Here is a 204242-nt window from a genome sequence, read left to right as displayed (position 1 = left end):
GCCATGACCACCTCCTCATTAGGGAAGTAGCCAGCCTGCCGGGTCCACCGCCCAGAGATCAATTACCCGACCGACGTTGAGTGACAGGCCACTAGCTGCCGCAGTGCTCGAAGGGGCTGTCGTAGGCCGAGGCGCCGGCCTTGCCGCCCCACTTGACGCACGTGCCGGGGGCCGTGGCCTTGACCGGTCCGGCGTAGTAGGAGAAGTCGCCCGAGTCGGTCTTCCTCGCGCTGCCCTGGACCTCCAGGTAGGCGGAGGTGGCGGTGGCCTGGCCGAGTGAGGTCAGCTTCATCGTGGCCACGCAGTTCTGGCCGTTGGCGGTGTTGTAGAGCAGGTGGACCGTGCCCGCCGTGCCGAGGGCGGCCGAGTCGATCACCTTGAAGCCGCTGCCGCAGACCTCCTCGGGGGTGTGCGGGTTACCGCCGCCGCCGTTGGTCACGTAGTTCATGTACGTGGTCCAGTTCCAGTGCGGGCCGGGATCGGTGTGGTCGGTGCCGGGCACCTGGACGTGGCCGACGATGTGCGTGCGGTTCTTCGGGATGCCGTACCTGTCGGCGATGTTCCGGGTCAGCGCCGCCGAGGCCCGGTACATCTGGTCGGTGAACCACGAGGCGTTGTTCACGTAGCCCTCGTGCTCGATGCCGACCGAGCGCCTGTTGTAGTCGCCGGCGTGGAAGGCGCGGTCCTTCTCCCGCACCATCTGCGTGATCTGCCCGTCGGACGAGCGCACCACGTAGTGCGAGGCCACCCTGGCCGCCGGGTTCTGGAACCACGAGATCGTGCCCGCGTACGTACCCTGCGCGACGTGGATGACGATCCGGTCGATCGCGTCACCCGCCGGGCGGTTGGACACCGCGTACCCGGCGGCGTTCGCCGCGACCCAGCGGGCGCCCGGATAGTCCGTGGCCGCCGCCAGCCTGCGCGGAGCCTCGGCGTACTCGCCCAGGTCGGGATCGACGGCCTGCGGCTTGACCCGTACGCCCCGGGCGTCGACCCCGCCGGCCAGGGTCTCGTAGACGGCGTCGGCGTAGATCTTGGCCGTGTCGTCGGCGGCGGCGTGGCTGTAGGCGGCCACCGTGGGGTACCAGGCGCCGGCGTCCTTGCGCTCGGCGGCGCTCAGCCCGAGGGCGTCGGCCTGGGCGCGCAGCACGGCCGCGCCGCCGAGCACGTTGGCGGCGTCGTCGGACTTCAGCTCGGCCACCGGCTTGGCGGTGAGCTTGGCGGCCTCCTCCAGGGTGTGCGTGGCGGGGTTGCTGACCAGGTGCATGACGCCGTAGCCGCCGCTGGCGCTGGGCTCGCCGGCGTGGCCGTCGAGCCGGGACTCGGCGTAGGCGACCGCCACGAGCAGGTCGCGTGGCACGTCGTAGGTGGCGGCGGCCTTGTCGAAGGCGTCGGACAGGGGAGTCTCCGCCGCCTGGGCGGCCTGCTGACCGGACATGACGAGCAGTCCGGCGACGATCAGGATCTTGGCTTTCACGATCCGCTGTGCTCCTCAGGACGGTTGGCGGGGTTCGCTAGCTGCCGCAGTGCTCGAAGGGGCTGTCGTAGGCGGCGGCGCCGACCTTGCCGCCCCACTTGACGCACGTGCCTGGCGCGGCGGCGGTGACGGGCCCGGCGTAGTAGGAGTAGTCGCCGGCGTCGGTCTGCCTGGTGCCGCCCTGGACCTCCAGGTAGGCGGAGGTGGCGGTGGCCTGGCCGAGCGAGGTCTGCTTCATCGTGACCACGCAGTTCCTGCCGTTGGCGGTGTTGTAGAGCAGGTAGACCGTGCCGGCCGAGCCGAGGGCGGCCGAGTCGATCACGCTGTAGCCGGAGCCGCAGACCTCCGCGGGCGTGTACGGGTTGCTCGCGCCGCCGCAGTTGCGCGAGGTCAGCGTCTGGTTCGGATAGCCGAAGGTGGTGCCGTTGAAGACGGCCTGGCGGATGTTGCCCGGGTAGCCGGAGCCCTGCCGGACCTCGTAGTGCAGGTGGGCGCTGATGTTGTTGCCGGGCCTGCTGGTCCGGCCCACGGTGCCGATCTGCTGGCCCTGCGAGACGCTCTGGCCCACGCTGACGGAGCGGGCGTCCAGGTGGGCGTAGTACGTGGTCCAGCCACTGCCGTGGTCGATCTTGACCAGGTTGCCGAAACCGTTGGTCGAGCCCTGGTGCGCGGAGATGGACACGGTGCCGGCCGCGGCCGCCACGACGGTGTCGCCGAGGTCGGCGTTGGCCGAACCGCCCCGGTTGAAGTCGATCTCGTACGACCGGTGCGCGCTGCTCTGGTCGGAGTTGCCCGTCCAGCTCTGGCCGCAGGGGAAGGGCAGTTGGAAGTTCGTGGCGAGAATCCGCGCCTGCTCCGATCCGGCCTCACGGTCTGCGGAGGCCGCCGACACCGTTCCGAGGCTGACGAACAGGGCGATGCCCGCGACCATTGCGCCGCTGAACCTCATGGGGGTGATCCTTTCGGGAGGGATCTCTGGCACCAGAGTCGGGATAAGCCGCACAGAAAACGTCCAGAACCGGTACAAAAAGCTGTCAGGCCTCCAAAAGGAGCTGGTGCGTCATGACGGTCACCTTTCGTGTGCTCGGAGCGCTGGAAGTCCGGTCGGCGGGGCGAGCCGTCCGTGTCTCCGGCAGGAAGCCCAAGCTGCTGCTCGCCACACTGCTGCTCGACGCCGGTCGGGTGGTCAGCGCCGACCAGCTGGTGGAGGTGCTCTGGCCACGGCACCCGCCACGCTCCGCGCAGGCCAACCTGCGCACCTACGTCAGCTCGCTCCGGTCCGACCTGGCCGGAGCCGATCCCGGCGCCGCGAACCTGCTGCGGGGCGACGGCTCGGGCTACGCCATCGACGTGCCGGAGGGCGATCTCGACCTGCTGACCTTCGAGGACCTGGCGGGCCGGGCCCGCTACGAGGACGCGCTCGCGCTCTGGCGGGGCGCGCCCCTGGCCGACCTGCCCGGCCACCCCCTGTGGGACCGCCGCCTCGAACCCCTGCAGGAGATGCGCTTACACGCCGCCGAGCGGCTCATCGGCCGACGCGTCGAACGCGGGGACCACGCCGGCGCGGTCAGCGAACTGCGAGCCCTGCTGACCGAGCACCCGTACCGGGAGGACCTGTGGGGCCGGCTGCTGCTCGCCCTGCACGCCGGCGGCAGGAAGGCCGAGGCGCTGCGGGCGTACGCGGCCGTCCGCGCCCGGCTGGTGGACGAGCTCGGCGTCGAGCCCGGTGCGGACCTGCGCCGCGCCTATGAGACGATCCTCGCCGACGAGCCCCCGCCCCCGGTGCCCCACCAGCTCCCACCGGACGTGCCCGACTTCACCGGCCGGAGCGAGGAGCTGGCCGCGCTGGCCCGGCCGTTCACGATCGCGGTGATCTCCGGGGCGCCGGGCGCCGGCAAGTCCACCCTCGCCGTCCACGCCGCGCACGCCCTGCGCGGCCGCTTCCCCGCCGGGCAGCTCTACCTCGACCTCGACGGCAAGGAGCCGGCCGAGCTGCTGGCCGAGGCGCTCCGCGCGCTCGGCGCCGACAGCCCGCCCGCCACGGTGCATGAACGAACGGCCCTGCTCCGCTCGCTGCTCGCCGAGCGGCCGATGCTGATGCTGCTCGACGAGGCGCTGGACGCGGCCCAGGTACGGCCACTGCTGCCGGGCAACGACTGCGCCGTGATCGTCACCAGCAGGCGCCGGATCACCGAGCTGCCCGGCGCCCTGCAGATCGACCTGGGCGAGCTGCCGGCCGAGGAGGCGCTGCTGCTCCTCGGCCGGATCGCGGGCGCCGGCCGGGTGGCCCGCGAGCGCGAGGAGGCCCTGGCCATCGTGTCCGCCTGCGGAGGGCTGCCGCTGGCGCTCAGGAGCGCGGGCGCACGGCTGGCGGGACGGCCCGGCTGGTCGCTGGCGGTGCTCAGGCAGCGGCTCACCGACGACCGGCTCGGCGAGCTGAAGGAGGTGCGGGCCAGCCTCGACCGCAGCTACCGCTACCTGCCGGACGACGCGGCCAGCACCCTGGGCACCCTGGGCCTGCTCGGCGCGTCCGCCCAGCCGGGCTGGGTGGTCGGCCCCGCGCTCGACCGGCAGCGCGCCGACGACATCACCGACCTGCTGGTGGACGTGAACCTGCTGGAGCTGGCCGGCACCGACCCGGTGGGCCAGCCGCGCTATCGGGTGCCCGACCTGATCCGCCGCCACGCGCTCGGCCGCGAGCCCGACCGGGCCGGCCTGGCCAGGGTGCTGGCCGCCTGGACCGCGACCACCGAACACGCCATGGAACGCCTGCCGACCACGGTCTTCAGCCTCACCACGGCGGTCGTGCCCCGCTGGCGGCTGCCCGAGCCCACGCTGGAGCGGCTGACCTCGGACCCGCTGTCCTGGTTCGACGCCGAGCACGACGCCCTCGCCGCGGCGGTCGACGTGGCGGCACAGGCGGGGCTGGCCGCCTCGGCATGGGGACTGGCCGCCGCCATGGTCCCGTACCTCGATCTGCACTGCCACCTGGACACCTGGCAGCGCACGCACGGCGTCGCGCTGGCCGCCGCGCGCGCGGCGGGCGACACCTATGGCGAGGCCGCCATGCTCAGGGGCCTGGCACAGGTCGCCCTCTACCAGGACCGGTACGAAGAGGCCACCGACGGCTTCACCCGCTCCCGACGGCTGTTCCGCGAGCTGGGCGACACGCGGGCGGAGGCCACCTCGGTCTGCGGGCTGGGCGCGGTCAGCCAGTTCCGTGGCGGCCAGGCTCGCTCGCTCGGCCACTTCAGGCAGGCCCTGGCCATGTTCCTGGCGGCCGGGGACCAGCACGGCGAGGCCTTCGCCCGGCAGGCGATCGGCCGCGCCTGCCTGAAGTCCGGCGACCTCGCCCAGGCGTCGGAGTCACTCGGCCAGGCCATGCGGCTGGCCCAGGAGCTCGGCGACGCGCACCGCGAGGGCTGCGTCTGCCTCCAGATGGGCAACCTGCACCAGGCCATGTCCTTCCACCGGCACGCGCTGGAGATCTTCGAGTCGCTCGGCGACCGGCACTGCGGGGCGTACGCGCTGCAGAGCCTGGCGGGGCTGCAGGTGGCGCGCGGCGAGCTGGCGCCGGCCTCCGCCGGGCTGGAACGCTCGCTGCTGGTCTTCCAGGAGCTGGGGGACCGCAGCGGCGAGGCCTCCACCACCCAGCTGCTGGGCGAGCTGCACCGCTCGGCCGGCCGTACCGGATTGGCCCTCGACTACCTCAAGCACGCCAGCGAGCTGCGCCGCGCACTGCCCGTGTGAGCACGCCCGTGTGACCTATCCCCGGGACACTGGCCTATCCCCTGGACACGAAGCGGCGCAGCAGGCGCCGGAACCGGGACTCCTGGGCGGCCCCCTGGAGGGCGGCCAGGGACTCCGCGGCGCTCGGGCGCTTGGCCGGGGAGTGGTCGAGCATCCGGCGCACCACCTCGGGCACGTCGGGACCGTGGACGTCGGGGCTGGTCGGCAGCTCGCCGGTGAGCAGCTGGTAGGCGATCACGCCGGCGGCGTAGACGTCGGAGGCGGCGGTCATCCGGTCGGGCCGCTCCTGGCACTCGGGCGCGACGTAGTGGGCGTCGAGCACGTTGTGCAGCTCGTGGGCCACGGTGTAGTCGCGCGGGCCGGGCTTGGCGTAGTCGAAGCCGGTGAGGACGGCGTGCCCGTCGTCGGTCACCAGCACGCTGGCCGGGGTGAGCGCGCGGTGGATGACGCCGTGGGCGTGCGCGTGGGCCAGGCCGCCGAGCATGTCCTGGATCACGCTCAGCCGCACCCCCTTGCCCAGGCGCAGGTGCAGCGCCTGCCCGTGCACGTCGTCGAGCACCAGCACGAACCGGCTCTCGTCGTCGATGGCGAAGAAGTCACGCGAGCGCACCACGCACGGGTGGGGCGGGATCCTGGCGAGCGTCTGGTAGGCGTTGGCGATCCGCTGCCGCTCCGCGGCCCGCCCGGCCTGGTCGGCCAGCGGGTCGGCTTGGTAGACCCGCAGCAGCACGGTCTCGCTGCCGGGCAGGGTGACGTTGAAGGCGCGGTATTCGGTGGTCTTGGCGTCGCCGCCGAGTCGCTCCTGGACCTCCCAGTTGCCGAACCTGGGGGGCGCGGTGCTGCGCCGCACGGTCTGGTTGAGCGCGTCGAGAATGGCCGTCATGTACGGTCTGGCGTCGGGACTGCATCCCCGCCTGACCCGGGAGACGTCGCTCAGCGTGGTGATCAGCCGTGGCAGGTCGGTGGCGTTGGCGGCGTCGCGCCCCGCCGGGTCGACGAGCTCGGCGTCGGGTGAGGTGAGCACCACCAGGCTGTCGACGTAGACCCGTTCGAGCTGGGTGGCCTTGGAGACGAGCAGGCCCTTGAGCGCCTTGGCGGTGCCGCGCAGCTTGGTCGCCGGAGAGCCGAAGGCCTCCCTGCGGGAGGGGAACCAGCGCGATCCCGACACCTCGATGCGGCCACGGGTGCCCTTGACGTCGACCAGCACGAGCGAGTGGCCGGTCAGCACGAGCAGGTCGACCTCGAAGACGTCCTCGCCGCGCGGAACCTCGACGTTGTGCAGCAGCAGCCATTCGGCCGGCGCCTGATCCCGCAAGTGGGAGATCACCCGCCGCTCGGCGTCGTTGACCGGATGTCCTCCGCCGACGATCTCTGCCATGGGCTCTATCCTCGCACGGGAATGAGTTGACAACATACTGTCTAAATGACAACATACTGTCATGAGTGAAACGAAGAAGACGGTCCTGGTCGGCGTTTACGACACCATGGCCGATTGGGAGGTCGGCCACGCGACCGCCCATCTCCGCAGCGGCCGCTTCCACCGCGAGCCGGGCGGCTACGCGATCGTCACCGTGGGGCTCACCGCAGGGCCGATCACTGGGCCGATCGTCAGCATGGGGGGCCTGCGCGTCACCCCCGACCGCACGCTGGACCGGCTTTCGCCGCAGGACGGCGCGATGCTCATCCTGCCCGGCGCCGACCTGTGGGACGCCGGCGACGACCTGGCGCCGTTCGCCCGCAAGGCCCGCGAGTTCCTCGACGCGGGAGTCCCCGTCGCGGCCATCTGCGGAGCGGTCGCCGGTCTGGCCCGCGAAGGCCTGCTCGACGAGCGCGACCACACCAGCGCCGTCGTCCACTACCTGATGGCCCAGCAGGGCTACGCGGGGGCGGGGCACTACCTCGACCAGGACGCGGTCACCGGTGGCGACCTGATCACCGCCGGGCCCACCGAGCCGGTGGCCTTCGCCCGCGAGGTCTTCCGCAGGCTCGGCGTCTACACGCCCGAGGTCCTCGACGCGTGGTACCGGCTGTTCGCCAGGAGCGACGCCTCCGCCTACGACGTGCTGATGTCGGCATGAGCGAGCCGCTGGCCTCGGGCGACCTGCTCTCCGGCACCGCGCTGGCCGTCTTCCGGCTCAACGGCCGGTTCCTGGAGATCTCCGAGCGGCTGTCCCGGACGGTCGGGCTGACGGCGGCCTGGTGGCAGGTGCTCGGCGCGGTCCTGCGCGAGCCGCTGCCCGTCGCGGGCATCGCCAGGACCATGGGCATGACCCGCCAGGGTGTGCAGCGGATCGCCGACCTGCTGGTGGAGAAGGGCCTGGCCGAATATCTGCCCAACCCCGCGCACCGCCGGGCCAAGCTGCTCAGGCCCACCCCCGAGGGCCGCGCGGCGATCAGCGAGATCGACCCCGCCCACCAGGAGCTCGCCGACAGGCTCGCCGCCGAGCTGGGCCTGGAGGGCTTCCAGGAGTCGCTGGAGGCCCTGCACCGCCTCTCAGCGGCCCTGGACCGGCTCGACTGACTTGCCTCTCAGCGGCCCTGGACCGGCTCGACCGACCGCCTCTCAGCGGCTCTGAACCGGATCGACCGACCACAGGCGGGCGCGGGGCTTGAAGACCGACAGGGCCGTCGAGGTCAGGAGCATGGCGAGCTGGCAGCCCAGCACGGCGACCTGCCCCCACTGCCGCGTGGTCGCGGCCCGGATCCCGCCCTCGGTGGCCGCGGCCATGCCCTCGGGGTCGAACAGGAACATCCCCAGGCAGATCGTCGCCACCAGCAGCGCCAGCTTGGCCGCCACCCAGACGTGCCGCAGCAGCCCCCAGTGGCTGGTCAGGCCGAGCAGGACACCGGTGACCAGCGAGACCAGGCTGAGCGGGATCCCGCCGGCGAACACCAGCGCGGGCATCAGCAGATAAGCCGCGTGCGCGAGACCGGGATCGTCGGTGAGCGTCGCCGCGGTATTCAGCACGACCAGTCCCCACACCTCACCCAGCAAAGCCACCGAGGCGACAATGTGGATCGCCACCACGGTCTTGCGAACGCGCGGCCGCATGGCGCTCATCATTACCTCCGTGTTCGCCGATCTCCTGGCCATCGTGGCCGGCCGGAGCCGTACGCACGTCGGTCTACGGGCGGTTCTCCGGCTACACCCCCAGGCGTAGTACGCCCGCGCGTTTCCCAAAGAGCCGGTTGATCATTGCCTAACCGGAGGTTCTGGAACGGCTACGTCATTCTCGCGGCAGGCCAAATGAATGCCTTTTCGACAGCGGCCGGGACGGCGTATGGGCGTACCCGTTCAGCGGCTCCTGAAATCCGTAGACCAAGAAAACGAGGTGGCTCCTTGACCTCGGCCTGAGAAGAATCAGTTGCGGTACTGGGCCGCTGCCGGGACAGTAATTGGCGGCACCTCACAGCCCTGCAGAAACGACTATGGCGCTGGAATACCGCGCCGATCAATGGAGGATACAGAACATGATCCGTCGCATTCTCGCCGGTGCAGCCATCGTGGGGGTCGCGCTCGGCTTCTCTGCCAGTGCCGCCTCGGCCACTGTCGGCCCGGGCACTCTCAACGACGGCTATGCAGTGCTCAGCCAGTTCAGCATCATCGACGACGTCACGGTGCTCAACGACGTCGCCAACGACTCGATCAAGTACATCAACGTCGGCACCATCGGAAACCTGCAGAACATCGACCTGGACCTGCTGACCAACCAGAAGGACACCTTCGACCACCACCACTAGGCCCTTCCGCGGCGAAAGCACGCGAGAAGTCGCGCCCAGCTCACCGGTCGACACCGGTGAACCGCCGGCCAGGTCCGTCTCACGTTTGACCGCGTGAGGTGATTTCCGGAAAAGCGACCGTGGATACTCGAGGCCACGGGCCGCTCGGTGCGCACCGTCCGGCCGGCCGGCGGGCGGCCCGGGTGACCTGACTCAAGAGCAGGTGACCCGGGCCCGTCCCTATTCCGTGCCGCCGGGCCTGACCACTCCCAGGAAGGTCGGCCTGTCCAGCGGCTCCACCCGCACCGACGCCCCGGTGAAGGGGGCGTTGACCATCCGCTCGGCGTCCACGACCAGTCCGACGTGCTCGGGGCCACGCCGGCCGGGGTCACTGTCGTAGAAGACCAGATCTCCCGGTCGCAGTCGCTCCCTCGGCACGCGGGTGCCCTGGCGCCACTGCTGCCATGTGGTGCGGCCGATCAGGACGCCGGCGCTCGCCCAGGCGTACTGCGTCAAACCGGAGCAGTCGAATCCCCGGGTCCCGGCGCCACGGCCGACTCCACGACTCGGCCCGTGCACCCCGCCACCGCCCCACGAGTAGGGGACCCCGACCATTTCCATCGCCGCCCGCAGCGCCATACCGCCGGCGGCATAACGCATCCGCCCGGTCGCATTCGAATAGTTCGATCCGCATCGCGCCTCGTCCTGATATGCGCAGCGGGCCATCACGGCGGTCGGACCGATTATTTCCGGGAACGTGAACCAGCCGCCTGTCATGGCCATCAGGATAAGCGTTCTTGCTATCCGCATGGCTATTCACCGCTTCTGTTACTCGTTTCGCGCCCACCCCTTGCCGGCCAGGCGCCCATAGAGACGTTCACTCTGCATTTTCCTCCCCGCCAATGGCGATAAAACACCCTTTGGTGAGGCTGGATCCGCATGTGGCCATAACATGAAAAATAACAGGCACAAGCGGCCCGACATATGCCGAAAAATCCGGGCATGGGGGGTGGGCTGGAAATCCTCGGGAACGGGAATTCGTTTTTTACTTATGTTTGGGCCCAATGGCTTGTGGGTCCTGCCCGGGATGCTGGATTGTTGTCGGCGGCATCTCGATTCCCAGTGAGCACGATGAAGCGCATCCTCGCGCGGATTCCATCCGAAGGAGTAGTACACAAATGATGCGTCGTATCCTCGCCGGTGCCGCCATGGCCGGGATTATGCTCGGCCTCTCCGCCACCGCGGCCTCGGCCGAAGTCGGCCCCGGCACGGTCAACAAGGGCTACGAGGTCCTGAGCCAGTGGTCGGTCATCGACGACGTGACCCTGGCCAATGACGTCCTGAACGACTCCGTGAAGTACGTCAACATCCTCAGCGCGCTGAACCTGCAGAACGTCGACGCAGACCTGCTGAGCAACCAGTTCAAGACGCGCGACCACCACCACTAGGAGCGGGCGCCGCTCCCCGGGTGGCACGACCCCACGGCATCTCGCCGGCCACGCCCCCTTCCTGGCGAACACCCTGGACGCAGGGTGCCAGCGCGTGGCCGAGCGTTGGGGTCCACCACCACCGGGAGAGCGCACCGATCATCCCCGACGGCCCCGGCACCTCGCGTGCCGGGGCCGTCCGGCGTCCCGGCGTAGGAAAGCCGTCCCAGTCCATAAAAGCTTCGCAATTCGGTCATTACTTCCTGAAAAGCACATTCCTAGATGACTTCCAGGTAATCTGGTTCTCGGTCACTGCCGATGCGGTCACCTTCGACAGCGCCTCCGGACTGGGGGCATTCGCTCGTGACACAGCGGCTACAGCCCCCGGGACTCGACGTGATGGGGGGTGAGCGCCAGATGACGGACATGGAGCGGCTGCTCTACGAGGACGAGCAGCTCCGCGTCATCCTGCGCGCCACCCGTCCCGTTCCCGCCGTGACGCTCGCCGGCGAGATCGACATCACCAACAGCCACGCCCTGGCGCACACGCTGGAGCTGTCCCGGCAGGGCAGCACCCACATCGACGTCGACACCGGCGCGCTGACCTTCATCGACCTGTCCGGCATCCGCGTGCTCGTGATGCCCACCCTGCCCCCCGCGCAGCGCTGGATCCGGCTGCACAACGTCACGCCGTTCCAGAGAAGGCTGCTGGAGCTGGTGGGCTGGTTCCACGACGCCCACCAGCAGGCGCTCAGCTAGCGGGACGACCGGCCGGCTGGACGAGCGGCTGGACGACCGGCTGGACGACCAGCGCGGCCGAGGTGCCCAGCCCGGTCGGTCCGGTCAGCCGTCCCCGGGGCGGCCGATGGTGCCGGCGCAGCGACTCCTCGTCGTACCGGAAGCAGTCGCGGTGCCAGACGAGGATGCCCGACATCCAGTTCTCCAGCTCCCGCACGTAGCCGGCGAGCGCCTGCCTGGCCTCCTCGCCGAGGCCGAGATCGTCGTACAGGACGGGCAGCTCGTTCGCGGCCACGTGCTGGAACTGCCGCATCCGTGACCCCATGAGATCGACGATGATCTTGAGCCCGGTCAGATGGTCGCAGCCGAAGAAGGACTGCACCACCAGCACACCGTTGTGCACCTCGCCCTCGTACTCGATCTCCTTCTGGTACGAGTAGACGTCGTTGAGCAGGGCGGCGTAGTCCTGGGCCGAGTTCTCCAGCGAGCGCATCGGGCCGCTGTCGTAGACCTCCTGCGGGATCGTGCCGGCGCGGGCCAGCCGGCACAGGGCCATGGTGAGATCCGAGCCGAAGGTCAGCCGGCGCATCTCGACATAGTCGACCGGGTCGGGGATGCGGTTCTCCGCCTGGTTGGCCAGCTCCCACAGCCAGCTCACGGCCATCTTCTCGATCGCCTCGCGGAACGTACGCCGGGCCCGTGGCTCCATCGGCCCGGCCGAGCGGCGCCACAGGTCGGCGAGCGAGCATTCGAGCGGGCTGGCCGGCACGGGGAAGGTGGCGGCGTCGAGCGGCATGAACGCCGACAGCCGGTCCACGGTGGCGCGGGCGGCGGCGAGGTTGCGGGTGCGGCCGAACACCACGGGGAAGAAGTCGTCGCCGTAGGTGCCCCAGGCGAGCCAGGCCGAGGAGATGTCGAGCTCCTCCGGCGAGGCGTCGGGGTGGATGCCCGCCGCGCAGAGCGGCAGGTCGTAGTCGATGAGCTTCGCCTCGTCCCAGACGGCCGAGCCGGTGACGCCCGGCTGGGCTTCGAGGATGCCCATCCGGTGTGCCCAGTCGACCACGTTGCGGCGGGCGGCGTCGAGGTGCGGGGACAGCTTCGGCTCGAAGGGCATGTACAGCTCCGGCACCTGGGTGGGGCCGACATGCTGGTGGGGGACGTACGCGTAGGCGCGGATCCGCTTCGCGCCGAGCAGGTCGACGATCGACTTCGTGCCCAGGGCGGGGGTGGAGCGCGCCTGCTTGTTCATGTAGCGGCTGGAGCGCATGTGCCACTCGTGGCCGCCCGACTGCCAGTCCTGCAGACCCTTGACGTAGGCCAGCACGCCCACGCAGCTGAGCGGGTCCAGGGCGTGCTCGGCGAACAGCGGGCCGAGCTCGGTGAGCGTGGTGTGCTCGAACTGCTGGAGTCGCGAGGTGAGCAGGTCGTTGACGGCGTCGGCGGCCTCCTGGGTGGTGCAGCCGAGGAACGTCTCCAGCACCAGCACGCCATTGCTCAGCTCGCCCTCCTCGCCGGTCTCGCGCTGGTAGGAGAACAGGTCGTTGCGCAGGTGCACCCCGTCGGAGAAGGCGTCACGCAGCACCCGCATCGGCCGCGACCCGGCGATCACGGCCGGCACCTCGGCGCCCACGGCGTGCTCGACCAGGCCCGCCGACCAGGGCGCGCCGCCCACCTTGCGCCGCATCTCGATGTACTCGACCGGGTTCGGCACCCGGCCCGCGTTGATGTTGGACAGCTCCCACAGCGACTCGTTCAGCAGGTTGCGGGTGCTCTCCGCGAAGCGCGCCCGCCAGTCGGCGGACGTGCCGGGCACCGTGCGCGCCCACAGGTCGGCCAGCCCGGCCTCGACCGGGTTGACCGGCTCGGGCGTCTCCGCGCCCGGCTCCATCGGCATGAACGCGGGCAACCGGTCCAGATAGGCCTTACCGCCCTCACGGTCACCCGGCCGCTTGAACACCTCAAGGAAGTGGTCGTCGAAGAAGAACACCCACACGTACCAGTCCGTGATCAGGCTGAGCTCGGGTCCGTCGCAGTCAGGATGGGTGTACGCGCACAGCAGCGCGTAGTCGTGGGCGTCGAGATCCTTCTCCTCCCAGATGCCGGAGCCCTCCAGCATGCCCATCGCCCGGGCCCACTGCTTGGCATGCGAGCGAGCCTGCTCGACGTGGGGGTTGAGCCGCGCCGGGTACGGCAGGTAGAAGTCAGGCAGTTCGAAGGGCTGCGCCATCGTCACTCCACTCGTGTGGTCAGGGTCATCAGCCGTAGACCTCGACGTCCCCGAGCACCCCGAGCGCGTCGGGGACGAGAACGGCGGCGGAGTAGTAGGCGCTGACGAGGTAGGTGGTGACCGCCCGCTCGTCGATGCCCATCACCCGCACGCTGAGGCCGGGCCGGTACTCGTCGGGGACGCCGGTCTGGTGCAGGCCGACGACCCCTTGATCCTCTTCGCCGGTCCGGAACGCGAGGATCGAGCTGGTGCCCGCCCCGCTCACCGGGATCTTGTCGCAGGGCAGGATGGGCACGCCCCGCCACGCGGTCAGCCTGCTCCCGTCCAGCTCGACGCTGTCCAGATAGACGCCGGAGGCGCTGCACTGCCTGCCGAACGCCGCGATGGCCAGCGGGTGGGCCACCAGGTAGCGGGTCTTCCTCCGGCGGCAGAGCAGATCGTCCAGGTCGGCCGGGGTGGGCGGCCCGGAGCGCGTGGTCAGCCGCTGCGCCGGGTCGGCGCTGTGCAGCAGCCCGAAGTCGCGGTTGTTGACCAGCTCGCGCTCCTGCGCCTCGCGGACGGCCTCGACGGTCAGCCTGATCTGCTCCTCCGCCTGGTCCATCGGGTCGCTGAACAGGTCGGCGACCCTGGTGTGCACCCGCAGCACCGCCTGGGACGCGCTCAGCTCGTACTCGCGCGGCCCAGGGTCGTAGTCGACGAACGTGCCCGGCAGCACGGGCTCACCCCGGTGGCCGGACGCCAGCGCGATCGTCGCCTCGCCGTGCTTGGTGCTGGGCTCGGCGAGCCGGGCCCGGTGCAGCTCGACCTGCTCGCGCAGCGACGGCGCCCGCTGGGCGAGGTCGCGCAGCGCCTGCCAGGGCAGGGCCAGCACCGTGCAGGTGGTGCCGGCCTCCAGGGTGAACGCCCATCGCGGCGGCGGCTGCGGCAGCTCCGCCCCGACATGGTCGCCCGCCGACAGCCTGGCCCGCACCAGGCTGTCGCCGTACGTGCCCGCCTGCACCTTGGCGGCCATGCCGTACGCGAGGAGGACGAGCTCGCCGGCCGGCTCGCCCTCCCGCACGATCGCCTCGCCGCGCGCGTACTCACGCTGCTCGAACAGCCCGGCCAGGGTCTCCAGCACGGTACGGTCGCCGTACCCGTGGAGCAGCGGCAGTTCGGTCAGGCTCGGCGGCACCACCCGCAGCCGCGCGCCCGTGTGCGTGAAACACACGCGCCCGCCGCCGGCGGCGTAGGTGAGCCGGCGGTTCACCCGGTAGGCGCCGGCCGCGAGCTCCACCCACGGCAGCGCGCGCAGCAGCCAGCGCGGGGAGATCTCCCGCATCTGCGGAGCCGTCTTGGTCGTCGTGGCGAGCTTGCGCGCCGCGGCCGGATCGAGGCTCAGCCGCGAACCCCGCTCGTCCAACTCCGTCACCGAAACACCACCAATCCCTGGGAGCGAAATGTTCCGTCAGTCCTCGCGCCCGATCTCCACGTCCTCCAGTACGGCCAGCGCGTCGGGGACGAGCACGGAGACCGAGTAGTAGGCGCTGACCAGGTAGGAGATGACGGCCTTCTCGTTGATGTTCATGAACCGGACCGACAGGCCGGGCTGGTACTCGTCGGGGATGCCGGTCTGGTGCAGGCCGACCACGCCCTGACTCTCCTGCCCGGTGCGCATGAGCAGGACGGAGCTCATCCGCCGCCCGGAAATGGGGATCTTGTTGCACGGGAAGATCGGCACGCCGCGCCAGGCGGGCACCCGGTGGCCGCTCGCCTCGGCTGCCTGGGGATACAGGCCGCGCTTGCTGCACTCCCTGCCGAAGGCCGCGATGGTCTGCGGGTGCGCCAGGAAGAAGGCCGGGTCCTTCCATACCTTGGCCAGCAGGTCGTCCATGTCGTCAGGGGTGGGCGGGCCGGTGCGGGTGCGGACGCGCTGGCTGAAGTCGGCGTTGTGCAGGAGGCCGAAGTCCCGGTTATTGATCATCTCGTCCTCCTGCCGTTCGCGCAGTGCTTCGACGGTCAGGCGGAGCTGCTGGTCGAGCTGGTTCATCGGCTGGTTGTACAGGTCGGTGACCCTGCTGTGGACCCGCAGCACGGTCTGCGCCACGCTCAGCTCGTACTCGCGCGGGCTCAGCTCGTAGTCGACGAACGTGCCGGGCAGCGTGGGCTCGCCGCTGTGGCCCGACGCCATGTCGATGGCGGCCTCGCCGTAGTCGTTGTGCGCCCGCTCACCGCTGGCCTGCCACGCCTCCAGGTGCTCGCGCAGGCTCGGCGAGCGGTCCAGCAGCGCCTGGAAGTCCTCGCGGGAGAGAGTCAGCACGGTGGTGGCGGTCTTGGCCCGCGCGGAGAAGCCCCACTGGCCGCCGCCGACGAGCAGTTGCTCGCCGAGATGGTCGCCGTCGGCCAGCATGCCGAGGCTCTGCTGGTCACCGTAGGCGCCGGTGGTCATCTTGGCGACCCGGCCGTGCGCGATCAGCACGAGCTGCTCGATCGGGTCGTTCTCGCGGACGATCTCCTCGCCGGCCTCGACCTCGTGCTGGGCGAAGCGGTAGGCGAGCGACTCCAGGGCCTCGATGTCGCCGAAGCCGCGCAGCATCGGCAGTTCGCAGAGCTCGGCGGGCACGACGCGCACGTCCGCACCGGTGGTGCTGAAGGTGATGCGGCCGTCGCCCAAGGTGTAGGTCAGGCGCCGGTTGACCCGGAAGACCCCACCGGAGGTCTGCACCCACGGCAGCAGCTTCAGCAGCCAGCGGGAGGTGATCTCCTGCATCTGCGGGGCGGTCTTGGTCGTCGTGGCCAGATTTCGCGCGGCGTCGGTGCTCAGGCTGAGCTGCTGGCCGTTGCCCTGAGCGGTCGATTCGGTCGATTCGGTCATCGTGCACCACCGATCATGAAGGGTTGACTACGAACAGTGATAGAGAGTGGCTCTGGGTAATCGATGTTGGGCAGGCTGAAGCGCCGCTCCTGGCTCATCCATGCGGGTCAGCTGTCGCGGTGGGCCAGCTGCGCGGTCAGCGCGGTCAGCGCCGCTCGGGAATCGGGCGCGATCGGGGCGGCGTCGAGGGCCTTGACCGCCTCGCTCGCCCGCTCCTCGATCATGGACTCCACCCGGTCGATCGCGCCGGTGCCGACCAGGATCCGGCGCAACTCGGCGGCGTGGTCCTCGGTCAGCTCGGGATTGCCGTGCCAGGTGCGCAGGTAGGCCAGCTGCGCGGGCGTGGCCCGCTCCACCGCCTGCGCGAACAGGACGGTCTGCTTGCCCTCGCGCAGGTCGTCCAGCGCGGACTTGCCGGTCTCTCCCGAGGAGCCGAAGGTGCCGAGCACGTCGTCGCGGAGCTGGAAGGCCTCGCCCAGCGGCAGCCCGAACTCCGAGTAGGAGCGCAGCAGCTCGGGGGACGCCCCGGCCAGCGCGCCGCCGATCTGCAACGGGCGCTCCACGGTGTACTTGGCCGTCTTGTAGCGGATCGTCGTCAGCGCCTGGTCCACGCTGGCCCCGGCGCGCAACTGGGAGAGGATGTCCAGATACTGGCCGCTGATGACCTCGGCGCGCATGGCGTCGAACAGGTGGTGCGCCGCGCGCAGGCGGGTCGGCTCGATCCCGCACGAGGACAGCAGCGCGTCGGACCAGGCCAGGCTGAGTGTGCCCAGCAGAATGCCGCCGGCCTGCCCGAACGCGTCGGCGCCCGGCCCGGCGTGCAGGTGGGCGAGGCTGCGGTGCACGGTGGACCGGCCACGGCGCAGCTCGCTGCCGTCCATGATGTCGTCGTGGATCAGCAGGCCCGCGTGACAGAGCTCAAGTGCCGCGGCGGCGCTGATGATCTCCTCGCAGTCCTCGCCGCCGGCTCCCCGCCAGCCCCAATAGCACAACTGCGGCCGGATGCGTTTGCCGCCCGTGAGGATGAAGTCGACGAGCAGCTGGTAGGCGGCCACCACGTCCCGGTCGGCCACCGGAGCCCGCCAGCCGTCGAGAAAGTCGGCCAGGCGGTCGTCCACGCGCGGTCCCAGGAGGTTGGGGGTAAAGCTCACCGTCATGAGCCGGCTCCTTCTGTCGAGCGTCATCACCAGTAGTTACTCATTCAATACGGAGGGTGTAAAGCCGATTTGGAGATCAGAGTTTTTCTCGCACCTGCCGAGACCCGCCCATGACCGTTCACGGTGCGACCGGTTCGTTTGATGGCAGGTGTGTGGGTATGCGAAGCCTGTCCCCTCAGTAGGGAGAAAGCCATGAAGGCCGTCACCTGGCACGGCAAGCGCGACGTCCGGGTCGAAGAGGTCCCCGACCCGCAGATCAAGGAGCCGAACGACGCGGTCATCAAGGTGACCAGCAGCGGCATCTGCGGCTCCGACCTCCACCTGTACGAGGTCCTCGGGCCGTTCATGACCGAGGGCGACATCCTCGGCCACGAGCCCATGGGCGTCGTCGAGGAGGTCGGCGCGGAGATCACCAACCTGAAGCCCGGCGACCGGGTCGTGATCCCGTTCAACATCTCCTGCGGCCACTGCCACATGTGCGGGATGGAGCTCTACGCCCAGTGCGAGACTACCCAGGTGCGCGAGCACGACATGGGGGCCGCGCTGTTCGGCTACACCAAGCTGTACGGCCAGGTGCCGGGCGGCCAGGCCGAGTACCTGCGCGTCCCGCAGGCCCAGTTCGGCCCGATCAAGGTCCCCGAAGGCCCGCCCGACGAGCGGTTCGTCTACCTGTCGGACGTGCTGCCCACGTCCTGGCAGGCCGTCCGGTACGCCCACCTGCCCGAAGGCGGCAGCGTCGCGGTCTTCGGGCTCGGCGCCATCGGCCAGATGTGCGCGCGCATCGCCGGCTACCTCGGCCACCGCGTCATCGGCGTCGACGGCGTGCCGGAACGGCTGGAGATGGCCCGCCGCCACGGCGTCGAGGTCGTCGACGCGAGCGACGTCCACGACGTGCCCGAGGCGATCCGGCAGCTCACCGCCGGGCGCGGCACAGACTCCGTCATCGACGCCGTCGGCATGGAGGCGCACGGCTCGCGCGGCGCCAAGCTCGCCCAGACCCTCACCGGCCTGCTGCCCGACGCCCTCGCCGCGCCGCTCATGACCCACGCGGGCGTCGATCGCCTCGCGGCGCTCAACCAGGCCATCGAGTCCGTACGGCGCGGCGGCGTGATCTCCGTCATCGGCGTCTACGGCGGCATGACCGACCCGATGCCGATGCTGCGCCTGTTCGACAAGGGCATCACGCTGCGGATGGGCCAGGCGCACGTCCGGCGCTGGGTCGGCGCCCTGATGCCGTTGGTCACCGACGACTCCGACCCGCTCGGCGTGATGGATCTGGCGACCCACCGGCTGCCGCTGGAGGAGGCGCCGCACGCGTACGAGATGTTCCAAAAGAAGGCGAATGGTGCCGTCAAAGTGCTGCTGAGACCATGAACTTCGCAGCTCAGGCGGTTTCGCGGGCCTCAGCCGGGGCAGCCCCTGCCGCATGAGAGTCGTGGTGGTGGGAGCGACGGGGAACGTCGGGACGAGCGTGGTGCGGGCGCTGGAGGCCGACGAGAGCGTGACGTCCATCGCCGGCGTCGCCCGGCGGCTGCCCGGCCTGAAGTCCGGCCGGACCGTGTGGCACCGGGCCGACGTGGTCACCGGTGACCTGCCGCAGATCTTCGACGGCGCCGACGTGGTCGTGCACCTGGCCTGGCTGTTCCAGCCGACCAGGAACGCCACGGTCACCTGGCGGGCCAACGTGCTGGGCAGCATGCGGGTCTTCCAGGCGGTGGCCGATTCGGGCGTGCCCGCCCTGGTGTACGCCTCCTCCGTCGGCGCGTACTCGCCCCGGCCCAAGGACGAGCCGGTGGACGAGAGCTGGCCCACCCATGGCTACCCCGGCGCCGCCTACGGGCGGGAGAAGGCCTACGTCGAGCGGGTGCTCGACGTGTTCGAGAACGACAATCCCGGTATCCGGGTGGTCCGGATGCGGCCGGGCTTCATCTTCAAGCGGGAGGCGGCCACCGAGCAGCGCAGGCTGTTCGCCGGGCCGCTGCTGCCGCGCAGGCTGGTCAAGGCGGGTACCATCCCGTTCGTGCCGGACATCCCCGGGCTCAGGCTGCAGGTCCTGCACGCCGACGACGCCGCCGAGGCCTACCGGCTGGCCGTGGTGAAGCCCGTCAGCGGGGCCTTCAACCTGGCCGCCGACCCGGTGCTCGACCCGCCGGCGCTCGCCGAGCTGCTCGGCGCGCGGACCGTGCCGGTCTCGCCGGGGCTGGCGCGTGCCGCCGTGGCCGCGGGCTGGCACCTCCGGCTGGTGCCCGCCGCGCCCGGCCTGCTGGAGCTGGCCCTGCAGATCCCGCTGATGAAGATGGACCGGGCCCGTGAGGTGCTCGGCTGGACGCCCGCGTACTCGTCCGTCGACGCCGTCCGGGCGATGCTGGAGGGCATGCACGACGGCGCCGGGATGGACACCGCGCCGCTCGCCCCCGACTCCGCACGGGGCCGCCTGAGTGAGCTCGCCACCGGCGCGGGCGCCCGCTCCACTTCCGAGGGATGACATTGCCGGACTTTTTTCCGATATTTGTGGCTATTTCTGGCAGATGGTGTAAGGGCTTGCCCGCGGGGCAGGACTAGAACCACGTGAGGTCCAGAAGCGCGGCCTACGTGTCACATCGCGACACGGAGGTCACCCATGGATCCATCGAAGCCGCGTCGGCCGGTCCCCTCCCGCCGAGCGAACCCCGCTGACCCTCCGTTCGAAGGCGCCGGAGACCGCCCTTCGACTTCCGTCCGTCGGCGTGACCAGACAGGTGATCAAGCGATCGCGAGGAGCCTGCCATGAGTACGTTACTGACCGAGCCCTTCACCATCCAGGAGATCACCCCCCTGCGCCATGACGTCGCGCGGCACGCCTCGGCCTCGGGGCTGGCGGGTGCGCGGCTTGAGGACTTCGTGCTGGCCGTCCACGAGGGCATCGTCAACGCCGTCGAGCACGGCGGCGGGCACGGCCACCTCAAGATGTGGAGCGCCGACGGCCTGCTCCAGGTCGAGATCGTCGACCACGGGCCCGGCATCCCGCCCGACTACCTCAACGGCCACGGGCAGCCATCGGACACGGCGTTCACGGGCAGGGGGATCTATCTGATCCGCCGGTTCTGTGACGGCGTCGACCTGCGCACCGGGCCCGCCGGCACCACCGTCCGGATCACCATGCGCCTGCCGCGGCACGCGCCCCGGCACGCCTCGCCGATGAAGCGCGTCCGGGTCGCGGCGAACGGGAACCACCGGCACGCGGGGCACTTCACCGCCTGACGGGGGAGCCGACGGCCGGGCGGGTAGGCTCGCTCATGATGGCTGGAGCGTGGCCGGGCTTTGGAGGATGGGTGCCATGAATGGTGGAGCCGGCACAACGTTCTCCCCCTTGACGGAGATCGTCGAGCCCGTGCGGCGGATCGGGCGGCGCGAGTTCGACTTCCGGCGCCAGGTGGCGATCATGGCGATCGTCAACCGTACGCCCAACTCCTTCCACGACCAAGGCCGCACCTTCGAGCTTGAGCGGGCCGTCGAGGCGGCGGGGCGGGCCGTGGACGCCGGGGCCGACTGGGTGGACATCGGCGGGTTCGCCTTCAGCGCGGCGCAGGCCGAGATCGGCGTCGAGGAGGAGATCGACCGGGTGGCGCCCGTCATCTCCGAGGTGCGCCGGATCACCGACGCGGTGATCAGCGTGGACACGCACCGGGCCGCCGTGGCGGAGGCCGCGCTGGCGGCCGGCGCCGACGTGATCAACGACACCAACGGGCTGCGGGAGCCCGGCCTCGCGGAGGTCGCGGCGCGGACCGGCGCCACGGTCGTGGTGACGCACAGCCTCGGCGGGCCCGGCAGGCGGGTGATGCGGCCCGACTACGCCGACATCGTGCCCGACGTGACGGCCTATCTGCGCGAGCGGGTCCGGGTCGCCCTGGAGGCGGGGATCGCGCCCGACCGGATCATCATCGATCCCGGACACGACCTCAACAAGAACACCTACCACTCGCTGGAGCTGATGAGGCGGCTGGAGGAGATCACCGCGATCGGCTATCCGACGCTGGTGGCGCTGTCCAACAAGGACTTCATCGGCGAGACCCTGGACCGCCCGCAGGGGGAGCGGACCGAGGGGACGATCGCGGCCAACGTCATGGCGATCCTGCGCGGGGCGCGGATCGTCCGCGTGCACGACGTGCCCGCCACGGTGGCGGCCGTGCGGATGACCGAGGCGATGCTCGGGTGGCGGGCGCCGGTGGCGCCCAAGCACAACCTGGCCTGAAGGGGGAGGCGCGCGTGACCGAGCGCAAACCACTGGGAATGCCGTTCGAGACCTGGGTGGACCGGCAGATTCGCGAAGCCGAGGAGCGGGGCGAGTTCGACGACCTGCCCGGCAAGGGCAAGCCGATCCCCGACCTGGACAAGGTCGGGGACGACCTGTGGTGGGTGAAGCAGAAGCTGCGCGCCGAGGGGCTGTCCATGCCGCTGCCGCCGACGCTGGCGTTGCGCAAGGAGGCCGAGGAGTCCCTTGAGGCCGCCGCCAAGGCCAGGTCCGAGGGCGAGGTACGGCTGATCGTCAACGAGATCAACGACAAGATCCGTGCGGCCATCAGGACCGGACTGTCGGGCCCGCCGCTGAACCTGATGCCCTACGACGTGGAGCGGATCGTCTCCGAGTGGCGGGCGGGGCGTTGAGGCAGAGTTGTCGAGACAGAGTTGTCGAGACAGAGTTGTCGAGACAGGGCTGTTGAGACAGGGCTGTTGAGACAGGGCTCGGGCCGGGTGCAGGTCCGGCGGCCCGAGCCCTGTGATCTAGATCAGGAGAGCGGCGGGTAGGCGTTGCTCACGAGCTCCCTGAACTGGGCGGAGAACCACCGGCCGGAGATCGGCGCGTTGGGCAGTGCCCCGGACATGTTGTTGCCGTTGAGGTCGTTGCCGGTGTAGGTGGGGTCGCACATCCGGTCGAACCTCTTGCCCTCGTCGTTGTCGATCTCTTCGCTGGAGCCGTCCGACTCGCCCGGCGGCTTGATCCAGACGTAGGCGTCGAAGCCGCTCGCGGGGCTGGCCTGCGGCCTGGCGCCGATGCCCGCGCCGCTCTGGTTGCACCAGTTGCCGGCGTGGATGCGGCGGTCGACGCGCGAGTCGTCCACGAACGTGTTCACGTTGGTCGAGGTGCTCGGGCCGCTCGGGCGGTCGGCGCCGCCCCAGCCGTTGCGCGAGGTGTCGATGAGCATGCCCAGCCCCTGCTGGAAGCCCTTGGCGATCAGGGCGTTGCGCAACGCGGTGGCGAAGGTCTGCTCGTCGATGTAAAAGTTCCAGTCCACCCAGTCGGACTGGCGCACCGAGGTGCCGTTGACGTTGGTGTTGACGGTGAAGTGGGGCTCGACTGCGGCCGAGTAGTTGGCGGTGTTGACGATGAAGCCGTCCACGCTGGCCACGCCCGCCGTGGTGCCGGCGACGGTGGAGTGGAACAGGTCGACCGAGGGCTGGAAGTTCGAGTCCCAGCCCAGCCAGGCGTGGTGGGCGGCGTCGACGTAGGTGTAGACGTTGGTGATCGCGTGCAGCTTGTCGAGCGCGTAGCGGACGCCGTCGACGTAGCCGCCGGGGCCGTTCGCCTCACGGCAGTCCGCGAAGCTGTCGATGTTGGTGACCAGGTTCGGCAGGGAGTCGGGCTCGACGATGGTGACGATGCGCAGGTTGGCGTACTGCGGGTCGTCGAGGAGGCCGGCGATCGGGTCGATGTACTCCGTCTTGTAGCGGTTGAAGCCGTTCTCGGCGATGCGCAGCTCGCCGTTGGAGGCCAGGGCGGAGCAGTCCCGGTTCGGCAGGTTGTAGATGACGACCTGGATGGTCAGCGGTGAGGCGCCGTTGGCGGCGTCCTGCCGTACGGCCTCGTCCAGGTGCTCGCGCAGGCTCATCGCGCTCGCGGAGCCGGCGATGGCGGCGATGCGGTCCATCCACACGGCGGTGGAGGTGTTGGCGATGGCGGCGCCGCCCGGCTCGGCGGCGGCCCTGGCCGACCAGTTCGGGTTGACGTAGCCGGTGGCTCCCGCGTACGGGTTCGCGACGTGCACGGGGGTGGTGCCGTCGTCGTCGGCCTCGGTGGCGGTGACCGTACGGGACGTCAGACCGGTGGCCGCGACGGTGAAGGCACGGGTGCCGGCGGTGGTGTCGGAGTCCTGGGCGGCGGCCAGGGTGACGGTCTGGGGGGTGTTCCAGTTGGCGGTGGTGAAGGTGAGCGAGGCGCCGGAGCTGACGGTCAGGTCGGCGTCGCCGCTGCCCGCGCTCGACGTGACGGTCACGTTCGAGGAAGGCTGCGTGGCCAGGCGCACGGTGTAGGTGGCGCCGGCGCCTTCGGGCACGGTCACCGACGTCGGGGTGACGACCAGCGACTGCTCCTGGACGGCGTCGTCGTCGACCTCGGTGCCGTTGACGGTGGCGGAGGTGACGCCGGTCCCGCCGACGGTGAAGGCGGCGGTGCCCGAGGTGGTGTCGGAGTCCTGGGCGGCGGCCAGGGTGACGGTCTGCGGGGTGTTCCAGTTGGCGGTGGTGAAGGTGAGCGAGGCACCGGAGCTGACGGTCAGGTCGGCGTCGCCGCTGGTGCGCGAGGTGCTGACGGTCACGTCGGCGGCCGGGGCCGACGACAGCCGGGCGGTGAAGGTGGCGGTGCCGCCCTCGTTGACGGCGACGGAGCTGGCGGAGGTGACGACCGACGGGGTCTCGCCGCCGGGGCCGCCGCAGGTGGTGCCGTTCACGCTGTAGGAGGCGGGGTTCGGGTTGGTGCCGGACCAGGTGCCGTTGAAGCCGACAGTGACGCTGGCGCCGGTGGCGAGCGCGCCGTTGTAGGGCATGCTCGCGCCGGTCACGCGGGTGCCCGACTGGCTCCAGTTCGCGCCCCAGCCGCTCGGCGTGTACCGCTGCGTGGTGGTGGGGAAGTCGAAGGCCAGCGTCCAGGCGGTGAGCGGGTCGCCGAGGTTCTTCAGGGTGAGGTTCGCGGTGAAGCCGCCCTGTCCTGGACTCGATGTCCACGTGTTGGGGGTGTACACGACGTCACAGGCGACCGCGGCGTGGGCCGCGGTGGTCTGCCCGGCGATGAGGCCGGCCGCCGCGACGCAGGTCGCGGTGGCCGTCACGGCCCATCTCCGGAGGGCGCGTGGGATTTTCACGAGTCATCATCTCCAGCAGGTACAGAGGCTGACTTGGGAGCGCTCCCATAGTGAGCTGGACTCGGAAAGGTGTACAGCGAACGCCGGGAGCCGCTCCCCGCACCGGCCCGCACGCTCGCCGAATGCTCCCGAACCCGGTTGAAACTTTCATGCCGCGCTGCCGGGTGCTGCCAGGTGGGAGGAAGCGCGACGGTTCCGCGGCGGCCGATTCTTTGACATCCGGAGCCGGGCCCAACACACAATCGCCATGGGAGCGCTCCCACCCCCTACTCCCATGGAGAGACCGTGACCCACAGACCCCGATCCATGTTCGCCCGAGCGGTCAGGCGGCTCGCCGGGGCCGCGACCCTGGTCCTCGTCGCGAGCACCACGACCGTGCTGGCCCAGGCCCCCGCCGGCGCGGCCGTCGCCTGCGAGGTGACCTACGCCTCCAACGACTGGACCAGCGGCTCGAACCAGGGCGGCTTCACCGCCAACCTCGCCGTCAAGAACCTCGGCGACCCGCTCAACGGCTGGACGCTGACCTTCGACTTCCCCACCACCACACAGAGGTACACGCCCAGCGGCTGGGGCGCGAACTGGAGCCAGTCGGGCACCCGGGTCACGGCCGGGAACATGCCCTGGAACGGCGCGCTCGCCACCGGGGCCAGCACCTCGATCGGCTTCAACGGCACCTGGTCGGGCAGCAACCCCCCGCCCACCTCGTTCGCCATCAACGGCACCACCTGCGGCGGCACGGACGTCAACGAGCCTCCGACGGTCTCGCTGACCTCACCGTCCGCCGGCCAGACCTTCACCGCCCCGGCCACCGTGCCGATCGCCGCGACCGCCGCCGACCAGGACGGCACGGTCGCCAAGGTCGACTTCTACCAGGGCTCGACACTGCTCGGCACCGACACCACCTCGCCGTACGCCTACAGCTGGCAGAACGTGGCGGCCGGGAACTACTCGATCACCGCCAGGGCGACCGACGACGCGGGTGAGACCACCACGTCGTCCCCGGTCGGGATCACGGTCTCCACCGACAGCACCCCCGTGCTCGTGGTGAGCCCGCTGAGCCTGGCCGTGCCCGAGACGGGTGACGCCTCCTTCGGCATCAGGCTGTCCAGGGCGCCCACCGCGAACGTGACCGTCAGCACCGCGCGGGCCAGCGGCGACGCCGACCTGACCGTCAGCTCCGGCGCGACGCGCACCTTCACCCCGGCGAACTGGAACACCGCCCAGAACGTGACGATCGCCGCCGCCGACGACGCCGACGACACCAGCGGCTCGGCCGTCTTCAGGGTGACCGCGACCGGCTACAGCCCGGTCGACGTCGCCGTGACCGAGGCCGACAACGACACGCCGGGCGGCGGCGACAACGAGTACATCGAGCGGTTCACCGAGCTCTACAACGAATTGCACGACCCCGCCAACGGCTACTTCTCGCCCGAGGGCGTGCCGTACCACTCGGTGGAGACGTTCATGGTCGAGGCGCCCGACCACGGGCACGAGACCACGTCCGAGGCCTACAGCTACTACCTGTGGCTGGAGGCCGTCTACGGGCAGGTCACCGGTGACTGGTCGAAGTTCAACGCCGCCTGGGACTCGATGGAGACCTACATCATCCCGGCCACGGCCGACCAGCCGACCAACTCCTTCTACGACCCGGCCAAGCCGGCCACGTACGCGGCCGAGCACCTGGAGATCTCCAACTACCCGACGGCGATCGACAGCAGCGTCAGCGTGGGCTCCGACCCGATCGCGGGCGAACTGCAGAGCGCCTACGGCACCGAGGACATCTACGGCATGCACTGGCTGCTGGACGTCGACAACACCTACGGCTTCGGCCGTTGCGGCGACGGCACCACCAGGCCCGCCTACATCAACACCTACCAGCGCGGTCCGGAGGAGTCGGTCTTCGAGACGCTCCCGCAGCCGTCCTGCGACACCTTCGAGCACGGCGGCACGAACGGCTTCCTCGACCTGTTCATCGAGGACAGCGCGTACGCCAAGCAGTGGAAGTACACCAACGCCCCCGACGCCGACGCCCGCGCGGTGCAGGTGGCGTACTGGGCGCAGACCTGGGCCGAGGCGCAGGGCAAGGAGTCGGACATCTCCGCGACCGTGGCCAAGGCTGCGAAGATGGGCGACTACCTGCGCTACTCGATGTACGACAAGTACTTCAAGCAGCCCGGCTGCACCAGCCCGTCGTGCCCGGCGGGCACCGGCAAGAACTCCTCCAACTACCTGCTGTCCTGGTACTACGCGTGGGGCGGCGCGACCGACGCCAACGCCGGTTGGGCCTGGCGGATCGGCTCCAGCCACAACCACGCCGGCTACCAGAACCCGTTCGCGGCCTGGGCGCTGGCGAACGTCCCCGAGCTGCGGCCGTTGAGCAGCACCGGCGCCCAGGACTGGAGCACCAGCCTGACCCGGCAGCTGCAGTTCTACACCTGGCTGCAGTCGGCGGAAGGCGCCATCGCGGGCGGCGCGACCAACAGCTGGGAGGGCCACTACGCCACCCCGCCGAGCGGGCTGCCCAAGTTCCACGGCATGGCCTACGACTGGCAGCCGGTCTACCACGATCCGCCGTCCAACCAGTGGTTCGGCTTCCAGGCGTGGACGATGGAGCGGGTGGCCGAGCTTTACAACGTCACCGGCAACGCCGACGCCAAGGCGCTGCTCGACAAGTGGGTGGCGTGGGCCATGGACAACACCACGATCAACGCCGACGGCAGCTACCAGATCCCGTCCACGCTGCGCTGGACCGGCCAGCCGGCCGGGAACTTCAACGCCACCAGCGGCATGCCGCCGGCCAACCCCGGCCTGCACGTCGAGGTCCTGGACCACACCCAGGACGTGGGCGTGGCCGGTTCGTACGCCAAGGTGCTGATGTACTACGCGGCCCGCGCGCAGGACGCCGAGGCGCAGGCCATGGCCAAGGCGCTGCTGGACGGCGTCTGGGACAACCGTGACGACAAGGGCGTCTCGGTGGAGGAGACCAAGGCCGACTACCGGCGCGTCGATGACCCCGTCTACGTGCCGCCGGGCTGGACCGGGACCATGCCGAACGGCGACCCGATCAACCAGGACTCCACGTTCCTGTCGATCAGGTCCTTCTACGAGGACGACCCCGACTGGCCGAAGGTCGAGGCGTTCCTCGACGGCAGCGGGCCGGCGCCGGTCTTCAACTACCACCGCTTCTGGGCTCAGGTCGACGTGGCGGTCGCCCTGGCCGAGTACGGGCGGCTCTTCCCCTGATCGGCCGCACCCGATAGCCCCCGCCCCGCCGACCCCCCACGGCGGGGCGGGTCCTCCCCGCGAAAGGCAGCACATGAGATCCCGACTCGCCGCGATGGCGGCGCTCCTGCTCCTACCGCTCGTCCCCTTACCGGTCGCCCTCGCCGCCCCCGCGCACGCCGCGCACACCACCCCCGCGCACACCGTCCTCGCGCACACCGCCCCCGCGTACGCCGCCACCGGCCTGCATGTCAGCGGCGACGACATCGTCGAGGCCGGCGGTCAGCCCTTCGTCATCCGCGGCACCAGCCACGCCCACACCTGGTATCCGGGGGAGACGCAGTCGTTCGCGGGCATCAAGTCGCTCGGCGCCAACGCCGTGCGGGTGGTGCTCAGCGGTGGCCGCTGGACCGCCAACGACACCGCCGACGTGGCCGAGGTCGTCTCCTTGTGCAAGCAGAACAGGCTGATCTGCGTCCTGGAGAACCACGACACCACCGGATACGGCGAGCAGGACGGCGCCTACACCCTGGACCAGGCCGCCGACTACTGGATCAGCGTCAAGACCGCGCTGGCCGGCCAGGAAGACCACGTCATCGTCAACATCGGCAACGAGCCCATCGGCAACAACGCCGTCACCCCCGGCTGGGCCGCCGCCACCACGGCCGCGATCAGGAAGCTGCGCGACAACGGCTTCGACCACGCGCTCATGGTGGACGCGCCCAACTGGGGCCAGGACTGGTCCTTCACCATGCGCGACAGCGCCAGGTCCGTCTTCGACGGCGACCCCGACCGCAACACGATCTTCTCCGTCCACATGTACGGGGTCTTCGACACGGCGGCGGAGGTCATCTCCTACATGGACGCGTTCAGGACCGCCGGGCTGCCGCTGGTCGTGGGCGAGTTCGGGCACGACCACTCCGACGGGAACCCCGACGAGGGCACGATCATGGCGCAGGCCGTGAGCCGGGGGATCGGCTACCTCGGCTGGTCCTGGAGCGGCAACAGCGGCGGCGTGGAGTATCTGGACCAGGTCACCGACTTCGACGCGGCCCGGCTCACCTCGTGGGGCGAGCGGCTCTTCAACGGCGCCGACGGCATCGCCGCGACCGCCCGCGAGGCGGCCGTCTACGGCGGTGGCGGCGACCCCGACGACATCACCCCGCCCACCACCCCCGGCGCCCCGGCGGCCTCCGGTGTCACCGCGACGGGAGCCACCCTCAGCTGGGCCGCCTCGACCGACGACGTGGGCGTCACCGGCTACGAGGTCTATCGCTCTCCCGGCACCCTGCTCGGCCGGTCGGCGACCACCTCGATGACCCTGACCGGCCTGACCCCCGCCACCGCCCACGAGGTCCACGTCCGGGCCGCCGACGCCGCCGGCAACCGGTCGGACCCGTCGCCGAGTGTCTCCTTCACCACGCTCCCCGGCGGCGGTGACGGCGGGGACTGCTCGGTGACGGCCACCGTGCAGTCCCAGTGGAGCACCGGGTACGTCGCCCAGCCGGTGATCGTGACCAACACCGGTTCGGCGGCCACGACCGGCTGGACGGTGACCTTCACCCTGCCCGCCGGGCACACGATCACGGGCTCCTGGAACGCCGAGGTGACGGTCGACGGGCAGACGGTCACGGCCTCGAACCTGTCCTACAACGGCGGACTCGGGCCGGACGAGAGCACGTCCTTCGGCTTCCAGGCCGGCCGGCCGAGCGGCCAGACGAGCGTGCCGTCCGGCTACACCTGCGCCACCTGACCAGCCAGCCCCCTGACCAGCCCCTCACCAGTCCCCTGGCCAGTCCCCTGACCAGCCCTGCCGCCGTCCCCCCGCAGCCCTGCCGACCGCACTCCCGCGGAGTCACCGAGGAGGTGAGGCCCCTGACCCCACTCAGGTAAGCACCCCTGCGACACCATCCCGCCCGGATGGCAAGAACGCGGCCGGCCGAGTCCTCCCCCTCGTCGCCGGCCGCGTTCCCATGCCCGGATCAGCGCGCCTGCGAGAACCTCGCGCGCGCCGCGTCGATCGCCTCGTCGTCGGCGAACGCGCCGAACGCCTCCTCGTGGTAGCGCTCGGGGATCGCCTGCCTGACCCGCTCCGGGTAGCCGATGCCCGGCTCGGGCACCCGGATCTGCGCGTGCTCGCCGAGGCGTACGGCGAGCGGGCCGGAGACGCGTACGGACATCGCCCAGTCCTCGCCCGCGCCGGTGATCGCGCACAGGTGCCGGGCGTACACCCAGTGCACCTCGGCCACCGTGGCCGCGTCCGCGGGCTCGACCCCGAAGGGGTCCACCGCGCACACGACCCGGCCCGCGTCCTCGCCGAACTCGTGGCCGTGGTCGTGGTGCTCGGCCGGCGAGGACTGCTCCAAGATCGCTGTCACCCGGGCGGCGAGCGATTCGCGCAGCTCGGCGGGCAGCCCCTGCTGCCGCAGGCCCACGAAGAGCGCCGCCCCGGCGACGGAGGCCGCGACCACGACGGTGACCGCCACGAGGCGTCCCCGCCGGGCCGTCGGCCTCCTCAGTTCGTCAAGCATGCCGGTGACCTACGAACTGGTACAGGTCAGAGCCGGCACCGGGCTGGGCGCGGCGCCCGTGGCGTTGAAGCCGAACGTGGTGGAGGCGTTCGGCGCCAGTTGCCCGTTGTGCGTCACGTTCTTGGCCACCACCGAGGGTGGTTGCCCGGTCAGCTCGGCGTTCCAGGGTGCGCCCGCGAAGCCCTGGCCGCCGGTGTAGTTCCAGCTGACGGTCCAGCCGTTGAGCGTGCCCGTCCCGGTGTTGCGCACGGTCACCTCGCCCTGGAAGTGGCCGGGCCAGTTGTTGTCGATCGCGCGGAAGGTGGCGGAGCAGTCGCCCGTCGGGGTCGGGGTCTCGGTCGGGTCGGGGTCGGGGTCGGGGGTGCTGCCGTCCGGGCCCATGCCGGTGACCTCGCCGTTGCCGCCGTCGAAGACCACGTCGGAGCAGCTGTAGAAGTTCTCGTTGCTGTCGGAGCGGATCCAGTGGATGTAGATCATGTGCCGGCCGCTCTTGCCGGACGGGAGCTGGACGTTCCAGTGGTAGTAGTTGAGCCCGCCGACGCCGCCGCTCTGGGGCGGGTTGGCGGCGCTGCCGAAGGACTCCAGGTCGGACCACTTGAGCGGCGCGTTGGGGTTCCAGCCGTTCTTGGTGATGTAGTAGACGAACGAGCCGGGGTGGGCGGCCCAGTTGCTGTGCCGGATCTGGATGTTGGCGCCCGAGGTCAGGTGGGTCAGCGGCCAGTCGGAGCGGACGGCGTTGTAGGCGGTGAAGTCGTACGGGCCGCCGGTGCCGCCGCTGCAGAGCTGGCCGTCGGGGATGAAGCCGCTGGTCCGGCCCGCGCCGTCGGAGCGCAGCACGGCGAACCAGTTGTACAGCGGGGTGGCGCCGCTCTGGGCGACGGCCGCCGCGCAGGCGGGGTTGTAGGGGTCGATCTGACCGTTGTCCCGCAGGCCGTCCTGCCAGCAGAGGAAGGTGCGGCTACCGGGGAACATCGTGACGCCGTGAGCTTGTGCCGACGGGACCACCAGGGCCGTGACGATCATGGCTAACGCCGCGGCGGCTGCCAGTACCGCCGTTCGGATGACTCTCATGAGGAAGATTCCTTTGCTCGCCTGACTGTGCTCGCATGACTGTGGAACCCCCCACGACCCCGCCCGCCCGGCAGCACTCGCGTGGCCGCATTACAGCACGCCACGACTGTCTCGACAACGTCGCGTGAAACTTTCACGCCGCCACGATGGGAGCGCTCCCATTCGCACGTCGAGAGCCGAGGGATCAGGGCTGGCGGCGGGCCACGGTGATCTCGTTGAGACGGATCTCCAGCTCGACGCGGCAGTCCGGGTGGAGCCTGCCCTCGCGTTCCCGGTCGGCCAGCTTGCGGCGCAGGCCGGCCAGCCCGGACTCCTCCTTGCCCGGCGTCACCAGGGAGCCGCGCAGCACCTGCTTGATGTCGAGGGCGACGTCGCCTTCCGTGGCCCCGCAGACGCCGGAGTCCTCCAGCGTCGCGTGGAAGCCGTCGACGGCCTGCCGGATGGTGTGGACCTCGACCTGCGCGTGCTCGGTGATGCGGTGGGAGGCGGTGGCCGAGGCCGAGGAGGTGGGCGCCGTCACCACGGGACCGGGATCGCCCGGCGGATACTCGAACCAGGCCAGGAAGGACAGGGCGAGCGCGCCCACCCCCGCCCCGGCCATCGCCAGGCCGCGCCGTACCCGCTTGCCCAGCCTGAGCGCGGCGGTCAGCGCGTCCGCGACCTCGGCCGCCGAGGGCCGGCGCTCGGGCTCGTGGGCGAGGCAGCGCTGGCAGAGCGCGGCCACCGAGTGCGGCACCCCGGCCGGGCGCGGCGGAGGAGAGGTGCGGCGGGCCGCCTCAAGCTGCTCCCAGGTGGTCTCCGGGTACGGCGTCCGGCCGGTGATCATGGTGAACAGCAGCACGCCGAGCGCGTAGACGTCGACGGCCGGGTGGGTGGCCGCGCCGTCGAGCCGCTCCGGGGCGACGTAGGGAGGGGTGCCGCAGTCGTCGTCGGGGGCGCCCGCCCAGGCCGCGATCCCGAAGTCGAGCAGCTTCGGCCCGTCCGGGGTGAGCAGCACGTTCTCGGCGGTGACGTCCCGGTGGACCAGGCCGCGGGTGTGCCCGGCGGCCAGGACCCGGGCCATCCGCACGCCGATGCTCGCGGCCTCGGGCCACGGCATCGGGCCCACGGCGATGCGCTCGGCCAGCGGCGTCCCGTTGAGCAGGGGCATCACGACGAAGGCCGCGACGGCGCCGTTGCGGGTCACGGCCTCGCCGTAGTCGTAGATCTCGATGGCGTCCGGGTGGATGAACCGGGCGGCGGCCCGTGCCTCGGTGCGCGCGCGGGCACGGTCGCCGAGCCCCGTCTGCAGCGACGAGGTCACCACCTTCACCGCCACCGTGCGCTGCAACGACTGGTCGAACGCCCGCCAGATCACCGACATGCCGCCGGTGGCCAGCGGCTCCAGCAGCAGATATCTGCGGGCCAGGAGGTCCCCGGGTTCATGCCGAGTCACGGACGATCAGTTCCGTCGGGAGGATGGGGTCGATGCCGGTCGTACCGGACAGGAGCAGCCGGGTGGCGATCGTGGCGACCTCCTCGACGGGCTGCCGAACCGTGGTCAGTGCTGGATTGGTGTGCCTGGCGACGGGGGCGTCGTCGAAGCCGATCACCGCGACGTCGGTGGGCACCCTGCGCCCGGCCCGCCGCAGGGCCTGGATCGCGCCCGCCGCCATCAGGTCGGAGGCGGCGAAGATCGCGTCGAGTCCGGGCGCGTGGCGCAGCAGCCACTGCGTGGCATGGGTGCCGGAGGCGGCGGTGAAGTCCCCGTACGCGACGGGCACGTCGGCCATGCCGGCCTCCTGCAGCGTACGGACCAGACCGTCGAGCCGGTCGCGGGCGGCGGGCAGCGAGGGCGGGCCGCCGATGGCGGCGACGGCCCGGCGGCCGGTCAGCATCAGGTGCTCGGCCGCCTGCCGGCCGCCGTCGTAGTTGTCCACGTCGGTGAAGGGGAGCTTGAGGTCGTGCGGGGGCCGGCCGATGTTGCGCACGGAGATGCCGGAGGTGCACAGCTTGATGGCCAGGGGATGCCGCTCCCTGGCGCCGACCAGCAGCACCGCGCCGGACAGCGCGGGAAGGACGGAGGAGGTCGGGCTGACGGTCGTCACCATGAGGTGGGTGCCCTGCTCGGCGACGACGGCGCCGGTGGCAGACAGCAGTCGGGCGTAGTACGGTTCGGAGAATAATCGCGGCAACTGGTCGCAGACGACCACGGTGACTCCGGTCGCCGTGCCGCTGGAGACAGAGCCTCTGGGTGCCCGTTGACGCACATAGCCCATCCGCGAGACCGCCTCGTAGACCTGGCGCCGGGTCGACGTGCTGACCCGCACCGAGCCGGTGAGAACTCGGGAGGCGGTCGCCGGAGAAACCCCGGCGGCCGCGGCGACCTGTGCAAGTGTGGGCTGCTCGGACATGCGTCAGCACCTCGCGCCAAAGATCCCTGGGAGCGCTCCCACGTTATCAATGTTTCCGCGTCGTTAACAGGCCCACTGCACGCGTAGTTAGCCCCCAGTAAGAGGATCCCCGGCCACGAGCCGGCCGGGGATCCTGCGCGCGCCTACCGGCCGCCCGGCGGGTCGGCGAGCGTGAAGTCGTCGTCTCCCACGTCGGGCAGGTCGTCGGGCTCCACCCGGTCGTCGCGCCGCGGCTGCACGGGCGCGCAGCTCTGACCGCAGCCGCCGAAGCGGGCCGAGTCGATCGGCGGGAACGGCGTCGCCGGGACCCCCTTCAGGGCCGCGATCATGGTGTCCTTGAAGACGGGGCCCGGCACGCTGGAGCCGAAGACCGACCCGTAGTAGCGGCCGCCGATGGTGACGTTGTTCAGCTTGTACTTCTGCGAGCCGCGCGGGTCGCCGATGCTGACCGCACCCGCCAGATCGGGGGTGAACCCGGCGAACCAGGCGGTGGCCTGAGCGTCGGAGGTGCCGGTCTTGCCCGCCACGGGACGGCCGATGCCGCCGACGCCGCGCATCGTGCCCTTGGTGAAGACACCGGTCAGCACGTTGGCGGCGGCGTCGGCCACCTCCTTGTCCATCACCTGCTTGCACTTCGGGTCGTACTTCTTGACCTTGCCGTAGCGGTCGGTGATCTGGGTGACGACCATGGGCTCGCAGTACTTGCCACGGGCCGCGATGGCCGCGTAGGCGTTGGCGACGGTCACCGGGTCCATCTCGTTCGTGCCCAGCGTGAACGTGGAGAACTCCAGCAGCGGCAGGCCGTCCGCGCGCTTGATGCCCAGCGACTTGGCGGTCTTGATGGTGTCGCAGAGGCCGACCTTCTCCTCCAGCTTCATGAAGAAGGTGTTGACCGAGCCCCAGGTGCCCGTCTGCAGCGTCTTGAAGCCACCCGACCCCTCGTCGTTGGTGACGGTGTGGGACGGGTCGCCGATGCTGTCGCCCTTGCAGTTCTTGAACGTCGAGTAGAACGGGGCGCGGTAACCGGCCCCCACCGAGAAGCCGTCGTTGACCTTCATGCCCTCCTTGAGGGCGGTCAGCAGGGTGAACGTCTTGAACGTCGAACCCGGCTGGAAGCCGACGCCGCCGCCGTGCGCCGAGTCGGCCACGACGTTGTAGGACATCTCGTTCTTACGCTTGTTGGTGCCGTACTTGCGGCTGGCGGCCATCGCCTTGATCTGCCCGGTGCCGGGCTCCACCAGGGCCTCGGAGGCCACGGGGTAGTCGGAGGCGAAGACGTGCTTCTTGATCGCGGCCTCGGCGGCCCGCTGCATCTTGGGGTCGAGCGTGGTCTTGATCTTCAAACCGCCGCGGTTGAGGAGCTGGGCCCGCTGCTTCTTCGTCTTGGCGAAGACCGGGTTGCTGAGCACCTCCGCGCGCACGTACATGCAGTAGTACGGATAGCGGCTCGCCTCGCATCCACCGGGCAGGGCGGTGCCCTTGTAGCCCAGCTTCTCCTTCTTGGCGTCCTCGGCCTCTTGCGGCGTGATCTTCTTGAGCTCGGCCATCCGGTTGAGCACCACGTTGCGCCGCTCCAGCAGCCGCTTGCGCTGGTCCTTGCCGAGGTTGGGGTCGGTCCTGTTGGGGTCCTGCACCGCTCCGGCCAGGGTGGCGGCCTGCGCCAGGCTGAGTTCGGAGGCCTTCACGCCGAAGAACCGCTTGGCCGCGGCCTCCACGCCGTTGGCCCCCGCACCGAAGTAGGCGATGTTGAGGTACTTCTCAAGGATCTCGTCCTTGGTGTACTTCTTCTCGATCGCCATCGCGTAGCGCAGCTCGTTGAGCTTGCGGGCGTAGCTGGTCTCCAGGGCCTTGGCCTTCTCCTCCTCGGTGTCCGCGGCGTTGTACAGCACCTGCTTGACGTACTGCTGGGTGATGCTGGAGCCGCCCTGGGCGACGCCGCCCGCCGACAGGTTCTTGGCCAGGGCGCGGATGGTGCCTTCGATGTCGATGGCGCCGTGCTGGTAGAAGCGGAAGTCCTCGATCGAGATGATGGCCGTCTTCATCACCTCGGCCACGTCGGCCAGCTTGATGACCTCGCGGTACTCCTCGTAGAACTGGGCGATCTGGTTGCCCTTGGCGTCCATGATCTCGGTCTTCTCCGCCAGCGGGGGCTCTACCAGGTCCTCGGGCTTGAGGTTGAGATCTTCTGACGCGGTGATGAACATCGCGCCGGCGCCGCCGATGGCCGGCAGCGCGATGGCTGCTGTCAGCACGCCCGCAGCGGTGGCCGCTCCCGCCAGCCGAAGGATGCTCGAGCCACGGCTCATGTGATAGAACCTCCCTTTCGCCGTTGGAACCGTTTCAAACCCTATAGGCACGGCGATTCAGGTGACTCCTTAAAGGGGCGAATGCCGCAGTGGCGGACGTCACCCGGCGAACCAGGTTCAAGATGCGCCCCCTGAACCCTGCGCGGGGGGCGCTGAAGGCCCGCGGTACCGGTCAGGCGCGCTGATGTCGACCTTGGTGCCATGATGGACAGCGGGTTCGGGGGAAGCCGATGAATCTGGATTTTTCATGATTTTTGGGCGGGCGGCCGAACAGGCGCGCATCGACGGGCTCATGGCGGCGGCCACGGCCGGGCGCGGCGGGGCGCTGCTGCTCCGGGGCGAGGCGGGGATCGGCAAGACGAGGCTGCTCGACCACGCCGCCGAGGCCGCCGAGGCCGCCGACGGCATGCGGGTGCTGCGCGGCGTGGGCATCGAGTCGGAGGCCGAGCTGCCCTTCGCCGCCCTGCACCTGTTGCTCCACCCGTACACCGACCGCGTCGAGGCGCTGGCCGGGCCGCAGGCGGCGGCGCTGCGGACGGCGTTCGGGCTGGAGGAGACGCCGGTACGCGATCGCTTCCTGATCGGCGCGGCCACTTTGTCGATGCTCTCCGAGCTCAGCGGCGACGGGCCGCTGGTCTGCCTGCTCGACGACGCCCAGTGGTTCGACCAGGCGTCCTCCGACGCGCTGCTGTTCGCCGCCAGGAGGCTGCACGCCGAGCCGCTGGTGATGATCTTCGCCGTCCGCGACGGTGGCGCCTATCCCGCCCCCGGCATCGACGAGCTGCACCTGACCGCCCTGGACGGGCGGAGCACCGCCGGGCTGCTCGCCGAGCACGCCGGCGACCTGCCCGCTCTGGTACGCGAGCGGATCGCGGCCGAGTCGGGCGGCAACCCGCTCGCGGTGATCGAGCTGGCCACGACGCTCGCCGCGCTCCAGGGCAACGGCCGGCCCGCGCCTCCGCTGCCCATCGGCCCGCTGCCCGCGGCCGGACGCGTACAGGACGCCTTCCAAGCCCAGATCGGCGGACTGCCCGCCGCCACCCAGCTCCTGCTGCTGCTCGCCGCGGCGGACGGCGCCGCCGGGCTGCCCGTCGTCCTCCGCGCGGGCGCGCTGCTCGGCGCCTCGGCCGCCGACCTGGAGCCCGCCGAGCGCGCCAGGCTCGTCACCCTCTCCGGCGAGCACGTGACCTTCCGGCACCCCCTGATCAGAGCCGCCGCCTACCAGGCCGCCCCCCACACCCGCCGAACCGAGGCCCACCGTGCCCTGGCCACCGTACTCACCCCGACGCCGCCGGACGCCGATCGGCGGGCGTGGCATCTGTCCGCGGCCGCGACGGGCCCGGACGAGGGGGTCGCGGCGGAGCTGGAGCTGGCTGCCCGCCGGGCCGAGCATCGGGGTGGGTCGATGGCCGTCACCGTCGCGCTCGAACGCGCCGCCCAGCTGAGCGTCGATCCCGCCGCCAAGGCGCGGCGGCTGATAGGGGCGGCGCGGGCGGCCTACGACGCGGGGCTCGCGGACCGGGCCACCGAGCTCGCGGCCGGCGCCGCAGACCTGGGAGGAGTCCTCTCGGTGACCGCCGAGGCCATGTGGATCAAGGCGCAGGTTGCCTACGAACGCACCTCGCCGGTCGCGGCCGCCGCCCTCGCCCTGGCGGGCGCCGAGCTCATCGCCGCCGACGAGCCGGACCAGGCCGTGCCGATCCTCACCGAAGCGGTCTGGTGCGCGCGGGACGCCGGAGCCCACGACCTGGTGCGGAGGTGCGCCGGAGTGCTGGCGAAGCTGGAGCCCGCCCCGGCCGTGCGCCCGGTCGTCCAGGGTCTCATCGGGTACGGCCACCTGTGCGACGGCGCGACGGCGGCGGCGATCGGGCCCATGCGGGAGCTGGTGGCGGCCGCGCGGCACGGTGCCGTCGACGGCTTCGTGGAGCGGCTCATCGCCGGGTTCATGGGCATGCTGGTGGCCGACGACGAGGCCGCCACAGAGGTGCTGGAGGCCCTCGTCGCCGACCTCCGCGAGCAGGGCGCGGCGGGCTGGCTGCCGTACGGCCTGGAGCCGCTGGCCATCGCGCTGCTGCTGCGGGGCCGGTTCGGGAGTGCCGAGGCGGCTGTGGAGGAGGGGGGCGGCCTGGCCCGCGACATCGGCCAGCCGACCCAGGTCCTGGCGCTCGACTCGATCGCGGCCTGGCTGGCGGCGGTGCGCGGGGACGAGTCGCGCTGCCGGTCCGTCGCGGAGGGCGTACTGGAGCATGCCGATCTGCACCCCACCAACGCCGCGCTGGCGGCGTGGGGGCTCGGTCTGCTGGACCTCGCCGCGGGCCGGCCGGAGGAGGCGGCGTCCCGCCTCGACGGCGTGTGCGGCGGCCCGGCCGGACATGACGTCCTCATCAAGGCCGTGCCGGACCACGTCGAGGCGGCGGTGCGGGCCGGGCTGACCGGTGACGCCGTACGCCACCTGGCCGCGCTCGACCGCTGGGCACGGCACACCGACCGGCCGGGCGCGGCGGCGCTGTCCCACCGCTGCCACGCCCTCCTCGCCGACGACCGAACCGCCGAGCACCACTACCGGACCGCACTCCACCTGCACGACCAGCCGCCCGAGGGGCGATACGACGGTCCACCCCCCGGCCTGTCAGTGGGTGCGTACGGCGCGGTCTCGGGGGGCTTGCACCCAAGACCCCCGGAGGATGCGTACGGCGCGGTCTCTGCGGGGGTGTGCGGGGAAGGGGACGGGGGGTCGTACGACCGGGCGCGTACGGCGCTGGTCTACGGGGAGTGGCTTCGGCGTAATCGTCGCCGTTCGGACGCCAGGCGGTGGCTGGCCGAGGCGCTGGACGGGTTCGAGCGGCTCGGGGCGCCGGTGTGGGCGGCGCGGGCCAGGACCGAGCTCGCGGCGGTGGGGGACCGCCGGGCGGAGCCGTCGCCCGCGGTGCATCCGCTCGCGCGGCTGACCGCCCAGGAGCTGCAGGTGGTACGGCTGGCCGCCGGCGGCCTGAGCAACCGGGAGATCGCGGTCCGGCTCTTCCTGAGCCCGCGTACGGTGGGGCACCACCTCTACAAGGCCTATCCCAAGCTGGGTGTGACCAAGCGGACAGAGCTCACCAGACTGCTCGGCTAGGCAGGCGGGCCGAGCTCACCACGCCGCACGGCCTGGCAGGCGGGCCGAGCTCGCCAGGCCGGAGGCTAAGTAGGCCTACTTAGCCTCCGGCCTGCGCGGGAAGCCGTGGAACACCAGTAGCCCGACCGATGCGCCCGTACCGGCCCGAACCGTAGCGTCGTGGACATGCGCAAAGTCATCGCCTCCACCTACGTGACTCTGGACGGGTACATCGACAATCCCCACCTGTGGTCGCTGGAGTACGGCAGCGAGGAGACCGCCGGCTACGCCAAGGACCTGCTCTTCGGCGCCGACGCCCTGCTGCTGGGCCGCGTCACCTATGAAGGGTTCGCACAGGCGTGGCCGTCGATGACCGACGGGGCGGGGTTCGCCGACCGGATGAACGGCATGCCTAAGTACGTCGTCTCCGCCACTCTGGCGAGCGCGAGCTGGAACAACTCGACCATCATCCGGGAGAACATCGCCGACGCGGTGGCCGAGCTCAAGCGGCAGCCCGGCGGCGACATCCTCACCTACGGCTGCGGCCGGCTCACCGACACCCTGCGCGCACACGGACTGCTCGACGAGTACCGCCTCTGGTTCCATCCTGTCCTCCGCGGTGAGGGACAGCGCCTGTTCGGCGAGGGCACCAGGGCCACCTTGGAACTGCTCGACACGACGACGTTCGCCACCGGTGTCGTCGTCCACACCTACCGGCCGGCGTGAAAGAGGTCATCATGTCCACAAAAATCATGATTAATCTGCCTGTGAAGGATCTTGCCGCCAGCAAGAAGTTCTTCACCGAGCTGGGGTTCGCCTTCAACGACGCGTTCGCCGACGAGAACATGGAGGCCGTCGTCATCACCGACGACATCCTCGTCATGCTGCTGGTCGAGCCGTATTTCATCACCTTCACCCACAAGCAGGTCACCGACACCTCCACCGCCAGCGAGGCCATCCTCGCGCTGGCCGTCGAAAGCCGCGAGCGGGTCGACGAGCTCGCGGACAGGGCGCTCGCCGCCGGCGGCGTGGCCGTGGGCGAGCCCCGCGACCTGGGCTTCCTCTACCTGCGCAGCTTCACCGACCTCGACGGTCACCAGTGGGAAGTCAGCCACATCGACATGACCGCCGCCATGGAGGCGTCGTGAGCGGCAACCCGGACGTCGACGCGTTCATCGCGACCAGGCTCCTGCCGGAGCAGCAGGAGATCGCGGGGGTGCTGCGCGAGCTGGTGGCCGAGCAGGCGCCGGAGCTCCAGGAGGTCATCAGCAGCGGCTCGCCCGCGTGGAAGGGCCGTACGGTCGTGGCGATCATCAGCCACAGCAAGACCCACCTCACCTTCGCCTTCTCCCGTGGCGCCGACTTCGAGGACCCGCACGGGCTGCTGGAGGGCGTCGGCAAGAAGACCAGGCACGTCAAGATCAAAAAGGTCGCGGCCATCGACCGTGACGCCCTGCGCGACTACGTCGCCCAGGCCGTGCGGCTGGACGGATGACGCGGGTTTTCGGGAACCCTGGGAACTTGATGATCGTTTCAGGTACGGTCGCGAGCCGTACCTGAACGGAGAGTAATCAGTGGTATTCAAGAGAATGCTGGGCGCCTTCGGCGTCGGAGCCCCCTCGGTGGACACCGTCCTCACCACGCCGCGCGTGCGGCCGGGTGGCACGCTGGCGGGGCAGGTGCGGCTGAAGGGCGGCGAGTTCGACGCCGACATCGAGCATGTGACGCTGGGGCTGGTCGCCCGCGCCGAGGTGGAGCACGCGGAGGGCGAGCAGAGTGGAGTGGCCGAGCTCTACCGCACGCGGGTCTCGGGCCCGTTCAAGCTCGACAAGGGCGAGGACAAGGTCATCCCGTTCGAGACCGCCGTGTCGTGGGAGACGCCGATCAGCGAGGTTCAGGGTCAGCCGCTGACCGGGATGGCGCTGGGTGTCCGCACCGAGCTGGCCATCGCCAAGGCCGTCGACAAGGGCGACCTGGACCCGATCTCGGTCGAGCCGCTGCCCTCGCAGGAGCGGGTGCTGGAGGCGTTCCTGGCGCTCGGCTTCACCTTCAAGTCGGCCGACCTGGAGGCGGGCCAGATCTACGGCGTCCACCAGGATCTGGCCTTCTACCAGGAGATCGAGTTCTACGGCCCGCCCGGACGGATCAAGGAGGCGGAGCTGACCTTCGTCACCGACGCCGACGGGATGGACATCGTCATCGAGGCGGACAAGCGGTCCGGCTACGGATCGAGTGACGCGATCGGCCGGTTCCGGGTCCGGCACGAGGAGGCGCTGCGGAGGGACTGGGTCGCCGAGCTCGGCGACTGGCTGCGCAACCTGGAGCAGCTCGGGCACCACAGCGGTCATCACGGCGGCCACCACCATCACGAGGAGCACCACCACCACGGCGGCGGCATGGGCGGCATGGTCGCGGCCGGAGCGCTGGGCGTGGCCGGCGGGCTGGTCGCCGCCGAGATCGTCGAGGAGGTGTTCGAAGGCGACGACGAGGGCGGGGACGGCGACTGGTAGCCGCCGTCCGTTTCGTCAGGAGTTGACCCGTTCGCCGTGCAGCAGCTCGGCGAACAGGTCCTCCCACATGGGCATCACGACGTCCGGCCCGTAGGCGCGGGCGGCCGCGGCGGCCGCGGCGCCCATCTCCAGCCGCCGCCCTCGGTCGGAGACGACCTCCTTGAGCGCGGCGGCGAGCGCGTCGGGGTCCCGCGGCGGCACCAGGATCCCGTCGACGCCGTCGGTCAGCACGTCACGAGGCCCGGTGGGGCAGTCGAAGGCCACGATGGGCAGCGCGTGCGTCATCGCCTCGATCATCACCATCGGCAGCCCCTCGAACCGGGAGCTGAGCACGTAGACGGAGGAGGCGGCCAGCTCCTCGTCGAGGCGGTCGGTGCGGCCCATCAGCGCGATGTGGTCCCGCATGCCCAGCTCGTCGATCTTCGCGGACAACTGAGCCTGCCTGGGGCCGGTGCCGAAGATGCGCAGCCGCCACTGCGGATGCTCCGCCACCACCTGGGCGAAGGCCGGGATGAGCATGTCGAACCCCTTCTGGGGCACGAGCCGCCCGGCGGCGACCACGACCGGGTTGTCCTGCCTGGAGTGGGCCTGGTCGACCTTGTGCACCGCGTTGGGAATCGGCACGATCTTGGACTTGGGCAGCAGCTCCTGGTATTCGAGCTGGTTCGTCCTGGTCAGCACGGCCACCGCGTCGAACCGGCCGTAGTAGCGGCCGATCTCCCGGCGGATGGTCTCCGGGTAGGCGTTCAGGTTCATGTGCTCCTGCGCGACCCGGATCACGCCCTTGCCGGCGCGGCGGGCGGCGATCAGGTTGAGCGCGGGCCGGGTGGTGACCAGGATGCCGTCGTTCAGCCCGGCGACGTAGTCCATGACCGCCTTCTCCACCCGTTCGGTGAAGTATTCGGCGGCGAACTCGCCCCGCGGCACCATCTTGCCCCGCACCCGCCGCCAGGCCTTGCGCGGCAGCGAGTCGGGCTGCCTGCCCTCGCGCTGGTCGACCAGCGCGCTGAGGCGGACCTTCGGGTGGAGGGCGAACTGCGGCTTGCCGCGCCGCCGTACCACGCTGACGATCTCCACGTCGTGCCCGGCCCTGGCCATCGCGTTGGCCTGGTTGATCACCGTGCGGATGGTGCCGCCCATGCCGTAGGCGTGCAGCATCAGGTAGCGGATCTTCACGGCAGATACCCCCAGCTCCGGCTGATGGGCTTCAGCGACTCGGGGATCGACTCCGGGTCGGGAAGCTCACGGCCGGGCTGTACGGTGCCAGAGCGGATCTTGTCCCGCCAGTCGCCGAGTCCCTTCTGGATGACCGTCTGCTCGCCGTACGAGAGCATCTGGGACTCCCAGTCCAGGCCGAGGAACTCGCAGATCTCGCGGGTCACCTTCTCCGGCTCGGCGCTGAGGTCTTCGTACCGCACGGTCAGGCCGGGCAGCGCCGACTTGGCGCGCTGCACGGCCTTCATGTAGCGCAGCGCGTCGAGCGCGGCCTCTTCCGGGGTGCGTTTGTCGGGGCTCGCCTCGTGCCAGGACGTCGCGATGGAGGCCGGGTGGCGCAGCAGGAAGATGAAGCGCGCGTCGGGCCAGCAGGTGGAGATGCGCTCGTAGGCGAACGCGTTCGCGGGCGTCTTGTCCACGATGAACTGCTTGCCGCTGCGGTGCAGCTCCCGGTGCAGCACCCGGTCCCAGAGGAGATGCTCAAGGTCGGCCTGGTTGTGACCGAGTGCCTCCATTGCCTTCTGTGCCAGGCTCGTGCCGAAGTCCACCCTCAGCCGCCGCACGTGAAGCTCGTGCGGGGCGTGCAATGCCGAATGGGCGTTGAGTATCGCGCGTAGCAGGGTGGAGCCGGACCGCACCGGCGAGATGATGAAGACGGGTGCGGTCAGCAACCGGTCGGCCTGCGGGTCCGCGGGCGGCCGCACCTCGACTTCGCTCGGCTTGGTCAGGGTCGGCGCGGGCGCCTTTACTATCCCCTGGTTCCCTACACGGTTAATCTGGATTCCGGTGAACCTGACAAGCGCTTTATTGATCTTACGCTGCCAGCTCATGCCGAGCGAGACTACCCAGCCTTCCTGGTAGTTGCCTGGCAATCTGGTGGCAGTACGGTCATGTATCCGATCCGGCTTGGAGCAGGCACGGGAGGCGTCAGGGAATGTGGCTTTCAGGCCGGATATCCTCCGTGGTGCGTCACGAACTACCTGAGGAGCGGATCAGCGGTGGCTGAGAGAAGCAACGACCCGGTCGTCGTGATCGGCCTCGGCCGGTTCGGCAGCTCGCTGGCCCTGGAGCTCACCCGGCGCGGCACCGAGGTGCTGGCCATCGACAACCGGCCCAAGATCGTGCAGGGCCTCGCGGGGAACATCACGCACCTCGCCACCGCCGACGCCACCGACCTCGACGCGCTGCAGCAGCTCGGCGTGGCCGACTTCTACCGGGCCGTGGTGGCGATCGGCGACCTCGAAGCCAGCATCCTGACCGCGTCGCTGCTGGTGGAGCTGGAGATCGACGACATCTGGGCCAAGGCGGTCAGCCAGCAGCACCGGCGCATCCTGAGCCGGGTCGGCGTCCACCACGTGGTGCTGCCCGAGCACGACATGGGCGAGCGCGTCGCCCACCTGGTGAGCGGCCGGCTGCTGGACTACATGGAGGTCGACGAGAACTTCGCGCTCATCAAGACCCGGCCGCCGAAGGAGTACGTCGGCCTCCCGCTGGGGGAGTCGGGTCTGCGGCGCAAGTACGGCGTCACGGTGGTGGCGGTGAAGAAGGAGGACGAGGCGTTCACGTACGCCACGGCCGACACCGAGTTGTCCTACGGCGACATCATCATCGTCTCGGGCCGTACCGACCAGGTGGAGCGCTTCGCCGACCTCGGCTGAGCCGTCGCCATCCGACGGTCGCGTGGCGTTCGCGGCGTCGTAACCCGCTCGATCTAGGGTTTCCCCCCGGCAGCGCACCCCCGCGACGGGAGAACCCCATGGCAGACCGCCATCCCACGTCAGTGCCGTACCGGGCGGGCACGGAGGGCTATCACACCTTCCGCATCCCGGCCGTCGTGGTGACGCAGGCGGGCACGGTGCTGGCCTTCGCCGAAGGACGGCACGGCTCGGCCGGCGACTCCGGCCACATCGACCTGGTGCTGAAGCGCTCGACCGACGGCGGCGCCACCTGGGGCGAGCTGCGGGTGGTCGCCGAGGAGCGACGCCAGGGCACTGCGGGCAACCCCGCGCCGGTCGTGACCGCCGACGGCAGGATCGTCCTGGTCTCGGTCCAGCAGGGCCCCTCGGCCACCGAGAAGAAGATCAGGCTCGGCGAGGTGGCCGAGGCCGACGGCCGCAGGGTGTACGTCCAGCACAGCGACGACGACGGGGTCACCTGGTCGGCGCCGCGCGAGATCACCGAGTCCGTGAAGCGGCCGACGTGGCGCTGGTACGCCACCACCCCGGGACACGCCCTGCAGCTGCGCCACGGCCCCCACGCGGGCCGGATCGTGGTCCCCGCCAACCACTCTCTGCCGCCGGCCAAGGGCGACGACGACGGCACCGAGGGCATGTACAACGGCGGCCACGCGCTGCTCAGCGACGACGGCGGCGAGACCTGGCGCATCGGCTACGTCGACGACAACCCCGACGGGTACGTCAACGTCAACGAGACCACGGCCGCCGAGCTGCCCGACGGCCGCCTCTACCTCAACACCCGCACCGACTCCACCGCCCCCGGCACCCGGGCCGACGCCTACTCCTCCGACGGCGGGCAGACCCTGGAGCTGCCCTTCCGCCCCCAGGCCGGACTGGTCTGCCCGGTGGTCGAAGGCAGCCTCCTGCACTGGGAGCCCGCCGGGCCGCTGCTGTTCTCGGCCCCCGCCGCGCCGGACGCCCGCGCCCTGCTGACGATCCGGGCCAGCGACGACGAGGGCGTCACCTGGCGTCCGGCGCACACGGTCTCCGGCCTGCCCGCCGCCTACTCCGACCTGACCGCGCTGGACGCCGGGACGGTCGGGCTGTTGTACGAGACCGGCGACTTCGGGCCGTACGCCATGATCGCCTTCCGCCGGATCGCGGCGGCGGAGCTCGCCTGATCAGTCGTTGTGGTCGGGGTCGTACTTCGTGGGCTCGGCCGGCAGGGTGTAGCGCTGCTCGATGAGCTCCGCCACCCGGCGCAGGCTGTCGTCCGGCTCGTCCCGCTCCACCGCCGCCACCTCCTCGGCCAGCTCGTCGTCCCCGAGCTTGTCGCGGATCCAGGAGGAGTAGTCGCCCTGCCTGAGGTGGTGCGTCCAGGTGTCGTCGTCCACCCCCTCGGCGAGCTCCACGAAGGTGTGCAGGTTGCGCGCACGCAGGCTCAGCCGCTCCTCGGGGCCGGTGAAGTAGAAGCTCTTGTCCTTCGACATGGTGCCGGCCGCGTACTTGCGGCGGTGTCTGGTGCGCTGCTGGCGGGCGGGCGTGATCCGCACCCGCCGGGCGGCGTCCGAGCCGGTCCGCCAGAGGACGATCCCGTCGCCGCCGCCCTCGATGCCCGGAGCCGTACGGCCCAGCGCGCCGGCGAAGGCCGAGAGTGTGGCGTCCGGCTCCGGCCCGACCGCGATCACGTTGTCCACCAGGGTGAGCGCGGCGGGGCTCAGCGCCTCCGGATGCACGGTGATCATCAGCGTCGAGCCGACCTCGCCCACGTCCTTGATCGGCACCTCCTGCAGCTCGGCCGGCATCAGGTGGTGCGCCTCGTCCACCACGACCCAGTGCGGATGCCCCAGCCGGGCGCGCAGTGAGGTCAGCCGGGGCAGCAACTCGGTGAAGAACGCCGGTCGGTCCCGCAGCGGCAGCCCGATCATGTTCACCACCGCGCTGCGGTCCGGCGACTCCAGCAGCCGCAGCACCTCCTCCACGCTGGGCGGCCGGTCCGGCTCGCCGAGCACGGCCACGTCGGGGAACTCGGCGTAGTCGCCCTCCGGATCGATCACCACGCACTGGTAGTCGTCCTCGATGAGCCGCTCGATCAGCGCCGTGGTGACCGTGGACTTGCCGCTGCCCGACGGCCCCGCCACCACCAGTCCGGTCCCGTACGGCGGGAGCCGCACCTCCTCGTCCCCGCTTCCGTCCCGGTGACCGACGAGCACGTGGTGGCGCGGCACCTCCACCTCGTCGAGCTCACCTGACAGCAGCAGCGCGGCGAGCCGGCCGACCCCCTCGCCCGCGTCGTGGTCCAGCGGCAGGTCGCACTGCCGGAGCAGGGCCGGCACCGCGTTGGCGACGGCGGCCCCGCACTCGGCGGCGGCGAGGAAGGCGTGGTCGTTCTCCGCGTCGCCGACCGCCACCACGTTGTGGCGTGACATCTGCAGCCGGACGAGCGCGGCGGCCAGCCCGGAGGCCTTGTTCACGCCCGGCGGCAGCACCATCACGGCGCCCTTGTTGCGGATCACCTGAAGCTCCAGCCCCAGCTCCCGGATCGCCTCGTACACCTGGACGTCGTACGGCTCGCGGGTGGCCACGACGACGGCGCCGACGCCGAGCGGGGTCACTCCCTGAGCCCGCAGCCGCTCGACGAACTCGGCCGGCGGGGCGTCGGCGAGCGGGTCCCTGGTGCGCTGCCCGGGGTCGTAGAGCAGCCCGCCGTTCTCGGCCACGACCAGGTCGAACAGGTCGGCGTGCGGGAAGACCGTCAGCAGGTCGTCGAGCTCCCGCCCGGTGACGAGCAGCAGCTTCCTGCCCGAGCGGGAGACGCGTTCGAGGGTCTTGACGGTGTGCTCGTCGACCTTGCCCAGGGTGGCCAGAGTATCGTCGTAGTCACAGGCGAGCACGTGATAGCGCATGGTCGGCACTTACCCGAGGAGGGTGTCGGAAACGTCCCGGTCACGTTGCCGCAGCCCCAGCCAGAGGGCGACGAGCACGTACGGCGCGGCCAGCACGGCGAAGGCGACGCCGTGCCCGGTCATCGACGAGACGGTGCCGTACCCGGCGAAGACGAGCAGCGTGACCACGTTGGTGCCGAGGCCGGCCACCGAGGTCACCGTGGCGCGGCTCGGGCCGGTGATGCTGTCCTGCAGCCGGGCGTCGGCCACCACGCCGGACATCTGGAACAGCCCGAACGCCACCGCGATCGGCACGATCCCGGCCGGATGCCCGCTCAGCGCGCCGCCGGCCATGGCGAGCGCCGCCACCGCCAGAGCCACGGCCAGCCCGCGCTCCGACAGCCTCCGCGCGGCCCCCGCCAGCAGCCCGCCGCCGGTGGCGCCGATCCACACGATGAGGACCAGCACCGGAATCCCGGTGGCGGCCACTCCCGCCTCCGTGCCGAGGAACGGGACGTACTCCTCCAGAGCGCCCCAGATCGCCATCACGGTGGCGACCAGGAGCACGGCCCGCAGCACCCGCCGATCCCCGCGCGCCTCGGCCAGCCCCGCCTTCATGCTCGCCCAGTAGCCGAGATCCTCCTCGTCCTCGCCACTCGCCGTGGCGCGGTGCTCGCGGAAGGCCAGGCCCGTGGCCGAGCAGAGCAGACAGGCCAGGACACTGGCCGCGCCGACCGCGAGATAGCCGCCGACGGCGAAGACCGGGATGGCCAGGGCGATGGCCAGCGCGTCCGCGAGCAGCCCGACCGACGAGGCCCGGCCCATCACCTGCGCGTACCGCCCGGCCTGGCCGTGCCGCTGGAGCTCCTCGTACACGAGAGCCTCCATGGCGCCCGAGCTGAGCGCGTCACGCGCGCCCCACAGCACGAAGCCGACCGCGAAGGCCCAGTAGGACGGGAAGATCACCCACAGCGCGAAGCCGGTCGCGGCGAGCAGCGGGCCCAGGCAGAGCAGCAGCCGCCTGGAGACGGCGTCCGCCCACGCGCCGGAGGGCACCTCCAGCACCATGCCGGCGACCGACCAGATGACGAACAGCGAGGTGATCTCGGCGACGGACAGCCCGGTGTCGGTGAACAGCAGCGCGTACACCGGGTAGAGCAGGACGAACTCGTCAAGGAACGTGTAGACGTACAGCGTGCCGACCAGCCGGTCCGCGGGCGCGCTGAAGGCACGGGTGAGCGAGAACATGGGTGAGGCCTTCCAGGGGGACGATCAGGGACTCCGAGTGCCTGTCGCCTCGGTGGCCCGCGCGCCCCGCGTCGGCCTCTGGTCGTGCATCAATGTCGCCAGGTCATGCCTGCGATACTAACCGCGCCACGGCTCCGGCGCCTGTGCTTAAATCGGCAGGCGCAACTCGGCGAAGACCCCTCGGTGGTCGGTGCGCGGCACGTCCAGCACCTCGACCGCCCGCACCCTGGCCCGCGCGTCGGCCAGGACGTGGTCGATGGTGATGAACGGCGGCAGCACCCGCGTGTTCGGCCAGGTCGGGGTCAGGCCCCGGCCGACCTCATGGGCGGCGTCGCGATAGCCCTTGTCCAGCAGGTCGCGCATCGCCTCGTGGTCCAGGCTGGCGTTGAAGTCGCCGGCCAGCACCCGGATCGGGCCGGTCGACGGTGGCGGCAGCGCGGCCAGTGAAGCGTTCCACTCGCCGACCATCCTGCCCAGCGGTGGGTTGGGGTGGACGGCGACCACCTCCACCTTGGCCCCGGACGGCAGCGACAGCGCCGCCGCGGGCATGTTGTGCCCGATGGGTGTGAAGAGGCCGGGCAGCGCCGTGAGCGGGTGCCTGCCGTACAGGCCGCTGCCGGCGGCGTCGTGCTCGGCCTGCAACACCCGGTGCGGCATCAGCTCGGCCAGCCCGGCCGCGTCCAGCGCCGCGACCTGCCGGTGGGTGAGCTCCAGCGCGCTGAACACGTCCGGCTGGAGCCGCCGCACCAGGTCGACCACCGTCCGCGCGTCCGCCCGCCCGAACAGGTTGATCGTCAGCACCTTGAACGGCGTGCCGCCCGCGGCCGGCGCGCTCGCCGCGAACGCCCTGGGCAGCACGGTGGCCGCCAGCGTGACGCAGGCCACCAGGGCGACGATCGCGGCCCGGCGGTTGCGCCGGACCAGCGCGACGGCGGCGATCAACGCCAGCACCGCGCCGTACGGGGTGAGCGTCATCAACTGGGTGAGGAACGATCCACCTTCGGCCCCGGCGACCCGGACGACCGCCCAGACCGCCAGGAAGGCGACGACCAGCCAGGACAGCCAGCGCCTGCGGCGCCGTGGTGCGGGTTTCGCGCCGTCCTCCTCCTGACCAACCTCGACCGTGATGCTCACTCGTGCCGCCGTTCGGTTCGATCCTGACCTTGCTCATCGGATGCTCATCGGATGCTCATCGGATGCTCCTTGGAGCCTAAGCGGCAGCCCAGGCTTACGACGCCACCGGAGTCCCCACAGCTCCCGTCACCGGCCTGTAAGGATTCCGCCCGGCGCACCTGCCTAGGCTGGCCACGTGATCAAACCTGGCATCGCCGCGCTGGCCGTGTCGTTGGCCGTGTCGTTGTCCGTGGCCGCTTGCGGCACCGCCACGCCGAGCGCCGAGCCTGACAGCGCAGCACCCCTCAGCACATCCACCCCCGCCCCCGCCCGCACCCCCACTTCGGCCGCCGCCCAGCCATCGGCGAGTTCACCGGCCGCTTCCCCCACGCCCGAAGCGTTGAAGTTCAGCGCGAAGACCCTGGACGGGCGTGCCTTCGACGGAGGCACGCTGGCGGGCCGGCCGGTCGTCTTCTGGTTCTGGGCGCCGTGGTGCTCGAAGTGCCGTTCGGACGCCCCCGCCGTCAAGGCGGCCGTCGGCGAGCATCCGGACGTGCGGTTCGTCGGTGTCGCCGGGCTCGACACGGAGGCCGCGATGAAGGAGTTCGTGCGGAGCACGGGCACCGGCGGTCTCGTCCACCTGTCGGACGAAAAGGGTGCGGTCTGGACGAAGCTGGGCGTCACCCAGCAATCGGTGTTCGTCTTCATGAAGGCGGACGGCGCCACGGAGAAGGTCACCGGCCCTCTCGGTGCCGACGGCCTCGCAACGCGGATCGCGAAGATCCAGGCGGGTTGATCGTGGGCGCGGACCTGCCGATCGTGCTGGCCCTCACCGCGGGGACGGTGGCGGCGTTCAACCCCTGCGGGTTCGCCATGTTGCCCGCCTACCTCGCCATGCTGGTCGCCGGCCCGCCTGAAGACCGGCCCGCCGGCCCGCCTCAAAACCCGCCTGACGGCCCGCCTGAAGACCGGTCTGACGGCCCGTCTGACGGACTGCCCGCGGCCGTGTGGTGGCGGGGGCCGGTGGGCCGGGCCGTGCTGCTGTCGGCCTCGATGACGGCCGGCTTCGTCACCGTGTTCGGCCTGTTCGGGCTGGTCGTCACCCCGCTCGCGGTGTCGATCGGGAGCTACCTGCCGTGGGTCACGATCGTGATCGGCCTCGCCCTGACCGGGCTGGGCGGCTGGCTGCTGGCCAACCGGACGCTGTTGGTGCGGGTGCCCAAGCTCGCCACCGGCCGCCCGGCGATGTCGGTCCCCGCCCTGTACGGGTACGGGCTGACGTACGCGGTGGCCTCGCTGTCGTGCACGATCGGCCCGTTCCTGGCCGTGGTCTCGGCCTCCCTGTCAGGCTCGGGGCTGCTCGGCGGGCTGGCGGTCTTCGTCGCGTACGCGCTCGGCATGGGCCTGGTGGTGACGGTGCTGTCGCTCGCCGTGGCGCTGGCGCGCCAGACGGCCGTGGCCAGACTGCGGCGGGTGCTGCCGTACGTCTCCCGGCTCAGCGGGGCGCTGCTCGTGGCCGCCGGTCTGTACGTCGCCTACTACGGCTGGTACGAGCTGCGGGTCTTCGGCGGCGGTGACACCGATGATCCATTGGTGTCGGCGGTGACCACGGCGCAGGGCGTCGTCTCCGGCTGGCTGGAGGCGCTCGGTCCCGGCGGGATCACGCTCGTGCTCGCCGTGCTGCTGGCCGTACTGCTGTTGACCGGGCGGCGCGCCCGAGCGGGCCGCGCGCGCGATTGACACCGCGAAAGGACCCCAGCGGGTGGGTAGGGGTGCTCGGGTGAGAGTGGTGGCGCTGTCGGACACGCATGCTCCCCGGTACTGGAAGTCCTGCCCGCCTCGGGTGGCCGAGCGGCTCAGGGGCGCCGACGTCATCCTGCACGCCGGTGACGTGTGCGTGGCGTCCGTGCTCGGCGAGCTGGCCGAGTACGCGCCGGTCCACGTGGTCAAGGGCAACAACGACGGGCCGGACGTGGTGGCGCCTGAGACCTTGGAGCTGACCCTGGACGGCCTGCGGGTGGCGATGATCCACGACAGCGGGCAGGCCAAGGGCAGGCCGGCCCGGATGCGCCGTCGCTTTCCGGAGGCGGATCTGGTGGTGTTCGGGCATTCGCACATCCCGCTGGACGAGTCCGGCGACGGGCTGCGCATCTTCAATCCGGGCTCGCCGACCGACCGCCGCCGTCAGCCGCACGGCACCGTGGGCGTGCTGACCATCGAGCGCGGGGTGCTCGTCGAGGCCAGGATCGTCCCGGTGACCTGAGGGATTCGGTGCCGACCGCACGGGTATGTCACGTACGGTAACCATTCATACACTGCGTGGCAGGCGGAAATGGACCATGTACGGCAGATCGCACAGGCCGTGCTGTATGAGCGCCATCTGCCGTGGCCGCCCGACCGGCACCCATGGGCGCCCGGCGGCCTCCACCCCCCGGCCGGCGGCGACGCGCACACCGGCGATCCGTGGCAGATGCAGACCCAGTGCCTGGTCGAGGCGGGTCCGGCCGACACCGTCGACGTGCACGTACGCTTCCTGCACGTCATCACCCGCGAGGTGGCCCGCGTACGCGGCGGCGAGCTGGAGCCCGTGGCGGAGCTGACCGTCGACGGCACCCGTCACCTCGCGGGCCAGGAGGCGAGGGAGCGTGAGGAGGCGGTGTCGGGGCTGGAGCTCGGCCGCCTGGCCCGCGCGCCGAGGGTGATGGAGATCGACGTCCCGGCGGACCAGGAGGCCATGTGGCTGATCGACGCCGGCGGCCCGGCCGGGGCGGTGCTGCGCGGCTGGGAGGAGCTGCGCGGCCGGGTCGAGGTCCGTGCCGAGCCACTGCGTGCCAGGCTCTTCCGCCTCACCGTCCGGGTGGCGAACACCACCGCGTGCCGGGGAGCGGCGCGGGCGGAGGTGTGGAAGCACACGTTCGTCTCGGCGCACAGCGTGGTCCACACCCGTGGCGGGCGGTTCGTCTCGCTCCTCGACCCGCCCGAGAAGCTGCGCCCGCTGGCGGAGGGCTGCCGCAACGTCGGCACCTGGCCGGTGCTGGTCGGGCGGGAGGGCGAGCGGCACACCATGCTCTCGGCGCCGATCGTCCTGCACGATCACCTGGACGTCTCACCCCCACAGCCCGTCTGATCGTCACCTGGGCGCCCGCTCCGCCGCGATGATCAGCACCACCCCCAGGGCCGCCAGCGCCAGGTTCGCGAAGAGCTCGTAGCCGGTCAGGAAGGCCACCCTCGGGATGATCACCCGGTTGAAGAAGTTCAGCACGATCCCCATGAAGGGCTGCACGAACACGTGGTCGATGGCCCCGCTGAAGCCCTGGAGGGCCAGGATCAGACCCGCGAACTGGATGGCTTTGCGCATGACCGAAACGCTAGGCGGCCGGGGCCCGGATCCGGATCGGACCTGCGTAGGCGGTCGGGTGACGAAAGTATGCGTCAGGACTCGTGACAAAAGGCATACGTCAGGACCCGTGACAAAAGGTATACGTCAGGACTCGTGACAGAAGGTATGCGTCAGGCCTCGATCTCTTCGCGCCGGTGCGACGTGTGCGGGTAGTGCAGGTCGAAGGCGGGCCGTTCGGACCGGATCGACGGCATGTAGGAGAAGTTGTGCCGGGGCGGCGGGCAGGACGTGGCCCATTCGAGTGAGTTGCCGAATCCCCACGGGTCGTCCACCGTCACCTTGGGCGCCTTCCTGGCCGTCTTCCAGACGTTGTAGAGGAAGGGCAGCGTCGACGCGCCGAGCAGGAACGCTCCCGCCGAGGAGATCTGGTTGAGCGTGGTGAAGCCGTCGACGGCGCTGTAGTCGGCGTAGCGGCGGGGGAAGCCCAGCATGCCGAGCCAGTGCTGGATCAGGAACGTGGTGTGGAAGCCGATGAACAGCATCCAGAAGTGCCACTTGCCGAGCCGGTCGTCGAGCATCTTGCCGGTCATCTTCGGCCACCAGAAGTAGAAGCCGGCGAACATCGCGAACACCACCGTGCCGAAGACCACGTAGTGGAAGTGCGCCACCACGAAGTAGGAGTCGGTGACGTGGAAGTCCAGCGGCGGCGAGCCCAGGATCACCCCCGTCAGCCCGCCCAGCAGGAACGTGACGAGAAACCCGATCGCGAACAGCATCGGCGACTCGAAGCTGAGATGCCCGCGCCACATCGTGCCGACCCAGTTGAAGAACTTCACCCCGGTCGGCACCGCGATGAGGAAGGTCATGAACGAGAAGAACGGCAGCAGCACCTGCCCGGTCGGGAACATGTGGTGCGCCCACACCGTCATGGACAGCCCGGCGATCGCGATCGTGGCCCCCACCAGGCCGACATAACCGAAGATCGGCTTACGGCTGAAGACCGGCAGCACCTCGGTGACGATCCCGAAGAACGGCAGCGCGATGATGTAGACCTCGGGATGGCCGAAGAACCAGAACAGGTGCTGCCACAGGATCGGCCCGCTGCCGTTGGCGTCGAAGACGTGGGTGCCGAACTTGCGGTCCGACTCCAGCGCCAGCAGCGCGGCGGCCAGCACCGGGAAGGCCATCAGCACGAGCATGCTGGTCAGCAGCACGTTCCAGGTGAAGATCGGCATCCGGAACATGGTCATCCCGGGCGCCCGCATGCACACGATCGTGGTGAAGAAGTTGACCGAGCCCAGGATCGTGCCCAGCCCGGACATCACCAGCCCCACGATCCACAGATCGCCGCCCACCTGTGGGCTGTAGGTGGAGCCGGACAGCGGCGTGTAGGCGAACCAGCCGAAGTCGGCGGCGCCGCCACTGGCGAAGAACCCGCTCACCGCGATCCACCCGCCGAACAGGAACAGCCAGTAGCTGACCATGTTGAGCCGGGGGAAGGCCACGTCGGGCGAGCCGATCTGCAACGGCATGATCACGTTGGCGAACCCGGCGAACAACGGCGTCGCGAAGAGCAGCAGCATGACCGCGCCGTGCATGGTGAACAGCTGGTTGTACTGCTGCGTGTTGACCAGCTGCATCCCCGGGTGCAGCAACTCCGCCCGGATGATCATCGCCATGATCCCGGCCACCAGGAAAAACCCGAACGAGGTGATCAGATAGAGGTAACCGATGACCTTGTGGTCGGTGGACGTCAGCCAGTTGACGATCACGGTCCCGGTCCGGCGGTCGCGGGCCGGAGCCGGCGGCGAGGTCACCGGCCCGCTGTCTGACGGCTTGTGGATCGTCACGTGTCGTCCCTCTCGTACGCATACCGTACGCGCATGACTACCCAGAGGCATCTCTGCGTACGCCCATGAGACGTGCGCCGATCAGCCCGCTTCCGCGCCTAGCCGCCCGAAATCTGGGCACATGAGGGTCTTCCCTTCGACCCCTTGGAGGACCGGTGAGTACTGCGCAGAGCGCACGAGCCACGGCGCGGCGGGCGGCCGACAGCCCCATGCTCGACCGGCTGGCCCGCGTGGGCCTGGCCTGCCGTGGCGTGCTGTACGCGCTGATCGGCGTGCTGGCGATCCAGATCGCCCTCAGCGGCGGCGCGGGGGAGCAGGCGGACAAGGGCGGCGCGATCACCACCGTGGCGGAGCTGCCGTTCGGGGCCGTGCTGCTGTGGGTGATGGTCGTGGGCTTCGCCGCGCTGGCGTTGTGGCAGGCCTCCGAGGCGTTGTTCGGCCACCAGGAGGTCTTCGACCGGGTCGAGGCGGTCATCAGGACCGCCGTGTACGTGCTGATCTTCGTCACCCTGCTGACCGTGCTGCTGGCCGGCCGGGCCGCCTCCGAGGACGAGAAGTCCCAGGACGTCACCGGCAAGCTGCTCGACCTGCCCGCCGGGCAGTGGATCGTGGGCGCCATCGGCCTGGGCATCATCGTGCTGGGCGTCCACTGGCTGCGCCAGGGCGTCACCAAGAAGTTCCGCGAGGAGCTCAACCTCGGGCAGATGTCCGCGCGGGCCCGCTCGGTGATGGAGAAGCTCGGCCTGGCCGGCTACGTGGCCCGTGGCGCCATCGCGGGCCTCGCCGGGATCTTCGTCGTCCAGGCGGCGATCACGCACGACAAGGACAAGGCCGGCGGCATCGACGCGACACTGCGCGCGTTCGCCGAGACCCCGGCGGGCCCGTGGCTGCTGGTGGCGGTGGCGGTGGGGCTGATGCTGTTCGCCGGATACTGCTTCGGCGAGTCCCGCTGGCGCCGCACCTAGAGTGTCAGGAACCAGAGCGTCAGGAACCAGAGCGTCAGGAACTAGGACGTCAGGAACTAGGACGTCAGGAACTAGGACGTCAGGAACTAGGACGTCAGGAACTCCGAGACGTTCTCCTTGGTCGCCACCTTCACCGGCACGGCCACCGTCTTCTCCAGGGTCGCGCCGCCGGCCGCCTTCACCGCGGCGTCCACGGCCTGCTGGCCGAGCAGCCTGGGCTGCTGGGCGATGGAGGCGGCCAGGGTGCCGTTCTGGATCGCGGTCAGGCCGTCCGGGGTGCCGTCGAAGCCGACGACCTTGACCTGCCGGCCCGCCCGGTCGCCGAGCGCCTTGATCGCGCCGAGCGCCATCTCGTCGTTCTCGGCGAAGACGCCGGTGACGTCCGGGTACGACTGCAGCAGGTTCGTCATCACGTCCAGGCCCTTGGTCCGGTCGAAGTCGGCCGGCTGCCTGGCCACGACCTTGATGTCCGGGAAGGCCTTGACACCCTGCTCGAAGCCCTGGCCACGGTCGCGGGACGCCGAGGTGCCCGGGGTGCCCTGTAGGACGATGGCCTGGCCCTTCTCGCCCATCTGCGCGGCCAGCTCCTCGGCGGCCAGCTTGCCGCCCGCGACGTTGTCGGAGGCCACGGTCTGGGCCACCTCGGCGCCGGTGACGCCACGGTCGGCGGCGATCACCGGGATGTCGGCCCGTTCGGCCAGCGTGACCGCGGGCGCCGCCGCGTTGGAGTCGACCGGGTTGATGATGATCGCCTGCATGCCCTGGCTGGTGAAGTTCTGCACCTGGTTCACCTGCTGGGAGGGGTCGTTCTGGGCGTCGGTGACGGTGAGCGCCGCGCCGAGCTTGGTGGCCTGGGCCTGTGCGCCGTCGCGGAGCTGGACGAAGAACGGGTTGTTCAGCGTCGACACCGACATCCCGATCTTCACGCCGCCCTGCTGCCCGCCGCCGGACGAGCCGCCGTCCGTGCCGCACCCGGCCAGCCCCAGCATCAGCGCCACCCCGGCCATGACGATCGCGGGAGTCCGCATGATGATCATCCTCCTTCTAGTACGTTCCCCTGCGGCGCAGGGTGTCGACGAGGACCGCCAGCGCGATCACCGCGCCGATCACGACCTGCTGCCAGAAAGCCGATACGGAGAGCAGGTTGAGCCCGTTGCGCAGCACGGCCAGGATGAGCGCGCCGACGAACGTGCCGAGCGCCCTGCCCTTGCCGCCCGACAGGCTCGCGCCGCCGATCACCACGGCCGCGATGGCGTCGAGCTCGTAGCCGGCGGCGGCCTGCGGCTGCGCGGAGGCCAGGCGGCTGGCCAGCACGATGCCGGCGACCGCGGCGAAGGCGCCCGACAGCCCGTACGTGATGAGCTGCTGCCGGTCGACCTTGATGCCGGACAGGCGGGCCGCCTCCTCGTTGCCGCCGATCGCGTACATGGCGCGACCCGCGTACGTGCGGTTGAGTATCACCGCCGCGATCAGGCCCATCACCACCATCACGATCACCGGGATCGGCAGGTAGCGGCCGAGGTTGCCGCCCAGGGCGGACACGGCGTCCGGCATCGCGATCGGGCTGCCCTGCGAGATGACCAGCGCCAGGCCGCGCGCGATGCCGAGCATGGCCAGTGTGGCGATGAACGGCGGCAGCTTGCCGTACGCGATGAGCGCCGCGTTGACCAGCCCGGCCACGACGCCGACCGTCAGCGACACCACCACGGCCACCGGCCAGGCCACCCCCGCGTCCGTGGCCGTCCAGGCCAGCGTGATCGCCGAGAGCGCCGCCACGGAGCCGACCGACAGGTCGATGCCGCCGGTGACGATGACGAACGTCGAGCCGAAGGCGAGGATCGCGGTGACGGCCGCCTGCACCCCCACGTTGAGCAGGTTGGTCACGCTGAGGAACGTCGACGACAGCAGCGACAGCGCCACCACCAGCACGACGAGCGCGGCCACCGCGCCGTTCTCGGCCAGCCAGACGGCCGCCGGCGAGCGGCGGGCGAGCACGTTACCGGACACGACTGCCCTCCACATCCGTGACCGCCAGCGCCATCACGTCGTCCTGTGTGGCATCGGCCGAGGGCAGCTCGCCGACGAGCCGCCCCCGCGCCATGACCAGAATCCGATCGCTCATCCCGAGGATCTCCGGCAGATCGCTGGAGATCATGAGCACGGCGTGCCCGGAGTCGGTGAGGGCGTTGATGAGCTGGTAGATCTCGACCTTCGCCCCCACGTCGATGCCGCGGGTCGGTTCGTCGAGAATGAGCACGCCCGCGTCGGCCACCAGCCACTTGCCGATGACCACCTTCTGCTGGTTGCCGCCGGACAGCGTGCGGACCTCCTGGTCCAGCCCCGTCATCCGGATGGCGAGCTGGTCGGCCACCTTCGCCGCCGCCGTGCGCTGCCCCTTGCGGTCCACGAAGCCGGCGCGGGTCGCGTCGCGCATGGTGACCAGCCCCAGGTTCTCGCCGATGTCGGCGGTCAGCACCAGGCCCTGCCCCTTGCGGTCCTCCGGCACCAGCCCGAGCCCCGCCTCCATGGCGGCGTGCACGTCGGCCGGCGGCAGCCGCCGCCCGCGTACGGTGACCTCGCCCGAGTCGTAGCGGTCGGCTCCGAAGACCGCCCTGGCCACCTCGGTGCGGCCCGCGCCCACCAGCCCGGCGATGCCCACCACCTCGCCCGCCCGCACCTCGAAGGAGACGTCGTCGAAGGCGCCTCTGCGGCTCAGGCCGGTGACCTTGAGCAGCGGCGCGCCCAGCTCGGCCGGGCGGCGCGGGAACTGCTGGTCGATCGGGCGGCCCACCATGAGCCGGACCAGCTCGTCCTGGGGGGTGTCGGCCCGCACCTCGGCCACCGAACGGCCGTCGCGCAGCACCGTCACCCGATCGCCGATCGCGGCGATCTCCTCCAGGTGGTGGGTGATGAACGCGACCGCCACGTTCTCGTCCCGGAGCTGCCGGACGATCGCGAAGAGCTTGTCGACCTCGCTGGTGGTGAGCACCGCCGTCGGCTCGTCCATGATCAGCACGCGGGCGTTCAGCGCCAGCGCCTTGGCGATCTCCACCATCTGCCTCCGGGCGATGCCCAGCCTGGCGACCGGGGTGCGCGGATCGACGTCCACCTCCACCCGCGCCAGGAGCTCGCCCGCCTGCCGGATCATGGCGGCCTTGTCGATCAGGCCGAACCTGCGCGGCGGCCGGCCCAGCGACAGGTTCTCCGCCACGCTCAGCTCGGGCACCAGGTTGAACTCCTGGTAGATGGTGGAGATGCCGAGCCGCTGGGCGTCGCCGGCCGTGCGGATGTGCACCGGGTGCCCGTCCATCAGCACCCGGCCTTCGTCGGGACGGTAGGCGCCGGACAGCATCTTGATCAGCGTGCTCTTGCCCGCGCCGTTCTCACCCAGCAGTACGTGTACCTCGCCGGGTCGCAGGCTCAGATCCACCCCGTCCAGGGCCTGCACGCCGGGGAAGCCCTTACGCAGGCCCTCGGCCCGGAGTATCGGCTCGCTCACCCCCGTGGTCCTTTCCGGCCGCACGACCGGCGAATCACCGAAGGCGCAGGTAGAACGGCCGGAGGTCACCTGCCCGCGTACGCATGGCCCGCACCTCCGCCCCCGGATCCGTCACCGCCGCAAGGGCTCTGCGGGGGTGGTGTCGTGAGCGCGGAAGGCGGTGCGGGCGAGGGCGGCCAGGCCCAGCGCGATGACGGCGCTCACCACCCCGATCACGTTCAGCCCGGTGGTGAAAGCCGCGTGCGCCGACTCCAGCAGCACGGCCCCGGGGCCTTCGGGCAGTTCCGTGGCGGTGGCCAAGGCGGCGGGCAGGGTGTCACGGGCAGCGGCGGCGGCCTCGCCGGGCACCCCGTCCGGCACGATGACGAGCGCCCGGTAGACGGCCGTGCCGACGCTGCCCAGCAGCGCGACCCCCAGCGCGATGCCGAGCTCGCCGCTGGTCTCCGACAGGGCCGACGCCGCGCCGGCCTTCTCCGGCGGCGCCGAGCCCATGACCAGGTCGGTGCCCAGCACCATCATGGGCGCGACGCCGAAGAAGGCGATCGCCATGCCCGCGACCGCCGTGACCGGCGAGCCGTCCACCAGGGCGAGCAGCAGATAGCCGACGGCCGCGAGCGCCAGCCCGGCTCCGATGAGGCGTCCCATCGGCATCCGGCCGGCCAGCTTCGGCGCGAGCAGCGAGCCGGCGATCGTCAGCAGCGTGGCCGGCAGCAGCCAGACCCCGGCCTCCAGCGCGGACAGCCCGGCGACGAGCTGCAGGTACTGGGCGACCATCATGAACCCGCCACCGGTGGTGACCAACGCCAGCAGCATGATCACCAGTGCCGCGGTGAACCCACGCTCGCCGAACAGCCGCAGGTCCACGAGCGGCACGGCCAGCGTGCGCTGCCGTCGCACGAACCAGGCGCCGAACAGCGCTCCGGCCCCCAGGGCGGCCAGCGCCAAGGGGGCCGGGCCGTCCTTGGCCAGCTCCTTGAGCCCGTAGACGACGGGCAGCAGCGCGGCCAGCGACAGGGCCACGCTGACCACGTCGATGCCGCCCGGCTGGGGATCGCGCTGCTCGGGAAGCAGCAGCGGGCCGGCGACGAGCAGCAGCGCCATCACCGGCACCCCGATCAGGAACGCCGACCCCCACCAGAAGCGCTCCAGCAGCACGCCGCCGACCAGCGGGCCGATCGCGCTGCCGCCCATGAAGGAGGTCATCCACACGCCCACGGCCATCGCCCGCTGCCGTGGATCCTTGAACATGGTGCCGAGCAGCGCCAGGGTCGAGGGCATCAGCGTCGCCCCCGCCACGCCGAGCAGCGCCCTGGAGACGATCAACATGGCCGGGCCGGTGGAGTACGCCGCCAGCGCCGAAGCCAGACCGAAGGCGGCGGCGCCGATCATCAGCAGGCGGCGACGGCCGATCCGGTCGCCCACCCAGCCCATGGTCACCAGGAAGCCCGCGATCATGAAGCCGTACACGTCGAGGATCCACAGCAGCTCGGTGCCGCTGGGAGCCAGGTCCGCGCTCAGGTGCGGGACCGCCAGATGCAGCACGCTCAGGTCGAGGGCGAGGAGCACGGTGGGCAGCGCCAGGACGGCCAGGCCGGCCCACTCACGCCGTCCGGCGCGTGAAGAGTTCACAGTCATGGGGCGAGCCTGACCCGGCCGGCTCTCGGTTTCCGGTCGGTCGTCTGTCGGTAACGTGGCGGTATGCGATTCGGGGTGCTCGGCCCGTTGCGGGTGTGGACGGCCGAGGGGGAGGACGTCGCCATCGGTGAGGCGAAGGTCCGCGTCCTGCTGGCCGATCTGCTCGCGCACGCCGGGCATCCCGTCCCCGTTCACCGGCTGGTCCGGGACCTGTGGGGGGAGGAGCTGCCGGCGAACCCCTCGGCTGCGCTGCACACCAAGGTCTCGCGGCTGCGTGGGTCGCTCGGGGCAGCCGGGCTCGCCGGGCCGGTGGTCAAGCAGCCGGGCGGCTATCAGCTGCGGGCCGAGGCCGAGGCGGTGGACGCCGGCCGGTTCGAGGCGCTGGCCGGGCGCGCCCGGCGAAGCGAGGACCCGAGCGTACGCGCCCGGCTGTTCGGTGAGGCCCTCGCGCTGTGGCGCGGTCCCGCGTTCGACGGCTTCGCGGAGGAGCCGTTCGCCAGGAGCGCCGCCGCACGTCTGGAGGAGGAGCGGCTGCTCGTGCTGGAGGAGCGGGCGCTGGCCCGGCTGGCGCTCGGCGAGCACGCCGAGGTGGCCGCCGAGCTGGCCGGCCTGGTCACCCGCCATCCCCTCCGCGAGCGCCTGCACGGCGTGCGCATGCGGGCCCTCTACGCCGCCGGGCGGCAGAGCGAGGCGCTCGCCGGCTATCAGGAACTGCGCGATCGGCTGGTCGCCGAGCTCGGCGTCGATCCCTCCCCGGAGCTGTCCGAGCTCTACGCGGCCATCCTGCGGCAGGACCGCGGACTCACGCCCACCGCGCGGCGCGACAACCTCCCGGCCCAGGTCACCGACCTCATCGGCCGGGATGACGACGTCAAGGACGTGCGCTCCTCGGTGGCGGGCAGGCGGCTGGTGACGCTCACCGGCCCCGGCGGCGTCGGCAAGACCCGGCTCGCGGTCGAGGCCACCACCGGGATGGTCGGCGACTTCGCCGACGGCGTCCGGCTGGTGGAGCTGGCCTCCCTCGACCCGCGCGGCGGCACGGCCGTGCTGGCCGCGCAGGTCATGAGGGTGCTGGACATCCGCGACGACGCCCCCGGCCCACTGACCCACGCCGAACCGCTGGACCCACCGGACCGGCTCGCCGCCGCGCTGGCGGCCAAGCGGCTGCTGCTCGTGCTGGACAACTGCGAACACCTGATCGCCGACGTCGCCGAGCTCGCCGCTCACCTGCTGCGGTCGGCTCCCGGCCTGAGCCTGCTGACCACCAGCCGCGAACGGCTCGGCCTCCCCGGCGAGGTGGTGCTCCCAGTCGCCCCGCTGGCGCTCCCGTCCGCCGTGCGGTTGTTCGTGACGCGAGCCGCCGCCGCGACGCCCGGTTTCGTGCCGGCGCCGGAGGACGAGGCCGTCGTGACGGAGATCTGCCGCCGGCTCGACGGGCTGCCGCTGGCGCTGGAGCTGGCCGCCACCCGGGTGGGCGTGCTCGGGCTGCGGGAGCTCGCGGCCCGGCTGGACGACCGGTTCCGGCTGCTCGGCAACGGGCAGCGCGGCGTGCCGTCACGGCAGCGGACCCTCAGGGCGGTGATCGACTGGAGCTGGGAGCTGCTGGAGGAGCAGGAGCGGGTGGTGCTGAGACGCCTGGCCGTGCACGCCGGCGGCTGCACGCTCCAGGCCGCGGAGGAGATCTGCGGCGGCGACGGGATCGACGTGCTGGACGCGCTGGGCCGCCTGGTGGACCGGTCGCTGGTGACGGTCACCGACGGCCCCCGCTACCGGCTGCTGGAGTCGGTGGCCGAATACAGCCGGGAGCGGTTACGCGAGGCGGGGGAGGAGGATCTCGTACGCGACCGTCACGTCCGCCACTTCGGGCGCCTGGCCGACCGCGCCGAGCTGCGCGGCCACGACCAGTGCGACTGGCTGAGCCGCCTGGACGCCGAGGCCGGCAACCTGCACCGGGCTGTCCGCCACGCCCCCAGGAGCCGGGCGCTGTCCCTGGTCAACGCGCTGACCTGGTACTGGGTGCTGCGCGGCCGGCTCGACGAGGCCCGCTCGGCGCTGGAGGCCGTGTGCGGCCGTGTCGACGCGCCGTGGCCGCCGCCGGCGGACGAGCCCGAAGAGGTGCGCGGCCCGCTGGCCGAGGCCCGCGTGTGGCAGGTCGGCGTCGAGCTCCTCCGAGGCCACGGCCACGACCGCCGCACCCGCATCGAACGGGCCCTCGCCGCCTACCGCGACCTGGCGGACCCGCTCGCGCTGGCGCGGGCCCGCTGGTTCCTCGGGTACGCCGGGTACGGCACGGCCGACCTGGCATTGGGCGAGGAACTGTTGGCGCGGGCGCTGGACGGGTTCCGGGCGCTGGACGACCGCTGGGGCGAGGCGGCGGTGCTGTGCGCGCTGGCCAACACCGCGCTGGCGCGGGGCGAGCTGGCCTTCGCGCGGGAGCGGGCCGAGCGGAGCGCCGCCCTCTTCACCGACCTGGGCGACCACTGGGGGCTGTCCCAGACCAGCTACCCGCTGGGCGTCCTCGCCGAGATCCGCGGCGACTACCCGGAGGCGGCCCGGCTGCTGCGCGCCGGCCTGCGGATGGCCGAGGAGCTCGGCCTGTGGAGCGAGGTCGCCGACCGGATGTCCGCGCTCGGCAGGATCGCGCTGCTGGTCGGCGACTTCGACGGCGGTCGAGACCTGCACGAGCGCGCCGTACGGCTCGCCGCCGAGCAGGCGTTCACCCCGGGCGAGCGGTACGCCCAGATCGGGCTCGCCCTCGGCGCCCGCAGGCAGGGCCTGCTGGACGAGGCCGAACGGCACCTGCGTGAGGTGCTCGCCTGGTTCCGCGAGTACGACCACTACGGCGCGACTGCCTTGCTCGTGGCCGAGCTCGGTTTCGTGGCCGAGTTGCGCGGGGAGGCGGCCGAGGCCAGGCGGCTGCACGCGGAGGGGTTCGAGGAGGCCCGGGTGTTCGGCGATCCGCGTGGCCTCGCGCTGGCGCTGGAGGGACTGGCCGGGGCCGAGGCGCTCGCGGGCGACGCGCGTAAGGCCGCGGTCCTGCTGGGCGCGGCCGACCGGGCGCGACGCTCGACCGGCGCGCCGCTCCCGCAGGGCGAGCGCGGCGACGTCGACCGGATCGAGACGGCGGCCCGGCGCGACCTGGGGGAGGAGGCGTTCACCGAGGCCTCCGCCCAGGGCGCGCGCCTGTCCCCGGAGGAGGCGTACGCGTTCGCCCGCTGACCACGGCCGGGACGGCCGGACGTGTCGAACCCCGCCCGGCTCGTCTCCTCTGGCGGGGAGACGAGCCGGACGGGTCTCAGGGGCTGGGGATCAGAGGCGCGAGATGCGTACGGCGTCCGCGATGACGTAGCCGGTGCCGGAGGTCCATCTGCTCACGCCGACCACGTTCTGGGTGCCGGCATCGAGGGGGAACGTGCCGATGGTGCGCCAGGCTCCGCCACTTGAGCGCTGGTCCACGTACACCGTCTGGTTGCCGCCGGAGGCGGCGACGATGTACGGCGCGGAGCTGTTGTAGCCGGGATCGCTCGGATACCAGACCTCCACCCGGTAGTTGCCGGCGCTGGGGATGGCCGCCTGGAACCAGGCCGGGTCGCTGGCGGCGACCGGGTCGGCGAAGCGGTAGTCGGCGCCGTGGCGGTCGCCGGAGTAGGCCGAGGTGCCCCAGTTGGCGCTGGCGGTGAACCCGGCGGCGGCGTTGTCGACGGTGGTGGTCCAGGTCGGGGTGCCGCCGTCGTCGCCGGTCACGTAGCTCATGTATTTGGACCAGTTCCAGTGTGAGCCCGGGTCGGTGTGGGTCGCGCCGGGGACCTGGTTGTGGCCGATGATGCCGGTGCGGGTCTTGGGGATGCCGTACCTGTCGCACAGGTGGCGGGCCAGCGCGGCGGAGGAGCGGTACATCGACTCGGTGAACCACGAGGCGTCGGCCACGAAGCCCTCGTGCTCGATGCCGATGGACCGGTTGTTGTAGGTGGAGTTCCCGGCGTGCCAGGCGACGTCCTTGTCCCGCACCATCTGGGTGACGGCGCCGTTGGAGGACTTGACCACGTAATGGGCCGAGACGTTGGCGCTGGGATTCTGGAACCAGGAGATGGTGCCCGCGTAGGAGCCTTGGGTGACGTGGATGACGATCCGGTCGATGTTGTAGCTGGTCTCGCGGCTGGAGACGCGGTAGTTGCCGGAGTTGGCGGCGACCCAGGCGGCCGGCGGGTAGTCGGCGCTGGCCACGGCGGCCCGCGCGTTGAGGTCGCGGGCCTTGGCCAGGTCGCCCCGGTCGGCGGTGACCTCCTGCGGCTCGACCGTCACGCCCCTGGCTTCGAGGCCGAGGCCGAGGCCTTCGTAGACGGCGTCGGCGTACAGGCGGGCCAGCTCGGGGGAGGTGGCGTTGCCGTACTCGGCGACGGCCTGGTACCAGCGGCCGAGGTCCTTCCTGGCCGCCTCGTCGAGGCCGAGCGCGTCGGCGTGCGAGCGGAGGACGGCGGCCGCGCCGATGATGTTGGCGGCGTCGTCGGCGCGCAGCTTCTCGACCGGCAGCTCGGTGAGTTCGGCGGCCTTCTCCAGGGACTTGTTGGTGGGGTTGCTGACCAGGTGCATCAGGCCGTACCCGCCGCTGGCGCTGGGCTCACCGCCGTGGCCGTCGAGGTGGGTCTCGGCGTAGCCGAGGGCGACGAGCAGGTCGCGGGGGACGTCGTGGGCGGCGGCGGCGCGGTCGAAGGACTCCGCCAGCGGGTTCTGCGTGCCGGCCAGGGCGGGCTGGCCCACGAGGACCATGAGGGAGGCGATGACGAGGGCGACTAATCGCATGAGAGGGGATGCCATGGGTGCTCCTCACCGAGGGGTGTCGGACGCACAGTAAGGGACTTCCATGACAGATGTCGATAATTGACATTACTCGGGCATGAAAGGAAACTTTCCGCCCGCGCGGTAGTTCGTGGACTTATGCGAACCGTGTGAAGACTATTGCGCTTTGTGGCAAGTGCGCTGAAACTTCTCTTCGTGACCACGCTTCCGCGTCTCGTCCTCGTGGCCCTCACCGCCGTGCTCGCCCTCGCCGTCACCCCCGCTGTCACCCCGGCTGTCACCCTGGCCGCCGCCCCCGCGCCGGCCGCCGCGTGCGCCACCGACCCCGCCACGCCCAAGCGGCAGATGCGGGCCATGTGGATCTCCAGCGTCGCGAACATCGACTGGCCGAGCCGGACCGGCCTGAGCGTCTCCGCGCAGCAGGCGGAGTTCCGTGCCTGGCTGGACCTGGCCGTGCAGCGGCGCATGAACGCCGTGGTCGTGCAGGTCAGGCCGACCGCCGACACGTTCTGGCCGTCGTCGCTCGAACCGTGGTCACAATGGCTCACCGGCAGCCAGGGCGGCGACCCGGGCTACGACCCGCTCGCCTTCATGGTCAGCGAGGCGCACGCGCGCAACCTGGAGCTGCACGCCTGGTTCAACCCGTACCGGGTCGCCAACCACGACGACCCCAGCAGACTGCAGGCCACCCACCCGGCCCGCCGCAACCCGGGCTGGCGCTTCGCCTACGACGGCAAGCTCTACTACAACCCCGGCCTGCCCGTGGTCCGCGACTTCATCCAAGACGTGATCATGGATGCGGTCAGCCGCTACGACCTCGACGGCGTGCACCTCGACGACTACTTCTACCCCTATCCGGCCGGCGGCCAGGCCATCCCCGACGCCGCCGCCTACGCCGAGCACGGTGACGGCTTCGCCAACGTGCACGACTGGCGCCGCGAGAACGTCAACCTCCTCGTACGCGAACTCGACCGGCGCATCCACGCCGCCAAGCCCTGGGTCTCCTTCGGCGTCAGCCCGTTCGGCATCTGGCGCAACGCCGGCACCGACCCGCTCGGCTCGCGCACCTCGGGCCTGCAGTCCTACGACGCCATCTACGCCGACACCCGGCTGTGGGTGAAGCAGGGCTGGGTGGACTACATCGCGCCGCAGATCTACTGGCACATCGGGTTCGCCACGGCCGACTACGAGGTGCTCACCGCATGGTGGGCGGGCGTGGTCAGGGGCACCGGCGTCCAGCTCCTCATCGGCCAGGCCGCCTACCGGGCGGGAGCGACCGGCCAGGACGCCGCCTGGCAGGACCGGGCCGAGCTCAGCGACCACCTGCACGTCAACAGGCGGCACCCCGAAGTGGCCGGCGACATCTTCTTCAGCGCCAAGGACGTCCGGGCCAACCAGATCAACGCCTTCTCGACCCTGGCCGCCGCCCACTACACCAAGCCCGCCCTGCTGCCCGCCCGTGGCACGTCCGCCGCGCCCGCCGCCCCCGCGATCACCTCGGCCACCCGCGGCTCCGGGGGCGTCGCCCTTGCCTGGCAGGGCGGCGGCACCTCCTACGCCGTCCACCGGGTGAACGGCACCCCGGCCACCGCCGACCCGTGCGCCTTCGCCGACGCCCGCAACCTGCTCACCACCACCAGGCGGACCACCTTCACCGACACCACCGCGACGGCCGGCACCGCCTACACCTACTACGTGACCGCGCTCAACCGCACCCACCAGGAGAGCGCGCCGAGCGCCGGCAGGGCCGTGACGGGATCGGGCGGCGGGTTCAGCGTCGTCATCGACAACGCCGACCCCGGTTTCACCGCGAGCTCCGGCTGGGGCACCTCGGCCTTCTCCGGTCAGCCGCACGGCGCCGACTACCGCTTCGCCGACCCGGTCGCCGCCAGCGACCCCGCGTGGTACCGGGCGAGCATCCCCAGCGCGGGCAGCTATCGCGTGGAGGTCTGGCATCCGGCCGACGCGGGCTACAACAGCGCCACGCCGTACATCATCACCGACAACCGGACGGTGTACGTGGACCAGCGCACGGGCGGCGGCCAATGGCGCTCGCTCGGCGACTTCACCCTCGCCGCCGGCACCTACAACGTGGTCGGCGTGAGCCGCTGGACCTCCACCAGCGGGTACGTGATCGCCGACGCGATCCGCATCACCCGGCTCTGACCCGGGGATCGACGTGGACCTTCGGCGCGTGCCCCCACGTGGCCGGGCGGTCGCCGCCGAGCACCCGCGCGACCTCGTCCAGCGTCACGGTGGCCGCGACCAGGGGACGCGGATCGACCGCGCCCGAGGCGTACAGCTCGATGGTGCCGTCCAGGCCGCCCGAGGCGCTCAGGACGCCGGTGGCGGTGACGTCCTTGAGCACGAGCGCGCGGGTGTCCAGCAGGCTGGGCGCGGCGGCGATGCCGATGTAGACCACGTTGCCGCCGGGCTCCACCAGCTCGGCGGCCAGCGCCGGCAGGGCGGTCGCGCCCGAGGCGTCGATGATCGCGTCGTAGCGCAGGCCGGGCAGGGTCTCACGGGTCCAGGCGGGGCCGAGCCCGAGGGTGCGGGCGAAGGCGAGCGAGGGATCGTCGCGGCCCATCAGGTGCACCTCGGCGCCCTGGGCGACCGCCAGCATGGCGGCGAGCAGCCCGATCGTACCGGGGCCGAGCACGAGCAGCCGCCGCCCCGGTGACAGGCGGGCGGCGCGGACGGCGCGCAGCGCGTTGCCGCCCGGCTCGACCAGGGCGCCGAGCGCGGGGTCGAGCGTTTCCGGCAGCTTGTACAGGGCCGTGACCGGGACGGGGAGTCGTTCGGCCAGGGCGCCGGGCCAGCCGCCGCGGATGCCGATCTCGTGCCGGTCGGCGCACAGGTGGTGGCGACCGCCGGCGCAGCGGTCGCAGTGGCCGCACCCGAGCATGGTGTCGCCGGTGACGCGCAGCCCCAGCCAGCCGGGATCGACGCCCTCGCCGACCGCCGAGACCACGCCGCACCACTCGTGGCCGATGCGGATGGGATAGCCGGCCTGGCCGGTGTGCAGATAGCTCATGGCGCCGGAGAAGAACTCGGCGTCGGTGCCGCACACCCCGGCCCGCTCGACGTCCACCACCACCTGGCCGGGACGTGCCTCAGGCGGCGGGACGTCGCGCACCCCGCCCTGACCGGGGCCGGTGATGACGAAGGCGCGCATGCTCATCGCTCGAACCGGATGCTGGTCAGGACGTTCGCGCTCGCGCGGTCCAGCACATGGGCGCCGGAGGCGGGGGCGGCGTCACCGGCCTTGGCCCGGCCCAGCAGCCGCTGACAGCGGCGGCGGTGGCGGGCGAACGTCCGCTCCGGCACCACCCTGCCCCTGGCGTGCTGCCCGGCGAGCGCCGCCTCGGGGGCCACGTCCAGCAGCAGCAGATGGAAACCCGCTCCGGAACGCCGGGCCATCCTGGCGAAGACGCGCAGCACGATCGGGCCACAGCCCCGGTTGTGCGCGATCACCGACCGGCCGCCGCGCACCGCCGACCGGATGCGCCACAGGTGTGTGGCGAACACCACGCCGGTACGCACCGGTTTGGGGGCCCAGCCGAGCCGGTCGGCCCAGTAGAGGCGGGACTGCATCGAGTCGATCACCGTCGCCTCGCCCGCCGTGACCGGCGCGGTCTCGGTGCCGTCCAGGGAGTACAGGCGTCTCAGGAGCGTGGTCTTGCCCGCCCCGGGCAGGCCGGTCAGGATGACCAGCGACCCCGCCGGATAACGCAACGACTCAGCTGCGTTGCAGGCAGCGGGCAACGAGACGGTCACGGCCTACTCACTTCCTCGAGTATAGGCGGGCACGCGTACATGATCATGCTGTGTGTCGATTGACAGGATAGTGTTTGCAAGTTGAGTTGAGCTCAACCAATATGGACTCCATGGAACCGCTGTCCCGCCGTGCGGCCGCTACCCACAGGCGCCTGCTGGAAGCCGCCGCCGAAGAGCTCATCGAGACCGGTGACGTCGAGGTGGCGGCCGTCGCCCGGCGCGCGGGGATGAGCGTGGGGCTGCCCTATCGCTACTTCGGCACCCGCAGCGGCCTGATGAGCGCCCTGCTCGCCGACTTCTACGACCGGCTGGTGGCCGACACCGTCCTGGCCGACCATCAGGGCGACACCTGGCTCGAACGCTGGCGCGCCCAGGTGCGCACCTGGGTCGACCGGGTCTACGACGACCCACTGTCCCCCGTGGTGCTCGGCCGCATGGTCGGCGACGCCGAGGTCGCCGCCATGGAGGCACGCTGCATCAGGCAGGTCGTCGCCACCGGCGTCAAACACATCGCCGCAGGCCAGGCCGAAGGCGCCGTGGCCGCCGACCGCGACCCCGAGATGCTGTCGGCGGGAGTCGTCGGCGGCATGCGCGCCATCTTCACCGTCGTCCTGGACAAGACCCCCCGGCCGGACCGCGACCTGGTCGTCGCCGAGGTCTGGAAGTTCAGCGTCGCAGCGCTGGGAGCCGAGCAGCGCCTGGAGGAGCACCTACCATGACGCGAAGTCCCATGTCGCTCCTGCACAGCGACGGTTACGTGGTGCTCCCGGCGCTCCTGCCGGAGGCGCGCCGCAGACGCATCCGGCAGGAGCTCACCCCGCTGCTCGGCCCCGCCGGGCGCGACCCCTTCCAGTCCCGGCACACCCGCCAGGTCTTCGGTGTCCTGCACAACACCCGCGCCGTCGACGAGCTCATCGACCAACCGGACGTGCTCGCCCTGCTGGACCGCTTGCTGCTGCCCAACTTCCTGCTGTCACAGCTCGAAGTGGTCGAGGTACGCCCAGGCGCCGCCGCCCGGCACCCCCGCCCCGACGACGAGCACTATCCCGTGTCCCGCCCTCGCCCGGCCCTGTCGGTGGCGGCCCTGTGGACGATCGACGCGGGCAGCGCCCTCACCGTGTGGCCGGGCAGCCACCGCTGGCCCGACAGACGCCTTCCCACCGGCGACGGCCTCACCCTGACCCCGCCCGCCGGCTCCTGCACGGTCCTGCTCGGCACCCTCTGGCACGCCCGCCCCCCGACCCCGACCTGGGCGAACCCGAGCTTGACCGTCAAGGCCCACTACTGCGAGCCGTGGCTGCGCACCCGCGAGGCGTTCACCCTCTCGCCGGGGCGCGACGTCGCCCGGCAACTGAGCCGGCGGGTGCGCCGCATGCTGGGCTACAGCATCCACCCCCCGGACACGGGCCTGGTGGACGGCATGCACCCCCAACGCCTGTTCTCCTGACCCTGAGATGTCGACCGTCCACACCCGCCCAGCACCGAGCGCACTACAAGGTGTGGTGCCGGCCTGAGGCCACGGCCTCGGCCAGGGTGACCGCGCCCTCCTCCTACCAGGGCAGCTGCCCGGTCGACCGGGTGTTCAACGGCACCATCGCCGCCAACAGCACCAGCACGACCGTGAAGTACGGCTGGGCCGGCCCCGGCTACCGTGGCTCCGTCGAGTCGCTGTACTTCGCCCGCTACTCCGGCGCCAAGCACGTGAGCCACACGGTGACCGCGTCCGACAGCGGCAGCGTCAAGCGCTGGATCGAGATCCTCGACCCGAACCACCGGTCCTCGAACGTCGCCCACACCACGGTGAAGTGCGCGGACGCCGCCGTGACGGCCTCGATCTCCAGCCTGAGCACCGCCCCCAACTACGAGACCTGCGCGCGGCAGTCCAGCCCCGCCGTCAACGTCTCGGCAGGCATCACCGTGACCGGCGCCACCACGCTGACCTACCACTGGGTCATCAACGGCGCCACCACCTCCATCCCCACCACCGTCGTCCTCGACAGGCGGGCGTCCGCCCGGTGACCCTCGGCCTCACGCCGACGGGCCCGCCGACCATCGCGGGTGACATCCAGCTCGTGATCACCGGCCCGAACGCCGACACCGAGACGAAGCCCTTCACCTACACCTGCCCCACCGCCTGACCGACCCGTTCAACCAGGCGCGGCGCCCCCCACGGGCGCCGCGCCTTGGCGCTGGTCGAGATATCGGAGTCCTCGCCGCAGAGCGCCCATCACCTGTACGGCTCCCAGCGGACGGTTGTGTCGCCGGTTTTGAAGCTGTGCATGCGGTGGCGCCACTGGGACCGTATGGACGGGTTGCTGCGCAGGATCGGCAGCACGCTGGTCACGAGCTTGAGCTCGCGGAGCCGCCGCAGCACCGGGAAGCCCTCCCACCCGATCACGTCGAAGCCGTACGACTCCGCGAGCGCGAGATGCTCGTTCACCGGGTAGTTCATCCGCAGGCTGCCGACCGCCGCCGGGGTCAGGTCCCATTCGCGGGGGCCGATCGTGGTGCTGTCGAAGTCGCACAGCACGGGCCCGTCCGGGCCGGCGATGACGTTGCCGAGGAAGGCGTCGCCGTGGATGACCCCCGGCGGGAGCACGTAGCGGAGCGCGTCGAGGCGTTCTTCGAGGTCGTCGCACTCGTCCAGCAGGAAGGCGTGGTCGTCGGGGGAGAGGTCCTCCGGCTCGGCGAGCCGCCGGCGGATCTGGCTCATCGGCCGCCACGGCGGCAGCGTGTGCCCCGGATCGGGCAGCGCGTGCAGGCGCTGGAGCAGGGTGGCCAGGTCGGCGCCGCCGGGACGCGGGCCCACCTCGGGGACGTACGTCCACAGGGTGGCCAGCTGGTCGTCCACCCGCAGCGGTTGCTCGACGCCGGGGAGGAGCCGTACCGCTGGAAAGTCGTGCTGCGCCAGCCAGCGGGCGACCCGCACGACCGCCGACGTGCGGACGCGGGCGGCCGTGGAGCCGGCGATGCGCACGACGACGGGCGCGTGGCGGAGGCGGAAGACGGCGTTGTTGGTGAACTTGATCAGCTCGGCGCCGGAGGAGGGCAGGCCCGCCTGGTCACAGAAGGCCGTGAGCAGGGTGTCGAGCCGGTCGCGGGTGAGGCCGCAGGTGTGGTCGGCGGTCGCCGTCATGCCGCACGCACCGCCGCGATGCGCTGGGCCAGCTCGTGCGCGTCGGCGTCGTGCGCCCGCGCGCGGGCGGCGGCCTGGAGGGGGGCTAGCCGGTCGACGATCCGTTTCGAGCGGATCTGGGTCGCCAGGGCGACGACCTGGTGGCCGTTGGCGATCGCGCTGTTCAGCTCGCCGGCCCGCAGTTGTACGGTCGCCAGCGCGGTCAGCTCGAACACCCTGCTCCTCGTCATGCTCGGACTGCGGCGTCCGAGTGCGTCGGTGAGGAACTCCGAGGCGACGTCGAGATGGTCGTCGGTGAGGTCGGCGTAGACCATGCCGCTCAGCGCGTCGAGGTCGGCCGGGCCGAAGAAGCTCACCCAGGCCGGGAACGGCTGCCCGCAGGAGCGGGCGAACTCGTCCCGCGCCCGGTGGATCGACTTGAGGGCGAGCTCGGCATCGCCCAGCAGGGCGTACGCCCAGGCCTCGTTGGCGCACAACATCGCCACCGTCCGTTCACAGTTGGCATCCTGTGCGCAGATCTGCCCCAGCTGGAAGAAGCGCAACGCGTCCTGCACCCGATCACAGTGCAGGTGTACGCGGCCCATCCGGTAGAGGACGTTGGCCGCGAGGGAGAAGTTGCGGGCGTGTTTGGCCTGTTCGAGCGCGAGGGCCAGGTGCTGTCTCGCCGGGCCGTACAGACCGACGTCGAAGGACGTCCAGCCCGCCAGGTTGTGCTGATCGGCCAGCGCCTGGTGCAGCCGGAGGCCGACCTGCTGCGCGCAGGTCGCGTGCAGCAGCCGCTGTGACCACGTGAGCTGCGCCACCACCGCGTCTCGGCAGACGCCGCCGCCGTGCTGGTAGTCGAGCGCGCGGAGCGTGCGCGTCACCGTCTCGACCTGCTCGATGTCCGCCAGCCCGATCCGCTGCGGCGCGGGTGTCTCCACCGGGGCCAGGGGATGCGTCCAGTTCTCGGCGTGCTCCCCGGCCGCGCCGACGGTCACCTGCGCGGCATGGGCGAGGAGACGCCGCACCTGCTCGTCCTCGTCCAGGTCGGGCTCCTTCGCAGGCTTGGCCGGCTCCGGCTCCGGCTCCGGCGAGGACGTGTCGTAGGCCAGTCCCATGTAGCCGCGCGGGATGCCGAGCCCGTCGGCGATGCGGCCCAGCACGTCGTAGGCCATCACCTGGCGGCCTTTGAGGATCTCGGAGATCTCCGACTGGGACTGTGCCGTGAGGGTGGCGATGTGCCGCTGAGAGATGCCGATGCGCTGCAGCAGCCGGTAAACAGTGGCCATGTCGCGGACGTACAAGGCCTGACGCATCTGGGAGTCGTCCCAGATGGTGGGGTCGATGTCGTGCGCGTTGGCGTGGCTGACGTTCATGCCGACCTTTCCACGGCCGAGTTCGTTGGCTCACGGTAACCGGCGTCCCACCGCGCTCGAGGTCGTTTCCGCGGGCCCATCGCCCAAGGCGATCGGCTCGGCCGATCACCCGCCTGACAAGCGCAGAGTATAGGTTCGGCGACTCTCCGTGTACGGCTTTCGTCGGGCACGATGGCGATCAGGCTGTCGCCTGTCTCAGCCGGAGAGGAAGACGATGTGCCTACCCCACGCTCCGCCCTATCCGACAGGTCCGATGAAAGCTCTCGGATGATCACCTGGTGCCTGCCCCCTGACAGCGCCACCAGCCGTGCGCGAGAACTGCTCCGCGACCACCTGTCCCGGCAGCACCTCGCCTGCGATGTGCTCGTCGAGCTGGAGTTGGTCGTCGCCGAGCTGGCCACCAACGCGGCCAGCTACGCTCCCGGCCCCTACGAGCTGCGGATCGTGCACGACCACGGCTCACCGGGCAGGGTCGAGGTGGTGGACGCCGGCGCCGGCGCCGGGCTGATCGAAAGCCTGCTGCGCCGCCCCCTCGCCGTCCCGGACGACGTCGACGAGCTGGCCCTCGGGGGGCGGGGGCTGCGGATCGTCGCCGAGTTCACCCACGGGCGCTGTGGTGCCGGGTGGACTCGCCTGTGCGCCACCGGCCAGCCGGGCACCGTCGTCTGGTTCGAGCTCCCTTGCCTGCGGTAAGCCGCCGGAACGGCGGAAGTCCGCCGTGGTGAAGTCAGTTCGGTATGCGTGATCGATCCGGCCTGCTCCGGTGCTTCTGGACCAGGGGCATGAAGAGATCGTTGACGATCGAATGAACGCGTGCGGGCTCCAGGGGCTTCAGGCTCATGAGCAGATCGTGGCGCATCAGGTCGAACGGCATGGCGAGCACTGCGGAGGGGATGTGCTCAAGATCGATCTCGCCGCGGTCGTGGGCGCGCCGGTAAACGATCTCGGCGCGTGACAGTGGCGCGCCACCCAGAATCCTTTCGCGTGCCTGCGCGAGAGTCAGCCCGGCATCGGTCAGCAGCCCCGAGAAGACGCTGGCCGCGGCTATGGCGAAGAAGGTAGCGCGGGCTTCGCCCATGCCGGTCAGCAGGGCGAGCAGGTCGCCGGGCAGCGTGCCGGTGTCGGGGACCGCGACCGGGTGGACCTTGGGGTAGTGCTCGATGGCGGCGAGCACGAGCTGGTCCTTGTTGGGCCAGCGGCGGTAGAGCACCGCGATCCCGGTGTGTGCTCGTCTGGCGACGGACTCCATCGTCAGCTTGGCGTAGCCGGTCTCGACGAGCTCGTCCCATGCGGCTTCGAGCAGCGCGGCTTGGAGTTCTTCGCCGTGTCGGCGGCGGGCGTGCTTCGGGACGGGTTCTGCCACCCCTCCACGCTAGAGAGGCTTTCCTTTCTTAGCAAGTGCGCCTACCTTATTAAGAGAGTAATTCCTCTCTTACAGTGAACGGGAGCGTGCATGATGTTCGACGCCGTCATCGTCGGTGGAGGGCCCGTCGGGCTCTTTCTGGCCTGCGAGCTCAAGCTCGCGGGGGTCGACCCGGTGGTGGTCGAGCGACTACCCGAACCGAGTCAGGCGGACAAGGCCCACGGCATCGTCGGCCAGGCGGTGCGCCTGCTCGACGATCGCGGCCTGTTCGAGCGGTTCGGCGGATCGGGGGTCCCGAAGCCGTTGCCCACGTTCTTCTTCGGGACGCTGCCGCTGCCGCTGCACGTCCTCGGCGACGACAACCCGATGTACATGATCCAGATCAACCAGCGCGACATCGAACGCATTCTGGCCGAGCGGGCCGCCGAGCTGGGCGTGGACGTTCGTCGCGGATACGAGGTCCGGAAGTTCGCGCAGTCGGAGGACCACGTCGATCTCGTCGTCACGAGCCTCGACGGCGCGCAGGAGAACCTCAGCACCCGATTCCTCGTAGGTTGCGACGGCGGCCACAGCGAGATCCGGAAGCAGGCGGGCATCGCGTTCCCGGGAATCGTCGACGAACAGGTGGTGGCGCGAGCGGCACTCATCGGATCGACCGGGCAGATCGCGCCGGCGCCGGGCGGTCGCATCGCGATCGGCGGGTTCGGGGAGATCTCCGGCAACTTCCACCGGACGGAACGCGGGGTCATCATGATCGCTTTCCTCGCTCCCGAGCACCCCTTCATCACGACGCTCGAATGGGAGGACCACCCCGTCGGCAGCCACCCCGGTCCGGGCGCACCGATGACGCTCAAGGAGATGGAGGCGAGCGTCGAACGGGTCCTCGGTGTGCAGGTGGCCCTGTCCTCGCCGCCGGAGGGCTCGCCGACCCTCCTGCGCCGGATCTGCGGGCGGAACACGCGACTGGCGGACCGGTACCGCGACCGGCGGGTCTTCCTCGCCGGTGACGCGGCCCACGTCCATGCCGCCTCGGGCGGCCCGGGCCTCAACCTGGGGCTGCAGGACGCCGCGAACCTGGCATGGAAGCTGTCAGCGGACCTGCACGGCTGGGCCCCCGACGGACTTCTCGACAGCTACGAGTCCGAACGCCGCGCGCTCGGCGAACGCGTGTTCATGCAGACGCAGTCGCAGACGGCCCTCATGGCGCCGGGCAGCGCCGTGACCGCCCTCCGCGAGCTGTTCACCGAGTTGATGACGAAGCGCGAGAGCGTCCAGCTGATCGCCGACCTGATGGCGGGCGCGGATGTCCGGTACGACATGGGCGAGTGCGAGCCCGCCGACCTCACCGGGTGGTTCGCGCCGAGCCTCGACCTGACGACCGAGGACGGTCGCGCGCTCCGCCTCGCCGAACTCCGCCGCGACGCTCGCCCGCTGCTCCTGGACCTCTCCGCCGACGCCGCGCTCGCCGAGGCCGCGTCGGCCTGGTCCGATCGCGTCGCCCGCGTGGCCGCCCGTGCGGCGGCGCCGTCACTGCTCATCCGGCCCGATGGGTACGTCGCGTGGTCGGGAACCGATCCGGACGGGCTCCGGGGAGCGCTCGGACGGTGGTTCGGCACGGCGAAGACGGGATTCTGATGCCTTGGACGCGCATGTGCACGACCCGAAGTCTCCGCCGACAGCGCCGCGATCCGGTCGGCGATCGGGCGGGCCGGGGCGGGCGTAGACGGTCAACGGGTGGATGGCGAAGGGCGCCCCTGACCCGGGGGTGGGGCGGTGCTGCCCCGGGGAAGCAGGCGGGCCGCCTCGTCCTCCACCCCCTCCACCTCCTCGCCGGCGATCAACGACAGCAGCGCCCGTGCCGCGTGCGCGCCGTACGCCGGGATGTCGCGGGTGAGGGCGCTCAGCGCGGGCCGTACGACCTGGGACAGCGGCGAGTCGTCCCAGGCCACGATCGACAGGTCGCCGGGCACGTCGAGGCGCATCTCGTGGGCGGCGGACATGCCGGCGACGGCCATGATGTCGTTGTCGTACACGATCGCCGTGGGGCGGGTGGGGGAGCTGACGAGGCGGCGGGTGGCGTGGGCGCCCTCTTCGCCGGTGTAGTCGGTGTGCATGATCGGGTGCTGGTCGAGGCCGAGGTCCTGGCAGGCGGTGGTGAACGCCTGGTCGCGCAGCACGGTGTGGACGAGGTCGGGCAGCCCCGCGACCCGGGCGATCCTGCGGTGGCCGAGGGCGGCCAGGTATTCGACGGTCTCGCGGACGGGGACGGACTCGTCGGACCAGACGGGGGTGAGTGAGCCGGCCTCGGAGGGGTGGCCGATGACGACGGCGGGCAGGCCGAGCTCGTTGAGCGCGCTGACGCGGGGGTCGGCGAAGCGCAGGTCGACGAGGATGGCGCCGTCGACGCGGCCCTCGCCCCACCAGCGGCGGTAGATCTCCATCTCCTGCTCGGGGTGGGCCACGACCTGGAGCATGAGCGCGTAGGAACGGGCCGACAGCTCGGTCTCGATGCCGCTGATGAGCTCCATGAAGAAGGGCTCGACGCCGAGTATTCGGGCGGGCCTGCACAGGGTGAGCCCGACGGTGCGGGCCTGGGCGCCGTTGAGGGCACGGGCGGCGCTGTTGGGCCGCCAGCCGATCTCTTCGGCGATGGCCTTGATGGCGGCGCGTTTGGCGGGGGAGACTCCGGGGCGGTCGTTGAGCGCGTAGGAGACGGCCACCTTGGAGACTCCCGCTTGTCGGGCGATGTCGGCGATCGTCGGTCGCTTCACCGAGCCCCCTTTTTTTCTGAACCGGTTAGCTGCGTGTCGAGACGACCTTACCCCTGGTCCGAGCGTCGCACATCAGGTGGGCCGCACCAAGGGGCGTTGTCTCAAACAGATCACGGCTCTTGACGCGGTTGTCACCGCGAATTTACGTTCGCGATACTTATCCGGTTCAGCGGGTATCTGCGCGGCGATGCATGAGAGCGCTCCCAAACGGCTCAATGCCGCCGATCAGGCCGCTGACCAGGTACGACGGCGGCGTAATGTCCCGGGCCGCCGACTTCGGGGTTGGACACATGGTCGACCTCCGCTTCGGTGGGGGAAGGAGAAACGCAATGCAGACCCGGGCACGGATCCTGATACCGCTCCTCGCGGCAGGCATGGCCGCCACCGCCTGTTCGGGAGGCGGCGCGACGCCGGCTCCCCAAGCCTCCCAGGCCGGCAGCGCCGCACCCGCTCCCCAGGGCAACACCGGCGAGCTCCCGCGTAACGAGACGCTGTACACCACGGGCACCCAGTGGGGGCCGCCCGCCAACTTCAACCCGATCCGCGAGTGGGACTCCGCCACCGGCACCAAGGGCCTGGTGTACGAGACGCTCTTCCACTTCGACCCCAACGCGGCCAAGCTCACGCCGTGGCTCGCCGAGAGCGGCAGTTGGACGGACGACACGACGTACGAGGCCAAGATCCGCACGGGCGTCACCTGGGCGGACGGCAAACCGCTGACCGCCAAGGACGTCGCCTTCTCCTACAACCTGGGCAAGATGGAGACGGTCCCGTACCACAACATCTGGGACTGGCTGAAGTCGGTCGAGGCGGTCGACGACCAGACGGTCCGCTTCTCGTTCTCGCAGGCGAACTACCAGGAATGGGACTACAACCTCTACAGCCGGGTCATCGTGCCCGAGCACATCTGGAGCAGCCGTTCCGAGGAGGACGTGCTGAACGGGGTCAACGAGAACCCGGTCGGCACCGGCGCGTACAAGTACCAGAGCCATGACCAGGACCGCGTGGTCTGGGTCAAGCGCGACGACTGGTGGGGCAAGACGGCGCTCACCATGGAACCCAAGCCCAAGTACATCGTGGACGTCGCCACGCCCAGCAACGAGGTGGCCATGGGCCTTCTGCTGCAGAAGGGCATGGACATGAGCAACAACTTCCTGCCCGGCGTGGCCAACCTGGTCAAGGGCAACTTCGGCATCACCACGTTCTACAACGAGCCGCCGTACATGCTGTCGGCCAACACCGCCTGGCTGGTGCCCAACACCACCAAGAAGCCGATGAACGACCCGGCCTTCCGCAAGGCGCTGGCCACCTCCGTGGACGTCAAGAAGATCGTCGAAGGCGTCTACGGCAACCTGGTCAAGGCCTCCAGCCCGACGGGCCTGCTGCCGCAGTGGGACCAGTTCGTCGACCAGAGCGTGGTGAGCGCCGGCGGCTTCGCCTTCGACACCGCCAAGGCCAAGAAGGCGCTGGCCGACGCCGGTTACAAGGACACCAACGGCGACGGGCTGGTGGAGAACAAGGACGGCTCGAAGATCAGCCTGAAGATCGAGGTGCCGGCCGGCTGGACGGACTGGATGGAGGCGGCCCGGGTCATCTCCAGCAGTGCCAAGGCGGCCGGCATCGACGTCAACCCGGAGTTCCCCGACTTCAACGCGCTCGTCGAGAACCGCAGCAAGGGCGACTTCGACCTGATCGTCAACAACGAGCGCCAGCTGTCCAGCAGCCCGTGGACCTACTACGACTACCTCTTCCAGCTGCCGATCCGCAAGACGCAGAACACCGTCAACTTCGGCCGTTACGAGAACAAGGAGGCCTGGGAGCTGGTCCAGAAGCTCGACCAGGTCAAGACCGACGACATCGAGGGCATGAAGGCGGTCATCTCCGACCTGCAGAAGATCCACCTGGACGAGATGCCGGTCATCCCGCTCTGGTACAACGGCCTGTGGGCCCAGTCCAGCAACAGCGTGTGGAAGAACTGGCCCTCCTCGGCGCCGGGAGCGCCCAAGTCGGCGCCCGTCATGTGGCGCAACTGGCTCGAACTGGGCGGATTCGAGACGCTCACCCAGCTCCAGCCCGTGGCCGGCTGACCGGATGATCGTGTCCCCTCCGCCTGTCCCCCCGGGCGGAGGGGGCCCCTTTGGGGAGACCTCACGTGCGCCAATACTTCGGCAGGAAACTGCTCATCTACGGTCTGACCTTCGTGGTCGCCGTCACGGTCAACTGGATGATCCCGCGCTTCATGCCCGGCGACCCGGTGGCCAGCATGCTGGCCAGGGCCCGCGTGACGCAGCCCGCGGCGGTCGAGGCGATGCGGACCTACTACACCAACCTGTTCGGCTTCGACCAGCCTGTCTGGCAGCAGTACCTGAACTTCTGGGGCGCGATGTTCCAGGGGGACTTCGGCATCAGCATCTGGGTGTTCCCGACCCCGGTGGCCGACGTCATCCTGGCGGCGGTGCCGTACACGCTGGCGTTGATGATCCCGTCGGTCCTGCTCAGCTACTGGGTCGGCAACCGGTTCGGCGCCTTCGCGGCGCGGCGCAAGCTGCTCGACAACACGGTCCTGCCGGTCGGCTACATCCTGACGGCGACGCCGTACATGTGGCTGGCGGTGCTCCTGGCCTGGGGGCTGGGCGTGGTGGCCGGGTGGTTCCCGGTGGCCGGCGGCTACAGCTTCTCCCTGCAGCCGAGCTGGACCTGGGCCTTCGTCCTCGACCTGCTGCACCACTGGGTCCTGCCGTTCCTGTCGCTGTTCCTGGTGGCGCTCGGCGGGTGGGCGATCGGCATGCGCAACATGATCATCTATGAGCTGGAGTCGGACTACTCCAACTATCTGTCCGCGCTCGGCGCGCCGTCGCGGCTGATCCGCCGGTACGCCTACCGCAACGCGATCCTGCCCCAGATCACCGGCCTGGCACTGCAGCTCGGCGTGCTGGTGGCCGGGGCGCTGGTCACCGAGATCGTCTTCTCCTATCCAGGGCTCGGCAGCCTGATACTCAAGGCCATCCAGAACCAGGACTTCTTCCTGCTGCAGGGCACCTTCATGTTCATCGTGATCGGGGTGCTGGTGGCGAACTTCATCATCGACATCGTCTACGTGCTGATCGATCCCCGTACGCGTACCGGAATGGCGGGTGCTCAGGCATGACCACGACGACCACCCTGCCCACGCAGGAGCGCGTGGTGCGGCGGGAGGCGCTGTACTTCGCGGTGCGCAACACCAAGCTGATGATCGGCTTCGGGATCGTCCTGTTCCTGCTGCTCGTGGGCGTGTTCGGGCCGATCTTCATGAGCATCGAGGACCCCAACGAGTACGTCGCGGCGGCGATGCTGCCGCCCTCGTCGGAGCACTGGTTCGGCACCACCACGTTCGGCCAGGACGTCTTCACCCAGTTCGTGTACGGCCTGCGCACCACGTTCCTGGCCGGGGCGCTGGGCGGCGGCATCGCGGCCGTCATCGCGATGGTGATCGGCTTCGTCGCCGGTTACCGGGGCGGCTGGATGGACGAGATCCTCAACATGCTCACCAACGTCGTGCTGGTCATCCCGACGCTGGCCGTGCTGCTCATCATCAACGCCTACCTGGGCATCCGCAGTGTCGGCGTGCAGGCGCTGTTCATCGGGCTGACCTCCTGGCCGTGGGCGGCGCGGTCGATCAGGGCGCAGACGTTCTCGCTGCGCAGCCGGGAGTTCGTGGACCTGGCCAGGCTCAGCGGCATGAACACCCGCAAGATCATCATGCGGGAGATCGCGCCGAACATGAGCTCCTACCTGTTCATGACCTTCATCCTGCTGTTCGGCGGTTCGATCCTGATCGCCTCCTCGCTGGACTTCATCGGTCTCGGGCCCACCGAAGGCGTCTCGCTCGGCCTGATGCTGCAGAACTCCACCCAGTGGAGCGCGCTCCAACTCGGCCTGTGGTGGTGGTTCGTCCCGCCGGGGGCCGGCATCACCGCCGTCGTGGGCGCCCTGTACGTCGCCAACGTCGGCCTTGACGAGGTCTTCAACCCGAAGCTGAGGGAAACATGAGTCTGCGGGTCAATGATCTGAGGGTGCACTACCGCACTCTCAAGGGTGAGGTGAAGGCGCTGGACGGGGTCTCCTTCACCATGAAGGACGGGGAGATCCTCGGCCTCGCGGGCGAGTCGGGCTGCGGCAAGACCACCCTGGGCAAGAGCCTCATCCGGATGGACGGCCGGATGCGGCACGCCGGCGGGACGGTCGAGCTGGACGGCCGCGACCTGCCCGTCGGCGACGACCGGGCGATGAACGCGTTCCGCTTCCACGAGGTCTCGCTCATCCCGCAGTACTCGATGAGCGCGATGAACCCGACCCGCAGGATCGGCAAGATGATCGCCGAGCTGCTCAGGTCGCGCGGCGTCACGCTCGACACCGAGGAGCTGCACCACCGCCTCGACCTGGTCGGCCTGGAACGCGAGGTGCTGAGCCGCTACCCCATCGAGCTGTCCGGCGGCATGAAGCAGCGCATGGTCATGGTCATCTCCACGCTGCTCGACCCGTCGCTGCTCATCGCCGACGAGGTCACCTCGGCGCTGGACGTGTCCACGCAGAAGGCGGTCGTCAAGGCGATGCTCGGCTTCCGCGACAACGGCTTCGTCAAGAGCATGATCTTCATCACCCACGACCTGGCGCTCACCTCCAACCTCGCCGACACAATCATGATCATGTACGCGGGCAAGCTGGCCGAGAAGGCGCCCGCGGACAAGGTCGTCAAGGCGCCGCGGCATCCGTACACCCAGCTTCTGATCAACTCGCTGCCGGAGATCGGCGTCCGGTACGACCAGCGCAAGCTGGCCGGCATCCCCGGCAGCCCGCCGTCCCTGCTGAACCCGCCGACGGGCTGCCGCTTCCGGGCCCGATGCCCGCTCGCGGGCGAGGAGTGCGCGGAGGAGCCGCCCGTGGCCGAGATCGAGCCCGACCACTTCGTCGCATGCTGGAAGGCCTGATGCTGAAAGTCGACAACGTCACGAAGGTCTACAAGGTCGGGACCTTCGGCGGCCGGACCATGACAGCCGTGGACACGGTGAGCTTCGACGTGCGGCCCGGCGAGGTCGTCTCCCTCATCGGAGAGAGCGGCAGCGGGAAGAGCACGATCGGCAAGATGATCCTCGGCCTGACCCCGGTCACCAGCGGCTCGATCACCGTGGACGGCGTGCCGATCCAGCCGGGCAAGGACTACTACCGGTCGGTTCAGGGCGTCTTCCAGGACCCGTTCAGCTGCTACAACCCGGTCTTCAAGGCCGACCGCGTGTTCGCGCTGATCAAGGAGAGCTACTACCCGTCGGTGCCGGACGCCGAGTGGACCGAGCGGGTCCGCTCGGCCATCCAGGACGTCCGGCTCAACCCGGACGAGGTGCTCGGCAAATTCCCGCACCAGCTCAGCGGCGGCCAGCTGCAGCGGCTGCTCATCGCCAGGGCGCTGCTGCTGGACCTCAAGCTGCTGATCGCCGACGAGATCACCAGCATGCTCGACGCCTCCACCCGCATCGACGTGCTCAACCTGCTGGCCGAGCTCAAGGCGCGCGGCCTCGGCGTGCTGTACGTCACCCACGACCTGTCGCTCGGCCACTACCTGGCCGAGCGCACCGTCGTGCTGCGGCGCGGCACGATCGTCGAGATGGGCCTCACCTCGAAGGTCTTCGACGACCCCCTGCACCCCTACACCAGGCAGCTGCTGTCGGCCGTCCCCCGCCTGCACGCCCCGTGGGACGACATCGAGCCGCCGGCCACCTGCCTGTACCACGAGCGCGGGGCCACCGGCGGGCTGCTGGAGGCCGATCCGGGACACTTTGTGGCCTGTGCCCAGCTCAGCGACTGCTAAGGAGATCTCCTTGAGCTCGTACCGCCCGTTGCACGACGGCTGGATCGTGTCGGCCGTCTCGCAGGACATCGAGGCACCGGCCACCGTGCCCGGTTGCGTGCACACCGACCTGCTGGCGGCAGGCCTCATCGACGACCCCTACCTGGACGACAACGAGAACCGGCTGTCCTGGATCGGCCGTACCGGCTGGTCCTACAGCACCTCCTTCACCTGGTCCGGCGACGAGCACGAGCGCACCGACCTGGTGTGCGAGGGGCTGGACACGGTGGCCACGGTCACCCTGAACGGCGTGCGGGTGGCACGCACCGCCAACCAGCACCGCTCCTACCGGTTCCCGGTCCGGCACCTGCTGCGCGAGGGCGCCAACACGCTCACCGTGACCTTCGACTCCGCCGTCGGCCACGCCGAGGAGCAGCGCGCGGTGCTGGGCGAGCGGCCCGGCGCGTACGCGGCGCCGTACCCGTTCATCCGCAAGATGGCCTGCAACTTCGGCTGGGACTGGGGGCCCGCCCTGGTCACCGCCGGGATCTGGCGGCCCATCGGCCTGGAGAGCTGGAGCGGCGCCCGGCTGGCCGAGGTGCGCCCGCTGGTCCGGGTCGGCGACGGCGTGGGCACCGTCGACGTGCACGTCAAGGTGGAGCGCGCCACCGAGGAGCCGCTCACGCTGCGCGCCGAGGTGGCGGGCGTCACCGCCGAGGTGCGGCTCGCCACCGGGCAGCGCGAGGCGGTCGTGTCCCTGTCCGTCCCCGGCCCGCGGCTGTGGTGGCCTCGCGGGTACGGCGAGCAGCACCGCTACGAGCTGGCCGTGCGCCTCGGCGACTCCGCGTGGACCAGGAAGATCGGCTTCCGCTCGGTGGCGGCCGAGCGCGAGGCGTTCAAGCTCGTCGTCAACGGCGTGCCGGTGTTCGTCCGCGGCGTCAACTGGATCCCCGACGACTGCTTCCCCACCAGGATCACCCGCGAGCGGCTGGCCGAGCGGTTCGCCCAGGCCACCGGCGCCGGCGTCAACCTGCTGCGGGTCTGGGGCGGCGGCCTGTACGAGAGCGAGGACTTCTACGACCTGGCCGGCGAGCTCGGCCTGATGGTCTGGCAGGACTTCCCGTTCGCGTGCGCGAGCTACCCGGAGGAGGAGCCGATCCGCTCCGAGGTGGTGGCAGAGGCCCGCGAGAACGTGGTCCGGCTCGCCCCCCACCCGAGCCTGATGCTGTGGTGCGGCAACAACGAGAACCTCGAAGGCCACGCCGACTGGCGGTGGCAGGAGCGGCTCGGCGGCCGGAGCTGGGGCGGCGGCTTCTACCACGACCTGCTGCCGTCGATCGTGGCCGAGCTCGACCCGACGCGCCCGTACATCCCCGGCAGCCCGTTCTCGGCCACGCCGGGGCAGCCGCCGCAGGATCCGGCCAGTGGCACGATCCACATCTGGGACGTGTGGAACCGCGAGGACTACAGCCGCTACGCCGCCTACACGCCCCGCTTCGTCGCCGAGTTCGGCTTCCAGGGGCCGCCCGCCTACGCCACGATGCGCCGCGCCATCAGCGGCGAGCTGGCCGCCGACGCGCCGCTGGTGCTGCACCACCAGAAGGCCGACGACGGCAACGCCAAGCTGCTGCGCGGCCTCGGAGAGCACCTGCCGCAGCCGGGCACGTTCGACGACTGGCACTACCTGACCCAGCTCAACCAGGCCAGGGCGATGGCCTTCGGCGTGGCGCGGTTCCGCGCGCTCGCGCCCTACTGCATGGGGACCATCGTCTGGCAGCTCAACGACTGCTGGCCGGTCACCTCGTGGGCCGCCGTCGACGGCGACGGCCGACGCAAACCGCTCTGGTACGCGCTCCGGCGCGCCTACGCCGACCGGCTGCTGACCGTACAGGACGGTGAGGTGGCCGTGGTCAACGACGGCGACGAGCCGTGGGCCGGCGAGCTGGTCCTCACCCGGCAGAGCCTCCTTGGCCAGCCGCTGGCCAAGGAGGCCGTCCCGGTCGAGGCGGGGCCGCGCTCGGTGGCCCGGGTGGCGCTGCCCGCCGCCGTCGGCGACCCCGACGACCCGGCCGCCGAGCTGCTGACCGTCCGGCTCGGGGACGCGCGCGTGGTCTCTTTCTTCGCCGAGGACACCGCCGTCGCCTACGCCCCCGCCGACTACGACGCCCGCGTCGAGCCGGTGGAGGACGGCTACCGCGTCACCGTGACGGCCCGCACGCTCGTGCGCGAGCTGGCGCTCTTCCCGGACCGGCTGGACCCGGCGGCCTCGGTGGACGCCATGCTGGTGACCTTGCTGCCGGGCGAGGAGGAGACCTTCCACGTCACCACCGACCGGCCCCTCGACCCGCAGGCGCTGACCTCTTATCCGGTGCTGCGCTGCGTCAACGAGGCACGCGAACACCCATCGTGACCGATCACCACTTCGCGGACGATCTCTCTTGCGGGCACCCGCGGCACCCCACCGTAGCGGCCACGCAAGTACCCCCGTTTGAGACGCACGTCTGTGGTTTGACCAGTGTCGCCATGCAGGCCTCACGGTTTCTCCTGAACCGCTCCGGCTCCGCCTCCACGAGCGTGGATGCGACAAAGACTTTCGGGTCGTGATTCTTCTCCAAGCAGACGGCTCGCCGATCGGATCGGCGAGCCGTAAGGAGGCTCTTCACAGATGAGGGTGTAGCTGCGGGCCTGGCTTGCGGGTCCTGGGCCACCCCTCTTGCTGCCGCTGGGAGTTTCCGCCCCAGGAGCGCAGCCTTGCACGATTGGGCCCGCTGCTGAGACCTCTTGTCGGGCCGTGCTGATGCCAGGCTGATCGAGGTGGGTCAACACATCGAGACTTCCTCCTTCGGTGTCCGCCTCGGGATGACCCGCGAACGCCTTGGTGCCGACAGCCTCGATTGCGTAGGCATCAGCTCCTTAGGTGGCGGCGGGACTCAGTCGTTGGTGGACGCCCCTGATCCAGTCGCGGCGTACCGGGCGGCGATGGTGCGGACGGCCTCGTCGACTACCTGAGCGACGCGTTCGGCGCTCACCTCCCAGCCCGGCACCAGGAGTGTCGGCCAGAAGACGTAGTTGGAGATCATGCCCAGGAACTGGGTGGCTGCGAGGTCCACGTCCTCGACTCGCACCGTTCCCGCCTCGTGCTCAGCCAGGAGGTAGCTGCGTACGGACTCGAAGTAGGGCATCTTCCCCTGCGAGAACTGCGCATGGGCCAGCTCAGGGAACCGCGGCAGCTCAGCGATGACGATCCTGAACAGGTCGGTCATCTGGGCACGGCCTAGCAGCTCGGCGTAACGGCGACCGATGATGCTGAGCCCGTCGACGACGTTGCCTGCTGACGGAGGATTCTCCTCGTCAGCGGTCGACCAGGACTCGGTCACGATGGCGTCGAACAGGGCGGCTTTGCTCGGAAACTGCTTGAACAAGGTGGCCCGCGAAACGCCCGAGCACTCTGCGATCCGCGCCAGTGACGTCCGGTCGTAGCCCAACTCGAGAAACAGTGCGGTCGCGGCCGTCACGATCTGCGCGCGCTTCTCCTGGGCGACGCGCTGGTGATATGTCGTCACGACCCTGCTCATGGGCCGAGCATACGAGGTGAGTGGCTTGACTCGCAACTGCTCCCGACCTAGTGTCAGGGAATGGTGAGTCGCCCGGCTCACCACTGGCCGGCGTTCATCACTGGTGATCCCGGTCATTCACCCACGTACCGAAGGAACATCTGATGCCCCGCTTCGACAACCAGACCGTGCTCGTGACCGGTGGGACCGGCGGCCAGGGCTCGAGCCACGTGCGCGCCTTTCACGCGGAGGGAGCGAACGTGGTGATCGGCGACATCGACGCGGAACGCGGCGCCGCTCTCGCCGACGAACTCGGGACCCGCGCTCGCTTCACCCACCTCGACGTCACCGACGAGAGCTCGTGGTCCGCCGCTGTGCTAGCCGCCGAGAGCGCCTTCGGCGCCCTGAACGTGCTCGTCAACAACGCGGGCGTGCAGAATCCACCTGCAACGATCGAAAACACGGAGCAGGCCACGTGGTCGCGCATCCTCGACATCAACCTCACAGGGACCTTCCTCGGCATCAAGATCGCAGCCCCCGCTCTGCGCCGCGCAGCAGGGGGAGCCATCGTCAACGTCGCCTCGACCATGGGCCTGGGCGGCACGGCTCACTACGCGCCGTACGTCGCCAGCAAGTGGGCCGTGCGAGGCCTCACCCAAACGGCAGCACTCGAGCTCGGCCGCGACCACATCCGGGTGAACACCATCCACCCCGGCGTGATATCGACCTCCTTCATCCACGAACCAGCAGCCGGCGCAGTCGCGGCAATCGCCGACTTCTACTCACCCGAGCCGTTCGCCATCCCCCGGCTCGGGGAGCCGACCGACGTCAGCCGTCTTCTCCTGTTCCTCACGTCATCGGACGCGTCGTTCATCACGGGGTCGGAGTACGTCATCGACGGTGGGCTCCTCCTCGGCCCCGCCCTTCAGGCCGAGACCGCATGAGCACCCCAGACACGACCGGGTCGAACGACTCCGCATGGGGCGCGTCTCTGTCCCACCTGCCCCACCACATCCGACGAGCCATCGAGATCACCCCCGCCGCGGGCACCAGAGAACGGATCATCGACATCACGACGCTGGGGCGCCGCACCGGCCGAGCACGCCGCATCGAGATCTTCTTCTACCGAGCCGCGGGCGCCACCTACCTGTGTAGCGGCGCCGGCGGTGCCGCGACCGACTGGCATGCGAACCTTCTCGCCAATCCCAACTTCACCTTCCACCTCAAGAACGGGATCCGTGCAGATCTACCTGCACGGGCCACGCCTGTCACCGACCCAGCTGAACGTCAGGCCGTGTTGGCGGAGATCGTGGCGGATCTCAATCAGCCCCACGACCCCGGCACCATCCGGCCGACTCGGCTCGAAGACTGGGCTGACAGTCGGCTGATGCGCATCAGCTTCCGCCATCGGCCGTGATCGCGGATCCCTCGACAGATGGCCTACTCCCAGAGATCGGGGTGTAGTCGCGGCTCTTCGCCAGATGAGGGTGTAGCTGGCGCGGCGGTCCCAGATGGATGTCGAGGTTCCAGAGGGAAAGGCTCCTACCCGCTCATCTGAAAGAACCGCCACGTGCCCGACGCCACCGTCGGTGAGCGCATGGATGCGTTCGCCCACCCCGATCTGACAGCCTTCTGCCACCTCGACGAGCTTGGGCTCGTCGTCACCGGCCAGCGCCTCGAGCCCGAGCACGCGGTCCTCGCGTGCCGGGTCGTCGAGACCGGCGGGTTCATACCACGACTACACCCTCAACCGTGAAGAGCCCATAAGGGGCCGCGGTGAACGGGGTAGTCAAGACAGGTCGAACTCGCCGCCTTTGACTCCGGAAACGAATGCTCTCCACTCACTCGGATCGAAGACCAACGCCGGCCCGTGAGGGTCCTTGCTGTCGCGTACGGCCACGATGCCGGGAAGGTTGTCAGCCACTTCGACGCAGTCGTTCCCGCTTCCGCTCAGGCTGCTTTTACGCCACGCGGCGTTCGATAAGTCAGTCATGAGTCAGCTGCTCCTTGATATCGCTGATGAGCTTCCGGGACTCCTCTGGAGACAGGGCGACATCCCATATACGCCCAAATGCGATTTTATAGCGATCTACCTGATCCGAGCTCTCCACATATACGTCACCGGCCGTGCCTTCGACATAGGCAACATCTGGGTCCACCGCTTCGGCGAAGGACAGGACCGTGAACGCCCCTTCGAGCCCTGCGTGCGCGCCGACGCTGTAGGGAAGGACGCGGATGGTTATGTTGGGCCGACGAGCGGCGACCAGGATGGCTTCCAGCTGATCTCGCATCATCTCGCGACCGGCGATGGGACGACGTAGAACACTCTCGTCGATCACGGCATGCAACTCTGGGGCATCTGGACGGCTGAGCAGTGTCCGTCGTGCCATGCGTGCCATCACACGACGTTGGATGTCCTCAGGATCATGCGGTTCCGGTCTTCCCGCGCTGATCACCGCGCGTGCATAGTCCTCGGTCTGCAAGAGCCCCGGAACGAGTTGCACCTGCCACTGGCAAATTCGCGATGCTTCGTCCTCCAACCCGACGTAGGAGCCGGTGAACACGTCGGCGTAGGCCGTCCACCAACCCCGCTTGCGAACCTCCTTCGCCAACTGGACCAGCATGGCGCGAACGTCCGATCTGGCCCCGTACAGATCGCAGACTGCGGCGACATCCGAAAGACTTGCTCTGGTGCGGCCGGTTTCGATTCGGCTGATCTTGCTGCGGTGCCATCCAAGTTGAGCGGCGGCAGTCTCGGGAGTCAGTCCCTTCTCTTCACGCATGCTGCGCAACTCACGTGCGAGACGACGCAGTCTCACGGTTGGGCTGTGACTCGATTGCATGGAGTAACTATGGCAGTCCATTGAGTGATGTAGATGGCTGTTACACAAAGTCATACTCCATGTGCACAGTGCATTGACAGGTCACTCAACGTAGCTTCATTCTTGCGTAGCGGAGCGGATCTGGGGATTGGACCCTTGCGGGACGTACAAGTGGCTGTCCCTTATCGCCCGAAGTCTGCTATTTCGGCACCGAAAGGCGGTTCCAGCGATGCGACGTACGCGGAAGCAGGACGACGTGACGGGAACGGGTGCGGCGTCGCCGAGCACGGAGCAGGTGCAGTTCTTCCATCTGGCTCGGCTGGCCTGGGGGTTGAAGGTGCGAGGGCTGGCCGTTTCGGTCCAGTTGCCGCGACGGGCGGAGCCGTGTCTCTCGGTGCGGCGGGAGTCCGGGCCGCTGCTCGTCCGGGCCGCGCTGCAGGGGCAGCAATGGGTTTTCACTTGGGGGCGCGGGCGTAGCCGGTGCGTGGACGTGCGAGACGAAAGCGTGTACGAGCGGGTGTGGGAGGTGGCGCGGTGAGTGAGCGGGCTCTGGTTGAGATGACGATCCCGGGGAACGCGGCGTGGGTCTGCCTGGTTCGCCGCTGGGTGGCCGACGCCTTGACGGTGGCGGGGCATCGCGATGTGGACGGTGTACGGCTCGTCGCGAGCGAGTTGGCGGGGAACGCCGTGCTGCATACCGAGTCGGGGCGGCCTGGCGGGTTGGTGAGGGTGAAGGTTTACGAGGTCACCGACGCGCTGGCCAGGGTTGAGGTGATCGACCAGGGCGCGGTGACGGTTCCTCGTTCTCGCCGGTCCGGTGCCGAGGAGTGCGGTGGTCGTGGCCTGTGGCTGGTCGAGCAGACCGCGATCAGCTGGGGGACCCGGTCCGTGCCGCAGCGGTGGAACCTGACCTGGGCCGAGGTTTCCACGCTGGGAGTGCTCCCGGCGCCTGAGTTCGAGGACGCGCAAGAGGCTCTCACGTGACTTCTGACTTTCACGGTCCGCATGCCGCTGATGGTGGGTCCGACGCTGAGCCGATCGATTGGCGTGATCCGTTGCCTCGCTTCGGCCGGGTCCGGGTCCTACGGCACACCGGGGAGGGCCGGGCGCGGGTTTACGAGCTCTGCGCTGGGGGCGGGTGCGCCTGGATACGCCGGACCGACCGTTCACCGACTGCCGTGATTGTCAAGGAGAGCTGTCCTACCTCGTACAGGGAGGCCGGGGACTTGTGGGAGAGGCTGCTCTCCGGCGAGGCCGGATAGCTCTATCGAAGGGTGAAGCGATTCCGCAGTGCCGGAATGCGACCCGCGCCGGCTATGGGGCCGCTCGCGTCGCCAAGAACTTATGGGGCGCCAGGTTTCGGCCGCGCCTATTCGGTGTCCTTGGGGTGTCGAGGCGATGCGTATATCACCCAGACAGTACGAGTGGCGTCATCGATGGCGTACCGCACACGCCCGCCGCTGGTCACCTCGAACTCCCACTGCTCCAAGTCCTTGCCGTTGTGGCGATGGGTCGCGAGATCACCGCGCAGGCGATGCTGACGGTCATGACTTGCACGTGATCGGGGGTCGGTTCGCAGTACCTCGAAGCATCGGCGCGTGTTGGCCAAGGCGTGGCGGCACAGTTCTTCCCAGCCTTTGACTGCGTCGCCGGTGCCGAACCGGAGATCCCACTCGTCATCCGGTGGCGGCACCGTAATGCGATCGCCCCGTTTCGGACTCATGTGAAAACCTGCACCGGGCCGAAGTCGCCGCTGGTGGGCTTGCGGGCCTCGGCGTGATGTGCAGGGTCGGCCTTGATTCTGGCGGTGGCTCGCCAGCCCGCGACGACCTCTCGGGTTGTGGCATCGACGTCGAGCTCGGCCGCGTCGGAGAGCGCTTCGACCAGTTCCAGAGTGAAGGCCCGTAGTTCGTCCGAGGACAGGTGGCGAACCCAGGGAAAGACCTCCGGCATGGCGATGACCAGCGCCCGCGCGGTGGGGTCATGTTTGATCAGGGCGAGGAACAGCCGGGACGCGGTGGTCAGGGTCTGTTCGCGCTCCTCTTCACGGTCCGCCGCTGTCAGGTAGAAGTCGGGAGCATCGCGATGTGTGACGCGAACGCGTCCGAGGCGTGCCGCGCGTTCGGCGACCGATCGGGGATTTCTCGACAGCTCTGAGAAGGTCACGGCGTCGGCATGGCAGGTGCTCACGCGCTGAGTCTATATCAGAACACGTTCTGAATGCCTCTATCCAGGGCCGGCGGATCGTCAGCGTCTGGGCGGCGAGGCGAAAGGCTGCTTGGGCCGGTCGGGCGGCACGATCAGCTGTAGATCACCGACAGGAAGCGCACCAGGACCGCCTCTCTGAGCTCCGCTGGAAGGGCGTCCAGGACGGTGTTGACCACGGCCATCGCGGGTTGTCCCGCGCCGGGCCGCAGGTCCACCCCCACCGAGGCGGCGAGCTCGGCGAAGGTGGCGTCGTCCAGGGCGTCCAGGTCCAGGCCGGTGATCAGCTCCACCAGGCCGTCCGGCAGCTCGGCCGGGCCGCGCCGCCGGGCGGCCTCCGTGGACTCGGCGATCACCGTCAGCATCGCCTCCACCCCGGCGAGCGTCACCCCGGTCACGGTGATGCGCAGGTTGGCGGGGATGCCCGCGTACGAGAGCTGCGGCTGCAGGAACCAGCCGCGCGCCCGTGCCGCGTCACCCTGGTCATCTCGGGCCCGACGTGGAGAGCGGCAGCATACTGGCCTCCACCACCGGATCGTCGCCGCTCATTCCCCAGGAGCCAGGGGCATGTTGCCGGGACACTTCGCGCGCAGCCACACCGAGCAGAACACCGCGATCGCCGGCTACGTACGCCGGCACAACGCCCGAGCCGAGCCGAAGGCCGACTTCGCGACCGACTCACCGATCCGGACCGGACCGGACCGATCACCCGGCCGAGGCTGCGTGACAGACCAAGAGCTGACGGCGCAGCCACGCCACTCGGGCGGCGATGGCGTCCTGCGAAATCACGGCACGAGGGGCCACGACGTCGAACCCGTGGAACCCACCGGGCCAGACGTGCAGCTCGAGGCGGCCGCCCGCCTGCCATATGCGGCTTGCGTAGGCGACGTCCTCGTCCCGGAACGTTTCGGCCGACCCGACGTCGATGAACGTGGACGGCAGGCCAGAGAGGTCTGCCGCACGGGAAGGCGCAGCGTACGGGGACACATCCGGTCCTCCGCGCACGCCGTCACCGAGGAGCGCGTTCCATCCGGTCTCGTTCGAGGAGCTGTCCCAGATACCGACGCCGCGCATCTGCTGAGCGGAGGGCGAGTCGTTGCGGTCATCGAGCATCGGCGACAGGAGCAGCTGGGCCAGAATTGCCGGGCCGTTGCGGTCGCGTGCCATCAAGGTGACACCTGCCGCGAGGCCGCCGCCGGCGCTCGCACCGCCGATGACGATGCGTTCAGGGTCGATGTTGAGCTCGTGGGCGTGATCCGACACCCACACCAGGCCCGCGTAGCAATCCTCGACGGGCCCCGGGTGGGGTGTCTCGGGTGCGAGCCGGTACTCGACCGAGACCACGGCCATGCCCATCGGCTCGGCCAGGTTCAACATCTCGACGAGGCCGAACCGGTTGTCGCCGACGATCATGCCGCCGCCGTGGATGTGGTAAAGCGCCGGGGTCGGCGTCGCCGCGTGCTTCGGGAGACAGATCAGCAGCGAGATATCCGGTTCCCCGTCCGGCCCTGGCACCGCCCACTCCTCCACGCTGTAGGTGCCACCGCGCGAGAGGACCTCGTCGGTCGGGGTCTCCACCCCGGGGACGGGCTTACGCATCTCAGCGACGTTGTCCAAACGGTACGCGTCGGGGGAGCGCAGGCTGGTCAGGATCTCAATGACGGGAGCGAGCTCCGGGTCGAAGGGCGGGGGCGGTCCGACCGGTTGGGCGGATGACCCGTCCTTGATCTGCGCAGTCATGTGTTCTCCTTGCGGTAGTCAACTGGGTGTCTGCCTGCCTCAGCTCACGGGTCATCGATAAATGTCACGTGGCCGATGCGGCCCGCCATCTGGTGGGTCAACCTGAGCGCTCGCACACGCAAACCGGTGACGCGCGGCGCGATCTTCGACGACCAGGCCAGCGCCGGAAGCGCGACAAAGGGGTCGTCGACGCGCTTCTCGGTGTTTGCCGAGCAGCGTCTGAGAGTTTCTCCTTGTGAAGGAGGGGGCTCTGCCGTCGGATCGAGCTGTTCGCGAGTGGCTACTCGGAGCTGGTGCCTGGCTCAGACGGTCGGGACGGTGCCGCCGTCGATGACGTACTCGGCGCCTACGATTGCCGAGGCGCGGTCTGAGACCAGGAACCCGACCAGGTCCGCGATTTCCTCGGTGTTCGCGAATCGTCCCAGGGGCACTCCTCCGAGGGAGTCGTAGATGGTCTGCTTGGCTGCTTCACGTGTGAGCCCGTTGCCCTCGGCGATCCGGTCCACGAATCTTTCGTAGGCTTCGGTCTCGATTCCGCCGGGGCTGATTGCGTTGACCCGTACGCCGCGTGGCGCGAGCTCATTGGCAAGTCCCTTGCTGTATGTGCGCAGCGCGGCCTTCGCTGCTGCGTAAGCCAGGGACGCGTCGTATTGGGGCAGCTCACGCTGGATCGAGGTGAAGTGCAGCACCACGCCCGACCCAGACTCGATCATTGCCGGGAGAAGAGCTCGATCCAGCCGCACCGCTCCAAGGAGGTTGAGGTTCAGCTCGGTGAGCCACTGGTCATCGGTGATGACCGCGAATCCACCAGACGGCGTCGACGCCCCTCCGACGACGTGCACCAGGATGTCGAGTGTGCCGCCGGCCTCTGCGATGCGAGCGGCCACGGCGTTGGTGCCTTCTATCGTCAAGATGTCCGCTTCGATGAATCGGTCAGGGTGCTCGTACCCGTCGGGCATCGTTCGCGCCGTCACGTACACGTCGGCACCCATCTCTCGCAGTCTCTCTACGACGGCCTTGCCCGAGCCCTTCGAACCGCCCGTGACCAGTGCCCGGCGACCGTCGAGACGATCGCGATCTGAACTAGACATTTCTCTCCTTTGACGATCGAGGTGGCGCGGGTTCGGTCAGGCTGGGTGGTTGGCAATGACGAGTTCGGCGACGAGGTCATCCCGCAGCGTGAACCGGTAGTCGAGCTCGGCGACGCCACCCGGGAAGGTGCCCTCGAGCCGCACGGTTACCACCCAGTGGGCGTCATCGACGCGGCGAGCGCCGATCTGCTCGGTCGTGTACTCGAACTCGGACCCGGCGTCCCGCAGGAACGCGTGGACCTCCTCTCGGCCGCGGAAGGTCTCGCCCTGGTCGACGACCACCGCATCCTCGGCGAGGAACGACGAGGCGGTGTCGGCGTCGCGGACGACGTGGGCGGCGAAGAACTCGCGCACGGTGGTCGGGAGCAGATCGGACGGGAGATCGGTGTGCTGTGTCATGAGCCCACCATGTGACCTCACGGCGCGGGAGGGTCAAGCCGTGGACTCTCCCCCAGGGGGAGCGTTCAGAATGAGGGGGTGCTGACCATCGGAGAGTTCTCGCGGCTGACCCACTTGAGCGTGCGGACCCTGCGTCGGTATCACGAGGCGGCCTTGCTGGAACCCGCCGTGGTGGACGAGACCACCGGTTACCGCTACTACGGCCTCGACCAAATCCCGACCGCGCAGGTCATCCACCGGCTCCGCGAGCTCGACGTCCCCCTGAGCGATGTGCAGCGGATCCTGCGGACCCCCGACCCCGGTGTCCGGGCGGCCCTGGTCGCGGACCACCTGCAACGCCTCGAGGACGTGCTCGACCGCACCCGGGCCGCGGTCGTGTCGCTGCGCCGCCTGCTCCGGCCCGACCCCGCGCCGATCGACGTCGAGCTGCGTGCGGAGCCCGCCCGGACGGTCGCGGCGGTGGAGGCCGTAGTCGGGCATCGCGACGTCGCGACCTGGTACGCAGGCGCGATGGCCGAATTGGAGGCTGCCGTCGGCGCCGCCGTGACCGGACCGCCGGGCGGCAGCTACGACAACGCCCTTTTCGAGCAGGAGCGCGGTCACGCGGTCGTCTACCTGCCGACCGCTGCGCCACCTCGCACCGGACGCGTGCACCCCGCGATTCTGCCGGCCGCGGAACTGGCCGTCACCACCCACGTCGGCGAGCACGACGGCATCGAGGTCACGTACGGCGAACTCGGGACCTGGGTGGTGGAGAACGCGATGTCGGTGGCCGGGCCGGTGCGGGAGGTCTACGTTGTCGGCCCTCGTGACACGAGCGATCCCGCTGCGTGGCGCACCGAGATCGGCTGGCCGGTCTTTCGTGTCACCTGAGGCGGTCAGTGCGGTGCGGAGTCTTGGAACGACGGGGCGTACGCCTTAGATCGCGGGCTGGCCGCCGAGGTGAGCGTAGAGCACATTCGCGTCAGCCGGGATGTCGCTGTCGCGGACGAGGTCGACCAGTCAGGCCATCGTTCTGCCTGAACCAGCTAGTGGCTCGACACGCAAGGTCGGCCCGTCAATTGATCTCGCTGGCTGAGCCGACCAGCCCGCAGCCTGCCCCAAACCGGCAGGTCAGGCACAACAGACACACCGCCAATTCTGAAACCAGGTCAGAACACGTTCTGAAACGCCTATATTCAGGGCCAGCGGATCGTCAGCGTCTGGGCGGCGAGGCGGGCTGGCCCTGTTCCCCGACCGCCTGGACCCCGGCGGCCTCGGTGGACGCCATGCTGGTCACCCTGCTGCCGGGCGAGGAGGCGACCTTCCACGTGACCACCGCCCAGCCTCTCGACCGGAGGCGCTGACCACCTATCCGATGCTGCGCTGCGTCAACGAGTCGCGCGGCTGAGCGCCCGGCCCCTGCTGGTGCCCGCGAGCACCAGCAGGGCCGCCACGAGGTAGTAACCCTGGTTCCCGATCCAGTGCAGGCCGAGGGGCGACAGGACGTCGCAGGGCTCCATCCGGTACTCGGCGACGCAGAACCCGGCCGCCGCGATCAGTGTCAGTCCCCACGCCACTCGCTAGCACCGCCTCCCGTACCGGCGCGGACACGACGACCAGCACCGTGTCAGCGTCGATCCCCCCGCCACCGCCTGGGCGGACACCTGGTACGTCTCCAGGTTGCCTGACCTCGACGCCCAGGTAGTCGCGTTTATGACGCGTGTCCGCGTCGCTGGTAGTGGTGTCGGCGGGCGGTGCGCTGGTGTCTTCGTCGCCGGCGTGAGCGGCGCAGCCGACCACAGGACGCCTCCTTCAGCTTCCGTTCGCGGCCGAGCGCGGTGGCTGCCGTGCCTGGTTCCGGAACTGGGCGGGCGATGAGCCGACCACGCGGCGGAACGCGGTGCTGAACGCGCTCTCGGACAGGTAGCCCGTGGCCCGTGCGAGCTCGGAGATCGACAGAGTGTCGCGGGCGAGGGCGTCTCGCGCGAGGCTCATGCGCCATTGGATCAGGTACTCCAACGGCGGGACCCCGACGTGGCTCTTGAAGGCCTGGGCGAACGCGGAACGCGACATGTGGCTGATCTCGGCGAGCTCCTTGAGGCTCCAGGAGCGGGCCATGTCCGCGTGCACGGCACGCAGGGCGGCACCGATGCCGTCCTCGTTCAGGGCGCCCAGCCAGCCGGTGGGCCGGTCTGTCTGACCGGCGTGAGCACGCAGCATGTGCACGAGCAGGATCTGTGCGAGGTGGTTCTGCACCAGCGGGCTGCCGGCGGCGGCGACCCCGATCCCGACCTCGGTGGCCAGGAGATCGATCAGCTGCGCGAGCCGCCTGCCATGAGGATCGGCCACGCGGACGATCACGAGCGGCGGCAGAAGATCGGTCAGGAGGGCCGCGTTCCTGTCGTCGAACGCGATGTGCCCGACGCAGAGGTAGAGGTCCTCCTCGGCCTCCGGGCCGATCCGCACGAACCCGTCTTCGGCACCCGCCCACACCGGCTCCGCAGGGCGCGGGCTTGCATCGAGCGTGCTGGCCAGCACGTAAGGCGGCGGGTTGCCCAGCATGAAGGTGTCACCCTCCTGCAGGAGCACCGGCTCGTGGCCTTCGAGGATCAACCAGCACGTGCCGCGCACGAGGCCCCCGACCCGCACGTGCAAGAACGTGTCGAAGCGCAAAGCCCACTCTCCCGTGGCCCGGAGATTGGGCCCGACCACCGTGCGGGGCCGGAGCAGGCCGATCGCGTCAGCCACTGGATCCCGAAATCCGAGCACCGACGACACCTCCTGGACGATACGTAAAGAAAGCCGGACTCTGCATCATGGATAGTATCCCCGATGTCCCGCAGTATCGATGTCGAACGGATCGGCATCGAGAGAGTGATGGAGACACCCACATGGGACAGCTGGAAGGCAAGACGTCGGTGGTGACCGGGGGCAGCACCGGTATCGGTCTGGCCACCGCCGTACGGCTGGCGGACGAGGGTGCGTACGTGTTCGTCACCGGTCGACGCGAGTCCGAACTGGAGGCCGCCGCCAAGACCATCGGAGCAGACCGGGCCACCGCGGTCGTCGGCGACATCTCGAAGCCGGAGGACCTGGACCGGCTCTACGAGGCGGTCCGGGCGCGAGGCAAGGGTTTGGACGTGCTCGTGGCGAACGCGGCGGTCGGTGCGTTCGTGACGCTGGAACAGACCACCGAGGAGCACTTCGACCAGACCTTCGCGGTCAACGTCCGAGGCACGCTGTTCACCGTGCAGAAGGCGTTGCCGCTGCTCAACGACGAAGCCTCGATCGTCCTGGTCGGTTCGACGGCCGGCGACCGTGGAGTAGAGGCGTTCGGCGCGTACGCGGCGTCGAAGGCGGCCGTCCGGTCCTTCGCGCGGACGTGGTCCAACGAGCTCAAGGACCGTGGCATCCGGGTCAACGTGGTCTCGCCGGCATGGATCGAGACTCCCGGGGGCACCGCCGCTTTCGGCGACGAGGAGACCGCCCGGGCCGTCAAGGAGAATGTCGCCGCGACCGTGGCCAAGGGCCGCATGGGTCGGCCTGAGGAGGCCGCGGCAGTCGTAGCCTTCCTGGCCTCGGAACAGAGCAGCTATGTCGTCGGCTCGAACATCTACGTCGACGGTGGCACGAACCAGATCTGAGCAGGCACCACACGGTGGGTGGCATCTGAAGCGTTCCAGGTTCTATGCCGCACGACCATCGAGGCGGCTGGCACCAGCAGGGCCCCGCGAGCGGGTAGCAGCGGCTGGCCGAGCAGCGAGGAGAGGGTGTGGTAACGGGAGCACGACCGCAAACGGTACTACCCGTAGATCACCGACAGGAACCGCACCAGGATTGCCTCCCTGAGCTCCGCCGGAAGCGCGTCCAGCACGGCGTTGACCACGGCCATCCTGGGCTGCCCCGCCCCCGGCCGCAGGTCCACCCCCACAGAGGCGGCCAGCTCGGCGAAGGTCGCGTCGTCCAGCGCGTCGAGGTCCAGCCCGGTGATCAGCTCCACCAGCCCGTCGGGCACGGCCGGGGGACCCAGCCGCCGGGCCGCCTCAGCCGACTCGGCGATCACCTTCAGCATCGCGTCCACCCCTGCCAGCGTCACCCCCGTGACCGTGATGTGCAGGTTGGCGGGGATGCCCGCGTACGAGAGCTGCGGCTGCAGGAACCAGCCGCGCGCCCGAGCCTCGTCGGCCAGCACGAACACGTCCACCCCGTCCCCGGCGAAGGCGATCAGGGTGGACTCCGGCTCGCCCAGCACCCGCAGACCGTCGATCGCGGCGATGCCCTTCCGCAGCCTGGTCGCCGCCTCCAGCGTGGCCTGGCCCAGCTCCACGTAACCCTGCCTGCCGAGGGACTGCAGGGTGGCCCAGGCGCCGCCCAGCGAACCCGCCGACCTGGAGCTCTGCACGGTGGCATTGATGATCGTGTAACCGGGCCAGGCCGCCGAGGCGAAGTAGGCCCTGCGCCGCGTCCCCGGATCGGCGAACAGCACCACCGAGGCCCCCTTCGGCGCGTACCCGAACTTGTGCAGGTCGCAGGAGAGCGAGGTGACACCCGGCACCGACAGGTCGAACGGCGGCACCTTCGCGCCCGCCTCCCGCAGCCACGGCAGCAGCCAGCCGCCCACGCACGCGTCCACGTGGCAGCGCACGCCCGCCGCGGCGGCCACCGCGGCGACCTCCTCGACCGGGTCGATCGCACCCTGCGGATAGGACGGCGCGGACACGACGACCAGCACCGTGCCATCGTCGATCGCCGCCGCCACGGCCCGCGCGGACACCTGGTACGTCGCCAGGTCCACCGGCACCTGCCTGACCTCGACGCCCAGGTAGTGGGCCGCCTTGTGGAAGGCGGGGTGGGCGGTGACGGGCAGCACCAGGTTGGGCCGGTCGCGGGCCGCCTCGTCGCGGGCGGCCTTCACCGCCAGCATGATCGACTCGGTGCCGCCGCTGGTGAAGATGCCGTGGCCGCCGCCGAGCAGGTCCGCGACCGCGCCGACGACCTGCTTCTCCATCTCCACCACGCTCGGGAAGGCGGTCGGGTCGAGGCTGTTGACCTCCAGCATCTCGAAGTAGGCGCGGGCCGCCGCCTCGTGCACCTCGGGCCGCCCGGTGTCGTACACGTAGGAGGTCACCTGCCCGCCCCGCACGGGCAGGTCGTGCTCCTTGAGCCTGGCCAGCTCGGTCAGCAGGTCGTCGGCCGTTCTCCCGGTTTCGGGCAGGTTCACGTGTTCTCCTTCGGCCGCCCGCGTGCTCCCGAGAACGTAATCTGCCGGAAGTCGCGCGGTCAATCGGCTGTTAGCGTTGACGCATGACCACGAGGTCGGATGAGAGCAGCCCGCGCAGCAGGCCCGCGGTGCTCGGCGACGTCGCCGCGCTCGCCGGGGTCTCGGCGATGACGGTCTCCCGGGTGCTCAACGCACCCGACAGGGTGCGCGCGGAGACGCGCGCCCGCGTCCTCGCCGCCGTCCGCGAGCTGGACTACTGGCCCAACTCGGCCGCCCGCCAGCTCGTCACGGGCCGCTCCGGCGTGCTCGGCGTGGTCAGCATCGACACCACCTTGTACGGTCCCGCCTCCACCCTCTACTGCATCGAGCAGGCGGCCAGGCTCAGCGGCTACAGCGTGAGCATCGCCAGCCTGGGCATCCTCAGCCGCCGGTCCATCCAGGAGGCCGTGCACCGGCTGCGCGCCCAGTCGGTCGACGGGGTGGTCATCCTCGCGCCGCACGAGTCGGCGGCCGACGGGCTGCGCCACCTGCCGCCCGATCTGCCCGTGGTCGCGGTGGACGCGGGGGAGGACATCCCGGTTCCGGTGGTGACCGTCGACCAGCGGGCCGGAGCCGCCCGCGCGACCAAACACCTGCTCAGCCTCGGCCACGAGACGGTCTGGCATCTGGGCGGGCCGGTCGACTGGCTGGACGCCAACTACCGGATCGACGGCTGGCGCGCAGTCCTGGAGGCGGAGGGCCGGCCGGTGCCCGAGCCGCTGCGCGGCGACTGGAGCCCGCGCTCCGGCTACGAGCTGGGCCGGCGGTTGGCAGTCGACCCGTCGGTGACGGCGGTGTTCGTGGGCAACGACCAGATGGCGCTCGGCATGCTGCGGGCGCTGCGCGAGGCCGGCCGGCGGGTGCCGGAGGACGTGAGCGTCGTCGGCTTCGACGACGTGCCGGAGGCGGCCTACTTCTGGCCGCCGCTGACCACGGTGCGGCAGGAGTTCGGCGAGGTCGGCAGGCACGCCTTCCACCTGCTGCTGGAGCGGATGGCCGGCACGGCGCAGGACACCACCCGGCGGCTGGTGGAGCCGGAGCTCGTGGTACGGGAGAGCACCGGCCCCTGCGTCGGCCGTTAGGCGAGCCGGATCACGTTCCAGGACACCGGGGGCAGGCGTACCCGCATCGGGTCGTGCTCGATGTCGTCGTTGGCGCGGGGGGCGATCCGGTCGGGGTCGTCGGCGGTGTTGCGGGCGTGCACGTCCGGGTCGGTGAGCGTGGTGGCCGACACGATGCGCGCGCCGCCGAGGGCGCGGGCGTCGATCTGCAGGGAGAGCGGCGTGTCCGTCGAACGGTTCACCGCGAAGATCGTCACGCCCTCGTCTGACCGGGTGGCGACGGCGTCCAGCAGCGGCACCTCACCGAACTCGGCCGTGTCGTACAGCGGCGAGACCGGCTCGACGCGCAGCACGTCGCCGGCCGCGTACCGGGAGGCCTGGGCGAACGGGTGGAAGATGGTCTGCCGCCAGGCCCGGCCGCCCGGCTCGGTCATGATCGGGGCGATGACGTTGACGAGCTGGGCGAGCGAGGCGGACGTCACCCGGTCGCTGTTGCGCAGCAGGCTGATCAGCAGGCCGCCGAAGGCCACCGCGTCGGCCAGGTGATAGTGGTCCTCCAGCAGCGGCGGGGCGATCGGCCAGTCGGTTCCCGGCTCGGCGGCCTGGAAGCGCGACTGATACCAGATGTTCCACTCGTCGAAGGAGATGTCGATCCGCTTGCGCGACTTCAGCTTGGCGCCGACATGGTCGGCGGTGGCGACGACCGAGCGGATGAAGTAGTCCATGTTGGTGGAGCAGGCCAGGAAGCTGCCGAGGTCGCCGTCCTTCTCCTCGTAGTAGGCGTGGCAGGAGATGTAGTCGACGACGTCGTACGTCTCCTCCAGCACGGTCGCCTCCCAGGCGCCGAAGGTCGGCATCCCGGAGCCGGAGCTGCCGCAGGCGACGAGCTCCAGGCCGGGGTCGACCATGCGCATGGCGCGGGCCGTCTCGGCGGCGAGCCGGCCGTACTCGCGGGCGGTCTTGTGCCCGGTCTGCCAGGGGCCGTCCATCTCGTTGCCCAGGCACCACATCCGGATGTCGTGCGGCTCCTTGGCGCCATGGGCCGCGCGCAGGTCCGACAGCGCGGTGCCGGACGGGTGGTTGCAGTATTCGAGCAGGTCGAGGGCCTCGGGGATGCCCCGGGTGCCGAGGTTGACGGCCATCATCGGCTCCACCCCGGCCTTGCGGCACCAGCGCATGAACTCGTCGACGCCGACCTCGTTCGTCTCGGTGCTGTGCCAGGCCAGGTCGAGCCGGCGGGGGCGGTTCTCCTTGGGCCCGATGCCGTCCTCCCAGCGGTAGCCGGAGACGAAGTTGCCGCCCGGGTAGCGGATGGTGGAGACGCCCAGCTCGCGGGTGAGGTCGAGGACGTCGCGCCGGAAGCCGTCGTCGTCGGCGGCGGGGTGGCCGGGCTCGTAGATGCCCGTGTAGACGCATCGGCCCAGGTGCTCGACGAAGCCGCCGAAGGTGCGGCGGCGGACCGGGGCGACCCGGAACGCGGGGTCGATCGTGAGATGTGCCTGGTGCACGGTGGCGGCTCCTTGGTGCGCATGCGGGTGACCCGATTGTTAGCGCTATCAGGAGTGTGGGTCAAGGGGGGCGGCAAGCGCTTGCCGACGGACCCTTGACAGCACGCTTGTTACCGCTAACCCTCGGTTAACCCCAGCGGTCAGCGCAGCGTGATCGCGCCCCGGACGCCCCCTCTGCCGGGCGTTGCCGGAGACCGGCGCCACCCCGTCAGCCAGGCTGCCCGACTCCCTCGAATGTTAGCGAGAACATGGCCGAACGTTAGCTCGGTGAAGGAAGAGGCCACTGTGCAGGCATCCCCCACCATTGCCCGCCGGCACCTGCTCGGCGGTGGCCTCGCCCTCCTCGCCGCCCCCACCGTCGGCAGCGCTCCGCTCGCCGAGGCCAAGGTCCACCGGAGCTGGACGCAGCACGGGCTGCTGCTCGTGGCTCCCTTCTTGCTGGTGTACGTGGCCTTCCTGGTCTGGCCGACGCTGCCCGGCCTGCGGATGAGCTTCTCCAGCGTGAACATCGCGGGCAGCAACGACCATCTCGTCGGGTTCGCCAACTACGCCGAGGCGTTCGGCGACCCCCGCATGTGGCGCACTTCCTCTGGCCCTTCCTGGTCTCCACCGACCCGAACACGATGACCCTGCCGGTGGGCCTGGCCAACGTCGTCCAGGGCACCTTCGGCCTGCGGTACGCCCAGATCATGGCCTTGGTGATGCTCGCCGGCCTGCCGCTGCTCGTGGTGTTCGTCCAGATCATCCGCGGCGTCGCCCACACCGGCCTCGCCGGGCGGTAAGACCAGGGGTGTGGGTGGCCCGTCCTGCCGGAGGACCATGGAAACGTCCTTGGGAAGGATGCCCCCGGCCGTCTCGCGGGTCACAGTTGAGTGATGAACCCACTCACCCGGACGGCCGCCGCCCTGGCCGTGGCCGTCCTGCTCGCCGCATGTGGAGTCACGCCGCCGAAGCCCGCTGCCACCGGGAACACCGGGAACACCGGCCACACAGGGCACACAGGACAGCAGGCCGCCCCGGTGACCTCGCCGCTGCGCGACGGGGAGCGTTTCATGTCGCTGACGATGGCGGAGCCGTACACGCCGTCGGCGCCGGGGGGCGGGACCGATGACTACCGGTGCTTCGTCATCGACCCGGGGCTGACCGAGCAGGCGTTCCTGACGGGGGCCCAGTTCCAGCCGCAGAACGCCGAGATCGTGCACCATGCGATCTTCTTCAGGCTGAGTCCGGAGCAGGCGGCCGAGGCGAACCGGCGGGACCAGAGCACTCCCGGCCAGGGGTGGACCTGCTTCGGTGACGCCGGGATCGAGGAGGCCGCGTGGGTGGCGCACTGGGCGCCCGGCACCAATGAGGTCCTGCTCGATTCGGCCTACGGCTACCCCATGCCGCCGGGGAGCAAGCTGGTCATGCAGGTGCACTACAACACGCTCAACGTGGAGGGGAAGTCCGGCTCCGACCGGTCGGGGATCCGCCTGCGGGTCACCGGCAAGAAGGTCAAGGAGCTGAACACCGCGCTGTTCCCGGCCCCGGTGGAGCTGCCCTGCACCAAGGAGGAGTCCGGCCCGCTGTGCGACCGGGAGACCGCCGTCAAGGATGTCGGCCGCCGGTTCGGTCAGGGCTCCGAGGCCCAGGTGGGCGGGCTCGCGGAGGCGTGCGGCAAGCCGAAGCCCGGGCCGACGCAGCACTGCGACTTCCCCATCGAGGGCCCCGTGAAGGTGCACGCCCTGGCCGGTCACATGCACCTGCTCGGCCGATCCATCAAGGTGGAGCTCAACCCCGGCACCGACAAGGCGCGGACGCTGCTCGACGTGCCGAAGTACAACTTCGACGACCAGGCGCTGCGCCCGCTGCCCGAGCCGGTGACCGCCGACAAGGGCGACGTGGTCCGGGTGACCTGCACCCACGACGCCAAGCTGCGCTCGATGCTGCCGGAGCTGAGCAAGCTTGAGCCCCGCTACGTGGTGTGGGGCGAGGGCACCAGCGACGAGATGTGCCTGGGGATCGTCATCGTCTCCCAGACCTAGCGGCCGCGGTGCTGATTCCCGACGCCGAGGGCTGAGTCGCCTGGCGGTCCGTAATCACATTGTCACCCCGGAGGTTCAACCGGGTCCTCTCCTCGTGCGTACAGGTTTGGACGGTGCTCGCCAGACGGGCCCTTCCGCCCCGTTGAGGAGAGGGACGACATGACCACACTGCGATCGGCTCCGCAGAACCGCATGCACTTCGCGTGGCCGCTGGACGGCGACGCCCAGGCGGTAGGTCATGCCAGGACGACCATCCGCACCGTGCTCACCCAGCTGGAGATGGACACCGAGCTCATCGCCGACGCCGTGCTGATGGTCAGTGAGCTGGTGACCAACGCCCTCCTGTACGGGGACGCGCCGTACGAGCTGGCCCTGAGCGCGGGCCTCAGGGAGATCGTGTGCGTGGTGGTGGACAGCGGTCAGCCGTTGCCCACCCCACGCATCCCCGACGACGACTCCGAACGCGGCCGGGGCCTGCACATCGTGGCGGCGTTGTCCGACGGTTTCTACGGCTACCACCCGCAGCGTTACCTCACCTGCCCCGAGCGGATGGGCAAAGCCACCTGGTTCGCCCTCCCGCGCACCTTCAGCACGGTCTGACGGAACCCGGCCCCGGCAGGGCCGCCCAGCCTGGCAGGAATCGGTACACGCCGATAAGGTCCGATCCTGTGGGCCGATTGAGGACCGATTCAGGGCCGGCCGAGGATCTGCTCATCGAGCTGAACCGCGACGCCGGGGTGTCACTGCACCGGCAGATCGAGACGTCCATCCGCGCGAGCATCCAGGCGGGCCGGCTGCGGGCGGGCGCGTCGCTGCCACCCACCCGCACCCTGGCGGCCGGCCTCGGGGTTTCCCGCGGGGTGGTCGTGGAGGCCTACCAGCAGCTCGTGGCCGAGGGCTACCTCGCCAGCCGATCGGGCGGTTACACCCAGGTCGCGGCGTCGATGCCGCCGGCCACCGCCGGCGCGGGCGCCGCAACTTCGACGGCGTGCCCGGCCGCGCGCAGTGCCGGCTCCAGCGCCGGCTCCAGCGCCGGTCTCAGTGCCGGTCTCAGTGCCGGCTTCAGGGTCGACTTCGGGTACGGGCGCACCGACGTGTCGCAGTTCCCCCGGGCCGCCTGGCTGCGCTCGGTTCGTACCGTGCTCACCACCACGCCCAACGACCGGTTCGCCTACCTCGACGGGCGTGGCGTGCCGGAGCTGCACAGTGCCCTGTGCGACTACCTCAACCGGGTGCGCGCCACCTCGTCCGTCCCGGGCAACGTGGTGATCTGCAACGGCTATGGGCAGGGCATCTCCCTGCTGATCCAGGTGCTCGTCCGGCGGGGCGCCACGCGGATCGCCCTGGAAGACCCGTCGTCCAACGACGACGCCCGGGTGCTGGCCGGCGCCGCCGGTCTGGACGTGGTCGGCATCCCGGTAGGGCCGGACGGCGTTCAGGTCGATGCGCTCCACCGGGCCGACGCCGATGCGGTCGTGCTCACGCCGTCGCACCAGTGGCCCACCGGGGGAGTGCTGCCGGCTGCGGCGAGGGCGGAGGTGATCCGCTGGGCGAAGAGCCGCGACGCGATCGTGGTCGAGGACGATTACGACGCGGAGTACCGATACGACCGGTCGCCGGTGGGCGCCATGCAGGGCCTGGCGCCCGATCATGTCGTCTACTGCGGTACGGCCAGCAAGACGCTCGCGCCGGGGCTGCGGCTCGGCTGGCTGGTAGTGCCTCCCCACCTGGTCGCCGACGTCGCCGCGGCGAAGGTGCTCGCCGACCGCGGTTCGCCGGTCATCGACCAGTTGACGTTCGCCGACTTCCTCGCGCGCGGCGAGTTCGACCGGCACCTTCGCCGGATGCGTCCGGTGTACCGCCGCCGCCGCGACGCGTTGCTCGACGCCCTGCGCACTCACCTGCCCGACCTGGAACCGGCCGGCGTCGCCGCCGGGCAGCATGTGGTCGCCTGGCTCCCGCCCGACCTGGATGAGGCGGCGGTGGTGACGGCCGCCGCCCGGCATGGGCTCGGCATCCACGGCGTCGGCCCGTACCGGATCGCCGGCACCGGGCCGGGTGGCCTCATCTTCGGCTACGCCATCCTCGGCGAGAGCGCCATCGCCGAGGGGGTCGCACTGCTGGCGGCGGCCATCCGGGAGGTACGGGGACCCTGATCCCGCGCCGGAGCTCCACCGGCGCATCAGTGTGCCGGGCGGATGTTCTGGTTCAGGTGGAACACGTTGGCCGGGTCGTACGCGGTCTTCACCGCGGTCAGCCGGGCCAGCTTCGCGGCCGAGTACGCCCGCCGTACGCCGCGCTGCCCATCGGCCAGCTCGTCGGCCGTCAACGAGTTGACGTACACCCCACTCGCGTACGGCTCGAGCGACGCACCGGCGGCGCGGGCGGCACCCATCCTGGCGTCGTCCTCGGCCGGGTCGGTCCAGCGAGAGCCGGCGCCGAACTCGAACATCGTGCCCCGGTGGCTGAACGCCGCGTCTGCCTCCGGGACCTCGGCGATCGCGCCGCCGTGCGCCTGCAGGCCGACGCTCGGCAGGTACGGGCTCGCGCTCAGGTCGGCGCCGCCGCGCAGCAGGAACGCCTCGATCGCCGCGGTGGGGAATCGCCGCAGGTAGTGCCCCTTGGAATAGCGACGGTAGGTGTGGCCGCCGGTGGAGTCGTCGCGTTGCTGAAGTTCGAGGTACGACGGTGTGGTGACGCGCGTTGCGACCGGACGCCCGAGTGCCCGCATCGCGGGGAGCAGCCGGCGGCCCTCGGCCGGGTCGCCGACCCACACGTACCCCAGTGTGGCGATCGGGCCGTCGGGACCGCTGCCGACACTGGCGGTGAACGTCGCCTGCCGGGGCGCGACGGCGTTCAGGTCGCGCCAGCCCTCGATGACCGGCACGGCGTCCTCGGCGCGGAAGTCGAACTCGGCGACCAGCGTCCGCGTGCCGGTGCGATGCAACCGGAACTCGAACTCGGTGACGATGCCGAAGTTGCCGCCACCGCCGCGCAGGCCCCAGAACAGGTCGGGGTTCTCGGTGCGGCTCGCGGTCACCACGTCCCCCTCGGCGGTGACCATGGTGTAGGAGACGACGTTGTCGCAGGCCAGGCCGTGCTGGCGGGCCAGCCAGCCCATGCCGCCGCCGAGCGTGAGCCCGCCGACGCCGGTGTGCGAGACGTTGCCGGCGGTGGTGGCCAGGCCGTACGCCTGGGACGCCCGGTCCAGTGCGCCGAGCAGCGCGCCGCCCTGCACCCGCGCCCGGCGACGGGCCTGGTCGATCCGCACGCCGCCCATGGGCGTCAGGTCGATCATGAAACCACCGTCAGGCACGGCGAAGCCGGCGACGTTGTGGCCGCCGCAGCGCACGCCGATCTCCAGGTCCAGTTCCCGGGCCAGCCGCACGGCGGCGACCACGTCGGCGACGCCCGACGCGCGGACGATCATGCGTGGACGCCGGTCGACCATGGCGTTCCAGACAGTACGGGCGGTGTCGTAGCCAACGTCGCCAGGCGTGAGGAGCCGGCCGTCGAAGCGGGTCGCTGTCGTTGTCATGCCACTGAGCCTGACAGGAATTGGTACTCGCGATAAGGGCCGATATTGCCGACTGTTTGAGTACCAATTCCAGGTCGGCCGAGGATCCGCTCATCGAGACCAGGTCCGCTGGTGGCAAGAGACCGGACAGCCGTGCCGGCCGTTCAGCTACGACGAGCCGATCGCGCGGGACAAGGTCAAGTGGCGCGATCGCTCCGCGCCCTTGCGATGGAGTGTGAGTCAGGGCCACGACGTCGGGGGTGGGCCGAATGCGCGACGACCGGCCCTCACTGTCAGAGCGGCCATGGCGGCGTTGGTGCCACCACCGATCAGAGCGCCGATACCGAACGGTGCCACTCGACCGAGAACGATGATTCCCTGCTTGGTCCCGTACTTCGTGACGAAGTTCTTCCCCAAGATCCTGTTGATCTGACGCAACGTCTCGACAGGCACCTTGGCGACAACCTGACGTCCCCAGTGTTGCCCCGTACGCTCGGCGGCCCTGGTGATGGTGGCGGAGCCGGTCCCGCCGAGCATGATTCCCATCACGATCGTGCGGCGGCGCTCGATCTCGTCGATCGGGACTCCGTGGACTTCGGCGATCGAGAGCGCGAAGAGGGCGCTCAGCTCAAGAGATGAGAGAGCCTCGCCTGCCGACAGTGCCAGTGCGACTCCGGTGCCGACGCCGGGCGCGGCTGCGGTTCCTCCAACTGCAGCACCCGTCCCGGTCAGGGCGCTGACGTACATCCGCTCCAGATGGCGTATCACCTGTGCTGGTGTCGCCTCTGGGTTCCGCTGGCGGGCACGGGCGATGTTCTTGCGCACCAGGGCGCTCTGGACGTTGATTGCCTTGTCCAGGAGGTCGAGGACTCGCTGTCCACGTATGGCTGATGCCGGAACCGGTTCGTCGAAGGCATCTGTTGCCATGCCTTGGTCTCCTGGTCTTCGGGGGGCATGAACTTGTACGCCACTGAGCGTGAAGCCATAACTACAGCTGGTCAAGTCAAGACGCAACTTCGTGCGCGTTCGTTGGGCACCCGCCGGTGATCGGCCTGGAGATCGGCCTGGAGATCGGCCCGGCCGACGCCGGAGTCGGCCGGGGATCGTCAGCGTTCCAGGGTGATGCCCTCGCGGCGGAGGTCCTCGACGATGCCGTCGACCAGGCGGGTGCTGACCGTGTGGGTCAGGCGGCCGTGCTCGCGGAGTTCGCGGACGGCGGGGACCGGGTCGGGGTCGGCGAACAGGCGCTCGTCGGCGTGGTCGACCGGCCTGCCGGTGGGGTCGATGGTCCACCAGGAGGCCTCAAGGGCGATGCCGTTGGGATCGCTGAAGTAGATCGACCTCAGGAAGCCGTGGTCGATGACGTCGGTGACCTCGCAGCCGTGCTCCTTGAGCCGGTCGCGGAGCCGTACCAGGGCGTCCTCGTCCGGCAGGTGCAGCGACAGGTGGTCGAACTGCGCGGCCTTGGCGTACGGCACGCCCGCGGGTTTGGCGAAGCTGTCGAGCTCATGGTCGGTGTATTCGAAGAAGGCGACGGTGTTGCCGGTCCCCACCTCGAAGAAGTAGTGCCTGAAGGCGGGGACGGCGAGCGTGGTGACCAGGCGGGCGTCGAGCACACCGTGCCAGAACCGGACGGTGGCATCCATGTCCGGAGTGACCAGGGCAAGGTGGTGCACGCCCCGCCAGTGCACCGTTTCTGGGGTTGCAGCCATGCTGCAACAGTAAGCGTTTCAACTATTCCTTCGCAGCCACAAGTTCCGATCGTCAGAGGCCCGCCGAGCCGGTGAGGTCCAGGGGCGTGCTGACGGTGGCCTCCCGGAGGCGGTCGATCTCCAGGCGGTCGCCCCAGCGGATGATCGCCTCGTCGTCGGCGAAGGCCATCGCGCGCATCATGTTGCCGCCGTCGGTCGCCTCGACCGTGCGGCGCAGCCGCTGCCGCAGCGAGTCGGACAGGCGGGTGGTGCCCGCCTCGATGGTGTCGCCGTAGCTCGGGGCGTAACCGACCCCCGCGAAGCCGGTACGGCGCAGCAGCCTCGGCAGCGTCTCCGAGGAGTAGAACATCAGGTGGTTCTTGGTGAAGCCGCTCCACTCCGACCCGTACGCCTTGAGCAGGAGTGAGCGCGCGTTCACGGTCAGGATGAGCAGCACCCCGCCGGGCGCCAGCAGCTCGCGGAACATCTTGAAGTCGTCCAGCGGCCTGGGCAGGTGCGCCAGCACCGACCAGAGCGTGATGACGTCGAAGCCGCCCGCCGCGATCTCCGGCACGTCCTGGGGCGCGCCGTGGTAAGCCCGCGCCTTGGTCAGCCGCTCGTTCGCCTGGGCGACCGAGTCGGGTGACAGGTCCACCCCGTAGGCGTCGAAGCCGCGCTGCTCGGCCAGCTCCAGGAACAGCCCGGCGCCGCAGCCGAAGTCGAGCAGCCGCCGCCCCTCCCCGTGGTCGAGAATGGGGGAGAACGCCTGCATGGTGAGGTTGTAGCGGCGCTGCCGGTTCGCGGCGTACTTGCCGGTCAGAAACTTGCTGTAGCCGGAGGCGTACAGGTCGCCGAGCCGCTCGGGCCGCACGTTCGGGTTGCGGTAGAGGAAACCGCAGGACGGGCAGCGGACGACGCGGTAGTGCCACTTGCCGCCGCCGGTCGGCTCGAACAGCGGCTGCTGGCTCGCCTCGCCGCACATCATGCAGCTCAGGAACTCCTCGATCTCCCCGAGCGGCAGGTCTGCTCGGTAGTCCTCCAGCGACATGATGGGGGCGCGTCGCAACCGCCATCGCCACTGGGCCTCGCGGACCATCCGCTCCCCCGGACGGACGTAGACCCGTTGCCCCCAGGGCACACGGTTGTAGCGGGTGCCGTACGCGAGCCGGCCGAGCAGTCGTCGAGCAGAGACCATTGCAACCCCCAAGCAGCCGAATGCCGAAAGGTATTGCCCTGTGCGTCCCTGACTATTCCATCGCGATCGCCTGCATACCATCGCGAACGGGTAAGGGTAGGGCAGGCCGCCAGGCCCGCCCTACCGGAATCACGACGGCCGGCCGTCGGCCCCGCACTTGATGATCGGCCGGATGCAGTCACGCACCCGGCGCTCCAGCTCCGCCACCGGCCAGGCGTTGAAGAAGTCGCCGTGCATGGTGAAGCCGCCTCCGGACGCCAAGCGGAAGCCCGCCGGGTTGCCGCTCACCGGATAGCGCAGCACCTGGCGCAGCTTGGGCACCGGGACCGGGTGGCTGGACGGGCACTGCTGGTCGACCGGGTAGGCCATGTGGCTCTTGTGGTCGGCCGAGTCGAGGTCACGGCCGTTCCAGCACTGCGGGAAGTCGAGGTACGACTCCAGCATGGTGCCGGACGGGCAGGTGACGAAGTCCTTGGACGCGCCGACGTGCCCGGCGTGCAGGCACGACCAGCGGGCGATGGTGGTCGAGTCCGGCCCGGTGGCCCTGGCGTTGCCCGCCACGATCCGCAGCCCGAGCGGGAACGGCTGGATCCGGGCGGTGATGTCAGGTCGCACGCCCTCACCCAGGTAGTAGAACGTGGTGATGGTCGGCTCGACCGGGACGCCGTTGTTGTAGAGGGTCGGCACCCAGTAGGAGGACTTGTCCACGGCCGGGTTGCAGTTGGTGGGGCCGTTGAGCAGGTCGTTCACGTTCGTGTGGGCGTTGGTGACACGGCTGCCGAAGAAGCTGTGCATGTGGGAGGCGCCCGGCATGCCGGGGAAGACGATCGGGTCGTCGGGCAGCCGGTGACTGTAGGGGCAGTCGGCGAGGAACTCCGCCACCCGCACCGGCTCGGCCGAGGCGGGCTGTTGCGTGAGGGGCGCGCCGCCGAGCAGGGCGGCGAGCATGGTCAGGATGAGGATCGGTCGTAAGGCGGACATGCGGACTCCGTCTCGGGGAGCGTGGGGGGAGCGCTCCCTGAACAGGAGATTGGCCTTGTCAGGAAGCGTTGTCAAGAGCCGCTTCAGCTTGGGATGTAACGTGTGGCGGCACTGGCGCTCGCTTTAGAGAGCGCTCTCCCCTTTACCTGGCCGCCCGGGCGATGACCTCCTCCGTGGTGAGCGGCGCCTTCGGATGGTGGCTCAGGCACATCGGCACCCGGACCTTGTCGAAGGAGCGGCCCTCCAGCGCCACGTAGAACTCACCGGCGCTCAGCTTGGCGATGTCCGGAGTGTCGCCGTCCTTGGCCCGAGCCAGCTCCTTGGCCGTGTTGACGTGCGCGGAGGCGTTCAACAGGCCGAAGAACTGCGTGGCGGCGTTGCCGGGGATCTGGTTGTGCAAGCCTTTCGGCGCCTGGGTCGCGAAGACCAGGCCCAGGCCGTATTTCCTGGCCTGTGACGCCAGCGCCAGCGTGCTGCGGGTGGCGGGCGTGATCCGGCCGTTCGACGGGGCGAAAGTCTGCGCCTCGTCCATCACGAACAGGCCGCCCAACGGCCGGTCAGCCGCCGGATGCCGCCTGATCCAGGCGAACAGCTCCATCTGGAGCTGTCCCACGAAGCTCTGCCGCTGCTCCTCGCCCGGCAGCCCCGCCAGGCTGATCACCGACACCCTGGCCCGCCGCCCCTCCGACGGGGTCAGCAGCAGGCCCGGATCCACCGGCTCACCACCGCCGCCGAACATCGGGTCGTTGTCCATCGCGGCGGTCAACGACTGGGCGAGCTCAGCCGCGATCTTCGGCGCGCTCGCCAGCTCGCTCACCCCGTCCGGCAGGTCGGCCAGCAGCTCGATCAGGCCCCTGAGATTCCTGCCGCCCCGCCGGCCGTAGCGCGCCAGCGCCCTCCTGAGCACCGCCTGCCCACGCTGCGCCTTGTCGGTCCTGGCCTCCAGCTTGACCCGCGGCGCGATCGCCGCCACCGCCACCTCCACGGCCTCGGTGAACTCGTCCGGGTCGGCCGCCACGCTCGCGAAGTCGGGCAGCGGCTGGAAACTCAGCGGGCGGCCGGCCCCTCGCCTCGGGGTCCAGATCACCACCTCGGTGCCCGCCAGGTAGTCGGCCGCCTTCCGCTCGTCACCGTCCTGCCACCCGTGCGGCGGCTGCGGCCACGGGTCGCCCAGGCGGGCCAGGTCGTTGTTCGGGTCGAGCACGATGGCGGAGACGCCCTGCAGCGCGCACTCCTCGACCAGCCGCCGGATCAGCACGGTCTTGCCGGAGCCGGTGCCGGCGAAGATCGCCGTGTGCTTCCTGAGCGCCTCCAACGGCACGCTCACCTGCGCGCCGGTGGCCATCCGCCTGCCGACAGGGACGCTGGGTCCCTCGTCGCGCTGCCCACCCGCCGTTCCCCGACCCGCCGTTCCCTGACCCGCCGTAGGGAAGGGCGACGGTGGTCCGCTGGTCGCGGGCAAGGCGACTGTACGGTCCTGCGCCCGGCCTGGATCGTCTGCACGGTCCTGCGGTTTCGCCGGGGCCGCGGCCGGCGTCGGCGTGGTGGGAACGCTCCAGATCTTCGTCAGGGCCTCTCTGAGGAAGCTGACGTCGCCCGCCGGATCGCGTACGGACAGCCAGGTGTCGAGGTGGGGCGGGTTCTCGGCGAGGAGTTCGTCGAGCGCGGCCAGGACGCGCAGGTCGTCGCCGTTGAAGGTCAGTTTCCGCCCGCCCGCGCGCTCGAACGCCGCGACGACCTCCTGGGTGCGCTCTCCGTTCGACCAGTCCCGGTTGCGTAGCAGGAAGAGCCGCCTCTTGGGCACCTCGGCGTCCAGCCCAGCCGCCACAGACGCCTTGCGGATACGGTTCAGCGCCGCGATGGCGTTGTTCGCGGTGACCGACCGGAACGCCCAGTGCTCCTCGTCCTCGGTGGACTCGTCCAGAATCCGGCGCAACCGAGCGTGCAGGGGCGGTTTGGCGCTCGGCGGCGGGTCCACGGTGAAGGCCAGGCCGTTCTCGCCCTGCCCGGCGATCCACGCCGACAGGCCCGCAGCCAGCAGTGCGGGCATCAGGACGTCCTCGGACGCGCCGTCGATCGTCGGCGGCTGCCGCCCGTCCCGCAACGCGGCGAACCGGGCGTCCAGCTCGATCACCGCCTGCGCCACCGACTCGGTGAGCGCTTCCGACGCCGTCGGTTGGGCGGACGGCACCCTTACGGCGGTGCCGTCGAAGGTCGCGAGCTCCCTGACCTCGTCGTCCCGCACGCAGGACCTGATGTGCGCCTCGATCGCGATGAGCAGCTGCCGAGGGGTCATGCCGGGGACCCGCTCGAAGGCCTCAGGCCGGATCGGCCAGGTCGGATACGGCGGCTCGACGCCCGCTGCCCGATACTGCGCCTCGAACCGCCTGGCGACGAGCTCGCGAGCGGTGTCGGCGTCGGGGATGGTCATGAGCTGGACCGCTTCCCTGAACCGGTCGCGGACCGTGTCGACGGCCTCCTGCTGGATCAGCGCCCAGCTGTTCGGCAGGCAGGACAGGACCGTCAACGTCCTGCGTGAGGCCTCCCGCAGTGCCATCAGGCCACCCGCGATGCGCTCCAGCAGCAGCTTCCCGCCCGCGTCGAGGACCACGCCGGATACGGGCGAGGCCGGGGACAGGGCGGAATCGGTCGCGGCCGACGACTGGGCGATGAGCGGATCTATCTGGTCGATCGCGACCACGGTCGGCCCGGTGAGCGCCAGCAGCCGCGAGATGTCCCTGACGATCTCCTGCGGCGTCTTGTCGACGGGCCGGATGCCCCACCGGGCCCGCTCCCCGGGCTCCCCTTCGGGCATCGAGTACAGGAACGCCTCGCCGATGTCCTGCATCCCCATGTCGGCCGAGGCGAACAGCACCAGCGCCCGCGCGGTGTCCTGGCACCACCTGCCGACCTGCTCGTCGAGGCGGCGCAGCGCGCCGATGAAGGAGTCGAGCTCCTCCCGGGTGACGTCCTTCCTGCCCGTCACCGCCCGCCGGGTCATCCGCGACACGTCGACGGACGACGCCAGGCGGGACAGGAACACCCTGAGCTGCGACTCCCCGTCCTCGCCCACCCGCGAGAAGCTGTCCAGGATCGACACCACGGTGCTCTCCCAGAAGCCCTTCGCGTCCAGCAGGCCGACCAGCACGAAGTAGCCGCCCTCCCGCTGGGTCATCTCGCGCAGCCAGCCCAGGAGGTGCGTCTTGCCGGTGCCGCGCTGGCCCTGCACGACCACGCCGACAGGGCTGCCGTCCGCTTGGGCGCGTGCCTCGGCCAGGCCGTCGAGCAGGATCTTCGACGAGCCGCCGTGCAGGCCCTCCACATGGAAGGGGGAGGGGCGCCACACGTCGTCGGCGCCCTCGGTGTAGTTGAAGCTCAGGGCGGTGAGCGCCTTGGCGTCTGTCATGCCCCACCGATCCACAGCAGGTGCTTCTCCTGCCCCCCGATGATCACTCCGGCTTCGCGGTCGCCAGGGGTGAGGGTCTTCTGGTTGGACTCGGGGACGAGGTTCACGTCAGGCAGACGTTCCATCCTGATCAACGTCTCGTCCACCTGCCCTCTCGGCACGTCGCCCAGCAGCGGCCGCAGCCTGGCCAGCCCCACCCAGGAGCCCGGCCGGGGCGCCAGCTCGGCGTAGGCGGCCCGGACACGCGCCTCCAGATCCTCCGGCTGAGCTATCCCGCTCGGGGCGAAATCGGTCGGTGTGTCGCTGGATTCCGCGTCTCCGGTGCCCCCGGACCGGGCATCTTCGGGTGCGTCGTCGTACGGCTGGAAGACGTCGGCGAGTCGCTGGTCGGAGTGCCGCAGGTAGAGGGGCAGCCAGCCGAGCAGCGCGCGGGCGATGCTGCCCGCCGAGCCGGGCAGCGTCGGCACCGAGCCCTCGCTCAGGTCCTCGGCCAGGCGAGCCCAGCCCCGGTCGGTCAGTACGTGAACGTACGTGCGGCCCTGTTTCCAGCTGTCCACCAGTTTCAGCTCGTTCAGCTTGAGCCGACTTTTCTTCTCAATCGTCAGGCTGAAGCGCTTCTTGAGCTCGGTGTTGGAGATCTCTCCCGCTTCCACGGCCAAGACGACCAGCGCCGTGAATTCGGGTAGCGACAGCTTCTGCTCTGACATGTCTCATCCTTCTTGAGTGACACGGCGCCGGTCCTGGAGGAACAGCTCGATCTGGCGGACCACGCCCTGGGTATCGGTCAGCACCTGGGAATCGGTGAAGCGCAGCACGGAGTAACCGGCGAGCTGGAGGCGCACGTCCCGGCTGCGGTCCTCGGCGAACTTGAGCTCGCCCCGGTGGTCGGGGCCGTCCACTTCGACGACGCACCGTTCCGCCTGCCAGAGCAGATCCACCCGGACAGGGCTGCTGAGCGGATGCAGGCGCAGCGTCTGGTTCCAGCCGCGCCCCGCCGCCCAGCCGCACGAGATCAGCGCGGCCTCCAGTGCCCGCTCGCTGGGACTGGCCGGATGCGGCCGCCCGGCGACCGCCGGATAGCTGATGCCCGCCCGGGGAACCTCGCCGCCGCCTTCCGTCCGGGGCGCTACGGCACGATTCCCTGGAAAAGCTTCGGTGGCGGCCGGGAAACCTCTGGGCGGGCACGCTCCAGCGGTGGGCATCGAGGGAGTGCGGGTGGCGAGATCTTCTGGGAGGGCTCGCCGCAAGGGGAACGGCACTCTCGCCACCCGGTCCACCGCCGACAGCTCGGTCCCGACCAGCCAGACGCCGAAGCCGCCGCGATGGGCGAGCCATTCGCAGCCTGCGGCCAGCACCTCCTGCGCCGCGTCCGTGAGCCCCTCGGGGACCCGGACCAGGAGGGACGTGTGTGACCGGCCGAAGCCGGCGGCCAGCACCCTGGCGAGCCCCGCCGCCCTGATCTCCGGCGGGAAGACGCTCGGCCGCCCGGTCAGCGCCCGCTCCGCGAGCCCGGCGAGGAAGGGGCCGAAGTCCGCGCCGCCCGCCGCCTTGCGCCGGGCGAGTGTCCGTACGGCCGGCACGCTGACGCCGCCCGGCCCGGAGATGCCCTCGGCGCCGGGCAGCCACGCGGGGAACAGGGCTGCGGCGGCCGCCTCCAGCTCGTTCAGGACGGCGTCGACCAGGGATGTGGTGGAACGTTCCTCGGTGGCGGTGTAGGTGACGATCGCGGGCGCGTCCTCGGGGAGCGGGTCTATGGCCAGGGCGACGGCTTCGGCGTCGGCGCCGTCCAGCCGCACGACCCTGCCGACGGGTAACTCCGTCCAGGAACGCACCGCTCGCCGCTCCTCGTACGCCGACTGTGACAACCCTGCGACGCTATACGCCGCCCGCAGCGCTGTCACCCGATATGACGTTGCCGGACGGTCGGTAAAGTCGCGGGTCATGCAACGTCTTATCGGGCTTTTGGTTGGGGCCGTATTCGGCATGCTCTTCGTGGCGATCAACGCGAACGAGCCCTTGCCCTCGTGGGCGGGGACCTCGCTGCGGGTGGCGGCGGTCCTGGCACTCATGCTCGTCATTTACGTGTACATGGTGGCAGGCAAGATGATCAAGACGGGTGCCGTGCCGCAGGGCGGGCAGGCGGGCGGGCCGATGTTCGGCAAGGCCTACCTGGTGATCGTCGGTGTCGAGGTGGTCCTGCTGTTCGGCGGGCTGCCGGTGCTCGGCGCGCTGGGGGTGCCGGAGCAGGTGAACGTGGCCTGGATCGCGTTCGTCGTCGGCGCGCACTTCGTCGCGCTGGCGCCGGTGTGGAAGGCGCCGAGCATGCTGGTGCCGGGGGTCGCCCCGACGGTGCTGGGCATCGCCGGGTTCGTCATGGCGGGCACGTCCGCGCTGGAGTGGGTGCCATTCGTGAGCGGGGTGCTGTCAGGGATCACGCTGCTCGGAGGGAGCGCCGTACTGTCCTGGATGCAGCTCGCCGAGCTGCGCAAGGCGGCGGCTTGATCAGTGGTCTGATCGGTGGCCTGATCGGGGGTCAGGCGCCGTCCCGGTCGGAGTCGGCGGCGAAGACGATCACGCCGAGGTAGCCGTCGTCGTCCTTGGTGACCTTGAGCAGCATGTCGTCGCGGTAGATGCCATCGTCGTCGTTGCGGGTGTCGCGGTCAGGGCGGTCGGTGTATGGGGCCTGAGCGAGCACCTCGGTGTTGAGCGCCTCGTCGAACATCACCTGCGTGGTGAGCACGCGAGCGTCGGTGAAGTGCACCATCGCGTGGATGTGGATGGTCCGGCCCTGGTACCAGCCCGGCCAGATGGTGGTGAACTCCACGATGCCGTCGGCGTTGGTCACCTGGGCACCGCGCAGGTAACGCTCGTCGTCCAGGGGTTCCAGGTCGGCCGAGTCGTCCGGCGGGGCGCCCGCCGAGCCGCCACCCGAAGCCCGGGACTCGGCCCCCGAGTAGGAACCGGCCGCGTCACAGTGCCAGATCTCCACCACGGCGTCGCGCAGCGGCTCGCAGGTCTCGCTGTCCTGCACCTTGATCGCGACGCGGAGCCGTACCCCCTGCCTGTCCTCACGGATGTCGCTCCGGATCCGGTCCGCGTCGAAGTAGAAGGGGCCGGCCGTGGTCGCGGGGCTGAGCGTACAGGTGCCGGCCTGGTCGAACAGGGAGGTGAGGTCCTTGGCCGTGGTGGCGCGCGGCGTCACCGCGGCCCCGGTCGAGGAGATGGCCGGGGCGGCGTCGGGGGCGCAGGCGGCGAGCAGGCCGCCGAGGCCCAGGGAGCTGATGCCGGCGATCAGCTTGCGCCTGCTGACCCGCTGTCCTTCGTGATCGTGCGGCATGACGTCTCGCTTCGTTAGGAGGAGCCTCATGCTAGGAAATACACCCTTAAAATCCGGCGAAAGATGATGACCCGGTGGTCGCGAGCAGCGGCACGGCGTACCCGTCGCGTCGAAGATCAGGAACGGCCCGTTGTTGTCGGTCGCATCCGGTACATTTCCGGATCATTGATCAGCCGTACGTGCAGGTGCCGCCGTGCCGGTGGCATTCCCCGAGCTGTCTTGTGCTGGAGGTCGAGGATCGTGAACGCGGACCCAACCGCGTGGGAGCAGAGCAGCGTGACGCAGGTCGTGCCGCCCCTCCAGCCGCGCAAGCTCGCGAAGGTCCCCTTCGTCGAGCTGGCTGACGGGCGCCTGCAGGGAGTGGTGTCGAGCGGCTCGGACATCGAGCGTGTGTACGTCTCCTCGATCGCCGCCGGGACCCACGCCTACAACTGCAGCACCAACAACAACCGGCAGTGCGGCGGCCTGATCGGCGCCCACTGCAAGCACCTGCGGTCGCTGATCGACGAGGCGGTCGTGCAGTACGGCACCGAGCGGGTCGCCCGCTACCTGCGGGTCGCCGACCCCGACAGCGTCACCGAGGCGGGGGAGCTGCGGCATCGCATCGGGGCGGGGCAGCACGAGCCGGCCCCGGCGGCCGTCGTGTTCAGCCGCTTCCTGCGCCACCTGGCCTACCTGGAGCTGCCCGCCACCACGGCGCCGCTGCCCGAGCTGCACTGGTTCCCGGCCTCCGGGGCGGTGCGCTGATGCTCGCGGTGCAGCTGGCCGCGCTAGCCGAGGACCCGCCTGGTGTGGCGGAGGCCCTGGAGCTGGTGACGGCCTTCGACGAGACGCTCGCCAACGGCCTCGGCCGGCTGGACGAGCGGGGCGCGCAGGCGGTCACCGGCCTGGCCGGAGCCGTGGCGGCCACGCCGCTCGGCGACCGGGCCCGCGAGGCGGCCGACAAGATCATCGCCGGTTCGGTGGCGGGTGAGCACCTGACGGCGTTGGCGGGAGCGCGAGCCGCCCTCCTCGGCGCCACCCACGATGCCCTCCTGACCCACCTGGACGACTCCCTGGGCCGTACCAGACCCCCATGGCAGCCCCCGCCCGCCGCCCCCTCCGTGCCGCAAGCGCCTTCGGCTTCCGCTGCGCAAGCCTCCGGGGCGGCTCCGGCGATGGGTAATCTGCTCGCCGGTTGTCGGTCGTGGCTGCACGAGCTGGCCATCACCGGCTGGCGGGGTGTCGGGCACGACCTGGCCGCCGCCGCTGATCAGGCGGTCGAGGCGGTGCTGGCCGAGCCCGGTGCGCGGCGGCTCGCCGTGCTGATCGACGGCCTGGCAGGCGAGCTGAGGGCGTCGTCCCCGGTCGCGGCCATGGAGAAGCTCCCGGTGCGCCGGTGGGCGGACCTGTGGACGCGTGCCGTGCTGCTGGCCGAGCCGGACTGGCTCGGCGCCCCGGACCCTGCGGCGCTCGTCTCGGGCCGGCTGCTGATCCTCGGCGTGGACGTACACGAGCACGCGACCGTCATCCAGGCGCAGGTGCACGCGGTGCTGGAGCCCGTCGGCGGCGAGCCCAGGGTGGTGCGGGCCGCCGTCTCCGCCTGCAAGGTGGACACGATCGTGGGCCCGGCGATGTGGTCGCTGCTGGGGGACTTCCCCGTGCTGACGGGCGCGCTGGCCGGGCGGCGATCGGTGGAGATCACCGACATGCCCCTGCTGGGCAGCGGCGACCTGGTGTGGCAGGAGGATCGGGCCGCCCTGCAGGGGCCGGCCGACCCGTTCGCCACCGCCCGGGTCATGCTCGCGGGCGCACTGGCTCCGGCCGCGCCGCCCCTCGATCGGCATCCGGCGCGCATCGCCGAGCCCGTGTTCGTGGAGGGCTACACCACGGCCAAGACCGGCGAGAGCATCTCGCTGGACGGCCACGAGCTGGCGGTGGCCGTCGATCGGCTGCCCTCCTCGGGCCCGCTCACGCCGAAGCTCATGGCCGTCTCCACCGCGTGCGTCGGGCTGCTGCGCTGGGATGCCGGCCGGTGGCTGCTGCAGCCGCTGGCGATCCAGGGCACGGTGAAGAAACAGCCGGTCGAGGAGCACACCGGCGACTGGGCGCAGGGGCCCACCGATCCCAAGGTGGTCAAGTCACTGGCCAGGGCGGGCGACGCGGTGTCGGTCCTGCGCGAACGAGCCGGACGGTTGCTGCGCCGATGACCACATCAGAACCGACGACGCCGCCACGATCGGTCACCACGGCTGAGGCGAATCGGCGTCAAGTGCTGCTCTGGCGGCTGCTGGCCCGGGTGTTCGAGGCCGACGAGCAGCCGTCCCTGGAGGCGGCCAGCGTCGCCGTGGTCGAGGACCTCGGCCTGCCCACCGCGCTGCTCGACCCGTCGGTGTCGGTCGACAACCTGGTGCAGCGCTTCCCCGAGCTGGCCGCCGAGTTCGACGGCCTGATGACCGCCGACGAGAGCGGCCTGCCAAGGGACCGGGCCCGCACGGCGGCGCTCGCCGCCAAGCTTTTGCTGAACCTGTTCGCGACCGGCCAGGGCAACGTCACCGCCACCGACCTGGCCAGGTGGCAGCAGGACGCCGGCTGGTTCGAGCGGGCGCTCGGCCACCAGCCGGGCGAGCTGCGCACCCATCCGAGCCGCGGCGGTCATGGGCCCGGCCGTGGCGACGGCCATGGCGAGCTGGCCGGGGTGCTGGGCGACCTGGAGGGCGGCCTGGTCCGCCGGATGCGGCTGCGCGAGGTGCTCGCCGACCCGGCGCTGGCCAGGCAGCTCACCCCCAGCATGTCCCTCATCGAGCAGCTCCTGCGCGACAAGCACAACCTGTCCGGAGTCGCGCTGGCCAACGCCAAGGCGCTGATCCGCAGGTTCGTCGACGAGGTGGCCGAGGTGCTGCGCACGCAGGTGCAGCAGACCAGCGCGGGCACCATCGACCGGTCGGTGCCGCCGAAGCGGGTGTTCCGCAACCTGGACATCGAGCGGACGATCTGGAAGAACCTCCCCAACTGGAGCCCAGAGGACCAGCTCCTGTACGTGGACCGCCTGTACTACCGGCACACCGCCAAGCGCACCACCCCGGCCAGGATGATCGTGGTCGTGGACCAGTCGGGCTCGATGGTCGACGCGATGGTCAACTGCACCATCCTGGCGTCGATCTTCGCCGGGCTGCCCAAGGTGGACGTTCATCTGATCGCCTATGACACGCGGGCGCTCGACCTGACCCCATGGGTGCACGACCCGTTCGAGGTGCTGCTGCGTACCCAACTCGGCGGCGGCACGAACGGCGTGGTCGCGATGGCGCAGGCCCGCCCGAAGATTCTCGACCCGCGTAACACCGCGATGGTGTGGATCTCCGACTTCTACGACAACCGGGACCTGCAGCGTGAGTTCGAGGCAGTGCACCGGTCAGGCGTGAAGTTCATCCCCGTCGGGTCGGTCAACAGCTCAGGCAGCCAGAGCGTGGACCCTTGGTTCCGCCAGAAGCTCAAGGACCTGGGCACGCCCGTGATCTCGGGCCACATCCGCAAACTCGTGTTCGAGCTCAAGAGCTTCCTCAACTAGGAGACCCCGGAAAATGACCGACGAGATGCTGCGTGCCCCCGCCGAGGTCAAGTACGCAGAAGAGCTCGACTGGCTGGAGTCGATCGACGACGGCCCCAAGCCGTTCTCCTGGCGGCTCAGCCCGCGCATGGTCCGGCTGTTCGTGCTCGGCTCCGAGCGCGCCGACGGCCTGGACCGGGAGATCCCGCAGAAGTGGTTCGGCGACCGCAGCTTCGTCGAGCGGAGCATCGTCACCCTCGCCTCCGACCGCGGCCTGCTGCTGATCGGCGACCCGGGCACCGGCAAGAGCTGGCTCGCCGAGCTGCTGTCGGCCGCCATCTCCCGCAACTCGACCCTGGTCGTCCAGGGCACCGCTGGCACCACCGAGGACCACATCAAGTACTCGTGGAACGTCTCCATGGTGATCGCCAAGGGGCAGTCGCGCGAGTCGATGATCCCCTCGCCGATCATGACGGCGATGGAGGGCGGGGTGATCGGCCGTTTCGAGGAGCTCACCCGGTCGACCAGCGACGTGCAGGACGCACTGATCTCCATCCTCTCGGAGAAGTACGTCTCCATCCCCGAGCTCGACGACGACAACATCGTCTTCGCCCAGCCGGGCTTCTCCATCATCGCGACGGCCAACAGCCGTGACCGTGGCGTGAACGACCTGTCGTCGGCGCTCAAGCGGCGCTTCAACTTCGTCCGCATCCCGGTCGTGACGAACAAGCGCAGCGAGGCGGAGATCGTCCGCTTCCGTACCGTGGAGCTGCTGCGCCGCCACCGCATCGAGCTGGAGCTGCCGCCGACGCTGCTGGACATCCTGTTGCAGAGCTTCGCCGACCTGCGCGCCGCGGCCGCCGCGGCGCAGAGCGACGACGAGAAGCTGGAGTCGGCGCTGTCCACGGCCGAGCAGATCGGCGTGCTGGAGGACGCGATCCTGCACAGCAACTTCTTCGGCGACCGCACGCTGCGCGCCGCGACGCTCGCCGGCTCGCTGGTGGGCTCGCTGGCCCGTCGCCAGCCGGAGGACCTGGCCATCCTCAACAAGTACTGGCACGGCGTGATCGAGCCCCGCAGCAAGAAGGACGGCGGCGATTGGGTCGACTTCCTCGAAGGCGGCCGCCAGGCGATCGCCACACTGTCATGACCCAGAGCCCGTTCGCCGCCCTGCGCGAGCAGTTGCACGACGCCGCGGCGGCCTTCGCCGGCGTGCCCGGCGCGCTGTCCGGCATCCTGTCGGGCATGGTCGACGACGTCGACCGGGCGCTGGGCGAGCAGCTGGAGATCTTCCCGGTGTGCCACCACTCGCCGGGCTCGGCGCTGGCCATGGCGCGGCGGCTGCGTGACAAGCAGCCCGAGGTCATCTACCTGGAGCTGTGCGAGGACCTGCAGCCGATTCTGGACGAACTGCGCAACTGCCGCCTGCCGGTGGCGCTGCAGGCGTTCGCGACCGAACTGGACGGCTTCCCGGCCGGTTGGGGGCCGCTCAACGTCATCGCGCCGATCACCGAGGCGTCCGCTGAGTATCAGGCCATCGCGTACGCGCTCGACACGCCGGGCGTCGAGCTGGTGCTGGTGGACCGCTCGGCCGACCACGTCTTCCAGTGGCTGCCGCAGGAGCGGCCCGGCCAGTCCTCCAACGGTGACGCGGTGGGCGTGGAGATCGGCGACCTGCGTCCCCGCTTCGCCGAGCTCGAAGAGCACCTGCTGCACCACGGCAAGGTCCGGCACTGGTCGGAGTGGTGGGACCAGTATGTCGAGCAGCCGCTGGCGGCCGCCGACTACGACACCTACCGCCAGGTCATGGTGCTGATCGGCAGCCTGTTCAGGCGCCTCGGGCCGGACGACGCCGGGCGGCTGGCCCGCGACGAGGACCGCGAGCGCTACATGTGGACGCGGATGCGCGAGCACCTCGCCACCTCGGGCGCCGACCCCGAGCGATGCCTGTACGTGTGCGGCGCCTTCCACGCGGCCAGCCGGGTCGAGCAGTTCGGGCTGGCGGCGGAGCGGAAGGAGTTCGACATCACCCCCCGCACCGCCACCACCTGGCTGTACGGCCTCGTTCCGTCCAGCCACTCGGCCATCGAGGAGCAGTTCGGGCTGGCCGGCGGCTCGGTGTCCATCGCCGCCGCGACCTTCGACAAGGCCGTGTCGCGCGGCGGCGTCAAGCCGTTCCAGCTCAAGGGGCAGCAGTCCAAGCGCCCGGCGCGCAAGACGCCCACCCGGACGCCCGCCCAGCGGGAACCGCTCGCCGACCGGCTGTCCGGCTTCCTGTCCAGGCCGCCCGCCCTGGACGAGCTGGACGAGGCGGAGCTGCTCGGCTGGTGCGTGGACATCGTCCGGCTGGCCCGCCGCAACGGCTATCTGGCCAGCACCGCCGACGCCATCGCCGTGTTCGAGACCTCCATCCTGCTCGCCGGCATGCGCAACAGGGCGCGTCCCACCCCGTACGACTTCCAGGACGCCGCGGTCACCTGCATCGAGAAGGACACGGTGCCGGGCCGCCGCGACGTGCGCCGCCTGTGTGAGATCCTCCTCGGCGGCGACCGGATCGGCGAGGTCGGCTATCAGGCGCTGCCGCCGCTGGCCCAGGACGTCTACGACCGGCTCGCGCCGCTCGGCTTCGACCTGAAGAAGCGCGCCGTGCACCGCGCGCTGCTCGACCTCAACGCCGATCCGGGCCTGGCGCCCTGCTCGGACCTGCTGTGGCTCCTGGTCCGGCTGCTTCCCGACGGAGCCGTACGGCCCATCATGGGCAGTCGCCGGCTGGGTGAGCGGTCGATCCAGGAGAGCTGGGACGTCGCGCTCGGCCACCACCAGCGCGCGCTCATCGAGCTCGGCTACGAGGGCGTCACCGTCGAGCAGGTGCTGGAGCAGCGGCTGCGCCGCAGCGTGTGGGAGCCGAAGGCGACCGCCGCCGTCGCGCTCGAAGCGGTCGAGGACTCCATCCTGTTCCTGGGCAGCCGCCGCTTCACCGAGGAGCTCGGCGCGCGGGCCGTGGAGCTGCTGGCCGCCGAGCGGACCGTGGACGACGCCCCCGACGTGCTGCGCAGGATCCGGAGGCTGCTGGCCCACTACCGCGCCACCGAGCCCGCCCTGCCGGCCTGGTGCGAGCGCTTCGTCACCACCGGTTACGCGCACTACTGCACCTTGCTGCCGACCGCCTTCGTGGCCGAGGACATCGGGGTGCGGCAGGTGGCCGCCATGCTGGGGTTCCTGTCGTCCATGGAGAGCCTCGCGCTGTCCCTCGGTTGTGACCGCGCCCAGCTCGAGATCGCCGTGCGGCAGTCACATCCGGAGACTCCGGGCAAGGTCGCGCTGCTGTGGGGCGCCCAGTTCCAGCTCGGCGTGCTGTCGCTGGCCGAGCTGCGCGAACGCTGTGACGAGCTGCTCGCCAACCCGCTCGTGGTCCCCGCGTTCCCGCAGTACATCAGCGGGTTCGTCCAGGCGCTCGAACCCGCGCCCGCGCTCACGCCGTTCGTGGTCGAGGTCGTCTCCAACGCGTTCGCCCGGCTGCCTGACGAGGTGCTGCTGCCGTGGCTGCCGTTGCTGATCACCACCCTGCGCCAGGAGGCGCCCGAGCTGGTGCCCGTGCTCATCCGCGAGGCCGGCCGTACGTTCCCGGCCACTCTGGCGGCCGTGGACGCCTGGGTGCCGCCGTGGACGGCGGCGCGGACGGCTCAGCCCGCGCCGCGTGGCGAAGCCCGGCCCGCCGCCTCAGGTGGGCCGGTGGCCGAGCTGCTGGCCGCGCATCCGGCGGCGATCGACGCGGTGGCGGGGCTGCTCGGCTGCGACGGTGACTGGCAGCCGCTCGGCCAGGCCGTCCCCGCCGCTCCGGGGGAGGTGGGCGCGCTGCTCGCGCGGCATCCCGGCACCGTGGAGGCGGTCGCGGAGTTGCTGCGCGCGTAGCGGGACGGGATCCGGGAGGAGGAGGCCCCACGGTCCGTAGCGCTCAGGCGGTTTCCGCCCTGGGCCGAGGTGCCGTGGGGCCGGTGCGGAACCGCAGGATGCCCTCGATTCCTTCGAGGAACGTCTCGCAGACCGCCGCCGGGTCGGTCAGGCAGCCCGCCGCCATCGCGCCGTCGCGCAGCATGACGAAATGCCGGCCCGCGGGCTCGGGCGGTGTCTCTCCGGTCTGCGCGAGCAGGTCGGTGATGGTGCGCAGGAACCACTGGCGGTGGGCGAGGACGGCTTTGTGCACGGGATGCTCGGGGTCTGGATACTCCGCCACGGCGTTGAGGAAGGCGCATCCGCGAAACCCGGGTGACCCGATGTCGTCGGCGATCGACCTGGCGATGGCTCGGAGGATGTCGGCCGCCGGTCGGCCGCTGCGGACGGCCTCGCCGGCCCGTTCGCGCAGGGCCTGGTCGGCTGCCTGCAGATAGGCGACGACGAGCTCGTCCTTGCTGGCGAAGTGCCGGTACAACGTCGCGCGGGTCACCTTCGCCTCCGCGACGATCCGATCGATCCCCACGGAGTGGAGCCCTTCCGTGTAGAAGAGCCGGGTGGCGGTCCCGAGCAGCCGTGATCGCGCTTCGGACACCTGACCTCGAGTGTTCTGCACCATTGCCGGGAGTATAGCAGATAGAACGTTCCGTCTTGCATAAGTGAGCCGGTGCTTCCGTGCGGGTTCGCCGGAAAAGATGCGGTGTCAGCGGTAATCCTGGGGTTCCTCGGAGGACTACTGCTTGTGAACGATCCCGAAGAACGATTCACCGAGCTCTACGACCGGCACTATCGCGCCGTGCTCGGCTACGCGTTGCTGCGGGCCGAGAGCGTCGTGGCCGAGGACGTGTGCAGCGAGACGTTCCTGATCGCGTGGCGGCGCATCGCCGAGCTGCCCGACCCGGCGCTGCCGTGGCTGCTCGGCGTCGCCCGCAACCTGCTGGCCAAGCAGCGCGACTCGCGGTTCCGGCTGCGGGCCCTGCTCGACCGGGTCGCCGCTCTCACCACCGAGCGGGACCGGGTGAGCTGGGACGTCGCCGAACACGTCGTGGACAGGGAACTCGCGCTCGCCGTGCTGGCCGCGCTGCCAGAGCAGGACGTGGAGGCGATGGCCCTGGCCACCTGGCACGGCCTGCCGCCCGAGCAGGCCGCCGCCGTCATGGGCTGTTCCACCCGTACGTACAGCGTCCGGCTGCACCGCGCACGCAAGCGCCTGGGCAAGGCGCTGCTCGCGCAGTCGAGATCGGCCACGCCACCCCTCCGGACCGCCGCCCGGCAGCGGTTCGTCGAGGAGGCCTGATGCCGAGCGCCGGCCGATCCCCCGAGGAGGAAGACATGAACGACCGCATGTTCGCCCAGCTCAAGCCCGAAGGGCTGGACGAGCTGACCGAGGAGACGTACAGGCGCCGCCGCGCGGCCGACCTGGCCGCTACCTTCGCCACCCCGCCCGCCACCACCCCGCCCGCCACCACCCTGCCCACCGGGCCCACCACCCCGCCCGCTTTCGTTCCGTCCGCATCGCGGGCCCCGTGGGCTGCGGCCGCGCGGCGCAGGCGGCCTCTGATCCTGGTGGGCGCGCTGGCCGCCGGGGTGGCCGCGGCCGTGGTCGTCGTGCCGGGGCCGGGGGACCCCGGTACGCCCCCGCAGGCGATCACCTCGACCGTCTCGCCCACCGCCTCCAGCACCCGCCCGTCGGAGAGCCGCACCCTGGACGCCCACACCGTGCTGCTCGCGGCGGCCGAGAGCGCCACCCGGACCCCGGCCGGCTCCGGCCGCTACTGGTACGTACGCGATCGGACCTTCCAGCGCGTGCACAACGTCGAAAGCGAGTACCACGCCAGCGTCCAGGCCCTGGTCGACGAGCTCGAACGGCGCCGGAAGGCGCTCAAGGACAAGCCGGACGAGCTCCGAGCCGCCGAGCGGGAGTTCGAGCGGCGGTTGGTGAAGCTCAAGACCGCGACACTCCCGTACGCCGCCTTCGTCGCGGACTCGACGGAGTCGTGGCGCCCGCGCCTGCCGGGCATGAAGAACCGCACCCAGCGAGGCCGCGACCAGGAGGTCTCCTTCGGCTCGCCCGCCGACGAGGCGAAGTGGCGGCAGGCGGGCAGCCCTGACCTGCGTCCTCGTCCGTCCAGCAACGAGGACGACACCGAGCGGATCCTGTCGATCGCCAACCCCTCCCTGAACATGCGCAACGTGGACGAACTGCCCACCGGCAGCAAGGCGTTGGAACGCAAGCTGCGCCAGCTCTACCAGGCGCAACAGGGCGAAAAGGGAACCTTCCCCGTCTATCTGTGGCAGACGAGCGTGGACCTGCTGGGCGCGCCGATCACGCCGGGAACACGGGAGGCGCTGTTCAGGGTGCTGGCCGGTCAGGAGGGCATCACCTCGCAGGGCGAGGTCGCCGACGCGAAGGGGCGCACCGGGGCCGCCCTGATGACGGAGGAGACCACCGCAGACGGTGAGCGGTACGAGTACCGGCTGATCATCGATCCGGACTCCGCCGGACTGCTGCAGTACGAGGTCGCGGAGGTGGGAGACCCGGCGCCGCTGCTGCGTGTGGCCCTGGAGGAGACCGCCTGGGTCGATCGGCTCGGCGAGCGCCCCTGACCTCGGCAGGTAGGGCTGCCCCTACCTGAGGACGGTAGTGAGCGGGAGAGATCCGGAGCTCTTCCGCTCGTAGCGTTGCCACCATGACGACCTTCGCGCACCGCATCGCCGCCGACTCCCGTTATCTGCTGTTGTCCTTCCCCCTGGCGATCATCTCCTTCTGCCTGATCGTGACCGGTGTCGCGGCCGGGGTGGGCAGCATGGTCACGTTCATCGGCCTGCCCATCCTGGCGGCGACCGCCCTCGTGGCCCGCAACCTCGCCGACCTCGAGCGAGCCGCGCTGCCCGGGGTGCTCGACACCCCCGTGGAACGGCCCGACTACACCGAGGCCCCGGCGTCGGCAGGCTGGTTCCGGCGCGTGATGAACCCGCTGAGCAGCGGACAGGCCGTCATGGACCTGCTGCACGCCATCATCGCCTTCCCGGTCGCGGTGGCGGGTTTCGTCGTCACCGTGACCTGGTGGGCCGGGGCCATCGCCGGGCTGGCGTCCCCGCTCTACGTGTGGTTCCTCGCCGACCATGTCACCTTCCGGGGGCTGCCCAGCCTGCTCGGCCTCGGTGACGGCCCGGTGCTGGCCGTGGTCTTCAACACCGCCGTCGGCCTGCTGTTCGCGGTGACCGCGCTGCCGGTGCTGCGCGGCGTCGCGCTGACCAAGGCCGCCGTCGCCCAGGCGCTGCTCACCCGGCCCAGCTACCCGCCGCGGCGCACGATGAGCACGTACACCCCCGCGTCCGACCTGTTCTGACCTCATATCGTGGAGGGTCCGGAACACTCTCGAAAGGGTCGAACGTGCGCAGCTCATTCTTCGGCAACATGGACGCTCAGCAGCTCCCCGCCGGCTTCGCCCTGCAGAACGGCAAGATGCTCCGGGTACAACTCCCCGACGAGGTGCTGGCCAAGCAGGGCTCGATGGTCGCCTTCCAAGGCCAGATGGACTTCGACTACGAAGGCTCCGGCGGCATCAGCAAGCTGTTGAAGAAGGCCATGACGGGCGAGGGCGCGTCGCTGATGCGGGTGCGCGGCCAGGGGCAGCTCTATCTCGCCGACAACGCCGACGACATCCACCTGTTCTACCTGGAGAACGAGGGCCTCACCGTCAACGGGCGCAACCTGTTGGCCTTCCAGCCGCAGCTGACCTGGGACATCCAGCGGGTGCAGGGCGCGGGGATGGCGGCGGGCGGGCTGTTCAACACCACGCTCAACGGCACCGGCTGGGTGGCCGTCACCACCCACGGCACGCCCGTGCTGCTCGACGCCGCCGCGATGCCGACCTACGCCGACGGCCAGTCGGCCGTCTGCTGGAGCACCGGCCTGCACGTCGGCGTCAACCGGACCATGAAGGCCGGCGCGCTCATCGGCCGCGGCAGCGGCGAGGCCATGCAGCTCGCGTTCAAGGGACAGGGGTTCGTCCTGGTGCAGGCGAGCGAGGGCGTGCCGGTCGTCCAGGCTTCCTGACCGAACGCGGACCGTCCGAAGTCACCTGCAAGCCAACCGCCAGGTGGCGGTCGGCATCCTTGCGTGATGAGCGACTTCCAGGTGGTGACGCCCGCGGGTAGTGGGAGCCCCGGCCCCGGACCGGTCGGCAGGATCGTCGTCGTCCTGCTCTGGCTGGCGGTGTGCCTGGCGCCGGTGGCGCTGTCGGTGCCGGACTTCGAGCTCGCGCTGGGCAGAACCGGCACACCCGGGACCCTCACCGTCGTCTCCTGCGAGGCGCTGGGCGAGGGCAGGTACGACTGCCGGGGCCGCTTCGTCCCCGACTCGGGCGCGCCTCCCGTCATGGTCGCGGCCTCCCCGGACTCGCGGGCGGGCGACGTGACCCACGCCCGCCTCACCCCCGCCGGCGACCGCGCCCTGCCCGACGGGGCGAGGGGCGTGCTGGTGGCCGCGACACTGCCCGCGGTGGGGCTGGGTGGGCTGGGCTTCCTGCCGTACGTGATCATGCACTGGCTGGGAGTACGGCGAGGCCACAGGGCGGCGCTGACCGCCGGGACCGCGATCACCACACTGGGAGCCGCCGGAGCGATCGCCGGCATGGTGGCCGCGTACTCGTCCTGAAGAACTCCGCCAGCCGGCGGGCGAGGGCGGCGGGCTCCAGGTGGGGCACGGTCCTGTGGCGGCCGTCGGGCAGCAGGGCTGCCAGCTTCTCGCCGTCGGTCGAGCCGTCGGTCCAGTCGTCGGTCCAGTCGTCGGGCGAGCCGCCGGGGCCGGTGCCGATCGGGTGTTCGTCGAGGATCAGCGTCGGCACGGAGACGCAGGACCACCGGGTGGCCGCGAAGCCCGTACAGGGGGCGCCCGAGCGGGCCGGGGTGGTCAGGTGTGTCAGGAGCCTGTCCGGGGTGTCCGGGCGCGGGCGCAGCGTCGGCCCGTGGAGCGCCAGCCTGGTGATGCCGGGTAGGAGGCGGGCCGCTTCGAGGGCCAGGACGGCGCCGGAGCCGAGCCCGGCCATGGACACCGAGCCGCCCGCCGCGTCGATGACCGCGTCCAGGTCCTCCACCTCGCGGGCCACCGCGTACGGCGCGGTGTCGCCGCTGTCACCGAACCCTCTGCGGTCGGGGCGGTAGACGGTGAAGCCCGTCGAAAGCAGCAGAGCGAGCCGCTCGGCCGCCCCGCCGACCAGCACGATCGCCGGACCCGCGCCGTACCGGCGGAACGCGATCGCGGTCCCGTCGCACGATCTGACCATGCCCATGGCGGGCCGTCACCGGGGCGCGATGTTGTGGTTGAGCCGGAACACGTTGCCGGGGTCGTACGCCTTCTTCACGGCGGTCAGCCGCGCGTGGTCGGCGGCCGTGTAGGCGGCGTGCACCCTGGTGCTGTCCAGCAGGAAGTTGAGGAACGTCCCGCCGGTGCCGTGCCGGCCGAGGGTCTCGGCCAGTTCGGGCGTGCGCTGGTCGACGATGACGGAGAAGGGGGCGTCGCGGTGCCCCACGGGGCCGGCGTCCGGACCGGGGGCGGCCATCGCACCGGCCCAGTGCCGGATCTCCACGGTCGCGTGCGTGCCCGTCTCCACCAGCGTGCCGATCACCTCGTCGGGCAGCGCGTCGAAGAAGTTCAGGTAGCGGGCGGGGGTGCCGCCCATCGCCGCGTCGGCGTACCCGATCGTCCGCATCCCGTCCACCAGCGCCGGTCCGGCGGTCTCCCACAGCGGCCGCAGCACCTGCCTGCCGAGTTCCGCCGGTCCCGCGTACATCGCCTTGATGCCGAGCACCCGACGGCCGTCGGGCATGGCGGTCAGCATCACGGCGGTGCTCACCTCGTCGGGCGCGGTCGCGGCCCAGTCCCGGTAGCGGGTCAGCGTCTCGCCCGCCACCTCGTACGGGAAGTAGGCGATACCGGCGTAGACCTGTGCCACCGGGTACAGCTTGAACTCCAGGGACGTGACGACGCCGAAGTTGCCGCCGCCGCCCCGCAGCGCCCAGAACAGGTCGCCGTGGCCGTCCGCGTCGGCCGTCACGACCTGGCCGCCGGCGGTGACCACCTCGGCGCCCAGCACGCTGTCGGCGGCGAACCCGTACCGGCGCGACAGCCACCCCACCCCGCCGCCCAGCGTGTAGCCGGTGACGCCGACCTGAGGCGACGAGCCCGACAGAGGTGCCAGGCCGTAGGGCGCGGCGGCGGCCAGCACCTGCCCCCACCGGACGCCCGGCCCCACCCGGGCGGTTCGTCTGACCGGGTCGATCTCGACCCGGTCCATCAGCGACGTCCTGAGCAGGATGCCGCCGTCGGACGGCACGTGCGTGCCGTGGCCGGTCGCCTGCACGGCGAGCGGCAGGTCGTGCTCGGCGGCGGCGACCACGGCGGCCCGCACGTCGTCGCGGCCGGCCGCCTCGGCCACCATGACGGGCCGCGCGTTGACCGCCGGGTTGAGCGACTTACGTCCCTCTTCGTACCCTTCGTCACCCGGCACGTGCACGGCTCCACGGAACCCGTCGATCCTGCGCGCCCGGTCCACCAGCTGCTGGCTCATCGTCTTGACCCCTTCGTTTCGGCTGAGATCAGGTTCCTTCGGGAGGGGTGTCGCGGACATCCGTGTTCACCACGGATCCACCACGGAAAAACACGTACGTCCTCGGGTGGGCGATGATGTGGCATGTGACGATGTCAGGTGCGGGTGGGGTGTCGCGGCGCGAGGCGGAGGTGCTCACAGCACTCGGCGCGCGGCTGACGAACGCGCAGATCGCGAGCAGGCTGCACATCTCGATCCGCACGGTCGAGAGCCACGTCTCCTCGCTGCTGCGCAAGTACGGCGTCGCCGACCGGCGCGAGCTGGCGGCCCTCGCCGAGGAGGTCGCCGCGTCGTCCGGGGAGGTGGCGGGCCTGCCCACGGCGCGCACCACGTTCGTGGGCCGGGACGCGGAGCTCGCGGCGGTCATGGCCGCGTTCGAGTCCGCCCGCCTGGTGACGTTGGTGGGGCCGGGCGGCGTGGGGAAGACCCGCTTGGCGGTGGCGGCGGCGGGCTCCTTTCCGTACGGCGGGGCGTTCGTGGACCTGGTGCCGGTGCGTGATCCGTTCGTCGCCGAGGCGGTGGCGGCGGCGCTCGGGGTGTCCGAACGGCCGCAGCAGCCGCTGGAGGACGCCATCGCCGACCGGCTCGGCCGGGACCGGGCGCTGCTGGTCCTGGACAACTGCGAGCACCTGCTCGACGCGGTGGCCGCCTTCGTGGACCGCCTGCTGTCGCGCTGCCCCGGCACCCGCGCCCTGGTGACCAGCCGGGAGCGGCTGGGCGTGCCGGGCGAGCGGTTGGTGTCCGTGGAGCCGCTGCCGCTGTCCTCCGACGCGGTGCGGCTCTTCCTGGACCGCGCGACCGCCGCCGACCCCGGCTTCGCCGTTGACGCGGGGGAGGCGGCGGAGATCTGCGCCCGGCTCGACGGGCTCCCTCTGGCGATCGAGCTCGCCGCCGCCCGCAGCGCCGCGCTCGGGCCCGGCGGCCTCCTGGCGGCGCTGGACGACAACCTGCGGTTGCTGGCCGGCGGACGGGGAGTCGACCAGCGGCACCGCTCGCTGCGCGCCGTGCTCGGCTGGAGCCACGACCTGCTGGAAGACGACGAGCGTACGCTGTTCCGCCGCCTGGCGGTCTTCACCGGCGGCTTCGACCTGGACGCGGTCACCGCCGTGGTCTCCGGCGGTCGTGCCGAGGTCGCCGACGTCCTGGGCCGGCTGGCGGGCAAGAGCCTGGTCGCGCGTGACGCCGGCCGGTGGCGCCTGCTGGAGACGGTCCGCGGGTTCGCCGCCGAACGGCTCGACGACAGCGGCGAACGCCCCGCCCTCCAGGATCGTCACCTGCGTTGGGCCGCCACGACGGCCGAAGCCCTGGTCCGCCTCGCGTCCTCGAAGAGCCTGGACGGTGGCCGGCATGACGCCTTCGACACCGTGGCCGACGACCTGCGCGCGGCGCTGGCGGCTGCACAGGCATCCGTGAGCGCGGACGTACCCCCGAATCTGACGGACGGCCCGCAGACGCCCCCACCGGACGGCCGGCAGACGCAGCCGGCGCCCGACGGCCCGCGGGCGTTGGCGCATCGGCTGGCTCGGGCGTTGGCCCGGCTCACCTATGGGCGGAGGTTCCTGAGCGAGGCGCTGGCGCACTATCGGCAGGCCGCCAGGCTGGCGACGGGAGCGGGGGAGGCGGCTCGGGACCTGGCTGACGCCGCCGAGTGCGCGCTCGCGTTCGCCGATGCCGGGCAGGCGGTCGAGCTGCAGCTGGCCGCCGCCGAGCGGGCGGCGGCGGCCGGTGACGGGAACGCGCGGGCGGTCGCGCTCGCCCGCGCCGCCGTGATCGCCAGGCGGCACCCGGGCTTCGGCGCCGGCATCGAGGTGCCGCAGGAGCGCCTGGACACGCTGGCCGAGGAGGCGGCAGCCGCCGGCGATCCGGACGATCCGTTCGTGGCCGCTCATGTGGCGGCGGCCGTCGCCTGGAGCGGTACGGACGCCGCCACCGGCGAGCGGGCCCTGGCGGCGGCCCGTGGGACCGGCGACCCTGTGCTCGTCAGCTCCGCCCTGGACGCGGTGGTCTCGGCGGCGGCCCGCCGTGGGCACCCCCGGGAGGCGTTCCGGCTGGCCAGGGAGCGCCTCGCCCTGCTGGACGCGATGGACCGCGACGACCCGCGCTCGGGCATCGAGATCGTCGACTCCCTGCACGTCGCCACGGTGTACGCCATCGCCGCCGGCGACCTGCGGCAGGCCCTGGACCTCGCGGGCATGGCGATGCGCGACGACGTCACCGGCAGTCACCCCGCGCTCGCCAGGAGCAGGCTCGTCACGCCGCTGGTGCTCGCCGGCGACTTCGAGGAGGCGCTGGCCAGGGCGGCCGAGATGTGGGACGGCCAGGCGCGCATGGACGGCCCGCCGGGCAGGTGGATGACGCACGCGCTGTGCTCGGTGGCGCTCGCGCACGGTCTGCTCGGCGAGGAGGAGGCGTACAGGTCCTGGCGTACGCGGGCACTGACGGTCGGGCAGGTCACCGCGTCGTCGGGGCACGCGGCGCTGGTCGCGTTCGTGGACGCCCGCGTCGCCGTGCACACCGGCCGGTCCGCCGGTGACGTGGCCGGGCTGGTGGAGCGGGCCGCGGCCGGGTTCGTGCCCGGTTTGTTCGACAGGTACGCCACCGCCGTCTGCGCCGAGCTGGCCGTCGTCGCCGGGCTCCCCGACGCCGGTCAGCGGCTGGCCGCGGCGGCCGAGGCCGGCCGGGAGAACGACTGGGCCGCCGCCTGCCTGTCCCGAGCCACGGGCAGGCTGTACGGCGACGCCGCCGCCCTGGAGGCAGCCATCGACGGCTGGGAACGCATCGGCGCCCGGTTCGAGCGCGCCTGCACCCTGCTCCTGCTGCCCGCCCGCGCCGACGAGGGCCGGGCCGAGCTCGGCGCATATTTAACCGAACGGTCTCAATAAAGCTAGCGTTCTGGCATGGCGAGAACCAAGGAGTTCGATCCTGATGTCGCGCTCCAGCTGGCTCTGGAGCTGTTCTGGGAGCGCGGTTACGAGGCGACCTCGATGGCGGACCTGGTGGCGCGGCTGGGCGTCGCCAGGGCCAGCATCTACGCCACGTTCGGCGGCAAGCACGAGCTCTACCTGAAGGCGCTGGAGCGCTACCTGGAGACGACGGACCCCGGTGTCGTGGCCACCCTGGCCCAGCCGGGCCCGGTGCTGCCGGCGCTGCGCGCGCTGGTGCGGTCCTACGCCGAGCAGTCCGCCGGCGACGACAGGCGTGGCTGCATGGTGGTCAACACCGCGGTGGAGCTGGCGCCGCACGACCCGGCGGCGGCCCGGTTCGTCGAGTCGAGCTGGAGCCATCTGGAGGCGGCGTTCACCTCCGCCCTGGTGCGCGCCCGCGCGCAGGGCGAGCTGGCCGGCTCCAAGGATCCGCGGGCGATCGCCCGGCTGCTGCTGGTGCTGCTGCAGGGCATGCGCGTGCTCGGCCGGACCGCGGGCGGCGGCCCCCGCCTGCGCGACGCCGCCGCGCAGGCGCTCACCCTGCTCGACTGACCCCGCCTGCAAGGCGGGGGTTCTCTCATGCCCTTATTCAAGACCGACCGTTCTCGATATGCAAGGATGCTCACCCATGCGGTTCACCGACAAGGTCGTCCTTCGTCGCCGGCCACGACCTGGTCATCGACGGCGGAGCCACCGCCTGACCGACGCCGTCAGCGGGAGAACAGGTGTGAGGCCGCGTCCAGAGCCAGCCAAATCCCGACGATGGCCAGCGTCCAGCTGACCATCGACGCCGAGTTCTTGACCATCCAGGCCCGCAACCGCTCCAGCCTCGGCTCCAGCCACCCACGGGCCACGCCGCGCAGAGCGAGCAGCACCAGTGGAGGCAGCACCATCACCAGCACGTACGCCCCGAGCAGCGGCACCCACTGAGCGGGCGCCAGGTCCGAGCTCGTCATCATGCCGATCGCCGCCAGGTACGGCACCATGGTGGCGACCTCCAGCAGCCCGGCGGTCAGCCCCAGCAGCACCATCACCCCGGGCCCGCCCACCCGGGGCTCGAAGCGCCGCTCGGGCTTGCCGAGCTTCTCGCGCCGCTTCGGGTCGAACCGGTAACTCAACGCGAACAGCCCGACCCCTAATCCGAGCTGCACCCAGTACGCCGCCCGGCTGTGGAGCGCTTCCCCGAAGTTATCCACAAGTGTGGACAAACCCAGCATGAGCCCGACGCCCACGAGAAAGTAGAACCCTGCCACGGTCGCCAGATAGATCAGCACCCGCGACGTCTGCCCCCGTCCAGAGGCCAGCAGGAGATAGACGGGAATGCCCAGGGTTCCGAAACTCGTGCTGTCGACGAGGGCCAGAGCGGCGAACGCGATCAGCAGGCCGGCGGTCATGAGCCGATCCTGCCGCCAGGATGCGCCCCGCACATCCTGCCGAGGGCCGAAGCCACGTACATCTTTGTGCTGACATCCCCGCAGAAGAACTGAGGGAAGCTCGCCGGGGCGTCGTCAGGGGGAGGCTTTCGCAGCCGCCTTGATGATCGCCGCGACGTACTTCCTGCGGTCGTCGCCAGGGCTGATTTGGTGGTGAACGATGAGCGCCGCCAGGCCGTGAGCGAAGGCCCACGCCGCGGTGAGGGCTTCCTCCGAGAAGTCAGGCATCTGGCGTACGAGGGCTTCGAGCGCTGCGCGGCCGGCGCGTGCGGGCTCCGCGTCCCCGCGCGTGCAGGGGTGGCTGAACATCAGGCGGAACAGGTGGGGCTCTGACTCGGCGAAGGCCAGGAAGCTCTCGATCAGCTCGGCGAGTGCGCCGTCCGTGGTCGGTATCGATCCGAAGCGATCGGTGAGTTCGCGATATCCCATCGCGGCCAGCGCGGCCAGCAGTTCGTTCTTGTCGGCGAAGTGGCGGTACGGAGCTGCCGACGACACACCGGCGTCACGGGCGACGGAGCGCAGCGAGAGGTTGGCCTCGCCCGAACGTTCCAGAAGGTCGCGGGCGCTCCGCAGCAGGGCGTTCCGAAGATCTCCGTGATGATACGGTGATGTTGGCACTGATAACATCCCGATGGCTCGGCAATGTGAGCATTGTCCACATTCTAGCGGGAGGCCTGTATGCGGGCGTACGAGGTGACACGATTCGGTGGCCCAGAAGTGCTCGAACTGAGTGAGAGGGCCGATCCGCTCGCCGAGGCCGGCGACGTGATCGTGGATGTTCGTGCGGCAGGGCTGAACCCGATCGACATCCTGCAGCGGTCGGGCACCTTCCGGTTCGCCAATCCTCCGCGATTTCCCTTCGTACCGGGAAATGAGTTCGCCGGGGTCGTCACCGCAGTGGGATCGAGGGTGGAGTCTGTCGCCATCGGCGACGCCGTCATCGGGCGCACCGACAAGGCTCGCCTGGGCGCACTCGCGGAGCGGGTCGCCATCGACGCGAGTCTCGTGGCACCCATGCCTCGCTCGGTCGACTTCACCTCGGCCGCGGCCATTCCGCTGGCCGGCACGACCGCTCTTCAAGGAGTTCGGGACGCTTTGTCGGTGCGGCCCGGTGACCGCCTGCTCATCACGGGGGGATCCGGCGTCGTGGGTATGTTCGCCATTCAACTGGCCGCACGCGTGGGTGCGCGAATCGTCACCACCGCATCCGCCGTCAGCGCATCGCTGCTGCGCCGGCTGGGCGCCGACGAGGTGGTCGATTACAGATCGCGTCCGGTGGACGAGAGCCTGGGCCGGTTCGACAAGGTGTTCGATCTTGTCGGCGGCGCGCAAACCGACGCTCTCATGACGTTGGTGTCGGCCGGTGGGCGTCTGGTCTCGGTGGCCTCGACGCCGACTCCTGGCTCGATCCGACACGACTATGTGATGAGTCCCCTGCGCGCCGCAACCCTCGAAACAGCTCTGTGGGTCGCCACGTCCGGGAAACGACGCCGTGCGCGGAAAGGAGGATTCACCTATCGCTTCCTTTCGATGCGACCCAGCAGTGAGGATCTGAAAGAGCTCGGTGCTCTCATCGACTCCGGTGACATGGAGATCATGCTCGACAGCACCTATGACTTCGAGCACGCGGCGGATGCGTTCGCCCGAGTCGAAACCCGCCGCGCGAAAGGCAAAGTCGTCGTCGCCGTGCCATGAGATCCAAAGCCCTCGGCCTGTCGCTGATCGCCATCCTGGGCCTTGCCGCGCTCGGCGTCCCCAGAGTGATCGCGCACGATCTGAGACTGGTCGGCCCAGCGGTCAACGCCCTGCTGGTCTTCCTGCCGATCGCCGTCTGGCTGGCGGTCGTGCTGTGGAAGCGCGTCCCGAACCCGTTCCTGACCCTGCTGGCCATCGGCGCCGCCTACGGAGTCCTGCTCGGCCTCACCCATCAGGTGCTGTGGTCGGCGTCCTTCGGTGACAACCAGCCCAGCCTCGGTGGCAACCTGGCCGGCGCCCTCTCACCGGCGACGGAGGCCGTACTCCTCCGCACCTTCGCCTTCGGCAGCAGCCTGCTGACCGGCGTCGGGGTCGGCGTGGCGACGGGAGCGGTCGGCTGGCTCCTGTCCCGCCTGATCCCCGCCGCACGACGCTGAGACTGGGTTATCCAGTTGGAGAGGTCACGTTGTCCGACGGCTCCTTCGACTCGTCCGCCCACACGTCCCGGCCGCTGCTCCACAGCTCGGCGGCGTGGTACGCGAACCGGTCGAACAGGCCGTCAGCCTGGTGCCGGCGTAGGTGGAGCATCGGCGAGTCATGTCCGACGAGCTTGGCCAGGTGCGGGGTCACCAGCATCTCCGAGTCGAACCGGAAGACGCTCATGGCGATGTGCTCGTCGCCGTACCGTGCCTCCACTCCCGGGACGTCGCGTAGGTGCTCGATCTCCGACAGGGTGATCCTGATGCGCGTGGAAACCGTCAAGGGGACGTTCTCCACGGTCTCGCGACGGCGGGTGACGTCACTGTCCGGGTCGCCCAGGAGGAACCGGATCTTGCAACCTTGCTGGGCCTTCCGCTTGAGGACCTTGGCCAGGTTGGGGTGCTCCAGCCACAGGAAGTAATTCGTGTAACCGGCGAATACGATCTCGCTGCCCGCCGCGCTGATGAGATTACGCCAAATGGATTTAGGGCAAGCGGAACGATACGGATAAACCGTCAGAACTTCTCGGTCTGGGCCTGTTTTCACCGTATTGCGAATAGCGTCTGGCCATAACACGGCTGTCTCAACTCCTAGTGCCTCTGCGGCGGACCACCGATGCCGCAGGTGCGGAACGCGAGCCTCGTCCTGCAACCAGCGTTCTACCGTTTTGATGTCCACTCCACACCGATCCGCCAGGTCTCGGCTGGTGACGTGCGCGTCAAGCATGGCGCGGCGTAGAGCGACGTTGGTCACGGTACACCTCGGAGCTGAGGACGTCAGGGACGTTTCGCAGCGTAACGCTGTAACGTCCTGGACGTCTCGATAACGCAGTGGGGTTGTCACGTAAAAGTAAGCACGCTGATCACATGTCAACACCGGCGATTCTCGAAGACCTCCAAGCGGCCTTTCCTGGATGGTGCATCTGGCGTAGCTCGGCGGGGCGTATGTGGGCGACCAGGAATGGGCGGCGCCTCACCTCGCTGGAGATATATCACGGCCTCTGTCAAACACTCGACGCCGACGAGTCGCGCAACTCGCGCAGCAGTTGAAGGACCAGGAAGAGGCGGAGAAGGCGCTATGAGAACCTCGCAGGCCGGGCCGGACGAGAACGCCAGTGGCTATCGGCTGGGGTTGTCCAGCTTGGAACGGGAGGCGGTGCAGCATGCCGTGGCTGCAGACGGGGGGATCAGCCTGTGCGGGGAGCGGGTGTCTCCGCTGCCCGCACAGGCTGGTCCCTGCCGTTCGTGCCGACGGCCACGCGAGCCTGCCGGGCCTGTGTCCGCTTGGCGAATGAGCCGTACGGAGTCGTACGGCAGGAACAGCCGTGAGCGCGGCCGCCGTGTGCAGCCGCGCTCGAAAGGGTCAGCGGGTGGTCGCGCGTCCCCTGGTGAGAAGGATGCCGGCGACCCCGAACAGGAGGTGCACGATGTTGTGCAGGATCGAGACCTGGAAGACGCCGAGCAGGAGCGCGTCCGAGTGGTGACCGGCGACCTGCAGGTCGTCGACGTTCGTGGTGGCACCGGGGACGAAGCCCAGGATGCCGACCAGGAGGAACACCTCTCCGTGACCCTTGCGTCAGTCGTGCTTGCCCATCGCTTTACGGATCACGTCGCGGGCCCGGTCCATCATCGCCATCGGCGTGCCCACGAGCAGGTTCTTGGTCGCCGACGTGGTGCCCGGGTGCGGGTGGGTGGGGGCCATGGCCTCGGCGGCCTTGACCCCGGCGGCCAGGGCCCGGCGCTCGGCGTCGCTGGTGTGGGCGCGGAGCTGGGCGAACTCGTAGCGCTCCTCGGCGCGGGCGTGCGCCTCGACGGCGCCGCGGAGCACGAGCAGGTTCTGCATGAAGTCCGGGGCGTCCGGGCCGGCCTCGTCCATCCGCTGCAGGAGCCGCTTGGCCTGGTCCTCCTCGGTGAGGCGGTCGTTGACGATCCCTTCGCCACCGTCGAGCTTGGCGCGGGCGTACGGGTGGACGATCTCCTCCTCCGCGGTCTCGTGCACGGCCAGCAGCCGCACCAGGCGGGTGAACGCCTCGCCGCGCCGGTTCGCGGGCGCCTGCTCGACCTCGTCGAACAGGTCCCTGATCATCCCGTGCTGCGCCTGGAGCAGCTCGATGACGTCGGTCTCTGCCAGCACCGTCTTCTGGTCGGTCATGTCGATCCCCTCTCGAATACGGCGGGTGTCTACCCCTGGGGCGGCAGGTCACGCACGGCCTTACCAAGTTCGGGAGGTGCGGCGGCGAGGCGCGGAGATTGTCCCCCATGTCCTCGGGTAGGCCCGCTTGCGGATGTCGCCGCCGAGGTCGTCCGTTGCTCCGGAGGGGGTGCTGCGGGCGGGAGAAGGGCGGCTGAACCCCAGACGAGCAGCTCAAGGAGAGCATGGACATGACCTTCAATCCACTGCAGGAGCGGGGCATCCCGCTGGACAAGCAGCTACGCAACTGGCACGAGCTGAACGTCATGCCGATCGATCCGGACCACGCCGACCCGTACACCCGCTGCCGCGTCATCACGATGAACGGCATCGAGGTCGAGGCCGTCATGTTCAGCCACCACATGGCGCGGCACTGCCCCGACATGGAGGTCAAGCAGCAGCTGGCCCGGGTCCGCTACATCGAGGCGCAGCAGCAGAAGGCGGTCAACTGGCTGCTGCCGGGCGTGGCCTCGGTGCTGGAGACGACCATCGCCTACGAGCAGGTCGCAGTGGACCTGACGGCGTGGGTCGCCCGGATGGAGCCCGACCCGTATCTCATGCAGGCCTACCAGTTCGGTGTGCTGGAGGACTTCGACCACCTCTACAGGTACGCCAACCTGTACGAGATGATCGAGCACCGCAAGGCGGAGAAGATCGTCGACAACCTGACCGAGATCATGCCCGGCCGTCCGACCTACCTGCACCACCGCAATCCGGTCGACAACGTACGCGAGCCGTACGACAAGAGCGCCGCGGCGCCGATCTCCAAGCTGCACGCGCTGACCATCATGTCGGCCGAGCAGCAGACCATGAACTTCTACATGAACGTCGGCCCGACCTACATGGAGCCGATCGCCCGCCAGCTCTACCAGGAGATCGGGCTGATCGAGGAGGAGCACGTCACTCACTACGAGTCGCTCGTCGACCCGGGCGAGAGCTGGTGGGAGATGCTGCTCAACCACGAGTACAACGAGTGCTACCTCTACCACTCCTTCATGGAGACCGAGTCCGACCCCAAGGTGAAGGCCATCTGGGAGCTGCACCTCAACATGGAGCTGGAGCACCTGCGGCTGGCGGCGGAGCTGTTCAAGAAGCACGACGGCCGCGACCCGCAGCAGGTGGTGGCGCCCGAGCTGCCCGCGCCGGTCACGTTCGAGCCGAACAAGGGCTACATCCGCGAGCTGCTCAGCACCCAGATCGACGTCACCACGCTGGGCACCGGCTACGTACAGGACGCCCACGAGCGCTTCGAGAAGTTGCAGAACGACATCATGGGCGGCGAGAAGCCCCCGTCGGAGCGGGTCATGCAGGAGAACCGCGACAAGTCCGGCGAGGAGTACCGCCTGGAGACAGAGGGCCCGCACCCCGTCGGCAGCCTGCGACTTGACCGCCACTGACCGCGTGACGGCGCGGCCGCGACCCGGCCGCGTCGTGCCCGCCCGGACGGAGCGCGCCGCCGAGGGGCCGGCCCGGCTCGTGGCGCGCCTGCGGCACGGCCGCGCGCTGCATCCTCGCGGCCTGATGGTGGCGGCCACGCTCCGGGTCTCGGGAGGCGCGGCACTCGGCGTGCCGGTGCTGGACACGCCGGGCGAGCACGAGGTGCTCGCCCGGCTGTCCAAGGGCGGCTCGCTGCCGGGCCGCCTCCCGGACGTGCTCGGGCTGGCCGTCCGCCTGCCGGGCCCGCTCGACCTGCTGCTGTCCACCTGCGGCCGGGTGCCATGGCTGCTCCGGCCCAGGACCGGCTTCACCGCCGGGCCGTACTCCACGCTCGTTCCCTATTCCAGCGGTACGGGCTCCGTCTGGTTCGTGGCCTGGCCCGAGGGCATGTCGGTGCCCGCGAACCCCCGGCTGCTGGCGGTCGCGCTCGACCGGGGGCCGCTGCTGTTCCACCTGCACGCCGTACACAAGGACAGGCCTGCGGTGCGGGTGGCGACGCTGCGGGTCCGCGCGCCGCTGCCGGGGACGGACGTGGCCTTCGATCCGGTGCTGAACGACCACCCGTCGCTGCGTCAGCCCGAGTGGCTGCGGCGGCTGCGGCGTGGCGCGTACCTGGGCTCGCGCCAGGCCCGAGCCGCCGAGGTGGACACCGGGGCAGGTCAGTAACCCCGGTTCAGCTTCACGCCCCGGCCGGTCTTGCGCCGGTCGCCGACCTGGTCGACCAGGTTGCCGCTGGAGGCGACGGACATCGACTCGCCTTCGCTGTCGGCGCCCTTGTCGAACAGCATGCCGATCTCGCGCTTGGTGCCGTGGCCCAGGATGGTGTTGCCGGACACCGCCGCGTGCCCGATCCCGTAGTTGACGGCGTCCAGGGCCAGGTAGACGAAGTCGACGTCGGCGGGCAGCGGCCCGTCGTCGCCGCCGAGGCGGGGCTTGCGCTCGGGCGGCGCCGCCCCCTCCTTACGCGCCTTGGTGATCGCGGCGAGCTGGTTCGGCGGCGGCAGGAACTTGTGGATCCGGTTGGCCGTGATCGTGGTGGCCGCCTCGCCCTGCAGGTCGCAGCGGATGCCGTAGTACGTCTGACCCGCCGTGCCCTCGGCGCCGAAGTCCTCGATGTAGTTGTTGTGGATGGAGGTGCCGAAGCAGCGGTGGGCGTCGATGGCGTGCTTCGGCGTCGCGTACAGGTGCAGGTCGCTCATCGTCCAGCCGGCCGCGTTGTCCGTCTGGATGGCGTGGGTGCCGCTGAAGCCGATCCACGAGCGCTGCAGGGTCCAGTCGGTGACGGAGTTGCCCGGGTCGATCACCCGGATCCCGGCCTTGACGGCGCCGGCGATGTAGACGTCGCTGATGATGCTGTTGACCATCGTGTTCCGCAGCGGGGTGCCGTTCCGGGACGGGTTGCTGATGCGGATGCCGTCGCCCGGAGCGCCGTAGACGTCGATGTCGTGGACCCTGGTGTTCCAGGACCGCAGCAGCAGGCCGGCGGTGCCGGTGTTGTGGTCGCGGTTGCCGTCGATGGTCAGCCGCTCGATGCGTACGGTGTCGCCGCTGAACTCGGTGTTCTCCAGCCATCCCGCCGAGGCGAGCACGGCGGGCAGGTTGGCGCCGTCGGCCTGCTTGAGCACGGTGCCGGCCTTGGCGTCGCCCCGGTAGGTACGGCGGTCGAGCAGGCTGATCGTCTGGTTGATGAGGCAGGTCCCCTTGATGACGATCTCGTCCCCCTCCTGGGAGGAGTCGATCGCGGTCTGCAGGGTCCTGGCGTCATCGAGGGTGTTGGCGCAGGTGGCGTCCACCCGGGTGGCCGAGGCCGGTGCCATGGGCAGGAGAATCCCCACCCCTGTGGCCGCCACCGCCAGGGTGGCGGCGCCCGCGATGAGTCGTAACTTCGTCGGCATGGCTGTCCCCTTCGCGAAGTGGAGGGGCGATTCCCCCGTCCCTCCCGTGGAGGATCATCCTTACCAGAAATGGTCAAATTTGCTGGTTAATCGGGTTAATCGGCCTGGCAGAGAATGATCGCGACGCCGAGGGCCTCGGCCGACGGCACGAAGGGGTCGCCGGAGGCGCTCCGGCCGAGCGGGACGCCGTTGCCGCGCAGCATCCGCTCGGCGGCGGGCAGGTCGCGGACGGTCACCGTGTAGGCGGCGAATCCGGGGATGCCCGGGGGACGCTCGCCCGGCAGGAGGTCGGCGAGCGCCGAGGCGGGCGCCAACGTGATCCCGGCCCCGTCGAACGTGCGGGCGGGACCGTCCTGCCGCGCGGACCGCCCGAGATAGGCGGCGTAGCGTTTCTCGGTCTCGGCCAGGTCCGCGTCGGCCACGCACAGCAGGCACCCGGCCAGCCCGACCGCGCCGTTGGGGTGATCGGTGTGCCGCTGCCCGTCCAGCGCCTCGGGCTGCGGGTTCTCCGCGAGGCCGACTCTGCCCTCGGGGACGCGGCCCTCAGTGCCGAACTCCAGGTAGCGGACGGGCTCCATGCGGGTCCCGTCGGCCGTCTCGATGGGGCGCCGCACCGCGTGGACCCCGCCATGCCGCACCCCGCCGGCGTCGAGGCGCACGACGGCGGCGTCGAGGTCGGGTGCGTCGAACATGAGAATGTGCACGCCCTGGAAGCGCCGGAGGCTCGCGGTGAGCGTGGCGGCGGTGGCGCGGACGGCCTCGACGATCGTGGGCAGCCTGTCATCGGGCACGTTCAGCGGGATCGGCCGGGCGTCGTCGGGCATCCGGCTCCCGCCCGCGACGGTGACCAGCTCGATGAAGTCGCGCGGGAAGTACGCGTGCGTGTTGGCCAGGCCGAACGGCTCCGGAGCGGCCCCGGGGGAGGGCGGCATGACGGGATAGGCGGGAGCCGGGAGCAGGAAGCCGAGGCGGCGGTAGCGCTCGATCGCCTCGCTCATGTCGTGCACGAGATGGCCGATGTGATGCAGCATGATCACCTTTCGGGTGCGGCGTAGGCGGCGTCCCGGAAGTCGCGGCCGAGCTGGTCGAAGACGCTGATGGCCCGGCTCGCGGCAGCGGTGTACGAGGTCGCGGACGGCGTGGCGGCGGGGCCGAAGACCCGCCGCAGGGTGTCGGCCAGATGGTCGGCCTTGGCCTCCAGATCAAGGTCAAGATGCGGGGGCAGGAGGGGCTCGATGCCGAAGAAGCCGAAGACGATCGTCGGCAGCGGATAGTCGAGGTCCTCGGGGCGCAGATCACAGCAGGAAGGCGGATCTATGCCTCGGGTTTGCGGGCGACGCCGGCCATGACCCAGGCGCGCTGGGCCTCGGCGTCGGAGACGTGCTCGTCGTTGCGCCACTGACGGACGTAGACGAAGCCCGGCTCCACGAGCTCCAGGCCGTCGAAGAAGCGCAGCGCCTGGTCGCGGGTGCGCGGGGCGCCGGAGGGGCGGCCGAGCGCCTTGCGGAAGATGTCGGTGATCGCGTCGCGGATGTCCGGCCGGGAGTCGAAGACGGCGTGGGTGAGGCCGAGATAGCTGCCCGGTGCGAGCAACTCGCGCAGCCGCGCCACCTTCTCCTGCGGCCCGTTGTCGTCGGGGATGTACTGCAGGGTGCCGCCGAAGACCAGCACGGCCACGGGGCGCTCGAAGTCGATCAGCCGCCGCTTCACCAGGTCGGCGACCAGCTCGTCCGGGTGGAGGATGTCACCCTCGACCACCCAGGTCCGCTCGTCGGTGGCCAGCAGGGCGCGGGAGTGGTTGAGCGCCACCGGGTCGTCGGCGACGTAGACGACCTGCGACTTCGGCCCGACCGCCTGTGCGATCTCGTGCACGTTGCGCTCGGTCGGCAGCCCCACGCCGATGTTCACGAACTGCCTGATGCCCTGCTCGGCGAGGTGCCGCACCGCCCGCTCGCGGAAGGCCTGGACGTATTCGCCCATGGCCTTGGCCTCGGGCGCGAGAGCGAGGACCTGCTCCGCCACCTCCCGGTCGGCGGCGAAGTTGTCCTTGCCGCCCAGGAAGTAGTCGTTCATGCGGGCGACGCTCGGAGTGTTGGCCGACACGCGCGAGGGCGGTCGCTGAGACGCCTCACTCATCCGTCACCTCCTGATAGCAGCACGTGAAACGTTAGCAACTACGGCAGCCGACACGGGTGCTTACCGTCCGATAAATCCAGCCAATTCGGATAACTGATCTCCGCAGGTCACCGCCGGATGATGACGCCGTCCGCGATGAGCCGGTCCACGGCCTCGGCGATGGCCTCCAGCGAGGTGTGGCGCGGCCGGTGGCCCAGCAGCCGCTCGGCCTTGGCCATGCCGCAGTGCGGGCTGTGCGCGATGTGGTCGTAGGTGACCTCGGCCTCGTCCGCCGGCACGGTGGTCCGCCACTGCTCCCACGGCAGGAACGCCAGCCGCGCCTCCCGCCCGAACCAGCCCGCCACCGCCTCGGCGTACCCGCGCAGCGTCAGGGCCGTGGTGGCGACCGAGTGGAAGCTCTCGCCCACGGCCGTGGACCGGCCGGCGAGCGCGTCCATGAAGATCCGTGCCACGTCGTCGGCGTGCACGTGCTGGACGGTCTCCATGCCGAGGTTCGGCAGGACCAGCTCCTCGCCGTCGGCCAGGGTCTGGAACGCGGCCGGGTTGACGTTGCCCGCCGGGGTCACCGGCACCCAGCCGGGGCCGGTGATGTGACCCGGATGAATGATCGTGGCGGGAAAGCCGTCGCGATGCGCCCGCTCCAGCAGGTAGGCCTCGATGGCCGCCTTCTTCACGCCGTAGTCGCCGAACGGCCGCCTCGGCCGGTCCTCCGTCGTCGGGACCTGCCCGCTCGGGCCGTGCACCCACACCGTGCCGCAGTGCAGGAAGTGGCGGACCCGGCCGGTCAGGGCGGTGACGAGCTCGCGTGCGCTGGACTCCTCGAAGCAGATCAGGTCGATGACCACGTCGGCCTCCAGCGCGGCGATCCGCCTGCCGAACGTGCCGCCGGCCTCCTCCGCCTCCCGATCCGCGAGCACGGTGGTGACCTGCCGCCAGGCCCCGTGCGGCCTGTAGGGCTCCCGCTTGCCGCGACTCACCGCGACCACGTCATGCCCCGCCTCCACCAGCCGGGGAACCAGATAGGTGCCGATATGACCGCTGGCGCCGATCACCACTACTCGCATGCGCACAGCTTGTCCGCCTCCACCGGCCGTCGGCAACCCCCGCGGTTTGCCGGTGCCGGGCTCGGGCAGCCGCGGGACATGGGCGACAACAACAGCCAGCACGCGAACGCCGCCGCACCGCGCGGTGCACGTACCAGAGCCAGGGGCCTGATCGGCACCGCGGCCGCCGGTGTCGCGCTCGGCGCGGGCGCGGCGATCGCCACCCGCGCGCTGGGCAAGCGCGCGCGCCGCCCGCGGCCGTCCGGGTGGTACGCCGTCACCGTCGCCGCCGACCCCGGCGCGCTGACCGGCCCGGAACGCCCCGACCTGCTCGCCTGGCTCGCCGAACACCACGAGATCCGCATCACCCCCGCCCCCGCCGGGCGAGGTAGTCAGATCGCGGTACGCACCGACGACGGCGAGATCAGAGAGCGGGTACGGGCACTCAAGCAACTGCTGGAGACCGGCGAGGTGCTGCGGGTGGAAGGCCAGCCGGAAGGCCACCGCACGCCGCTCGGCCGGCTCGGCATCCCGGTGATGAGGCAGCTGACGAGAAGGGGGATGCGATGAGGGCGCTGTGCTGGTCGGGCGTCAACGAGGTGAGCGTGCAGGACGTGCCCGACCCCGAGCTGCTGAACCACCAGGACGCGCTGGTCAAGGTCACCGCCAGCTCGGTGTGCGGCTCCGACCTGCACCTGCTCGACGGGTACGTGCCGACGATGATGGCCGGTGACGTGATCGGCCACGAGTTCGTCGGCGAGATCGTCGAGATCGGGCCGGACGTGCGGGAGCGGCGGGTCGGCGAGCGGGTGACGGTCTGCTCCGTCATCGGCTGCGGCCGCTGCTACTACTGCGCCAACCAGCTCTTCTCCCTGTGCGACAACAGCAACCCCGACCCCGGCTTCCTGGAGAAGATGAACGGCCACGCCACCGCGGGCATCTTCGGCTACTCGCACGCCATGGGCGGCTTCGCCGGCAGCCACGCCGAGTACGTCCGCGTGCCCTTCGCCGACGTCAACGCCTTCCCCGTCCCCGACGACGTGCCCGACGCCTCCGCGGTGTTCGCCTCCGACGCGGTGCCCACCGGCTGGATGGGCGCGGACCTGGCAGAGGTACGGCCCGGCGACGTGGTGGCGGTGTGGGGCTGCGGCGGCGTCGGTCAGATGGCGGCCGTGGCCGCCGTCCAGATGGGCGCCGAGCAGGTCATCGCCATCGACCGCTTCCCCGAACGGCTCGCCATGGCCGAGCGCCTCGGCGCGACCACGCTCGACTACGAGCGGACCGACGTGCTGGACGCGCTCAAGGAGCTGACCGGCGGGCGCGGGCCCGACAAGTGCATCGAGGCCGTCGGCATGGAGAGCCACGGCACCGGCGCCCAGTACGCCTACGACCGGGCCAAGCAGGCGTTGCGCCTGCAGACCGACCGCGGCCTGCCGCTGCGCCAGGCCGTCCAGGCCTGCCGTAAGGGCGGCATCGTCTCGGTCCTGGGCGTCTATCTCGGGCTGGTCGACAAGTTCCCGATGGGCGCGCTCATGAACAAGGGCCTGACGATGCGCGGCGCCCAGCAGCACGGTCACCGGTACATCCCGATGCTCCTGGAACGGATGGCGCGCGGCCGGCTCGACGCCTCGGCCCTGCTGACCCACCCGATGAGCCTGGAGGACGGGCCCAAGGGCTACGAGCTGTTCAAACACAAGCAGGACGGGTGCGTACGGGCCGTGTTCCAGCCTGCGGTTTGACCGCAGGACCTCCGGTTAGGGGTTCTGTCTCTGCGGTAACCATGGGGGACATGATGAGCACCCGACGAGAGCAGGAGACCGAGGCCGCCGCCAAGACGCCGGTGGAAGAGGAGCGCCAGGCCGGGCCCGAGACGGTCGACACCGCCCTGGATTACGAGTTCAAGCGGCTGAAGGAGCTCAACCCGGACGACTTCGAGTAACCGATCACCAGCGGGGGGCCGGCACGGCTCAACTGTTTCACGGAACCCAGGTGACATCGGGGGTTCCGGGGGCATCCTGCCAGTGCGGCATGCGTGCTTCCGGAAGAAGGAGAGTCCATGGCGGCGTCGAGCGAGGAGCAACCCCCCGGGACGTCGTCGACCGTTCAGGTGGTGTTGTCGCCCTCGAACGTGTGGCGGGTGGGGTTCGCGGTCGCGGCCATGGTCGCGCTGGTGTTCTTCCTGCACTTCGTGCTGACCGACGCGGGATCGTTCCTCTTCGTGGTGGTGATGGCCTGGTTCCTGTCGCTGGCGATGGAGCCGCCGGTGGCGCGTCTGGCCAGGCACATGCGGCGGGGCATGGCCACGGCGCTGGTGATGGTCGCCATGGGCATCGCGGCCGCGATCTTCCTCGTCCTGTTCGGGCAGCTCTTCCTGCAGCAGGTGGCCCTGCTGGTGGCGTCGCTGCCCGAGGTGCTGAGCGCCGTCACGCAGTGGGTCAACAACCAGTTCGGCACAAAGTACGAAATTTCCGACATTCTGGAATCGATCAAGCTGACCCCGCAGGACGCCGCCGGCTATGCGCAGGACGTTCTGGGAGGGCTGCTCGGCCTGGTCGGGACCGTCGCCGGAGTCGTGTTCAACGCCTTCGCCCTCGTCCTGCTGACCTTCTACCTCTCGGCCGACGGCCCCCGTGCCCGCCGTTGGATCGCGGGGCTCCTGACGGGCCGCTTCCAGCAGGTCTTCGTCAGCATCTGGGAGCTGTCCACGGTGAAGACCGGCGGCTACGTCGCGGCCCGGCTCGTCCTGGCGGCCATCAACGGCGGCACGTCGGCGCTGGTGTTCCTGCTGCTCGGCATGCCGTCCTGGCTGGCGCTGGGCGTGTGGACCGGCGTGGTCGCCCAGTTCGTGCCGACGATCGGCACCTACATCGCGATCGCGCTGCCGGTGGTGGTCGGCCTGGCCTCGCCCACGCCCTGGATCGGGGTGGCGGCGCTGGTCTGGGCGGTCGTCTACCAGCAAGTGGAGAACCTGACCCTGGAGCCGCGCATCAGCGCCCGCTCCGTCAACATCCACCCGGGGGTCTCCTTCGCCGCGGCCATCATGGGCGCGCTGCTCTTCGGCGCGGTCGGCGCGTTGCTGGCCATCCCCGTGGTGGCGATGCTGCTCTCGGTCCTCGACACCTTCGGCACCCGCCACGCGATCCAGCCCTCCCCGACACCGCCCACCGAGGAACGTCCCGTCGACGAACCGAAGGATGAAGAGGCCAGGGAAATCCCCGGAACAGAGCCCGGCAGGACCCGGGCGGAAACCCAGGAAAGCGGCTGAAGGCGACCACCTCCCTCATCCGGAAATATCGGATTCGGAGCGCTTAAATGCCAGCAAAGGGATCTCTGGTGTGAGAACATGACCCGGGCCCGATCATGCCGACTGGCGGTCATGCTGCCGGTCATGACGGTCCTCTTGACCGCCCTCCGAAAGGACGAACACGTGCGCAAGCCTGCCAAGGCTCTCGCCCTCGCCGCGATGCTGAGTGCCGGCACGGTCCTCGTGCATCCCGCCCCCGCCCTCGCGGCCGCCTACTCTCCTGAGGCGGCCTGTGCCAAGGAGTCCGGGCGCGGCGGCTGGACCCACGTGCGCGACAACAAGCGGACGATGAAGAGCGGCAACTCCGTCTTCGGTCACGTCTATCTGATGTGGAACAGGTCGCTGCAGAAGAACTGCGTCGCCGCCATCAAGACCGCCTTCGCCGGCACACCCACCTACACCCAGGCGATCCTGCACATCAAGGGCGGTGGCGCCTACAGGGACCCGGGCAAGCTGACCGCCAAGAAGTACAAGCACTACGCCGCCGCCATCGGCTACGGCAAGGGCCAGTGTGTCGACTTCGAGGGCTACACCACCGACACCCGCGTCGACTACGCCCTGGCCCACGCCAGGCGCGGCAAGTTCGCCAACTGCGGCTGACGCCCGTCGGCCCCGGCATCCCTGCCGTGGGTCCAAGCGATCCCCGCGACACCCTGAGATTCAGGGAGTCGCGGGGATCGTGGTTTCTCGGTCGGGGTGAACACCGCGACGGCGTCCATACCGCGGCCCGCGCCAACCTGCGGTTACCGCGTTGCGGTGGCCAGCGCCGTGCGGATGGCGTCCTCGTCGACCGGCCGGCCCTTCTCGTTCGAGGACGGCCCGTATGGGGTCCCCCACACCGGCGTGCCCGTCGCCTGCCGCCAGCCATCGGCCAGCGGTCCCGCGTCCACGACGCTGAACCCGATGGATTCGATGAATGCGGTCACCGCCGCCTTCGCGGGCGTGGCACGGCGGGCAAGTGGGGGAACGCCTTGACCGGCACCGTGACCACGACGATGTCACCGGCCGCCGCGGCCTCCCCGGCCTCGATGGCGAGCCGCGCGATGGTGCTGCCGATGTATCCGCTTCCGATGAATCCCACAGTCGTCATATTTTCGGCGTCCCTCCATAAAAGCCGAACCCTTGTCATTTACCGGACTCGTTCCGATGCGGGTCCCTGCCGTCAGCCGGCGGAGAAGTAGTGGCCGTTGTCCAAATCGGCGAGCAGGCCGGGCTGAGCGGGCTCCCAGCCGAGGGTCCGGCGGGTGATGAGGTTGGACGCCGGGTAGCTCTGCGTGACTATGTTAGCGAGAAACCCAAAATATCCCGGCACCATCAGTACGTCCGCGGGAACGCTCACGACGGGCAGGCCCAGACGGCTGCCGATGGCCTCGGCGATCTCGCGGAGCGGGATGGCCCCGTCCCCGACCGCGTGCCAATATTTGCCGGCCGGCCCCTTCTCCAGCGCCAAGCGGAACAAGGAGGCGACATCGCGGACGTGCGCGGCGTTCCACAGGTTCGCGCCGTCTCCGGGGTAGCCGGCGAAGCCCTTCTCCTTCGCGAGCGCGATCAGCTGCACGAGGAAGCCGGCACGATCGGTCGTGCTGTGCGCGATGTTGGCGATCCGCACGACCGAAGACCGCACGCCCCGCTCGGCGAGGCCGACTACGGCGGTTTCCACGACGTTACGAGCCCGCAGGGTGCCCTTGTACTCATCGCCGCCGGGAAGGGCCGGGTCCTCCTCGGTGGCCGGCCGGCCCAGGTTCCCGGGCGAGCCGATGCTCCCCGCCGCGACCAGCGGCTTTCCGGTTCCCGCGAGTGCCTCGCCGTACGCGAGCATGATCGGGAGCTCCGCGGCGGCCACGGCGTCGAGCCCGCCGGACGGAAGCAGGTCTTGCCTGTGTGCGACGTGGATGACGCCGTCGGAATCCGCGGCCGCCTCCTTGAGCCCGTCGAGATCCTGGAGGTCGCCGCGACGCACCTTCGCGCCGAGCGCGGACAGCGCCGCCGCGGCCGTGTCCGACCGGGCCAGGCCGGTGACCTCGTGCCCGGCGGCGATGAGCTCCGGGATGATGTACGAACCGGTATGGCCGGTCCCGCCAGTGACGAAGACGCGCACGCTACTGCTCCTTGTGAATGATGTGGCGCGAGAAGTGGTGGTGCGGGCGCGCTCAGGCAGATGTGTTGACGTCGAGGGTGAAGTTGAAGCTTCCCGCGCCATGGCGGCCCAGGCCGATCATCACCAGGCCCGTTCCCTCCAGCCAGCGCGCCATTCCCAGGGGGCCGGTGTCCATCGGCCGCATCCCGAGGCTCTTGATGAATGCCGACACCGTCGCCTTGGCCTCGGCGTCGTCGCCGGCGATGAGCACGTCCAGCGGGTTTCCCCGCGCCAGCATGTGACCGAAGACGGTGTTGAACGCCTTCACGACGTGCGCGCCGGCGGGGGCGGCCTTGGCGATCTCCTGCGCGCCGGAACTGCCGTCGGGGGTGACAAGGCCCAGGGAATCGGGGGAGACGGGGTTGGTGAGGTCGATGATGACCTTGCCGTGCAATGCGTCCCCGTACTCGCTGACCACCGCCGCCGCGCTGGCGTACGGCACGGCGAGGACAACGATGTCCCCGGCCGGGGCGGCGCCGGCCGTCCCGACAGTGGCGCCGCCGAGCGCGGCGGCCACTTCCTTGGCCTTGGCCGGGTCGCGGCCGATGATCTCGACGGCGTTGCCGCCGGCGAGCGCCCGGCCGGCCAGAGCGCCGGCCATGTTCCCCAGGCCGACGATGCTCACGCTGCTCATGGGTGTGCCTGCTTTCTGGAGCTGGAATAGGACGCCATGCCCACCCCGTCGTCGTCAACGGTTGTCGTCGAAGCCGTCGAATGACGCGATGGGCCTGGCTCAATTCACGAAGTGGTCATTCTGTTTCTGGGCCCGGCTGTCAATTCCCGCTGTCGAATTCATAGGTCGAATTCGCTTTAGCCCAATTAGGTCCCTCTTAGGCTGCCATTGACCTGAATGGGTGTCCAAGACCTCTTTCAGCCGTGGTGATACCCTTGAGGCATTACCGGGCCGGGAGGTTCCATGGATCTGGACCTGCGCAAACTGCGCTACTTCCGCGCCGTCGCCGACAGGCTGCACTTCGGCCGCGCCGCTGAAGAGCTGCATATCGCGCAGCCGGTGCTCAGCAGGCAGATCCGCGCGCTGGAACAGGATCTCGGCGCCTCGCTGTTCACCAGGGATCGCCACGTCGTGGCGCTGACCGACGCCGGCCGACAACTGCTGGCCGACGCCGGTCCGCTGCTCGCCTCCGCGGACGCGGTCCGCCGCCGGGTGACCGTGGCCGCCCGCGGCAGCCGGCGGCTGGCGGTCGGCTTCCGGACCGGCATCCCGGTCATCCCGGCGGCCCGGGCGTTCGAGGCCCGACATCCGGACGTGGTCGTGGACGTGCAGCGGATCGAGTGGGACGACCAGGCCCCGATGCTGCTCGACGGCCGCATCGACGTCGGCTTTGTGCGGCTGCCCATCGACGAGACAGGCCTGCGCGTGACCCCGCTGTACACCGAGCCGCTGATGGTGGTGCTGCCCGCAGGTCACCGGCTGGCCGGCATGGAGGAGGTCACCGAGGCCGACCTGGCCGGTGAGCCGGTGGTCTGGCATGCCGACCCGAGCACCCACCCCACCAGGCGCCCGCACCCCGACTCCGGGCTCCGGGTGCGCGGCGTGGAGGAGAAGCTCGAGCACGTCGCGGCCGGCCGGGGCATCTCGTTCGTGGGGCGTTCGGAGACAGTGTTCTACTCACGTCCGGACATCAGCTACGTACCCATCCCGGAACTCGCGCCCGACCAGGTGAGCCTCGCGATGGCGGCATCGCGCACCTCGCCGCTGGCCGACGACTTCTTCACCGCGGCGCAAGCGACGGCCGAGATCACGGCAGCATGCGGGAACTATGACGTGAGTGCGGCTGTTCCGAAGGGACGCTGAGATAGCCGGTCACCTGCGAGTTCCGCTTCTCGGTCTGTGGTCACCCTGCCTGTACGCTGCGACGTATCGCCAGGACAGGGGCAGATGGGGCGCGGTGGATGCTGAAGCTGGATCGGTTGGTGAACGTTCTCGGCGGCTATGGCGCCCGGCTGCTCAGTGCCCCCGTGTCACGGCAGGTGGAGCTCCGCAGCGTGGTCGTACACGATCCGGCCGATCCGCGGCCCGCCAGCGGGGACGTGTTCCTGCCCGTGGGGGTGGAGTCGGCGGACGAGGCGGTGCGGCTGGCGCGGGCGGCGCGGGCCGTGGTGGTGCTGGTGCGCGAGGGCGCGCCGATCGGGGAGAGCGTTCGCGACGGCGGGATCGCCGTGCTGCTGGTGGATCCCGAGGTGTCCTGGAGCCAGCTGTTCGGTGTGGTGTACGGCCTGGTGCTGGAGGGGCGTGAGACCGAGGCGGGGCGGGGGCCGACCGACCTGTTCTCCTTCGCCGACACGCTCGCCGGGGAGCTCGCCTCTCCGGTGACCATCGAGGACCAGATGTCGCGGGTGCTCGCCTACTCCGGTTCGCAGCAGGCGGCCGACCCGGTGCGGCTGGAGACGATCCTGGGCCGCCGGGTGCCGGACGGCATGCGCCGGCTGCTGGAGAGCAAGGGGGTCTTCGCGCATCTGGCGACCTCCGAGGAGCCGCTGTTCGTGGAGCCCGCACCGGAGCACGGGCTGCGCGGCCGGATGGTGGTGGCGGTGCGTGCCGGGCGGGAGCTGCTCGGGTCGATCTGGGTGGAGTGCGAGCGCCCGCTGACCGGTACGGCCAGGACCGTGCTCAGCGACGGGGCCAGGGCGGTGGCGCTGCACCTGCTGCGCTCGCGGGTCAGCGCCGACCTGGAGCGGCAGGTGGAGTCCGACCTGGTCATCCAGCTCATGGAGGGCACCGCCGACGCCCCCGCGCTGGTTAGCAGGCTCGGGCTGCCGGGAGGCCAGTTCCGGGTGATCGCGCTGCAGGCGCACATCGGTGAAGAACGGCACGCGGCGATTCTGCTCGCCTTCGAGCGCGCCACCACGGGCTTCGGCTGGTCACGGCCGGGGCGCAGCGCGCTGTTCGGCAACACTCTCTACACGGTGCTGCCCTGCGGCAACGACGTCACGCCGGCCCGCGACTGGCTGGCCGCGATCGTGAACGTGCTGCCTCGGCGGGTGACCGTGTTCGCCGGGGTGGGCGGGCCCGCGGCGCCCGCGCAGCTCGCGGCGGGCAGGCAGGAGGCGGACGAGAGCCTCGCCCTGCGCGCGGCCCGGCCGGGCGGCGGCGCCCAGCCGGTCGTGTACGACGAGTCGTGGGACGAGATCCTCCTGCAGCGGTTGCGGGCGGCAGCCTCGGCGGGCCGCACCCCGGCGCGTGGCCCGGTCGCCGACCTGACCAGGCATGACGCCGAGCACGGCACCCGCTACATCGAGACGTTGCGCGCCTGGCTGGAGGCGCAGGGCGAGCTGGGCGACGCGGCCGCCCGCCTGGGCGTGCACCCGAACACGGTTCGCTACCGGCTGCGCAAGATGGCCGCGATCACCACCCTGCGGCTCGATGCCCCGGAGAAGCGGCTGGCGATGATCATCGCACTCGCGGTCGATCAAGGCTTGTCGTAGCGGGACAAAGGTTCATCTCCCGGTTGTCCGCCGCCTACAGCTGCTTTCGGCCCCGTACGGGTGATGCTCGTCATATACCCGGAAAAGAGCGGAGAAGTGGCGATGGCTATCGACGGTGGACCACGTACGGCAGTGGTGATCGGTGCCGGTGTGGTGGGCCTGTCCACCGCCTGGTTCCTGCAGGAGCGCGGGGTGGACGTGACCGTGGTGGACCGTGACGGCGTGGCCGCCGGCGCGTCCTGGGGCAACGCGGGCTGGCTCTCGCCCGGCCTCGCCATCCCGCTCAACGAGCCCGGTGTCCTGCGCTACGGCCTGCGCTCCCTGCTCGACCGGGACGCCCCGCTGCACGTCCCGGCCACTCCCGACGTGGGCCTGTGGTCGTTCCTGGCCCGGTTCGCGCTGCACTGCAACTGGAAGGACTGGGGCCGCGCCGTACAGGCGAACCTGCCCTTCAACGAGGAGGCCTTGGAGGCGTTCGACGTGCTCGCCGCCAACGGCGTCGAGGCACCCACGAACGAGGCCCCGATCATGGCGGCGTTCGGGAGCGTACGGCAGGCCGTGTCGCTCCTGCACGAGCTGCGGCGGATCAACGACTCCGGGCTGGAGATCCGGTACGCCGCCCTTGAGGGGGACGAGCTGCGCGAGCAGGCGCCCCAGCTCTCGGCACGGGCGACGGCGGGCATCCGGCTGGACGGGCAGCGCTACGTCGACCCCGGCGCGTTCACCAAGTCGCTGGCCAGTGCCGTCACCGCTCGCGGCGCCACGATCCGCGCAGGTTTCCGGGTGAGCGGCGTACGCTCCGAGAAGGGCGGGCAGACGGTCGTCTCCGACACCGGGGAGTCGCTCAGGGCCGACGCCGTCGTCCTGGCCACTGGCGCCTGGCTGAACCAGCTCGGCAAGGCGTGGGGCGTCCGGACCCCGGTGCGCGCCGGGCGCGGCTACTCCTTCACCGTGCCGACGGACGAGCCTGTGGCCGGTCCGATCTACCTGCCGGCCGTCCGGGTGGCGTGCACGCCGTACCAGGGCAAGCTGCGGGTGGCCGGCACGATGGAGTTCCGCGACGCCGACGCCCCGCTCTACCAGCGGCGGGTCGAGGCGATCATCGCGTCCGCGCGGCCGCTGCTGTCCGGCGTCTCCTGGGAGGAGCGCACCGACACCTGGGTCGGCCCCCGTCCCGTCACGCCCGACGGCAGGCCGCTGGTCGGCGCCACGGCAGTGCCCGGCATCTACGTCGCCGGCGGCCACGGCATGTGGGGGTTCACCCACGGCCCGGCCACCGGCCGGATGCTCGCCGAGCGGATCACGACCGGCAAGCTGTCGGCGGCGCTGCGGGAGTTCGACCCCACCCGCTGACCTGCTGAAAAAGCTGCTGAAAAAGCTGCTGGAACGCGTGCCGCCGCCACCTCACTGAGGTGGCGGCGACACTGAAGCACCGGTCAGACGCCGACGGCGTGGTTGACCAGGTCGTAGCCGGACGGGCAGGACAGGTGGTTACGCCTGCCGTTGAACTGCTCGGTCAGCTCCGCGGTGATGTCACCGTTCTCGCAGCGGATCCAGTGCTGGTACTCACGGGTGTAGCGGCAGCTGGCGATCGAGGTTGCGTTGCTGGTGTACAGCTTGCACTCCACCGGCGGCACCGCGGCCGCCGAGGCGGTCCCGGCCGAGAAGATGAGCCCGCCTGCGATCAGGCCGGGGGTGGCGAGCATGACAAGGGTGCGCTTGAGCATGTTTGACCTCCGTGTGAGGCGACGCCGGTCGCCCGGTGCCGCGAGTCGTAACGTTGCGTAGCCATGCTCGCGTCGGAGGTCACCCGGCCGCTGGAACGGCATGGCGCACCTGGCTTAAATTCTGGTCACGACCGGGTATGGCGAATCACCAGTTGGCGGGCAGTCCCGGCGTGGTCGGGGGCAGGGCGTGGCCCGGCGGGTGGATGACGTAGGCGACGCCGCCGCTGCTGGAGCCGCGCAGCCAGACGTTCTCGAACGCGGCCCTCGGATAGACGTGCCGCACGGCGGCGTTGCTGGGCGAGGCGGGGTCGTTGGCGATCACGTCACCGGTCGCCGTGAACCCGACGACCACCATGATGTGACCGTCGGTGCCGTAGCCCGCGCCCGGCAGCTCGCCCTTCTTGAACGACTGCGAGGTGATCACCGGGATGCCGGCGCCGATCAGGCGCTCCAGCTCGGTCAGTGTGCGCAGCCTGGTGATGAACCCGTCCACGCCGTACCGCCCGGCGTAGGCGGTGTTGAACGGCCAGTTGCCGGCGCCCTCGTAGGCGTGGTCGTAGGTGTGGCGGGCGGCGTGGTCCACTTCCGGATCGGGGTCGGACGGGTTCACCCAGGAGGTGTCCGCCGCGCTCGGCCACCGGTCCCAGTAGCCGAGCACCATGGTGGTCGAGGTGGGGCTGCACCACGCCTGGCCGCCGCCGTCCCACTCCGGGTAGTGGCCCTGGTGCACGTTCTGGGAGCGGCGCGGGACGTTCAGCTCGGTCCCCCAGGCGCCGCCCGCCGGGCTGACCGGGACCTTCTTACGCTGCGGGACATGGGAGGCCATCGCGCCGAGGGTGCGCACGCGCGGTGTCACGGTGGAGCCGGGCGTCCGGTAGAGGGTGACCCGCAGCTGATAGGCGCTGATCCGCCTGCCCTTCGCCGCGACGAGCGTGTCGACGGCCACGTCCGCGTCGGCGTCGCGCTGGCTCGGCACCGAGGTGCGCTGGATGTCGCCGTCACCGTAGGCCCAGCGGCCGAGCACGTACCACTTGGTCAGTCCCGAGTCGTTGCGGGCGCGCGCCTCGACCTGCATCCAGCTCCCGGCCGGGAGGTCGGCGGTCCAGGAGGCGATCAGCTCGGTGGCGGGGAAGCCGACCGCCCGCTCGGGGCCGGTCCACCGGGCGTACTCCCAGCTCTTGGTGCCGAGCGCGTCGGTGTAGGAGGTGGTGCCGGTGGCGGCGGCGAAGGACAGGCCGTCGTCGGTGGCCGTCCCGTCGGAGGCGCCGTCGGCGAACACGGCCCGCTGATAGCGGACGTCCGCCGCGCCGGGTGGGGGCTTCGTCCCCACCTTCGCCTGGCCTGAGGCGGGCGTGGTAAGAGCCGTCGCCAGCAGGACGGTGGAGAGGAAGCCGGTCAACACGGTCAGCCTGCGCATGGACCCACCTTCTCCGACGGCGCTCGGTCCCGGCAGACAGTAGGCAACAGGGGCATGGAATGCATCGGCAAATCTACGTAGGGGGCACGTCCCGCCGGGCGGCGTCCTGGAGGGCCTGGACCAGCGCGACGGTGGCGGGCGGGTCGGGTGGATCGCCGGAGGTGACGGTGGAGAGCCGGCGGGTGAAACCGGTGCGTTCGGTGGCGTGGACGTCGGGCCGGCGGTGGGCCTGGAGCGCGAGTCCGGGCAGGGTGGCGACGCCCGCGCCGGCGGCGACGTGGGCTTGCACGACGACCCACCTCAAGTACCGGGTCGTGCCGGGCGCTTCGTCCTGATCGGCTAGCCCTTGTACTTCTTGGCCTGACCGGGCGGGACCTGCTTCTTTCTCCCCTGGCCCGGCGGGACCCAGGAACTGTCCGACCTGGTGGCGGTGGCCTCGTCCCGTGGCTGCTCGCGCCGGTGCGCCGGGGCCTTCGTCCGCGACATGCGCTGGACACGGACACTGCCGGTTCGCTCCTCGTGCACGGTCTTCTCGGCGGCGGTGGGGGTGGGGGACGGTGTGCTGGCGACGGTGGGATGCGCGGCCGTCTGGACCGGTGACTGGACGTGCCAGGTGGTGCTGGTGACCACGCAGGTGACCAGAGCCGCCATGATGACCGCCTCCCGCCGGTGCGCCGCGAGCCGCCGGCACGCCGCGCTCCATCGGGAGGGCCGTGCAGGGAGGTCACGCGTCCTGCCCTGCGGCATGGGGGCGACGTCCGGCTTCGGCTCGTACCGCGACGCCACGAACTCCAGCTGCTCCTGAACGCGCGCGGCACCCGTTCGGTCCTCGGGGTCCTTCTCCAGCATGCCGCTGATGACCGGGGCCAGCTCCCCGGCCCTGTCGAACGGCGCGGGCGCGGAGGTCACCACCGCGCTCAGGGTGGCGTGCTCGCTGTTCTGGGCGAACGGCGTGCGGCCCTCGACGGCCGCGTACAGCGTCGCGCCGAGCGACCACAGGTCCGAGCTCGACGTGGCGGGAGCGCCGCGGGCGCGCTCCGGGGCGATGTACGCGGCCGTCCCCATGACGACGCTCGCCTCCGGGTGCTCCTCGTCCAGAGTGGTGGCGAGCCCGAAATCGGTCAGGATCGCGTTCCCCTCACCGGTGAGCAGGATGTTGGCCGGCTTCACGTCGCGGTGCAGGACCCCCGCGGCGTGCGCGGCGCGCAGCGCGGCCAGCACCTCCAGCCCGATCCGGGTGACGGTGGGGACCGGCAGCGTCCCCCGGTTCGCGATCATGGTGGCGAGGCTGCTGGAGGGGACGTACTGCATGATGATCCACGGCCGCTCGTCCGCCACCACCACGTCGTACACGGCCGCGATGTTCGGATGCGTCAGGCGGGCGGCGATGCGGGCCTCCCGCATGGTGCGCGCGATCTGCTCCTCGCGCTGCGGGCCGGAGACGGTGACCTCCTTGACCGCCACCTCACGGTCCAGCAGCTCGTCACGGGCGCGCCAGACGGTGCCCATGCCGCCGGAGCCCAGCTTGGTCCCCAAACGGTAGCGTCCGCCCAGCAACCATCCCTCGTACCGCGCAATGGCCATGAGCCAGAACTATCGGATCAAGGTAACCTCGCACAACGCATCCGCCCAACACGGCACCGATTCCACCCGTCCGGCGTGGCAGGATCGGCGTATCACCACAGGCGGAAAGGCATTTTGAGATGGCCCCGAATATCGCGACCGCTGACCGCGTCGAACTGCCCGAACTGCTCGAGTTCCTGCGCCCGAGGCACCACGGCCTGCTGTCCACCACCCGCGCCGACGGCCGGCCCCAGCTCTCGCCCGTCACCTGCGGCGTCGACGGCGACGGCCGGATCGTGGTCTCCACCTACCCCGACCGCGCCAAGGCCCGCAACGCGCGCCGCGACCAGCGGGTGTCGATCTGCGTCGTGTCGGACACCTGGGACGGTCCGTACGTCCAGGTCGACGGGCGTGCCGAGGTTCTGGACATGCCCGAGGCGCTGGACGGGCTGGTCGAGTACTTCCGGTGCATCTCCGGCGAGCACCCGGACTGGGACGAATACCGCGAGGCCATGCGCCGCCAGGACAAGTCACTGATCCGCCTGCACATCGAACGCTGGGGCCCCATCGCCACGGGCGGCTTCCCCGCCCGCCTGGCCACCGACTGACCCACGGCCCTGACCAGCTGCTAGATCAGATCCAGCAGGTGGTCGCGCAGCACGACGGCCTGGTTGTGCTCGGTGTCCCTGGCGGAGTAGAGGAGCGTCACCGGGCCCTTCGCGGCGGCCTCCAGCAGGGGCTCGACCGCTTCGGGACGCTCGGCGAGCTCAGCCCGGTAGCGTTCGGCGAACTCGGCGAAGCGCTCGGGGCGGTGGCCGAACCACTGGCGGAGCTCCGTCGAGGGGGCGGCGTCGCGCGCCCACCCGTCGAGCCGCAGGTCGCTCTTGCGTATGCCTCGGGGCCACACGCGGTCCACGAGGAACACCGCGCCGGACGGCGTCTCGTGGTCGTAGACGCGCTGGATGCGGATCGGTCCCATCCTCACCCCCTACCCAGGGCCGGGATTTGCCTTTGACGTGCGGGTCAAGGGTTACCGTCGCGGAAACCGTACGGAAGGATCGTCATGACCCGCATCTCTCGTGAAGTCCGGCTCGTCAGCAAGCCCGTAGGGCTGCCGAAGCCGGAGCACTTCGTCGTCACCGAGACGCCGCTGCCGGTGCCGAAGGACGGCGAGGTCCTGGTCAGGAACCACTACTTCCAGGTCTTCCCCGCCATGCTACGCACCATGATCGGCGGCGGCACGGAGATACATCCGACGCTGCTGCCGGGCGACACGCTGCTGGGGCCGGCGGTCGGGGAGGTCGTCTCGGCTCCCGCCGGAAGTCCGCTGCGGACGGGTGAGCTGGTCTCGCACTGGCTGGGCTGGCGTGAGTACGCCGCTGTGCCCGCCGAAGCCTGCGCCCCGCTGGGTGACACGCTGTCCGACCCGGTCGCGCACCTGTCGCAGGGGTGGACGGCGTACGGCGCGCTCACCCGGGCCGCCAGGATGCGGTCCGGCGACACGGTGTTCGTGACCGGTGGCGCGACCGCGGTCGGCGTGATGGCCGGGCAGATCGCCCGCCTGCTGGGCGCGGGGCGGGTGATCGGCACCACCGGGTCACCGGAGAAGGCGGCCAGGATGGTCGCCGAGCTCGGCTACGACGCGGCGCTGCTCCGTGGCGCGGAGCCGATCGCCGACCAGTTGGCCAAGGCCGCGCCGGAAGGCATCGACGTGCTGCTGGACACCGTCGGCGGCGACCACCTGGAGGCGGCGGTCGCGGCGGCCCGGCCCGAAGCCAGGCTCGTCCTGGTGGGAGCGCTGGCCGCGCAGCTGTCCCCGGAGGACATCGGCACGACGGTGCCGCCGGTCACTTTCGACGCGAGCCTGCTCATCATCAGGCGGATCCAGATGCTCGGCTTCGTCGCCCAGGACCATCCGGACGCGCTGCCGGAGTGGATCGAGCGCTTCGACGGCTGGCTGCGCTCGGGGGCCATCACCTTCCCGCACGTCCGCGTGGCAGGCATAGAGCGGGCCATCCAGACGTTGCAGGAGACGATCGACGGGCGGCATCTCGGGACCGTCATCGTGGATGCGTACGGGAGAGCGGATGCGGATCGGTGACGCGGCGGCAGCGGCGGGCACGACGCCTCGGGCACTGCGGTTCTACGAGCAGCGGGGGCTGCTGCCGTCGGCCTCGCGGACCGCGACCGGGCAGCGGCGCTACGGTCCCCGCGACGTGGCCAGGGTTCGGTTGATCCGCCGGCTGCTGTCGATGGGGTTGACCGTCGAAGACGTGCGCGGATGTCTGGAAGATCCGCTGGTTCTGTTCGACGGCGACACGCTGCCGTCGTGGGAGGCGCCGGAGTGCGCGTTCACGCAGACGTCGGTGATCATCGAGCGCCGGCTGGAGGTGCTCAACGCGGAGATCTCCCGCCTGGCCGGGCTACGTGACCAGCTCAGGGAGGCCGCCGGTTACGGCGCCGCCGCCCGGTGAGGTTTTCCGCGGGTGGACTCGGATAGGGGACGGGCTCATCCGAGACAGCGATGGGGGCGAACATGGGCGCCGACGACAAGGTTTCGAACAAGGCCGAAGAGCTGAAGGGCAAGGCCAAGGAGGGTGTGGGCCGGGCGACCGACGACGAGCGGCTTGAGGCCGAGGGCCACGCCGACCAGGGCAAGAGCAAGCTCAAGCAGGCCGGCGAGAAGGCCAAGGACGCGACGAAGAACGTGAAGGACGCTTTCAAGCACTGACGCGGCCAGGGCACGGGGACCTCCGGCAGGATGCCGGTGCGCCCGTGCCACCGCCGTGGATCGTCAGGAGCGGACGAGCCTGGCGATCGCCTCGGACGCCTCCTTGACCTTGGCCTCCGCCTCCGGGCCACCCTTGACGGTGGCCTCGGCCACGCAGTGGGCCAGGTGCTCCTCCAACAGGGAGATCGCGAAAGACTGCAGGGCGCTGGTGGTCGCGGACACCTGGGTGAGGATGTCGATGCAGTACTTGTCCTCCTCGACCATCCGCTCCAGGCCGCGCACCTGGCCTTCGATGCGGCGCAGCCGCCGCTGGTGGTTCTGCTTGTTCTCGGTGTAGCCGACCATACGGCCTACTATACCCCCGTACCGTATCCCGTGTCAGGTCCGGGTAGCGGATGTCAACGCGAGCACCTGGCTGTTTACCCGCCCATTACGGGAATTCAGCAACCCCCTTTCGTAACTGGCGATATGGGTCAAGCCTTCTTTGGCTTACGTGTTTGGTGTGGTTTATGGGTATATAGCGGTTAGCGTCCTAATCGACGCTCCAACACAGGGGGTAAGCAATGAACCTCATTCCTACTGGCTTCAGGTCCGGCTGCGGGTGCGGCTGTCGTCGTCGTCGCTGTGGATGCGGCTGGCGCCGCCGCAGGTGCTGCTGGTGGTAAGAGAACACGCTGAGAGCCGGCGGCCCCACCGCCGGCTCTCGTTCTCCAGCACCGGCCGGGGAGACCGTCCGGCCCTCGCGCCGACGGTCTCCCTGCGCCGCACGTTCCGCGAGTTCTGGCCCGACACCCACGGCCTGCGCTGGCTGCTCGTGGCCGGTGTGCTCTTCGCGATCCTGGCCGCCCTGTGCGAGGTCGCGGCGATCGGGCTGTTCGGCCGCATCACCGACGAGGTGCTCACCACTCGCGACCTGGAGGCGTTCTGGGGGCCGGCGTTCTCCTGGCTGGCGCTGGCGATCGTGGCCGGGATGGCATCGCTCGCCGGGACGTACTCCACGGCCGTGGGCGCCGAGCGCTTCCTGCTGCGGCTGCGTGACCGGGTGTTCTCGCACGTCCAGCGGCTGTCCCCGGACTTCTCGGAGAACCGGCGGCTGGGCGACCTGATGGCCCGGCTCACCGACGACATCGAGGCCATCGAGGAGATGATGGGCTCCGGTCTGGTGAAGCTGTTCACCACGGTCGCCAGCGTGATCTTCTTCGCCGGCGCGGCCTTCTACGTCCGCTGGGACCTCGCGCTGGTCACGATGGCGCTGGTGCCCATCTTCCTGGTGGTCTCGAAGGTCTTCGCGTCCAGGTTCAGGACGGCGGCCGCGCGCGAGCGGCGCAGCAACGGGGACATGAACAGCGTCCTGGAGGAGGGCCTGGCCAACCAGTCGCTCGTGCAGGCGTACAACCGCCAGCAGAGCGAGTCGCAGCGCCTGCACCGCACGGGGCAGGGCTGGTTGCGCGCCAACCTGACCCAGGCCTGGCTCTCAGGCCTGTACGGTCCCGCGGTCCAGGTGCTCGAGACCATCTGCCTCATCGTCGTGCTCGGCTTCGGCGCCTGGGAGATAGCCGCCGGCCGGCTCACCCTCGGCGGCCTGCTCGCCTTCGCCGCCTACCTGGCGATGCTCTATCCGGCCGTCCAGAGCCTGGGGGAGATCGCGCTCACCGTGTCGGAGGCGGCGGCGGGCTCCGACCGCGTCATGGAGATCCTCGGCACCCAGCCCGCCGTCACCGACAGCGCCACCGCCGTGCCGCTCGCCACCAGGGCTCGCGGCCGGGTCGAGTTCGAGCACGTCAGCTTCCGCTATCCCAGCCGCAGGCGGCTCGCGCTGCAGGACCTGTCGTTCGTCGCCGAGCCGGGAGAGCTGCTGGTGTGCACCGGGCCGAGCGGGGCGGGCAAGTCCACCCTGGCCAAGCTGCTGCTGAGGTTCTACGACCCGAGCGCCGGCCGCATCCTGCTGGACGGGACCGACATCCGCGACGTGACCCGCGACTCGCTCCGCGCGAACATCACCATCCTGCACCAGGAGACGCTGCTGTTCTCCGGGTCGGTGCGCGACAACATCGCCTACGGACGCCCGGCCGCCACGCTGGACGAGGTGATCCGCGCGGCGGAGCTGGCCGGGGTGCACGACTTCGTCAAGACGCTGCCGTTCGGGTACGACACGCGGGTGGGGCAGCGCGGCAGGCTTCTGTCCGGAGGTCAGCGGCAGCGCGTCGCGATCGCCAGGGCGATCCTGCGCGACGCCCCCGTGCTCGTGCTCGACGAGCCGATGACCGGCCTGGACCAGGTCTCGGCCGCGCGGATCATGGAGCCGCTGCGCCTGCTGATGGCGGGGCGGACGACGATCCTCATCACCCACGACCTGCGCCAGGTGCCGCGCGACGCGCGCGTGATCGAGCTGGAGCCGGTCGCTCGTCCTGGCCGGCTCCGCCTCAAGCACCAGGGGCGTCACGGGGTGAAGCGGCCGACGATCCCTTCGACGAGCCTGTTGACGCCGAGGGTGGCGAACAGCGACTGAGACCGGGTCGAGGTCGTGACCGCGGAGGTCTCGTACTGCGAGGTCGTGACGGCAGAGGCGTCGTACGGTGACGTCGCGACGAGCGTGGTGCCGTACGGCGAGGTCGTGACGACGCCGGTGCCGGTCACGCAGACCGCCATGGTGGTGCCGAGGACGCCCTGGAGCAGGTTGTCGACGCCGACGGCGCGGGACAGGGCCGGGACCGGCGCGGAATCCGGCCGGTACACGGCCAGGAAGGGAGTGTCGTCGACGTCGGCGAACAGCCCCTGGGCGAACGCCTCGACGTCGTCCTCCTCCGGCAGCGACACGGCCGGGGTCCAGTCCTCGGCCAGGATGCCGTTCTCGTCCACGGCGCCGAACATGCCCTGCATCAGATCCTCGGCGGAGATGACGTCGAGCACCGACTCGGTCGCCGGTGGCGCCTGGTAGACGAGGGTGCCGCCCACGCACGGCAGCGCGGCGGCGGTGTCGTCGGCGGAAACGGGGCCGGCCATCAGGGCCAGCCCGGCGACCGTCGCGGTCAGTGTGGTGAAGACGTGTTTGTACATGGGTGCCCCCTGCGGGTGGTGATTCGGATCATCCGCTGTGATCATTACCCGCCGAAGTGGATCATCTACTTAATGGTTGGATCAGGCAGTCTTTACCGATCTGAACTGGTGTACCGCCAGTGACAATTGATATCCGCCTGAACATGCCCGAACGCGTACTCTTGCTGGAATGCACAGACGGGTGATCGATGACCGATTCGAGCTGGTGGAGCGGCTCGGCGGCGGCGGCATGGGCCTGGTGTGGCGGGCCTGGGACACGGCACTGCACAGGGAAGTCGCGCTGAAGGAGGTCCGCCCCCCGGACCCCGCGATGGCGGAGCAGGACCCCGCCACCGTTCGCGAGTTGCGGGAGCGTGTCCTGCGGGAGGCTCGGGCGCTGGCCCGCCTCAACCATCCGCATGTGGTGACCATCCACCACATCGTCGACGAAAGCCCCGACGCCTACCCGTGGCTGGTCATGGAGCTCGTCAGCGGCGGGTCGCTGCAGGACCGGCTGGCCCACGGCCCGATGGCGCCGGGAGAGGTGGCCCGCCTCGGCCGCGAGGTCCTTTCCGCCTTGCGGGCGGCTCACGCCGTCGGCATCCAGCACCGCGACGTCAAGCCCGCCAACGTGCTGCTCCGCCAGGACGGCCAGTCGGTGCTCACCGACTTCGGCATCGCCGCCATCCGCGAGTTCACCAACCTGACCGCGACCGGCGCGTTCATCGGCTCACCCGAGTACATGGCGCCTGAGCGCATCAACGGCTACGAGGGCGACCCGGCCTCCGACCTCTGGTCGCTCGGCATGCTCCTGTACGTGGCCGTGGAGGGCCGTCATCCGCTGCGCCGGGCCACCACGATGGCGACGCTGGCCGCCGTGCTCAACCAGGACGTGCCGCCGCCCGAGCGGGCCGGACCCCTGGGGCCCGTGCTGATGGCGCTGCTCAGGCGGCACCCGCCCGCGCGCCCCGACCCCGACAGCCTGGACCGCATGCTCGCCTCGGCGGCAGCGGGGGGCCCGCCGTTACCCGGGCCCCCTCCGCCAGGATGGGGCCCGCCGCAGCCGATCCCGCACGCCCACACCATGCCGTCACGCCGTCCACGCCGGGGCGCGGGCGGCCTGATCGCCGGGGTGTCGGCCGCCGCGGTCGCCGCCGTCGTGACGGCCGGCGCGCTGGTGTGGGGGATGATGCAGCCGACGGGCGGCGATCCCGAGGACAGGCTGACCGGCCTGGAGTCGTCCGCCGACGCGGAGTCCCGCTCGCAGTCTCCGTCGGACTCGGAGAGGACCGGGCCGGCCGACGACCCCGAGAATATCGACGACCCCGAGAACGACCGTGAGCCCACCGACGACGCGCCCGTCAACCTGCTGACCCCCGCGGGGACCCGAGCCATGATCAAGGCGCTCAAGCCGGTGATCGGCGGCACCAAGGTCGTCCGGATGGTGGTCTACCCGACCTATGCCAGCGTCGACGCCCCGGTCAAGGGGAAGAAGGGCGTCTACGACCACTTCGTCTATCGGGAGGGCGTGGCCTCGCGCCAGGGGCCCGGTGGCGCCATCAACGCGACCATGTCGGTGGTGGACCTCGGCACGTTCGACTGGAACGTCCTGCCCGGCCTGATCCGCAGGGCGGACAAGGAGCTGGGCATCTCCAAGCCCACCACGCGCTATCTCATCGTGAACTCCGGGTTCACGTTCGGTAGCACGAAGGAAGTGCTGATGGTGTACGTCGGCGACGAGTACCACCGCACCGGCTATCTGGCGGCCGACCGTGACGGCCGGGTGGTGAAGAAGATGAAGGCCTCGTGACGACCGGCGACGTCACCAAGGACGGCTACGAGCTGGAGTTCGAGGACACCTTCGAGGGCGACCGCCTCGACGCGACCCGCTGGGTCGCTCACTATCTGCCGCAGTGGACCACCTCCGCATCCTCGGCCGCCCGCCACCGGGTCGGCGACGGGCTGCTGCGCCTGCTGATCGAGGAGGATCAGCCGCCGTGGTCGCCGGAGCTCGAAGGCGGGCTCCGGGTGTCGTCCTTGCAGACCGGCGTCTTCGCCGGACCCGTCGGCAGCACCATCGGGCAGCACGGGCGTGACTCCGGCGCGGTCGTCCGCGAGGCCCAGCGGAACGTCCGGCTCTACACCCCGCACTACGGCCTGATCGAGATGCGCGCCAAGGCGACCGACGACCCGCGCAGCATGGTCGCGCTCTGGATGATCGGCTACGAGGACCGGCCCGAGCGCTCGGCCGAGATCTGCGTCTGTGAGATCTTCGGCCGCGACGTCGGGCCGGACACCACCCGCGTCGGCATGGGCGTCCACCCCTTCGGCGACCCGGCGATCACCGACGACTTCACCGCGGAGCCGCTGCCCATCGACGCCCGCGACTTCCACGTGTACGCGGCGGAGTGGAAGCCCGGCCAGGTGTCCTTCTTCGTGGACGGCCGGCGCATCAGGACCGTGCCGCAGGCGCCGGACTATCCGATGCAGCTCATGCTCAACATCTATGAGTTCCCGGGGGATCCTGTGGTGGGGGAGCGCCCATATCCCAAGGAATTCATCGTTGACTATGTACGGGGATATCGCGCGCTTTGACACAAACGAATAGCACGTTACGCGCCTTTTACCGTAACCAAATACGGGCTATTCCTTACGAGTGCCGCCAGTCAAGTCTTTTTTGATCGATGTCCAGGTCGTGATTTATCGCGATATAGGCATTAGTGTCCCTTTTGGAAGAACCGAAAGGGGGAGACGAGATGCTCACCAGTGGATACCCGACCTACCACCGAGGTGGCTGTCGACGTCGTCGTAGGTGCGGTTGTCGTCGCGGTTGGGGCGGCGGCTGGGGCGGCGGCTGGGGCTGGCGCAAGTCGTCCTGGTGGTGGTAGCAGCTGAAGAGGCGAGACTGGGAGCCGGCGGATCACCGCCGGCTCTCCTGTGTCCGGGCTCACCAGCTCCACATGCCCACCCGTACCGGCACCCCAGGGGAGGCGTGCAGGATGGGATCGTCGTCGGGCGCGGGCAGGCCGCCGGCCTGGAGCAGGCTCTGGTCGAGGCGGATCAGCGCGGCGCGGTGCAACGGCCAGGGCTCGTGCTCGATCTCGGCCGAGGCCAGCCGGTTCGCCATCTTCGTGAACAGCCTGAACCTCGCCGTCAGGAACCACGCGAGCTCGTCGCCGTCCCAGGACGCCGTGTCCCGCTCCACGTCCACGTCGCAGCGCGCGCCGCTGGGGCCCGGCCAGGTGCGACGGCACCGGTACTGCGTGAGCGCCCCGGCGATCCGTACGGACATGTCCGACCAGAAGTAGGGCAGGCCGTAACCGGCGCGACCGCCGAGCGCGGCGGGCAGCCGTCCGGCGTCCAGCGACAGGAACCAGATCCCGCTGCGCCCGCGATCGTCGCGCACGTAGGTCCGCAGGTTGGTCTCGGGGAAGCGGGACAGCCACGGCAGCGCGGGCAGGCCCGCCGCCCGGACGTCCTCCATGACAAAGGGCGTCATCCCGATCCAGGCCGTCCCGTCGAAGGTCTCCACCGTGAGGGAGTCCGGCAGCATCGGCTGGATGAGCGCGGCGGGATAGCGCCAGTGCAGGAAGGTGATGTCGGACCAGCGGTGGTGCATCACCGGCCGGGCGACCCTCGGCGTGGGCGGGGGGCCGCCGTCGTGCTCACTCGTGTCGTCCATACCCCGTCACTCCCTGAACTCCAGGCCCTCGAACGCGCCTGACTCGCGCCACCGGTCGAGGTAGGCGAAGTAGGCCACCGCGCCCTGCGGGTAACCGACCCGGAACCCGGTCGCCTGGCCGGATTCGTGGCCCTCGTTGTTGTAGTAGCCGGGAGTGCAGCCCGGCGCCCCCAGGATCCTGCCCGTCCCCGACCCGAGCAGCTCGACCCATGCGTTCTCGGCCTGCTCGGAGACCTCGACCTCGCGGTGGCCGTGAGCCAGGGCGTGCCCGATGACGGCGGCGATCGTCCGCCCCGACTCCGTGAGGTCGTGCGGGATGTTGGCGACGAGGTTCGCGCCCTGACCCAGCTGCACCAGGAAGGCGTTCGGAAACCCGTGCGTGTGGATGCCGTGCAGGGTGCGCATCCCCTCGGCCCAGCGCTCGGAGAGCCTGACGCCGTCGCGCCCGGTCAGGTCGAAGCCGGCCCGCCGCGTCCATGCGGTGCCGACCTCGAAGCCAGAGGCGTAGATGACGCAGTCGACGGCGTACTCCCTGCCTCCGGCGACCACCCCGGTCTCGGTCAGGCGCTGCACGCCCTTGCCGTCGGTGTCGACGAGATGCGTGCCGGGCAGGTTGAAGGCCTGCAGATACTCGTCGTGGAAGCACGGCCGCTTGCACAGCTGGCGATACCACGCCTTGAGCCGCTGGGCGGTCTCCGGATCGGCGACGACGGCGTCGACCCGGGCCCGGATCTCCGACATCTTCTCGAAGTCCGCGTCCTCGAAGGCCACCAGCATCCGCTCCAGGCTCCGCTCCTCGGCGGGCAGCGCCATGATCCTCGAACGCACCCGACTGGCGATGTCGGTCCAGCCGTCCATCACCAGGTCCTCGTCGGGCATCGCGCCGCTCTGGTTGGCGGTGAAGTTCGCCAGCCAACGCCGCTGCCAGCCGGGCTCTGCGATCTCCGCGAACCACCCCGGATCGGTCGGCCGGTTGTCCCGGACGTCCACGGACGACGGCGTGCGCTGGAAGACGTACAACTCCTCGCACGCCCGCGCCAGGTGCGGCACGCACTGCACGGCCGTCGCGCCGGTGCCGATGATGGCCACCCGCTTGCCGGCCAGCCTGTCCATGGGCGCGCCGGAGGGGTCGCCGCCGGTGTAGCCGTAGTCCCATCGGCTGGTGTGGAAGGAGTGCCCGCCGAACGATTCGATGCCCGGGATGCCGGGCAGTTTCGGTACGTGCAGCGGACCGATGCCCATGGCGACGAACTGGGCGGTGAAGTCGTCGCCCCGGTCCGTGCGGACGATCCAATGGGAGCGGCTCTCGTCCCAGCGCAGGTCCTGGACCTCGGTGTGGAACAGCGCGTGGTCGTACAGCCCGTACTGCTTGCCGATGCGCCGGCAGTGCTCCAGGATCTCGGGGCCGTGCGCGTACTTCTCCGTCGGCATGTGCCCGGTCTCTTCGAGCAGCGGCATGTACACGTACGACGCGGTGTCGCACTGCGCGCCCGGATACCGGTTCCAGTACCACGTGCCGCCGAAGTCGCCGCCCTTGTCGATGATGCGCACGTCGTCGACCCCGGCCTCCTTCAGCCGCGCGCCGGTCACGAGCCCGGCGAAGCCGCCGCCGACGAACGCGACGGTGACGTGGTCGGTCCTGGGCTCGCGCTCGGTCCTGGGGGTGTACGGGTCGTCGAGATAGTGCGCCAGCTCCCCGGTCAGCCGGAGATACTGGTCGTTGCCGTCAGGGCGGAGCCGCTTGTCGCGCTCTTCCAGGTATTTGCGGCGCAGTGCTTCTTTGTCGACGTCTGGACGGTCAGTGACGGACATGCCTGCTCCCGATCCGGGGACCATCGGCCTGATACCAGCATGGCATTCGGCGACCGCCTCGGTAAGGGCGACCGGCCGGAGCCGACGCTCAGGGCAGGCCCCGCCGTCGGCGACAATCAGCACGTTGTGACAACATGTCCTGACTCATGCCGTTAAGGTGCGTGGGGTTGATCCCCGATCTTCTCAGGAGTCGCCCCGGTCATGCCGAACGCAGCACCTCTACGCGAAGGCGACCCCACGGCCGTAGGGGTCTACCGGATCGTCGGCCGGCTGGGAGCGGGCCGTCACGGAGTCGTGTACCTGGGCCAGGCCCCCGACGACCGGCTCGTGGCCGTCAAGGTGCTGCGCGAGGGCGTGTCCGGCGACCTGACCAGGGCACTCGCCGCCGCTCGCCGGGTCGAGCCGTTCTGCGTCGCACAGGTGCTGGACGCGTCGACGGGCGGGCGGGCGTACATCGTCAGTGAGTACGTCGACGGCCCCTCGCTGGCGCAGGCGGGCCGCCACACCGGCGCGGACCTGCAACGACTGGCGGTGAGTACGGCCACCGCGCTGGCCGCCATCCACCAGGCGGGCCTGACGCACCGGAGCTTCAAACCCGCCGACGTCCTGCTCGGCAGAGACGGCCCGCGAGTCGCCGACTTCGCCCACCCCCGTGACACCCGGACCCCGGCCACCGACTTCGACACGGCCACCCACACCGGCACCGGCACCGGCACGGGCACGGGCACTGGCACCGGAACGGGATTCGACCGTGTCGCCGACCCCTCAGTCCCGGGCAGCGTCGTCGGCCCGCCGGCCTATCTGGCCCCCGAGCAGCTCGCGGGCTCCGCAGTCGGGCCCGCCGCCGACGTCTTCGCGTGGGGCTGCGTCGTCGCCTCGGCGGCCACGGGCACGCCGCCGTTCGGCGACGACTCCGTGCCTGCCGTCACAGGCCGCGTCATGTACGCCGAGCCGTGGCTGGGCGACCTGCCGGAGCCGCTGCGCTCGGTCGTGCACGACTGCCTGGCCAAGGACCCCACCGTCCGCCCGGCCATGCGGGACGTGCTGGCGCGGCTCACCGCCGGTCCGCGACCGGTCCGCCGCCGGCCGGCGCGGGCCCTGCTGATCGCCGGGTCCGCCGCGGTCATCGCCCTGTCCGCGTCCGCCGCGATCATCTGGAACGCGTCCTCGACCGGCGGGAGGGGAACCCCGCAGCTCGCCGCGCACGTCGGCGAATCGCCGACCGTCCCGCAGGAGACGGCTGGGGACGACACAGCCGGGGACGACACAGCCGGGGACGAGACGACCGAGGACGAGACGACCGGGGAGGGGGCGCCGAAGACGCCCGCGACCAGGCGCGCGACCACCCAGCCGAGAGCGAAGACCAACCGCCCGACCACGCGGCCACGCCGCACCGCCACGCCCGGCCCCACGAAGACCCGGCCGACGACCGGGCCACGCGCCACCCCCACGCCGTCGCGCGCCCGTCCGAACAAGAAGGCGGCGACCGCCTCGTTCTCCCTGGCCTACGTACGCGTCCAGGGCTCATCCAAGATCGACTCTGATGGCGTGACGTGCTACACGGGATCGATGAACTTCGGCGTCGGGATCGACGCGACGAAGCCTGCCGCGCCGTACTCCTATCAGTGGCTCCACGACGGAAAGGTCATCGAGCGCGGCTCGTCCCGGCTGCCGTCGGGCAGCCGCAGCGACTACGTGCCCTCCAGGAGGATGCTGCGACCGCAGGACGGCACGCACCGGGTCACCTTCCGGATCACCGCGCCGGTCGTCAGGTCCGAGTCCGTCACGTTCGCCATGTGCCAGACGCGGCCGTGACCGTCAGCGGTGCTCCCGGACAAGCGGTGCTCCCGGGCAACAGGATGCTCACAACGGCGCTCGCTCCTTGCGGAACACGCGCCGGACACCCGCTGCCACCCAGATCGTGGCCAGCGCCGCGTAGACGCTCAGCAGCGCGGGGCCCACGGAGCCCAGGGCCACCGAGGCGACGATGGCCAGCCCCAGCAGGCCCGTCCAGCCGTACAGGACGGCCCGCGCGCGGGCCGAGCCGGTGTGCGCGGCCTCCTGTACGGGCGTGACCAGGGCCATGACCGCCACGCCACCGGTGCCGAGCGCGTCCTGTCCGAGCGTGATCCCGAGGGTGAGCAGCGCCGCGCCGAGGGCAGGCAGGCAGCAGCACAGCAGGGCCACCCGCGACTCGGCCCCCTCGAACAGCAGGCGGGTGGCCTTGGCGCGGGCCAGTCGCAGCGTGGTCCACGACTCGGCGATCCACGCCGCCCAGTGCAGCAGCGCGATCAGGACGAAGACGATGATGACCGGCGGCACGGCGGGCAGCAGGAACACCAGCCACCAGCCACCCCGGAACCTGCTCTGGAACCGCGACAGCCACCGGTAGAGCGGGTTGCGCCGCTTGAGCGCCGCCACGAGCAGCTCCCTGGCCTGGTCGAAGCCGGGGTCGAGGCGGAGCACCTCACGGAAGGCGTCGGCCGCCTCGCGCGGATCGCCGAAGGCCAGGGCCGCCCGGCCGTACACCAGGTGCGCGGTGGCGCTGTCCGGGTCCAGTCGTACGGCCTGCGCGGCGGCGGCCTTGGCCGGCTCGGCCTCGCCCAGCGCGACGAGTGCCAGCGCCAGCAGGCTCGCCGGCTCGGCGGCCTCCGGATCGATGGCCAGGCCGCGACGTGCCGCGTCGGCCATCTCACGCCAGTGGCCGGTCAGCATGTGGGTGCGGGCCAGCAGCGTCCAGGTGGGCACGTGCTCGGGTGAGATCGCCAGCGCCGCCTGGACGGCGGCCATCGCCAGGTCGGGCCGGCGTTCGCGGTAGTGCACGTGCCCGGCCACGTAGTGCGGGAACCAGTGGTCGGGCGCCAGCCGCACCGCCTCGGACGCCTCGGTGACGGCGTCGGCCGGATCGCCCTGCTCCAGGAGGGCGAGGGCGAGGAAGGAGTGCGCGGCGCTGTGCTGCGGGTTCTGCGCGAGCAGGCCGCGCAGCTCGCGCTCGGCGTCGGCCGGGCGGCGCAGCTCCAGCAGCGTGCGCGCCCGCTCGATCGCGTCGGAGACCGCTACCACTTGCCCTTGCCGCCCTTGATCCAGGGCATCAGCTCGTCCCAGGCGCCGGAGTCGTTGGCGTGCATCACGTAGTTGCGCGCGGTCGCGAACCACTCGCGTACGGAGGTGGGCCGTGCGGCCTGGGCGGCGGCCAGCAGGTCGGGCGTCTCCAGCGGGATGGCGCGGCCCGCGCTGATGGACTGGTGCAGCTTGGCCTCCACCGCCCGGTCCACCACGCCCTTGAGGTCCGCGCCGACGAAGTGCTCGGTGATCCGCGCAACCGCGTCGAAGTCCATCTCGGCCAGCGGCTTGTCACGGCACAGGATGCGCAGGATGGCCGCCCTCGCGGAGGCGTCCGGCGGCGGTACGAACACCAGCTGGTCGAACCGGCCGGGACGGCGGAACGCGACGTCGATGTACCAGGGCGCGTTCGTGGCCGCCAGCACCAGGACGCCCTCGTTGGCGTTCTGGTCCACCCCGTCGAGCTCGGCCAGGAACTGGTTGACGAGCTGCCGGTTGTGCGCCTGGCGCATGTCGGAGCGGCGGGCGGCGAGGGCGTCGACCTCGTCGAAGAACAGCACGCACGGCCGGTTGCGGCGGGCCAGGTCGAACGTGGCCCGCAGGTTGCGCTCGCTGGAGCCGATGTACATGTCGAGGATGTCGGCCAGCCCGACGTTCACGAACGACGCGCCGAGCTCGCCCGCGGCGGCCCTGGCCAGGTGCGTCTTGCCGCCTCCCGGAGGCCCGTACAGCAACACTCCGCCACCGGCGCGCTTGCCGAACGCGGCGAACAGCTCGGGCTGCTGGACCGGCAGCAGGAGCTTGACCCGCAGCGCCTCCTTGACCGCCTCCATGCCGGCCACGTCGGCGAACGTCGTGCCGGAGCGCTCCACCTCAGCACTCGCCCCGTCGGCCTGCGCCGGATACCCCCCGCCCGTCCCGTACGGCGCGGCAGGCTGCGCGGGCGGGCCGGCCGGTGGGGCCGGGGGCGTGGGGTTCGTGTACGGCGAAGCAGCCGGCGCCGGTGTCGGATGGGGAGCCGGTGGGGTGGCCAGCCTGGCGGCCAGGGCGGCGTCGGCGACGGACGGATCGCGGGAGACCGCCTCGTGATAGCGGTAGGCCGCGGCGGCGAGGTCGCCCTCGGCGAGCAGCGCCCGCGCCGCGATGACGCCCATCGGGGGCGGATAGCCGGGGGTGACCAGGAACGGTTCGAGCGCCGCCAGCGCGGCCCCGTGCGCGCTCTGCCGGACGAACGCCTCCGCCAGCCCCGTCGTGATGCTCACGTCCTTGGGGGCGAGCACCAGCGCGGCCCGGAACTCGGCCTCGGCCTCGGCCAGGTAGCCCTTGGCCAGGAGCTGGTTGGCCAGGAGCTGCCGGAGGGGCAGGTTGTCCGGGGACAGCCGGGCGGCATCGCGGAGCGGCTGGAGGCCGGCGTCGTCGAGCACGTGTCCGGTCCCTTCTGTTGCAGGATTCGGTCGGTCTCAAACCAGGCAAGGCTACCGAAACCACACGCCTTCGGGGCCGCTCCCGCTCCTGCGGAAAGGAGGTCAGGGTATTGGCGCCGAAGCGGTAGATGAAAGTGCAACGGTCATGCTGGCATGGTCGTGGCATTCCAGCCGGGCGGCGTGGCAGGATTACCGAAGGTTAGACCGTCAATTTTGCCGATATAGGAGCGCATATGCCGAATGCTCGGAGTATGGGCGATCTGACCGAAAATACCGGTAAGGATCCCCACCAGTCCGGGCCGACGGCACTGCGTATCCTCGTCGGCGCCCAACTGCGCCGCATGCGCGAGTCACAGGGCATCACCCGCGAAGCCGCGGGATACGCCATCCGGAGCTCACACTCCAAGATCAGCCGCATCGAGCTCGGCCGCAGCACCTTCAAGGCCCGCGACGTGGCCGACCTGCTCACCCTCTACGGGGTGGTCGAGGAGGCCGAGCGCTCGGCCCTGCTCATCCTGGCCGAGCGGGCCAACGCCGTGGGCTGGTGGCACGAGTACCGGGACGCGGTGCCCGACTGGTTCGACGCCTATCTGGGGCTGGAGCAGGACGCGGCGTTGATCCGCGCCTACGCGGTCCAGTTCGTGCCCGGCCTGCTGCAGACCGAGGACTACGCCCGCGCGGTCCTCGGCCGGATCCACGAGGACTCGCCGGACGACGTCGAGCCCCGGGTCGCCCTGCGGATGCGCCGCCAGCGGATTCTCACGCCCCCCACCTCGCACAGGCTGTGGCTGGTGATGGACGAGTCGGTGCTGCACCGTAAGGTCGGCGACACCGCCGTCATGCGCGCCCAGCTCGCCCACCTCGCCGAGCTGGCCGAACAGCCGCACATCACCATCCAGCTGCTCCCGCTCGACTACGGCGGCAACGTCGGAGGCGTCGGCTCCATCACCATCCTCCGCTTCGCCGAGGCGGAGGTGAATGACGTGGTCTACCTGGAGCAGATCGCGAGCGCCCAGTACCTCACGAAGCAGTCCGACGTCGATCCGTACCAGCAGCTGATGAACGAGCTGGGCCTGCACGCCCGCCCCGCGACCGACACCCCCGCGATCCTGCGCGAGCTCATGGCCTCGCTCTAGGTCCTACGGCTTGCGTGCCACGCAGCACAGCGCGTCGACCTCGGCCGGCGAGGCGAACGGGTCGGGGTCCGGCCGCCACAGCGGGATGGACACCATGCCCGGCTCCACCTGCTCCAGCCCGTCGAAGAAGGCGCTGAACTCCGCGCGGCTGCGCAGGGTGTAGGGCGCGGGCGCGCCGTCCCCTTCGTTGAAGTTCTCCTGGGCCTGCTCCAGGGCGTCGCCGGTGACCACGTTGACGCCGTCCCACATGGCCAGGTAACTGCCGGAGGGCAGGGCGTCCACCAGCCTCCCCACGATCGCGTACGGCTCCTCGTCGTTACGCAGGTAGCCCGCGATGCCCATCAGCATCAGCGCGACCGGCCGGTCGAAGTCCAGTGTCTTGGCCGCCGCCGCGAGAATCGCCTCGGGCTCGCGCAGGTCGGCCTGGACGTAGTCGGTGGCGCCCTCGGGGGTGCCGACGAGCAGCGCGCGGGCGTGGGTCAGCACCAGGGGGTCGTTGTCCACGTAGACCACCCGCGCGTCAGGGGCCACCCGCTGGGCGAGATCGTGGGTGTTGTCCACGGTGGGCAGGCCCGTGCCGACGTCCAGGAACTGCCGGACCCCCGCCTCGCCGGCGAGATGGCGCACGATGCGGGCGAGCAGGTGCCGGGACAGGCGGGCGATGTTGACGATGTCCGGGAACGCCTCGCTGAACTGGTCGCCCGCGGCGCGGTCCACGGGATAGTGGTCCTTGCCGCCGAGCCAGTAGTTCCACATCCGTGCCGAGTGCGGCACGGTGGTGTCGATTTTGGGGGAAAGCGCCGGGTCGGGAATGGCCGATTCCTCTGTCACGAGAGCCTCTCCTGTTGTGTCGCATCCACCGCGATCAATCCAGTGTCGTGGCTTTCTGCTGACCTGTCAGCCGACCATGCGCCACCCATCGATTTTTCTTGAAAAATCAACAGAAAAGACCCCGCCTCCGCCCGGCACTGCCGGGCGGAGGCGGGGCGTCCGGGGGGTCAGCCGCGTCCGGCAGTGCTGGACGGGGCGGGGCGTCCGGGGGTCAGCCGCGTCCGGTGGAGCTCGGATGGCCGGTGAGGGCGAAGAACTCGGCACGGGAGCGGGCGTCGTCCCGCAGCGTGCCCAGCAGGGTCGAGGTGACCGTCATGGCGCCCGGCGCCTGCACGCCGCGCAGGGTCATGCAGCTGTGGTCCGCCTCGATGACCACGCCGACCCCTCTGGGCGCCAGCCGGTCCTGGAGCGAGTCGGCGACCTGCTTGGTGAGGCGCTCCTGCACCTGGGGGCGGCAGGCGAAGTGCTCCACGATCCTGGCCAGCTTGGACAGGCCCACGATGCGCTCGCCCGGCAGGTAGCCCACGTGGGCGACGCCGGTGAAGGGCAGCAGGTGGTGCTCGCAGATCGAGCGGACGGGGATGGCGCGGACCAGCACGAGCTCGTCGTAGCCCTCGTCGTTGGGGAAGGTCGTCAGCTCGAAGGGCCGCGCGGTGAGCATCTCGGCGTAGGCGTGCGCCATCCGGCGAGGCGTCTCACGCAGACTCTCCGCGTCGGTGTCGATGCCCAGGGCGGCCAGGAACCGCTCGGCCGCGAGCTCGGCCGCGGCCAGGTCCATCCCCTGGGCGGGGGCTTGTCGGTGTGATGTGAGGGACCGGATGGCTCCCACCTCCTATTTAGCTAATAGTTGTTAGTTATATCCGGATACGGGCGCGTTGACCAGTTATTTTGTCAACCACCATGGGTGTTAAATGGAGGAGAGCCGTCCGCGACCCGACAGGAGCCCCACCATGACATTCGTGATCGCCGGCGGCGGCCTGGCCGCTGCCAAGGCCGCTGAGGCCCTGCGTGAGCAGGGTTTCGACGGTCGGCTCGTGCTGATCGGCGACGAGCCCCATCTCCCCTACGAGCGCCCGCCGCTGTCCAAGGACTACCTCCAGGGCGGCTCCGAGCGGGACAAGATCTTCGTCCACGACGCCGCCTGGTACGCCACCCAGGACGTCGACCTGCGCCAGGCCACCACGGTGATCGGCGTCGACCGTGGCGCGCGCCAGCTCTCCCTGTCGCGAGGCGAGCGTCTCGGCTACGACAAGCTGCTGCTGGCCACCGGCGCCAGGCCGCGCCGCCTGCCGTTGCCGGGCGCGGACCTCGACGGCGTCCTCTACCTGCGCACCGTGGACGACAGCGAGCGCCTGCGCGCCACCCTGGCCACCGTCTCCCGCGTGGTGATCATCGGCGCCGGCTGGATCGGCCTGGAGGTGGCCGCCGCGGCCCGTGCCGCCGGGGTGGCGGTGAGCGTGCTGGAGGCGGAGCGGCAGCCGCTGCTGCGCGCCCTCGGCGCCCAGATCGCTTCCGTCTTCGCCGGGCTCCACCGCGAGCACGACGTCGACCTGCGGCTCGGCGTGCGGGTCAGCGAGATCACCGGCGAGCGCGGCAAGGCCGACGGGGTCCGGCTGGCGGACGGCACGCACCTCCCGGCGGACGTCGTCATCGTGGGCATCGGCGCCGTCCCCAACACCGGCCTGGCGGTCGAGGCCGGCCTGGAGGTGGACGACGGGATCGTGGTGGACGCGGCCCTGCGCACCTCCGACCCGCACATCTTCGCCGCCGGCGACGTGGCGAGCGCCCACCACCCGGTGCTGGGCCGCCGCATCCGCGTCGAGCACTGGGCCAACGCCCTCAACCAGCCCGCCGTCGCCGCCCGCTCGATGCTCGGGCAGGAGGCCGCCTACGACAAGCTGCCCTACTTCTACACCGACCAGTACGACCTCGGGATGGAGTACATCGGCCTCGCCCTGCCGGGGAACAACGACGACGTGGTCGTCCGGGGCGATCTCGGCTCCCGCGAGTTCATCGCGTTCTGGCTCGACGGCGACCGGGTGACGGCCGGCATGAACGTCAACATCTGGGAGGTCACCGACCAGGTCGAGGCGCTGATCCGCGCCGCCGGGCCCGTCGACAGGGCCAGGCTCGCCGACCCCGGCGTCCCGCTGGATCAGGTCGGCGTCTGACGCGCACGGGGCCCGACCTCACCGTCCGGCCCCGTACGACTCGCGATGCCACAGCTCCTCGCACACCCGCTCGATGCCCGCGCCCAGGTGGCGTCTGTAGGTCGTGAACGGCAGCCCGAGCCGTTCGGCGGCGGCCTCCTGGGTGGGCACGCCTCGCAGGAACGTCGTGGTCAGGGCGCGATGGAGCTTGACCGCCCGGGGGTCCTCCCGCAGGGACTCGATCGTCCGCACGAGCAACTCGCGCAGTGCGGTGGCCGGGTCCGGCGCGGGGTGCCTCTCGACGAGCCTGCTGCGGGCCAGCGGGCTGCCGGTCAGCGTGCCGGGGCGGTTCAGGCCGCGCAGCGCCTTGCGTACCGCGTCGCCGAACTCCTCCCGCGTCAGCACCGCCGCTTCCGGCTGCGGGGCGGGGGCGAGCTCCCGCGCGCCGGACATGAGCAGCTGGTTCTGCCGGTCCAGCCACGCCTGCGCGGGCACCAGCCGCCAGTCATGGGCGAACAGCGCGTACGGCTCGTCGCCCAGCATCGGACGCACGGTGATGTCATGCATGTCGTGGTGCCGCATGTAGGCGCTGGAGGACTCCGGGCCGCTCACGGCCAGGTACGACCAGGCCATGCGGTCCGCGCGCAGGCAGCAGGCCACGGCCCGCCAGTGGATGAGGTCCATCACCGGGGAGTCGCCCTGCTGGTCGGGCAGCACCCAGGTGCGGCCGACGGCCACGAACTCGCCCGTGCGCGGTGGCGCGGTGGCGCGGGCGTGCGCCCAGGCCGCCGCCGTGATCGGGTCGGCCGCGAAGTCCTTCTCGTCGGACTCCTCCAGGCGCAGCCACGCGCTGAAGGCCACCGGCTCGCCGGTCTCCGTGCGCCGGTAGACCCGGAAGCCGCCCGGCTGCCGTGCCAGCCAGTAGGCGACCCAGGCCGCCGACTCCTCGTTGTCCACCTGGCCCGCGAGCCGCATCAGCGCGTCGGCGTCCGCCGGCTGGAAAGGGTCCTCCTGGATCTCGCCCACGCCCTGCGAGACGGGGGAGCTCGGGCTCGTCCCGTTGTGGCGGTGCAGGTGGAACAGCGCTTGGACGGCCGGGAGCACGTCCGGCTCGGCCGCGGTGCGCACCCAGGTGGCGAGGTGGTCGTGGATGCGGCCGTGCATCGCCGCGTACCCCTGCGGGTCGCGCCAGCGCAGGTCGGCCTCCAGCGCCTCGCGCACCACGTCGTGCGGGAACACCCCGCAGTCGTTCGACTCGACGAACGGCAACCGCCGCAGCCAGGCGAACAACGGCGCGGCGTCCTCGCGCAGGGCCGCGCGCAGCAGGTCCTCCGTGGTCGTGTACGCGTGCGCGCAGACTTCCAGGGCGTGCCGGTGCGCGGGTGACGGGACCTCGCCGATCAACTGCTCCAGCAGTGTGGTGACCACGTCCTGGCTGGGCGCCCACCGGTCGCTCGCCTGATGGTCCTTGATCGCCACGGCGGCGCCGAGCGACAGCGCGAGCGGATGGCCGCCGGCGAAGACGAGCAGCGGTTCGAGCAGGGCGGGCGCCACGCCACGGGCGGCCAGCAGCGCCTTGGCGTCCACCGGCGCGAGATCGCGGAGCCGGATCACCGTCAGCGCCTCGGCCCACCCGGGGTCCGCCTGCCAGCGCACGTCGAGCGGGGACCGTCCGGCCACGACGACGAGCGCGCCGACCGGCACCCGAGGCAGGAACCGCTCACGCAGCCAGCCCTCCAGCCCCTGGCACCGCTCGAAGGTGTCGACCAGCAGCACCGCCCGCGCGTCGCGCAGCACCAGGCCCGCCTCGGCCTCGAACGCGGCCGGTGAGGGGTCGAGCGTGCGCCCGTCCACCATCGCCACCGGCCGCCCGGCTGCCGTCGCCTCCTCGGCGAAGCGGCGCAGCAGCGCCGACTTGCCGATTCCGCCGGTTCCGTGGACGTACAGGACGCTGGGGCCGCCGTCGTGCAGGGCCGAGCGGAAGTTCGCCAGCTCCTGCTCCCGCCCGACGAAGGCGCGCGCTCGCGCGCTCCGTAAGTGGCTCTCCAGCAGCGTGAGATCCCCCGAAGACATGGGGCAACCTTAGCTTTTTGCCTGCTCAAGGCCGGGTGTGACGGGTGCGTACTTTTACACGTTGACCGCTGCGTGTGGATATGGGTGGTCCGGTGACCGGTGCTGGAAGGAGAGGATGGCGGGGTTCTGGATGACGCCGTCGCGGATCTCGATGGCCTTCCTGATGGTGTCGGCCTTGTCCCACGCGTGACGGCCGTCGAGCACCGTCCGCAGGTGGGGGAGCAGCGCCTCGCTGATCTCCCAGATGGCGGAGTTCCACAGATACGACGGGCTGTGGTCCACGGCGTAGTAGTGGACGTTGTCCCCGACCTCGAACATCGGCCGGGTGAACGGCGTGGGCCGGGCCCAGCTGAAGCCCATCCCCTCGTCGCAGGACACGTCGATGATGAGAGTGTCCGGCGCGAAGGCGGCCAGATCCGGCTCGGTGACGAACATCAGCGGATGATCGGTGGAAAGGTGAAAGGGCCGTCCGCGTAGTGCACGCGGACGGCCGTCACTTACCGAAACCGGCGGTCAGACCGCTGAGCAGCTGACGCCTGCCGACCATGTACATGACCAGGATGGGCAGCGTGGTGAGCAGGACCGAGGCGAGCACGGCCGGCACGTTCACGCTGTACTGGCCCTCGAAGGCCGCCAGGGCGAGCGGCAGGGTCCGCTTGTCCGGGCTCTGCGTCAGGATCAGCGGCAGCAGGAAGCCGTTCCAGATCGTCAACCCGTTGTAGATCGCCACCGTGACCACGGCAGGCCGGGTGAGCGGGAACGCCAGCCGCCACAACGTCCCCCACTCGGTGGCGCCGTCCAGCCGCATCGACTCGAACAGTTCCTTGGGGATGTCCCGGATGAAGTTCGACAGCACCAGCACGGACAGCGGGATGGCGAAGGCGATCGACGGCAGGATCATCCCCAGCAGGGAGTCGTACAGGTTCAGCCTGATGATGATCAGGTAGACCGGGATGATCGTCGCCTGCAGGGGGATGGCCAGGCCCATGAGGAAGAGCGAGTTCACCGACCTCAGGAACCGGCCTCTGCCACCCCGGATGATCGCGAAGGCCGCCATGAAGGAGACGGCGACCGCGGGGACGACCGCGCCGAGGGTGACGATGATGCTGTTGACGAAGTACAGCGGGAAGTCCGACTCGATGACCATGACGTAGTTGGCCAGGGTCGGCTCGGTCGGCGGCACCAGCGGGTTGGTCGCGTAGTAGTTGCTCTGCGTCTTGAAGCTGGTGATGACGATCCAGTAGATCGGCACCACGACGATCAGCAGCCAGAGCCACCCGGCCGCACCACCGAGCCAGTTCTTGTTGCTGGTCGGCCGGACGTTGCGGCGGCGTCGATGTTGTCTGGGAGCGCTCTCTCTGGGGCGCGTCGCTACGGGCGTCCCCATATCAGGCACCTTCCAACTGGCTGTCGCTGTTGTTACCGCCACCGATTCGACGCAGCAACAGCGCCAAAAGGAGGCCGACAATGACGAGGATGACGGCGATCACGCTGGCCGGACCCATGAGGTTGGCCTGGAAGCCGCGCTTGTACATGTCCAGTGCGAGCACCCGGGTCGCGTCGCCCGGTCCGCCCGCGGTCATCACGTAGATCAGGTCGAAGAAGGTCAGCGACCCGACGACCATGAGCGTGGACGACGTGATGATCGTGTACTTCAGCTGCGGCAGCGTGATGCTCCAGAACATGCGCACCCGGCCCGCGCCGTCCAGCTCCGCGGCCTCGTACATCGAGCGCGGGATCTGGCGTACGCCACCCTGGTAGAGCAGCGAGTGGAACGGGATGAACTGCCAGGACACCACGAAGATCACCACGCCGAGGGCCAGGGTCGGCTCGCCGAGCCAGTCCTGGATCAGGATCTCGATCCCCAGCCCGGCGCCGAGCCCGAAGTTCGGGTCGAGCAGCGCCTTGTAGGTGATCGCGATGGCGGCCGAGCTGAGCAGCAGGGGGATGAAGTAGACCACCGCGAGCACCGCGCGGTAGCGCTGCCGACCGGCCAGGAACACCCCGAGCAGGATGCTGAGCGGCGTCTGGAAGGCCCATGACAGAGCCATCACCAGGAACGTCACCCAGAGCGAGTGCATCAGCCCCGGGTTCTCCAGGACGGCGCGCCAGCTGTCGAGGCCCGACAGCCGGATCTCGCCGAGACCGTCCCAGGTGGTGAAGCTGAGCCACAGGACTCCGACCAGCGGGACCACGGCGAAGGCGACGAAGAACGCCAGCGCCGGCAGGGCCAGCCAACCGAGCGAGCCGCCACGGCCCTTCTTTCTGGGGGCCGTGGCGGAAGTCACGAACGTGCTCACTTGCCGATGACCGCGTTCATGTTCGTGGCGAACTCCTGCGGTGTGATCGACAGCTGGAACAGCTTGGAGATGTTGTCCAGCAGCACCTCGGCGGCCGTCGGGCTGAGGGCCTGGTCCCAGGACTGGGCGAAGGTCTTGGCGTTGACGGCGATGCCGTAGACGAAGTTCAGGAAGTCCTTGTCCTCGGAGTTGGCGAACTCCTTGTCGGAGCCCTTGACGACCGGCACCGCGCCGGTCGCGACCCACTCCTTGACCGCCGCGTCGCTCATGAGCTCGGTGGCGAAGAACTTCTTGGCGATTTCCTTGGCCTCGGGGGTCGCCTTGGAGGAGATCGACATGTACTGGCCGGGGTTGCCGACGGTGTTGCTGGGGTCGCCCTTGCCGCCCTCGATCGGCGGGAAGTTCATGTAGCCGAGGTGGCCACCGGAGACGAAGTCGCCGCCGTCGGCCTTCATGCTGCCGTAGCACCATCCGCCGTGCAGCATCATGGCGGCCTTGCCGGTGTAGAGCAGCGCCTGGTCGGCGTTGGAGTCGGCGGTGATCGAGGAGAAGCCCTTGATGAACCCGTCGGCCTTGATCAGCTCCTGCATCTTGGTCAGGGCGTCGATGGCGACCGGGTTGTTCCAGGCGTCCTTCTCCTCGTCGAACACGGCCTGGAAGACCTCGGGGCCGCCGAGGCGGTCGAAGAGGAACTCCAGCCACATCATGTTCGTCCAGCGGGACTGCCCGCCGAGGGAGAACGGCGCGATGCCCGCGGCGTTGAACTTGGGCACCAGGGCCATGATGTCGCCCCAGCTCTCCGGGGGCTTGGCGTTGATCTTCTCGAAGGCCCGCTTGTCGTAGTAGAGGACGATGGGCTGCATCGTCTCGCAGGGCATCGCGTAGATCTTGCCGTCGATGGTGGCCGCGCCGAAGGAGGAGTCGAACAGCCGGTCCTTGACCGCCTTGTTCTCCTCGAACCAGGAGGTGAGGTCCTCGACCTGGCCGGCCTGCACGTAGCTGCGCAGACCGCCGCCGCCCCAGCCCCAGATGAGCGTGGGGGCCTGGCCGGCGCCGATCGCCGTCTTGATCTTGGTCTTGAAGGCGTCGTTCGCGAAAGTCGTCCCGGCGATGGTGCCGCTGGGGTTGGCCTTGTTGAACCGCTCCATGGTCCTGGTGCGGACGCCTTCCTGCGGCTGCACCGACAGGTACCAGTAAGTGGCGGTCGCGGCACCCGCGGCGCCGGTGCTGCTCGCTTCGGCGCCGGGCCTGCTCGGACCTGAAGTGCCGCACGCGGCGAGCGCGGCTCCCAGAGGCAGGCCCATGGAAAGGGCAAGGAAGTTGCGACGCGATGTTGTCCTGGGCTCCACGCTGATCTCCGTATTCGTATGCCGGGGGCTTTGCCGCGGCTCGCTGAACTTCGAACGGGCCGGCGGTGGATCAGCACCCCCCGATGCCGCTCGTCCACTCCTCAGTGAGCCGGCTATTGAAACATTTACGAAACAGACTGTGGCACGCCAATCTAAGTATCGGCAATTGTCGTGTCAAGACTGCAACCAAGGGTCTCGAACAGGTCTCGGGAAAACCACGTGTATGGTACTTCCGCCAGGGGGTTGTCCCGGCGATATGGTGTCGAGGAGGTTCCCCGCCCGGGTTGCTGACGGCACCGAAATATTTCGAAACCTGCGGTAAGAACCGTGCCCAAAGGAGAGCAGCACAATGACCGCTCTAGACTCGACCGCGCCGGCAGGCCGGGCGCTCGGCCCGTGGCAGGACCCTACTCTTCCTGTGGCCGCCCGGGTCGATGCTCTCCTTGCGGAGATGACCCTTGAGGAGAAGGTCGGCCAGCTCGGCAGCCGCTGGGTCGGCAACGAGATGCGCGCCGATGACAAGCCCGAGCCGGTCATCGATCCCGACGCCGGCGGCACGCAGAATGTCGCGCCCATGCAGGACGTGTTCGCGGCCTCCGGGACGGTCCCTTTCGACGAAATGGTCCGTAACGGGCTCGGCCATCTGACGCGTGTTTTCGGCAGCGCCCCCGTGACCGCGCAGGAAGGCGCCGAGGAGGTGGTCAGGCTGCAGCGTACGATCATGGAGCGGTCTCGGCTCGGCGTCCCGGCGATCGTCCACGAGGAGTGCCTCACCGGCTTCACCGCCTACCGTGCGACGGTCTACCCCGCGGCCATCGCCTGGGGCGCGACGTTCGACCCCGACCTGGTCGAGCGGATGGCCGCCGCGATCGGGCGCGACATGCGCGCCGTGGGGGCGCACCAGGGCCTGTCCCCGGTGCTCGACGTGGTGCGCGACTACCGCTGGGGCCGGGTCGAGGAGACGATGGGCGAGGACCCCCACCTGGTCGCCACGCTCGGCGCCGCCTACGTCCGCGGCCTGGAGAAGGCCGGGATCATCGCCACGCTCAAGCACTTCGCCGGCTACTCCGCCTCGCGCGCGGCCCGCAACCACGGCCCTGTTCCGATGGGCCGCCGCGAGCTGATGGACATGATCCTGCCGCCGTTCGAGGCGGCCATCACGCACGGCGGCGCCCGCTCGGTGATGAACTCCTACTCCGACGTGGACGGCGTCCCCGCCGTGGCCGACTCCTGGCTGCTCACCGACCTGCTGCGCGATGAGTGGGGATTCACCGGGACCGTCGTCTCGGACTACTGGTCGGTCCCGTTCCTCGCCTCGATGCACCGGGTCGCGGCGGACGTCGGCGAGGCGGGCGCGATGTCGCTCGCCGCGGGTCTCGACGTGGAGCTCCCCGACACCGTCGGCTTCGGCGACAGCCTGGTCGAGCGGGTGCGCCGGGGCGAGCTGCCGGAGTCCGTGGTGGACCGGGCGGCGCGCCGCCTGCTCACCCAGAAGATCGAGCTCGGCCTGCTCGACCCGGACTGGACGCCGGAAGGCTCGGTGTCCGGTGCCGCCACCGTGGACCTGGACTCACGGGCCAACCGTGAGCTGGCCCTGGAGATGGCCGAGCGGTCCGTCATCCTGCTCGACGCCGGCGACACGCTGCCCCTGCTCGGCGAGGGGCGCACGGCCCCGCGCCGGGTCGCGGTCGTCGGCCCTTGCGCGGACGACCCGCACACCTTCATGGGCTGCTACGCCTTCCCCAACCACGTGTTGCCCCGCCACCCCGAGCTCGGGCTCGGCATCGAGGCGCCCAGCGTGCTCGACGCGCTGCGCACGGAGCTGCCGGACAGCACGATCGTGCACGAGCGCGGCTGCGACGTGCGCGACGCCGACCGCTCCGGCTTCGCCGCCGCGGTGGCCGCCGCGCGCGAGGCGGACCTGTGCGTCGCCGTCGTCGGTGACCGGGCCGGCATGTTCGGGCTGGGCACCTCCGGTGAGGGCTGCGACGCCGACGACCTGCGGCTGCCCGGTGTGCAGGCCGACCTGCTGGCCGAGCTCGCCGCCACCGGGACGCCCGTCGTCGTGGTCGTCGTCTCCGGCCGTCCGTACGCCCTGGGTGAGGTGCACGCCGAGGCCGCCGCGCTGGTCCAGGCGTTCATGCCCGGCGAGGAGGGCGGGGCGGCGATCTCCGGCGTCCTGTCCGGCCGCGTCCAGCCGGTGGGCAAGCTGCCCGTGCAGATCCCCAACGGGCCGGGCGGGCAGCCGGGCACCTATCTGCAGCCGCCGCTGGGAGCCGACAGCCAGGGCATCAGCAACCTCGACCCGACCCCGCTGTTCCCCTTCGGCTACGGCGCCTCCTACACCACCTTCGAGGTCGACGACCTGCGGATCAGTGACGCCGAGGTGCCCACCGACGGGGAGTTCACCGTCGCGGCGCGGGTCCGCAACACCGGCGTCCGGGCCGGCGAGGAGGTCGTGCAGCTCTACCTGCACGACGTGGTCGCCCAGGTGACCCGGCCGGTCAAGCAGCTGACCGGGTTCGCGCGGGTCCGGCTGGAGCCGGGGGAGAGCGCTGACGTGCGGTTCCACGTACACGCTGACCGGACCGCCTTCACCGGGCGCGACCTGCGGCGGATCGTCGAGCCGGGCGACGTCGAGGTGCTCGTCGGCACCTCGGCGGCGGACCTGCCGTGCCAGGGCGTCGTACGGTTGACCGGCGCGTCGCGCACCGTCGGCCATGATCGGCGGCTCATCACACCGGTGGACGTGAGCCCGGCCGCGGCCGGGCGACAGGAGGGCAGAGATGCCGGTCAGTCCTAGGCGCGCCACACTGGCGACCGTCGCCGCGTCGGCCGGGGTCTCGGTCGCGACGGTTTCCAAGGTGCTCAACGGCCGCAGCGACGTGGCGCCGGCGACCCGTTCGCTGGTGCAGTCGATGCTGCAGCGGTACGACTACGTCGCGCCGTCGCCGCGACGTGTGGAGGGCGTGGGGCTCAGCACGGTGGAGTTGCAGTTCGAACCGGGGCTGAACGGCTACTCCACCGAGATCATCCAGGGGGCGGTGGGCGCCGCCGCCGAGGTCGGCGTCGGGGTCGTGGTCAGCATCCGGGGGGATGCGGACCGCACCGCCGCGTGGGCCCGGGGCCTGATGAACGCGGGGCGGCGGGCGCTGATCGCGGTGACCAGCGAACTGACCTCCGGGCAGTTGTCCGCCCTGTCGAGGGCGCGACTGCCGCTGGTCGTCATCGACCCGCTGAACCTGCCGCGCGCCCGGATCACCAGCATCGGGGCGACCAACTTCGCCGGAGGTCTCAGCGCGACCCAGCACCTGCTCTCCCTCGGCCATCGCCGGATCGCCTACATCGGCGGTCCGGCGACCGCCGCCTGCAATCAGGCCCGCCTGCACGGATATCGCGCCGCCATGGAGTCCGAGGGGGTGCCGGTGCTCCCCGACTATGTGCAGACGGGGAGTTTCCGCTACTACGACGGTGTGGCCGGGGGCTCGGTGCTGCTCGATCTGCCGCAGGCGCCGACAGCGATCTTCGCGGGCTGTGACGAGATCGCGCTCGGCGTCAAGGAGGCCGCCAGGGAGCGTGGCCTGCGCATTCCCGAAGACCTGAGCATCGTGGGCTTCGACGACACCCATCTCGCCCAGATGGCCTCCCCGCCGCTCACCACCATCCGCCAGCCGCTGCGCGAGATGGGCCGCGTCGCCCTGCGCACGGCGCTGCGCCTGGCCGCCGGCGAGAAGATCGACTCCCATCACGTCGAGCTCGCCACCGAGCTGGTCGTCCGCGGCTCGACCGCGCCCGCGTCACCCGGCGTCTGACCCGTCCGCGGCTCGACCGCGCCCGCGTCACCCGGCGTCTGACCCGTCCGCGGCTCGACCGCGCCCGCGCCCGCGTCAGCCGGCGTCTGAGCCGCCGCCCCTGCGGCGCTGGTAGTGGCGTGCCACCCGGACCCGGTTGCCGCACAGCGCGGGTGAGCACCAGCGCCGTCTGGGATGCCCGGCCACGAACAGCATGCGGCACCGCGGCCCCTCGCAGGCGCGGATCCTGCCCACGTCAGGGCCGGTGAGCAGCTCGACGGCCGCCTCCGCGAGCTGGGCGAGCAACCTCGCCCGCTCGTCGCCGTCCCGGCGGGTGACCGCGCCGAGGTCCGCTTTCAGGATCCGGTACGGCGGAGCCGCCCGGACCGCCTGGTTGACCGCTTCGATGGATTCCTCCGCAGGTGACCGGCCCTGTCGTACGGCGTCCACCGCTGCCCGTACGTGCTCGCGCAGCGCCCGGACGGCGGCGAGGTCCGTGTCGGTGAGCGGTAGGGACGGTGCGGTGAGCCGCCCTGCCTGGAGCTCCAGCCAGGGTTGAACGTCGTCCAGCGCGTCGTACTCGTCGGTCAGCGTGTTGAGCAGATCCAGCGCGAGTGGCTCACCTGTCACGAGATCCATGACCCTAATGCTACCTAAGTCGGTTGACCCGTTAGGTTTCGCGAGGCTATAACTAATGCATCCCGAGGCATTGGAGGCATTAGAAATGAACATTCCCGAGGTGCGGCACGCGTTCGTGGACGTCGACGGGGTGCGGGTCTTCTACCGGGAGACGGGACCGGCCGACGCGCTGCCGGTGTTGCTGCTGCACGGCTTCCCGTCGGGCTCACACCAGTACCGTCGGCTGATGGACGCGCTCGGCGACCGGCACCGGCTGATCGCCCCCGACTATCCGGGCTTCGGGCACACCGAGCCGCCCGCCGGCTTCACGTACACCTTCGACCGGCTGGCCGACGTGGTCGAGGGCTTCGCCGAGCGGCTCGGGCTGACGCGCTTCGTGCTGTACGCCTTCGACTTCGGCGGACCGGTGGGCTTCCGGCTGGCCACCCGGCACCCCGAGTGGATCGCCGGGCTCATCGTGCAGAACGCCAACGCCTACGACGAAGGACTCTCCGACCTGGCCAGGCAGCTGATCCCGCATCCCACCGAGGAGCTGTTCTCGCTGCCCGTGACGCGCGGCCAGTACGAAGGCGGCGTGGCCGACGTCTCGCTGATCGCGCCCGACGGCTGGACACTGGACCAGCACTTCCTCGACCTGCCCGGCCGGAAGCGGGCCCAGCTGGCGCTGGCCGAGAACTACGGGGCCAACGTCGAGCTCTACCCCGTCTGGCAGGCGTGGCTGCGCGAGCACCGGCCCCGCACCCTGATCGTCTGGGGGCGTAACGACGCCTTCTTCCCCGAGCCGGGGGCCCGCGCCTACCTGAAGGATCTGCCGGACGCCGAGCTGCACGTGCTCGACACCGGCCACTTCGCCCTGGAGGACCGGCTCCCCGAGATCGCCCCGCTCATCGACCGCTTTCTGAGGACGCTCTCCTGACGGGAGGCGTCACGCCGGGCCGAGGCTCCAGGCGCGGAGGGACTCCTGCTCGTCGGCTCCGACGATGACCGGCAGGCCGCCGAGCTCGCTCAGGGCCAGGGTACGGATCTCGCCGCCGACGCCGGGGCCGAGGACGCCGACGATGTCCCCGTCGTCCAGGCTCCAGACCCGGACGATGACGTCGCCGCCCGCCGGGGTGTGCGCGACGGCCGCGATGGGCAGGTCGCCGATCATGCCCGTGACCAGGGCGGCGGCGCCCCGGTCGTCGGGGCTCTGGTCGCTGAAGGTCCACTTCTTCCGGCGCTTGCCGGTGGCCAGGTCGTAGACGCGCAGGGTGGCGTCCAGGTGGGTGGCGACCAGGACGACCTTGCCCTTGATCTCGCCGCAGGCCAGCCGCTCGATGCCGCCGACGTCACCGGTGTGGAAGGAGTGCATGAGCTTGCCGGTCGACAGCCGCCACACGCGGATCTGGTTGCCGCCGGAGCCGGTGACGAGCACGTCCACCTTGCCCAGCCTGCCGAAGGTCAGGCCGTGGATGCCCTGGAAGTGGTCCCGGATCGTGGCGCCGATCTGCTTGCCGGTGGCGATGTCCCAGAGCCGTACGACGCTGTGCAGGTCGGTCATGCCGTCGTACTTCTCGGTGACCGCGACCGCCCGGCCGGCGACCGTGACGGCGCGGACGGGGTCGCTCGCCCGGTGCGTGCCCAGGCTCTTTCCTGTCACGGTCCAAAGCCGCATCCGGCCGTCGGAGTGGCCGGAGGCGACCACCGCCGTCCCGTTCAGGTCGCCCGTGGCCACCGACGTCACCGTCCCGCCGCCGTCGCCCAGCTTGGTGATCTCCGCCGAGCCCAGGTCCCAGGCGAGCACCTGTCCCTTCTCCGTCCCGCAGGCGACGGTGACGCCCGTGGCGGTCAGCGCCGTCGCCTGGCCGCCGGTCCCGGGCAGCGAGACGGGGTCCTTGACCGGTGTGCCGAACGGCTCGGCCGCCGTCGGGGTGGGCGTGGCAGTCGGGGTGGGCGTGCCGCCGGTCGTCGTCGCGGGGGAGTCCGTCGGGGTGCCGGGCTGCCGGACCCCGCCGATCGGTTGAAGCGCCTCGCCGTCGGGCCCTAGGGTGCCGCCGGCCGGCCGGAACACGGCGAAGGCGGAGACCGCCACCGCCGCCGTGGCCGCGACACCACCGGTGATCAGGGCTCGCCGACTGACCACCCGGCCCCGCCCGGGGGCCGTCGTGCTCTCCGGCACCGGTAAGGACACGGGCCCGGCGTGAGGCGACTCCATCGGCCCCGGCCGCTGACCGTTCTGGGGCTGAACCGGCGGGCTCTGCCGCAGGTCGGGTCCGAGGGGGACCGGCGCTCCCGGCTGCTGCCTGATCAGGCGTTGGAGGAGGTCGGCCGTGTTCGGCCGGGCCGCCGGGTCCTTGGCCAGGCACGCCTGGATCGGCTCCAGCAGGTGCGGCGGCACGCCCGTGAGATCGGGAGAGCCGCTCAGCACCGCGTGCAGGATGGCGGGCACCGTCTGACCCGCGAACGCGGGCCGCCCGGTGGCGGCGAACACCATCGTGCCCGCCCAGCTGAACAGGTCGGACGCGGGCCCGATCCGCTCACCCCTGAACTGCTCCGGCGACATGTAGGTAGGGGTGCCGACCGGCCCCGACGCCCGCGTGGCGGCGTCGAGCGCCTTGGCGATCCCGAAGTCGATGACGATCGGGCCTTCCGGGCCGATCAGCACGTTGCCCGGCTTGAAGTCGCGGTGCACGATCCCGGCCTGATGGATGGCGGCCAGCGCGGTCAGGGTGGAGATCGCGAGCCGGTCCAGCGCGCCGCCGGTCCGCGGCCCCGAGGCCCGGACGAGCGCTTGCAGGGTCTCGCCGGCGACGTACTCGCTCACGATGTACGGCCGGTCGTCCACCATGCCGAAGTCCAGCACGGCGGCCGTGCAGAACGCGGCCACCCGGCGTGCCGCCTCGACCTCGCGCAGGAACCCCTTGGTGACGTCGTCGTCGTGGCTCAGGTGGCTGTGCAGCAGTTTGACGGCCACGTCGCGGCCGATGCCGGTGACCCCGCGGTAGACCACGCCCTGCCCGCCGGAGCCGAGCACACCGGTGAGGCGATAGCCGTTGATCCGCTCGGGATCGCCGGGCCCGAGTGGGCGAACGTCCGGCATCCCACGTCCTTTCTCGGATCTTTCAGCTTTCCACACGATAAGGGGCCGTGTGTCGGCTCTGAAAGAGGACCGGACGCCGCCAGCTGGGGGAAATCGCCCTCAGAGAGATGTTTCCTCCCCGTTGTCCCGATCTTTGTGCTGTCGTTCCCGAACTCGCCGCCGGCACCCCGAGGATCACTGCCGGAAGGAGGAGCCGGTCGCGTGCCGTTCTCCGTCCCCTGTCCTTGAAGGAGTCATCCATGCCCCGCAGATCACTGACCGTGCTGCCCGTGCTGCCCGTGCTGCCCGTGCTGCCCGTGCTGCCTGTGCTGAACGTGCTGGCGGCCGCCGCCGTGGCCCTGCCGGTCCTCGCGCTGAGCAGCCCCGCCACGGCGAGCGCGGGCACCTGTGCCGACGCGCCCGAGACGCCGGTGTCCGCCGGCGCGGTCTTCAGCGAGCCGGTCGGCGGTGACCCGGTCGCGATCGTCCGCAAGATCTGCGCCCTGGTCAAGCAGGCCCCCGCCGGCGCGCGCATTCAGGTCGCGCACTTCGTCATGTCCGGCACCGCGGGCACGGAGTTCGCCGACGAGCTCATCGAGGCGCACCGGCGCGGCGTCAAGGTGCAGGTCATCCTGGACGGCGACACGCGCGGCCGCACGGTGGCGGCGCGGCTGGCGAGCGGCCTGGGCACGGACCAGTCGGCGGGCTCCTGGCTGCACGTCTGCACCGGCCCGATGTCGGGCGGCACGGCGGCCTGCGTCGGCGACAAGGGGCAGCACAACAAGTTCTACCTGTTCTCGAAGACCGGGGACGCCTCGGACGTGGTGGTGCAGTCGTCGGCCAACCTCACCGACCTGAACTCCACGACATACTGGAACAACGCGGTCGTCCTGCCCGGCAACAAGCGCCTCTACCAGGCCTACGAGACCTACTTCAAGGACCTGGCGGCGGAGCGGAAGAACCTCGACTACTACCGCGTGGTCAACACCGGCTCCGCGGGCGGCTCCGTACGCGCGCACTTCTTCCCCAGGGCCGGCGACAGCGCCGCCACCGACCCCGTCGTCGAGCACCTCGGCAAGGTCTCCTGCCAGGGCGGCGGCACGACCGTCCGCGTCGGGATGTCGGAGTGGGACACCTACCGCATCGCGATCCCCGAGAAGCTGCGCGACCTGGCCGCCCAGGGCTGCACGGTCAAGATCGTCTACGGCATCATGGACGACGAGGTCAAGCAGGTCCTGCGGAGCGAGCCGCGCATCGAGCTGCGCACCCTCGGCACCGGCGGCGCGCTGCCCGGCCGGGTCCACTCGAAGTACCTTCTCATCGAGGGCGGCTACGACGGGGACCGCGACGCCCGCTGGGTCTTCACGGGCAGCCACAACTACAACCTGACCTCCCTGCGCCGCAACGACGAGGCCCTCCTGCGCCTCAACGACAAGACCGTCTACCAGCAGTACGTCGCCAACTTCGACACCATGCGCGCGGCCGCCGTCCCGGTGACCTGAGCCCCTCAGGTCCTGGTGGGCTGGGCGGCCCGGGTCTCGGCGTACGACTTCAGCCGCATCAGGTCCTGCTTCATCCGGTGCGACGGGTGCGCGCCGAGCATCGCCGCGATGGCGTGCCCGACCGCGCCCGCCACCGGGTTGTACGTCAGCCGCACCTGGACCCGGGTCCGGCCACCGGGCTCGGGCATCAGGCGGATCGCCCCGGTGTGGGCGACGAGCTGGCCATCGGTGGTCTTCCAGGCGATCTCCTTGCCCTCCTCGCGTTTGGTCTCCACGGCGTCGAAGCGGACCGGCACCCCCGCCGGTCCCGCGATCGTCCAGTGGGACAGGCGGCCGTCCTCGGAGCGGCGGATCTCGCGGACGTCGGGCATGAGCTCGGCGAAGACGGTGTAGTCGCTCACCAGCGGCCAGATCGCCTCGACCGGCGCCCCGATGGAGATGGCGTCGTCGATGTCCACGGCCCGCCGGCCGGCGCTGATCCCGGTGAGCCGCTTCATCGGCAGGTTCGTCGCGGCCCGCACGGCCAGCGCGGCGCCCGCGCAGCGTGCCGTCCTGCGGAGCGGCCTCGGCAGCCGCCCGGCCATGCTCCAGATCGTCGCGGCGGCGGTCCCCGCCAGCAGCCGGGTGGTCGGCGCCCAGTGCTCCTGCAGCACCCCGGGGACGGCCCGGCGCGGCCGGCCGCCCTGCAGTCGCGGCACGTCGGTGGCATCACGGTGCACACTCCAGGACGGCTCCACCCGCCGCACGCCCGGGATGCGGCGGATCGCCCGGTGCGCGTGCTCGGTCTCCCCGGCGAGCACGTCGCCGGCCAGGGTCACCACGCCCTCGGCCACCGTGATCTCCACGGCATGCGGATGTGTGACGTGCCGGCCCAGCTCCGCGCGTACGCGCTCGTGCAGGATACGGTCGTCGGCGGACCCTCCCGTGATCCGGTAGCGCGCGCCGGCCACCACCCCGCGGCCACGGTTGCCGGCGTCCCGCGCCAGGACGCCGAGCCCGTCCTGCAGCTCGTGGGTGGCATGCGAGGCCTGGTCGCGAAGGTGCGCCCGGCGGGTGTGCCCGCGCTGCGGGTCGAGCAGGTACGCGATGGCCGCGCCCGCGCACCCGCCGGCCAGCATTAGGCCCGCGATCCGCGATCGTGACGGCCCTTCCTGTACGACCACGAGATCGGCCCAGGTGGTGCGACGCTGGTCAGCGGGCATTGCCATCAACTCCTTGCGCTTTTGGACTTCACAGCGCGTCCCTACCCAGAGCCGGGCAAGTCTTTGGCCACGACGCGTCCAAGCTCCAGCAGATGCTCGCCCCGAGCCGGTTCTGCACTAGTGCACACCGGCCTTTTCGGTCGCTGGACAAGGCGAAGCGAGCGGATCTTCGTACGGTGTCAACATGAAGTACCTGGAAGGGCCGTTCGCGCCCGTCAACGAGGAAGTCACCGTCTACGATCTGCCGGTCACCGGGCGCGTCCCGGCCGAGCTGAACGGCCGTTACCTGCGCAACGGCCCGAATCCGCTGAACGTCGAAGATCCCGTCGTGCACATCTGGGGGATGGGGCAGGGAATGGTGCACGGCGTGCGGCTGCGCGACGGCCGGGCCGAGTGGTACCGCAATCGCTGGGTCCGGACGGACTTCGGGCCGATGGTGCACGTGATCGAGCACGCTCGCCGGACCTTCGCGCTGATCGAAGGGGGCGCGCCGCCCGCCGAGCTGGACGACGAGCTGAACACGGTGGGCGTCTGCGCGCTGGGCGGCACGGCCGAAGGCTTCACGGCCGGGGCGCACGCCAAGCACGATCCCCGCACCGGCACGCTGCACTCGCTGTCGTACCTGGTGGGCCGCGACTTCGTGCAGTACATCGTGATGGACCCCGAGGGCACGGTCGTGCAGACCACCGGCATCCCGGTGGCACGGACGCCGTTCATGCACGACTTCGCGCTCACCGAGAAGAACGTGGTCATCTGGGACACACCGCTGGGCTTCGACGGATTCGAGTGCCGCTGGCTGCCCGAACACCCCACCCGGGTGGGGGTCATGCCGCGCACGGGCGGTGACGTGCGCTGGCTGGACATCGACCCCGTCCATGTCAGCCACACGCTCAACGCCTACGACGACGGCGACTCGATCGTGGTCGACCTGATCACCGCCGAGGGGCCGTTCGACCCCGCCGACCCCGGAGCGATCCGTCCCGTCCTGGACCGCTGGACGATCGATGCGGACAAGGTGCACCAGCGGCGGATCGACGACCGGCCCCAGGACTTCCCGCGCGTCAACCTGGACCGGACCACCCGCCCGCACCGGTTCGGGTACTCAGCCGCCACGGCCCTGTACGGCATGCCGTTCGCCCCGGAGGGGATGCCCGGCGACGAGGCCTTCACCAACGCGCTGGTCAAGCACGACCTGGAACGCGGTACGGCCGAGGTGCACGGGTTCGGTCGTGACGAGGCCGTCGGTGAGGCCGTGTTCGCCGCCGCGGGGGCCGGCGAGGACGACGGCTACCTCCTCACCTACGTGCACGATCCCGCCAGGGGTGCCACCGACCTGGTCATCCTGTCCGCGCAGGACTTCACCGGCGAGCCCGTCGCGCGGATCCACCTTCCGGTACGGGTGCCGCTCGGGCTGCACGGAAACTGGCTGCCGGACCTCTGACGCGCGCAAGGCTCGGTAAAGGTGCGGTAATGGCGCAGTGATGGCAGAGTGAGCGTCGTGGACGACCCGCGCCCCCCGTATCTCCAGATCGTCGCCGACATCCAGCGGCGCATCGCCGAAGGCGAGCTGGCGCCGGGCGATCCCGTCCCCACCACCAGGGCGATCGTCGCGGAGTGGGGCGTCGCCATGGCGACCGCGACCAAGGCGCTGACCACGCTGAAGCAGACGGGCGTCATCGAGTCCGCGCCTCGGGTGGGCGCCGTGGTCGCCGGACGGGCCCTGCCCGGCAGCGCCGCCGGCGGGCTGGAGCACGACCGCATCGTGCGGGTCGCCATGGAGATCGCGGACGCCGACGGGCTGGCCTCGCTGTCCATGCGCACGGTCGCCTCCAGGCTCGGCGTCGCGACGATGACCCTCTACCGGCACATCGACACCAAGGCCGACCTCGCCCAGCACATGGCCGACGCCGCCTTCGCCGAGATCGACCTGCCGACGCCGCCGCCCGGCTGGCGCTCCCACCTCAGGCTGGCCGCCCGTCTGCAATGGGAGGCCTATCACCGCCATCCGTGGCTGGCGCGCGTCGTCTCCCTCACCCGGCCCGTCATGCTGCCCGGCATGATGGCCTATGCCCGCTGGTCCATCCGGGCGCTCGACGGGCTCGCCATCGACCCGAGCACCCGGCTGCACATCTACTCCACGATGGTCAACTACGTGCGCGGCACGGCGGTGAACATCGAGAGCGAGGTCGCCGCGCAACGGGACACCGGGATGACCAGCAAGCAGTGGGTCGCCGCCCGCCTGCCGATCGAGGGGCGGCTGGCGGCGCAGGTGACGGATCTCGGGGTGGAGCTCGACCTGGAGTCGCTGTTCGCCTTCGGCCTCGAACGGATGCTGGACGGCCTGTCCACCGTGATCCCCGCGCGGCGCTGACCACCTGACACGTCCTTTCACTCCCGCACCTGAAACCTCATGTTCGCGCGGACGCCCCTGTCCGAACACCCGCCGTTTCGCGTGCTCCGTGAGATTGGCCCCGGCGTCTTCGCCTTTCACCTGGAACGACCACTTGGGCCACCGCCCAGAGGGAGCCACCATGGGCCACGGCCATCACCACCACGACCATGATCACGAGCACATCGGCGCGGCCGGTGCGGACGCGCCTCCGGCGCTCGACCTGTCCGTGCCGGACAGCGAACTGTCCCCCGCCGACTCCTCCCGCCGGGGCTTCCTGCGCCGGACCGGCCTGCTCGGCGCCGGCGCCGCCGCGACCGTGCTGTCGGTTCCGCACGCGGCCCACGCCCACGGTGTCACCCACGACCGGGACCGCGACCGGAAGGGCGGGTTCCAGTGGCTCGCCGGTGACCACCACATCCACACCCAGTACAGCTCCGACGCTCAGTACCGGGTGGTGGACCAGGCCCGGCACGCGAACGCGTACGGGCTGGACTGGATGGTCGTCACCGACCACGGCAGCGTCGCGCACGCCAAGATCGGCGTGGAGAAGGTCAACCCGGACATCGTGGCGGCGCGGGAGCAGCTCAAGGACCTGCTGATCTACCAGGGCCTGGAGTGGAACATCCCGGCCGCCGAGCACGCCACCGTCTTCGTCCACCCCGGACGCCACGAGGTGGCGGTGCTCAAGGAGTTCGAGAACGCCTACGACGGCTCGGTCAAGAGCGCCGGAGACCCCACCCCGGCCAACGAGGCGCTGGCCATCGCCGGCATCAAGTTCCTCGGCGAGCAGGTGCGCAGGCGGCGCGTCGAAGGCGCGCTCTTCCTGGCCAACCACCCGGCCCGGCGCGGGATCGACTCGCCGCACGAGGTGCGCGCCTGGCGCGACGCCGACCCCACCGTGGCCATCGGCATGGAGGGCGCCCCCGGTCACCAGGCCGCCGGCCTGCCGAGGCCGACCGCCGGACGGGCCCGCGGCTACTACGACAACAACCCGTCGGCCGCGTCGTTCCCCGGCTACCCGCTGGAGAGCTACCGCACCTGGGGCGGCTTCGACTGGATGACCGCCACCGTCGGCGGCCTCTGGGACAGCCTGCTCGCCGAGGGCCGGCCCTGGTGGATCAGCGCCAACTCCGACTCCCACGTCAACTACCTGGACACCTCCCAGCGCGGCCCCGGCAGCGACTTCAACGCCAACGGCAGGTACAACGACCCGGTGCACGGGCCGGTGCTCGACCAGGCCGGCGACTACTGGCCCGGCCAGTACAGCCGCACCCACGTCGGCGCGGACTCCTTCAGCTACCGCGCGGTGATGGACGGACTGCGCTCCGGCCGCGTCTGGGTCGACCACGGCGGCCTGATCAAGGGCCTCGACGTGCGCGCCCGGCAGGCCGGCGACCGGCGCGGGAACTCCGGCACCCCGCTGGGCGGCGTCATGCGGGTCAGGCGGGGCGCGAGCGTGGAGGTGACCATCGACATCGACCTCGCCACGATGCCGAACTGGTCGCAGTTCCTGCCCAAGCTGGCCCGCGTCGACGTGATCGCCGGACAGGTCACCGGGCCGGTATCCGACCAGGACACCTTCACCGCCCCGACCACCAGGGTGGTCAAAAGCTTCGAGGTCGGCGATGCGACCGGCCGGGTCTCCTTCACCCACTCCTTCGGCCGGGTCGGCGAGCCGTTCTACTTCCGCATCCGCGGCACGGACGGCAAGCGGAGCGCCCCCGGCCTGATGGGCGCCGACGTCGACCCCACCGGTCCCGCGCTGGACGTCGTCGGCGACGCCAACCCGTGGGACGACCTGTGGTTCTACGCCAACCCGATCTGGGTCCTGCCCAGTTGATCGGGATCAGCGCGGGGCACCGCACGGAACGGGAGGCCGAGCACTGGCTGCGCGAGAGCGTGCTGCCGCTCGGCCTACCGGCCCTGTTCGCCTGCACTCATCTGGTACGGGTCCCGTACCCGCACGTGGCGGTGAGCCTGGCGGCCGAGGGGTCGGCACGGCAGGGCGAGGGTGAGGTCGTCGGCCTGCCCGTCACCCCGCCGGAGCTGGCCGAGGCCGCCGCGCACGCGGCGGCCGAGCACGCGGCCCGGCGGTCCGGCAGGGCGGTGCTCTATCCCGGTGTGGAGCGCCTGGTCGGCACCCTCACCGTGGGTGAGGTGACGGCGTTGAGCGCGATCGAGCGGGTGACCCGGCTCGGCGGCCCGCCACCGGAGGCGGAGACGGTGCTGGAGACCCGTGACTTCGTCCGCCCGCACTGGCAGGACGGCGTGCTCACGCTGGTCACGATGCCGGTGGCGGGGGGACGGGTGGCGCCCTTCGAGGTGCCGGACCCCACCCCCTGCTGCGCCGACCACACCTGAGAAGCGACGGGTTCGGCTCGGGATGACCGGAGGGACGTCATCCCGAGCCGCGCGCCGCTTCGCCTATCGGTCGGTCCACAGGTTCCAGAGCCAGCCCTCCGCGCACTGGTAGTGCGACCAGTGGCCCCGGTCGATCCCCTGCTGGCCGGCGGTGATGCAGTCACTGTGGAACCAGAACTTGCCCCGGTGGACGGGCAGGTCCACGGCCGCCTGGGCGCTCACGGCGTGCGGGACGGCGACCGCGGCGATCAGGAAGCCGGCGATGGTGAGCATGCGCTTCATGAGGGTTCCCTTCCTCGGGCTTCGAGCCGGAGCCCGGCTCTCCGAACACCCGAAGCCTCACCCGCCCGCCGTCCCGGGCACATGGGCCACCCGCCCCGGCCGTGCCCTGCTCGTGCCCGGTCAGAGCGCGTTGGTGCCCTGGGCGGCCTGGTAGACGGCCATCGCCTCGTTGCCGAAGAAGGGGCCGAACATGAAATTCTGCGCGAAATCGTACTTGAAGCTGTTAACGGAGTTGAGCCAGCCGAGTCCGGTGGACTCGTCGAAACCCTGGAACCAGCCGCCGCCACTCGATCCGCCGGTCATGTTGCAGCGCAGCCCCAGGTCGTTGGTCATGACGGTGTCGTTGAAGGAGCGCCCGCTGCAGTAGATGAGCTCCGAGCCGTCGAAGGGCGCTGCCGCCGGGTAGCCGAAGGAGTACATCTGCCGCTGTCTCGGCTGGTTGAACGCCACCCCCTGACCGCCCACGACGTCACTCAACGTCTGGCCTTGCAGGGGCGCGACCACGGCGGCGGCGATGTCGAAGTTGATGTCCTCGCGGGCGTTCCACTGCTGCGTGGTCAGCATCCTGCTGGCCACCCAGGTGCCGAACGGACGCCGGCCGTTGTCGAAGGCGGGGACGAACACCCAGTTGCGGTGGGCGGTGCCGTTCAGCTTCACGCAGTGCCCGGCGGTCATCACCACGCTCTCGTTGGCGC

The 204242-nt window shown here is 70.6% G+C and carries 189 protein-coding genes and 1 pseudogene (1 of these 190 cut by a window edge); 95 read left to right on the top strand and 95 right to left on the bottom strand.

Annotated features, from left to right (window positions below):
- Positions 1 to 91: 91 nt before the first annotated feature.
- Positions 92 to 1477 (bottom strand): N-acetylmuramoyl-L-alanine amidase, encoded by a 1386-nt coding sequence (locus tag ACIBQX_RS23485; RefSeq protein WP_397007826.1) that lies wholly within the window; start codon positions 1475 to 1477, stop codon positions 92 to 94.
- 37 nt (positions 1478 to 1514) lie between these two features.
- A complete protein-coding gene (locus ACIBQX_RS23480) occupies positions 1515 to 2426 on the bottom strand; it encodes a M23 family metallopeptidase (protein ID WP_397007824.1) in 912 nt (303 codons plus the stop codon).
- Between the two features lie 113 nt (positions 2427 to 2539).
- On the opposite strand from ACIBQX_RS23480, the gene ACIBQX_RS23475 reads away from it, so the two are divergent.
- Positions 2540 to 5227 carry a BTAD domain-containing putative transcriptional regulator gene (locus ACIBQX_RS23475; protein WP_397007822.1) on the top strand — a complete coding sequence of 896 codons (2688 nt, stop codon included), beginning with the start codon at positions 2540 to 2542 and terminating at the stop codon, positions 5225 to 5227.
- A 34-nt stretch (positions 5228 to 5261) separates the two neighbouring features.
- Here the strand turns inward: ACIBQX_RS23475 and ACIBQX_RS23470 are convergent, their stop codons facing one another.
- Positions 5262 to 6605 (bottom strand): NERD domain-containing protein kinase family protein, encoded by a 1344-nt coding sequence (locus ACIBQX_RS23470; RefSeq protein WP_397007820.1) that lies wholly within the window; start codon positions 6603 to 6605, stop codon positions 5262 to 5264.
- A 61-nt stretch (positions 6606 to 6666) separates the two neighbouring features.
- On the opposite strand from ACIBQX_RS23470, the gene ACIBQX_RS23465 reads away from it, so the two are divergent.
- Entirely contained in the window at positions 6667 to 7305 is a 639-nt protein-coding gene (locus ACIBQX_RS23465; protein ID WP_397007818.1) for a DJ-1/PfpI family protein, read from the top strand.
- Positions 7302 to 7748 carry a MarR family winged helix-turn-helix transcriptional regulator gene (locus tag ACIBQX_RS23460; RefSeq protein WP_397007816.1) on the top strand — a complete coding sequence of 149 codons (447 nt, stop codon included), beginning with the start codon at positions 7302 to 7304 and terminating at the stop codon, positions 7746 to 7748. The genes ACIBQX_RS23465 and ACIBQX_RS23460 overlap by 4 nt, the downstream gene beginning before the upstream one ends.
- 42 nt (positions 7749 to 7790) lie before the next feature.
- Here ACIBQX_RS23460 and ACIBQX_RS23455 read toward each other — a convergent pair whose 3' ends face one another.
- Entirely contained in the window at positions 7791 to 8279 is a 489-nt protein-coding gene (locus tag ACIBQX_RS23455) for a hypothetical protein (RefSeq protein ID WP_397007814.1), read from the bottom strand.
- 377 nt (positions 8280 to 8656) lie between these two features.
- On the opposite strand from ACIBQX_RS23455, the gene ACIBQX_RS23450 reads away from it, so the two are divergent.
- Positions 8657 to 8968, top strand: a complete 312-nt coding sequence (locus tag ACIBQX_RS23450) for a hypothetical protein (RefSeq protein ID WP_397007812.1) — start codon at positions 8657 to 8659, stop codon at positions 8966 to 8968.
- Between the two features lie 219 nt (positions 8969 to 9187).
- On the opposite strand, the gene ACIBQX_RS23445 is transcribed toward ACIBQX_RS23450, so the two are convergent.
- Complete coding sequence (locus ACIBQX_RS23445) at positions 9188 to 9607, bottom strand: C40 family peptidase (protein ID WP_397007810.1); 420 nt, start codon at positions 9605 to 9607, stop codon at positions 9188 to 9190.
- A 518-nt stretch (positions 9608 to 10125) separates the two neighbouring features.
- Between ACIBQX_RS23445 and ACIBQX_RS23440 the strand changes: the two genes are divergently transcribed.
- Entirely contained in the window at positions 10126 to 10395 is a 270-nt protein-coding gene (locus tag ACIBQX_RS23440; RefSeq protein ID WP_397007808.1) for a hypothetical protein, read from the top strand.
- A 396-nt stretch (positions 10396 to 10791) separates the two neighbouring features.
- Positions 10792 to 11133 (top strand): STAS domain-containing protein, encoded by a 342-nt coding sequence (locus tag ACIBQX_RS23435; protein WP_397007806.1) that lies wholly within the window; start codon positions 10792 to 10794, stop codon positions 11131 to 11133.
- Here the strand turns inward: ACIBQX_RS23435 and ACIBQX_RS23430 are convergent.
- From ACIBQX_RS23430 to ACIBQX_RS23415, 4 genes are all read right to left on the bottom strand, one after another.
- The gene (locus ACIBQX_RS23430; RefSeq protein ID WP_397007804.1) at positions 11126 to 13339 is read right to left on the bottom strand and encodes a germacradienol/geosmin synthase; all 2214 of its coding nucleotides are present in this window, start codon (positions 13337 to 13339) and stop codon (positions 11126 to 11128) included. The two genes, ACIBQX_RS23435 and ACIBQX_RS23430, sit on opposite strands and share 8 nt — an antisense overlap.
- A gap of 28 nt (positions 13340 to 13367) precedes the next feature.
- Positions 13368 to 14750 carry a family 2B encapsulin nanocompartment shell protein gene (locus tag ACIBQX_RS23425; protein WP_397007802.1) on the bottom strand — a complete coding sequence of 461 codons (1383 nt, stop codon included), beginning with the start codon at positions 14748 to 14750 and terminating at the stop codon, positions 13368 to 13370.
- Positions 14751 to 14786: 36 nt separating this feature from the next.
- A complete protein-coding gene (locus tag ACIBQX_RS23420) occupies positions 14787 to 16193 on the bottom strand; it encodes a family 2B encapsulin nanocompartment shell protein (RefSeq protein ID WP_397007800.1) in 1407 nt (468 codons plus the stop codon).
- A gap of 107 nt (positions 16194 to 16300) precedes the next feature.
- On the bottom strand, positions 16301 to 17350 hold the full coding sequence (locus ACIBQX_RS23415; RefSeq protein ID WP_397007798.1) for a polyprenyl synthetase family protein: 1050 nt from the start codon (positions 17348 to 17350) through the stop codon (positions 16301 to 16303).
- A 192-nt stretch (positions 17351 to 17542) separates the two neighbouring features.
- Here ACIBQX_RS23415 and ACIBQX_RS23410 point away from each other — a divergent pair, with 192 nt between their 5' ends.
- The 5 genes from ACIBQX_RS23410 to ACIBQX_RS23390 all read left to right on the top strand — a co-directional run bounded on the left by ACIBQX_RS23410 (position 17543) and on the right by ACIBQX_RS23390 (position 21994).
- On the top strand, positions 17543 to 18724 hold the full coding sequence (locus tag ACIBQX_RS23410) for a zinc-dependent alcohol dehydrogenase (RefSeq protein WP_397007796.1): 1182 nt from the start codon (positions 17543 to 17545) through the stop codon (positions 18722 to 18724).
- A gap of 52 nt (positions 18725 to 18776) precedes the next feature.
- On the top strand, positions 18777 to 19835 hold the full coding sequence (locus ACIBQX_RS23405) for an NAD-dependent epimerase/dehydratase family protein (RefSeq protein ID WP_397007794.1): 1059 nt from the start codon (positions 18777 to 18779) through the stop codon (positions 19833 to 19835).
- Positions 19836 to 20116: 281 nt separating this feature from the next.
- Positions 20117 to 20590, top strand: coding sequence for an ATP-binding protein (locus ACIBQX_RS23400; protein ID WP_397007792.1), 474 nt, complete (start codon positions 20117 to 20119; stop codon positions 20588 to 20590).
- A 109-nt stretch (positions 20591 to 20699) separates the two neighbouring features.
- On the top strand, positions 20700 to 21581 hold the full coding sequence (gene folP, locus ACIBQX_RS23395; RefSeq protein ID WP_397007790.1) for a dihydropteroate synthase: 882 nt from the start codon (positions 20700 to 20702) through the stop codon (positions 21579 to 21581).
- Between the two features lie 14 nt (positions 21582 to 21595).
- The gene (locus ACIBQX_RS23390) at positions 21596 to 21994 is read left to right on the top strand and encodes a DUF1992 domain-containing protein (protein ID WP_397007788.1); all 399 of its coding nucleotides are present in this window, start codon (positions 21596 to 21598) and stop codon (positions 21992 to 21994) included.
- Between the two features lie 122 nt (positions 21995 to 22116).
- Here the strand turns inward: ACIBQX_RS23390 and ACIBQX_RS23385 are convergent, their stop codons facing one another.
- Positions 22117 to 24432, bottom strand: a complete 2316-nt coding sequence (locus ACIBQX_RS23385; protein ID WP_397007786.1) for a glycoside hydrolase family 6 protein — start codon at positions 24430 to 24432, stop codon at positions 22117 to 22119.
- Between the two features lie 318 nt (positions 24433 to 24750).
- On the opposite strand from ACIBQX_RS23385, the gene ACIBQX_RS23380 reads away from it, so the two are divergent.
- On the top strand, positions 24751 to 27708 hold the full coding sequence (locus tag ACIBQX_RS23380) for a glycoside hydrolase family 48 protein (protein ID WP_397007784.1): 2958 nt from the start codon (positions 24751 to 24753) through the stop codon (positions 27706 to 27708).
- A 73-nt stretch (positions 27709 to 27781) separates the two neighbouring features.
- Complete coding sequence (locus ACIBQX_RS23375; RefSeq protein ID WP_397007782.1) at positions 27782 to 29440, top strand: cellulase family glycosylhydrolase; 1659 nt, start codon at positions 27782 to 27784, stop codon at positions 29438 to 29440.
- A gap of 229 nt (positions 29441 to 29669) precedes the next feature.
- On the opposite strand, the gene ACIBQX_RS23370 is transcribed toward ACIBQX_RS23375, so the two are convergent.
- The 5 genes from ACIBQX_RS23370 to ACIBQX_RS23350 form a co-directional block, all read right to left on the bottom strand.
- Complete coding sequence (locus ACIBQX_RS23370) at positions 29670 to 30218, bottom strand: hypothetical protein (RefSeq protein WP_397007780.1); 549 nt, start codon at positions 30216 to 30218, stop codon at positions 29670 to 29672.
- Positions 30219 to 30227: 9 nt separating this feature from the next.
- Positions 30228 to 31289 (bottom strand): lytic polysaccharide monooxygenase, encoded by a 1062-nt coding sequence (locus tag ACIBQX_RS23365; protein WP_397007778.1) that lies wholly within the window; start codon positions 31287 to 31289, stop codon positions 30228 to 30230.
- Positions 31290 to 31473: 184 nt separating this feature from the next.
- Positions 31474 to 32724, bottom strand: a complete 1251-nt coding sequence (locus ACIBQX_RS23360) for a serine/threonine-protein kinase (RefSeq protein WP_397007776.1) — start codon at positions 32722 to 32724, stop codon at positions 31474 to 31476.
- Positions 32711 to 33682, bottom strand: coding sequence for a LacI family DNA-binding transcriptional regulator (locus ACIBQX_RS23355; RefSeq protein WP_397007774.1), 972 nt, complete (start codon positions 33680 to 33682; stop codon positions 32711 to 32713). Before ACIBQX_RS23355 ends, ACIBQX_RS23360 begins: the two co-directional genes overlap by 14 nt.
- Positions 33683 to 33825: 143 nt before the next feature.
- On the bottom strand, positions 33826 to 35988 hold the full coding sequence (locus ACIBQX_RS23350; RefSeq protein WP_397007772.1) for a transglycosylase domain-containing protein: 2163 nt from the start codon (positions 35986 to 35988) through the stop codon (positions 33826 to 33828).
- 247 nt (positions 35989 to 36235) lie between these two features.
- Here ACIBQX_RS23350 and ACIBQX_RS23345 point away from each other — a divergent pair, with 247 nt between their 5' ends.
- The 5 genes from ACIBQX_RS23345 (at position 36236) to ACIBQX_RS23325 (ending at position 41592) form a co-directional block, all read left to right on the top strand.
- Positions 36236 to 39103, top strand: a complete 2868-nt coding sequence (locus ACIBQX_RS23345) for an AAA family ATPase (protein WP_397007770.1) — start codon at positions 36236 to 36238, stop codon at positions 39101 to 39103.
- 165 nt (positions 39104 to 39268) lie between these two features.
- Complete coding sequence (locus ACIBQX_RS23340) at positions 39269 to 39808, top strand: dihydrofolate reductase family protein (protein ID WP_397007768.1); 540 nt, start codon at positions 39269 to 39271, stop codon at positions 39806 to 39808.
- A gap of 41 nt (positions 39809 to 39849) precedes the next feature.
- A complete protein-coding gene (locus tag ACIBQX_RS23335) occupies positions 39850 to 40230 on the top strand; it encodes a VOC family protein (RefSeq protein ID WP_397007766.1) in 381 nt (126 codons plus the stop codon).
- Positions 40227 to 40577 (top strand): DUF1801 domain-containing protein, encoded by a 351-nt coding sequence (locus tag ACIBQX_RS23330; RefSeq protein WP_397007764.1) that lies wholly within the window; start codon positions 40227 to 40229, stop codon positions 40575 to 40577. The genes ACIBQX_RS23335 and ACIBQX_RS23330 overlap by 4 nt, the downstream gene beginning before the upstream one ends.
- A 79-nt stretch (positions 40578 to 40656) precedes the next feature.
- Positions 40657 to 41592, top strand: coding sequence for a sporulation protein (locus tag ACIBQX_RS23325; protein ID WP_397007762.1), 936 nt, complete (start codon positions 40657 to 40659; stop codon positions 41590 to 41592).
- A 15-nt stretch (positions 41593 to 41607) separates the two neighbouring features.
- On the opposite strand, the gene ACIBQX_RS23320 is transcribed toward ACIBQX_RS23325, so the two are convergent.
- Together ACIBQX_RS23320 and ACIBQX_RS23315 are read right to left on the bottom strand one after the other, a co-directional pair.
- Positions 41608 to 42768 carry a glycosyltransferase family 4 protein gene (locus ACIBQX_RS23320; RefSeq protein WP_397007760.1) on the bottom strand — a complete coding sequence of 387 codons (1161 nt, stop codon included), beginning with the start codon at positions 42766 to 42768 and terminating at the stop codon, positions 41608 to 41610.
- On the bottom strand, positions 42765 to 43511 hold the full coding sequence (locus ACIBQX_RS23315; RefSeq protein WP_397007758.1) for a sulfotransferase family protein: 747 nt from the start codon (positions 43509 to 43511) through the stop codon (positions 42765 to 42767). Before ACIBQX_RS23315 ends, ACIBQX_RS23320 begins: the two co-directional genes overlap by 4 nt.
- Positions 43512 to 43805: 294 nt before the next feature.
- Between ACIBQX_RS23315 and ACIBQX_RS23310 the strand changes: the two genes are divergently transcribed.
- Both ACIBQX_RS23310 and ACIBQX_RS23305 read left to right on the top strand, forming a co-directional pair.
- Complete coding sequence (locus tag ACIBQX_RS23310; protein WP_397007756.1) at positions 43806 to 44465, top strand: potassium channel family protein; 660 nt, start codon at positions 43806 to 43808, stop codon at positions 44463 to 44465.
- A 98-nt stretch (positions 44466 to 44563) separates the two neighbouring features.
- Complete coding sequence (locus tag ACIBQX_RS23305; RefSeq protein WP_397007754.1) at positions 44564 to 45664, top strand: exo-alpha-sialidase; 1101 nt, start codon at positions 44564 to 44566, stop codon at positions 45662 to 45664.
- Here the strand turns inward: ACIBQX_RS23305 and ACIBQX_RS23300 are convergent, their stop codons facing one another.
- The 3 genes from ACIBQX_RS23300 to ACIBQX_RS23290 all read right to left on the bottom strand — a co-directional run bounded on the left by ACIBQX_RS23300 (position 45665) and on the right by ACIBQX_RS23290 (position 49750).
- On the bottom strand, positions 45665 to 47389 hold the full coding sequence (locus ACIBQX_RS23300) for an HAD hydrolase family protein (RefSeq protein ID WP_397007752.1): 1725 nt from the start codon (positions 47387 to 47389) through the stop codon (positions 45665 to 45667).
- Between the two features lie 9 nt (positions 47390 to 47398).
- Positions 47399 to 48616: an MFS transporter gene (locus ACIBQX_RS23295; RefSeq protein ID WP_397007750.1), complete on the bottom strand. Its 1218-nt coding sequence runs from the start codon at positions 48614 to 48616 to the stop codon at positions 47399 to 47401.
- A 147-nt stretch (positions 48617 to 48763) separates the two neighbouring features.
- Complete coding sequence (locus ACIBQX_RS23290; protein ID WP_397007748.1) at positions 48764 to 49750, bottom strand: endonuclease/exonuclease/phosphatase family protein; 987 nt, start codon at positions 49748 to 49750, stop codon at positions 48764 to 48766.
- 175 nt (positions 49751 to 49925) lie between these two features.
- Between ACIBQX_RS23290 and ACIBQX_RS23285 the strand changes: the two genes are divergently transcribed.
- From ACIBQX_RS23285 to ACIBQX_RS23270, 4 genes are all read left to right on the top strand, one after another.
- The gene (locus tag ACIBQX_RS23285; protein WP_397007746.1) at positions 49926 to 50525 is read left to right on the top strand and encodes a redoxin domain-containing protein; all 600 of its coding nucleotides are present in this window, start codon (positions 49926 to 49928) and stop codon (positions 50523 to 50525) included.
- A 2-nt stretch (positions 50526 to 50527) separates the two neighbouring features.
- The gene (locus ACIBQX_RS23280) at positions 50528 to 51469 is read left to right on the top strand and encodes a cytochrome c biogenesis CcdA family protein (protein WP_397007848.1); all 942 of its coding nucleotides are present in this window, start codon (positions 50528 to 50530) and stop codon (positions 51467 to 51469) included.
- 40 nt (positions 51470 to 51509) lie between these two features.
- Entirely contained in the window at positions 51510 to 51992 is a 483-nt protein-coding gene (locus tag ACIBQX_RS23275) for a metallophosphoesterase family protein (protein ID WP_397007744.1), read from the top strand.
- Positions 51993 to 52061: 69 nt separating this feature from the next.
- Positions 52062 to 52856, top strand: a complete 795-nt coding sequence (locus ACIBQX_RS23270; RefSeq protein WP_397007742.1) for a hypothetical protein — start codon at positions 52062 to 52064, stop codon at positions 52854 to 52856.
- Positions 52857 to 52859: 3 nt separating this feature from the next.
- Here the strand turns inward: ACIBQX_RS23270 and ACIBQX_RS23265 are convergent, their stop codons facing one another.
- Positions 52860 to 53087, bottom strand: a complete 228-nt coding sequence (locus ACIBQX_RS23265) for a hypothetical protein (RefSeq protein ID WP_397007740.1) — start codon at positions 53085 to 53087, stop codon at positions 52860 to 52862.
- 152 nt (positions 53088 to 53239) lie between these two features.
- Entirely contained in the window at positions 53240 to 54886 is a 1647-nt protein-coding gene (gene ctaD / locus ACIBQX_RS23260; RefSeq protein WP_397007846.1) for a cytochrome c oxidase subunit I, read from the bottom strand.
- Positions 54887 to 55074: 188 nt separating this feature from the next.
- On the opposite strand from ctaD, the gene ACIBQX_RS23255 reads away from it, so the two are divergent.
- Entirely contained in the window at positions 55075 to 55884 is an 810-nt protein-coding gene (locus tag ACIBQX_RS23255) for a DUF1206 domain-containing protein (RefSeq protein ID WP_397007738.1), read from the top strand.
- Positions 55885 to 55970: 86 nt separating this feature from the next.
- Here ACIBQX_RS23255 and ACIBQX_RS23250 read toward each other — a convergent pair whose 3' ends face one another.
- The 4 genes from ACIBQX_RS23250 to ACIBQX_RS23235 form a co-directional block, all read right to left on the bottom strand.
- On the bottom strand, positions 55971 to 56912 hold the full coding sequence (locus ACIBQX_RS23250; protein WP_397007736.1) for a D-ribose ABC transporter substrate-binding protein: 942 nt from the start codon (positions 56910 to 56912) through the stop codon (positions 55971 to 55973).
- A gap of 16 nt (positions 56913 to 56928) precedes the next feature.
- Positions 56929 to 57891 carry an ABC transporter permease gene (locus tag ACIBQX_RS23245; RefSeq protein ID WP_397007734.1) on the bottom strand — a complete coding sequence of 321 codons (963 nt, stop codon included), beginning with the start codon at positions 57889 to 57891 and terminating at the stop codon, positions 56929 to 56931.
- Positions 57881 to 59383: a sugar ABC transporter ATP-binding protein gene (locus tag ACIBQX_RS23240; RefSeq protein ID WP_397007732.1), complete on the bottom strand. Its 1503-nt coding sequence runs from the start codon at positions 59381 to 59383 to the stop codon at positions 57881 to 57883. Before ACIBQX_RS23240 ends, ACIBQX_RS23245 begins: the two co-directional genes overlap by 11 nt.
- A gap of 111 nt (positions 59384 to 59494) precedes the next feature.
- Complete coding sequence (locus ACIBQX_RS23235) at positions 59495 to 61018, bottom strand: MFS transporter (protein ID WP_397007730.1); 1524 nt, start codon at positions 61016 to 61018, stop codon at positions 59495 to 59497.
- A gap of 63 nt (positions 61019 to 61081) precedes the next feature.
- Here ACIBQX_RS23235 and ACIBQX_RS23230 point away from each other — a divergent pair, with 63 nt between their 5' ends.
- Positions 61082 to 64237: a BTAD domain-containing putative transcriptional regulator gene (locus ACIBQX_RS23230; RefSeq protein WP_397007728.1), complete on the top strand. Its 3156-nt coding sequence runs from the start codon at positions 61082 to 61084 to the stop codon at positions 64235 to 64237.
- A 90-nt stretch (positions 64238 to 64327) separates the two neighbouring features.
- On the opposite strand, the gene ACIBQX_RS23225 is transcribed toward ACIBQX_RS23230, so the two are convergent.
- Positions 64328 to 65833 (bottom strand): N-acetylmuramoyl-L-alanine amidase, encoded by a 1506-nt coding sequence (locus ACIBQX_RS23225; protein ID WP_397007726.1) that lies wholly within the window; start codon positions 65831 to 65833, stop codon positions 64328 to 64330.
- Between the two features lie 177 nt (positions 65834 to 66010).
- Here ACIBQX_RS23225 and ACIBQX_RS23220 point away from each other — a divergent pair, with 177 nt between their 5' ends.
- Complete coding sequence (locus ACIBQX_RS23220; protein WP_397007724.1) at positions 66011 to 67981, top strand: family 10 glycosylhydrolase; 1971 nt, start codon at positions 66011 to 66013, stop codon at positions 67979 to 67981.
- Here ACIBQX_RS23220 and ACIBQX_RS23215 read toward each other — a convergent pair.
- Both ACIBQX_RS23215 and ACIBQX_RS23210 read right to left on the bottom strand, forming a co-directional pair.
- Positions 67968 to 68996 carry a zinc-binding dehydrogenase gene (locus tag ACIBQX_RS23215; RefSeq protein WP_397007722.1) on the bottom strand — a complete coding sequence of 343 codons (1029 nt, stop codon included), beginning with the start codon at positions 68994 to 68996 and terminating at the stop codon, positions 67968 to 67970. The genes ACIBQX_RS23220 and ACIBQX_RS23215 overlap by 14 nt on opposite strands.
- Entirely contained in the window at positions 68993 to 69592 is a 600-nt protein-coding gene (locus tag ACIBQX_RS23210; protein WP_397007720.1) for an AAA family ATPase, read from the bottom strand. The genes ACIBQX_RS23215 and ACIBQX_RS23210 overlap by 4 nt, the downstream gene beginning before the upstream one ends.
- Before the next feature lie 110 nt (positions 69593 to 69702).
- On the opposite strand from ACIBQX_RS23210, the gene ACIBQX_RS23205 reads away from it, so the two are divergent.
- The 4 genes from ACIBQX_RS23205 (at position 69703) to ACIBQX_RS23190 (ending at position 71730) form a co-directional block, all read left to right on the top strand.
- Positions 69703 to 70311 carry a TetR/AcrR family transcriptional regulator gene (locus ACIBQX_RS23205; protein WP_397007718.1) on the top strand — a complete coding sequence of 203 codons (609 nt, stop codon included), beginning with the start codon at positions 69703 to 69705 and terminating at the stop codon, positions 70309 to 70311.
- The gene (locus tag ACIBQX_RS23200; protein WP_397007716.1) at positions 70308 to 71039 is read left to right on the top strand and encodes a phytanoyl-CoA dioxygenase family protein; all 732 of its coding nucleotides are present in this window, start codon (positions 70308 to 70310) and stop codon (positions 71037 to 71039) included. The genes ACIBQX_RS23205 and ACIBQX_RS23200 overlap by 4 nt, the downstream gene beginning before the upstream one ends.
- Before the next feature lie 86 nt (positions 71040 to 71125).
- Entirely contained in the window at positions 71126 to 71611 is a 486-nt protein-coding gene (locus ACIBQX_RS23195) for a hypothetical protein (RefSeq protein ID WP_397007714.1), read from the top strand.
- A complete protein-coding gene (locus tag ACIBQX_RS23190) occupies positions 71608 to 71730 on the top strand; it encodes a hypothetical protein (RefSeq protein ID WP_397007712.1) in 123 nt (40 codons plus the stop codon). The genes ACIBQX_RS23195 and ACIBQX_RS23190 overlap by 4 nt, the downstream gene beginning before the upstream one ends.
- A gap of 89 nt (positions 71731 to 71819) precedes the next feature.
- Here the strand turns inward: ACIBQX_RS23190 and ACIBQX_RS23185 are convergent, their stop codons facing one another.
- Positions 71820 to 72728 carry a phosphotransferase enzyme family protein gene (locus tag ACIBQX_RS23185; protein WP_397007710.1) on the bottom strand — a complete coding sequence of 303 codons (909 nt, stop codon included), beginning with the start codon at positions 72726 to 72728 and terminating at the stop codon, positions 71820 to 71822.
- On the bottom strand, positions 72725 to 74086 hold the full coding sequence (locus tag ACIBQX_RS23180) for a helix-turn-helix domain-containing protein (protein WP_397007708.1): 1362 nt from the start codon (positions 74084 to 74086) through the stop codon (positions 72725 to 72727). The genes ACIBQX_RS23185 and ACIBQX_RS23180 overlap by 4 nt, the downstream gene beginning before the upstream one ends.
- 267 nt (positions 74087 to 74353) lie before the next feature.
- Between ACIBQX_RS23180 and ACIBQX_RS23175 the strand changes: the two genes are divergently transcribed.
- On the top strand, positions 74354 to 74779 hold the full coding sequence (locus ACIBQX_RS23175; protein WP_397007706.1) for an ATP-binding protein: 426 nt from the start codon (positions 74354 to 74356) through the stop codon (positions 74777 to 74779).
- A 34-nt stretch (positions 74780 to 74813) separates the two neighbouring features.
- On the opposite strand, the gene ACIBQX_RS23170 is transcribed toward ACIBQX_RS23175, so the two are convergent.
- Entirely contained in the window at positions 74814 to 75449 is a 636-nt protein-coding gene (locus ACIBQX_RS23170) for a TetR/AcrR family transcriptional regulator (protein WP_397007704.1), read from the bottom strand.
- Positions 75450 to 75539: 90 nt separating this feature from the next.
- On the opposite strand from ACIBQX_RS23170, the gene ACIBQX_RS23165 reads away from it, so the two are divergent.
- Positions 75540 to 77084 (top strand): FAD-dependent monooxygenase, encoded by a 1545-nt coding sequence (locus ACIBQX_RS23165; protein ID WP_397007702.1) that lies wholly within the window; start codon positions 75540 to 75542, stop codon positions 77082 to 77084.
- A 92-nt stretch (positions 77085 to 77176) separates the two neighbouring features.
- Here ACIBQX_RS23165 and ACIBQX_RS23160 read toward each other — a convergent pair whose 3' ends face one another.
- A complete protein-coding gene (locus ACIBQX_RS23160) occupies positions 77177 to 78220 on the bottom strand; it encodes a LacI family DNA-binding transcriptional regulator (RefSeq protein WP_397007700.1) in 1044 nt (347 codons plus the stop codon).
- Between the two features lie 329 nt (positions 78221 to 78549).
- Between ACIBQX_RS23160 and ACIBQX_RS23155 the strand changes: the two genes are divergently transcribed.
- The 6 genes from ACIBQX_RS23155 (at position 78550) to ACIBQX_RS23130 (ending at position 86451) form a co-directional block, all read left to right on the top strand.
- Entirely contained in the window at positions 78550 to 80307 is a 1758-nt protein-coding gene (locus ACIBQX_RS23155; protein ID WP_397007698.1) for an ABC transporter substrate-binding protein, read from the top strand.
- 65 nt (positions 80308 to 80372) lie between these two features.
- Positions 80373 to 81368, top strand: coding sequence for an ABC transporter permease (locus ACIBQX_RS23150; protein WP_397007696.1), 996 nt, complete (start codon positions 80373 to 80375; stop codon positions 81366 to 81368).
- Positions 81365 to 82249, top strand: coding sequence for an ABC transporter permease (locus tag ACIBQX_RS23145; protein WP_397007694.1), 885 nt, complete (start codon positions 81365 to 81367; stop codon positions 82247 to 82249). Before ACIBQX_RS23150 ends, ACIBQX_RS23145 begins: the two co-directional genes overlap by 4 nt.
- Positions 82246 to 83187: an ABC transporter ATP-binding protein gene (locus ACIBQX_RS23140; RefSeq protein WP_397007692.1), complete on the top strand. Its 942-nt coding sequence runs from the start codon at positions 82246 to 82248 to the stop codon at positions 83185 to 83187. Before ACIBQX_RS23145 ends, ACIBQX_RS23140 begins: the two co-directional genes overlap by 4 nt.
- Positions 83187 to 84062: an ATP-binding cassette domain-containing protein gene (locus ACIBQX_RS23135; protein WP_397007690.1), complete on the top strand. Its 876-nt coding sequence runs from the start codon at positions 83187 to 83189 to the stop codon at positions 84060 to 84062. Before ACIBQX_RS23140 ends, ACIBQX_RS23135 begins: the two co-directional genes overlap by 1 nt.
- 10 nt (positions 84063 to 84072) lie before the next feature.
- Positions 84073 to 86451, top strand: coding sequence for a glycosyl hydrolase 2 galactose-binding domain-containing protein (locus ACIBQX_RS23130; protein ID WP_397007688.1), 2379 nt, complete (start codon positions 84073 to 84075; stop codon positions 86449 to 86451).
- Positions 86452 to 86971: 520 nt separating this feature from the next.
- Here ACIBQX_RS23130 and ACIBQX_RS23125 read toward each other — a convergent pair.
- The gene (locus ACIBQX_RS23125; RefSeq protein ID WP_397007686.1) at positions 86972 to 87616 is read right to left on the bottom strand and encodes a TetR/AcrR family transcriptional regulator; all 645 of its coding nucleotides are present in this window, start codon (positions 87614 to 87616) and stop codon (positions 86972 to 86974) included.
- A 143-nt stretch (positions 87617 to 87759) separates the two neighbouring features.
- Here ACIBQX_RS23125 and ACIBQX_RS23120 point away from each other — a divergent pair, with 143 nt between their 5' ends.
- The 3 genes and pseudogenes from ACIBQX_RS23120 to ACIBQX_RS23110 form a co-directional block, all read left to right on the top strand.
- Complete coding sequence (locus ACIBQX_RS23120; protein ID WP_397007684.1) at positions 87760 to 88539, top strand: glucose 1-dehydrogenase; 780 nt, start codon at positions 87760 to 87762, stop codon at positions 88537 to 88539.
- Complete coding sequence (locus tag ACIBQX_RS23115) at positions 88536 to 89012, top strand: nitroreductase/quinone reductase family protein (protein ID WP_397007682.1); 477 nt, start codon at positions 88536 to 88538, stop codon at positions 89010 to 89012. The genes ACIBQX_RS23120 and ACIBQX_RS23115 overlap by 4 nt, the downstream gene beginning before the upstream one ends.
- Before the next feature lie 153 nt (positions 89013 to 89165).
- Positions 89166 to 89312: pseudogene (locus ACIBQX_RS23110) on the top strand (ISL3 family transposase); the annotation flags it as partial.
- A gap of 72 nt (positions 89313 to 89384) precedes the next feature.
- Here ACIBQX_RS23110 and ACIBQX_RS23105 read toward each other — a convergent pair.
- Positions 89385 to 89588 carry a DUF397 domain-containing protein gene (locus tag ACIBQX_RS23105; protein WP_397007680.1) on the bottom strand — a complete coding sequence of 68 codons (204 nt, stop codon included), beginning with the start codon at positions 89586 to 89588 and terminating at the stop codon, positions 89385 to 89387.
- On the bottom strand, positions 89581 to 90438 hold the full coding sequence (locus ACIBQX_RS23100; RefSeq protein ID WP_397007678.1) for a helix-turn-helix domain-containing protein: 858 nt from the start codon (positions 90436 to 90438) through the stop codon (positions 89581 to 89583). The genes ACIBQX_RS23105 and ACIBQX_RS23100 overlap by 8 nt, the downstream gene beginning before the upstream one ends.
- 208 nt (positions 90439 to 90646) lie before the next feature.
- Here ACIBQX_RS23100 and ACIBQX_RS23095 point away from each other — a divergent pair, with 208 nt between their 5' ends.
- Together ACIBQX_RS23095 and ACIBQX_RS23090 are read left to right on the top strand one after the other, a co-directional pair.
- Entirely contained in the window at positions 90647 to 90955 is a 309-nt protein-coding gene (locus tag ACIBQX_RS23095) for a hypothetical protein (RefSeq protein ID WP_397007676.1), read from the top strand.
- A complete protein-coding gene (locus ACIBQX_RS23090) occupies positions 90952 to 91401 on the top strand; it encodes an ATP-binding protein (protein WP_397007674.1) in 450 nt (149 codons plus the stop codon). Before ACIBQX_RS23095 ends, ACIBQX_RS23090 begins: the two co-directional genes overlap by 4 nt.
- Positions 91402 to 91786: 385 nt before the next feature.
- Here ACIBQX_RS23090 and ACIBQX_RS23085 read toward each other — a convergent pair whose 3' ends face one another.
- From ACIBQX_RS23085 to ACIBQX_RS23060, 6 genes are all read right to left on the bottom strand, one after another.
- Positions 91787 to 92140, bottom strand: coding sequence for a hypothetical protein (locus tag ACIBQX_RS23085; protein WP_397007672.1), 354 nt, complete (start codon positions 92138 to 92140; stop codon positions 91787 to 91789).
- Complete coding sequence (locus tag ACIBQX_RS23080; RefSeq protein ID WP_397007670.1) at positions 92137 to 92607, bottom strand: hypothetical protein; 471 nt, start codon at positions 92605 to 92607, stop codon at positions 92137 to 92139. The genes ACIBQX_RS23085 and ACIBQX_RS23080 overlap by 4 nt, the downstream gene beginning before the upstream one ends.
- Before the next feature lie 110 nt (positions 92608 to 92717).
- Complete coding sequence (locus tag ACIBQX_RS23075; RefSeq protein WP_397007668.1) at positions 92718 to 93020, bottom strand: hypothetical protein; 303 nt, start codon at positions 93018 to 93020, stop codon at positions 92718 to 92720.
- A gap of 307 nt (positions 93021 to 93327) precedes the next feature.
- On the bottom strand, positions 93328 to 94362 hold the full coding sequence (locus ACIBQX_RS23070; protein WP_397007666.1) for an alpha/beta hydrolase: 1035 nt from the start codon (positions 94360 to 94362) through the stop codon (positions 93328 to 93330).
- Positions 94363 to 94664: 302 nt separating this feature from the next.
- A complete protein-coding gene (locus ACIBQX_RS23065; protein ID WP_397007664.1) occupies positions 94665 to 95453 on the bottom strand; it encodes an SDR family oxidoreductase in 789 nt (262 codons plus the stop codon).
- A gap of 36 nt (positions 95454 to 95489) precedes the next feature.
- Positions 95490 to 95852 carry a nuclear transport factor 2 family protein gene (locus ACIBQX_RS23060; protein ID WP_397007663.1) on the bottom strand — a complete coding sequence of 121 codons (363 nt, stop codon included), beginning with the start codon at positions 95850 to 95852 and terminating at the stop codon, positions 95490 to 95492.
- Positions 95853 to 95930: 78 nt separating this feature from the next.
- Between ACIBQX_RS23060 and ACIBQX_RS23055 the strand changes: the two genes are divergently transcribed.
- Positions 95931 to 96725, top strand: a complete 795-nt coding sequence (locus ACIBQX_RS23055) for a MerR family transcriptional regulator (RefSeq protein WP_397007661.1) — start codon at positions 95931 to 95933, stop codon at positions 96723 to 96725.
- A 322-nt stretch (positions 96726 to 97047) separates the two neighbouring features.
- Here ACIBQX_RS23055 and ACIBQX_RS23050 read toward each other — a convergent pair whose 3' ends face one another.
- The 3 genes from ACIBQX_RS23050 to ACIBQX_RS23040 form a co-directional block, all read right to left on the bottom strand.
- Positions 97048 to 97170: a hypothetical protein gene (locus ACIBQX_RS23050; protein WP_397007659.1), complete on the bottom strand. Its 123-nt coding sequence runs from the start codon at positions 97168 to 97170 to the stop codon at positions 97048 to 97050.
- Positions 97171 to 97222: 52 nt separating this feature from the next.
- Positions 97223 to 97411, bottom strand: a complete 189-nt coding sequence (locus ACIBQX_RS23045) for a hypothetical protein (protein ID WP_397007657.1) — start codon at positions 97409 to 97411, stop codon at positions 97223 to 97225.
- Positions 97412 to 97646: 235 nt separating this feature from the next.
- Entirely contained in the window at positions 97647 to 98582 is a 936-nt protein-coding gene (locus tag ACIBQX_RS23040) for an AraC family transcriptional regulator (protein WP_397007655.1), read from the bottom strand.
- 143 nt (positions 98583 to 98725) lie between these two features.
- Between ACIBQX_RS23040 and ACIBQX_RS23035 the strand changes: the two genes are divergently transcribed.
- Entirely contained in the window at positions 98726 to 99478 is a 753-nt protein-coding gene (locus ACIBQX_RS23035; RefSeq protein ID WP_397007653.1) for an SDR family NAD(P)-dependent oxidoreductase, read from the top strand.
- A gap of 158 nt (positions 99479 to 99636) precedes the next feature.
- On the opposite strand, the gene ACIBQX_RS23030 is transcribed toward ACIBQX_RS23035, so the two are convergent.
- Entirely contained in the window at positions 99637 to 101055 is a 1419-nt protein-coding gene (locus tag ACIBQX_RS23030) for a pyridoxal phosphate-dependent decarboxylase family protein (protein WP_397007651.1), read from the bottom strand.
- 83 nt (positions 101056 to 101138) lie between these two features.
- On the opposite strand from ACIBQX_RS23030, the gene ACIBQX_RS23025 reads away from it, so the two are divergent.
- Positions 101139 to 102176 carry a LacI family DNA-binding transcriptional regulator gene (locus tag ACIBQX_RS23025; protein WP_397007649.1) on the top strand — a complete coding sequence of 346 codons (1038 nt, stop codon included), beginning with the start codon at positions 101139 to 101141 and terminating at the stop codon, positions 102174 to 102176.
- On the opposite strand, the gene ACIBQX_RS23020 is transcribed toward ACIBQX_RS23025, so the two are convergent.
- Positions 102173 to 103663, bottom strand: coding sequence for an alpha-N-arabinofuranosidase (locus tag ACIBQX_RS23020; RefSeq protein ID WP_397007647.1), 1491 nt, complete (start codon positions 103661 to 103663; stop codon positions 102173 to 102175). The genes ACIBQX_RS23025 and ACIBQX_RS23020 overlap by 4 nt on opposite strands.
- 285 nt (positions 103664 to 103948) lie before the next feature.
- On the opposite strand from ACIBQX_RS23020, the gene ACIBQX_RS23015 reads away from it, so the two are divergent.
- The 5 genes from ACIBQX_RS23015 to ACIBQX_RS22995 all read left to right on the top strand — a co-directional run bounded on the left by ACIBQX_RS23015 (position 103949) and on the right by ACIBQX_RS22995 (position 107843).
- Positions 103949 to 104290: a hypothetical protein gene (locus ACIBQX_RS23015; protein ID WP_397007645.1), complete on the top strand. Its 342-nt coding sequence runs from the start codon at positions 103949 to 103951 to the stop codon at positions 104288 to 104290.
- Positions 104287 to 104445 carry a hypothetical protein gene (locus ACIBQX_RS23010; RefSeq protein WP_397007643.1) on the top strand — a complete coding sequence of 53 codons (159 nt, stop codon included), beginning with the start codon at positions 104287 to 104289 and terminating at the stop codon, positions 104443 to 104445. Before ACIBQX_RS23015 ends, ACIBQX_RS23010 begins: the two co-directional genes overlap by 4 nt.
- A 93-nt stretch (positions 104446 to 104538) precedes the next feature.
- On the top strand, positions 104539 to 105687 hold the full coding sequence (locus tag ACIBQX_RS23005) for a monooxygenase (RefSeq protein ID WP_397007641.1): 1149 nt from the start codon (positions 104539 to 104541) through the stop codon (positions 105685 to 105687).
- Between the two features lie 159 nt (positions 105688 to 105846).
- Positions 105847 to 106287 carry an ATP-binding protein gene (locus ACIBQX_RS23000; RefSeq protein WP_397007639.1) on the top strand — a complete coding sequence of 147 codons (441 nt, stop codon included), beginning with the start codon at positions 105847 to 105849 and terminating at the stop codon, positions 106285 to 106287.
- Between the two features lie 77 nt (positions 106288 to 106364).
- Positions 106365 to 107843 (top strand): PLP-dependent aminotransferase family protein, encoded by a 1479-nt coding sequence (locus tag ACIBQX_RS22995; protein WP_397007637.1) that lies wholly within the window; start codon positions 106365 to 106367, stop codon positions 107841 to 107843.
- 26 nt (positions 107844 to 107869) lie between these two features.
- Here the strand turns inward: ACIBQX_RS22995 and ACIBQX_RS22990 are convergent, their stop codons facing one another.
- The 8 genes from ACIBQX_RS22990 to ACIBQX_RS22955 form a co-directional block, all read right to left on the bottom strand.
- Positions 107870 to 109225 (bottom strand): FAD-binding oxidoreductase, encoded by a 1356-nt coding sequence (locus ACIBQX_RS22990; RefSeq protein WP_397007635.1) that lies wholly within the window; start codon positions 109223 to 109225, stop codon positions 107870 to 107872.
- A 219-nt stretch (positions 109226 to 109444) separates the two neighbouring features.
- Positions 109445 to 110131 carry a hypothetical protein gene (locus ACIBQX_RS22985; protein ID WP_397007633.1) on the bottom strand — a complete coding sequence of 229 codons (687 nt, stop codon included), beginning with the start codon at positions 110129 to 110131 and terminating at the stop codon, positions 109445 to 109447.
- Positions 110132 to 110310: 179 nt separating this feature from the next.
- Positions 110311 to 110916, bottom strand: a complete 606-nt coding sequence (locus tag ACIBQX_RS22980; protein WP_397007631.1) for a VOC family protein — start codon at positions 110914 to 110916, stop codon at positions 110311 to 110313.
- A gap of 52 nt (positions 110917 to 110968) precedes the next feature.
- On the bottom strand, positions 110969 to 112090 hold the full coding sequence (locus tag ACIBQX_RS22975; RefSeq protein WP_397007629.1) for a class I SAM-dependent methyltransferase: 1122 nt from the start codon (positions 112088 to 112090) through the stop codon (positions 110969 to 110971).
- A gap of 129 nt (positions 112091 to 112219) precedes the next feature.
- Positions 112220 to 113071 (bottom strand): DUF1996 domain-containing protein, encoded by an 852-nt coding sequence (locus ACIBQX_RS22970; protein ID WP_397007627.1) that lies wholly within the window; start codon positions 113069 to 113071, stop codon positions 112220 to 112222.
- Positions 113072 to 113213: 142 nt separating this feature from the next.
- Positions 113214 to 116477, bottom strand: a complete 3264-nt coding sequence (locus ACIBQX_RS22965) for a helicase HerA domain-containing protein (protein ID WP_397007625.1) — start codon at positions 116475 to 116477, stop codon at positions 113214 to 113216.
- Entirely contained in the window at positions 116474 to 117184 is a 711-nt protein-coding gene (locus tag ACIBQX_RS22960; protein WP_397007623.1) for a hypothetical protein, read from the bottom strand. Before ACIBQX_RS22960 ends, ACIBQX_RS22965 begins: the two co-directional genes overlap by 4 nt.
- Before the next feature lie 3 nt (positions 117185 to 117187).
- Entirely contained in the window at positions 117188 to 118309 is a 1122-nt protein-coding gene (locus ACIBQX_RS22955) for an endonuclease domain-containing protein (protein ID WP_397007621.1), read from the bottom strand.
- Positions 118310 to 118460: 151 nt separating this feature from the next.
- On the opposite strand from ACIBQX_RS22955, the gene ACIBQX_RS22950 reads away from it, so the two are divergent.
- Positions 118461 to 118979, top strand: coding sequence for a hypothetical protein (locus ACIBQX_RS22950; RefSeq protein WP_397007619.1), 519 nt, complete (start codon positions 118461 to 118463; stop codon positions 118977 to 118979).
- A gap of 31 nt (positions 118980 to 119010) precedes the next feature.
- On the opposite strand, the gene ACIBQX_RS22945 is transcribed toward ACIBQX_RS22950, so the two are convergent.
- Positions 119011 to 119814 (bottom strand): intradiol ring-cleavage dioxygenase, encoded by an 804-nt coding sequence (locus tag ACIBQX_RS22945; RefSeq protein WP_397007617.1) that lies wholly within the window; start codon positions 119812 to 119814, stop codon positions 119011 to 119013.
- Between the two features lie 240 nt (positions 119815 to 120054).
- Here ACIBQX_RS22945 and ACIBQX_RS22940 point away from each other — a divergent pair, with 240 nt between their 5' ends.
- From ACIBQX_RS22940 to ACIBQX_RS22920, 5 genes are read left to right on the top strand one after another with little or no spacing between them, the layout of a single operon-like run.
- Positions 120055 to 120561, top strand: a complete 507-nt coding sequence (locus tag ACIBQX_RS22940) for a hypothetical protein (protein ID WP_397007615.1) — start codon at positions 120055 to 120057, stop codon at positions 120559 to 120561.
- Positions 120561 to 122003, top strand: coding sequence for a hypothetical protein (locus ACIBQX_RS22935; RefSeq protein WP_397007613.1), 1443 nt, complete (start codon positions 120561 to 120563; stop codon positions 122001 to 122003). The genes ACIBQX_RS22940 and ACIBQX_RS22935 overlap by 1 nt, the downstream gene beginning before the upstream one ends.
- Positions 122000 to 123361 (top strand): VWA domain-containing protein, encoded by a 1362-nt coding sequence (locus tag ACIBQX_RS22930; protein ID WP_397007611.1) that lies wholly within the window; start codon positions 122000 to 122002, stop codon positions 123359 to 123361. The genes ACIBQX_RS22935 and ACIBQX_RS22930 overlap by 4 nt, the downstream gene beginning before the upstream one ends.
- A gap of 13 nt (positions 123362 to 123374) precedes the next feature.
- Positions 123375 to 124490, top strand: coding sequence for an AAA family ATPase (locus ACIBQX_RS22925; protein ID WP_397007609.1), 1116 nt, complete (start codon positions 123375 to 123377; stop codon positions 124488 to 124490).
- Positions 124487 to 127252, top strand: a complete 2766-nt coding sequence (locus ACIBQX_RS22920) for a DUF5682 family protein (protein ID WP_397007607.1) — start codon at positions 124487 to 124489, stop codon at positions 127250 to 127252. Before ACIBQX_RS22925 ends, ACIBQX_RS22920 begins: the two co-directional genes overlap by 4 nt.
- A gap of 43 nt (positions 127253 to 127295) precedes the next feature.
- Here ACIBQX_RS22920 and ACIBQX_RS22915 read toward each other — a convergent pair whose 3' ends face one another.
- Positions 127296 to 127910: a TetR/AcrR family transcriptional regulator gene (locus ACIBQX_RS22915; RefSeq protein WP_397007605.1), complete on the bottom strand. Its 615-nt coding sequence runs from the start codon at positions 127908 to 127910 to the stop codon at positions 127296 to 127298.
- A gap of 123 nt (positions 127911 to 128033) precedes the next feature.
- On the opposite strand from ACIBQX_RS22915, the gene ACIBQX_RS22910 reads away from it, so the two are divergent.
- The 5 genes from ACIBQX_RS22910 to ACIBQX_RS22890 all read left to right on the top strand — a co-directional run bounded on the left by ACIBQX_RS22910 (position 128034) and on the right by ACIBQX_RS22890 (position 131954).
- Positions 128034 to 128588, top strand: coding sequence for an RNA polymerase sigma factor (locus tag ACIBQX_RS22910; RefSeq protein WP_397007603.1), 555 nt, complete (start codon positions 128034 to 128036; stop codon positions 128586 to 128588).
- A 35-nt stretch (positions 128589 to 128623) separates the two neighbouring features.
- Positions 128624 to 129898: a hypothetical protein gene (locus tag ACIBQX_RS22905; RefSeq protein WP_397007601.1), complete on the top strand. Its 1275-nt coding sequence runs from the start codon at positions 128624 to 128626 to the stop codon at positions 129896 to 129898.
- A gap of 83 nt (positions 129899 to 129981) precedes the next feature.
- Positions 129982 to 130644: a sensor domain-containing protein gene (locus ACIBQX_RS22900; RefSeq protein ID WP_397007599.1), complete on the top strand. Its 663-nt coding sequence runs from the start codon at positions 129982 to 129984 to the stop codon at positions 130642 to 130644.
- A 44-nt stretch (positions 130645 to 130688) separates the two neighbouring features.
- Positions 130689 to 131354 (top strand): AIM24 family protein, encoded by a 666-nt coding sequence (locus ACIBQX_RS22895; protein ID WP_397007597.1) that lies wholly within the window; start codon positions 130689 to 130691, stop codon positions 131352 to 131354.
- Between the two features lie 66 nt (positions 131355 to 131420).
- Positions 131421 to 131954, top strand: a complete 534-nt coding sequence (locus ACIBQX_RS22890) for a hypothetical protein (RefSeq protein WP_397007595.1) — start codon at positions 131421 to 131423, stop codon at positions 131952 to 131954.
- Here the strand turns inward: ACIBQX_RS22890 and ACIBQX_RS22885 are convergent.
- Together ACIBQX_RS22885 and ACIBQX_RS22880 are read right to left on the bottom strand one after the other, a co-directional pair.
- The gene (locus ACIBQX_RS22885) at positions 131896 to 132588 is read right to left on the bottom strand and encodes an alpha/beta fold hydrolase (RefSeq protein ID WP_397007593.1); all 693 of its coding nucleotides are present in this window, start codon (positions 132586 to 132588) and stop codon (positions 131896 to 131898) included. The two genes, ACIBQX_RS22890 and ACIBQX_RS22885, sit on opposite strands and share 59 nt — an antisense overlap.
- Positions 132589 to 132597: 9 nt before the next feature.
- Positions 132598 to 133866 carry an FAD-binding oxidoreductase gene (locus tag ACIBQX_RS22880; protein WP_397007591.1) on the bottom strand — a complete coding sequence of 423 codons (1269 nt, stop codon included), beginning with the start codon at positions 133864 to 133866 and terminating at the stop codon, positions 132598 to 132600.
- 131 nt (positions 133867 to 133997) lie between these two features.
- Here ACIBQX_RS22880 and ACIBQX_RS22875 point away from each other — a divergent pair, with 131 nt between their 5' ends.
- Both ACIBQX_RS22875 and ACIBQX_RS22870 read left to right on the top strand, forming a co-directional pair.
- Complete coding sequence (locus ACIBQX_RS22875; protein ID WP_397007844.1) at positions 133998 to 136787, top strand: ATP-binding protein; 2790 nt, start codon at positions 133998 to 134000, stop codon at positions 136785 to 136787.
- A gap of 15 nt (positions 136788 to 136802) precedes the next feature.
- Complete coding sequence (locus ACIBQX_RS22870) at positions 136803 to 137381, top strand: TetR/AcrR family transcriptional regulator (protein WP_397007589.1); 579 nt, start codon at positions 136803 to 136805, stop codon at positions 137379 to 137381.
- A 158-nt stretch (positions 137382 to 137539) separates the two neighbouring features.
- Here ACIBQX_RS22870 and ACIBQX_RS22865 read toward each other — a convergent pair whose 3' ends face one another.
- Entirely contained in the window at positions 137540 to 138223 is a 684-nt protein-coding gene (locus ACIBQX_RS22865; RefSeq protein WP_397007587.1) for a GAP family protein, read from the bottom strand.
- A 114-nt stretch (positions 138224 to 138337) separates the two neighbouring features.
- On the bottom strand, positions 138338 to 138880 hold the full coding sequence (locus tag ACIBQX_RS22860; protein ID WP_397007585.1) for a TetR/AcrR family transcriptional regulator: 543 nt from the start codon (positions 138878 to 138880) through the stop codon (positions 138338 to 138340).
- 60 nt (positions 138881 to 138940) lie between these two features.
- Here ACIBQX_RS22860 and ACIBQX_RS22855 point away from each other — a divergent pair, with 60 nt between their 5' ends.
- Together ACIBQX_RS22855 and ACIBQX_RS22850 are read left to right on the top strand one after the other, a co-directional pair.
- Positions 138941 to 139957 (top strand): NADP-dependent oxidoreductase, encoded by a 1017-nt coding sequence (locus ACIBQX_RS22855; protein ID WP_397007583.1) that lies wholly within the window; start codon positions 138941 to 138943, stop codon positions 139955 to 139957.
- Positions 139954 to 140394 (top strand): hypothetical protein, encoded by a 441-nt coding sequence (locus ACIBQX_RS22850; RefSeq protein ID WP_397007581.1) that lies wholly within the window; start codon positions 139954 to 139956, stop codon positions 140392 to 140394. The genes ACIBQX_RS22855 and ACIBQX_RS22850 overlap by 4 nt, the downstream gene beginning before the upstream one ends.
- Before the next feature lie 7 nt (positions 140395 to 140401).
- On the opposite strand, the gene ACIBQX_RS22845 is transcribed toward ACIBQX_RS22850, so the two are convergent.
- The 3 genes from ACIBQX_RS22845 to ACIBQX_RS22835 all read right to left on the bottom strand — a co-directional run bounded on the left by ACIBQX_RS22845 (position 140402) and on the right by ACIBQX_RS22835 (position 142588).
- A complete protein-coding gene (locus ACIBQX_RS22845; RefSeq protein ID WP_397007579.1) occupies positions 140402 to 140719 on the bottom strand; it encodes a hypothetical protein in 318 nt (105 codons plus the stop codon).
- A gap of 1080 nt (positions 140720 to 141799) precedes the next feature.
- Positions 141800 to 141994 carry a DUF4383 domain-containing protein gene (locus ACIBQX_RS22840; protein ID WP_397007577.1) on the bottom strand — a complete coding sequence of 65 codons (195 nt, stop codon included), beginning with the start codon at positions 141992 to 141994 and terminating at the stop codon, positions 141800 to 141802.
- A gap of 18 nt (positions 141995 to 142012) precedes the next feature.
- On the bottom strand, positions 142013 to 142588 hold the full coding sequence (locus ACIBQX_RS22835; protein ID WP_397007575.1) for a hemerythrin domain-containing protein: 576 nt from the start codon (positions 142586 to 142588) through the stop codon (positions 142013 to 142015).
- Between the two features lie 230 nt (positions 142589 to 142818).
- Here ACIBQX_RS22835 and ACIBQX_RS22830 point away from each other — a divergent pair, with 230 nt between their 5' ends.
- Both ACIBQX_RS22830 and ACIBQX_RS22825 read left to right on the top strand, forming a co-directional pair.
- Positions 142819 to 144024, top strand: a complete 1206-nt coding sequence (locus ACIBQX_RS22830) for a hypothetical protein (RefSeq protein ID WP_397007573.1) — start codon at positions 142819 to 142821, stop codon at positions 144022 to 144024.
- Complete coding sequence (locus ACIBQX_RS22825) at positions 144011 to 144730, top strand: hypothetical protein (protein WP_397007571.1); 720 nt, start codon at positions 144011 to 144013, stop codon at positions 144728 to 144730. Before ACIBQX_RS22830 ends, ACIBQX_RS22825 begins: the two co-directional genes overlap by 14 nt.
- Here ACIBQX_RS22825 and ACIBQX_RS22820 read toward each other — a convergent pair.
- From ACIBQX_RS22820 to ACIBQX_RS22805, 4 genes are all read right to left on the bottom strand, one after another.
- Entirely contained in the window at positions 144724 to 145959 is a 1236-nt protein-coding gene (locus ACIBQX_RS22820; RefSeq protein WP_397007569.1) for a hypothetical protein, read from the bottom strand. The two genes, ACIBQX_RS22825 and ACIBQX_RS22820, sit on opposite strands and share 7 nt — an antisense overlap.
- Positions 145960 to 146054: 95 nt before the next feature.
- Positions 146055 to 146990: a VOC family protein gene (locus ACIBQX_RS22815; protein ID WP_397007567.1), complete on the bottom strand. Its 936-nt coding sequence runs from the start codon at positions 146988 to 146990 to the stop codon at positions 146055 to 146057.
- 283 nt (positions 146991 to 147273) lie between these two features.
- Positions 147274 to 148095, bottom strand: a complete 822-nt coding sequence (locus ACIBQX_RS22810; RefSeq protein ID WP_397007565.1) for an SAM-dependent methyltransferase — start codon at positions 148093 to 148095, stop codon at positions 147274 to 147276.
- Positions 148096 to 148202: 107 nt separating this feature from the next.
- On the bottom strand, positions 148203 to 149159 hold the full coding sequence (locus tag ACIBQX_RS22805; RefSeq protein WP_397007563.1) for an NAD-dependent epimerase/dehydratase family protein: 957 nt from the start codon (positions 149157 to 149159) through the stop codon (positions 148203 to 148205).
- Positions 149160 to 149237: 78 nt separating this feature from the next.
- Between ACIBQX_RS22805 and ACIBQX_RS22800 the strand changes: the two genes are divergently transcribed.
- The 5 genes from ACIBQX_RS22800 to ACIBQX_RS22780 all read left to right on the top strand — a co-directional run bounded on the left by ACIBQX_RS22800 (position 149238) and on the right by ACIBQX_RS22780 (position 153042).
- Positions 149238 to 149708: a hypothetical protein gene (locus ACIBQX_RS22800; RefSeq protein WP_397007561.1), complete on the top strand. Its 471-nt coding sequence runs from the start codon at positions 149238 to 149240 to the stop codon at positions 149706 to 149708.
- Positions 149705 to 150877 (top strand): zinc-dependent alcohol dehydrogenase, encoded by a 1173-nt coding sequence (locus ACIBQX_RS22795; protein WP_397007559.1) that lies wholly within the window; start codon positions 149705 to 149707, stop codon positions 150875 to 150877. Before ACIBQX_RS22800 ends, ACIBQX_RS22795 begins: the two co-directional genes overlap by 4 nt.
- Positions 150878 to 150927: 50 nt before the next feature.
- Complete coding sequence (locus tag ACIBQX_RS22790) at positions 150928 to 151077, top strand: hypothetical protein (RefSeq protein WP_397007557.1); 150 nt, start codon at positions 150928 to 150930, stop codon at positions 151075 to 151077.
- 117 nt (positions 151078 to 151194) lie between these two features.
- Positions 151195 to 152403 (top strand): AI-2E family transporter, encoded by a 1209-nt coding sequence (locus ACIBQX_RS22785; protein ID WP_397007555.1) that lies wholly within the window; start codon positions 151195 to 151197, stop codon positions 152401 to 152403.
- Positions 152404 to 152565: 162 nt separating this feature from the next.
- Positions 152566 to 153042, top strand: coding sequence for a hypothetical protein (locus ACIBQX_RS22780; RefSeq protein WP_397007553.1), 477 nt, complete (start codon positions 152566 to 152568; stop codon positions 153040 to 153042).
- Between the two features lie 143 nt (positions 153043 to 153185).
- On the opposite strand, the gene ACIBQX_RS22775 is transcribed toward ACIBQX_RS22780, so the two are convergent.
- From ACIBQX_RS22775 to ACIBQX_RS22760, 4 genes are all read right to left on the bottom strand, one after another.
- Positions 153186 to 153368, bottom strand: coding sequence for a hypothetical protein (locus ACIBQX_RS22775; RefSeq protein ID WP_397007551.1), 183 nt, complete (start codon positions 153366 to 153368; stop codon positions 153186 to 153188).
- A complete protein-coding gene (locus ACIBQX_RS22770; protein ID WP_397007549.1) occupies positions 153365 to 153532 on the bottom strand; it encodes a hypothetical protein in 168 nt (55 codons plus the stop codon). The genes ACIBQX_RS22775 and ACIBQX_RS22770 overlap by 4 nt, the downstream gene beginning before the upstream one ends.
- A gap of 72 nt (positions 153533 to 153604) precedes the next feature.
- Entirely contained in the window at positions 153605 to 154540 is a 936-nt protein-coding gene (locus ACIBQX_RS22765; RefSeq protein ID WP_397007547.1) for an SDR family oxidoreductase, read from the bottom strand.
- Positions 154541 to 154592: 52 nt separating this feature from the next.
- Positions 154593 to 155213 (bottom strand): NADPH-dependent F420 reductase, encoded by a 621-nt coding sequence (locus ACIBQX_RS22760; protein WP_397007545.1) that lies wholly within the window; start codon positions 155211 to 155213, stop codon positions 154593 to 154595.
- A gap of 282 nt (positions 155214 to 155495) precedes the next feature.
- Between ACIBQX_RS22760 and ACIBQX_RS22755 the strand changes: the two genes are divergently transcribed.
- The 3 genes from ACIBQX_RS22755 to ACIBQX_RS22745 all read left to right on the top strand — a co-directional run bounded on the left by ACIBQX_RS22755 (position 155496) and on the right by ACIBQX_RS22745 (position 159379).
- Positions 155496 to 156395: a LysR family transcriptional regulator gene (locus ACIBQX_RS22755; protein ID WP_397007543.1), complete on the top strand. Its 900-nt coding sequence runs from the start codon at positions 155496 to 155498 to the stop codon at positions 156393 to 156395.
- Between the two features lie 98 nt (positions 156396 to 156493).
- The gene (locus ACIBQX_RS22750) at positions 156494 to 158026 is read left to right on the top strand and encodes a PucR family transcriptional regulator (protein WP_397007541.1); all 1533 of its coding nucleotides are present in this window, start codon (positions 156494 to 156496) and stop codon (positions 158024 to 158026) included.
- Between the two features lie 102 nt (positions 158027 to 158128).
- Positions 158129 to 159379: an NAD(P)/FAD-dependent oxidoreductase gene (locus ACIBQX_RS22745; protein ID WP_397007539.1), complete on the top strand. Its 1251-nt coding sequence runs from the start codon at positions 158129 to 158131 to the stop codon at positions 159377 to 159379.
- Between the two features lie 83 nt (positions 159380 to 159462).
- On the opposite strand, the gene ACIBQX_RS22740 is transcribed toward ACIBQX_RS22745, so the two are convergent.
- The 4 genes from ACIBQX_RS22740 to ACIBQX_RS22725 all read right to left on the bottom strand — a co-directional run bounded on the left by ACIBQX_RS22740 (position 159463) and on the right by ACIBQX_RS22725 (position 162754).
- Positions 159463 to 159753, bottom strand: coding sequence for a hypothetical protein (locus tag ACIBQX_RS22740; protein WP_397007537.1), 291 nt, complete (start codon positions 159751 to 159753; stop codon positions 159463 to 159465).
- Positions 159754 to 159898: 145 nt separating this feature from the next.
- Complete coding sequence (locus ACIBQX_RS22735; RefSeq protein ID WP_397007535.1) at positions 159899 to 161170, bottom strand: C39 family peptidase; 1272 nt, start codon at positions 161168 to 161170, stop codon at positions 159899 to 159901.
- A gap of 73 nt (positions 161171 to 161243) precedes the next feature.
- The gene (locus ACIBQX_RS22730; protein ID WP_397007533.1) at positions 161244 to 161459 is read right to left on the bottom strand and encodes a hypothetical protein; all 216 of its coding nucleotides are present in this window, start codon (positions 161457 to 161459) and stop codon (positions 161244 to 161246) included.
- 50 nt (positions 161460 to 161509) lie between these two features.
- Entirely contained in the window at positions 161510 to 162754 is a 1245-nt protein-coding gene (locus ACIBQX_RS22725) for a serine/threonine-protein kinase (RefSeq protein ID WP_397007531.1), read from the bottom strand.
- Positions 162755 to 162873: 119 nt separating this feature from the next.
- Here ACIBQX_RS22725 and ACIBQX_RS22720 point away from each other — a divergent pair, with 119 nt between their 5' ends.
- Positions 162874 to 163341: a PPOX class F420-dependent oxidoreductase gene (locus tag ACIBQX_RS22720; RefSeq protein ID WP_397007529.1), complete on the top strand. Its 468-nt coding sequence runs from the start codon at positions 162874 to 162876 to the stop codon at positions 163339 to 163341.
- 20 nt (positions 163342 to 163361) lie between these two features.
- Here the strand turns inward: ACIBQX_RS22720 and ACIBQX_RS22715 are convergent, their stop codons facing one another.
- Complete coding sequence (locus ACIBQX_RS22715; protein ID WP_397007527.1) at positions 163362 to 163712, bottom strand: DUF488 domain-containing protein; 351 nt, start codon at positions 163710 to 163712, stop codon at positions 163362 to 163364.
- Positions 163713 to 163796: 84 nt separating this feature from the next.
- Between ACIBQX_RS22715 and ACIBQX_RS22710 the strand changes: the two genes are divergently transcribed.
- From ACIBQX_RS22710 to ACIBQX_RS22700, 3 genes are all read left to right on the top strand, one after another.
- Positions 163797 to 164834 carry an MDR family NADP-dependent oxidoreductase gene (locus ACIBQX_RS22710; RefSeq protein WP_397007525.1) on the top strand — a complete coding sequence of 346 codons (1038 nt, stop codon included), beginning with the start codon at positions 163797 to 163799 and terminating at the stop codon, positions 164832 to 164834.
- Positions 164821 to 165207 (top strand): MerR family transcriptional regulator, encoded by a 387-nt coding sequence (locus ACIBQX_RS22705; RefSeq protein ID WP_397007523.1) that lies wholly within the window; start codon positions 164821 to 164823, stop codon positions 165205 to 165207. The genes ACIBQX_RS22710 and ACIBQX_RS22705 overlap by 14 nt, the downstream gene beginning before the upstream one ends.
- Before the next feature lie 62 nt (positions 165208 to 165269).
- Positions 165270 to 165464, top strand: coding sequence for a CsbD family protein (locus ACIBQX_RS22700; RefSeq protein ID WP_327107529.1), 195 nt, complete (start codon positions 165270 to 165272; stop codon positions 165462 to 165464).
- Positions 165465 to 165527: 63 nt separating this feature from the next.
- Here ACIBQX_RS22700 and ACIBQX_RS22695 read toward each other — a convergent pair whose 3' ends face one another.
- Positions 165528 to 165809 carry a metal-sensitive transcriptional regulator gene (locus ACIBQX_RS22695; RefSeq protein ID WP_397007521.1) on the bottom strand — a complete coding sequence of 94 codons (282 nt, stop codon included), beginning with the start codon at positions 165807 to 165809 and terminating at the stop codon, positions 165528 to 165530.
- Positions 165810 to 166065: 256 nt separating this feature from the next.
- Between ACIBQX_RS22695 and ACIBQX_RS22690 the strand changes: the two genes are divergently transcribed.
- Positions 166066 to 167973, top strand: coding sequence for an ABC transporter ATP-binding protein (locus ACIBQX_RS22690; protein ID WP_397007519.1), 1908 nt, complete (start codon positions 166066 to 166068; stop codon positions 167971 to 167973).
- Here the strand turns inward: ACIBQX_RS22690 and ACIBQX_RS22685 are convergent.
- Positions 167904 to 168521, bottom strand: a complete 618-nt coding sequence (locus tag ACIBQX_RS22685) for a hypothetical protein (protein WP_397007517.1) — start codon at positions 168519 to 168521, stop codon at positions 167904 to 167906. The genes ACIBQX_RS22690 and ACIBQX_RS22685 overlap by 70 nt on opposite strands.
- Positions 168522 to 168690: 169 nt before the next feature.
- Between ACIBQX_RS22685 and ACIBQX_RS22680 the strand changes: the two genes are divergently transcribed.
- Positions 168691 to 170310 (top strand): serine/threonine-protein kinase, encoded by a 1620-nt coding sequence (locus ACIBQX_RS22680; protein WP_397007515.1) that lies wholly within the window; start codon positions 168691 to 168693, stop codon positions 170308 to 170310.
- Entirely contained in the window at positions 170307 to 171095 is a 789-nt protein-coding gene (locus tag ACIBQX_RS22675) for a glycoside hydrolase family 16 protein (RefSeq protein ID WP_397007513.1), read from the top strand. The genes ACIBQX_RS22680 and ACIBQX_RS22675 overlap by 4 nt, the downstream gene beginning before the upstream one ends.
- Positions 171096 to 171447: 352 nt before the next feature.
- Here the strand turns inward: ACIBQX_RS22675 and ACIBQX_RS22670 are convergent, their stop codons facing one another.
- The gene (locus ACIBQX_RS22670) at positions 171448 to 172182 is read right to left on the bottom strand and encodes a YqjF family protein (protein WP_397007511.1); all 735 of its coding nucleotides are present in this window, start codon (positions 172180 to 172182) and stop codon (positions 171448 to 171450) included.
- 6 nt (positions 172183 to 172188) lie between these two features.
- Positions 172189 to 173994, bottom strand: coding sequence for a flavin-containing monooxygenase (locus ACIBQX_RS22665; RefSeq protein ID WP_397007509.1), 1806 nt, complete (start codon positions 173992 to 173994; stop codon positions 172189 to 172191).
- Between the two features lie 201 nt (positions 173995 to 174195).
- On the opposite strand from ACIBQX_RS22665, the gene ACIBQX_RS22660 reads away from it, so the two are divergent.
- Positions 174196 to 175809 (top strand): serine/threonine-protein kinase, encoded by a 1614-nt coding sequence (locus ACIBQX_RS22660; protein ID WP_397007507.1) that lies wholly within the window; start codon positions 174196 to 174198, stop codon positions 175807 to 175809.
- Between the two features lie 48 nt (positions 175810 to 175857).
- Here the strand turns inward: ACIBQX_RS22660 and ACIBQX_RS22655 are convergent, their stop codons facing one another.
- Both ACIBQX_RS22655 and ACIBQX_RS22650 read right to left on the bottom strand, forming a co-directional pair.
- Complete coding sequence (locus ACIBQX_RS22655) at positions 175858 to 177057, bottom strand: tetratricopeptide repeat protein (protein WP_397007505.1); 1200 nt, start codon at positions 177055 to 177057, stop codon at positions 175858 to 175860.
- On the bottom strand, positions 177051 to 178481 hold the full coding sequence (locus ACIBQX_RS22650; protein WP_397007503.1) for an AAA family ATPase: 1431 nt from the start codon (positions 178479 to 178481) through the stop codon (positions 177051 to 177053). Before ACIBQX_RS22650 ends, ACIBQX_RS22655 begins: the two co-directional genes overlap by 7 nt.
- A gap of 251 nt (positions 178482 to 178732) precedes the next feature.
- Here ACIBQX_RS22650 and ACIBQX_RS22645 point away from each other — a divergent pair, with 251 nt between their 5' ends.
- Positions 178733 to 179617, top strand: coding sequence for a helix-turn-helix domain-containing protein (locus tag ACIBQX_RS22645; protein WP_397007501.1), 885 nt, complete (start codon positions 178733 to 178735; stop codon positions 179615 to 179617).
- Positions 179618 to 179620: 3 nt separating this feature from the next.
- Here ACIBQX_RS22645 and ACIBQX_RS22640 read toward each other — a convergent pair whose 3' ends face one another.
- Complete coding sequence (locus ACIBQX_RS22640; RefSeq protein WP_397007499.1) at positions 179621 to 180448, bottom strand: SAM-dependent methyltransferase; 828 nt, start codon at positions 180446 to 180448, stop codon at positions 179621 to 179623.
- A 211-nt stretch (positions 180449 to 180659) separates the two neighbouring features.
- On the bottom strand, positions 180660 to 181226 hold the full coding sequence (gene folE, locus ACIBQX_RS22635; protein WP_397007497.1) for a GTP cyclohydrolase I FolE: 567 nt from the start codon (positions 181224 to 181226) through the stop codon (positions 180660 to 180662).
- A 172-nt stretch (positions 181227 to 181398) separates the two neighbouring features.
- Between folE and ACIBQX_RS22630 the strand changes: the two genes are divergently transcribed.
- Complete coding sequence (locus ACIBQX_RS22630) at positions 181399 to 182619, top strand: NAD(P)/FAD-dependent oxidoreductase (RefSeq protein WP_397007495.1); 1221 nt, start codon at positions 181399 to 181401, stop codon at positions 182617 to 182619.
- Positions 182620 to 182637: 18 nt separating this feature from the next.
- Here the strand turns inward: ACIBQX_RS22630 and ACIBQX_RS22625 are convergent, their stop codons facing one another.
- Genes ACIBQX_RS22625 through ACIBQX_RS22605 form a run of 5 tightly spaced genes read right to left on the bottom strand, consistent with a single transcriptional unit; the run spans position 182638 to position 188275 of the window.
- On the bottom strand, positions 182638 to 184671 hold the full coding sequence (locus tag ACIBQX_RS22625) for an ATP-binding protein (RefSeq protein ID WP_397007493.1): 2034 nt from the start codon (positions 184669 to 184671) through the stop codon (positions 182638 to 182640).
- Positions 184672 to 184725: 54 nt separating this feature from the next.
- Positions 184726 to 185106 carry a hypothetical protein gene (locus tag ACIBQX_RS22620; protein WP_397007491.1) on the bottom strand — a complete coding sequence of 127 codons (381 nt, stop codon included), beginning with the start codon at positions 185104 to 185106 and terminating at the stop codon, positions 184726 to 184728.
- A 58-nt stretch (positions 185107 to 185164) separates the two neighbouring features.
- Positions 185165 to 186058, bottom strand: a complete 894-nt coding sequence (locus tag ACIBQX_RS22615; RefSeq protein WP_397007489.1) for a carbohydrate ABC transporter permease — start codon at positions 186056 to 186058, stop codon at positions 185165 to 185167.
- A 1-nt stretch (position 186059) separates the two neighbouring features.
- Positions 186060 to 186959 carry a carbohydrate ABC transporter permease gene (locus tag ACIBQX_RS22610; protein WP_397007487.1) on the bottom strand — a complete coding sequence of 300 codons (900 nt, stop codon included), beginning with the start codon at positions 186957 to 186959 and terminating at the stop codon, positions 186060 to 186062.
- Positions 186960 to 186967: 8 nt separating this feature from the next.
- Positions 186968 to 188275, bottom strand: coding sequence for an extracellular solute-binding protein (locus tag ACIBQX_RS22605; RefSeq protein WP_397007485.1), 1308 nt, complete (start codon positions 188273 to 188275; stop codon positions 186968 to 186970).
- Positions 188276 to 188669: 394 nt separating this feature from the next.
- Between ACIBQX_RS22605 and ACIBQX_RS22600 the strand changes: the two genes are divergently transcribed.
- Together ACIBQX_RS22600 and ACIBQX_RS22595 are read left to right on the top strand one after the other, a co-directional pair.
- Positions 188670 to 191123 (top strand): glycoside hydrolase family 3 N-terminal domain-containing protein, encoded by a 2454-nt coding sequence (locus ACIBQX_RS22600; RefSeq protein WP_397007483.1) that lies wholly within the window; start codon positions 188670 to 188672, stop codon positions 191121 to 191123.
- Positions 191107 to 192132, top strand: a complete 1026-nt coding sequence (locus ACIBQX_RS22595; RefSeq protein WP_397007481.1) for a LacI family DNA-binding transcriptional regulator — start codon at positions 191107 to 191109, stop codon at positions 192130 to 192132. The genes ACIBQX_RS22600 and ACIBQX_RS22595 overlap by 17 nt, the downstream gene beginning before the upstream one ends.
- Positions 192133 to 192207: 75 nt before the next feature.
- On the opposite strand, the gene ACIBQX_RS22590 is transcribed toward ACIBQX_RS22595, so the two are convergent.
- Complete coding sequence (locus ACIBQX_RS22590) at positions 192208 to 192750, bottom strand: CGNR zinc finger domain-containing protein (protein ID WP_397007479.1); 543 nt, start codon at positions 192748 to 192750, stop codon at positions 192208 to 192210.
- Positions 192751 to 192835: 85 nt separating this feature from the next.
- Between ACIBQX_RS22590 and ACIBQX_RS22585 the strand changes: the two genes are divergently transcribed.
- The gene (locus tag ACIBQX_RS22585) at positions 192836 to 193666 is read left to right on the top strand and encodes an alpha/beta fold hydrolase (protein ID WP_397007477.1); all 831 of its coding nucleotides are present in this window, start codon (positions 192836 to 192838) and stop codon (positions 193664 to 193666) included.
- Positions 193667 to 193675: 9 nt separating this feature from the next.
- On the opposite strand, the gene ACIBQX_RS22580 is transcribed toward ACIBQX_RS22585, so the two are convergent.
- Positions 193676 to 195829 carry a protein kinase gene (locus ACIBQX_RS22580; protein ID WP_397007475.1) on the bottom strand — a complete coding sequence of 718 codons (2154 nt, stop codon included), beginning with the start codon at positions 195827 to 195829 and terminating at the stop codon, positions 193676 to 193678.
- Between the two features lie 239 nt (positions 195830 to 196068).
- Between ACIBQX_RS22580 and ACIBQX_RS22575 the strand changes: the two genes are divergently transcribed.
- Complete coding sequence (locus tag ACIBQX_RS22575; protein WP_397007473.1) at positions 196069 to 197310, top strand: phosphatidylserine/phosphatidylglycerophosphate/cardiolipin synthase family protein; 1242 nt, start codon at positions 196069 to 196071, stop codon at positions 197308 to 197310.
- A 5-nt stretch (positions 197311 to 197315) separates the two neighbouring features.
- On the opposite strand, the gene ACIBQX_RS22570 is transcribed toward ACIBQX_RS22575, so the two are convergent.
- Positions 197316 to 198512: an SRPBCC family protein gene (locus ACIBQX_RS22570; protein ID WP_397007471.1), complete on the bottom strand. Its 1197-nt coding sequence runs from the start codon at positions 198510 to 198512 to the stop codon at positions 197316 to 197318.
- A 184-nt stretch (positions 198513 to 198696) separates the two neighbouring features.
- Between ACIBQX_RS22570 and ACIBQX_RS22565 the strand changes: the two genes are divergently transcribed.
- The 4 genes from ACIBQX_RS22565 (at position 198697) to ACIBQX_RS22550 (ending at position 203265) form a co-directional block, all read left to right on the top strand.
- Positions 198697 to 199953, top strand: a complete 1257-nt coding sequence (locus tag ACIBQX_RS22565) for a carotenoid oxygenase family protein (RefSeq protein ID WP_397007469.1) — start codon at positions 198697 to 198699, stop codon at positions 199951 to 199953.
- Positions 199954 to 200010: 57 nt separating this feature from the next.
- Positions 200011 to 200883: a GntR family transcriptional regulator gene (locus tag ACIBQX_RS22560; protein WP_397007467.1), complete on the top strand. Its 873-nt coding sequence runs from the start codon at positions 200011 to 200013 to the stop codon at positions 200881 to 200883.
- 160 nt (positions 200884 to 201043) lie between these two features.
- Positions 201044 to 202744 (top strand): PHP domain-containing protein, encoded by a 1701-nt coding sequence (locus ACIBQX_RS22555; protein ID WP_397007465.1) that lies wholly within the window; start codon positions 201044 to 201046, stop codon positions 202742 to 202744.
- On the top strand, positions 202741 to 203265 hold the full coding sequence (locus tag ACIBQX_RS22550) for a hypothetical protein (protein ID WP_397007463.1): 525 nt from the start codon (positions 202741 to 202743) through the stop codon (positions 203263 to 203265). The genes ACIBQX_RS22555 and ACIBQX_RS22550 overlap by 4 nt, the downstream gene beginning before the upstream one ends.
- Before the next feature lie 63 nt (positions 203266 to 203328).
- On the opposite strand, the gene ACIBQX_RS22545 is transcribed toward ACIBQX_RS22550, so the two are convergent.
- Together ACIBQX_RS22545 and ACIBQX_RS22540 are read right to left on the bottom strand one after the other, a co-directional pair.
- Positions 203329 to 203547: a hypothetical protein gene (locus ACIBQX_RS22545; protein WP_397007461.1), complete on the bottom strand. Its 219-nt coding sequence runs from the start codon at positions 203545 to 203547 to the stop codon at positions 203329 to 203331.
- Between the two features lie 120 nt (positions 203548 to 203667).
- A protein-coding gene (locus ACIBQX_RS22540; RefSeq protein WP_397007459.1) for a trypsin-like serine peptidase crosses the window boundary here: on the bottom strand, positions 203668 to 204242 show its 3' portion. Its footprint extends 502 nt past the window's final position; only the last 575 of its 1077 coding nucleotides appear in the window; its start codon lies beyond the right edge, outside the window; it ends in the stop codon at positions 203668 to 203670.

The sequence above is a fragment of the Nonomuraea sp. NPDC049714 genome (assembly GCF_044465295.1).
In the GTDB taxonomy this organism is placed as follows: Bacteria; Actinomycetota; Actinomycetes; order Streptosporangiales; family Streptosporangiaceae; genus Nonomuraea.
Note: the sequence above shows the minus strand (reverse complement) of the source record. Positions and strands in the feature narration are given on the sequence as shown.

Bases quoted from the DNA above. Each gene is read 5' to 3' on its own strand.
- ACIBQX_RS22990 (WP_397007635.1), bottom strand. From the start codon at position 109,225: ATGACAACGACAGCGACCCGCTTCGACGGCCGGCTCCTCACGCCTGGC.
- ACIBQX_RS23340 (WP_397007768.1), top strand. From the start codon at position 39,269: ATGCGCAAAGTCATCGCCTCCACCTACGTGACTCTGGACGGGTACATC.
- ACIBQX_RS22815 (WP_397007567.1), bottom strand. From the start codon at position 146,990: ATGCTGCATCACATCGGCCATCTCGTGCACGACATGAGCGAGGCGATC.
- ACIBQX_RS22700 (WP_327107529.1), top strand. From the start codon at position 165,270: ATGGGCGCCGACGACAAGGTTTCGAACAAGGCCGAAGAGCTGAAGGGC.
- ACIBQX_RS22745 (WP_397007539.1), top strand. From the start codon at position 158,129: ATGGCTATCGACGGTGGACCACGTACGGCAGTGGTGATCGGTGCCGGT.
- ACIBQX_RS22575 (WP_397007473.1), top strand. From the start codon at position 196,069: ATGCCCCGCAGATCACTGACCGTGCTGCCCGTGCTGCCCGTGCTGCCC.
- ACIBQX_RS22615 (WP_397007489.1), bottom strand. From the start codon at position 186,058: ATGGGGACGCCCGTAGCGACGCGCCCCAGAGAGAGCGCTCCCAGACAA.
- ACIBQX_RS22685 (WP_397007517.1), bottom strand. From the start codon at position 168,521: ATGTACAAACACGTCTTCACCACACTGACCGCGACGGTCGCCGGGCTG.
- ACIBQX_RS23375 (WP_397007782.1), top strand. From the start codon at position 27,782: ATGAGATCCCGACTCGCCGCGATGGCGGCGCTCCTGCTCCTACCGCTC.
- ACIBQX_RS23140 (WP_397007692.1), top strand. From the start codon at position 82,246: ATGAGTCTGCGGGTCAATGATCTGAGGGTGCACTACCGCACTCTCAAG.
- ACIBQX_RS23450 (WP_397007812.1), top strand. From the start codon at position 8,657: ATGGCGCTGGAATACCGCGCCGATCAATGGAGGATACAGAACATGATC.
- ACIBQX_RS23225 (WP_397007726.1), bottom strand. From the start codon at position 65,833: ATGGCATCCCCTCTCATGCGATTAGTCGCCCTCGTCATCGCCTCCCTC.
- ACIBQX_RS23115 (WP_397007682.1), top strand. From the start codon at position 88,536: ATGAGCACCCCAGACACGACCGGGTCGAACGACTCCGCATGGGGCGCG.
- ACIBQX_RS22600 (WP_397007483.1), top strand. From the start codon at position 188,670: ATGACCGCTCTAGACTCGACCGCGCCGGCAGGCCGGGCGCTCGGCCCG.
- ACIBQX_RS23405 (WP_397007794.1), top strand. From the start codon at position 18,777: ATGAGAGTCGTGGTGGTGGGAGCGACGGGGAACGTCGGGACGAGCGTG.
- ACIBQX_RS22705 (WP_397007523.1), top strand. From the start codon at position 164,821: ATGCGGATCGGTGACGCGGCGGCAGCGGCGGGCACGACGCCTCGGGCA.
- ACIBQX_RS22905 (WP_397007601.1), top strand. From the start codon at position 128,624: ATGAACGACCGCATGTTCGCCCAGCTCAAGCCCGAAGGGCTGGACGAG.
- ACIBQX_RS23215 (WP_397007722.1), bottom strand. From the start codon at position 68,996: ATGAGCATGCGCGCCTTCGTCATCACCGGCCCCGGTCAGGGCGGGGTG.
- ACIBQX_RS22790 (WP_397007557.1), top strand. From the start codon at position 150,928: ATGATGAGCACCCGACGAGAGCAGGAGACCGAGGCCGCCGCCAAGACG.
- ACIBQX_RS22715 (WP_397007527.1), bottom strand. From the start codon at position 163,712: ATGGGACCGATCCGCATCCAGCGCGTCTACGACCACGAGACGCCGTCC.
- ACIBQX_RS22710 (WP_397007525.1), top strand. From the start codon at position 163,797: ATGACCCGCATCTCTCGTGAAGTCCGGCTCGTCAGCAAGCCCGTAGGG.
- ACIBQX_RS22890 (WP_397007595.1), top strand. From the start codon at position 131,421: ATGAGCGACTTCCAGGTGGTGACGCCCGCGGGTAGTGGGAGCCCCGGC.
- ACIBQX_RS22625 (WP_397007493.1), bottom strand. From the start codon at position 184,671: ATGTCTTCGGGGGATCTCACGCTGCTGGAGAGCCACTTACGGAGCGCG.
- ACIBQX_RS22960 (WP_397007623.1), bottom strand. From the start codon at position 117,184: ATGTCAGAGCAGAAGCTGTCGCTACCCGAATTCACGGCGCTGGTCGTC.
- ACIBQX_RS22820 (WP_397007569.1), bottom strand. From the start codon at position 145,959: ATGCCGACGAAGTTACGACTCATCGCGGGCGCCGCCACCCTGGCGGTG.
- ACIBQX_RS23465 (WP_397007818.1), top strand. From the start codon at position 6,667: ATGAGTGAAACGAAGAAGACGGTCCTGGTCGGCGTTTACGACACCATG.
- ACIBQX_RS23305 (WP_397007754.1), top strand. From the start codon at position 44,564: ATGGCAGACCGCCATCCCACGTCAGTGCCGTACCGGGCGGGCACGGAG.
- ACIBQX_RS22865 (WP_397007587.1), bottom strand. From the start codon at position 138,223: ATGACCGCCGGCCTGCTGATCGCGTTCGCCGCTCTGGCCCTCGTCGAC.
- ACIBQX_RS22920 (WP_397007607.1), top strand. From the start codon at position 124,487: ATGACCCAGAGCCCGTTCGCCGCCCTGCGCGAGCAGTTGCACGACGCC.
- ACIBQX_RS22830 (WP_397007573.1), top strand. From the start codon at position 142,819: ATGACCTTCAATCCACTGCAGGAGCGGGGCATCCCGCTGGACAAGCAG.
- ACIBQX_RS22835 (WP_397007575.1), bottom strand. From the start codon at position 142,588: ATGACCGACCAGAAGACGGTGCTGGCAGAGACCGACGTCATCGAGCTG.
- ACIBQX_RS22810 (WP_397007565.1), bottom strand. From the start codon at position 148,095: ATGAGTGAGGCGTCTCAGCGACCGCCCTCGCGCGTGTCGGCCAACACT.
- ACIBQX_RS22885 (WP_397007593.1), bottom strand. From the start codon at position 132,588: ATGGGCATGGTCAGATCGTGCGACGGGACCGCGATCGCGTTCCGCCGG.
- ACIBQX_RS23120 (WP_397007684.1), top strand. From the start codon at position 87,760: ATGCCCCGCTTCGACAACCAGACCGTGCTCGTGACCGGTGGGACCGGC.
- ACIBQX_RS22680 (WP_397007515.1), top strand. From the start codon at position 168,691: ATGCACAGACGGGTGATCGATGACCGATTCGAGCTGGTGGAGCGGCTC.
- ACIBQX_RS22795 (WP_397007559.1), top strand. From the start codon at position 149,705: ATGAGGGCGCTGTGCTGGTCGGGCGTCAACGAGGTGAGCGTGCAGGAC.
- ACIBQX_RS23185 (WP_397007710.1), bottom strand. From the start codon at position 72,728: ATGACGGCGACCGCCGACCACACCTGCGGCCTCACCCGCGACCGGCTC.
- ACIBQX_RS22750 (WP_397007541.1), top strand. From the start codon at position 156,494: ATGCTGAAGCTGGATCGGTTGGTGAACGTTCTCGGCGGCTATGGCGCC.
- ACIBQX_RS23200 (WP_397007716.1), top strand. From the start codon at position 70,308: ATGACGCGAAGTCCCATGTCGCTCCTGCACAGCGACGGTTACGTGGTG.
- ACIBQX_RS22805 (WP_397007563.1), bottom strand. From the start codon at position 149,159: ATGCGAGTAGTGGTGATCGGCGCCAGCGGTCATATCGGCACCTATCTG.
- ACIBQX_RS23025 (WP_397007649.1), top strand. From the start codon at position 101,139: ATGACCACGAGGTCGGATGAGAGCAGCCCGCGCAGCAGGCCCGCGGTG.
- ACIBQX_RS22770 (WP_397007549.1), bottom strand. From the start codon at position 153,532: ATGACGACTGTGGGATTCATCGGAAGCGGATACATCGGCAGCACCATC.
- ACIBQX_RS22735 (WP_397007535.1), bottom strand. From the start codon at position 161,170: ATGCGCAGGCTGACCGTGTTGACCGGCTTCCTCTCCACCGTCCTGCTG.
- ACIBQX_RS22630 (WP_397007495.1), top strand. From the start codon at position 181,399: ATGACATTCGTGATCGCCGGCGGCGGCCTGGCCGCTGCCAAGGCCGCT.
- ACIBQX_RS22880 (WP_397007591.1), bottom strand. From the start codon at position 133,866: ATGAGCCAGCAGCTGGTGGACCGGGCGCGCAGGATCGACGGGTTCCGT.
- ACIBQX_RS22590 (WP_397007479.1), bottom strand. From the start codon at position 192,750: ATGGATCTCGTGACAGGTGAGCCACTCGCGCTGGATCTGCTCAACACG.
- ACIBQX_RS23470 (WP_397007820.1), bottom strand. From the start codon at position 6,605: ATGGCAGAGATCGTCGGCGGAGGACATCCGGTCAACGACGCCGAGCGG.
- ACIBQX_RS22970 (WP_397007627.1), bottom strand. From the start codon at position 113,071: ATGTCCGCCTTACGACCGATCCTCATCCTGACCATGCTCGCCGCCCTG.
- ACIBQX_RS22605 (WP_397007485.1), bottom strand. From the start codon at position 188,275: ATGGGCCTGCCTCTGGGAGCCGCGCTCGCCGCGTGCGGCACTTCAGGT.
- ACIBQX_RS23155 (WP_397007698.1), top strand. From the start codon at position 78,550: ATGCAGACCCGGGCACGGATCCTGATACCGCTCCTCGCGGCAGGCATG.
- ACIBQX_RS23460 (WP_397007816.1), top strand. From the start codon at position 7,302: ATGAGCGAGCCGCTGGCCTCGGGCGACCTGCTCTCCGGCACCGCGCTG.
- ACIBQX_RS23230 (WP_397007728.1), top strand. From the start codon at position 61,082: ATGCGATTCGGGGTGCTCGGCCCGTTGCGGGTGTGGACGGCCGAGGGG.
- ACIBQX_RS22660 (WP_397007507.1), top strand. From the start codon at position 174,196: ATGCCGAACGCAGCACCTCTACGCGAAGGCGACCCCACGGCCGTAGGG.
- ACIBQX_RS23430 (WP_397007804.1), bottom strand. From the start codon at position 13,339: ATGGCGCAGCCCTTCGAACTGCCTGACTTCTACCTGCCGTACCCGGCG.
- ACIBQX_RS23420 (WP_397007800.1), bottom strand. From the start codon at position 16,193: ATGACCGAATCGACCGAATCGACCGCTCAGGGCAACGGCCAGCAGCTC.
- ACIBQX_RS23445 (WP_397007810.1), bottom strand. From the start codon at position 9,607: ATGCGTTATGCCGCCGGCGGTATGGCGCTGCGGGCGGCGATGGAAATG.
- ACIBQX_RS22695 (WP_397007521.1), bottom strand. From the start codon at position 165,809: ATGGTCGGCTACACCGAGAACAAGCAGAACCACCAGCGGCGGCTGCGC.
- ACIBQX_RS22975 (WP_397007629.1), bottom strand. From the start codon at position 112,090: ATGGTCTCTGCTCGACGACTGCTCGGCCGGCTCGCGTACGGCACCCGC.
- ACIBQX_RS23365 (WP_397007778.1), bottom strand. From the start codon at position 31,289: ATGAGAGTCATCCGAACGGCGGTACTGGCAGCCGCCGCGGCGTTAGCC.
- ACIBQX_RS23070 (WP_397007666.1), bottom strand. From the start codon at position 94,362: ATGACTGCGCAGATCAAGGACGGGTCATCCGCCCAACCGGTCGGACCG.
- ACIBQX_RS22855 (WP_397007583.1), top strand. From the start codon at position 138,941: ATGCGGGCGTACGAGGTGACACGATTCGGTGGCCCAGAAGTGCTCGAA.
- ACIBQX_RS22725 (WP_397007531.1), bottom strand. From the start codon at position 162,754: ATGGCCATTGCGCGGTACGAGGGATGGTTGCTGGGCGGACGCTACCGT.
- ACIBQX_RS22595 (WP_397007481.1), top strand. From the start codon at position 191,107: ATGCCGGTCAGTCCTAGGCGCGCCACACTGGCGACCGTCGCCGCGTCG.
- ACIBQX_RS22935 (WP_397007613.1), top strand. From the start codon at position 120,561: ATGCTCGCGGTGCAGCTGGCCGCGCTAGCCGAGGACCCGCCTGGTGTG.
- ACIBQX_RS23175 (WP_397007706.1), top strand. From the start codon at position 74,354: ATGATCACCTGGTGCCTGCCCCCTGACAGCGCCACCAGCCGTGCGCGA.
- ACIBQX_RS23000 (WP_397007639.1), top strand. From the start codon at position 105,847: ATGACCACACTGCGATCGGCTCCGCAGAACCGCATGCACTTCGCGTGG.
- ACIBQX_RS22570 (WP_397007471.1), bottom strand. From the start codon at position 198,512: ATGCCCGCTGACCAGCGTCGCACCACCTGGGCCGATCTCGTGGTCGTA.
- ACIBQX_RS23455 (WP_397007814.1), bottom strand. From the start codon at position 8,279: ATGCGGCCGCGCGTTCGCAAGACCGTGGTGGCGATCCACATTGTCGCC.
- ACIBQX_RS23105 (WP_397007680.1), bottom strand. From the start codon at position 89,588: ATGACTGACTTATCGAACGCCGCGTGGCGTAAAAGCAGCCTGAGCGGA.
- ACIBQX_RS23270 (WP_397007742.1), top strand. From the start codon at position 52,062: ATGGACCATGTACGGCAGATCGCACAGGCCGTGCTGTATGAGCGCCAT.
- ACIBQX_RS23095 (WP_397007676.1), top strand. From the start codon at position 90,647: ATGCGACGTACGCGGAAGCAGGACGACGTGACGGGAACGGGTGCGGCG.
- ACIBQX_RS22900 (WP_397007599.1), top strand. From the start codon at position 129,982: ATGACGACCTTCGCGCACCGCATCGCCGCCGACTCCCGTTATCTGCTG.
- ACIBQX_RS22580 (WP_397007475.1), bottom strand. From the start codon at position 195,829: ATGCCGGACGTTCGCCCACTCGGGCCCGGCGATCCCGAGCGGATCAAC.
- ACIBQX_RS23235 (WP_397007730.1), bottom strand. From the start codon at position 61,018: ATGACTGTGAACTCTTCACGCGCCGGACGGCGTGAGTGGGCCGGCCTG.
- ACIBQX_RS23370 (WP_397007780.1), bottom strand. From the start codon at position 30,218: ATGCTTGACGAACTGAGGAGGCCGACGGCCCGGCGGGGACGCCTCGTG.
- ACIBQX_RS22870 (WP_397007589.1), top strand. From the start codon at position 136,803: ATGGCGAGAACCAAGGAGTTCGATCCTGATGTCGCGCTCCAGCTGGCT.
- ACIBQX_RS23085 (WP_397007672.1), bottom strand. From the start codon at position 92,140: ATGAGTCCGAAACGGGGCGATCGCATTACGGTGCCGCCACCGGATGAC.
- ACIBQX_RS22850 (WP_397007581.1), top strand. From the start codon at position 139,954: ATGAGATCCAAAGCCCTCGGCCTGTCGCTGATCGCCATCCTGGGCCTT.
- ACIBQX_RS23295 (WP_397007750.1), bottom strand. From the start codon at position 48,616: ATGTTCTCGCTCACCCGTGCCTTCAGCGCGCCCGCGGACCGGCTGGTC.
- ACIBQX_RS23035 (WP_397007653.1), top strand. From the start codon at position 98,726: ATGGGACAGCTGGAAGGCAAGACGTCGGTGGTGACCGGGGGCAGCACC.
- ACIBQX_RS23480 (WP_397007824.1), bottom strand. From the start codon at position 2,426: ATGAGGTTCAGCGGCGCAATGGTCGCGGGCATCGCCCTGTTCGTCAGC.
- ACIBQX_RS22980 (WP_397007631.1), bottom strand. From the start codon at position 110,916: ATGGCTGCAACCCCAGAAACGGTGCACTGGCGGGGCGTGCACCACCTT.
- ACIBQX_RS23005 (WP_397007641.1), top strand. From the start codon at position 104,539: ATGAACCCACTCACCCGGACGGCCGCCGCCCTGGCCGTGGCCGTCCTG.
- ACIBQX_RS22670 (WP_397007511.1), bottom strand. From the start codon at position 172,182: ATGGACGACACGAGTGAGCACGACGGCGGCCCCCCGCCCACGCCGAGG.
- ACIBQX_RS22755 (WP_397007543.1), top strand. From the start codon at position 155,496: ATGGATCTGGACCTGCGCAAACTGCGCTACTTCCGCGCCGTCGCCGAC.
- ACIBQX_RS22950 (WP_397007619.1), top strand. From the start codon at position 118,461: ATGCTCTTCGTGGCGATCAACGCGAACGAGCCCTTGCCCTCGTGGGCG.
- ACIBQX_RS23435 (WP_397007806.1), top strand. From the start codon at position 10,792: ATGACGGACATGGAGCGGCTGCTCTACGAGGACGAGCAGCTCCGCGTC.
- ACIBQX_RS22645 (WP_397007501.1), top strand. From the start codon at position 178,733: ATGGGCGATCTGACCGAAAATACCGGTAAGGATCCCCACCAGTCCGGG.
- ACIBQX_RS23345 (WP_397007770.1), top strand. From the start codon at position 36,236: ATGATTTTTGGGCGGGCGGCCGAACAGGCGCGCATCGACGGGCTCATG.
- ACIBQX_RS22665 (WP_397007509.1), bottom strand. From the start codon at position 173,994: ATGTCCGTCACTGACCGTCCAGACGTCGACAAAGAAGCACTGCGCCGC.
- ACIBQX_RS23350 (WP_397007772.1), bottom strand. From the start codon at position 35,988: ATGAGCCGTGGCTCGAGCATCCTTCGGCTGGCGGGAGCGGCCACCGCT.
- ACIBQX_RS22545 (WP_397007461.1), bottom strand. From the start codon at position 203,547: ATGAAGCGCATGCTCACCATCGCCGGCTTCCTGATCGCCGCGGTCGCC.
- ACIBQX_RS22915 (WP_397007605.1), bottom strand. From the start codon at position 127,910: ATGGTGCAGAACACTCGAGGTCAGGTGTCCGAAGCGCGATCACGGCTG.
- ACIBQX_RS22740 (WP_397007537.1), bottom strand. From the start codon at position 159,753: ATGCTCAAGCGCACCCTTGTCATGCTCGCCACCCCCGGCCTGATCGCA.
- ACIBQX_RS23475 (WP_397007822.1), top strand. From the start codon at position 2,540: ATGACGGTCACCTTTCGTGTGCTCGGAGCGCTGGAAGTCCGGTCGGCG.
- ACIBQX_RS23010 (WP_397007643.1), top strand. From the start codon at position 104,287: ATGACCCTGCCGGTGGGCCTGGCCAACGTCGTCCAGGGCACCTTCGGC.
- ACIBQX_RS22555 (WP_397007465.1), top strand. From the start codon at position 201,044: ATGGGCCACGGCCATCACCACCACGACCATGATCACGAGCACATCGGC.
- ACIBQX_RS22800 (WP_397007561.1), top strand. From the start codon at position 149,238: ATGGGCGACAACAACAGCCAGCACGCGAACGCCGCCGCACCGCGCGGT.
- ACIBQX_RS23065 (WP_397007664.1), bottom strand. From the start codon at position 95,453: ATGTCTAGTTCAGATCGCGATCGTCTCGACGGTCGCCGGGCACTGGTC.
- ACIBQX_RS22720 (WP_397007529.1), top strand. From the start codon at position 162,874: ATGGCCCCGAATATCGCGACCGCTGACCGCGTCGAACTGCCCGAACTG.
- ACIBQX_RS23355 (WP_397007774.1), bottom strand. From the start codon at position 33,682: ATGTCCGAGCAGCCCACACTTGCACAGGTCGCCGCGGCCGCCGGGGTT.
- ACIBQX_RS22930 (WP_397007611.1), top strand. From the start codon at position 122,000: ATGACCACATCAGAACCGACGACGCCGCCACGATCGGTCACCACGGCT.
- ACIBQX_RS22565 (WP_397007469.1), top strand. From the start codon at position 198,697: ATGAAGTACCTGGAAGGGCCGTTCGCGCCCGTCAACGAGGAAGTCACC.
- ACIBQX_RS23400 (WP_397007792.1), top strand. From the start codon at position 20,117: ATGAGTACGTTACTGACCGAGCCCTTCACCATCCAGGAGATCACCCCC.
- ACIBQX_RS22985 (WP_397007633.1), bottom strand. From the start codon at position 110,131: ATGGCAACAGATGCCTTCGACGAACCGGTTCCGGCATCAGCCATACGT.
- ACIBQX_RS22785 (WP_397007555.1), top strand. From the start codon at position 151,195: ATGGCGGCGTCGAGCGAGGAGCAACCCCCCGGGACGTCGTCGACCGTT.
- ACIBQX_RS23205 (WP_397007718.1), top strand. From the start codon at position 69,703: ATGGAACCGCTGTCCCGCCGTGCGGCCGCTACCCACAGGCGCCTGCTG.
- ACIBQX_RS23135 (WP_397007690.1), top strand. From the start codon at position 83,187: ATGCTGAAAGTCGACAACGTCACGAAGGTCTACAAGGTCGGGACCTTC.
- ACIBQX_RS22965 (WP_397007625.1), bottom strand. From the start codon at position 116,477: ATGACAGACGCCAAGGCGCTCACCGCCCTGAGCTTCAACTACACCGAG.
- ACIBQX_RS23250 (WP_397007736.1), bottom strand. From the start codon at position 56,912: ATGCGGACTCCCGCGATCGTCATGGCCGGGGTGGCGCTGATGCTGGGG.
- ACIBQX_RS23165 (WP_397007702.1), top strand. From the start codon at position 75,540: ATGATGTTCGACGCCGTCATCGTCGGTGGAGGGCCCGTCGGGCTCTTT.
- ACIBQX_RS22620 (WP_397007491.1), bottom strand. From the start codon at position 185,106: ATGTTCGTCACCGAGCCGGATCTGGCCGCCTTCGCGCCGGACACTCTC.
- ACIBQX_RS23125 (WP_397007686.1), bottom strand. From the start codon at position 87,616: ATGAGCAGGGTCGTGACGACATATCACCAGCGCGTCGCCCAGGAGAAG.
- ACIBQX_RS23060 (WP_397007663.1), bottom strand. From the start codon at position 95,852: ATGACACAGCACACCGATCTCCCGTCCGATCTGCTCCCGACCACCGTG.
- ACIBQX_RS23440 (WP_397007808.1), top strand. From the start codon at position 10,126: ATGATGCGTCGTATCCTCGCCGGTGCCGCCATGGCCGGGATTATGCTC.
- ACIBQX_RS22945 (WP_397007617.1), bottom strand. From the start codon at position 119,814: ATGCCGCACGATCACGAAGGACAGCGGGTCAGCAGGCGCAAGCTGATC.
- ACIBQX_RS22875 (WP_397007844.1), top strand. From the start codon at position 133,998: ATGTCAGGTGCGGGTGGGGTGTCGCGGCGCGAGGCGGAGGTGCTCACA.
- ACIBQX_RS23415 (WP_397007798.1), bottom strand. From the start codon at position 17,350: ATGACGGTGAGCTTTACCCCCAACCTCCTGGGACCGCGCGTGGACGAC.
- ACIBQX_RS23180 (WP_397007708.1), bottom strand. From the start codon at position 74,086: ATGAACGTCAGCCACGCCAACGCGCACGACATCGACCCCACCATCTGG.
- folE (WP_397007497.1), bottom strand. From the start codon at position 181,226: ATGGACCTGGCCGCGGCCGAGCTCGCGGCCGAGCGGTTCCTGGCCGCC.
- ACIBQX_RS22585 (WP_397007477.1), top strand. From the start codon at position 192,836: ATGAACATTCCCGAGGTGCGGCACGCGTTCGTGGACGTCGACGGGGTG.
- ACIBQX_RS23300 (WP_397007752.1), bottom strand. From the start codon at position 47,389: ATGCGCTATCACGTGCTCGCCTGTGACTACGACGATACTCTGGCCACC.
- ACIBQX_RS23145 (WP_397007694.1), top strand. From the start codon at position 81,365: ATGACCACGACGACCACCCTGCCCACGCAGGAGCGCGTGGTGCGGCGG.
- ACIBQX_RS22925 (WP_397007609.1), top strand. From the start codon at position 123,375: ATGACCGACGAGATGCTGCGTGCCCCCGCCGAGGTCAAGTACGCAGAA.
- ACIBQX_RS23265 (WP_397007740.1), bottom strand. From the start codon at position 53,087: ATGCGCAAAGCCATCCAGTTCGCGGGTCTGATCCTGGCCCTCCAGGGC.
- ACIBQX_RS23100 (WP_397007678.1), bottom strand. From the start codon at position 90,438: ATGCAATCGAGTCACAGCCCAACCGTGAGACTGCGTCGTCTCGCACGT.
- ACIBQX_RS22760 (WP_397007545.1), bottom strand. From the start codon at position 155,213: ATGAGCAGCGTGAGCATCGTCGGCCTGGGGAACATGGCCGGCGCTCTG.
- ACIBQX_RS23410 (WP_397007796.1), top strand. From the start codon at position 17,543: ATGAAGGCCGTCACCTGGCACGGCAAGCGCGACGTCCGGGTCGAAGAG.